Source organism: Bacteroidota bacterium, assembly GCA_008933805.1.
Taxonomy (GTDB): domain Bacteria; phylum Bacteroidota; class Bacteroidia; order UBA8524; family UBA8524; genus SB11.
In genome coordinates, this window is sequence record WBUH01000001.1 from 1 (window position 1) to 230686 (window position 230686).

Consider the following 230686-nt stretch of genomic DNA (forward strand, 5'->3'; position numbering starts at 1 on the left):
ACCCACGACCTTCCCGACCTAAGTCGGGATGCGCTATCGTTCAAAATGAAATAGTATAAAACAAAAAATCCCATCGTTTTGTGATGGGATTTTTGGGGTTAGTATGTTTAAGTCGGAGTGGCGGGATTTGAACCCACGACCTCTTGCACCCCAAGCAAGTGCGCTACCGGGCTGCGCTACACCCCGAGCCTCGTATTAAGCAAAAACATTGCTGTTTTTGAGGGCTGCAAATCAACAAAAAAAAAACTGCCCAATCAAGTACTAGGGAAATTTTTATCCAAATACAAAGTGCGCGTAGGATAGGCAAAACCGCTGCCATTGTTTTCTACAATTTCCATCACTTTATAGTTTAACCGTTCTCGTACATCCATCATCACATCCCACTCGTTGGTTTTTACAAAAAATACCACCAATATATCCAGTGAGCTTTCACCATAGTCGGTAAACCTTACAGTAATATCTTCATCCACCAATTCGTGGTTTTGCAGTTCGGCTTTTATCTCGTCGCAAATCTTCTTTAACTGCTCGGCACGGGTGCTGTACAGTAATTTTAGGCTAAACCTTACCCTGCGGAATGAGCTGAGGGTGATATTGTTTAGCGGGGCATCAATCATCTTTTTATTGGGAACGGTAAGTAGGCTTTTATCTAAGGTACGTATGCGGGTGCTGCGGAAACCTACTTTTTCAACGGTTCCGGTAATCTCTGATACGTTTACCAAATCTCCCGCCTTGAAGGGTTTATCTAAAAAGATAATAAACGATGCCAGCAAATTGCCCAGTGTTTCTTGTGCGGCAAGTGCTATGGCCAAACCTCCCAATCCTAAACCCGTTACTAAAGCGGCTATGTTTACGTGAAACACAAGCCCTAAGATGAAGAACAGCGATAGCACTACAACCAAGAACTTTGTGAGCTCTTTGAAGAATCCTACCAATTGGTCGTCAGACTTGTCTTCAGTAAGCATGGCACGAGACATAAGCACTAGTGAGATAAACTCAACCATGCGTAATAATATCCATGTAATGGATATTATCAGAGCCAGCTCGTAAAGGGTAGATATGACGTACATAAAGTTTTTGCCCTTGTAGATGACAATATTCCACGATTTGGGAAGCACCAACGGGTAAAACGCTATATGTAGCAATATCAGTTCGAATAGAAGTTTGAAAGGGCTTTTTAGCAAGCCGACAAACTCTTCTGAAAATTTACGGTTAGAAAACTTTTGGAAGAACTTGAACAGCAAGCGGCTAAAGCCCTTACTTATCAGGTTGCGGATGAAAAATCCCAACAATAGTATGGCCAAACACAGTAGGTAATTGCCTACCGGGTTGCCCAAAAATTGTTGGTATATCAGGTCTTTCATTCTCGCAGTTGAGTGATTATACTAAGTTAATCAACGAAATTTCAAGGCCTTTTTTCATAAGCCCTGTTGGTTTGGGATTAAACTGATGAACTTTTGCCATGGCATCAAAAATGATTTTAGATGCATCGTGGAAAATAGCCTCATCCGTTAATTGTGCCTCAGCACTCATTAAATAGGCAAATACGCGAGCCATACCGCAGTTTGCAATAAAATCAGGGATTACTGCTGTGTGATTGTCGGCATATTCAGCTATCGGGCCCATAAATATCTCTTCATCGGCAAAAGGTACGTTAGCACCGCAGCTCATTACTTCAAGACCACCTTCAATAAGGTCGTCCATATTCTTTTTGCTTACCAGCCTTGATGCAGCACCGGGGATAAATATTTCAGCTTTCAGCTTCCATATTTGCTCGTTGGCTTCCTCAAAGCTAAGCATATTAGGTGCGCTTAGTTTGTTTCCGTCGCGGGTTAAGAACAAATGACGGATTTCATCAAAAGTGAAACCTTCTTGTTTAATCAAACCGCCGTCGCGGTCGATAATACCCACGATAGTTACACCGTTTTTGGCAAGATAATAAGCAGCAGCAGCAGCCACATTACCCCAACCTTGTATAACAGCAGTTTTGTAGTTTAAAACACCGCCATACAGGTGGTAAAAATGGCGCACGCCTTCAGCAACACCCCAGCCGGTAATCATATCGCTTACGGTGTATGGTTTGCTCAAATCAGGGCTAAAGCGTTCATCGTCCAATACTTTAGTTACACCACTTACAAGGTTTTCTATACGACGGCCTTGTTCAGCAGGGTCAGTAATTTTTAAGTGGCTTTTTACCACACATTCTTGCGGGTGGCGTACCCCGTTGGCTTGTGTCATTGGGATAACCTCGTGTATTTCATCCACGTTCAAATCGCCGCCGGTACCGTAGTAGTACTTTAGCAATGGGGTTACCGCTTTGTACCAACGCTCAAGCACACCCTTTTTACGAGGGTCGGCAGGGTCGAAGTTGATACCTGATTTTGCACCACCGATAGGAGGGCCTGATACTGAAAATTTAACTTCCATAGTTTTGGCAAGCGACTCAACCTCGTATTTGTTAAGTCCTTTGCGCATACGCGTTCCGCCACCGGATGCTCCGCCACGCAGTGAGTTAATAACCACCCAGCCTTCGGCTTCGGTTTCACTGTCTTTCCATTCAAAAACTATTTCAGGCCTTTTGCTTTGAAACTTCTCAAGCAGGCTTTTCAGCGATTCATTGTACATCATCTCCGTAATATATTTAGTGTGTTCGGGTAATTGTTAATTAAATAAGCGACGAAAAATTGCCATACAAAGCGCCGCCGATATTATCGGCTTTGCTGCCTGTTGCTGCTGACAATACGTTTGTTTGGTTTTTAACGCGCAACAATCCTAACAGTGCAAAAATAAGAGCCTCTTTGTATTCAATTATGTTTTTATCCTCGGGTATCACAAACTCAGCATCGCTATGGGTGCGCATAAGGTCGATAAGAGCCTCGTTGTATGCACCGCCGCCGGTTACCAATATTTTATAGCCTTCGGGTTGGTTATCGGTAAGGGCGTCAATGGCTTTGGCAATTTGTCCGGCAACGTGGTCGGCAAGGGTTTTCATCAAATCCTCTTGCTTGTTGGCTTTTTCATAGTCACGTACAATTGGCCAAAACTCGCTGTTAATCCACTCACGTCCCAATGATTTAGCACCGGTTTTAGTGTAAAAAGGCAGTTCGTTCAGTTTTTTCAACAAGTCGTAGTTAATGCTTCCGCTCAGTGCTATTTCTCCGTTGTGGTCGTAATCTTTTCCAAGATTGCGGGCAATACGGTTTAATATGATGTTACCGGGGCAAATATCAAAAGCAGTAAGTGAGCCGTTGCGTTTTGCTGTTATGTTGCAAAAGCCGCCTAGGTTTAGGCAAGCATCGTAATTAGCAAACAAAAGGGTGTCTCCCATTGGAACTAAAGGAGCGCCTTGGCCGCCAAGGGCTACATCCACCGTTCTGAAATCAGAGACAACCGGTAGACCTGTTGAACCGTGTAATGATGAACCTGCACCTACTTGTGCAGTGAAACCACTTTCAGGTTGGTGAAATACGGTGTGGCCGTGTGAAGCAATTAAATCAACTTTTACGTTGTGTTTTTTTATGAACTGGTTTACCAGCGAACCAAGGTATAAGCCGTAAAATGTATCGGTTTTGGCATAAATGGCAGGTGTTTGCTTGCGCAGTTGCGAAAGGCGAATGCGCCATTTAGAATCGTACGGAACGGTTTCAGCCTCTACGATGCGGTAAGCCCATTGGCCGCCATCTTCTTGTAGCTCACAAAGAGCAAGGTCAACCCCATCCATCGAAGAGCCCGACATAATTCCTAAAACGTTGTATTTCATAATCATTCAGTTAAATATCAATCAAATCAAAAAGGGCAAAATCAAAGTATTAAAAAACTACCGAGGCAGATGTGTAAAAGTGTGCCCCCTTAAGCGCGCTGCGAATTTAAAAAAGTTTGCCTTAAAACATAGGTAATCAAGCCACTTTAGGCATTATTTCCTATCATCCAATAAGGTTTGCAGGCTGGTAAGGTTTAAAGGTTTGTGAAAGAAGCCTTTAAGAATAGGGTATTCTTTCATTTTTTCGATATCAGAAGGGTCTTTTGACGAAGATAAAATGTAGATAGTAATCTGTTTATTATCACCGATATATTCCAGATTTTCTTTGTGCAACACATTTAAAAAATCCCATCCGTTCATAATGGGCATATTAATGTCAAGCAAAATAACATCGGGTTTAAGAGAACCGGCCTTCAAATGTTCTATAGCCAGCTGAGCATTAAGGTATTTAGTGATGGTAGTATTGGGTATGAAACGTTGAATAACTTTCTCATTGATGAAATTTTGTATCTCATCATCATCTATCAGGCAGATATGTATAGAGCTTATTTCCACGTTTGCTCTAAAGAGACCCTTTAAAAGTCATCAATCCCTTTATTATCAGTTTATAAGTTTAAAAAAACTACCGTTCGTTTATTCTCAAATATAAGGCGGGTTTTTAAAAATACACACGTCGGTAGAATTTTTTTTGAAAAAATGTGTACTTAATGTAGGTTTGATAAACGGAAACCATGAACACTAACCGAAGAAAATTTATAACAAGAAGTGCTATTGCCACCGCAGGGGCGCTACTCTTGCCCCGGCTGGGAAGCGGGAATAACTATACTGATTTAAGCGGTGTGCCCGCAACCGATGATGAAAATTTTTGGAGATTAGTGCGTAATAATTTTCCGTTGGATGATAAAATCTCCTATTTGAATAACGGTACTATGGGCCCATCGCCGTATAGTGTTATTGAAAGCCAGTACACTACCATGCTTGAGGTTGACCGTACAGGAAAGTACGGGGGATGGGAAGATGCAGTGCCTGCATTGGCAAGATTTACAGGCTGCAAAGACGATGAAATATGCCTTACCCGAAATGTTACCGAAGGCATTAACATAGTTTGCTGGGGATTGGATTTGAAAAAAGGCGATGAGGTAATAATTACCAACCACGAACATGTGGGCAATGCCTTGCCGTGGCTAAACCGTGCTAAAATTGACGGTATTGTGCTAAAGGTACTTCAGCTTGCCGATACGGCTGCCGAAAACCTAAACCGTATTAATGCACTCATCACTAAAAAAACAAGGGTGATAGCTGTGCCTCATATACCTTGTACTCAAGGACAAATATTACCTGCTAAAGAAATTTGCACGTTGGCAAAAGAAAAGGGTATCTACTCTTTTATTGACGGGGCTCACGGGCCCGGTATGTTGGTGCTTGATTTGAACGATATGGGCTGCGATTTTTATGCTAGCTGCTGCCACAAATGGATGCTTGGCCCAAAGGGTACAGGCTTTTTGTATGTGAAGCATGAAAAGCTGAACGACATACAAGCCAAATGGGTAGGCGGATATTGTGATACCGGCTGGAGTTTGCTAAGCAACCCGCCTGAACTGAAAGGGTATGTAGATAACGCACACCGTTACTATTATGGCTCTATGAGTGCGCCTTTGTATAAAGGGGTGGTGGCAGCCGTTGAGTTTCATGAGTTAATAGGACGTGAGAAAATAAATCAGCGTATAACCGCTTTGGCATCTCATTTTTATAAACGGATGCAGGAATTAGAAGGGAAAGTGGTGCTTACCACCCCCGCAGAAGCAATGTCAAGAGGTTCGGTGGTGAGCTTTACCATGCCATCGTTACCGGGCGAAGAGTTTACGGGGATAGCCAACAAAGCAGGTATGCGTTTACGCTATGTTCCCGAAAACGGGCTTAATTTCCACAGGGTATCCTTCCATATTTATAATACCTTTGAAGAGGCCGATAAACTAGCCGATTTGGTGGCTCAATCGGTAAAATAGAAAGAAACGTGTGCCTTATTTAGTCTTAGGAAATAACAACATACCGTTTTCTCAGCTTGCTGATTCTGACTTTTTGTTTGAAGGTGATTTGAGCCCCAATCAAGGGGTTGCTTTGCACGTTGCGCAACAATGGTTGCAGGGCAGGCAGGAATTTACCATTCACACGTCAGGCAGTACGGGTACCCCCAAGCCGATAGTTTGGAAGCGCAAACTGATGGAGCAAAGTGCGCAGCAAACTCTTAGTGTATTAGGTGTTACATCGGCAGATAAGATTTTTCTGTGCCTTTCGGTTCACACGGCAGGCGGACTAATGATGCTGGTGCGTGCCCTTTTGGCCAACATTCCTGTTGAGGTGGTTGAGCCATCAGGCAACCCAATGGAGAAACTTTCACTACAACACGATTACACCTTTGCCTCGTTTGTGCCCCTGCAAATGCACCATATTTTGACCGGCTACGATATGGTATCGGTGCAGAAACTTAACAGGTTTAAAAAAATACTGGTGGGCGGGGCTACTATGAACAACGATTGGGCAAGGAGATTTACCGACCTTGACCCTGAGTTTTACCATACTTACGGAATGACGGAAACCTACACCCATATTGCTTTGCGTAAGCTAAACGGGGTAGGAACTACACCACGATACGTGCCGCTAAAATCGGTGCAGGTGAGTAAGGATAGGGAAGAGCGTTTGGTAATAAACGGGGTGATAACAGGATATGCTGATATTGTAACCAGCGACCGTGTGCGTATATTCCCCGACGGGAGTTTTGAGATTTTGGGCAGGATGGATAATGTGATAAACTCAGGCGGGGTAAAGATTCAATTGGAAAAGGTTGAATCGGCGTTGGCCAGTTTGAAGCAATTGGCAGGGCGAGATAGTTTTGCTTGGTATGTGCCCGATGAAGAGTTAGGACAAAAACTGATTGCCATAATAAAGGGTAACCCGTTGCCTGCAATGGATGAGTATGAGGCCAAAGTTGATTTGCGCAGCTACTTAGAGCGGTACGAGGTGCCCAAACAATTTTTTTACATAGCTGATTTTGTATTGACTGACAGCGGTAAAGTGCAACGACAAAAAACCGCACAGTTGCTATTTGGAAAATAAAATAAGCGGTATGACAGGAATAACCCGCAAGTATATTGAAGAAAGGCTGGCAGCGCTTGGAGTTGATGCTACGCTGATTAACCGTTATGATGAACCCCAAAGGTTTTATCACACGCTTGATCATGTGATTGAGATACTGGAGTATTTTAAACGCTACGGCGCACTAGATAACGATGTTCTTTTTTTGAGTGCCGTTTTTCATGATATAATTTACAACCCCAAGGCGTTGGATAATGAGCTGAAATCAAAGCGGTTGTTTAAAGAAGTATTTAACGGGCCTAAGGAAGTTAAAGAAGAAGTAGAGCTGATAATAGCTGATACACAAACCCATGAAACCACTTCGCCGTTATCGGCAGTGTTTCAAAAAGCGGATATCGCTGTTTTTGATAAACCGTTTGAGGGCTTACTTGATTACGAAAACAAGATTTTTAAAGAGTTTCAATACGCCGATTGGAAATTGTACCGCCCTGAAAGGATTAGGGTGCTGCAACAGTTTAATATTGACGGTAAACTAAACAATCTGATTTCTTATGTAGCCAACCGCAAACCCTCAATAGGGGTGTATGCGGGCAGTTTTAATCCTTTTCACAAAGGGCATTACAATATTTTGCAAAAGGCCGAGCAGATTTTTGATAAGGTGATTATTGCTTTTGGCAAAAACCTTGAAAAGAACAATGCTAAATGGCCAGTGCCGCAAACCATCTCTTTCAGGCAAATTGAAGAGTATGACGGACTGATTACTGATTTTGTAAAGTCGTTGGGGTATGATGTAACGTTGATTCGCGGCTTACGGAACACCGAGGATTTAAAGTACGAAATGAAGCAGTACCGCTATATGCAGGATTTTATGCCCGAAGTGAAAGTGGTAAGTCTTTTCAGCGACCCGCAATTCGAGCACATCAGCTCCTCAAGCATCCGTATTTTAGAAAAATACGGCAAGCACCAAAATTACCTGTTAGAGTAAGTGCCTGCCGTATGATGTATTAATGTCCGTGCCCGCCTTCTTCGCTGTTAAATTGTTTGGCAAGCAATGCGTAGGCACCTTTGGTTACCACTTTCAACTCTTTCATATCCGTTTTGGTCGGTAATTGTACTTCGGTAAAACCGTTTTCACTTAATCCTGAGGTGACCTCAATCATTGCATACTCGTTCATCTCTGCATCCCCCTCTTTTTTAGTCCCCTCAAAAGCAAAAATGTATTTCTTGTTTTCGTAGGCCACTACAGCTTCGTTGGGCAGCGAAGGCAACGTACCGCTTTGGGTTTCAACGGTGGCGGTAATAAACATACCGGGCAACAACTCAGGGTCTTCTTTATCCAAATGGCAATGAATGCGTACGGTGCGGTCTTGCTCAATTTCGCGGCCGATAAGATATACATGGGCTTTGCGGTCGGTAGTTTCGTGGGCAATGCTGAAATGCACCAAATTACCCAGCTTAATTTTTGACAGGTCACGCTCAAACACACGTATTTCGGCGTGTAGGTGTTTAGTGTCAATAATTCTAAACATCTCAACACCGGGACTTATAAATGCGCCTAAACTAACATTTACTTGGGTTACGTAACCGCTGATGGGCGATGTGATGTTTAACACCGCACTAATGTCTCCCTTTTCAATTTGTTGAAGCGGAGCTCCTGCCATTTGCAGTTTTGCTCTTAATCCTTGCGCTTTGGCCTTTGTGCCTTCGTAATCAGCTTTTGATTGTTGCAGGGTTTTCAAAGCGTTTACATTGTCTTTGGCCAATAGCTCCTGCCTTTTGTATTCAGCTTCTAAAAACTCAAGCCTGCTGCGGTTTTCTATATAATCTTGTTGCAGTTGTATATACTCGTTGCTTTTAAGGGTAGCGATTACTTGCCCTTTGCTCACTTGCATACCTTGCAACAACTCGGTATGTTGTAAAAATCCTCCCAATGTAACCGTAACCGATACTAGGTTTTGCGGGGGGACATCCAAAACGCCGGTGGCTTTTATCGTGCCGCTAAGTTGGCGCATCTCGATACTGCCCAACACAATGCCCGCATTTTTAACTTGCTCGGCAGTTAGTTCAATATGGCTGCCGTGTTCGTGTTCATCCGCGTGGGTATCTGCTTCTTTTGCACCTTCTGTTGACGAGTTTTTACAGGCACCCAATAGTGTGATGAACGTTGCTATATATACTATCTTGTTAATTTTCATGGTGGTAAACGTTATTTAATGCCCAGCAGGTATTCAATTTCAATTACTGCTTGGTTGTAATTATTCAAAGCCTGTAAATGGTTTTGTTTTATCTCAATAGCTGCCGATAGGCTTTGCAGGTATTCTACATAACCTATTTCACCGCTTTTCCATGCTTTTTGGGCTTGCTCCATAATAAGCTGCGCATTGGGCAAAGCAGTGTTTGTGTAGTAATCCAACGAGGTTTTGCTTTTAGTAAACTCCAAAACAGCTTGTTTATACCCTGTGTTTAGTTCAAGTTCAGCCTGTTTGTATTGTGTTTGACTGATAAGCTGTTGCGTTTCAGCAGCCCTTACTTTAGCTGTTTGCGGGGCAAACCACAAGGGAATGCTTATTCCCACCTGCATACCGGTGAACCGCTTTTCGCTACCATAGAATACCGAGTTTCCGCCAATGGTTTGCGTACCGATAAGCGTTTGGCTAAAGTAGCCGATGGTAATATCGGGTAGTAACAATGCCCCCTCTACTTGTTTTTGTTTATATGCAATTACTTGTTGCTGTTGCCACCATTGCAGCAAAGGGTTTTTGTGCAATTGGTTGCTATCGGCAAGGGTACTGCCTGTTTTTGCTTCAAACGAAACCGCAGGAAATTGCAGACTATCAGGGGTGTTTAGCAACAGTTGTAAATACGTGTATTTGCTGTTTAGCAGTGCACGGTGTTGTTGCAGTGCATCGGTGGCAAGTCCTTGTCGGGCAAGGGCGGTGGTTTTTTCAAGCAAGTTGGTTTCTCCGGCTGCATAACGTGCTGAAGCCGTTTGGACAAACCCTTTGTACAAGCTGTCTTGTTCAACCAAAAGCTTTTCATTAGCCAGCAGGTACACTATTTCATGCCACGTTTGTTTTACAGCTTTTACAAGGCTGTTTTCGTTGGCTGATAATTGCAATTGGCTGCTTTTTACCGTTTCGGTAGCTAATTGTGCCCGCTTGCCCAATACCGTAGGGAAGGGCAGTGTTTGGCTAATTGTAATGTTATTATCGGTTTGGATACTGTTATACTGCCCTAACATTACGTTGATGTTAGTTTTCCCAATATCAGAGCTTGTTTTTTTGAGCAGCTGCCGATGAGTAACTTCTTGCTTTGATGCCTGTATGCCATAATTGTTTTGCAGGGCAGTGTTAATGGCCGTTTCAAGCGTAAGCGGAGTTTGGGCTGCGCCTGTAAATGGAATCAAAGCCAATGCAAGACAAGTTATTGCGGGGGTAACTGGAAGTTTTTTAGTGAATGAGGATTTAGTAAAGAGGCTGTATAGCACAGGCAGGACTAACAAGGTTAATAAGGTAGCAGTAATAAGCCCGCCTATTACTACGGTGGCAAGTGGTTTTTGTACTTCTGCACCCGATGAGTTTGAAAGTGCCATGGGTAAAAAGCCTAAAGAAGCCACTAAAGCAGTCATAATAACGGGGCGCAAGCGTACGGCGGTACCCTTTAATATAATGCGGTTGAGTTGGGTATATCCTTCTTTTTTCAGTCGGTTAAACTCTCCAATCAACACGATACCGTTTAATACGGCTACCCCAAACAGTGCGATAAACCCTACACCTGCCGAGATACTAAAGGGCATATCGCGCAGCCACAATGCCAAAACACCGCCAATAGCCGAAAAGGGAATGGCTGTGAATATAAGCAGGCTTTGCCCGATGGAGTGAAAGGTGAAATACAGCAGTACGAAGATGAGTAGTAAAGCTACGGGAACAGCAATGGCAAGGCGGTTGCGTGCCTCTTCAAAGTTTTTAAAAGTACCGCCGTAGGTGGCATAATAACCCGGTGAGAATTTTACTTGGGTTTCCATTTTTGCTTTCACTTCTTCTACAATGCTTTGTACATCCCGTCCGCGCACGTTAAAGCCAATCACAATACGGCGTTTGGCATCGTCGCGTTGTATTTGGTTGGGGCCGCTCACAAAATCAATGTCTGCAATCTGTTCAAGGGGTACGTTTTGCCCGTTGGGGGCAGGAACATATAATCCTTTCAAATCTTCAATATTTTGCCGATTGTTTTTGTCCAGTCTCACCACCATATCAAAACGGCGTTCGCCTTCAAAAACCTGCCCGGCGGCTTCTCCCGCAAAACCTACCCGTAAGGCACGGTTTACGGTTTCAATATCAAGGCCGTAGCGTGCCAGTGCTTCGCGGTCTATATTCACCACCATTTGCTGCAAGCCGGTAGCTTTCTCCACATAAATGTCTTGCGCACCTTGCACTTGTGCTACCAGTTTTCCTGTTTTTTCAGCATACTCAGTAAGTTTATCAAGGTCTTCGCCGTAAATTTTAATTACTACGTCTTGCCTTGCTCCGGTCATTAGCTCGTTAAACCGCATTTGTATGGGTTGCAAAAACCCGAAACTCACCCCGGGGATGGCCTCCAGTTCCTTTGCCATTTTTTCAGCCAGTTCATCACGGGTTTCCGCACTCGTCCATTCGTCGCGGTCTTTCAGCACTACAATCATGTCGCAAGCTTCAATGGGCATGGGGTCGGTAGGTATTTCCGACGAACCAATTTTCCCTATCACTTCTTTTACTTCGGGAAACTTCGCTTTTAGTATGCCTGCGGCTTTTTGGCTTATTTCGATAGTGTGGCTTAACGATGAACCTGTAAGTACCCTTGTTTCTACTGAAAAATCGCCTTCGTCTAGCGAGGGGATAAACTCGCCGCCCATGTTTATAAACAGTATTAGTGCTCCTGCAAGGGCAACGACGGAGCTGGTGATAACCAGTGCTTTTCTTTTAAGGGCAAACTTGATGGCAGGACTGTATAAGCGTTGGAAAAAGTCCATCAGTTTATCAGAAAAGGTACGTTTGTTGGATACGTTTTTGCTGAGAAATAGTGCCGAAATCATCGGAACATAGGTAAGAGAGAGAATGAACGCTCCTAAAATGGCAAACGATACCGTTTGTGCCATAGGGCCGAACATTTTCCCCTCTATACCTACCAAGGCAAGTATGGGCAGGTACACAATCAAGATGATGATTTCTCCGAAGGCGGCGGCATTCCGTATTTTTTTGGCTGAATGATACACCTCATCGTCCATTTCGGCTTGGGTGAGTTTGCGTTGCAGGTTTCTTACCCCCAAATGGTGCATGGTGGCTTCTACAATAATTACAGCTCCGTCCACAATCAACCCAAAGTCGATAGCACCTAAGCTCATCAAATTACCCGATACGCCGAACAACTGCATCATCCCCACGGCAAACAACATAGCTAAGGGTATTACTGATGCTACAATTAATCCTGCACGCAGGTTGCCCAACAGCAATACCAGCACAAAAATTACTATCAAAGCACCTTCAGCAAGGTTTTTAGTTACGGTACCTATGGCGTTATCTACCAGTTTCGTACGGTCGAGGTAGGCAACAATTTTTAATCCGTCGGGTAGTGTTTTTTCAATTTGGGCGATGCGTTCTTTTACCCTGTCAATCACTTTTGATGAGTTGGCACCTTTCAGCATTAATACTACTGCTCCAACCGCTTCTCCTTCATCGTTTCGGGTAAGTGCGCCGTATCGTACTGCGTGCCCCATTTGCACATTGGCTACATTTCGTATCAATATAGGCTGGCCGCCGGGGGTGTTTTTAATAACCACTTTTTCAATATCGGCCATTGTGCCTACCAAACCTTCACTGCGTATAAACCAAGCGTTTGGGTTTTTATCAATATATGCCCCGCCAGTATTTTGGTTGTTACGCTCCAATGCTGCAAACACTTCGTCTATGGTAATATTGGCACTCCTCAACTTATCAGGGTCAATAGCAATTTCGTATTGCTTCAATAGCCCGCCGAAACTGCTTACATCGGCCACACCTTCAACTCCTAACAATTGGCGGCGTACCACCCAGTCTTGTATGGTGCGCAGTTCTGTTGCATCGTATTTATCCTCAAACCCTTTTTGGGGTTGTATCGTGTATTGGAATATCTCGCCTAAGCCTGTAGTTACCGGTGCCATTTCAGGTATTCCTGCGGCGGCAGGTATTTGTTGACGGGCTAATGTGAGGCGTTGGTTTATTTGTTCCCGCGCCCAGTAAATATCTATATCATCGTTAAAAACAACAGTAACTACCGAAAGGCCGAAACGAGAAAAGGAACGCATTTCTTCAATGCCGGGTATGGTGGCCATCGTTTGTTCGATAGGGAAGGTTACCAGCCTTTCAATATCTTGTGCTGCCAATGAGGGCGACGAGGTAATAATTTGTGCCTGATTGTTGGTGATGTCTGGCACGGCATCAATGGGCAGGTTCATCAGCGAAACTGTACCCCAAGCTATTAACCCCAACATCAGCAGGGCAATAACCAACTTGTTTTTTATGGAATATGCAATAATCCTGTCAATCATAAAATTTTAAAAATCAAATGAATAGTGTGTCCGCACGATAGTGCAGCACCATTAAATTATGAAAGAGAAAATCAGGCTATTGGCGGAGGCCGCAATGATAATGCTGCAATGTGCCCTTTAAGAAGGGTGGGCACAAACAATATGCAAGTATAATTTGTGGTTTGAAGTTGAGGACTGGGTGCGTAAAACATTTTAGGCAGCACAAACACTTGCAAGGCCGCCAGTATCTGCGGGGTAACGTTTTGTACTTTTACAACCTCAAAGGTTTCTAAGTGGTTGGTGCCAATATCAGTGCCGAAAATTTTACTTAGCCAGTCAAAATCTTCATGGGGAGTTTCACAGGCTTCACGTGTATCCGGCTCAGGGCAATGGCAATGGGGTACCAACTGGTGCGCCAGCAACAGCATTAGCCCGATAATGGCAAGCAGGTATGTGAAACGTTTGCCCATTTTTTCATTACAAAATTAACAAAATAACAATTGGTTTGCCCTATTAAACTGGTTTATTGTGCATAACCAATATTTTAAAGTTTTCGATAAACGATTGATGACTTAACAAATCAGCTAACACAAATAAATTATTATTGCAAAACTTTGAGGTAGTTGCACTATTGTAGTGATTCGCTACCTCTTTGAAAACGATCTATTAACCTATGAGGAGACTATTTACAATTTTGGCAACAGTGTCGGTACTGTTGTTCATTAGTTCTTGTTCTTACCAGACCTACATCCTTCCTGCAAGTTACTTCTTCCGGCCGATGGAGTACAATTTTGTGTCGAAAGACATGATTGAAGAAGGCGACCGTCTTAAGGCAAAATACCCTGACGAAGACTTTTTGTACCGCTCTTGGCAGGTTACTTACACATTTAATGTGGATGAAGGAAAGCTGAAAAAGGCTGATAACAACAAAACATCTAAGAAGAAGAAAAAGATTAAAAGAGATAACGATGATTACGGTGGCAGTAAGGGGTTTGCAGGGGCGAGGGTAACCTATATTAACGGTATACGTACCTCTAAACGTTTTGATGAAAAAACGGTAGAGCAAGTATTAAAAAATATAGATACCGATGAATCTGACTGGGAGAAAACAGGCGTTACCATTGATGAAAAACACTTGGTAGATGTAGTTGCGCTAAATGATAACCTAAGCTACGACCACGTGATATTTTATGACGGAACAACATCCGTTTCAGGTGTCGGAGGTCAGTATGCAAAAACTCCAAGTTCAAGGTTTATAGTTCCTGCGGTAACTAAAAACTATGAGGATGCCGGTATTTTCCATTCGGATGAAAAAATGGCGGTAATGTCAATCCCTACCTACGTTTTAGGAAATAGTGTTCAATTGGATTACAACCTGAACTATCGTGATTACCGCTACCTAACTTCGGTATATTTTTCAGAAGACTATTTTGTTAAAGAGAAGATAGTGTCTTTCGAAATTCCCGAAGGGTTGGATGTAGAATTGATAGAGATGAACTTTGACGGGTATGAGATTACCCGTACAGAAGGAGCTCCTCCTGCACCGGCTGATGATGTAGAAGAGGAAGATGAGGACGATGGTGACAGTAAATCGAAGAAAAAGAAGAAAAAAACCTCAAAAAAGAAAAAGAAGAAAAAGACTAAATCAAGCTCATCAGGCAACACCAAAACCATTAACTACATAGTTAAAAATATGCCTGCTATGAAGCGTGAGCCATATAACTATGGCCCTTCGCACAGCATACCGCATTTATTGGTGCTTTGCAAAAGCTACACAAACGGTTCTGATACCACCAGTTTGATGCGTAATACCGATGATTTGTACTCGTGGTATAACACACTTACCCAAAAGATGGACAACAAGCAGGAAGACATTAAGAAAACTGCTGAGAAACTGATTGCGGATAAAACTACCGATGAGGAAAAAATATCGGCCATATTTTACTGGGTACAGGATAACATTCGCTACATAGCTTTTGAAGACGGGCTTGCCGGGTTTGTGCCTGATGATTGCCAAAGCGTGTTTAACAAACGTTATGGTGATTGTAAAGGTATGGCCAACCTTACCAAAGAGATGCTGAAATCAGTTGGGTATGATGCCCGCCTAACTTGGATTGGGACTGACCGTATAGCCTACGACGGAACTACGCCAAGCCTTTCAGCGGCCAACCACATGATTTGCGTGGTATATCCTGATAGTACCGATAAAAACAAACGCTATTTCTTAGACGGTACAGAAAGTTTTGTTTCGTTTGGTGATTATGCCAAACGCATACAAGGACGCAGGGTGGTGATTGAAGACGGAGAAAAATACATTGTTGACTCAGTGCCTGAGTTTGACCATTTGCATAACAAGGTGATTAAAACTGAGAACTTTACTATTGATAATAAATTGGTGAAGGGTACTGTAAAGCGTGTATATCATGGCGAGAGCAAAACAAATGTGATACGCTCTTATGACAATATGCGCCTTGATGAACGCGAACGTGCATTGCGCGGCTTTTTAAATGACAATGATTTTAACCTGTCAGTGTCAGGTATGAATCATACCGATTTTGGGGAGCGCAGCCAGCCGTTTGAAATTTCGTACAACATAGAGGCTCGTAACCGAGTGATTGAAGAGGGTAAAAAGCTGTTTGTAAACACCGACTGGGACCGTGAGTGGGCTAACTACCGAATTGATACAGCACGGTTAACGCATTATTCGTTTTTGCATAAAAAACATACGGTTAAAACTTCAACCATTGCTATCCCTGCCGGATACAAAGTGGCTTCGTTACCTGCGGCGCTGAGCATTACCAATGATTATTTTGAGTTTAAATTATCCTATACACAACAAGGTAATAGTATTGTTTACACCAAAGAAATATCGTTGCCAAAAGGCTATTTGCACCGCGGCCAAATAAGGGCTTGGAATGAGGCCGTTGATGAGCTGACTGATTTTTATGACAGCTATATTGTTTTAACTAAATAACCCCACCAAACACTAAGTAAAATGCTGAAGAGAATACTATATACATTATTGCTGGTGCTTGCTGTTGCCGTAAGTGCAAATGCCCAGTTTAGCAGGAAACGACTTCCATACTCTGAACAAGAAAGAAAAGAACTGTTTAAGCAGTATATTAAAGAAGATGCCTTTGATGATGAGGTTTTCGAGTCGAACGATGTGCCCGAAAAGTGGAAAAACGAATCGATGGTGGTGTTGGGTAGAAAAATGCATTATCAGGGTGATGTGAACCCATGGAACAACATCGGGTACCTGCATTTCTTTTTTAGAACCAAAATTAAACTACAAGATAAGTATGCCGTTGAAACCTACTCTGAATATTATTTTGATGAGGGGGATATTGTTGAAATTTATATCCAAAAGCCTGACGGCACAAGGACAATGGTGGATTTGGATGAAGCAATAGAGGTAAAAGAGAACATTCCAAATTTGTTTTTAGGAGCTAATGTAAGTATTACCCAATATAAAAAACTTGCAATACCCGGTCTTGAGCCCGGAGATATTATTGATGTGTACTCGTTTGATGCCATGCGTTTTAACCGTAACTATTTTCATTGGACTGATCCCTTGACGGCGTTGGTGTGGCCTTTTACATGGGTTAAAGTGGGTCTTTCTATTGTGTACGATGCCGGTTATACAGGGTCGTTTGGTAATGCAAAATTATTGCACGACGATGTACCTGTTGCCGGACAAAAGGTGTCGTTTGATTTAGGTCGTAACTTTTACCTGAATTTTCGCTCGTTGAACGGTGCGCCTGAAATTGAAGAAGGTGACAGCAAAAAACGCAAAAGGAGGTTGTGGGTTTTTAAAGACGGAATGCGCGACCGACTAAAAGAAGAGGAGTTTAGCGAACCCTTTGCCAGCCTACCGGCCATTAAGTACGAAATTACGTTTGCCAATAACCGCGAGAAAAAGAAAACGGAAAAATTGATTGACCGTAAAAACAAACTAAAAACAGCGGTAAATGAAAAGGATATTAAAAAAATTGCTCATAAATTTTTAAAGGATAGTAAAGAAGCTACCGGCGATATTTATTATAAATTTTACAAAACCCAAGGTAAAAAAATAAAGGGTAACAGGGAATTTATTGAAGCTTTTTACAACCACTACCGCACCACTAAATTATTTCAAATAGCCCGTTTCAGTGATGAAGCACCATATGATGTAGCTTTAAATAATTCTGACTTTGTGATGTACATGGTGAAGATTTGCCGCAAACGCCTGATTGACTACACCCTTATTGCCGGGGTGCCATCGTCGGCGGGGGGCATGGATGCGTTGGTAAGTAAAGAAGATTTGATATGGGGTATTAAAATGAACATTGATGGTGAGGAAGTAATTTATACGGATTGTGACTTTTATGCCCAACCCGGTGAAGTAAACCCCGCTTTTGAGGGAATTAAACTGTATGAGATTAAACCGGCATCGTCTCGTCGAAGAATTAAATTGGATGAATACAGCATTGCTGTTACTAAGCCTGCCGATAACCAATTTAAGTTTGAGATTAAAGCCGAGTTTCAAGATGATTTAGATACACTGAAAGTTGCCCGTAATACTCATCTTAAAGGAATGCCCCGCTACCGTTTTAAGGCTCGCACTTTTTCATACGAAAACTACTTTGAAAAAGTGAAAGAACAGTTTAAGACGGAGAGGATGTTTGCCAACGGCTTTGTTTACGAAAAATCAGCACTTAGAGATGATAACTTTTTGGATGAAGAAGAAGCCAGGATACAAAAAGGGATTGTTGACAGGTATAGCAAAATAGCCCAAAAGAACGCCAAACGTGATTTACGAAGTGACTATGTTATGGCATCGCATGATAAGTTGACTATTAAGCAAAACGGACTTGAAGTTGGACAACCCGATATAATTTTTGATGAGGAATACCGCTTGGTGGATTTGCTAGATAGCAACGGGGGCAATGTTTATATCTTAAAGATTGGTGAGTTTATTGACGGTCAGATTGAGTTGAACGACAAAGATGACCGCGAGCGTCAAGGGGATATTGTGTTTCCTTATTCAAGGTCGTTTGTATACGATATAGAACTGGTAATACCCGGTGGTATGCAGGTATCAAGCATTGACGCATTGAACCGCAATGTTGAGAACGAAACCGGAAGTTTTGTGTCAACCGCCAAACTGGAAGGCTCTACCCTTAAAATACATTTAGAAAAAGTGTATAAGGGTAATTTTCATAGTAAAGATAAATGGGAAGACCTGCTGAAGTTTATTGACGAGGCAGTTGATTTCCGTAGTGTTAAACTTATTTTAAGCAAATAACCCAATGAAGAAGTATATCGTATTTTTTGGATTAGTTTTTCTGTGTTTCGTTTCAAAAGGCCAAACTTTTATACAAGGTGGCTTATTGGTTAAAGGAATTGAAGCTGCATTTGGAAGGGGCGACCAATCTGTAAAAGGTGGTTTGGGTGTTGATTTTCAAATCGGGAAGTTTATTAACGAAAAGAAAATGAGGTCTTTTACAATCAATTATAGATTTGGCAGGAAACATTCTCCTGAGAATGATAAAGTGTTTGTTTATGACCCAAATACCTCATTAAGTACTGAATACAATATAAAACGGACAGCAACAAGCTCGGTACTTTCTCTAGGTTATGAGCGAAAAAGTTGTTTTGCAAATACTGAATTTGATGATGTTTGGCAGTACTATAATATAATTAGTTACATGCTTTCTTTAACAACTGTAAAAGAAGAAATAGATAATTCTGTAAAACTACCAACGAGCTACGAATACGATTATCAAGGTACGCACTTTGGTTTGCTTGATGTTACCGCAGGATTTGGTATGGCCAGAAAATTTAATATGAATTCTTATGCCTTTGCTGAGGCAAGATTATTCTTTCCGCTAATAGACCAAGGTGATTTTTATCCGGGTGCAGGCATACGTTTTAATTTTGGAGTAAGGCACTTTATAAATTAATACTTTGGGGCTTTAGTATTTGTGGTTTCTTTGCATCTTTGCAAAAAGCATGAAAGATTTTATTACCTGGCTGATGCGCAATGTGCCACGGCCCGTATTGATTAGGTTTAGCTACGTTTTTAACAAATTCTCGCCCCTTTTTTTAAAGGGTGATAAAGTACAATGTCCCGTTTGCGAAGGTAATTTTAAGTACCTTTTACCCTACGGTGCCGTAAAACGCCGCGATAATGTGTTGTGCCCCAAATGTCTTTCGTTGGAGAGACATAGGCTTTTATGGTTGTTTTTAAACCAAAAGACAAACTTTTTTACCGATAAGATTAACCTGTTGCACATAGCACCCGAGCAATGCTTTTACTCACGCTTCCGCAAACAGGCGAACTTAAATTACCTTACCGCTGATTTAAATTCTCCGTTGGCGGATGTAAAAATGGACATCCACAAAATGCCGTTTGAGGATAATCGTTTTGATGCAGTGTTATGTAACCACGTGTTAGAACACGTTGACGACAGCCATAAATCAATGACTGAAATATACCGTGTGCTAAAACCCGGCGGATGGGCAGTGATGCAGGTGCCTTTGGACACTACAAGGGCAACCACTTACGAAGACCCAAGCATAACCAGCCCCGAAGACCGCGAAAAACATTACTGGCAAAAAGATCACGTTCGTTTGTTTGGGTTAGATTACCCTGATAAGCTTGCTGCTGCCGGATTTACTGTAATTCCTGTAGATTTAACTGCCGAGTTGCCCGCTGAGATGGTTGAGAAATACCGACTATCAAAAGGCGAAGTAATTTATTGGTGCAAGAAATAGTATTCATTGTTTAAATACATCAAAAAAGGGCCTTAAAGGCCCTTTTTTGATGATAGGGTATATAGTACCCGCTTTTTAAAGCTGCGGTGCTTTGTATAGTTCGTATGGGCGTCGTAGTCTAATACCATTTTTTCTAAATCTTGCCCGTCAGGACAAAGCAGTTGGTAAATTCTGCCCCAGCCTATAAAACCTCCCACGTTACGGTCGTCTATAAAGCAGTCAACATTAAGTTTACGCGGTGTGGCAGCGTCAAATACTTCACCTTCGTAATTTGCATTTACAGCTTCAAATTCTATACCGTGTTTGCGGCAAAACTCTACAGCTTCATCCAATTCGCTACCAATCCTAAATGTCCATAAAATCAATTGGTGGCCTTTCTTTTTAAGCGCATCCAATGTAGCAAAGGCAAACAACATCTCTTCGCCAATGGCAGGGTACTTGTTTTCTACTATCGTTCCGTCAAAATCTACGGCTATCTTCATTCTAGTCAGTTTTAAGTTATCTGTTTACAGTTTTGAGTTATGGTAAACCAAAAGGCTGTTAACTATTTTTCGAGCCACGTTTTAAAGTTGGCAACTGTTTCTACGGTTTCATCCCATTTACCTGCAAAGTTTATAGCACGGTCGTCAATAAACAAATCAGCCATGGGTTTGCCAAACGTCCATATTTTGTCATACGGAATATCATATTTGGCCATGTATTCTTTTATCTGTTGTTCTTGGTATTTCTCATCCTTACCGTCGCCACTTTTCTTAAATATCTTATTGGTACGGGTAGTAAAAATGTAAATATAATGGCCGTTTTCTTTCAGCTTCTTCAACGCTTCTGAAGCACCTGGCACCGGAGGGTCGTACAACTCGCCGTCTTGGTAGCCTTTGCTGTATCCGTGTATTACACCGTCAAAATCAATCGCTATTTTCATGTCAGTTTTTAAGTTTTCTGTTTACAGTTTCAAGTTGTATGCCTTATTTGGTGCCGGTCATTTCTATCAGTTTGTCAATAGCCATTTTAGCGTTGGCGCGCACTTGTTTTATGCTCACCTCCATCATATAGCACGGTGCCGAAATAAGTTTATTTTCCTCATCTACCAAAATTTCATTGATAGTTTTCATTTGTGGTTGAGCACCCATGGCCGCTAATCCTTCGCTGTCAGCTTTGATGTCGTAAGGAGACGGGTCTTTATCAGTACCCAATGTAAGTTTGGGATGAGTACCGCTACCCTCAAGAGCTTTTGCCAATACAACGGGCGATACGCATAAGGCTGCAATGGGCTTGCCTGCTTGCATCACACGTGCTAAAAAATCCTTAATTAATGGGTTAATAGGGCCTTCGGCGCCTTTAAATGCCCATTGGGTAAAGTTTTTTGCAGCACCAAAGCCGCCGGGCATCACCAAACCATCGATTTCATTGATGTCAAACCCTTCAATATCTTTTATATTTCCGCGAGCTATGCGTGCGGCTTCAATTAAAATATTGCGTGTTTCAGGCATTTCCTGCCCTGTAGTGTGGTTTATTACATGGTGCTGGTTGTAGTTGGGAGCAAGACATATCCATTCTGCTCCGGCTTCATCTATTGCTAAAAGACTTAATACTGCCTCGTGTATTTCTGAACCGTCGTAAACGCCGTTTCCTGAAAGAAGAACACCAATTTTCATGCGATGTTGTTTTGTTTTGAACTCAAGCCAAAGATAAGGGGCTTGTAGGTGAGTTGCAAACCCCATTTGTGATGCAGCAGTACAACTAACATACCGTATGGTTTTATTTATTATACTTGCTAAAAGTAAAAAAATTGAAATATATGTCAATTGCAATTAAACTAAACTTGATTAATCGGTCAAACGACCAAAACAACTCTGAAATCGTAATTTTCTCTAAAAACGTAGCTACTGATTTTGAAGAAACAGCCATTGCTTGGACAGTGATTCAATATTTAGGTCAGGGGGCTCACCACCCTTTTACCTATCCAATGGATAGCACTGCAAGTGCTGTTGACAGCTATGGTAATTATTTGCCGCAACTTATGGCCAATCCCGGTGAAGCTTTTCATGTTATAAGGGATACTTCGGGTGATGTTATTTCGGCAATGGGTTCGGGAACAAATCCGCAACAAATACAAATACGGAACGATTTGCCGCAAGGAGCAATTAATGCCTTAATTTACAAAGACGGTAAGTTATTTACTCAAAAAACGGGTATTGCTCCGGGACAAATGGCTGTTTTTGAATTTAAGCCAACAATTTGGATTGGTGTGGTTTCTGAAGTTGAGCAAGGTCAGGTGATGGATGCGGCAATAATTAGTACTGTTAATACTGAATTATCTTTGTTGGGTATAGCCTCTGCTGATATTGTAATGACTGGGGGTGGTCCGGGTATATCTGCTACTCCATTTTCATTTACTTTGGAGAATGTGGTGATGGCGTAATAATGGCTAGGTTTAAAAGGAATAATAGTCAATTTTCAATGAAAATATCTGACGAAGAATTAAATAAATTTTTTGAAAATTTTGATGTCAAACTCCAAAAATGTTTTGATGAAATTGAAGAATTGGCTTTAGTTGGAAACCGTATAAGAGATAAAATTATACCGTTTAAGGAGTCTAGCTTTGATATAGGAAGCCTTTACATTCCTTATTCAGCACTAAGAATCTTTTATTTAAGAAGGCAAGCAAATGAATATGACCGGGGTATTGAATTGTCAGTCCATTTTCAATATAACTCATTCAGTAATGAAGAAAATAAGGCCTATTTTACCAAATATACTAGTGATAAGCTATACTTATGGATTGATATATACCCCTGTCGGGATAATGATTTTACTAATTTTGAATGGGAACTTGGGGAGGGTGAGATAAAAACAATAGAATTCCCAAACCAACTAAATGGGGAGTTGGTAGAAGAAATCTGTCTTTATCTCTCTTTAAAGGCAAATATCATTGCTAAAACGCTTAATGATATTGTTCTTGAAGATGAAAGCAGGGTGAATTAAATCAACTAATCACCAAATCTTCAAATTCTAAAGCTCCTCCTTCAAAAATAAGCCTGTAAAGCTTTCTTTTACTTTTACTATTTGTTCGGGAGTTCCGGTGGCTACAATTTGTCCGCCACGGTGCCCGCCTTCGGGGCCAAGGTCAATAATGTGGTCGGCAACCTTTATTACATCCAAATTGTGTTCAATCACCAACACGGTATTGCCGCGCTCTACTAATTTGTTTAGCACATCAAGCAAGATGCGCACGTCTTCAAAATGGAGCCCTGTAGTCGGTTCATCTAAAATGTAGAAGGTATTGCCCGTGTCTTTTTTGCTAAGTTCGGTAGCCAGTTTCACGCGCTGCGCTTCACCGCCGCTAAGGGTGGTGCTGCTTTGTCCAAGGGTAACGTAGCCCAAGCCCACATCCTTCATGGTTTGTATTTTACGAAGAATGAAGGGAACACCTTCAAAAAACTCGCAGGCTTGCTCAATGCTCATGTCCAGCACATCGCTGATGGATTTACCACGGTAGCGCACTTCCAATGTCTCGCGGTTGTAGCGTCGGCCGTTGCATTCTTCGCACTGCACGTACACATCGGGAAGGAAGTTCATTTCAATCAAACGCATACCGCCGCCTTTGCAGGTTTCGCACCTGCCGCCTTTTACGTTAAAGCTGAACCGACCGGGTTTATAGCCGCGTATTTTGGCTTCGGGCAGTTGGGTAAACAGGTTGCGTATGTCTTGAAAAACGCCTACGTACGTTGCAGGGTTGCTACGCGGGGTACGCCCGATGGGGCTTTGGTCTATCTCAATCACCTTATCCAAATGCTCCAAGCCTTTAATGCTTTTGTAGGGCAATGGTTTTTGGTGCGAGCCGTAAAAATGTTGTTTTAATATGGGGTAAAGGGTTTCGGTAATCAGGCTGGATTTTCCGCCGCCCGAAACGCCCGTTACGCAAATAAATGTACCGAGGGGGAAATCAACGTCAATACCTTTCAGGTTGTTGCCTGTAGCACCTTTAAGCACCAGTTTATTACCGTTGCCTTTGCTGCGGGTTTTAGGGACTTCAATCGACCGCTCACCGCTGATGTATTGGGCGGTAACGCTGTTTTGCTTTTTAAACTCTTCGTAAGTGCCTTGTGCCACAATTTTGCCGCCGTGTATGCCCGCACCGGGACCTACGTCTAACACGTAATCAGCGTTGATAATCATGTCTTTATCATGCTCCACTACAATCACGCTGTTGCCAATATCGCGCAGGTTTTTCAGCGAGTTGATGAGCTTTACGTTGTCGCGTTGGTGCAAACCGATACTCGGTTCATCTAAAATGTATAATACGCCGGTTAATTGCGAGCCTATCTGCGTGGCCAAGCGGATGCGTTGGGCTTCGCCACCGCTGAGTATTTTGCTGGGACTGTTTAGGGTGAGGTAATCCAAACCCACGTCCAGCAAAAAGTCGATGCGGCTGCGTATTTCCTTTAAAATTTCGGTAGCAATAATGTTTTGGCGGTCGGTAAGGCGGGTTTCAATCCCGTTAAACCATTCTTTCAGTCCGCCGATGTTTAGCATGGCCAGCTCTGAAATGTTTTTCCCGTCGAGAATAAAGTGTAATGATTCTTTACGCAGCCTTGCTCCGTTGCAGGCAGGGCAGGTGCTTTCGGTCATAAACTCCTCAGCCCAGCGGTACAGCGCATCGTACGATTTTTCTTGATAATGACGGCTAAGCATGGGGATAATGCCTTCAAACGTGCTTTGGTACGTTTGTTTTGCTCCACTGCTAAACTCGTAAGGCACATCAAACTTTTCGTCGCTACCGTGCAGGATTATATTCAGGGCTTCTTGCGGTATTTTGTTGATGGAATCGGCAAGGCTGAATTTGTATTTTTTGGCTACTGCACGCAGTTGTTGAAACGTCCAGTTCTCCTTCAATTCGCCCAAGGGGGCTATGCCGCCGCGGTTGATGCTGACGGTAGGGTCGGGGATGATGAAGTTAATATCTACTTCGGTGATGGAGCCTAAGCCCTCGCAGGTGGGGCAGTATCCGTAGGGGCTGTTGAACGAGAAACTGTTGGGTTGCGGCTCGTCGTACGAGATGCCCGATGCAGGATCCATCAGGTATTTGCTAAAGTGGTAGTATTTTTCGTTCTCCACGTCAAACACCAGCACCAACCCTTTGCCGGCCTTCATGCCCGCTTGTAAACTTTGCGAGATGCGGAACGCCGATTTATCGTCGGGTTCAAGGCGGTCTATCACCACCTCAATGTCGTGTATTTTGTAGCGGTCAAGCTGCATTTTGGCGGCAATCTCCATAATCTCGCCGTCAACACGCACCTTGGTATAACCTTGCTTGCGCAGTTGCTCAAACAACTCGCGGTAATGCCCTTTTCTTCCCTTTACTATGGGAGCCAGCAACAGTATTTTTTGTCCGCGAAACTGCTCCAGTATGCGGTCTTTTATTTGGTCTTCGCTAAAGCGCACCATTTTCTCTCCCGTTTCGTAGCTATAGGCTTCGGCTACGCGGGCATACAACAGGCGCAAAAAGTCGTAAATTTCGGTAATAGTACCCACCGTACTGCGCGGGTTGCGGCTTACGGTTTTTTGCTCAATGGAGATAACGGGGCTAAGGCCGTTAATCTTGTCCACGTCGGGGCGTTCCATATCGCCGATGAACTGGCGGGCATACGCGCTAAAACTCTCCATGTAGCGGCGTTGTCCTTCGGCATAAATGGTATCAAAGGCCAGCGACGATTTGCCGCTGCCACTAAGGCCGGTAACCACCACCAACTGGTTGCGGGGTATGGTAACGTCTATATTCTTAAGGTTGTGCTCGCGGGCGCCTATCACCTCCAGCACACCTTCTTCTACAATGGGGTTTGCGGTGCTCATTTTAAATGAAACCGCAAAGGTAGGCAAAGTGTTTGAGGGTTGATTATATTGAGCAAAAAGCTTTCAAGAACTCTTTTTGCTTGATTGGCGTAAATATATATTTTGAATTATTGATGAATTTTTCTGGCATCACACAGTTTCTACTACAAAAAATAACTTCTTCTCCAATTTTGACTTTAGAAGCGAAGTAATTCATTGCTAAAAATTCCAGCCTTTGGTCATCGTATAAATTTTTGATAAATTGGCTATCATCATATGACAAAACCCATTTATAATTATTTTGATTTTTAATGAACTTCGCCAAGTTTTTATGATGCTCGTCGGAATATGCTAAACGATATAAGTCATTACCTTTTTTATAATAAGGAGGATCTAAGTAAATTAAAATTTTACTATTTTCTAAGGGTAGGTGAGCAAAATAATTTTCAAGAAATGAAATGGAATCTAAGTTGTATACTTCAATTTTATTTTTGTTAAGTCCAATCAGCTTTATTCGCTCAATAAGATCACTTTTATTGAATCGGGCATCCAATTTCCAATTTCCTGTTTGATTTTTTCCACCTATTGGGCCAGCTGTTAGAATCCCTGATCGATTGCACCTATTCAAAAAAAAGCAAGTGAACCCTTTTTCAATTGTTGAAAGTTCCTTTGGAATGCTGAGATTATATTTTAATCTATTATAAGTGTCAATTGTGATTTTAGTATCATGAATTAAAGAGATTAATTCATCAGTATTCTTACAAGCAGACAGCCAAAATGAACTGACAAATTCATCAAGATCGTTTAAAACAATTTTATCAACGATGTTACTAAAAAGTAATTTAAGTGCCGCGCCTGAACCCCCTGCATATGCCTCAACATAGGTCCCACCTTGTAATTCATTTGATCTTATGATTTCCGCTAGAAAGGTCGATAACTTTGCTTTTCCTCCCGGGTATCGTAATGGGCTATAAAAGGTGCTCATTGAATAATTTTTAATAAATACGGATGAAAGTTGTTGTATATATGTTTTAAATCATCAAAACTCGGCAAGCTTGCGTGGTTGTGAACAAACTCGTTTAAATCTTGGAAAAAACGCTGGTTACCACTTTTGGCCATAAAACTTTTGACATTATCAGAGATGTGTTGATCATTTATCAAATTTTTATCACATACACGCTTTAACATTGCACTCAAATTCGGCCAAGTTTTTTTATCAAGCGTTCTTACATTTAAATCTAAATCGGTTTCATTAATGGTCACCCCCATGGATATTAGGCTGTTATATAGAGCTTTTCTTTTGTTTTGTGCCTCTAATGTGAATGTTGATTTTAGTTCTGTACTCCATATTTTAATCTCATTGTTTTTTTGCAAAAAAACAAATGTAGGAATTTCAATCAAAGTACGTAATAGTAAAGCCGCCCCTATCACATGTTTTTTAGCATCTAAAGTTTTAAGCTCTTCGATAATTAGTTGTGTCTTTTTATGTAAGATACAATTTATTGGGTCATCGTCTTCGATTATATAGTTAGTAACAGGTTTCTTCTTTTTAGTATTAGCTTTTTTATCCTCTGTACTTGATGTAGTTAGGTTTTGGGTATCATTATTTACTAGTGGGGAATTTTGATTGTCATTATCGTTTGTGTTAAAGGTATCGCTTGAATTGTCTCGGCCACTTGTATTGTTGCTGCTTGAATCACCATTATCATTAGTGACATTATTGTCAACTTGGGAAGGATTATTTTTTGCTTCACTTTCTACGGGTAGCCAAAACTCCTCTTGTGGTATGTCAATCAATGCTCTTTTTTGAATTGGAGAATTAATAGATAGTTTAAATTTTGGAAATACCTTTTCGTACCATTCTTCAAGATTTCGAGAGTCAGCATCTTTATTAGTAATATCTTCGATAAGCTTGGCAAAAGTTAGCGCAAATTCGTTTGGAGCTATCTTTAAATATAAATCACCATTTACGTCTCTTTCAAGTCCATATAACAAGAGCCTTTCTTTGACTATTGTGTACCGATGAAGATTTGTAATTGAGAAGCCTTGCTTTCCTCCAGTTTTTTTAATTTTTTCTGCGAAATCAAGTGGCCAATTCTTTACTTTTAGTGCAGTAATATATAATTGGTCAATAGAGATGGCATCTTTAAATTTACTTTTACTTATGTTATACTTTTTCTGAATATCAGTCATTGAGAGTCCTGTTTTTTTCATGAATTTTATTGAAAAAACAGCTTGTTCTAAAGGAGTCCAACCTTTCTTTGTGTCCTGAATATGTTTATCTAATATTGCGGGCTCCGCTTCCTCTCTTGAAGGGGCTATAACAATTTCTAGTTGTTCGATTGGTTTTTTGTTTCCGATTTCTTTGGATGTTCGTCTTACGTTATCAATAATTTTTCCAGGAGCACAATTAGGGTCAAGTAATACACGTACGGCAGCAAGTCTTCTATTTCCTTCGATAATATAAACTTTTTTTTCTTTTTTATCAAAGTACCCAATCGGCTGTTCGTAAGGTATAAAACCTATTGCCTTTATTTGTTCAACTAAAGTCAAAACGTCATACTCTTCACATAATTGAGTAAGTATTTCATCTTGACTTTTATCCTGTTTATCTTCAGGAAATCTTGGGTTAAAAGGGTCGAAGTATAAATCAAAGGGGTTGTATAGTTTTTTCGGCCAACCTGAGTAATCAATCATAGCAAAATTAATATTTCGTGAATATAAATAATTAAAAAATGTTTTAGGAAAAAATATTAATAATAGATGTCAGAAGTCTTGTTTTCTTCTGTCTTTATAAATGGTCGTTGTTTCTCAAAGTCTGCAAAGAATTGATTTAGGGTGAGGAAAAAAATGGCTGCCGTTGTAAAACGCCCTTTTTCCTTTATGTGTAACCGTTTTTCGACCACTCCCAACCTCCCGATTGAAATCGGGACAGGCTCTCCTTTTCCACCCTCACAAGGCTATTCCAAGGAGGGGAGCGGCGCGCAGTCCATCACAAGCCGCACGATGATGCCAAAGCGGGAATATGTTGGGTTAGTGGGCTGATAAGTCCTGAGCTTGTCGAAGGGTGCGGTGGGTGTGGACACCTCTTTTACCCTCCCTTTTTTGTGTAAACATTATTTAGGACTTGACATTAAAGCAAGGCGACTGTTTGAACGTCGGGTTGGTGAGTAATCGGGTAGGGATCTTGTTCCTGCGACAGGTACATAGACCTGCCGCTATTGATAAAGTGCCCAACTTTCTATCAATAGCATCGGGATTTATTCCCGATGGTTAGGGAGTGGTATAAACAATAGATTCCCAATCAAGTTGGGAATGACGGGGCTGCAAAGTCGGCAAAGAGTACATTCAGAGTGAGGGATTTCCAATTAGTAGGTATCGCCGTTCTTTGAGCTTTTGCCTTGCTTTTGTGTGCAACCCTTGCGGCTGTCGTAACATAAATAACACGATAACTCGGTAACCGAATAACACCGTAACTGCAATAGTAAGACTGTCCCACTTTGTCCCACGTGTTTGGGACAGCTAACTTGTTGTATTTGTAGGGCTTGAGAGGGTGTTACACATGTCCCGGTTGTCCCACCTAAAATGATTAATGGGTTTCATTTTGGAAAGAACCGTTCAGGGAATGCGGCAATTTTCAGGGGGTGTTTTCACGTCACGGGGCACGTTGTAAACGGTTGCAAATTTGGGCCATTCAACGCTTACGTGCGGCTAACAGCCTGTTTACCTTTGTGTTGTTGTTTGGGTTATGCTAAAAACAAGTACTGTTTTTGGCTGATTCCGCAAGTAAAATAATAATACCGCCATCGATATAAATTAACTCAGGAAAGGGGTGGCGTATCAATAATATTGAACTTGTAATGGTAACAAACACAAAGTAACCCTATGAAAAACAGAGTAATACAATTGGTGTTGGCAGCGTTGGTTGTTTTTGCAGCTTCGTGCAGCAAAGCCGATGAAACTGTTGCGCCGGTTGAAACTTCTGCAAAAAATAGTTGGATTACCTATACCCACACGGTTGCCGCTGAGCACAGCCATATTCCTTACTCGGTTGAGTATATTGACCAAAAGGGAACTAAAAGGGTGGTGGATTTAACTGGTAATTTTACCCTTAGGGTACCTGTTATGAAGTTTGACTCAGCGGGAATAAGTTACATACGCACTTCCTTTACTTTTAAAACCAACGCCGCTGAGGGGCAGGATGCTCCGCTAATCAATTCGGCAGTAAAAATTAAAGGGGATAATGGTTTTGTAGTTGCTGAAACGTATCTGAGCAGCAACGGCTGCGGAAACAATCACCGCACGGTGAGCGAAACCCGTCCGTTATCAGTATTGCAGGTTAAGTTTTAATCTTTGCACAACGTTTCATCGGGCTATTTTCACATTTCACACAATCACTTAACAAACCGAGTCTTTTTTCAGATTAACTTTGTGTTGAATGATTAAAAGGCTGCTTTTTTTCTGCGTACTACTATCAGCAGGGTTTGCCTCGTTTGGCCAAAAAACCAAAGTGGGTTTGTGCCTAAGCGGGGGAGGTGCCAAGGGGCTTGCTCACATTGGCTTGCTAAAGGTAATTGATAGCGCAGGGATTAAGGTAGATTACATTACGGGCACCAGTATGGGGGCGGTTTTGGGTGGGATGTATGCCATTGGCTATAGCGGCAATGATATTGAGAAAATTGCCCGCGATGCTAATTGGCGGTTGCTGCTTAGCAACGATGTGCCCATGACGGATATTAATGTGGAGGAGAAGGAAGAGTTTGACCGTTATCTTGCTGAATTGCCTATGAAGGGGTTAAAGCCGGGCCTTCCCTTGGGGGCTATTGAGGGGCAGGAATTGAATAAAATGTTAGGCGATCTTACTTTCCCCGTTCACCACATTGCTGATTTTGATTCGTTGCCGGTTCCGTTCAGGTGTATTGGTGCTGATATTTTAACCGGTGAAGCCGTTGTGTTATCAAAAGGATATTTGCCCACTGCCATGCGTGCCAGTATGGCCATTCCCTCAGTGTTTACGCCTGTGAAATGGCAAAACCGTTTGTTGGTTGATGGTGGATTGGTGCGTAATTTTCCTGTTACTGATTTAAAAGAGATGGGTGCTGATATTGTTATTGGCGGGTACACAGGTGGTCGCTTGTTTACCGAAGAAGAACTCACCTCTCCTATAAAATTATTGTATCAGTCGGCCAGTTTTAACCGTGTGGCAGATAGCGAAATGCAAAAGGGCTTGTGTAATCTGCTTGCCGATTATGATAAACAATTGCAGGAGTATTCAGCCGCTTCGTTCTCAAAAATTGATTCGATAATTGATATTGGCTATCGTATTGCCCTGCAACTATTGCCTGAGTTGGAACGACTTGCTGATTCTTTAGAAATGACGGACAATGCTAATCACCAGCCTTTAAAACGCTACTACGGCCACGAGGTGTGTGTAAATCGTATTATACTTGACGGGGCTTGTGAAGAAAGCAGGGAATTAGTGCTGGGTAAAATGGGGCTGGCTGAAAATACAACTTACAGTGTTGCGCAAATAAATGATGCCATACAAATGGTATACGGTACCCGTTTTTTTGATAAGGTATATTATACGTTTGAAAACAATGTTTTTGGTAATGATTTAATAGTGCACATAAAAGAAAGCAGACGCGCGGCTATAAAGTTTGCTTTGCACTACGATAACGAGCAAGCCGCAGGCATAGTGCTTAATTTAACCGCTCGCAATGTATTGGGTAATGGCAGCCGTGCTTTGGCTACAATAGATATTTCTGAATACCCTAAACTAAGGGTTAATTACCAGAAATTTATTGATAGCCAGCAAAAACAATGGTTGCACGGTGGTTACCATTACGAGTTTATTCCCTACAGGTTGTATAATAAAGGCAGGCTGCAAGAAGAGCTTACCAATAGTTATAACAATATGTATGTTGGTGTTAATTATACCCTTACTAAAAGCAGCTATTTTGGAGCTGAAATAAACAACGAATGGAGTTTTACACGTACAAAAATATATCCCGAAGATAGGTCGACGCCCGATAGCGGTGATTTTAGGAGCTTAAACTCTAGAGAATGGGCGGTAGGTTTTAAATATTATTCAAATACATTAAACAAGTTTTTATTTCCTACTCGTGGAAATAGAGTAAAACTATTATTAAAAATAATACCCGGCCACACCAGCATTAATAATTATTATACACTTGATAGTGTCCATCCTACTCACAACTTTGATGTATCGTTACCCGTTTCACCTGCTGTTAGGTTTTCAGCATCAATTATAAATGTATCGAAAGTGAATAGACGGATGGCTTGGATAAACAACGTTTTTTTGGGGTTGGTGTATGATATTCGTATAAAAGGGCATAATAATGAGCCGTATTCGGCGGCGGCAGTGCCCGGTTTGTTTTTTGCGGGTGGTGTGCAATCCCGCCAGCGTGATAATTTGGTGCCTTTTTTGGGGTACAGGGAAACCGAACTTGTAGCTGCACAGTTACTGGTATGGCAGGGGGGATTGCAAACAGAGTTAATGGATAAGCTGTTTATTACTCCGGGGATATCGTTTTTAGCTGCGGGAGGCGATATAACCAGATATGTTGAGAACCTTGCCAACTTTAACCTCAACTATCAGGATTTTACTAAGGGGGCAACCCACGCCGTTGGGTATGGTATAACATTTGCCTATAATTGGTTCGGAGGGCCTATTAGCCTCACTGTTTACAGGGCAACAGGCGTTGATGTAATCAGGGGGTATTTTACCTATGGCTATAAATTTTAGCACATGAAACTTTTACAGTTTTTTACGGTTATTACTTTACTGGCAGGTTTTGCGGCCTATAATTCATCGGTTACAAATAATACTAAGGATATGAGGGATATGCAATCTAAATTAACGGATAAACAACCCGACAGCACAGTGAAAACTATTGTTAAAACTGAGCAGGAATGGAAAGAACAGCTTACGGCAGAGCAATACTATATTTTGAGGGAAAAGGGTACTGAAAGAGCTTTTACTGGTAAGTACTTGTTGAACAAAGAGACGGGTGTATATAATTGTGCAGCTTGTGGCAACCCTTTGTTTAAGAGCAATCAGAAATTTGACAGCCATTGCGGATGGCCGAGCTTTGACGACCAAATTGAAGGAGCCGTGAAGACTGAGCGCGATAGTTCACACGGTATGGTTCGGACCGAAATTATGTGTGCCCGTTGCGGTGGGCATTTGGGACACGTGTTTGATGACGGGCCAACTAATACAGGGCTTCGGTACTGCGTAAATTCAGTATCAATTGATTTTGAGAGAGATACTGCAGTTAAATAAGCAGGGCAATACCTATTGTGCTCATTCATAAAACAATAGTGTTTTGTCAATAATAATAGTTATCTTTGCGGCCTAATTTTCATAGCCTAGAGATAGGCTAAATATTTTCTTTATACAATAATTAATGAGTACATCTTTTGCGCAGCTTGGGTTGCGCACCGAAATTGTGGATGCCATTACTGCAATGGGTTTCGAAAACCCTACAGAAATCCAAAACATGGCAATTCCCATCCTGTTGTCCCGCCCTACCGATTTGGTAGGCCTTGCCCAAACAGGTACAGGCAAAACCGCAGCATTTGGGCTGCCTATGCTTCACCTGCTTGATTTTTCTAAAAAACAAATACAGGGGCTTATTTTGTGCCCCACCCGCGAACTTTGTTTGCAAATCCAAAAAGACCTTTACAATTTTTCAAAACAACTACCCGGTACCAGCGTTGTTGCTGTGTACGGTGGTGCCAGTATCGAAAACCAAATTCGTGACCTAAAACGCGGATGCCAGATTGTGGTTGCTACTCCGGGTCGTTTGATTGACATGATGCAGCGTAGAGCTATCAACCTTTCAAGTGTTGATTACCTAGTGTTGGATGAAGCGGATGAGATGCTGAACATGGGTTTCAAAGAAGACATTGATGCTATATTAGAAGCCACACCCGAAACCAAACACACTTGGTTGTTTAGTGCTACTATGCCTGCTGAAGTTCGCAGGATTGCATCAGGTTATATGAACCAACCGGAAGAAATTCAGGTAGGCTCAAAAAATACTGCCAATGTTAATATTGAGCACGTGTATTACCTAACCATGGCGCGTAACAAGTATGCTGCACTTAAGCGTATTGTTGATTTTTCACCTGATATATACGGTATTATTTTTACCCGTACTAAAATTGAAGCTCAAGACATTACCGAGCATTTGATGAAAGACGGTTACAATGCTGATGCTTTACACGGTGATTTATCACAAGCTCAACGCGAAAAAGTAATGGCACGTTACCGTTCACGCAGCTTGCAACTACTAGTTGCTACTGACGTTGCAGCACGTGGTATAGATGTAAACGACATTAGTCACGTTATCAACTACTCTTTGCCCGATGAATTAGAGGTTTATACCCACCGTAGCGGTCGTACAGCCCGTGCAGGTAAAAAAGGTATTTCAATTTCAATTATCAACAGCAAAGAAACCGGTAAAATCCGTCAGCTTGAAAAAGCAACAGGTGCTAAGTTTAAAAAGCAGGACATTCCTAACGGAAAAGAAATCTGTGAAAAGCAGCTGTTTAAAATTATACAAGAAGTACACGATGTAGAGGTAAATGCTGCTGAAATTGAGCCTTTCTTGCCGGTAATTTACAAACGCCTTGCCGATTTGGATAAGGAAGAACTGATAAAACGTTTTGCTTCTCTTGAGTTTAACCGCTTCTTAGAATATTACCGTAACTCTCCTGATTTGAACATTGATGCTGATTCAGGTTCATACAAAGCAGGAGGCAGCTTTGCTCGTTTCTTCATCAGTATTGGTGAAAAAGACGGGGTTGATAAAACAGGCCTACTTAAATTCTTGAACAAACAAGGATTGGGTAACTATAAAATTGGTCGTATCAACATTAAATTCACGTATTCATTCTTTGAGATTGATGAAAGTGGAGCAAGCGAAGTACAGGAACGTTTAACCGGAGTAATATTCGGTAACCGCGAAATTCGTGTTGAGCTAGAAACCGGTAATTCTGGTGGCGGAGGCGATAGAGGTGACCGTGGCGACCGTGGTGGTCGTGAGCGTTCATCATCGGGCCCGCGCAGTTATGGTTCACGCGAAGGCGGTGCACCCCGTGGCGGAGGTAACTCACGCAATTATGGTGGTGGAGGCGGTGGCGGCCGTGATCGCGGTAACGACCGTGACAGAAGCAATAGCCGTGATAGGGGAGGAGACCGTGGAGGAAGCAGACCTCCTAAAGGTAAGGGACCCCGTAGCTACGATTTTTAAAATCAAACATAACCGTTTAAATACAAGCCGCAGTATAATACACTGCGGCTTTTTTGTTGTTGCATTTAAGGGTTAAAGTTACTTTTGTTGTTTAATTTAATACAGAACAATAGTAATGGAACGTTATTATAAGATAATAGAAGAGGCTTTACAAGTGATAGGAGTAGACCCACAACATGCACGCAATGCCGAAGAAGGACAATGGTCGATTTTTAGAGATGAGATTGAAGTGTTTGTGGATTTATGGAGCAGTGGAAAAGAGTCTCAATGGAACTATTACTTTAAAGAAGAGGATGTGCCCGTTTTGCAGGTAATAGCTCCTATTACCACATTGCCGGTTTTTGATTTGGACGAGTTTTATGAAGAATTGCTTGAAATAAACCGCCACCTGTTTTATGCCACTTTTGTAGTGAATAAAGAACAAAATATGCTTGCTGTTAAATACCGTTCGGTAGGCCTTGAGTTGGATGTTGATGAAGCCACTCAAGCCATCGAGAGTGTAAGCTACTACGCTGAGTATTTTCAGCCGCGTTTGATACAAAAATTCAGGGTGCAACCTGTTTAATTTAAAAATCACCCAACCTTTTGCAACCTTTTTTCGTCGCCCTTCATCTTTCCAATCAAACGCCTTTTAAACACATCGAATGACAGTTAGAGAAGAGGAAATAGTAGCCGGTTGTTTGAAAGGAGACCCAAAGTACCAAAAAGCTCTTTATAGTCAGTATTCAAAAAAGATGTACGGTGTTTGTTTACGCTATGCATCAGACCCAGAAGCCGCCCGCGACTTGTTGCAAGACGGTTTTATTAAGGTGTTTCAGAACCTAGCCGGATTTAAAGGTCAAGGTTCGTTTGAAGGATGGATAAGGAGAATTATGGTGAACAATGCACTTGAAATGTTGAGAAAGCTGAGCAGCAAGGCCCAGCATGTTGATGTGGAAGATGTGCAGGAAGAACTGTATGAGAGCACCAACTTTAGCAGGTATGATATGAATTATCTGCTTAGTAAAATCCAGCAGTTAGCACCGGGATACAGGGCAGTTTTTAACCTGTATGTGATTGAGGGTTTCCAGCACAACGAAATAGCCGAAATGCTGGGGATAAGCGAGAATACTTCAAAATCTCAATTATCCAGAGCCCGTAAATTGTTACAGGAATCATTAGAAGACGTGAAAAAAGCATACAATGTCTAACGAGAATAACATACAAGACTTCGACAACTTCTTTAAGGAGTCGTTCGGCAACTTTCAGCCCGAACCTCCTGCCGGAGTTTTTGAAGCTATCCAAAGCCAGCTGGGCACTGCAACTGCGGGAGGCAGTGCAGGTACCGCAATAGCAGGTAAGGCAGCACAGTGGGGTATTGCAAAAATTATAGTAGGTTCAGTATCAGCATTAGCTGTTGCTACTACTATATATATAGCATCAACAAACTCAACAAACGAGTCTGCTGTTCCAACTAATAATACTGCCACAGAAAATACTGCTTCAACAGGGTCAACTACCGAAGGAACAAACCCAACTGATATCGAGACTCCATCGGATGTTGCCTCATCAAACACCGGTACCGGTGCTAATTTACCAGATAATAATGCTTCAAGTGGAACTAATGGTAGTACTGTTAACGGAACAGCACAAGCCAATGGCGGAAATTCTCAGCCTCCGTTGTCAGTTACACCCCCGGCTTCTAGCGAGGACAACAACAAAGGAGTTGTAACAACAGTTACAACCGGTACAGAAAAAATAGTGGTACCAATGTATGTGTCTTCAGCCAAAGCTTGCCCCAATGAGCAAGTTACCTTAACCATTGCCGACGATTTATCAAAAAATACCTACAAGGTTAATTTTGGAGATGGAGCCACTGCTACAACTGTTTTGGGCAAGTCAATCACCCACAAGTATGCCGCCGCAGGAACGTATAAAATTACTGCTGTTGATATTAAAGGGTTAAAAATGGCTGAACAAACATTGGTAATACATGGTGTAAAAGCTCGTTTTACTATTGAAAATACCGATAAAGCAACCTTTAAGTTTATAAATACTACTGAAGGTGCATATACCTACAATTGGTTTTTTGGTGATAACGAACAAAGTACTCAGCAATCTCCTTCGCATACCTACAAAAGCTTTGAGCCTAAAGAATACAGAGTGAAGCTTGTGGCAATGGATCATATTGGTTGTGTAGATTCGTTTATTACAACCGTAAAACAAACCTATACCTACGAAGATTTGAAACCGATAATACCCAACGTGTTCTCTCCAAACGGAGATGGTATCAACGACAGGTATGATATAGGTATAAGGAACGAAGAGTTGTATCATTTAGTAATTACCGACCGTAACGGAAGTATTGTATTTGAGAGCTTAGATAAAGAAAATACCTGGGACGGACGTAACCAGCTTACAGGGACTGAATGCCCCGCTACAGCATATAGAATGGTGTTTGTATATAAGATAAGAGGTTTTGGGGAGCAAAAAGTAAACGGCACATTAACTATTAAACGTTAATAGCTGATGCAACCCCTAAGCATAGATAAACATCTATTATATATAGTATAAATGATAAAATTATATAGTTTTGTAAATACCACAGTTTTGTAATAAAGAAAACGGCCTATAATATGAATAAAATTAAATTTCTGTTACGGTGTACACTCGCACTGCTGTTCTTTGGAGCAGTCTTTGCCAACAGGGTCAATGCCCAGTGTACCATTACTGCCAAAGCCGACGGGTGCGTTGGTGTTGGCGTTCAGTTTTCGGTTTCCGGAGCTGCAACAGTCGGTGCAATAGACTCAATCGTGTGGACGTTTAGCAACGGTTCTACACGTACCTCTGTTCCCACAGGTGTTACTAACGTTTGGAGTTCCCCCACAGGCGGACCATCTGTTGTAACAGTTACCATCTATAAAGGAGGTAGCACCACACCGGCTTGCGTTTCAACACACAATGTTACTATCCATGCAAATCCTGTGGCTGATTTTAATAATCTATCGCCATCACCACAGTGTTTTAATGGTAACTGTTTCAATTTTCAGGATGTGAGCCAAACGCCAAGCGGAAACCCCATTGTTTGGCGCGAATTTGTGTTTGGTGATGGAGGTAAGCAAATTGACAGTATCTCTATTCCGAGTATAATAGGCTGCTACAGATATGTTCCCCCAACTCCTGCGGGTGGTAAATTTACCCCTCAAATGACCATTAGGGACAGCAAAGGTTGTATCTCGTTTGTTGAGAAGCAAGCTTTAATAGAGATTAAGCCTGATATTGGAGCTAACTTCACTACTCCAAATCCGAAGCAATGTTTATTTACACCTACTAATTTTACTAACACTTCATTGGTAAATCAAGCCAATACCAAAAAATTCATTTGGGATTTTGGTGATGGTACGATTGACAGCAGCCAAACCCAATGGAGCGGATTCGTTCATACTTATACCAAAAATGGTTGTTTCAATGCTCAATTAATTATTGAAGCACTGGACGGTTGTAAGGATACCGTTAAAAAAGCTGCCGCTTGTAACGTTGCTCCTATTTTGGATGTTAGCGTAGCTAATGGTGATATTCAATGTGCAACAGGACAGCAGTTTGTATTTAGTCACCCTGCTATTCAAGGTGCCGCTTTCTTATGGAACTTTGATGATCCCCCAACTGGTCCCTTGAACTTTGATAACAAAAACTGGACAACAACTCACAACTTCTCAAGCACTGGCCCTTTCGATGTTAGGTTTACCTTATTTACACAAGGCCCTGCTTGTCAGTTTGATACTGTTTATCGTGTTCACGTTAAAGGTCCTTTGGCTGGTATCGAAACCAAACCAGCTCCGGTTATTCCTCCTTCACAACGCTACCAATGTAAAATTACTGATACTGTATATTTCCCTAACATTTCATCATACTACTTAAATGATGATTCAGCATTCAATGATTTTTACTACACTGTAGGCGGAGGTATATTCCAGTTTATTACTCTAACAACAGCTCATGTTGATTTTGATACACTTGTTTTAGGTACTCCTCGTAACTTCACTACTCGTACAGGCCGCAAGGTATATGTGAATGGCGATACTGTTGCCGTAAACGGTGATACTTTGATTTTACAAGGTACCTACTTGGTAAAAGGTACAGATATGAGCGACAGGGATGCATTCTTCTCTAAGAATAGTCATACCACACGTATTTGGGATTTTGCCGATGCAGTAGCTCCACAATGTACAACAGACTCAAGGCCTATTTATCCTAAGAGTGCCGCAAACGGTAACTTACACTGGCCTACTTCACCTGCTCCGGCATGGACGTATGATGCCAACGGAAAATGGTACAACTGTAATTTTAACCGTGATTCATTGCCTAAGCACTGGTACACTCCCGGACAAGAGCGTTGTTACCAAGTACGTTTGATATTGGAAGATACAAGTAAACCCGATCCAAATATTCAAACACTTACTTCTACTCATAACGACCCAAGCTGTCAATCAGAAGCTACTGTGAACCTTGCATTGCAAGGACCTGATGCCAGCGGTTTGCGTATGAAAAAAGACCCTTGCTACGGTAGCCCTAACGTATATGGCATAGAATTCTTCTTTGACAGGACAGGCCCTGCTTGTGACCGTCAAATGTTCTGGATTCACCTTGACTCTACTGCTGATAGGGTGGATAATACTCCTAATGTGTTCGACAAATGGATTCCTCAAACCGGTACTGTTGTTGACCGTATGTTTACTCCTTGGCCGATGGCTACCATGGGACTACCTCCTAACGTAGGTAGCATCTACTGGCAATATTCTGCTCAAGGTGGTTACCCTTCAAAAATTGCTGATAAATCAGGTTGGGTAACTGTTGGTTTGCGTATTCAAAACGGTATCGACCCAACAACCGGTCAACCATGTATTGATGAAAAATGGTATAACAAAGCTTACCGTTATATTCAAGCTGAACCTGATTATAAGTTCTATAACTTGAATAGGCCTGATAGCTTGTACACTTTTGAAAGGTTGTGTTCACCTAACGATATATATGTTAAACGTAACAAACTTGCTATATCGTTACAAGGTGGTTTGACTGACTCTACTTATGCTAGTGATAGTGTGGGTGTAGATTCATGGTCATGGACTAACACAGCTGCACCTATTACAGGCGGTTATTTAGAAACCGGTGCGTTAGTTGATAGCTTCCATAGGTATATGTGTGACTCATTGTCTAACTATTGCTACTCTTATGTTATGCGTTATGAATTTAAAGCTGACGGTAGTGTAGTATTATTAGACTCTGTTGTTACCCGTGTTTGGGATAGAACTACAAAACAAACTATATCGGTTACACCAATGGACTCTATTCCGGATGTAATCAAGAAAATCCGTATCAATTCACCCGGTCGTTATGATGTAAGGCACGCATTGATTACTTGTCAATCGGAAGAACGATTAGTAGATGGTGCTATGAAACGTGTTAAAACCTGTTGCGATAATCCATACTTTGAGGCAAGTCACATTGCAGTATTAGGTTTCTTTAGCAACTTGAACCTTGACGATTCAATAGTATGCCGCAATAAAGAGATTCAATTCTTCGATTCGGCCAGGTACTATTTAGAAGATGATATACCTGTTTATCCATACATTTTGGATGAATATGATTTCTGGGATAACCCGTTAGTGTACAAAGATGGTTCTAACCGTCCACGCCCACGTCCGTTCCCTGCTGATTATGAAAAATTGCGTTGGGATTTTGGTGACGGTACAGGCTGGAACTCTTCAGTACCTGATAACCCACTACGTGCTTTCCCAGAACCAGGTATCTATACTGTTAAACTTGAAATGAGCGATAGTATCGGTTGTAAACAAGTTGAAACTAGGAATGTAACCATTACAGGTATCTCATCTAACTTTACTTACAATAGGAAACTTACAAACTGTCGTCCTACCGTTGACTTCCTTGATACATCATTGATACTTGATCCTTGCCGTTTGGTGAAAAACACAAACTGTGATCAAATAGTGAGCTGGGAATGGAACTTTGGCGATAACAAACCAAACAACCAAAGTATATCTATCTTACAGAATCCTTCAAAAATCTATACCTCATTCGGTGATTTTGATGTGACACTAGTAGTTACTACTAAATTGGGATGTAAAGACTCTATCAAACGTACAATTTCGTTGGAAGGTCCTCGTCCAAGATTTGAGTTTGCTGCTGACTCAGTAGGTTGCCGTCCTTTCACTGTAGAATTGCGTAACACTAGTATCAACCCAAGCCCTAATGCAAACTGGATTTGGTACTTTGGTGATGGTAAATTCTTGAATGACAATACTGGTAAAGATGTTACCCATACATATGATACTGCCGGTACTTTCGAAATTATACTATATCAAGAAGACCAAACTCCTCTAGGCTCAAATAAGTGTAATGCTATATTCCCTGATACTAACCAAACTAACGGTAACTATCGTAAGTTCTTAGTAAGGGTATTGCCATCACGTAAAACTGCCTTTACTGTGTCTGATAGTATTGTGTGTGTTAACGATTCAGTTACCTTTACAAGCAGCTCAGATACTATTTACTCCGACTACGTTTGGGTAACCGGTGTTGTTGGTGATACAATTAAGAAAACCAAAGCAAACGGTGGTGATGTTGTTGGTAAGCGTTATACCTTCCCCGGTACTTTCTACGTGCAGTTGAGGCCACAATACACTCCCCCAGCAGGTGAGCCAGCTTGTCCTACATCATCTGTTCGCAGGGTTGTTGTACGTGACGTTGAAGCTAAATTTGCTTGTGATACTGCTAACATACCTGTAATGAAGTTTATCAACCAGTCTCGTAATGCGGCTAAAATTTGGTGGGATTTCGGAACCGGTGATGGATTTGAAGATGGTAATGCAAGACCTGATTATCCAGATGCTAACTACAACTATGGTGAGAACAAAGGTTTCTACACTGTTCTACTTGCTGTAGAAAGCCCTGAAGGTTGTTTAGATACTGCTTTTTGCCAGTTTGTTTATGACTACAAAGTAGGTATTAACCCTCCAAACATCTTTACTCCTGGAGACGGTAACAACCTAAACGATTTGTTCGATGTGAGAATAGAGAACGAAGAAGCTTATGCGTTGGGTATATACAACCGTTGGGGTGAGAAAGTGTTTGAAGCTGAGAAGAAAGATGCAATGTGGGACGGTAAACACATGGCTACCGGCTCAGATTGTCCTCCAGGTGTGTACTTTGTAGTAATTAACTACAGGTTGCGTGGTCAAAGTGATAAAACGTACCGCGGTACACTAACCTTGAAACGTCAATAAACCGCTCAAGGCTATAATATAAAAGCCCCGTCGATTAAAATCGACGGGGCTTTTTGTTTAAAAAGACTGTTAATTGTTAATACTAATTAGATGCTTGGGTAAAAAAGCTCCGTAGCCAATCATTTACTGAGCAGTCTATAACTAAGTGAACACGGTCTGTTTGTCCGCCATTTTTTAGACTGTGCAATAGATTAAAGTTCAAATACCAGCATTCCCCCTCGTTTAAGAATACGCGTTGTTTATCAAGGTAAAACTCCATCTGTGGATTAGTAGTAATTGGGATGTGTAAGCGAAGTTCTACGTCATCAAGTGATAAGTTATAGTCTGTATGTTCTTTAATAACAGCTCTGGGTCTCAATCGCATCAATCGTACAGTGTTCTTTTGACATTTAAGACTGTCTAAAACTTCTCTGAAATACGGGCACTTTGCCATGTATTCAGTATCAGCCATCTTGTCCGTAACCTCGTAAGGAGAGAATATCTTGTACTTATTGCCATCCTCGGCTCTTAAAGCAATTATACCCCAATCACCCTCGTAATGACTTTTGTTATAGTGTGATATCCAATCGTCTTCCCTAAATTTTTTTAAATCAGCTTGAAGTTTCTCTACATCAAACTGAAACGGTAGTTTTAGCTTAGCAATCATAAATTTTAATGGTTAGGCTTCAGCCCACATACGTATTAAATTACTATGGGTTTGTAGCAATTGGTTGGCCTCAGGTGAATTGGGATTGTCTTTACTAATAGACTTGTGAACATTGTATAGTTCAAATAGCGTTTGCCGCTGGCCTGCATCTCTAATGTAGCTTTGTATCCAGGTCACTGCAACTTGGCGCATACCCTTAGTTACTTCCTTTACGCAATGCACTTGTGTGCATGGGTATACAATAGCATCTCCTTTAGCAAGTTTATAGCTGAATTCACCTGTAGGTGATAAGACGACTAACTCCCCGCCTTCATAAGTATCGGGTTCGCTCAAGAAGATAGTCATTGCAATATCACCCCTCATGCCGGGATAGGCACCCATAAGCGGGCTATCAACGTGCCAGCCGTAACTCATTCCTGCCCTGTAACGACTTACTAATGGCGGGAAGATGTGGCGCGGGAATATTGCCGCTTGAAATATAGGGCTACGGTTCATTGCATCAACAATATGCTGTTGTATCAGCGGTAATGTTTGCTGATTTCTAATGTCAATCTGCGTATTGTTTTTAACCTCCTTTGCTGCAGCGGTAGCTGTTAGTTTTCCGTCAACAAAATCAGAGCGTGATATTAACTCATCAATTGCCGGTAATTTATCCGCAGAGATTAGTTGTGGGATATGGAGATATAAAGCAGGGAAACTTGTTTGTTCTTGCATATACAGTATTATTTAACAGTCCATTTTACCATTGCAGGGAAAGCAGGCGCATTGTTTTCTTTTGCCATTTTAGGTTCAAACGCAAGTCCCTTCCATTGTAATATAGGGACTCCAAGATAACGACCTTCAGAGAAGTTTTCAATCAAAGAATCGGATGAGCCTTTGTACCCCTCGGGGTGAAACAAAATCTCAGGTTCAAGGTCTAAATATTTCAAAGCAGCCCAACTCCATGCAATGGCTCCCATTTCCTCACCGCCTTGCATTTTGGTGTCGTACACAACTGTATCTGTTAGGTTTTTTCTAATTCCGGGTGCAATAATTGCCAAGTGGCCGGCTTCGTGCAGAATGTCTCCCGGTGCGAGCATCTTATCCTCGTCAACAAGAATACTTCCATTAACTATCCTTATGCCGGGTAAGAAAGTCTTTTCATCAATTTGAGCAGCATGTACTTCAATCCCTATGCTCCACAAAAAATCACTGATTTTAGTGGTGATAGGGTTTTTAAACTGGGGGTTGGTTATTGTATTCATTTGACCTTACCAATAATAATGTTTTCAAAAATTAAATAGTCCAAAGGTGATTCAATAAAGAAAGATATTGCCTGCTGTGGCGTTTCGATTATAGGCATACCCTTACGATTAAGAGATGTGTTTAATAGTATTGGTAAGCCTGTCTTGTTTTTAAAGTCGCGAAGTAAATTATAGAAATTTATATTGTTTTCTTCTGTAACAGTTTGCACCCGTGCAGTACCGTTAAGGTGTACAACATTGTTCAATGGTTTTTCCCATTCAGGCTTTACGGGATTTACCAGTATCATATAAGGAGAGTCCCAATCATATTTAAAATAGTCAGTACAGTGCTCCCTCATCACCGCCGGAGCAAATGGCCTGAAATCCTCTCGTAGCTTTATATATTTATTAATATAGTCTTTAACTCCAGCTTTTCTTGGGTCGGCAAGAATACTTCTGTAGCCTAATGCACGAGGTCCAAATTCACAGCCTTCGTTAAACCAGGCTATAACATTACCCTCAGATAATAATTTAGCAGTAATGGTTATCCAATCAGTTGTTTTTTGAATAGTAAGGTTTTCAGGTAGCGATGAAATATCAACCGTGTATTTTTTCCCAAAATTAGATGTGCCGGTATGTTTAATCCGCTCTTTCTTTAGTATTTCAAGCCAGCCGTAATAGGCGCAACCTATTGCAATGCCATTGTCGCCTGCTGCAGGTTGTATGTATAGGTTTTCAATACTTGTTTCAGCCAATATACGTTGGTTTGCAACCGCGTTTAGGCCAACACCACCTGCGTAGCACCAGTTTTTATTCGGAAGCGTGTTTTGGTGGTAATTAAAAAGGTATAGCAATGCCCTTTCGGTCTCGTCTTGTAGCCAACGGGCTATATTAGCATAATGCTGGAAATGTGTGTTGAAGTTATCATAGCTTCTTGAGGGCTGTTTAAGTTCGTTAAGCCAATCTAATGTATTAAACACCCTGCCGTCTCTAAGTTCAAAAACTGGAAGCTGATAACTGTCTTTTACTCCATAAGGTGATAACCCCATTAGTTTACCTGTATCGTCAACGTTGCCAAAGCAATATTGGCTGGCTGCTTGGTAGGCTCCTCCAATAGAGTGAATTATTGTAGGCATATGCAACTGTTCAGCGGCTTGCATATGGTTAAATTCAGAAAAGTCCTTAAATATGGGAGTGAGAATGTTGTTGTGGTATTTGTACACACTAAATTTCTCGCACCAAAAATGGTGAGGATTTTCATGTATTGATGAAAGATTTGGTATAGTAGCCCCTGCAATATCGTCGCATTGTGTAAAGGGACTGCCACTACCGTCAATTACCATAACATTACAGTCGTCAAATGGCGAAGTACCTATTGCGCTGTAAGCATGGGCTAGGTGATGGGATATGGTAACAATGGGGGCTTTAAAATTAGATGTAAACGCCCTAGCCCCACTGTAGTTTGTGGTTTCTATTGTTTCCTTTTCAAAATTGGCATTTTGTACAACAAGGTCAATATCGTCTATTGTTATGCCTTCAGCTTCTAAGCAGTATTCAATAGCCAGTTTATCGTTTCCCCCGTGGTGTTTTATTCGGGTGATGCGTTCTTTTTCTATTGCTACTGCAATCTTACCGTCTTTTAATAAACAGGCACTACCATCATGTGATAAATGCGTGCCTAAAACGTATGTATGTTTTTTGTACACAAAAAAGGTGTTTTAACGGGGGTTAAATAACCTTTATTACAACTGTTAGTTGTTATTTTTGAGTTTAACAACTTTTAGTTGTAAAAAGGAGGTGATATCTTTAGTTATTGCAAAAAACACTATAATCATAGCATTTGCAACGTTTTCTAATTGTTATTTTAAATTAATGTTAAAATAATCTTGCAGTTGAAAGATATTTTTTTAAATTGCTCTACCAAAAAAAATATATACTATTAATTATGGAAGGATACATTGGAGAAATCAGAATGTTTGGAGGCAACTTTGCTCCAAGAACATGGGCCTTTTGCGATGGGCGAACTATTAACATCGCATCAAATACGGCCTTGTTTTCAATTGTAGGTACTCTTTACGGTGGAAATGGAACAACAACCTTTTGCTTGCCTGATTTACGCAGCAGAACAGCTGTAGGCGCTGGAACGGGACCTGGTCTGTCTCCATACGTGTTAGGGCAAAAGGGAGGTGTTGAAACAACTGCAATGTCACTAGTTCAAATGCCAATACATACGCACATGATTGGAGGAACTATTGTAACAAACCCTGTAACATTTGCTGCTACCAATGGTGATGCGTCAACTACAGAGCCTAGTTCAACAAATTTTCCCTCAATAAGTGGCGGCGCGGCTATATATGAAAGTGTACCAACGCCAGGGGCTTATATGGGACCAATAAACACAACAATTACGGCTACAGGAGTTTCTGTAGGACAAGTGGGGTCCGGACTACCTTTCTCAATCCAACCCCCATTAACCGTGACAAACTACATTATTTGTATGTTCGGTATTTTCCCATCAAGGGATTAATTTTTAACTATTATTCATACTATAAAAACATATAGAAATGGAAGGAACAATGGCAGAAATCCGCTTATTTGCGGGTAATTTTTCACCCAAAAGCTGGGGATATTGCAATGGTCAATTGCTAAGTATTGCTCAGAATACGGCATTATTTTCGTTACTTGGTACAACATACGGTGGAGACGGTAGGGTAACCTTCGCATTGCCTGATTTTAGGGGACGACATCCTTTAAGTTCTGGTCAAGGTCCTGGTTTGCCAAACTATCCGCTAGGTCTAGCCACAGGAACACAAAGTACCTCTTTAACTCTGGGTAATTTGCCACCACACAGTCATAGTGTTACAGGCACGCCATCTGTTACAATAAAGATGCCATGTAATATAAGTGATGGTAGTGGTACTGAACCTGAAGGTCAATACCCAGCAACTCCTGCTGGAGGGGCTACAATGTATTCTCCGGCCGCAGACTCCACTTTAGCTACAATTAATTTAAATCCTGTGTCTAATTTAATTGCTTCTGTAGCTGGTGCATCAATGCCAATACCATTAGGATCTCCCTACTTAGGGATTAATTATATTATTTGCATGTACGGCATTTACCCAAGCCGTGATTAATACAGTATTATTTCATTAACATTAACTAAAAAACAACATTTATGGAAGGATATATTGGCGAAGTAAGATTATTTGCCGGCAATTTTGCTCCTAGGGCTTGGATGCTCTGTCAAGGTCAATCATTATCAATTGCTGAATACACTCCGCTTTATGCACTCATTGGCACTATGTATGGCGGTGATGGGCAGCAGTCATTTTTATTACCCGATCTTCGTGGTCGTAGGGCTGTTCACTCTGGGAACAGCACAGGTCCTGGTTTGCAGCCCATATATATAGGTGAGGTTGGTGGATATGAGCAAATAAACATAACATCATCTCAGATGCCGGCTCATAGTCATCCAATTGCAGCAACATTAACCGGTAGTGCTACGGTGCAATTCGCAAATGTAGATGCGGATAGTGGAGTAACGCCTCAGAATAACTATTTCGCAATTTCAAGCGAAAATTTTTATGCACCCGGAGGTGATACAACCTTGGCAAACCCCATTGTGACTACTAATGTGTCGACAATGAGTTTGTCAACTGCTGGAGGTTCTCAGCCGATTCCTTTAGTTACTCCTTATTTGGCATTAAATTATGTTATTTGTTTAGAGGGTATATTTCCTTCTCGCAACTAATGTATTGTTAATAACAATTTTCTTGGCCCAAACCACAATGGTTTGGGCTTTTTTTTATTTTCACGCACAAAAAATAGTATGAGTATTACAATAGGGATATTAATTCCGCGATCAGATATTTTTCCAACGCTTCCTCAGCACGTTGTTAAGGGTATTAAGCTGGCATTTGAAAATGAAGGTATTGATGCACAGGTGATAGTGTGTGATATAGGCAAGGGTGTTGTTCAGGATTTGGTTATGTCAAAAGCCAATGAATTAATTATGCAAGATGTGGATATCACAATTGCTTATGCTGGTAAAAAGGTATTAGATGCGCTAAAAGCATTGTTTAGAACTTCTAAGAAGCCGTTAATGCTGATGGGTATGGGGCCTAACATAACAAGAGAAGAAGAACTTGGAGAAGCGCCATACATAGCCAGCAATTCATTTGATTTATGGCATACTTGTTATTTATTGGGTGAGTACGCAGCAAAGAACATTGGAAAACAGGGGATTGCTTCTGTTGGACTATTTGAAGGGGGATACCAGCTTTTACCTGCTTTTAATGAAAGTATGGTACAGAATGGAGGGGGTGTTGTTGCCACTCATATATCAAAACAACTGGATGAAATTGATTTTACGGGCGATTTGAATAATATGATTAATTCAACACCTGCTGATTATTTAGTGGAGTTTTTTAGTGGTATTGATAGCCCAAGGTTTTATGATTTGTGTGTTAAAAGCGGTATTAGCAAAGAGCTTCCGATAATTACTCCAAGTATTGGGATTGAGCCTTTTGCCGAATACAACAAAAGACTTGTGCACGGGCTTAGCTGGCAACCTTTTGTTAAAAATGCCGCAAATGAGCAGATGATAACAAGTTTTACCCAAAAACATAATGAAGAGCCCAGCGCTTATGTAGCGTTGGCCTATGAAACAGCATTGTGGATAGCAGAAGGGATAAAAGCTTGCGACGGTAAATTTAACACTGCTACCTACTGTGAGGCTATTGCAAAGGCAAGTTTTCAAAGTCCGAGGGGAGGCTTTACGGTTAATAGCGAGAAAAATACCAATCAGCCGTTTCCTACAATTATTGTTGATGGTGAAACAGTAGCAAGTTATTCAATAGCTGCTGAACAGGAGAAAGAACTAGTTGAGTCATTTAGTAGCCGTGTTCAAGCAGGGTGGTTTAATCCTTTTCCTTGCGCATAATATATGAAGATTGGTATTTTATGTAACAGTGTATTACCCCTTCCGGCAATACAAATGTTAGCTTCAAATGGGTTAATTGTTTGTATAGGGTTGCCCGCAGATGAGAATCCTGAGACTGCTGAAGTTGTAGCTACCCTTGCCGCTATGCAGTTGTCGGTGACAAGGCTTCATAAAAATGGGCTTGAAGATTCGCTTCTCAGATGGGTAAATAGGAACAAGCCCGATGTGGTGTTTGTAATGACCTTTCCTTGGAAAATACCAAGCAAGACTCTTTTGCAACCAAAGTTAGGATTTTTCAATTTTCATTATGCATTGTTGCCAAAGTACAGGGGGGCAAGTCCTGTGTTTTGGCAATTACGGAACGGGGAGTCGTATGGCGGACTCACTGTTCATAAAATGGATCAGGGTTTTGATACAGGACCTATTGCGCATATACACAAAATTGCCATCAAAGCAGGGGAAACTTATGGTATGCACAACAAACGACTTGCATGGGAAACGGTGCAGGGAGTTGGAGCATTTACACAAACATTAATGCTGCTTGGAAATGCAGTACCGCTTACCCCACAAAGTAGTGACGAGGCACAGTACTTTAATAGACCCACGGCAAAAGATTTAGCCATTGATTGGTCCGCAATGAGCGCCAAACAAATACAATGCCTGGTAAATGCTTGCAACCCATGGAACAAAGGTGCCTTTACACGATGTGGAGATATTGTATTTAAAATTGTACAGGTTTCTGTAAAAGAACAAAAGATTGTTTATAACCAACAATTAATTCCAGGTACAGTAATTAATTGTTCTGAAAAAAAGACAATAGACATTATTACCGTTGATAATAACGTTTTAAGTATTGAGGTTATTTCGGTTGATGAAGGTATTTTTACCGCAGATTTCTTAGTCTCTATTGGTCTAAGAAATGATATGGTACTTGTGAACCTTTAAAATAAACCAGAAATAAATAAATGCTTATGAATTTTATTAATTGTTTAGATGGGAAACGTGTGTTTAGTTTTAAACCATTTTTTCTGTTATTATTAGTTGTTTTTTTTCTCGCTTTTTCAGCGCGAAAAACAAAAGCGCAAACTACGTTAAGCACGGGCGATGTTGTATTTACTGCGTATAACTGCGGTTCAAACGGCGCAGATACTTTTGCGGTAATGTTGTTGACGGGAATCACTAGCGGGACTGAAATTATTTTTACAGACGGTTGTTACACTGATGCTACCGGCTATTTTCTTTTTCCCGGGGCGGCAACATCAGACTGGGCCTTTAGATGGGTGTCTTCATCAACTATGAATGCAGGGGATCAGATTAAATTTTGGACTTCTACTACCAATTGTTCCGGTAATTGTGGTTATAATGCTTCAACTGGCAATATAACCTGGGGTAGGGGACTATCCTTTCCTTCGTCAGGTGATCAGGTATTTGCCTGTCAAGGAGGAACTATAGATACGTCATCTGCAACTCGAACTTATACCCCTGGTACCGTACTTACAGGTATTCATATGAATTTAACTACGGCTACTACTACAGCGAATTGGGATGTAGGGGCAACGGGTACCAGTGCTTCTGAACTTCCTAACTCACTCACTACTTACACTAATGCTATATGGCATAAATATATTGGTACTGGTGCTAATGGTGAAGTTGATAACGTACGTTATAATTGCGCTGTTACAAGTGGAACAGCTGCTGCTATTCGTTCAGCTACAATGGATACAGCCAATTGGAGTTACCTTGATGGGACAACGCCTCTTTTAGCCCTACCAGTTGTGCGGATGTGCCGGTGGTTTGGAGTGGTACATGGAGTAATGGCACAGGTCCAAGCCAGGTCTTAAAAGCTGTAATAAATAGTAGTGCAACTCCTGGTAGCTTCACCTGCGCCGATCTGTATATTAGTAGTACCTTTGCGCTAACGTTGAATAGTGGAGCTACAGCAACTATTTATGGTGACCTTTATAATAATGGCAACGGTACAAGCGGTGTTGGAACTTTACGTTTTGTTAAATCGGGTACACAATCACTTAACGGTACAGTTTTTACCCACAGCGGGGTTGTAGAAGTTGCCACCGGATCTACACTTACAACCAATAGTAAGCTTACCATTGCCAATGGCGGTAGCTTAATGCACGGTACTAGTACCCCAAATGGTGGGGGTTCAGTATCGGGTAGCATTACTTTTGAAAAGACAATCGGGACAACCACCAAAGGCTGGCGTATGTTTTCACTGCCTGTAGATGCGTTGATTGATAATTTTGAATCTGGTTTGAACACTTTGTGCAGCAATCATACTCCTTCAGGTGAGCGTAATGTTTATTATTATAATCCTGCTGCAGGAGCCACTGCCCCTGGCGGTAATTATGCAGTGGGTTGGACACAGGCTAATAATACTACTGACGATGAGCAGAAGGCGTATTCAATTTATTTGGACAATACGAGTCATGGTGCTTGGAACTTTGGCTCTACTGTAAGTATTTCAGGAACTCCTAATAATGGTACCGATACGTTTAGCCTCCAATATCATTATGATCCCGCAAGTTCAGGTAATCAAGCTCCTCAACGTGGCTGGAACCAAATACCTAATTATTTTCCCAGTAATTTAGGGGTGTATAACCTTATTAACGATGGTAACTTTGGTACTACATATAAAGCGATACACGTTTGGGATCAAAATACAAGCCAAATGATTGGTCTTAACCAAAGTTCAATGAATAGTTACAACAACTCAAGTACAAGCCGTTTTAGTACCATCAGGCAAATATCACCGTTCACAGGTTTTTGGGTAAAGGCTACTTCAGTTTCACAGTCTATTCAACTTAAAAACAGTATGCGCACCAGTCGTACCGACTCTTTACCCGCAAATACCTACTTTAAAAAAGAGTTTGATATTTTTAGGGTTGAAGTGAAAGATGCAGAAGGCAAAGCAGACCAGTTTTCAGTTTGTTTTGATGAGGCAGCTACCGATGGTATGGACTATTCAATGGATATCTATAAGTTTAAATCGTTTAGCGATGAAGTGCCTACATTATATACTGAACTTGCCGGTGAGGGTATGATGAGTTTGAATGCTTTACCTATAAAAGAATCCTACACGATGCCCCTGTTTATTGAATCGTTTAAGGATGGTAAAGAATATACTTTTAGTCCTATCACCGAAGAATATTTAGGGTACTTTGATGTAGAGCTTGTCGATAACAAAACAGGTGTTAAAACAATGTTGTTGGATAAAAACTACAGCTTTAAGTATGATGCGGCTTATAAAGGTGCCCGTTTTACGTTAAACTTTACAAAAAAATCAACCACTAGTGTTGATGAATTGTTTAGCCCTGAAAAAATGTATGCTTATACAAACGAGGGTGGAATTAACGTAGTGTATAGCAACAGAAACACTGCAACAACTGCTACAGTTGAAATTTATAATATTATGGGGCAAAAATTGTTTAGTACACAAACTGCTGCCGGTGTTGAGACAGTTACTTACCAACCTGCAGCCACTGCCCAAGCAAACGTTTATGTTATAAACGTTACTTCAAACGGAAAAACAAAAACTATTAAAGTGGTTTATTAATAGTTCATAAGCAGCACCAAGTGTGTGAACCCCGTCGATGAGACGGGGTTTTTGCTTTATAGAGATGCAGTAATCAGCAGAAATAATTTTACAGAATGGCTATTCGCGAGCTGAGTTTTTTGCATATTTTTACAAAAACTATTATCAATTTATTATGGCTAATCTTATTACCGGAATAGACGTTTCTAAATATCAGTTTGATATTGATTGGACAAAAATTCAACAACCGATAACTCCGTTTGATCCGCCTGCAATTGTATTTGCCTATATAAAAGCAACGGAAGGTGTAGGTTATATCGATCCGAATGCTCAAAGCAACGCTACAGGTGCCAAAGGGGCAGGGCTTAAAATCGGGTATTACCATTTTGCTACACTTAACAATGCTGCTAACCCTGTGGCTGATGCACAAAGCGAAGCACAGGCATTTTTGGCAGCAATGGCAAAGTTACCCGCACATGATTTACCACCTGTGCTGGATATTGAAAAGAATGTTTCTAACCTTACCAAGCAACAAGTATTGGACTGGATACACAGCTTTTACGCTGAGTTGGAAAAGAACGGGGTTAACAAATACATCATCTACAGTTATAAGTACTTTTTAGACCCGTACTTACCTGCAAATCACGGTTTGGGAAACATACCCCTTTGGTTGGCTAATTACAGTAAAGTAACTGCCCCGCCGTTACCCATTGGTTGGAACAGTTATGCAATATGGCAATACCGCAGCGACGGCCAATTTACAGGCAAAAGCGGCAAACCGGTTCCTTGTGATGTGAACAAAGGCAACGACGGATTTTGGCTGTGAGCATCCCTAATACGTCATGTTGAACTTGTTTCAACACCTCACCAATTTACTATGAATAGGTAAGTGATTCCGAAACAAGTTCGGAATGACTTATCGGATTATTCAAACCCGAAAATGCTTTGTGCATTTTGGGTGGTAATTCGTGCAATTTCTTCTACGGGTATATCCTTAATTTCTGACAGTTTTTGGGCTATGTGTTGCACATAGGCGCTTTCGTTGCGTTTACCGCGAAAAGGCATAGGGGCTAAATAGGGCGAGTCTGTCTCAAATACAAGGTTTTGCAGGTCAATGTCTTTTAAAATGGTTCCTAAATCGGAGTTCTTAAAAGTAAGCACTCCGCCTATACCCAAATGAAAACCTAATCCTGTAATTTTTTGTGCTTGTTCTTTTGTTCCTACAAAGCAATGAAAAACACCACGAGCACCTTTTAATTCAGGCAGGTTAAGAAGTTCAATGGCCTCATCAGTAGCTTCGCGGGTATGAATGGATAAGGGTAGGTTTAACTCTATTGACCATTTGACCTGTTGTATGAAGGCTGTTTTTTGTTCTTCAAAAAAAGTCTTATCCCAGTACAGGTCAAGGCCCATTTCACCAACGCCGTAGTATTTGTAGTTGCTAAATAGCTCCTGCTCCACTAAGGCTAACTCACTTTTGTAATCCTCTTTCACACTGCAAGGGTGCAAACCCATCATGGGGAAACAGTTTGCAAGGTAATTTTCAGCTAGGGTTTTCATTACCGCAAGGCTGCCGCTATCGATATTAGGCAATAGTATCTTTGTTACTCCGGCATCAAACGCCCGCTGTAACATGGCATCCCTGTCACTGTCAAACTCTTTTGCATACAAATGGGTATGCGTATCGCACAATATCATTACCAGCTAAGTTTTTCTTTGTTTAAAAACGATTGTATTCCCCGTTTGCAATCTTCTGTTGCACGGGCGTGGGCATTCATTTGGGCAGCATAATTTAATCCTTCATCAACGCTTAAATGTTGTACTTCGGCAATCATCTCCTTAACCAAAGCAATCGATTGACCTGAAGCTTCTGTGCACAGTTTAGAGGCAAAGTCAAGCACTTCTGCATCAATAGTCTCTTTAGACGTTACAAAGTTGATTAATCCAAAATCTTTTGCTTCTTGTGCTGATATAATTTTACCTGTCAGCAGCAATTCACGGGCTTTGCCTTCTCCAATCTTGCGTAGTAAAAACACTTTCACAATGGCAGGTACAAACCCAATTTTTACCTCGGTATAGCCAAACTTGGCTTCGGGTACACTAAAGCTAATGTCGCACACTGTAGCCAGACCGCAACCACCGGCCAGTGCATGGCCTTGTATTTTTCCTATTACAGCCTTTTTTCCTTTATAAATCATGCTGAACAGTTCCATTAAATGGGTACTGTCGGCAAGGTTTTCATCGTACGTATTGTTTTGCAGTTGTTGCAAATAGGCAAGGTCGGCACCCGCACAAAAGGCTTCACCGTTGGCTTGCAGCACTATCACTTTACAATGCTCGTCGTTTTCAGCTTGTGTAAAGGCAGCTTTAATGGCTGTTACCATTTCAGCATTCAGTGCATTGCGCTTTTCGGGACGGTTTAGGGTAATGTATCCTATCCTGTCCTTCGCTTCGTATACTACCAAAGATTCGGTCATAGTTAAAATTGTATTCTATACGCCCCGTCAAGGGCTACGTTGTGTGTTTCTGTTGTTGTGTTTTTAGAAAAAGGCGAAGTAACCACCAACTGTCTATACCTAATCAAAGAGGCTAACTTATCAGTTTTTACTTTCGGGCTCAATATCACCACATCCCATTCTACCTCTTCTGAGGCAGTAACAGGGTTTTCATCAGCAACCCAAAGCACCTTTAATCCCTGCAAAGCTATGTACCTGCCGCCGTATATGCCAAAATTGTTTGCGAATACACTATCGCCATACGTAAAATTTACCTTGCTGATATTGGCTGCAATTAAATGGGGCTCAATTTTTTGACGGTAAGTGAGTGAGTGTTGAGTAATGGAACTATCCGCCCAAATCCACGCTTCGTTTTTTTCGATATAACTGATTGCCTTTTGCTCGTATGGGAGCGCATACACTGTAAACTCTTTATTTTGGCGGGTGGTGTAGTTTCTATACAGATGTAGCGATGCCAACCCAATGCAAAAACTTAAACACACTACCAGTGCTGTGTATTTTTTTGAGGCAATAAAGATTCCCAAGGCGATAATGGCAAGATATACCAGTATCATACCGCCAAAACTTAGGTACAGGCCGCCTGAGTAGGAGAGAGGCCAATGTTCAATTCCGACGGCGGTTCTATTACAGGCCAGCAGCAAGTAGTGCAAGCCTTTTCCCATCCAAATGCTGATGAACGGGATGGGTGAGGCAATAAACAAAACTATCCCAACGTACACGGCAAGTATGCTGAGGGGTACAATAATCAAATTAGATAGCAAGAAGTAATTAGGAAACTGGTGGAAATAGAAAATACCCAATGCAAAGGTGGCTATCTGTGCGGCTATTGAAACCGATACCAATTGCCAACAGTAATCGACAATTTTGTTTTTTAGAGTGATGAGACGGTATAGTGGTAAGTACAACAAACCAATGCCTGCAACGGCCAAGTAGGAAAGCTGGAAACCGATATTGAACAATGCTTTGGCATCTACACACAAAATAAAAAGGGCAGAAGCGGCCAGTGAGTTAAACAAATTAGTTTTTCGCCCGATGGTATCTCCAATCACAATAAAACTGAACATTACCGTAGCCCGCAGGATTGACGGGGCTAACCCCGTAAGTACAGCATACCCCCATAGCACTGTTAAAATAATCAGGGTACGGAATATCCGCAGTGTTTTAGTGCGGTTAAAGAACAGTAACAGCCAACCCAGCAATAAGTAAATGGCTCCTACGTGCAAGCCCGAAACCGCCAAAACGTGGATAGTGCCTGTGCGGGCGTATGCGTTGGTAAGTTCATCGGGTACATCACCCCGCTGACCCAAAATAAGGGCAGCAGCAACGCCATAGGTTACGCTATCGGGTAAAAACTGTTGTAATACTCCGTTAAAATAGGTGCGTGCGGTATTGGCAATTTTATAAATCGGATTTGTGAAGTTTACTCCGGTTTTTGAATATTCGCCTTGTTTTAAAAATACTTGGAAATAAATATTTTGGTTGGCCAGCCACCGCGAATAATCAAACTCGTTTGGATTTAAAGGCGGTTGCGGGGTTTGCAAATTCCCGTTAATGATTACATAATCGCCGTAAGCAAGGGTAGAATCGTAGCCCTTTTTAGGGAAATACACCCAAAGTTTTCCTTTCGACGCGGTCAGACTGTCGTTTGTATTGACCCATTCTGCTTGGGCAAGCGCTCGGTAGGTTTTGTTTTTCTCTTCGGGGTTTTCTAATAATCGTACTAATAAAGTTTTTTGTGGAGGAATATTTACTAAATTATTTTTAAAATTATGGGGTGAGTTAAAATAAATAGCCAATAGCCCTGCAAATAATAAAGTGCTATTAATTACAATGCCCGGAAATACGGAGAAGGAAAGTTTAGCTTGCCAATTAGGCTTTGTAACTACGAAAAATAATAATGCTGCCGAACAAATTATTAGCCCGACGATAATTAATCCGATAGGGATGGGAAAATAATACCCCGCTAAAATGCCAGCAATAAAGGGAATAATTAACCGTACTATGGGTGCCCTATGCAATGGCATCGGTGGGTATTATCGTTGTTTATAGATATGGTCAAACGCTTTTTGTAGAGCAACAAAACAAGAACAATTTTTTTGTTTTAAGTCGTTCAGAAGAGTTTTAAATTCAGGTTTGGTATCTATTCCGTATGTTTTTAATCCTTTCATAAACTTTTTTCGGTCAGTACTAAATCTGTATTTTGAAAGGTCAACAGACACTTCAGCAGCATTTGTGTGAATAAAACCATCTACCTGTGGTGATAATGTTATGAGGAATAAATTTCCTAATTGTTTTAAAACTACCCCGTCTATATTAGAAACTTCGGTAAAGGTTTCAAAAAATTTTTGTTTTCTTTTATCATTATCTACAACGCCAATAAATATACCTTTTAGCTTTTTATCATAAGCTCTTTGTAAACTGGCAGATACTTGATATACATCAATAGCATTTTCAACACTGTAAGCATCTTTTGAAAATAAACGGCACAGGCCATAAGTAGCACCGTCTTCAGTAAAAAACTTGTGCATTTTATTTCTCTTGCAAGTGATTAATAAAACGGTCGATATTAAAGAAAATATCAGTTTTCCATTCTTGGACTTTCGCCAATTCCTCAGCACTTAAAATCTTAATTTTAGTTTGATAGTCTTCGTAATACGTCAACACCACATTTAATTCTTCATCATCCAAACTGTCAATTAAGGTATTCAGCATATACGGGCTGTGTGTAGAAATAAAGTATTGGTTTTCGTCGTTCAGTACAATCCTGTCGGCCAGCATTTTAATATACGGTGGGTAAGAGTGTACCTCCGGTTCTTCAAATAACAATACTGAATCTTTGTTAGTTTCAATGGCAGCTAAATAAAAAATAATATGGCGCAAGGTATCTGCAATGTTCGAGTACGGAACCTGATACACAATCCTATCTATTTTCTTTTGAATGATAAACTTGTTTTCTTTTTTATCTAAAACAAATTCAAGACCTTGTTCTTCAATAAAACCACCAAATTCATTTAAAAGTTCTTTATTGTAATTTAATATGGTAAATAAATTTTCACCATACGGAGGGTATAAAAAATCTCTAAAAGTATCATAATAGTTATCATAATGCTTGTAGGTGTATGTTCTTATGGGGTTGCTAACTTCAATGTTGTTGGGGAAATGTAAAGGTATCGCGTTATTTGAACGACCAGTTTTGTCAAATTCTACTAGCGAAGGGCGCAAATAATGTTTTTGAGGCGGTGAAAATGGTTCTAAATTTCCTCTAAGTTCATAGAATGCATTTCTTGGAAAATATGTTAGTTTACGATCATTATATACAGAGGCGATTTTTGATTCCCATTCTTTGTCAATAGAGGTGTATATGAATAAGTGGTTGTAATATTCAATTGTTACTCTTGATAGCTCTGTTGATATTTTGATTTCATTATCTGTATCTTCGTCGTAAAAGAGATTAAATAAGTCCCTAAAACGTATAATACCTTTTTGGGCGAGTTCAAAATTACCACTTTGCATATTTAGGGTAGAAGTCATCAACCCCATCCCCTCCAAAATATTCGATTTTCCCACGTTCGGTTTGCCAATAAACACGTTCACCCGTTTGGGATTAAACTTTATATGCTTTATAGACTTAAAGTTTTTAATTTCAAGTTCTTTAATGTTATTTTCCATAGTGGTATAAACAAAGATAACTATTTATGCCAAGCAATACTGCAAGGCTATTTCCTCACATTTTTTAAAAAACGCAGGGTAAAAAAATAATTTATGCCGCGTGAAATATTATTAAAAAGGGTGGTAAACAAGCCGTAGTAGTTAATCATTACCCTAAAGCGTTCGCGTACGCCTGCCCAGCGGTGTTGGGTGCTAACCCCATCCTGCATGAATTGGGTAATTACCGTATGCGCATTTTTAGCCGTCTCACTATTTTTTAATAAACGGATGGCCCAATCAATATCAGCGGCAATTTTATATTCCAAATTATACAAAGGCGTAATTTCCTTTTTACTGATAACCGATTGGTGGCACACCACCATCCCTTGCTGAAAACTTTTCCAAGTTAAATGCTCAGGCGGGGTAAAATGGCGCATCCCCACAAACTGATAATCGGTGTCAATAATTTTGGTGTCACCGTACAACACATCTTCACCTGCGCAGTGGCTAAATGTTGTTTCAAGCGTATCAGGGGCATCCAGTAAGTCGCCCGCGTTCAAAACCATCACATAATCACCCGTAGCCATTTGCAAACCCTTGTTCATAGCGTCGTACAAGCCGTTATCGCGTTCGCTTACCCATTGGGTTACCACGTTAGGGTACTTTTTTATAATATCTACGGTGCCGTCTTTGCTGCCGCCGTCAACAATTACATACTCAATGTTGGGGTATGTTTGGGCGGCAATACTTTGTATGGTAGGTTCTAAAAACCGTTCGGCGTTGTAGGTAACCGTAATGATGGAAAGCTTGGGCTGCATACTTGTGCAAAGATATCTTAATTTGGGGTGTTGTTTATGAGAATGGGTTTAAACCCATAAAGCGTTCATTGTTTAATCTCTAATCCTGTAATGCTGCTTACTCGCTTTGCAATTTCATTGTGTCGTTTAGTATCCATGTATAAAATCGGGATGGTAATTATACGGTGCTTACTTGCGTCTTTGTTGATAAGGTCGTAAAACATTCCGCCCCCGCGTCCGCCTCGGTGGCTATAGCGTATATAATCGGCTGAATTAACCGGTAGCTCGCTTATTGTGTTTCTTGCCAAGCGATTATAGGTTACGGTGATTTTATCCCGCTCTATACAAACCTCATACACCACCTTTTGTTTCAATAATAAAACTATCAATACTAACACCAACAGCAGCAATGCTCCAATGAGGGGGATGGGTAATTCTTGACCAGCAACAACGGCAACGATGCCAAGTAGAATTAATAAAACGAATGGGTAAATTCTGAAAAAAATATACAGAAATATCCTACGGTTCTTACTTTCTGTCAAGTGTAAGCGTTCAGCAGTATCTTCAACCACCGTATAAGGTTTAAAAATATTCACACAGCTAAAATAAGGGTTTGTTGCCGACATCTTATCACGGTAGGGTAAAACCTTCTGTGTCGACGGGCATAAAGCCCGCCTCTCAGGATGTGTTTGTTCCGAAGGGTTTTAAACCCTTCGGAACGAAACCTCGCAACAGAGACGGGCTTTATGCCCGTCGGAACATCCGTCGTGGCAGACGGTTATGAAAACCGTCATTATTGATAACGTCCCCATTGAATTTAACGCTCATGGATATGCGCAAAGATTGCCTGAATATAAAATTCAGGGCTTTTGGCGATAACGTCCCGAAGGGTTTTAAACCCTTCGGGACGAAACCTCACAACAGAGACGGGCTTTATGCCCGTCGGAACACCCGTCGGAACGCTATCAAAATCCCCGTCGTAAAGCTCACAAATTTTCAAAGTAGCATATCCGCACATTTCCTAACTTCGCCCCGTGCAATTTAAAGACATAGTAGGCCAGCAGGCAGTAAAAGCCAAACTGATTTCAGGTGTAAAAGAAGGGCGTATACCTCATGCCCAGCTATTTTTAGGCCCCGAAGGAAGCGGTAATTTGCCCTTGGCTCTTGCTTATGCACAATACATTGCCTGTGCAAATCGTGGCGAGGACGACAGTTGCGGTGCTTGCCCCAACTGCATAAAGTACAGCAAGATTATACACCCCGATTTACATTTTACATTCCCTACGGTGGGTTCGAAAGAGATTTCGGACAACTTTATGGAGGAATGGCGTTCAACCTTTTTGGCCAATCCTTACCTAAATGTATTTGATTGGTTAATGGCTTTAGAGGCTGAAAACAAACAAGGGAATATTACGGTAGATGAGTGCCGGAACATTATCAAAAAGCTATCGCTGAAAAGCTTTGAAGGAAATTTTAAGGTATTGATAATGTGGATGCCCGAATACTTGGGTAAAGAAGGAAATACCTTGCTTAAACTGATTGAAGAACCGCCCCAAAAAACCTTGTTTTTGCTGGTAGCCAATAGTGATGAACAGATACTTACTACCATTAAATCGCGTACGCAGTTGGTAAAAATACCTGCTTTGCAACAAGCCGATGTTCAAGATGCCCTTGTTGAGCGTTATGGAGCAGAGGTTGAAGCCGCCCGCGCTTCTGCATTTTTAAGTGAGGGGAACTTGAACCTTGCCGTGCAGATGTTGAGTCAAACCGAGAACAACTTTTTTGACAGTTTCCGCAACTGGATGCTGATGTGCTACAAAAACGATATGAACGGTGTAATGGGATGGATAGATGATGCAAGCACATTGGGTCGCGAAATGTTGAAGCACTTTTTAGCTTACGGTCTGCATATTTTCCGTGAATGCTTGATATACAAAAACACAGACGGACACTTAGTGAAACTAACCGAAAAGGAACGTGATTTTGTGAGCAAGTTTGCCAACTTTTTAACTCCCGCTACTATCGAAAAAATCTCAAACACCTTTAACGACGGCATTTATCACATTGAGCGGAATGCGAATGCCAAGATTACATTAATTAATATATCTTTGCTAATTAAAAATAACCTGGCGGCCAAGGCGGGGTGAGATGGATAAGAGGCAAAGAATGAACGGTGTAGCTGATTTAACAAGCCCGGTATAGTATTTAGCAAACGTTTGCAGGTGTAACTGCATGGTGCATTGCACCCTGATATTTATAAAACCTCTCCCCTGATGGGAATGGAATACGAATACCTGCCAAGCAATCCTAAATACTTTAATAAACCTCTGTCAATCAAACAACTGCCCTATATGCCATCGGCCGCTGCATATAAAATTTTTACTAAACGGAGAAGAAACGTATATGGGATGTGGTTCATGCGGAACGGGCGGCGGATGCTCGCCAAAAGGGTGCAAAAATAACGGCACCTGCAACACCGGAGGGTGTAATAAACTTAATGTGTATGATTGGTTGGGCGATATGGAACAGCCCAACGGATATAAACCTTTTGATGTTGTTGAAGTACGCTTTAAAGGAAGCAGAAAAGAATTTTACCGTAACGACAGCAATTTTGAACTTTTTATTGGCGACCCGATTGTTGTGCAGGCCGAAAACGGCTACGACTACGGGCACGTATCTCTTAGCGGCGAATTAGTGCGCCTGCAACTTAAAAAACATGGGGTAGATGCTGACAGTCCCAATATGTTCAAAATATACCGTCGTGCTAACGAAAAGGATACCGAAAAATACGACGAACTAAAGGCCAGAGAACCCTACACGCTTGAAAGGGCGAGAACAGTAGCTCTTGAACTGAACCTGCAAATGAAACTGAGTGATATTGAGTTTCATGGGGATGGACGTAAGGTTACTTTCTTTTACACTGCTGAAGAGCGTGTGGACTTTAGGGAGCTGATAAAACGCTACGCCGAAGAGTTTAAAGTGCGTATTGAGATGAAGCAGATTGGTTATCGTCAGGAAGCTGCAAGGCTGGGCGGTATCGGTTCATGCGGCAGGGAGTTGTGTTGCTCAACATGGCTTACCGATTTTAAGTTGGTAAACACATCGGCAGCCCGCTACCAAAACCTGTCCATCAATATGCTAAAACTTTCAGGTCAGTGCGGTAGGTTAAAGTGCTGTTTGAACTACGAGTTAGACACTTACCTCGAAGCCTTGAGCGATTTCCCCAAAGGAGATAATGTTACCATTGAAACCGAAGTAGGATATGCCCGTTCACAAAAAACCGATATTCTAAAACGTCAGATGTGGTTTGTGTACGAAAACAGCACTGATTGGTTTCCGTTGGATATTAAAAAAGTGAACGAGATAATAGCCTTGAACCGTGAGGGTAAGAAGGGTGAGATTTTGGTAGATACACCAAAAGGAACAACCGCCTTGCAACGCTCTATGGATGAAGATATTATCAGCGAAAACGACCTAACCCGTTTGGATAAAGGCGGTAACCGTCGTGATAACAACCGTCGCCGCGATAACAGGGGTGGGGGAGATAGGGGTAACCGACCTACCAACAACCGTAACCCAAACAACACACGTAACCCCAACCCTAATCCTAATCCCAACCCTAACCCTAACAATCAGAACAGAAGTAACGAACCGCGTGAAAACGGTGGTGATAATGCCAACAACGGCGGAAATAATAACAACCGCAGAAGGCGTAAGAAAAAGTAATTTAGCAGTAGTGAAAAAAACCGCAGTTATTTTAATAGCCCTTGTGGCAATGCTGATGCAAAGCTGCAACAGCAATACAGTATACGATCAGAATTTGTTTTTGCCCGAAGACGGCTGGCATTATAAAAACCGGGCGGCTTTTGATATTGAAATAACAGATACTACACACTACCACAACTTTTTCGTAAACCTGCGTATTACGCCTGATTACGAATACAGTAATTTATATGTGCTGGTGTATGCAAAAAGTCCGACTGGTGATAGCACTATGACCCGCGAAGAGCTGAAACTTGCAGAAACCGACGGACGCTGGACAGGGAAAGGCTCGGCAAGTATTATCACTTACCGCATACCCATTGCTGAAAAATTTGTTCCTAAAAAAACAGGTGTGTATCACTTTGAGATAGAACAGAATATGCGTACCAATACCCTTAAAGATGTTGTAAACATTGGTATGGCGGTTGAAAAGGGGGATGTAGTTTTTTAAACAATAGCACTCGTATTTTTGTTACTTTGTAATAGGTCTTAGTTAAAATACCATACGGATGAAAGCAAACATTGGCATATCAGAAGAACACTCAAACAGCATCGCTAAGAAGTTAAACACTTTATTGGCCGATGAGCATATTTTATACGTTAAAACCCGCAACTTTCATTGGAACGTAACAGGACCTAATTTCAGCAGCCTGCACCTGATGTTTGAGGGGCAATACACTGCCACAGCACTAAACATTGATTTGATTGCCGAGCGTATCCGTACGGTGGGCTATCCTGCGGCGGGCAGCATGAAAGAGTTTTTGGCTCTTAGCAATTTAAAAGAAGCAGAAGGCAAGCACAAAGCCGACGATATGGTTCGCGGATTGTTGGCAGACCACGAGAGCATTGCTACCATGCTGCGCAGTTTTATTGAAGAATGCGACGGCTTTGGCGACGAAGCTACTGTTGATTTACTTACAGGCTTATTGGAGCAACACGAGAAAACAGCGTGGATGTTGCGTTCGTACCTTGAATAGTTGTTAACAAAACAAAATAGTACACTTTAAAAAACAAGGTAGTAACTTTGTTGTAATACGATGGAAATATCACCCAACTTAAGCCTCTTATTATTCCAGCACGATTGTTTAATTGTGCCGGGCTTGGGTGGTTTTGTCGCCTCGTATAAAAGTACTGAGTTCAATACTCAGGGGCAATACATCAATCCTGCCCGCAAAACTATAGCTTTCAATCAAAACCTTAATACTAACGACGGGTTGCTTGCCCATCACATTGCTCAAAAAGCAAACGTGGGTTTCAATTCGGCATTGGATAAGATAAACGCTTGGGTAAGCGGGTTGCACAGTAAGTTGCAACAAGGTGAAACGATAACCATTGAAGGAATCGGCTCATTAAAGCTGAACGAAGAAAAACGGATTGTATTCACTCCGATTGCTGATGCAAACTTTTTACCCGAAACGTATGGCTTAGGTAAATTATCGCTGGGTAATACTGTTGTAAAACAAGCAGCAGTGGCACCTAAAGCAGCAAAAAGCGAAGAGCCTGCTTCGTCTAAAGCAATCGTTTCTGAAAAGAGCAAACAAACACAGCCTGCACCCACTATAAAACCACCAAGGCAAAAACGCAAAACATCATTGTTGCGTAAGGTATTTGTGGCTGTTATCATATTGATAGTTATTGCGGCATTGGCCATCCTTCCGGATTTTATGTACCATGCCAAAATAAGCACAGGCAGTATTATTCCTCCTAATGGGGTAAATACATCCCGATCTTCATCCGATATTGAAACAGGGCAGGTGCAAACTGCTGAAGTACAAAAGGCAAGCCCTTTGCACGCTGAAAGTTCAGAAAAAAATACAGATGCACAACCTCGTGTAGATACTATTACTCCCAAAACGTCTAAAACCGATTCGGTTTACTATATTATTGCGGGTGCCTTTAAAAGCGAAAGCAATGCCCGAGGCCTTGTAAATGCGTTGGAACAAAAAGGTTATGAGCCAAAAATCATAAACCTTCATGGTTCTTCGTTATACAGAGTAGGGTATAAGCAATACATTTCGCGCAATGAGGCTGAAACCCACCTTGATGCCGTGCGCAGCCAAGAGAACAACAGCGCCGCATGGGTGTTGGCAGTTAAACAATAATATATGCTTTTACAAATAGTACAGGACAGCGCGGCCGGTTTGACCGACGCATCAGCAGCACCCCAACAACAAGCTCAACTTGATTATTTTGAACTTGCGCTAAAGGGCGGTATCATTATGATACCCATTGTTATTCTTTTGGTAATGGCCCTTTACATCACCATCGAACGTTGGCTCACCATTGGCAAAGCGGGCAAAGTTGACCCTAACTTTATGGCTAATGTAAAAGACATGGTTGCCAATGGTAATATTGCAGGTGCTAAAAACCTGTGCCAGCGTGCATCAACCCCTATTGCTCGTATGCTTGAAAAAGGTATCTCACGCATAGGCAAGCCTATGAAAAACATTGAGGTATCTATAGAAAACACAGGAAAACTTGAAATTTATAAACTTGAAAAAGGCTTGGCTACCCTTGCTACTGTTTCGGGTGCCGCCCCCATGCTTGGGTTTTTGGGTACTGTAACAGGTATGGTTACCGCCTTTTTTGATATGGCAAAATCGGGTAACAACGTTGAAATTAACACCCTAGCAGGTGGTATTTACGAGGCGTTGGTTACCACCATTGCGGGACTTATTGTAGGAATTTTTGCTTACATCGCTTACAATATGCTTACTGCATCTATTGAGCGTGTAGTGCACCGCATGGAAGCAGCAGCCGTTGAATTTTTAGATTTATTACAAGAGCCTGCCTAATGGATTTTAAACGAAAAAGCAAAATATCAACAGAATTCAGCCTCGCTTCTATGAGCGACATGATATTCTTGTTGCTGATATTTTTCCTTATTACCTCCACGATGGTAAGCCCTAACGGGGTTAAAATTGTACTGCCTAAAGCAGGTGTACAGGCTCCGGTGAAGCAAAACGTAGTTGTAAGTGTAAAACCTGATTTAACCATTTACATTAATCAGGAACAAACCACAATCGACCGTTTACCTTCACAACTCCAAACGGAATTAAGTGGTCAGCAAGACCCTGTAGTAGCCATCGCGGCTGATAAAACCGTCCCTTATGAACACGTGATGGAAGTAATAAAAGTGGCTACTAAGCTAAAATACAAGATATTACTTAAAACCGATAAAGAATAATGAACGCGGTAGCAATAAGGCTTGAAGAAGAAAGTAAAGAGGAAAAAAGGCGCAAACTGATAAGTGCCTTGGGAACTCTTTTAATTATTGCAGGCATGTTGGCCTTATTGTGGTTTTTTGGTTTCAAATACATGAACCCGCCGCCGCCCGAAGAAGGTGCTATGGTAGCGATGGGAGAACCTGATGCAGGTAACTCTGACGATTACGCACAGCAATCACCGGAAGAAACTCCTTCTACGCCTGAAACTTCTGAGCAGAGCACCGAAACACAAGATTACGAAGAGGCTCCTACAGAGCAAGAAACGCCGCCTAAAAAGCAGACTGAACCTACCCCTGATAAAACAAAACCGAAGGAAGACCCTAAGCCTAAAGTTGACCCCAGTACACTGTTTAACCCAAGTAAAAAAGGTGATGGAACAGGCAAAGGTGATGGGGGTAAACCCGGTAACCAAGGCAAACCTGACGGTACTGGAGATGACCCTTTGGGTACAGGTATCGGCACCAGCGGTGATGGTACTTGGATGATGGGTAACGGCCGCAAACCCGAAACTAAAATTGCTGCATCGTGCAAGTTTCCACGGCGTGAAACCGTAGTGGTAAAAATCAAAGTTGATAACAACGGGTATGTATCAAGTGCCGAGTGTGTTTTGAAATACAAAACATTTACAGCAACAACTGTAGAATCAACCTATTGTAACTGTGCTAAAAATGCAGCTAAAGCAGTGAAGTTTACTGCCAAAAGCGATGCCCCTATTCAGGAAGGTGCAATTAAATTCGACTTTAAAGTACAGTAATCAACTGTCCGCTTTTCTTTCCCGTACTATTCCCCCAAATTTGCAGCACTAAACCAACGAGTACTGTTTTGTGATGGACTACAAGCAAACGCTTGATTATATGTATGCGCAGTTGCCAATGTTTACCCGCATCGGAGCTGCTGCACTTAAACCTGATTTAACCAATACCCTTGCTTTGTGCGAGGCATTGGGCAATCCCCACAAAAAATTTAAGACTATACACATCGCGGGCACCAACGGAAAAGGTTCTACCTCGCACATGCTGGCTTCGATATTACAGGCCGCAGGGTACAAAACAGGTCTGCATACCTCTCCCCACTTAAAAGACTTTAGGGAGCGAACCCGGGTGAACGGGCAAATGATGCCTGAAGATTTTGTAATCCGCTTTGTAGAAGAAAACAATACACTGTTCGAAACCATTAAACCTTCGTTTTTTGAAATGACGGTAGCCATGTGTTTTGATTACTTTGCTAAACAGCAGGTGGATATCGCCATTATTGAAACAGGCTTGGGTGGCAGGTTAGATTCTACCAACATTATTCTACCCCAACTTTCTGTGATTACCAATATCGGCTGGGACCATACCGATTTATTGGGCGATACACTTGCCAAAATTGCCTTTGAAAAGGCAGGGATTATAAAACCTAATACTCCCGTAGTGATAGGGGAGAGCGACGCAGAAACAGCCCCTGTTTTTATAAATAAGGCAACAGAAGAAAATGCACCCATCGTGTTTGCCGATGCACAACTGCAACTTCAAAACTTTGATAATAGGGGGGATGTCGCCGTGTTTGATGTGTGGCAAAACAATCAAGTATTGTTTAGTGGGGTTGAGTGTGATTTAACAGGCATCTACCAAAAGAAAAACATTACCACAGTGTTGGCTGCCGTATTACAGTTGCAGGAACAAGGGTGGGAAATCACAGAGGCACACATACGGCAAGGGCTTCAATCAGTAAAAAGTAGTACAGGATTAATGGGACGTTGGCAAAAACTGTCTGACAATCCACTAACCTATGCCGATACCGGCCATAACCTGAATGGAATTCAGGAAGTATTGAAACAAATATCCCTCACTCCCCATAATCAACTGCACATTGTTTGGGGCATGGTAAAGGATAAGGACATTACCAAAGTGCTGGGCTTACTTCCTCAAAAGGCCCATTACTATTTCTGTAATGCGCAATTACCCCGTGCACTTCCAGCCGCTGAAATGCAACAACAGGCAACAGCGTTTGGGTTACAGGGTAATCATTATTCCACTGTGGCAGAAGCTCTAAAGGCAGCGCAAACCACTGCCCAACAAGGTGATTTAGTGTTTGTTGGTGGCAGTACCTTTGTGGTGGCTGAGGTGGTATAAGTCAACATTGGCTTACAGGCTTCGATACTCGTAAAACTTCATATAATCTTTAAAACATGGGGTTGAAACCCCATGCTGTTAAAATTACCTTCCGGAATAGGACTTAAGTCCTATTCCGGAAGGTAATTACAAAGAGCGGCAGGTTTTAACCTGTCGTAAAAATGCGGCAACAGTTTTATGCATTAATTTTTTGTGTAATCTATCCCACGTGGATATTCCACTAAACAATCCCCGTGATGCTGTTAACAAATAAACACACTGAAAACCCATTAGCCGTCGTTTTACTAATAAATTCGGGCAGTTTATTTTGGGCTAATTATGTTTAAGAAGGGAATAATTTTAGCAGTAGGGTTAGGTTTGTGGCTGCCGGCAGTACTTTGGGGTCAGAAAACCGCTGCGGTGAGCGACCCCGTGAATTTGTACAACCACGGGATAGAGTTGTATGACAAAGAAAAATACGGCAGTGCCATACAAGAGTTTGAGGAGTTTTTAAAACTGACTCGCGACCGTGAGCTTGCCATTAGCGCAAAGTATTACGTGGCAGTTTCATCGTTGTTGCTTGAGAACGATGGGGCAGAAGAGCGGTTGGAGGCATTTATAGATGCACACCCCAATCATATCAAAACACAGCTGGCACATTTTCAATTGGGTCGCCATTACTACAACACCGGTAAATACAACAAAGTAGTGCCTGAGTTGAAGAAGACCAACGACGAGGCACTTACCATTGATGAAAGTTTGGAGTACCATTTTATGCTGGGCTACAGCAATTTTAAACGTGCCAAATGGGAAGAAGCCATTCCGGAGTTTAAGATAACTGCCAACGACCCCACCAAATACTATTATCCGAGTCATTATTATTTAGGTTATATAGCTCTTAAGGAAAACAGGTTTAACGAAGCCCTTACCCATTTTGAAAAGGTGAAAGACTCTAAAGTGTACGGGCCTGAAATTCCGCTTTACATTGCCATGATATACTTTGGCGGCGGTCAATACAAGCAAGTGCTTGAGATTACCGACACTATGAAGAGCAATGTGAACCAAAGGGAGATTGGCTGGATGCGCGGCCAATGCTATTACCAGCTTGACCAGTTTGACAAAGCCTTGCCATTGTTGGAAGAACACCAGCCCCAACTTTCAAAAATGACGCCTAACGACCGTTATATCTTGGGCTATGCGTATTACGCTAATAAGAAGTACGATAAGGCTTATCAAGAATTTACACTAATTAACCGTACAAAAGATACCATTACCCAATATGCGTATTACAATGCAGCCGAGTGTTTCTTACACCTCGACCGTAAAACCAATGCAAGGGATGCTTTTTTGCAAGCCTCGTTATTACCCTACAATGCAAAACTTAAAGAACGTTCGGCGTTTAATTATGCCAAACTTAGCTACGATTTGGGCTTTAACAGCGAAGCGTTAACGGCCATCGGTAAGTTTTTAAAAGACTTCCCTAAATCAGAATTGCTTACCGAAGCAAAAACCTTGCAAGGTGAAGTATTGCTGGTAAACAAAAACTACAAAGAAGCCATTGAGGTATTGGAAACCATTACCAAAATGAACGAGCAAACCCAACGTGTGTATCAGCAAATAACCTTTTACTATGCGTTGCAATTGCTTGAGGACGGATGGGAAAACTCAAACAACTCGGTTGGGTTCTTAGATAAATCAAAGAAATATCCGTTGGATAGCAAGCTAAATGCCCTTGCTGATTTTTGGAAAGGGGAGATAGCCTATAACAATGGAAAGTATTGGGATTGTATTAAATACACCCGCGAGTTTTTAAAATACAGTGCTGCCGATAACACCGATGTTTACGATGCCGCCCACTACAACATGGGGTATTCATACATTAAAATAGCCAACGAGGATAACAATGCCCCCGATTTGCTTACCCACTATGGTAAAGCAGCCGAAAGCTTTAAAACCTTCACACAATCGGTTAAATATGTAAACCAACAACAACCCCGCTATTTAGACGGAATGACCCGCTTAGCCGATTGTTATTTTATACAAAAGAAGTACGACGATGCGTTGGAGGCCTATAACTTTATCATCACCAAATCAGCACCCAATAGCGATTACGGATATTTTCAGAAAGGGATGATTTTTGGATTACAGGGTAAAGACGAACTTAAAATATCTACCCTGAAAAAGGTACCCGGCCAGTTCCCTAAATCAGAATTGGTGGATGCTGCCTTGTTTGAAATAGCAATGGTGCACCTGAACATGAACAATTTTGCCGAGGCCGAACGTGGCTTCGGGTATTTATTGGGCGAAAACCCTAACGGTGCGTATGCCGTTAAATGTCGTTTGCGTTTGGGTATACTGCACTATCAGCAAAACCGAAACGATAAGGCCATCGAAGATTTGAAGGTGATTATTGAAAATTACAGCAGCTATCCTGAGTATAACGAAGCATCGCAAGTGCTGGAAGAAATATACCGCAGCAAAGGCCAAGTAGAGGAGTTTTTTGATTACATGGCTACCAAAGGTAAGAAACGTTATAAAGACAGTTACCGCGACAGCGCGATGTATGAAACTGCTCTTAGCCGTTACCAAGATGATAACTGCCCTGATGCGATAAAAGAATTTGCCAAATACCTGAAAGCCTTTCCACAAGGGTTGTATTCAGTTGAGGCTAACTACTACAAAGCCAACTGTGAGAACAAACAAAAGAACTTTGATGCAGCGCTTGAAGGCTATTTATATGTGCTGGATAAAAAACGGTACGAGTTTGCCGAACCCTCTACCCGTTGGGCGGCTACTATATATTATCTGAAAAAGGATTATGCCAATGCGCTGCCTTTGTACGAAAAACTGGAAGACCTTGCCCGCGAGAAAGACAATATGCTGGTGAGTCTTTTAGGACAAATGCGTTGCAGTTATTACCTGAACCTTGATGATAAAACCCTAGCCTACAGCAAAAAACTGCTGGCCTATGAAAAAGTAACCCGCGAGGGAATAATAGAGGCCAACTTGTACTTGTTGCGTCTTAACCTGAAAAAATCACAATGGCAAGAAGCAGAGGATGCAGCCAAAGAAGTGCTGAAACTTACCGACAACCAATACGGTGCCGAAGCTAAATACAGTATTGCAGTAGTGCAGTATAATAAAAGCCGTGCTGCCGATGCAGAGAAAACCATTATGGAAGTGGTGAAAAACTTTGCATCGTACGATTATTGGAAGGCTAAAGCATTGCTGCTACAAGTTGAAATACATGTGGACAGGAAGGAACTTTTCCAAGCGAGGGCGATACTAAAAAGTATAATCGACGGTTACGAAGACCAAGAAGACGGTATTGTTGAAGAAGCAAAAACCATTTTGGAGGATATTGGCGAAGAATAGAATCTATTTTGCTATTAAATGTTTTAAAAAAAGCGGTTATCGGTGTTCATCGGTAGCCGCTTTTTTATTTTGGCTACGGGTCATGAAATTTAAAACCGTTCTAAACACCTTCAAAGGCCTTGTTAAATAGGCAGTTTGCAAAAACATTTCGATATGAAGTATTTAATTTTTGTCAAATGTTAGTTAAATATTGATTTTGATATAAATTTGCGCAAGCTCCAAAAATCGTGGTTATTGCTAAAAGATGTAGTAACTACAAGGGTTTTAGGCAACTTTGGTAATCGCTTATATAAAGTAATGAACCTCAGAACACTCATTAAAAAACTAACCTCGGCACTTACTGTACTACTAGCCGTTGTATTATTCGCCCCCACAGCATACGCTGATGGTAATGTAGAAACGGGCAAGAAATTGTTTGAAGAAAACTGTACTTCATGCCACTTTTTTGGTAGGGACGGTCAAGGCCCTGCTCTGAAAGACGTGACCACACGTAGGCCGGAAGCATGGTTAAAACAATGGATTAAGCAAGCCGATAAAATGATTGACGCTGGCGACCCCGTTGGTAAACAATTAAAAGAAAAGTTCGGGGTTGTGATGACCAACTTTGAGTGGATGACTGATGCTCAAATTGGCGATATCATCGCTTACTTGAAGACTAATCCTACGGATCTTCCTGGCGGTGGTGGTGATGAAAAAAAGGAGGATGGACCGAAACCCCCAATCAATCCAGATAATCCTGATGTTAAAGATAAAGAAGCCACCAGCAGTGTAAAAAGCCTTATCAACTTTTTGATAGTGCTGATACTTATTGCGGTACTTATTATAATGGGTGCTGTATTTAATGTATTAGGGCTTATCAGCCGTTATACAGGCATACCTTTCTCAAACCCTCACAGAATCAACGCTTGGTTGATGATTGTGTTTATGGTTGTGGGCTTGGGTGCTACCTTCTGGGAATTTAAAGTTCACGGTAAATTTGCCTTGATAGATAATGCTGCTTCTGAGCATGGTGCTTCGGTTGATAGTATGTTGATGACCACCTTATACATAACAGGTTTTGTGTTTGTAGTAACACAAATTGCCCTGTTTGTATTTGCGTTTATGTATCGTCACAAACCAGGCCGTAAAGCGTTGTTCTACCCTCACAACAATATGTTGGAGTATATCTGGACTATCATCCCTGCAATAGCACTTACCGTGTTGGTAATTAACGGTTTCACCAAATGGTCGTCAATTACCAAAAAAGCTCCTGAGAATGCTGAAACCGTTGAGGTATTTGCTTACCAATTCGGCTGGAACGTTCGTTATGCAGGTGCCGATAAAAAATTGGGCGAATTCAGCTTTAACCTTATTTCAGGTACCAACCCGCTAGGTTTGGGTGTTGAAGACCAATATACTAAACTAAAAGCCGAGGTTGATACTAACCTTGCTAAAAACGAAGATCTTTACAAGCGTATGCAAACCATACCTGATCCAACTTCTGAAGAAAAAGAAGAGATGGCCGGTTTGGTACAAAAAATACGTTTGCAAAAAGCTCACCTATCACGTTTGGCCGCTTTAGAAGGCGACAAAAAGATGTTTAACAAAACAGCTGACGATGACTTGGTGTTGAAAGAAATAGTATTGGTTAAAAACAAACCTATCCACTTTGTATTCCGTGCCCGCGATGTAATACACAGTGCTTACTCACCTCACTTCCGTATGCAGATGAACTGCGTACCCGGTATGCCAACTACTTTCTGGTTTACCCCTACTAAAACTACTGCCGAAATGCGCGGTATTTTGGAAGACCCTAAATTTGATTACTACTTGTATTGTGCCAAAATATGCGGTGCTGCCCACTATAACATGAAGATTAAAATACGTGTGGTTGAAACTGAGGCAGAATACCAAAAATGGATTGCAGAACAAAAACCTGCATTTGCTCCAGCTGCTGAGGCAGTACCTGCAAACGCACCTGCACCTGCTGATACAGATACTACCAAAACACAGGTAATGGCTTTGAACGCCAAGTAATTTTAGTAAAGTAATTTTTAAAACGATATTAACTGTAATTAGATAATGGCCCACTCGCAAACACATACAGCACATGCCGGGCATCATGATGCCGAGCACCATCACAAAGAGACCTTCATTTCGAAGTATGTCTTTAGTATGGACCATAAAATGATCTCAAAGCAATTCCTTGTAACAGGGATTATTATGGGTTTCATTGGTATGTTCATGTCCGTATTGTTCAGGCTTCAACTTGCTTGGCCTGATGAAACCTTCCCATTCCTAGAAACCATTTTGGGTAAATGGGGTAAAGGAGGTCGTATCGACGCAGGCTTTTATATGGGTTTGGTTACCATACACGGTACCATCATGGTATTTTATGTACTTACAGCCGGTCTAAGCGGTACTTTTAGTAACCTTCTTATTCCATTGCAGGTAGGTGCACGTGATATGGCATCGCCCTTTATGAATATGTTATCATACTGGTTCTTCTTCATGTCGAGCGTAGTGTTGGTAATTTCAGTATTCGTAGGTTCAGGTCCTGCATCAGGTGGTTGGACAATCTACCCTCCGTTGAGTGCCAATGAGATATTCATGTCGGGTTCAGGTTTGGGTATGACGTTGTGGCTGATAGCTATTGTGTTGTTTATCGTATCATCACTATTGGGTGGTATTAACTACATCGCTACAGTGCTAAACATGCGTACCAAAGGTATGAGCATGAACCGTCTGCCACTTACTATTTGGGCATTTTTCTTAACTGCGGTACTTGGTTTGCTTTCATTCCCTGTACTACTTAGCGCAGGTTTACTATTGATATTCGACCGTAGCTTCGGTACCAGCTTCTACTTGTCTGATATTTGGGCAAACGGTTTAGGAGCTTTGGATAACATTGGCGGTAGCCCTATTTTGTTCCAACACTTGTTCTGGTTCTTAGGTCACCCTGAAGTATATATCATTTTGATGCCTGCTTTGGGTATCACTTCTGAAGTAATTGCAACCAATGCCCGCAAGCCAATCTTTGGTTACACCGCGATGATTATATCATTGTTGGGTATTGCGTTCCTTTCATTCCTTGTATGGGGTCACCACATGTTTATCACAGGTATGAACCCATTCTTGGGCGAAGTATTTATGATATTGACGTTGATTATCGCTGTGCCTTCAGCTGTTAAAACCTTTAACTACTTAGCTACATTGTGGCGCGGTAATATCCACTTCACCCCCGGTATGTTGTTTGGTATCGGTTTGGTGTCGTTGTTTATCACCGGTGGTTTAACAGGTATTTGGTTGGGTAACGCAACCCTTGACATTAACTTGCACGATACTTATTTCGTAGTTGCCCACTTCCACTTGGTAATGGGTAGTGCTGCTATATTTGGTATGTTGGCCGGTATTTACCACTGGTTCCCACGTATGTATGGCCGTATGATGAACAATACCTTGGGTTATGTTCACTTTTGGTTAACATTTGCAGCAGCATACATGGTATTTTTCCCAATGCACTTTATGGGTATGGCCGGTGTACCTCGTCGTTATGCATTCTTTAACCTAATGCCTGAGTTTGCACAATGGCAAAACGTTAACGAGTTTATAACCATCGCTGCTATATTGGCTTCTATCGCTCAGGTGATTTTCTTGTACAACTTTGTACGTTCAATCTTCTGGGGTAAGAAAGCAGAGCAAAACCCATGGAAATCAAACACTCTTGAGTGGACTGCTCCTGTTAAACACGTTCACGGTAACTGGCCCGGTGAAATACCAACCGTTTACCGTTGGCCTTATGATTACAGCAGGCCTGATGCTGAGCAGGATTTTATCCCTCAAAACGTGCCTGATGAAGGACAGCTTGAGCCTATTGAACATACTGAAACTGCTCCGATACACAATGCTAACGCACCTGAAACTTCACACGAAAGCACCGAATCTAAAGTATTGTTTGCAGTACTAAGAAGGTGGTTTAGTTTCAGATAATATAAACAGGGGCAATAGTGAAGAGGATTTTATCAGAAACGTTTTTCAGAAAAATCGGACTTCTTTCTGTTGCCTCTATCCTCTTCCTGATTTTTGTAGGAGGGTTAGTACGAATCACAGGTTCAGGAATGGGTTGCCCAGACTGGCCTAAATGTTTTGGTTACTACATCCCGCCTTCAGACGAAAGCGAATTAATATGGAAGCCCAACCATGAATACAAAAAGGGGCAAATGATAATAAAAGACGAAAAGCTGTGGGTGGCACAAAGCAATTTCACCACTTCACAAAGTTTCGAGCCGACCCAATGGTCGGTGTATACCAAACACGATTACGCTCTTTATAATCCTACCCATACATACATTGAATGGGTAAACCGTATGGTGAGTGTGTTTGTGGGTATTTTTATGGTGCTTACACTGTTGTCGTCTTTCCAATATTGGAAAACAAAAAAGTCGATTACCTTATTAAGCATCGCATCGTTCTTATTTACGTTGTTTCAGGCATGGCTTGGCGCCAAAGTAGTAGAGAGTAATTTAAAGGGAGATACCATCAGCATACACATGCTGGCCTCTTTAGTTACCGTGGGATTGATGATGGCTGCCGTTTTTAGAAACCATGCCGCCGAAGGTCTTGACCGGATTAAACACTTAGGCTGGCTTAAAGTGCTGGTGTATGGTGTTATTCTTCTTACGTTAGTTCAGATTTATTACGGGACTAAAGTGAGGGAAGCGGTTGATGAGTGGATGCCGAAAGCACAAGGCAGTGGACACAGTTGGACACAACTTGTAGATTATGTTTTGGCATCGCACAAAAGCCTTTCGGTATTTGTAATGGCCGCCATGATGGTACTATACATGATGGTTGCCAACCGGTTAGAAAAAAGTAATATGCTGGTGCGCGCCCTTAGTTGGGGATTAGGCATAGCTGCATTACAGATTGTGCTGGGCACAGCAAATATCTTTTTCGACCTTCCCGCGGTTGCACGCTTACTGCACGTTACCCTTGCAGGTATGCTGATAGCCGCACAATTTTATGTTGCCATTCTTGTATTCAATTACAAGGGCAGTGTTATAGAAGAAAAAAGTACTTAATGATTAGCAAAACCATAGATAATGTAAGCCCTGTTTCGTTTTCGTTGAAAAGCAAACTGCGTGATTACAGCCAATTATTAAAACTCAGGCTGACACTTACCGTAGTGTTTTCAGCTGCTATGGGTTTTATATTGGCACCTGCTGCAACAATAGACTGGCCATTGTTTTGGCTGCTTGTATTGGGCGGTACTATGGTAGTTGGTGCAGCCAACGGTATTAATCAGGTAATCGAACGTGATTACGATAAAATGATGGTGCGCACAGCCAATCGTCCTGTGGCAACCCAGCGTATGGGAATAAACGAGGCTATCATATTTAGTCTTGTTACAGGATTAGGCGGTGTGTTTTTACTAGGATACTATTTTAATGATGTAACAGGCTATTTGGCCTTGTTTTCATTGATATCTTATGCATTTATCTATACTCCGCTTAAGCGTATATCGCCCATAGCAGTATTTGTAGGTGCATTTCCCGGTGCAGTTGCCCCCATGTTGGGTTGGACTGCTGTAACGGGTAGTATTGATGCAGGTGCAATTGCCCTGTTTGTAATTCAGTTCTTTTGGCAGTTCCCCCATTTTTGGGCAGTAGCGTGGATATTAGACGATGATTACCGTCGTGCAGGTTTTTACCTGTTACCTTCGTTTGAAGGACGCGGCAAGAAAAGTGCATTCCAAGTACTGATTTGGACTACCGTATTGATACCCGCAGTACTATTGCCTTTGCAAATAGGAATTGTAGGAATGGTATCAACCATTATTGCTTTGATAGCTTCAGCAGCTATGGTGTGGCTAGCCGCCCGCTTGTATAAAGATTGCAGTATAAAAAATGCCCGCACGCTTATGTTTGCAGCATTTATATACTTGCCCGTAGTGTTGCTGGCTTTTGTATTTGATAAAGTGTGAGGGAAATAAACAATGAATACAGTGGTAACTAAACAACCGACAGAAAACTACGCCGTACACCCCAAAAAGTTCTCTTTATGGGTAATGATTGTGGCTATGATAATGTTGTTTGCTGCTTTCACCAGTGCATACATTGTACGCAGGGCCGAAGGGAACTGGGATATTTTTCCGTTGCCGATGCAGTTTATGTATAGTGTGGTGATTGCCATACTAGGCAGTATTGCAATGCAATGGAGCTACTATGCCGCCAAGCGCGATGAACTTGGACAAGTAAAAATAGGGTTAGTGATAACATTGGCGTTAGGAATTGTGTTTTGTGTATCACAATACCTTGGCTGGGCCGAAATGACTCAAAACGGGTTTACGCTTACCGGCGATAATGCACCCAGTAAAGAGTATATAAACCAATACGGTGTTACCCATGTAGGTAGCCAAAACCCCGCCAGCAGTTTTGTTTATATCATATCAGCCACACACGTATTGCACGTATTGGGCGGTATTATATTTCTGCTGGTTATGACAGTGCAAAGTTTTAAATTAAACATTCATAAGAAGAACCTGCTTAGCATCAGTATGTGCAAAACATACTGGCATTTTGTAGGCCTACTATGGATATATCTTTATTTGTTTTTATTTTTGAACCGCTAAGAAAAAACAGAAATGTCAGGACACTCAGTAGCAACAGCCAACCCCACAAACGCATGGTCGGGCGGGCGTTCACCCTTCAATGTAAGCTATGGCAAATTGATGATGTGGTTTTTCCTGTTATCAGATGCCTTCACCTTTTCAGGTTTGCTGATAACCTATGGTGTACACCGCTTTAGTGCCGCAGGCGATACCAGCTTGCCTTGGCCTTTGCCTGATATGGTGTTTAATCACTTTCCGTTTTTGCACGGAATCCACTTGCCTTTGTTCTTTGTTAGTTTGATGACTTTCATCCTTATCTTCAGTTCGGTAACCATGGTGTTAGCGGTTGAGGCAGGACATCGTAACTCTAAGAAAGAAGTAGCCCGTTATATGTTGATGACCATTATTGGTGGTGCAGCATTTTTGGGTTGCCAAGCTTGGGAATGGACTCAGTTTATTGGTGACGGTGCTACCTTAAACGGTAACCACTTTGCTCTAAGTGCTGAAGGAATAAAGAAAACCGAACATTTAGGTTTATTTGGGCACATACATTGGGAACTTGCTGACCGTATAAGCGGAGCACCTACCTTCTCTGCTCTATTCTTTATTGTAACAGGCTTCCACGGTTTCCACGTATTAAGCGGCGTGGTGCTAAACATAATAACTTATATCAACGTGTTGAGGGGTACTTACGAAAAACGCGGCCATTACGAGATGGTTGAAAAAGTAGGACTTTACTGGCACTTTGTAGATTTGGTTTGGGTATTCGTGTTTACCTTCTTCTACCTGATATAATTTTTAAATAATAAGAGATTCACCGTAACATTTAAATTAATAGCAAATAATGTCACACGTAGAATATAAAGATAAAGATACTTACCTGTACGAGAACGCACAGGAGAAACTATACCACGTAGAAAGCCATGGTACTAGCGAAATCTGGAGGACTTTCTGGATTTTGACTGCCATTACTGTTGTGGATATTATATTGTACTTCGTATTACCGGCAAGCATGGGTCGTAACATTTTGTTTATCGGCTTAGGTTTGGTAAAAGCCGTACTTATTGTAGGGTTCTTTATGCACTTAAAACATGAACGCACAAGCCTTATTCTTAGTGTTGTGGTTCCTACCATGTTTATCGTGTTTTTTGTAGCGTGGATGTTGTACGAAGGCAATTTTTGGAGCACATTTAACAGCTGATGAGCAACCCCGCACGGAAAAAGATTTATCTAGTATTACTTTTTATACTACCCATAGGTTTTGTAGCACTATTAAAACAAGGCACTTTTAAAGCCGGAGCTATACTACCCATATACGGCGACCGTTATTTAGCCGCGGGAGCAAAAGATACTACATACCATACTGTTGGCCCTTTTAGTTTTACAGACCAAAAGGGCTTTTTGCTTACTAACGATAGCGTAAAGGGTAAAATACGCATCGTAAACTTCTTTTTTGCCCGTTGTCAGGGTGTTTGCCCTAAGATGAACAACAACCTTACTTTGGTGTATGATAAATACAAGCAAAGTCCTGATATAGTATTTATATCTCATACTGTAGACCCAGAGAATGACAGCACAGAAGTGCTTGCAGAATATGCCCGGGTGAGAGATATACGCTACGGTAATTGGTTTTTTGTTACCGGTAAATACGAGCAAATAGCCTTTATACAAAATCAATATTTGCTGCCTAAGGCTGATGGTGCCAGTGCCGACCAAATTGCACATTCGCAGCACCTTATTTTGGTAGATAAAGAAGAACGCATTCGCGGTGCATACGACGGTTTAAAGATGAACGAGGTATTGCAACTGAAAGAAGATATTAAACTGTTATTAGCTGAATACAAGAATCCTTTATGAACACCTTTGCAACTAACGATAAACTATACTTCCGCATAATACTGGGTATATCTATTGCCATACCCTTGGTAGTTGCGCTACTGCTGTTTATTCCCGGAAAAGAGGGGTTGCAAGGCAGTTTTGATGTAACCTTCCTTCCCAAGCTTAATGCGTTTATCAACTCAGCAGTTTCAATACTTTTGGTAGCCGGTTATTTCGCTATCCGCAATCAAAAAAAGGGTACGCATAAAGCATTGATGTTGTCGGCATTTTTCCTTTCGGGCTTGTTCTTAGTGTCGTATGTTACTTACCATTATTTGGCAGCTGAAACCAAATTTGGTGATATTAACCATGATAGCTTGATAAGTGCTGAAGAAGCTGCAGCAGCAGGTGGTTTGAGGTATATTTATTACTTCATACTATTAACACACATATTATTAGCTACTGCAATTGTGCCAATGGTATTATTTACCATTTACCGCTCGTTTGCCGGGCAATTTGATAAACACAGAAAACTTGCACGGTGGACATTTCCCCTATGGTTATACGTTTCGGTAACCGGTGTTGTTGTATATTTGCTCATTGTTCCATATTACCTTACATAATATGAAAAGCCTGACCAAAATCATAGTATTAGTAGTGCTTGTATGCTTATTTGCTACCGTAAACGAGGCAGCAGCGCAATGCCCCATGTGTAAAACCTCCGTTGAATCAGGTTTGAAAGAGGGAAATACTGTGGGTATGGGCTTAAACGACGGTATCTTATACTTACTGGCAATGCCCTATATATTGGTAGGTGCGGTAGGTTTCTTTTGGTACCGTAGTTACCGTAAGCGCAGAGCAACGGCTTAATTTTTCATATTCATGTGCAATAAACAGGAAAACAGTTCGCTAATGGCATTTATTAAATGTAAATGCCCGCAATGCCGTAGCGGAAAGTTCTTCACGCATTCTTTCTACAATCCCACCAAATTTCTACACTTTAATGAGCATTGTCCCGTTTGCGGATTAAAGTTTGAAAAAGAAACCGGTTTCTTTTGGAGTGCTATGTACATAAGCTACGGAATAAATGTAGCTATTGGTGTAATAGTTGGGGTATTGTTAAACCTCTTTTTAGATGATCCGAGCGTTAATACCTATTTATTTTGGATATTGGGTATAGTTATCTTAGGCTCTACACTAATATTCAGGTATTCACGTATGATTGCCCTGCATTTTGTAAGCGGCTACAAATACGATAAGAATGCAGTGAAGAAACAGTAGTGCATGGAGGAAGAGAAACCAATAATTGTTTCTAAGTTTAGCACAAGACTTTATTTATTTTGGTTGCTCCCATTAGCCATTTTATGGCTAATAATCGAACTATCAACTCTAATGCTAGGTAACGGGAATCTATCATTTTCTGCTGCAATATTCATCTTGATTTTGCTATTCTGCTTTTTAATCTTACTGAGCCTAACGATTCATTTATACAAAAAAATTGAAGTGTATAATGATTACATACTGTATAAAGGGCTTTTTGGATACAAAAGAAGAATACTGCGTACAGATATAACACATTATGAACAAACATCATTTATTAATAGAATAGGAGAAAATATGCTTAATGTGAAGATTTGCTATTCAGATAAATCTATTTCGATTGGGAACAAGCAATATTCTAATTATTCGGAATTAAGAGAAATACTAACAAAAAAACTCCCAAACAAATCCGGAAACGGATGTCAGGAAATCGAAGAACAAAGCCGAAAAGGTGTTTCAATCGTATTACTTCTTTTTATGATAGGCAGCTGGGGTTGTTGTGGGTATGAATTAATATCCAATATAAGCAGTCTAAATAGGGTTAGTATTATTGTGCCAATATTTGTTACAGTGTTATTTCTATTTCGTAAAAGAAAATTTATTTAACAGAAGTTAATCATATTGCATTTTGCTCCTATAAAAATCTGTTACTTTAAATAACTGAAATACCGTGAAAAAACGGTAACGCAGTTAGTTCACTTCCATTATATTTGCACCCATTTTTTTACAAACTATGAAAATTTCAAAATCACACCCGTGGCGGAGCTTGGGTTATTTTATCGTTCCGCAACTTGCTGCCATCCAGCAAATTACTCTTTACAAACAGAAAACAAACATTTATCTTAGCTGTACAAACCTACAAAGTCAATGAAAAAATTCCTGAAAATACTGGGCATATTGCTCGGTTCATTAATTATTATTGTCGCTTCTGTTGCGGCTTATGTTCATTTTAAAGGCATACCTACTTACGATGCCCCAAAAATACCCGAAGTAAAAGTTGAATCAACCCCTGAACGAATTGCTAAGGGCGAGAAAATTGCATCAATGTTATGTATTCATTGCCATAGTGATGCCAACAATAAATTGGTGGGTAAGCGTATCATTGATTTACCTCCCGCATTTGGAGAAATATATTCAATGAATATTACCCATGATGCAACTAAAGGTATTGGTAATTGGACCGATGGTGAACTTATTTATTTCTTGCGTACAGGTTTACGTAAAGACGGAAGCTATGCGCCTCCTTATATGCCTAAATTCCCTTTGTTGAGTGATGAAGATATGAATAGCATTATATCTTGGTTGCGCAGTGATGCATACGGGTTGAAGGCCAGCAGCGAAGAACCTCCTGCCAGCAAACCCGGATTTTTGATGAAAGCTCTTAGTAATTTTGTTGATGGTGCAAAACCATTGCCATTTCCGGCTTCTGCAACTCCGGTACCCGATACCACTAATAAAGAAGTTTGGGGTAAATATTTAGCAAATAACCTGTATGCCTGTTTTGCCTGTCACAGTGCTGATTTTGCTACCAATAGCGAGCTTGCCCCTGAACAGTCAAAAGGATTTTATGGCGGTGGAAATAAACTATTGGATTTACAGGGTAAATTAATCCTGTCTAAAAATATTACTCCTGACGGTACAGGTATCGGTACATGGACAGAGCAGGATTTTGTGAATGCCATGCGTTACGGTAAACGCAAAAACGGCAAACAATTGCGCTACCCCATGTTGCCCTACAATCAATTAACTGAGGGTGAAATAAGTGCTATCTACGCATACTTGCGTACAATACCTGCAATAAATAATACCATTGCTGATTAATTTAATAATAGCTATAAATAAAAAAGGTTGGGCATTTACCCAACCTTTTTTATTTACCGAATTAGATAAACGATTAATAATAATTATCCCTGCGCAGTTCTTGTAGTTTTTGGCGGGCAACACTATTATTTTTTGGATATTTAAGCGTGAACCCAAAACGTAGTTTAATAGTTTCGCCCGGTTGTAAAGTTTTATTCCAGGTTAATAAACCGGTTTCAGCATTTAGTTCAGCACCTCCTAAATCATCTTTTATTACTTCCAAATCATCGTTTTTAGATACAGGTATTTGGTCTTGTACCTCAACAGTAATTGCTTCTTTTTTGGTGTTACGTAATTCAATTTCCCAAACCACACTTTGCACTATTTTGTTGCCAAAGAAGTTTTTACCGTTTTTCTCAGCCGCTTTTGTACGTTTTACTACCAAACGACGGTCTTTACCCATGTATAATGATAGTGTATCTTCAATCTGATTAGGATTTATACCTGTTTTGCCTAAAAAAGTACCTTCAAGGTACAGATTAGCATCACCTTCTAATAAATTAAGGTCTTCCCATCCTGTTATCTGGGCTTTTAAGAACGAGGTACACTCAGCCTTAGGTACGGTAAAGTATTTATAAGAAACCGGAAGCTGATTTTTCTTCACTTCTGTTACCATTGGACGGTTATCGCTGGCAAGGCGCACCGCAAAAGGAACTTCAAAAGAAATATCGGTATTTACCTCGGCATTAGAATACTGACTTGTGAATGCGTTGGTCTTACCTTTATCAAAGTTATATTGATAATTATTGTCAGCTTCGTTAGGCATGGCTTGACGGTTTTGCATATACCACCCGTTCAAATCAACAAAATTGGTAAACAACTGCGGAAGGGCAGGGGTGTACATGGGGTTATTGGTAGAAAGTATCATTTTCACTCCGTCCCAGTTTTCGCCTGTATTTTGACGCATCTCAGCTTTGTAGGCAAGCGTAATGGGGTCGGTAATTTTTACACTGCGTATGTCATACTTCGGAGTCCAACTTGCATCAGCAACATAGTATTGCAGGCTTAGCGTTACTTTCACTTTTTTATCGGCATTAACCGTCAAATGCACTTCGCGTGTGGTTTTTTCATTATTACGCTTAAACTCATTAAAGCGATTGTTCAACGTATCTAACTGAGTTTGCAACTTACGCTGGCGAATGGACGACAACAGCATTTTGCGTTTAATTTCAGGCAATTCGCGACGGTATAAAGCAAGAGCGTCTTCAAGTTCGGGTACCACAACACCTTTTTCACCGGCTATTTTCATATTGGCCAGTAGCAGGTTTTGTTCTTGAGTTAGCACATCGGCATTATTACGTTCAGTTTCCAATTCAAACTTTACAGCATCAATAGAGTCGCGTAGAAAATTAAGAATAGGCATTTTTTTGGGGTCGATAGTTGTAGAAGAGTTATCACTCACCGATAGGATATTCACATCAGTACCCATTCCCACTTGTACACTTCTACTGTCCAGATAGGGGCTCAAGCCGGATAAAATCAAATGGTTAGTGCCTTGCTCTACATCCACTTGACCTGTTCTCGAAACTGTAACTCCTGATAGGTACAGGGTAACCTCGCTGATAGTTGTTGGTACTTCTTTTAGTTTGTCCTGTCCGAAACAACTTGCCGCAACCAACAGCAACAAGCAAAAGACCTGTATTTTTTTCATAGGCAGTAGTATAAGTGATTTGTTTTGTATTAAGCTCAAACGCTGTGCCACAGCGAGTAACGTTTGTCGAAACACTTTGCAGCCGCTATAAACAATAGATTATTAACGGACACAGAGCAATAATAAGGTTTTTGGGTGATACAGACGAAAAAGAAGCTACCCCGTAAAAATACCTGTTTTTGAAATAGCGTATTTTACCTGTATCCGTCAAACCCTTGGTAAATCTAACTTGCCCTCAGTAATTATCCCATAAAAGAAACACTGAAAAAAGCGGTTTCTATAACTGAAAAACCTGATTACTAAATTAAATGGCTAAACAAACTACAGCAAAAAAAGGTACACCCACGGCATCAAAAAAGGTGGATGTAGCCGTAATAGGTGGCGGTGTTGCGGGAGCATACAGCGCATGGCGACTACAAAAGGCTAACGGGAAAAAAAGCAAAGTGGCTTTGTATGAATATAGCGATCGCATTGGCGGACGTTTATTCTCGCGCACATTGCCCGGTATGCCCAATGTAGTGGCTGAATTGGGCGGAATGCGCTACATACCTGAAACGCAGCCATTGGTTACCGGGTTGATTAACTATCTGAAACTTCCTACTAAGGATTTTCCGATGGGTAACCCTGACCCTGAAATCGGCGCGTCGCAAAATTATTATTACCTGCGCGGTGAGCACCTTACGCTGGAAGAGTTAAGCATTAAAGGCGCAGTGCCTTATAACCTGAGTTGGAGCGAACAAGGGATGAACCCCGATCAGTTGCAGGCTTATGTAATGAATGTATTAGTTCCTAATGCTAAAAACCTTACGCTTGAAGACTGGTTTAAGGTAGAGGTATTTGGTACTCCTTTGTATAAAATGGGGTATTGGAACTTGCTAAATGTGTTTCTAACCAATGAAGCATTTAGCTATATGCGTGATGCCGGTGGTTATGATGCCAACGTGGCCAACGCCAGTGCAGTAGCACAATTACCAGTGAGTGATTTCGGTCCTACCACCAGCTTCCGTACCCTTACAAAAGGGTATCAGGATTTGCCGCTAACCCTTGCCGAACAATTTGAAGCAGATGGCGGTGAAATAAATATGAACCACAAGCTGCTGTCTATTAAGCGACTTAAAAACGGTGAGTATGAGTTGGTATTTACCCGCACTAAAACCCAAGATTTTAAAACCCATTACGATAACAACAGCGATGAGCGTATAGTGGTGCATGCAGATAAAATAATACTTGCAATGCCACGCCGATCACTTGAACTGATTGAATGGGATCAATGGCAAGAAAACGAGTTTTTAAAGAACAACGTGGGTAGCGTTTTGATACAACACGCCTTTAAACTGTTTATGGGGTATGATTACCCTTGGTGGCGTGCACTTAATCTTTGGGCAGGACGTTCGATTACTGATATGCCCATTAGGCAAGTATATTATTTTGGTTGTGAAGGCGACCAACCCGGTGCAGACCCTAACAATACAAAATCGCTACTGATGGCTTCGTACAACGATATAAGCACAGTGCCATTTTGGAAAGCATTGCAAAACGACGAGCCATACGGTGGTAACGACAAACCCGAAAACAAAAGCATTGACCCCGTACCCCCTGCGCAATTTGTAGCTACCCAAAGCATGGTAGAGATTGCACACAAACAGGTGGAAACCATGCACGGCCAGCAAAAACTGGATATGCCCTATGCAGCTATTTTCCACGATTGGAGCGAAGACCCATACGGTGGTGGCTGGCATGAGTGGAAAGCAGGCTACCGTTACGATGAAATTATTAAAAAGATGGTGAAACCCGTAGAAGACCAAGACGTGTTCATCATCGGGGAGGCTTACAGCAACAACCAAGGTTGGGTGGAAGGCTCTCTGGAAACCGCTGAAGACATGATGAAGCGGTACTTTAAACTCGACTATCTTCCGCGTAAATAAATCCATACACACAGGCTATCAACGCAGGTTCCCCTCAGCAAACGCTTTGGGGAACTTTTTTAAACAATACTCTGAAAATGACAACTAAACCTGTTACCTATACCATATCGGACTACATAGCTGAGCGACTTAAAGAAATGGGACTTACCCATTTGTTTGTAGTTCCCGGCGATTTTATGACTCCGTTTTTGGATATTCTTGAGGAAAAGCACCCCGATATTCAATTGATTAATGCTCCCAACGAATTGTGCGGAGGATATGCCGCCGATGCGTATGCCCGATTAAAAGGGTTTGGAGCCATTAGCGTAACCTACGGTGTAGGAGCTTTTAGTTTGATTAACGGTATTGCAAGTTCGTGGGTTGAGCGTAACCCCGTAGTGTTTTTAAACGGGCATCCATCGCACAGCGATATGTTTTACGAAAACGAGTTGGGGGTGCTAATACATCACTCAACGGGCAATTTTACTTCCAACAAAAAAGCCTACGAAAACATCACCGCGGCTGCCGTTACCATTGGAGATATTCCTAACGCGCCTGCCTTGATAGACGAAGCTATTGTGAAATGCTATATCCACAAGAAACCCGTATATATTGAGTGCTACAAGGATATGTGGCAAGCACCTTGCCCCCGACCTTTGAAAAAGCTGGATTTAGAGTTACCGCAAAGCGACCCTGAACAGTTAGAAGCGGTATTGAGTGTGATAACCGCAGCACTTCAAAATGCTGAACAGCCCATTATTTGGGGTGGTATAGAGCTACAACGGTATGGTTTGCAAAACACATTTGAGAATCTGCTAAAAACCACAGGGTTGGGCTATATAACAACATTGCTTGCCAAAACCTTACTGGCTGAAGATAATCCGTACTTTATCGGGACTTACACTGGAGCTGCGAGCAGTGCTGATTTAAGGGCAAAGGTAGATAACAGCGACTTTTTACTTTGCTTAGGCACCATCATTACGGATGATTACCTGGATATCATTAACAGCAGTTATAAGTATATGGCCGTTGCTTACGACGGAGGTGTAAGAGTTGGATATCAGAAATTCCCCAGAGTTTATACATACGATTTATTGCCCGCTTTAGTAAAACGACTACAATCTGCAAAATATAAAAGCCCCACAGGAAAGCCCGTTAGAGCGCAAGGCTTATTGGATGTGCCCGATAAAGGCAACGAGATAACCTTTAACGGATTTTTCAGAAGGATGCAGGATTTTATTACCGACGATATGATAGTGTTGGTAGATGAAAGCGACTCGATGTATGTGGTAAGCGATTTGGTGATTAAAAAGCAAAACGGCTTCGTGTCAGAGGCTGCTTGGGGTTCAATAGGTGCAGCCGCACCCATGGCAGCAGGCGTTGCACTGGCATCGGGCAAACGAGCCGTATCGTTTAGCGGGGATGGCGGTTTCCAAATGGTCGATCAAGCCCTATCCATGTTATCCAACCATTGCCCCGGAAGTATTGTGTTTGTAATGAACAACGGTATCTACGGCATTGAGCAAGCATTGGTTGATTTAGCTCCCTTTGAAGGTCAAGGTGAATTCAGACCTTACAACATTCTACCTGTTTGGCAATATTACAAGCTGGCCGAAGTGATGGGCGGCAAAGGATATTTGGTGAAAACCTATAAAGAACTTGATAAAGTGCTGGCCGAAGTGAAGAAGAATACCAAAACACTATCAGTAGTGCAGGTAGATATTCCTTCAACTGATTTACCGCCACAGATTAAGCGGTTAGCAACTATGTAAACATAGGCTATAATATTCTGTCCGTAGTTTTAGCAACTCTCTCTCCCGATTCATATTCCCCTTGGTACTTGCTACTAAGGGGATTTCTTTTGTACTGCTTACCTAAGCCTATAATACTATACACCCTTTAGCGTTGAGTTTATAATTATACACTGGCTTTTAGTACTTTTGCTCCGCCAAAATATACACTCACACAAACAAAATGACTTCCGAAGAGATAAAAGAGCAAACTACCGCTGTTTTCCGCAAGGTGTTTGCAGATACTAACTTAGAAATTCACGATGCAATGACCGCCAAAGATGTTGAGCGTTGGGACTCATTGAACCACCACACGCTTATTTCAACCGTTGAAGAGCAGTTTGGCATAAAATTTAAATTGAAAGAAGTAATAGGCATGAAAAACGTTGGTGATTTACTGCGTCTTATCGAAGCCAAAAAGAACTGATGAATAAAATATGGAAAGCCGTTGCCATTTTGTTTGTCCTTAATGGGGCACTGGTACTGTTTTCTTTTGTGTATGAGAATACGTTTGCTGCCTGGGATAGTAAAGTAACCGGTGATAAAAGCGGCAGACTGCAATTCATTACTCTTTCAGACATACTTACCCCCGATACGGCCACGGTGAACGAAAACGCCGAACAACTGGCCGATAAGCTGATGACACAAGATACCATTAGCGTACAAAAAATTAAAAAGAAGGGGAGGGTTGATTCAGCATTTTTAGTAAAACCGGGCGATACCTCTTCGCGCGATAATAAAATTTACAACGCAACCGCGTTGGATGCCTTTTTTGCTTCACTAATTGACGAGAAAGACAATACAGTGGTGCGCGTGGCCCACTACGGCGATTCACAATTAGAAGGCGACCGTGTTACCGAACACATTCGCAGCAACTTGCAGGCAAAATTCGGGGGCAAAGGACTTGGATTTGTGCCCTTGGACGATGTGGCAAGCTGTGCGTCTTATACTCGAACAAACACAGGTACATGGACGCGCTACAATGTATTTAACAACAAGATTAAAGGCAGTTACTACGGATTGAGTGGTTCGGTATTTCGTTTTGCAAAAGGCGAAGTGCTGCCCGAAGTTCCCAAACCTGCCATTGATTCATTGGGTAATACTGATAGCTCACAACCCAAAACCGATAGCCAGCCGGTACCTGCTGCAAAGCAGAAGTTGGTAAAATATACCCGAAATGCAGGGGTTACCTACCGCTTTTCAAGCGGGGTGAAGTACAACGATGTATCGTTAATGTACGGGCGCAGCAGCGAAGGTTTCGGTGTGCGTTGTTACACATTAGGTAATGAATTGTTAAGTGCCGATACCATAAAACCCCAATTAGGTTTTGCCAAAACAAAACTTAAAATACCAGCGGGATTAAGCGGTTTTAGGGTAGAGTTTTTGGGTAATAACAGCCCTGATATTTATGGATTGCTGGTGGATGACTCAACAGGTATCACCGTTGATAATTATGCCATTCGCGGACATAGCGGCGACGGCTTAATGCGTATCGACGATAATTATCTGGCTACACAAGCAAAACTTACCAATACCCGCCTTATTGTGTTTCAATACGGTGCCAATATGATACCGTATTTAGAAAGTGAAAAAGAATGCAAGTATTACGAAGATGCCTTTTACCGCCTGTTTATGAAGTTTAAAAAAGCAGCCCCCAATGCCAGTATTTTGGTAATTGGTAACGGCGATATGGGCTATAAGCAAGGGAGTGATGCACAATCGTACCAGCAAGTGCGCTGCCTGAGCGATGTGCAGAAAGCGGCTGCCTTGCGCGCCAACTGTGCTTTTTGGAGCTTGCTGGATGCAATGGGCGGTGATAACTCAATACTTACGTGGAATAGAAAGGGTTTGTGTGCGCTTGACGGGCATTTATCACCCAAAGGACAAAAGATAATGGCAAACCTTATATTTACGGCGTTGATGCGTGAGTACAACAACTACGTAATTAAACAACAAAACTTATAAGATAGCGTTAACTTACAAACGGTTGAAAGTAGTTAAATATATATTAGTCAGTATTTTCGGAGTGGTTAGCTTCCTGACTGTTAGTGCCCAGAATACGGGCATGAAGGGGCTGAAACTGAACGATACTTTCACCGATGAAAGATACCTTTCACAATTTGCCCGTTATCAGCGCTATTTACCTTTTATAAAGTACAGCAGCAACTTTGTTGAGTGGGACAATGCAACTGCAGTAGATAACTTCTTTAGTAAGCTGGCAAATGCCAACAGCAAAAAAGTGAACATACTGCACATTGGCGACTCGCACATACAAGCCGACTTTTTTACAGGGTATATCCGTGAGAATATCCAGCAGATATTCGGGTACGGCGGACGTGGTTTCATATTCCCGTACGCTTGTGCAGGCACACACTCTACCTACGATTACCGCACGTGGAAGTACGGCGATTGGGAAGGCGCGCGCAACGTTAAGAACCCCAACTTTATGGATATTGGTTTGGCGGGAGCGGTGGCCAAAACCAAGGATAACGAAGCAGGCTTTAAGTTTGGGTTTAAGGGTGGGATATTGATGCCCGATTTTACGGTGCTTAAAATCTACTGCAAGAAAGACAGCGCCAGCTTTGACCTTAAAATTAAGCTGAACAACCTTGATGATACTATTTACCTGAAAACCAATACCCAGCTTCACCTGCCATACGTTACCGTTGATTTGCCAATGGTGAGCGATACGTTTGCTGTTTTTATGAACCAAACCGATAGCCTTCAAAATCATTTTGAGTGTTACGGTTTGATGATTGAAACCCCGCACAACAAAGGAGTGGTGTATAATAGTGTAGGTATAAACGGTGCGGGATATAACAGCATTTTAGGCCAAACCCTTATGAACAGCCATTTGCAGGAAATGCAGCCTGATATGGTGGTGATAGATTTGGGAGCCAACGACTTTTACGGATTCACGTTTAAAGAGGATGAGTTGGGCAATAACCTTACACTGGTGATACAAGCCATTAAACAGGCTGCTCCCAATGCGTCTATTATCGTGTCTTGTTCGCAGGATATTTACCGCAAACGTAAAAATGTATTTGCCACGCTTCAGTTTTCGCAGCTTACCCAAAAAATAGCACAACAAAACGATGTCTCTTGGTACAATTACTTTTCGGTATCAGGCGGACGGTACTCTATGCTTAAATGGCGCAGGCACCAACTGGCTAAGAAGGACAAAGTGCATTTAACCACGGCAGGGTATCACCTAAAAGGCGATTTATACCTGAATGCCTTTTTAAACTCGTACATGCACTACCTAAAAGGCCGACCTGAGCGTTTAGTAGTGGCCGACGGAAACTTAGCAACGGTTAACGACGGCTTGTTTATTACTAAAGATAACTTGGTTGACCCTGAAAACGACAGTACCAAAACCAAGGTGGTACACACCGTGAAGAAGGGTGAAAAACTTACCGCCATTGCCAAAAAATACAAGGTGGATGTAGACGATATAATGGATTGGAACGGTTTAGAAACCGTAGTGGTGCGCAGGGGGCAAAAGCTGGATATATACATTGATAAGCCTGCACCCAAAACTGCTTCGGTGACTGAGAATACGGAAACAGTGGTGGAAGAAACCGTTACTCCGACCCCTAAAAAAGAAACTGCCAAGCCAAAGAAAACGCCTGCCAAGAAGAAAGAGACTGATGGAATAGTTCGCTATAAAGTGAGGAACGGAGACACATTGTGGTCGATAGCCAAGAAACACGGAGTAACCGTGGCTCAAATTAAAAAGTTGAACAACCTGCGTGGCGATGCAATACGCATAGGACAAACATTAATTATAAGCAGGTAAGCAGGGAAGATGGACAAGGCGTTGGCATTTTTTAAGCAGTTTGAGTACAGCAAATTCAATCCCCTGCAATTCAATTCGGTATTCTTTTTCGCACTGTTTTCGGTCTTTTACCTCGTTTATGCCGGGGTATTTAATAAAGTAAAAACGCGCAACACTGTGCTGTTGCTGTTTAGCTTGTTTATCTATTACAAACTTAGCGGCTTGTATGTGTTGCTGATGATGGCCGTTGCGGCAAGCGACTTTCTTATCGGCAAACAAATTCTTAAAACTCACAGCGAAGGAAAGAAGAAAGCGTGGCTGCTGCTTTCGTTGGTGGTAAGTTTGGGCTCGTTGCTGTATTTTAAATACTCTCCTTTTATTCTTGAAAACGTAGATGTGTTACTGGGCACCAAACTAACGCCGCCCCAAGGCAGCTTTTTAATGCCCATCGGGATATCGTTTTATATTTTTAAAACCATCAGCTATGTGATTGATTGCTACAACGAAATGATTGACGAGCCCGAAGAAAGCTACATCAATTACCTGTTGTATGTATCATTGTTTACCACCATCATAGCCGGCCCCATTGCACGTGCCCGCGACATATTGCCTCGTTTGCAGGCCAAACTAACCGTAACCGAAGAGTTTATCGGGAAAGGGTTCTTTTTAATATTGATTGGAGCTGTAAAGAAATACCTGATTGCCGATTTCTTATGGGTGAATTTTATCGAGCGGGTATTTATATCGCCTACACTGTTTTCGGGCTTTGACAACCTGATGGCGGTGTTAATGGGCACGATACAGTTTTACTATGATTTTGCCGGATATACCGATATGATGCTGGGTATATCATTACTATTGGGGTTGGAGTTGCAAGGCAATTTTAACCGCCCGTTTATGGCGCAAAACATCAGCGATTTTTGGCGACGCTGGCACATAACCCTGTCCAGCTGGCTAAACGAATACGTGTTTATGCCCATGTCGTTTGCATGGCGGGGTATGAAGAAGACAGGTATTGTAATGGCCAGTCTTTTCACGTTTGTAATATCGGGCGTGTGGCACGGCCCTAAGTTTACCTACATACTTTGGGGTACGTTGCACGGTGCTGCCATTGCTTGGGACGTAGCCAGCCAAAACTGGCGGGCATCGCTAAAAAAGAGTATCAACGGCAATGTATATTCAGTAGTAAGTATAGTGCTTACGTTTGCCTTTATAAGCCTTACCATGGTGATATTCAACGTGCGCGAAGTACCCGTGGCTTGGGATATGTACGAAATGATGTTCGTGAAAATGGATTGGAGCATTGCCTTGCAATGGTTTCCTATTTATTACCGCGAGTTTATAGTATTTGCATTGGCCGCATTGATACATTTCTTGCCCTTGCACCTTAAAGATACAATGGTGCAGTATTTTACACAGTTGTATTGGCCTTTAAAGGCAGTGGTTGGGCTTGTGGTGATATTGTTTATCTACCAATTCTATTCTTCAGAAACACAACCGTTTATTTACCTACAATTCTGAGCTTGTCGAAGAATGGGTCTGTCGAAGAGTGAGCTTGGCGGGATTGTTTCCAGAGCCTGCACAAGGTTGTTTCCTGAGCTTGTCGAAGGGAGTTTCCTGAGGCCTGTCGAAAGGCTTAAAACCTCATCAACACAGTTAAGTTAATACGGCGACTGGTTAGGTAGTTAGGAACACCAAAAGTAGTACCCTCTACATCGCGCACCCAAATGTATGAAATGGTATTGTTGGCTTGGGTTAGATTGAACACCTGTAAGCTAAGAGCCAATCCTTTGAACCATTTACCCACTTTTGAAGTAACACTATCACCCTCGGTAATAATATCGCGAGAGAAACCAATGTCGATACGGCGGTAAGCAGGGAGTTTAAAGCCTTCCTTATAACGGTTATCAGCACCTAAATAAAAGGGCAGGTTAGAGCCGTACACAAGATTTAGCTGCATTTTGTAACGTGGCCACCTGTCTAACTCGTCTTGGAATAAGATACCCAAATTAAAACGTTGGTCGGTGGGGCGGCGTATATAACCTGATTCACGTTGTACACCCTTTGTATCAGTGTAAGTAATGTTTTCTTTGATACTCATGATAGAGAGGCTGAACCACGATTCCAAATCCTCAATAAACTCGCCGTTGATACGGGCATCCCAACCAAAAGCACGGCCTTTTGAGTTGTTATTGGCATAATAACGGATACGGACGTTCTCAATTTGGTAGGGCACAAGGTTATCCAGTTGTTTGTAGTACACCTCTGAATAAAACTTGAACGGCCTACCCCAAGCAGTAAAGTTCATATCGCCGCCAAAAACATAATGGATACTGCGTTGGGCTTTTACGTTGGTATTTACCTTGCCGTCAAGTCCGCGCAATTCACGGTAAAACGGAGGTTGGTAGTAATGGCCGAACGCAAAGTGGAAGCTCCAGTCTAATTTTTTAAGGCTATCGTGTTTTACGCGGCGGTTATAAGCACGATAAGGCTCAAACGAAATTTGTACCCGCGGGCTGATAACGTTTTGTTGGTTTAGCGACCAATAGTTAGTTCTGATACCGTAAGTAACCTGCAAGCGGATAGAATCTATCAGCATGGTAGTGTTTTGTATATAGCCCGATATACGTTGCGATTGTAGGGCATTAGAGCCTTTTACAAAACTGTTAATGTTAAGTGTATCGCCGCTGTTAAACGGCACAGAGTAACCTGCTGAATCAACATAATACCATTCGCGTACCCTGTCTTTTACCGATTCGGTTTGGAAGGTAGCACCCCAAAACAGCTGTGTTTTTTTAGTAATGTGATTACCCTTGTGGCTGATAGAGGCTACTTGTGCGTCAAGTTTGTTGCGGGCATGGTTGATAAAGTATCCTACGCCGCGGTTAAATTTTGCCTGCCCGAAATCATCACTGCCCAGTTCGTTGTCCAACTGGTCTAAGCGGTAAGCACCTTCGGTGGTAAAGTACTCTGTTTCGCTGCTGGTATAGTATGAGCCTAATAGTTTAAGGTTGGTGTTTTTGCTTGCATCCCAATCAAACGTAAGGCCGTTCATAAAGGTATTGTAGCGCATCAATTCGCTACCGTCAAAAAACACAGTCAGTTGTAAAGCGTTAGTAACTGTACCAAACGATGTGCGTTGGGTTTCAGGTACCAACAAAAAGCGGTTTAAGGCATAGTTACCCAAATAACTCAGGCGCATTTTTTTGCTGATATCGTAGGTAAATAACCCTTGTATATCCACAAACAAAGGCTTGTAGCTGCCTTGTACGTCTAAACTGTTTAGTATGTATTGGTTGCTGCGTATGCGGCTACCCAGCATCCAGCTAAGACGGCGTTTGCTGCGCCCGCCTGCAAACAAGCTGGCACCCATAAAATTTAGGTTAGCGCCTGCTTCAAGCTTTTCGGGTTTGCGGTATTTCACATCCAGCACACTCGAAAGTTTATCGCCGTATTTTGCTTCAAAACCACCTGCCGAAAAGCGCACACTCTCCACCATATCAGGGTTGATAAAACTTAACCCCTCTTGCTGGCCGCTGCGCACAATCTGCGGGCGATAAATCTCAATATCGTTTACATACACAAGGTTCTCGTCAAAATTACCCCCGCGAACGTTGTAGGCTGAACTTAGCTCGTTGTTAGATGTAACACCGGGCAGGGTGCGCAAAATGCTTTCAAAATTACCCGATACGTTGGGGTTGAGACCTGATACTTTGGGGTTAAGCGTGATAATGGGTAAACCCCTGTCGCGCTCGTATTCAAACTCGGTTTCAGCAAGTTCAAAGTATTTAAACCCAAGCGATACGTTTAGCTTGTTTTTGCTATCGGGGGCAAACGGCCCAACGGTTTTAACCACTGACTTAGCACTAATGTGGCTAAATATCAGCGTAACTTCAGTGTTTGCGGGTATGTATAGCGTGTAACTGCCGTTTTTTGCTGTGAAAGTGCCTTTATCGCTACCCTTAATGTTTACGCCTGCGTCTTCAACACTACGCCCGAGTGAATCAGTAACAATGCCCGTGATAACGGCATTTTTTTGCCCAAACAAGGCAATACTTCCCAACAACGTAAATAGTAATATGGTATAGCGCAGCATTAGCAATGTTGTAAACGGCAATATGGGGTATTAAATTGTTATATTTTTAAATTGTTCTATTGTTTGCAATGGGTCGGGAGTAGCAAAAACTGCATTACCTGCAACCAATACATCGGCACCGGCTTTTACCAGTGCGGCAGTATTATCCAAATTTACTCCGCCATCTATCTCAATTACAGCCTGCGAGTTTTTACGCAGTATAATTTCTTTCAAGGTGTTTATTTTGGCGTACGTGTTTTCAATAAATTTTTGACCGCCGAAACCGGGGTTCACGCTCATCAGCAACACCAAATCAACGTCGGCAACAATATCTTCCAATACGTTTACGGGCGTATGCGGGTTGAGCACAATACCTGCCTTCATTCCCTCGCCTTTTATAGCGTAAACAGTGCGGTGCAAATGCACAGCTTCTTCATAATGCACGCTAAGTATGTCAGCACCGGCTTCCTTAAACTCTTTTACATAACGTTCGGCTTTTGTAATCATCAAGTGAACGTCCAAAGGTTTTTGGGCGTATTTTTTTATCACCTTAACGACGGGAAACCCGAACGAGATGTTGGGTACAAAAACACCGTCCATAATATCCACATGAAACCAATCCGCCTTGCTGCGGTTAATCATTTCAATATCGCGTTGTAAGTTGCCAAAATCGGCTGAAAGTACTGAGGGTGCCAATAAAAAACTCATGCGGGCAAAGGTAGTTTTTTTACGTTGGGTATGAAACCGTTATCAAGAGTGACCTTAAAACAGACCTGTTTGTTGCTTTATTATGACTAATCTTGATATTAGTTTCGGATATTGGAGAGGGTTAGCCCTATTCTACAGGTATTACGTTATGATGTCAATTTTGCAGCAACAAAAACAGTCGATTACACATCTGTTAAATATGGGGAGCCTTATCAAAAAGTATTGCATTGCGGTGTTGATTACGGTATTGGTTCAAACAAACGCATTTACACAAAACTTAGCACATACTGTTTACACGTTTGAGGATGGTATGCCATATACAAATACCTATTGTGTTGAGCAGGATACGCTGGGATATATATGGGCAATTACTGATTACGGGCTTAGCAGATATAACGGGGAAACATTTACAAATTTTAACCTTTCGAATGGTTTTCCCGACCGTGGAGGCTTTCATATTTATAAAGACCGGAAGAATGTTTTGTGGTTTCTACCGTTTAACGGTAAGGTGTGTTATTACAACGGGAAAACCTTTGTGGTACCAAAGTTTATTGATACGGAGAAGTTTGAGCCGGTATCATGGGTGACTGAAGATTCCCAAGGCAATATGTGCTTTCTTACCAGACAAGGAACCATTATTGTTCAATACCCCAACGGAAGCACAAAAAGTTACTCAGTACCCAGCGGCAATTCTTTTTGCTTTATTGAGCAAACTCCGGGTACTTTCTTGATTTTGTTAGATGATAGAATGATGTGGCTGGATACAAAAATAGGAAGCAGCGGATATATAAAAGAATTTACCAATAATGCTTGGCAGGCGTATTATCCCCGTATGACAATGCTGCGAAACGGCAGGTTATTGCTTACTACATCAAATGGTGTTTTTGAAGTGCTGAAAAACAGGAACATTAAACAATTGATAAGCGCAAATGAAAACTACGGGGGTAATAATGAGATATATAATATATATGAAGAGAGCAACGGTGATGTGTGGATGCCTACGAAAAAAGGGTTGGTGAAGTATGATAAGAACCTGAATGTGAAAACGAGCAAAATGTTTTTTGCTAATCAGCACGTTTATACGATAAAAAGGGACAAAGAAGATAATATATGGATGGCTACACCGTGGGGATTGGTAAAAGTGTTTTCAGAGGGAGCAAGATATATTAACAAGATCAATTATCCGGCTAGTGATAACATAGTGAGAGCGGTTGATGACGGAGAAGGTGGGATTTGGGCAATAAATCTTGAGGGTATTGTTTACAGATATACTAAGAGTGGTGGGGTGGAAGAATTTAAAGACCATGCTAACGGAGTTTCGGATGCATTTTTCTTTAAAAAATTAGATGTAAACGAAATTTTGATAAACAGTTCCAGAAAAACAGTGGTATTTAATACCAAAAACAAAACGGCAAAACAGGAACTCCCGGTTACAAACATTGTTTTTTTGCTTAAACATAATGATACGACATTTTATATTGATTTGGAGGGTGTAGGATATTTTGAAGGCAGTAAGAAAAAAAGGATAACGGATTCTGCCGACGGTTGGAGTATCACATATTTTCCAAGAGTTTTTGAGAGAGACCGGGACAGAAATGTTTGGATTGGCTTTGAAAAGCACGGGTTAATGAAGTTAACGCCCGACGGGGTAATGATAAAAATGAGGGATAAATATCCCGTATGCGGGATTGGCGTGTCTAGTCTTCATGTGTGCAAAAATGGAGCAGTGTTGGTAGCAACATCATCCAACATATTATATTGTTTATACAATGGACAGTTGCAACAGTATTTGCTGGGTGAGCCATCGGATAATCGTATCAGGGGGATTACGGTAAAGGGCGATTCAGTCTTATGGGCCGCAACCAGCAACGGAGCTTATAAATTCAGCATATCAGAGAAAGGAGTATTGCATAAAATATTTCATTACACCGTTAATAATTCGCTGATTTCAAACGATGTGAATGATGTTGTTGATAATGGTGAGCGGGTATATTTTGCCACAAGAAGGGGTATTTCGGTTATTTATCAATCATTGTATAAATTAAAAGAAATAAACCCTGTAGTACTGATAGATAAATTTGCAGTAGGGGATATAACCGGCTCCTTTGAGTCGGGAAAAATTATTGAAGTTGGATATAAAAATAATTTTTTCAGTATCAATACAGAAACAAGTACTTACAGTTGGGGAAAAGTAAGGTACAAATACAAACTTGAACCGCTGGATACAGCGTGGGAATACTCGTTGTCAAACAATATTAAATATTCATCATTACCGCCCGGTAAATATGTGTTTAGAATAAAAGCGGCAAGCATATTTGGTAACGAAAGTATACACGAGCGGCAAATAGTGTTTTATATTAAAAAACCATACTGGCAAACTGTTTGGTTTTGGGTATTGGTTGTAGCGGCGGTTTCAGCAATGGTGTATGCAGGGGTAAGATACCGGCTTAATGCAGTGCGGCGCGAGGCAAGTTTGCAAAAGGGATTGGTTGAGGCCCAGCTAAAAGCATTGCGTTTACAAATGAATCCTCATTTTATTTTTAATACCCTGCAATCTATTCAGGATTTTATTATTACTAAACAAAACAAACTAGCGGTTATATATCTTTCTAAGTTTTCGAAACTGATTCGCAGCGCATTAGACTACAGTAAACAAAATTTTATTACCCTGCAAGAAGATGCGGATATGCTTAATTTATATGTGGAGCTGGAGAAGGCAAGGTTTGACGGCAAACTTGAGTTTGAGAGGCAAATTGATAACGGCATTGATGCCGAGCGTGTGCTTATACCACCGATGATGATACAACCGTTTATAGAGAATGCGATAAAACATGGGATAGGCCCGAGAGGGGAGGGGAAAATAAAGTTTATTGTAACAAAATCATCAACGCACTTGCATATTGAAGTGACGGATAACGGAGTAGGTCGTATGGCAGCGTATAAAACAAGCCAATTGAAAGCTAAGCATAAATCAACAGGCATAAATCACACTATTGATCGTTTAGAAATGCTGTTTGCCAATTATGGGTTAAACGGGGCAAATGTGCAAATAAATGATTTATTTGATAACCAATCACCGGCGGGTACGCAAGTACTAATTAAAATTCCTTATGCAAACGGATAATATACGTGTAGTTATTGTTGAAGACCAATTGAGTACCCGTGAAAGCCTCAAATATATGTTGGAGGATATGGGTAAGCATATAGAGATTGTGGGCGAAGCCGGAAGCGTAGCCCGGGCTTATGAGCTGATTGTGAAAACCGAACCGCAATTGGTTTTTTTGGATGTGGAGCTTACTGATGACAACTCCTTCAGCTTGCTTGAAAAATTTGAAAAACCCGCTTTTAATACGGTGTTTATTACCGCACACGATGAGTATGCAATACGGGCAATTAAATTTTCAGCATTAGATTATTTGCTAAAACCTATTGATCCTACCGATTTGGAAGGGGCTGTAAACAGGTATTTGGAAAAAACGGACGGGTATACAAAAAAGCGTCTTGAAGTGCTGATACACAATACAAATACGGATAATAAAACCAATCAGAAAATAGCTTTACCGTCGGCAAGAGAGATATACTTTGCAACGCTTTCAGAGATTATCAAGCTGGAGGGGGAGAAAAACTATACCACATTTTACCTGAACAACGGCAAAAAGGTAACCGTGAGCAGAACCTTAAAAGAGTACGAAGAGTTGTTAGAAGATTTTGGTTTTTTCAGGGTGCATCAATCCCACATTGTAAACCTCTCACGCATCAGTAAGTACTTAAAAGGCAAAGGAGGCTATGCCGTAATGGACGATGGAAGCAAGGTTGAAATATCAGTGCGTCGCAGGGACGATTTTTTGAGAAATCTGCAAATAGGCTAAAAACGGTTGTTCAAAAACTGGGCACAACTGTCACCCAAAACCGTACGCTTGTTCCTTTCAGGTTTTTTAAATTAATGTAATGTGAAAACTTAGCCGTGTACTAAACCAAACACATTACCTAATTTTTTAATCTATGAATGCACTGTCAGTAATTAAGCAGCGTTTATTTTCCACGTTTTTACTCTTATTTCTATTATTTGCAAAAGGGTCTGTTTTTGGGCAACAAAACCCTGAAGCATTTCTATGGGCACAAACTCCCACCAGTGCACCCAATACCGATTGGGGAAGCAGTATTGCCCAAGAATGGGGTTCATCTAACTTTTATGCAGCGGGTTTTTTTACCGGTACGATAACTTTTGGCGCTACCACCCTTACCAGTGCGGGCGATGAAGATATTTACCTGGTTAAATATGCCTGCGATGGTTCGGTATTGTGGGCCAATTCAATCGGTGGGTCATTAAAAGACAACACCGACTTAAACAAGGTGGCTATATCCACGTCGGGCGGTGGTGTTTATATCACCGGTTCAGTAAACAGCAATGTGGGCGTAACCTTTGGCGGAAAATCAGGCACATCAATATCTATTCCTGCCAATATTGGGCAAGGCAACGATATTTTTCTTGCACATTACAATCCTAATGGTAACCTGTATTGGGCAAAAACATACGGCAGCGGTGGCGAATGCCAAGAAACCGGAACAGCAGTGTATGGAATTGCAACAGGAGGGGCTGTGGTTACAGGCCGTTTTTGCGGTACCACTGTTTTTGGTTTTAATGCATCCCAAGGTACGCCCGGGGCTCTCCCTATTTCAATAAGCAGTAACGGAGGTTACGATGCCTTTGTGATGTATACCCATAGTTCAGTATCAGGAGCGTATTTTAATACTGCTTGGGTATCAAAAATAGGCGGCACTCAAAACGACATGGGGCTTGATATAGCTTGTCGTGAAGGTAGCCAAAATGCTGATATTTATGTCTCAGGTCAATATGCACAAGGCGGGGGTAATGCTATTGCATATCAGCCTTATAGAGGCGTTGGTTCTCCTGTTCCCTACACTACAATGCTTACTAATTTTGGAGGTAGTGCCGCCTATGTAGGCCGAATTAATTCAAACATGCAAGCAGCTACGTTTTCATGGTCATGGGTAAATGAAATGATTGTTGTAAATTCAGTAGGTGTTAGCGGGATAAATGCTTATATCGATTTTGATTATTTTGACTACAAATTATACGTAGCCGGAAACTTTGATTATCAAGTGAGCATTACTGATAATGCATCTGCTACAGCATCGGTATCACCTTCTGCAATAGGTAATAATGATGTTTACACCACAGCATATACTCCAACGGGACTCTTCCAGTGGTCGCCTACCCGAGTTGTTAAGCTAACCAATACTACCGGATCACAAGAAAAAGTAACCTCAGTTCGCCATGATTTTAAAAGCGGAGGTACAACCTATAAAATCGGAGGCTCTTTTACAGGTACTACTACTTTTAACGGTACTACCCCATTATCGGCAACCAGTGCCGGTGGTACAGATATTTACATATCGCGGGTGAGCGAAAGCAACGGTAATCTGCAAGGGTTATGGCGTGCGGGAAAAACGGGTAATGAAACTGTTGGGGGCATGGATAACCATATAGGTTTAAACAGCACTTTTGTTACCGGTAAGTTTGAGAACAGTACACAAATAGGTTTAACCAGCTTGAGCGGTTCATCCGAAGAGAGCTATATTACCTACATGACGCCTGATTACTTACGTATTGTAAATACAGGCGGTCCTAACGTGCCAGCTGCCAGCTTAAGTGTTGACCCTTCAGTTGTATCATTATATAGCGGTTATAGCTGGTACTTAAACGGAGTGCCTTTGCTTGTTGGTGGTACAACGTATGTGCCTACCGTAAAAGGGTTGTATCATGTTGAGGGATATGATGTAAACTGCCCATCACGTCGCTACGTCTCAAATGCAATTTTTGTGGGCGAAGATTGTACCCAAGGGTATAAAATGAATTACCCCCGCAACAATAAATTCTACGGGTCAACTGTAATCAATGGTGTGAACGAAATTTTTGAAGGTGAGATACGGGTAATGTCTGGAGCGATGCTTACCATTAGAAACTCAAATATACTGATGCGCCCTTGTTCAAAAATTGTGGTTGAACCCGGTGCCCGTTTAAACATTGAGCATTCAACATTGTTTAGCTGCCAGCAATGGAAAGGTATAGAAGTGATGCGCGATGGTATGATAGTTACCTCACTTACTTCAGTAATTAAAGATGCTGTGGTAGCCATATATGCTAATGATGCTACAGTAAGGGTGGATGAAACATCTTTCACTAACAACAAGGTGAGCATAGCTCTTACAAACTTTACTTCCCCCGGGGCGTTGATCCAGAACAGCAGTTTTAGTAATATGTATGTGGCAAAGCCATACTGTGCACTTACCGAGGTCGATGCTGCGTTTAACTATCAAGCCTCTAATCATTATATCGACATACATAACAATTCAGCCGCTGATGGTATTTTTAGAAACACTTTCACAGGGGTTGCTAATTCTTTTGCCGGAATTGAAAACATGAGGAGTATTCATATCGATGAGGCCCTAAATACCTACATTGATGCTAACACTTTTAGCGGTTGGATGGGTACAGGTATTAATATAACCAATGGCGCAGGCTATATACAAGTAGTAAACGCTAATAATTTTACAGGTTACGAGATAGGTATTGCAATAGGGGTATATGAAAGTAACCATATCGAAATTACCGATTTCAACACCTTTACCAGTATGGGTAATAGAGCGATTGAAGTTAAAAACAGTTTCAAAGTAACCATAGCTAAGGGTAATGAGTTTAACTCAGTAAGGGGTATTTTATTAGAAAAAACGTTGCCATATTTTGTGTGGAATAACATATTCAACTCATGCTCATACGGTGTTGAATCGTACATTGATGATTTTGCTCCCGCTTACCAAACATACCCTCCTCCATGTGTAATTTCTGAAAACCTGTTTGCAAGCAATACCTATGGTGTAATTGTGAGCCCTAAAATGAATCCGTTCATTTGTCCATCTCCCGCACAAAACGATATGTTACCAGGCAACACCTATCAGTCTGTATTAGTGTCGTGCAATACATTTGATAACAACATATATGGTTTCACAACCACCGGGTTGGTAATAGACCACTACATGGGTCAAGACCCTGCGAACATATTTGCACCCGGAGGAGCAAGCGAGTGGGATATTTTGGTTGATGCTTACATGGTTTACTTTTACTCTTCTACAATGCCTAATACAAGCACGCTTAATAATCCTACAATCTTAAATGGTGCTGTTGTTAATAGCGGGACTGTATCAAGTAGCTTATCACTTATATACAGCCCCTCACAATACGGCGATTGTAGCTATGACCCAACCAGCAGCTACCCCGATTCTAAAGCTTCGTCAGTTAAAGAAAACAACCTAAAATATACTGCGTATCCTAACCCTGCCAACGATGTGTTGAACATTGAGGGAGTGCAAGGTGCAGTTACTTACACGGTTATTGATATTAACGGTCGTCAGGTTTCAGCAGGAACGTTACAAGCAGGTGCAGCCTTTATCAATGTTTCAAATATGGCCGAAGGAGTTTACATGGTTAAACTACTGGATGAAAGCGGTCATTTGTCGGTATTTAAATTTATGAAGACAAATCAATAATAGTTCTTCGCTATTTCTTTCAAAACCCGCCCGTTGAGGCGGGTTTTGTTTTTTACTTTGGATGGGATTGATAATGATTGTTTAATGCCTTGTAGTTAATAATTTGTCTAAATTACCCATAGCTATACTTTGCTTTCTATATATTCGTTGTTTTGATGAATTTAGGAGAACTATGAACAAAAAAACTATACTATATATTGTTGTTGCTTTGCTGGTTGCATTAGCTGTTTGGTGGCTGTTTTTCTCAGGTAACGAAGGCCCCGAGTCTAATGTTACTGCCAAAGTTACCAAGGGGCGTTTTGATGTGGTGATAACCGTTACGGGTGAATTGCGAGCAAAAACGCAAACCGATATTACCGCCCCCACAGGGCTGCGTAATGCCGGTATTTACCAGATAAAAATTAACGACATTATCGCTGAAGGTTCCGTGGTGCAACCCGGTGATTATGTGGCTTCGCTGGATAGAACTGAGGTAATGAGCAAGCTGAATGAAGAATTGCTGAACGTTCAGAAAAAGGAATCAGAGTATAATCAAACCCAGTTGGATACAGCCATATCGCTGCGTGAAGCCCGCGATGAACTGGTGAATTATGATTATGAGTTGAAGCAGAAAAAGCTGGAGTTGGAGCAATCTGAATACGAAGCCCCCGCTATTAAACAGCAAGTACAAATCTCTTACGAAAAGGCTGAACGGGCTTTAAATCAAAAGAAGGATACGTATAAAAATAAAGTGGCACAGGCAAAGGCTAAGATGAGCATTGTATCATCAGACCTTACCAAAGCCCAAAATAAACTGAAAGTATTTCAGGATTTGCTATCAGAGCTAACCGTTACAGCCCCCAAAGGCGGTATGATTATTTATGCCAAAGAGTGGAACGGGCGTAAAAGGGTAGTGGGTAGTACTATAAATGTATGGGACCCAGAAGTAGCCAACCTGCCCGATTTAAGGGAAATGGAAGTAGTATCGTATGTGAACGAGGTAGACATACAAAAAGTAAAAACAGGTCAAAAGGTAGAAATAGGTTTGGATGCCGACCCTTCAAAGAAATTGGAAGGGAAGGTAAAAGCAGTAGCCAGTATTGGTGAGCAACGTCCCAACCAAAACAGCAAAGTGTTTGAAGTGGTGATTGATGTACTATCAAAAGACAGCACGTTGCGCCCCTCAATGACTACCAGTTGCAACATACAATACAGTGGCTTTGATAATGTACTTACCGTTCCCGTTGAGGCGGTGAATGTATCGGGTAATAAATCGTTTGTGTTTAAAAAAGACGGTTCAAGTGTGGTGCGCCAGCAGGTAATTATTGAGGCTACCAACAGCAAAGATGCGTATGTGAAATACGGTCTGGAAGAAGGACAAACAGTGTTTTTGAAAGATATGGCCGATACTGCCAGTATGAAGTGGGCATTGTTGCACGATAGCCTTACCAGAGTAAAAGTAAACCCTGCTGATACGGCTAAAAAAGATACCTCACCCCCAAAACAAGGTGCCGGCGGGGGAGACTTTATAATTATTGAAGACTAAACACCGACAGGAGTTATATGAATTTAAAACGCCTGTTATTCAACTTTCAAATAGGAATAGATGCCATCGGGTACAACCGGTTTAGGGCATTGCTTACCTCTTTGGGTATTATTTTCGGGGTAGCGGCAGTAATTGCCATGCTTGCAATAGGCAAGGGTACCGAAAAAGAAATTGCCGAACAGCTAAAACAAGTAGGTTCAAACAATATTACCATCAATGCCCTTTGGAAGGAAGAAAAAGAGAAAACCAAAGAAGAAAAGGAGCAAGCCAATGCCAACGAGGGCGACGAGAAGGTGAAACGTTTTACCCCCGGACTTACGCTTGCTGATGGTGAAAACATTGTGCAAACGTTGAGTGAATACGTAGATTTTTACAGCCCTGAAATAGAGGTGGAAACCCCTGTGATGCGTGGCGGTAAAAGGTATCAGGGTAAGGTAATCGGGGTAAACAATAACTTTTTTGATGTAGCAGTGCTAAACGTTGGGGATGGTCAGTTGTTTTCTGATGTCAATTTCAGTTTGGCTCAACCCGTTTGTATTATTGGTAAATCGTTGCGGGCAAAACTCTTTACTGATGTTGAACCCGTGGGACAGCAAATAAAATGTGGGGACGTATGGCTAAAAGTAGTGGGTGTATTGGGTGAAAAGAATGTATCAGACCAAACCATTTCATCCTACTCAGTACGTAATGCCAACGAAGAAGTATATGTACCTGTTACCACTATGTTGGTACGGTTTAAAAACCGTGCAAAAATTACCCCCGGTGATATGCGCCGGAATATGTGGGACGATGACGACGGGGAGAAGAAGCCTGAAAACTACCACCAGATTGATAAGCTGGTGATAAAGGTAAAAAATACCGAGATGATGAAAGAAGTATCAGAAGTGGTAAAAAAACTACTGATGCGTCGTCACAATCTGGTGGAAGATTTTGAAGTGCAAATACCTGAACTTTTGCTGAAACAACAACAGAAAAACAAACGCCAATTCAATAATATGCTGGCCTTTATTGCAGGTATATCGCTTATTGTGGGTGGTATAGGTATTATGAATATTATGCTTGCCAGCGTAATGGAGCGGATAAAAGAAATTGGCTTGCGGCAATCGTTAGGCGCTACTCGTTTGGATATTTCGATGCAGTTTATCAGCGAGGCAGTAGTGATAAGCATTTCAGGCGGAGTTATCGGAGTATTACTGGGTGTTGCGTTTTGTTACATTATCGATTCGAGTATGGAGACCAAAACCATTATCACTCCTTTTTCAATCATATTATCATTCACCATTTCTATTGTAGTGGGCTTAATTTCGGGCATTGTTCCTGCACGTAGAGCCGCCCGTCAAGACCCTGTAGAATCATTAAGGCATGAATAAAAAATACAGTTTACTGCTACTTATTACAGTATTTGTTTTGCCGCTTTTGGGGCAAATGAGATTTAACCTAAAGCAAGCTATCACTTACGGACAAGAGCATAGTCCCAGTGCGCGCAGTATAAAGGCAGCCTATAGCAGTGCCGAGTGGAATTATGTCGCCTCGCGTTCGGCATTGTTACCCAGTCTTTCATTGCAGGGCAATGTGCCGGGTTTTGTCCGCAGTATATCGCAAATACAGCAGCCCAACGGCGATATAAGTTTCCGCGAGCAACGCCTTGCCAGTTCATCGCTTTCAATGATGCTTTCGCAAAACGTAACCCCTACGGGTGGTAGCATCTTTATGTCGTCAGACCTTTCCCGCATTGATTTGTTGGGTACAAACCCCACTACTACTTGGCAGGCATCGCCTTTGCAAGTTGGTTTCACACAGCCATTGTTCAGGGTGAATAATCTTCGCTGGGATTGGAAGCAGGCTAAGCTGCAATATGAGTTCGCTAAAAAGCAAGCTACTGAGTCGTTAGAGGATTTATCAATAGCCATCACCACTGCTTTTTTTGATTACTACATCGTACGCAAGCAAATGATAAATGCCGAGTACAACGTAGCCATGAACGATACTTTTTACCGCATAGCCGAAGGCCGTTACAGTGTTGGCAAAATTGCAGAAAACGAAAAGCTGCAAGCCGAGTTGAGTTTGATGAATGCCCAAAATATGCGCGACCAAATACAGATACAAATATTAACCACCGAAAAACGCCTTAAAAACTTGTTGGGAGTACCCGATAACCAGCGTGTGGATGTAGATTATGAAGAGAGTCTGCCTTTATATACCGTGAGTTTGGAAAAAGCGTTGGCCGAAGCAAGGGAAAACCGCAGTAATTATGTTGGGTTTAAAATACAAGAAACCGATGCTGAGTTGAACGTTCGCAGGGCTATGGCAAATAGACGCTTTAACGGTGATTTAACAATGAGTTTCGGCTTAACAAATACTTCGGCGCAGTTTAATGATGCGTACAACAATTTGCAGGATGCACAACGGTTAACGGTTGGATTTTCGATGCCGATACTCAATTTTGGTCGTAACAAGGCGGCTTATATGGTGGCTAAAAACGACAAGGAAAGCCGTATGGCGCAAATTGAGAACAACCGCAACAGCCTTGAGTTGGAGATAATGAACAACGTATTACAGTTTAACCAATTGAAACAAATACTGGCTATATCGGCAAAATCGGATACCATTGCCCGCCAACGATATGATATTAGCACCAAGCGGTTTGTGCTGGGTAAAATTGATCTTACCAACCTTACCATCGCCCAAAACGAGAAAGACCAGGCATTAATAAACTACATACGCAACCTGCAAAACTTTTGGGTATCGTATTACCAGCTTCGTCGCCTTACCCTGTTTGATTTTGAAACCGGTAATAAGATATTGGTCCAGTAGAGAATGAAATTATTGATTTTTAACAGGATGTAAAATCCTGTTTTGATAAATGATAAGTTCGGGAGGGTTTTAAACCCTCCCGAACTTATCATTTGATAGCGATAGGTTTCAAACCCATCACAAAGTTTATCATAAAACACTTCCTTTGCAGTTGTGAGCATACAACTGCACGATAAAACCTTTGTTCCTTTTATTTCGACCAACGATGTACAGCAGGCCGTTGTACGTGTTGCTGGGGAAATAAATACTCATTACGCAGCTAAATCACCCGTCTTGCTTCCTGTGCTTGATGGCGCATTTATGCTCGCCGCTGATTTGGCAAAACACCTCAGCGTAAAAGCCCATTTTTCATTTATCAAGTACAAGTCATACCATAACACCCAAAGCACTGGGAAAGTAGCTTCATTACTGGGGTTAGATATTGATATTGCGGGTAAAGACGTAATTATAGTAGAAGATATTATTGATACCGGTCTCACGGTAAGCTATTTGTTGCAAGAACTGGCTAAACACAACCCTGCCAGTGTAAAAGTTGCCGCACTGCTTACCAAGCCCGACGCCTTACAAGTGCCGCTTACCATCGACTTTAAAGGAATTGAAATAGAAAACCGTTTTGTAGTTGGCTACGGAATGGACTATAATGGCTTAGGCCGTAACTTGGATTGTGTTTATGTGTTGGCCGGCAATTAGTCAATCGCTTGCTAATAAAGGCATTTGAGCCTCCCTTGAATTCCTGTTTTTTAATCCGCAATCATTCAACCAATAAATCCCTATCTTCGCACCCCTAAACAAAAAAATTTTAGAACGCTGATGCTCAATATAGTTCTTTTCGGCCCTCCCGGCTCGGGCAAGGGTACCCAATCTGCCAAACTGGTTGAGAAATATGGGGTGATACAATTATCTACCGGCGATTTGTTGCGTGCTGAAATTTCAGCAGGTACACAACTTGGCTTAGAAGCTAAACAGCTGATGGATAAAGGTATTTTGGTTTCAGATGAGATTGTGATAGGTATGATAAGCAACAAGTTAGATGCTAACCCACAGGCCAAAGGCTTTATTTTTGATGGGTTTCCTCGTACAGTTGCGCAAGCCGAAGCATTGGATAATTTGTTAGAAGACAGGGGATTGGGAATCACTTGTATGCTTGCTTTAGAAGTTCCCAACGATGAATTGAAAACCCGTTTGTTGTTGAGGGGTAAAGACAGCGGCCGTGCAGACGACCAAAACCCCGAAGTGATACAAAACCGTATCAATGTTTATAACGAGCAAACTTTGCCCGTGGCTAACTATTACCAAGCACAAGGTAAATACGTTGAGTTGAATGGTGTGGGGGGAATTGATGATATTTTTGGTGTGATATGCACACATATTGATGCTGCAAAAGCAAATTAATGGCGGATAGTAACTTTATAGATTACGTTAAAATATGTTGCCGTAGTGGTAAGGGCGGGCAAGGTAGTACACACTTGCACCGTGATAAACTTACTGCTAAAGGCGGACCTGACGGCGGAGACGGCGGACGTGGCGGACATATTATTGTGCAGGGTAACGACCAGCTTTGGACGTTGCTGCATTTAAAATACCGCAAACACGTTATTGCTGAATCGGGGCAACCCGGCAGCAGCGGACTGAAAACAGGTGCCAGCGGTAAGGATGAGATTTTGGAGGTGCCTTTGGGTACCGTTGCCAAAGACGAAGAGACCGGTGAAATATTGTTTGAAATTACCGAACACGGCCAAACCGAAGTACTGCTGAAAGGCGGTCGCGGCGGACAAGGTAACCATCACTACAAAAGCCCTACCAACCAAACCCCTCGCTTTGCCCAACCCGGAGAACCCGGTGATGAGAAGTGGCGTATTTTGGAATTGAAGGTGTTGGCCGATGTAGGCTTGGTGGGTTTTCCCAATGCGGGTAAATCAACCTTGTTGTCGGTGGTAACGGCTGCAAAACCTGAAATTGCCGATTATCCGTTTACTACTTTAGTACCCAATTTGGGTATTGTGAAATACCGCGATTACAAATCGTTTGTAATGGCGGATATTCCTGGTATTATTGAGGGTGCGCACGAAGGTCGCGGATTAGGTCATCGCTTCTTGCGCCACATCGAGCGTAATGCTTTGCTGTTGTTTATGATTCCTGCTGATAGCAAGGATATTAAAGCAGAATTTGCCATATTGAACAATGAATTGGAGCAGTTTAACACTGAATTGTTGCACAAAAAACGTTTGTTGGCCATTACCAAAACCGATATGTTAGACGATGAACTGATGGAGGAAATGAAAAAAGAACTGCCAAAAGATGTTCAAACGATTTTCATCTCATCGGTAACAGGCAAAAACATCCAAGAACTTAAAGACATCATCTGGCGTGAATTAAATGATTAACAAAAATCATTTGTATTTATAACGGATGCTATAAAAAATAAAGCCCGACTTTTATAAAAAGTCGGGCTTTATTTTTAAGCTGTATTAATTAAGCAGGAGTTTCTGTTTTAAGGTATTTTCGAGTAAGCCAGTACACCAACGATACAACCACCGATTTGGCTATTGCGCCCGGCAGCAGGTTGAAGAAGCCATTGGTAAGTGCATAATCAATATCCATTTTGTGGTATAAAATACCCCAAGCTGTTCCAAAAATCATAATTACCGCGTGGGTCATTAATATCCAAGCAAATACACCAAACCAATCTTTAAAATATTGGCGTGCTGCGGTTAGCAAAATAACCGCAAACGGAAATCCGTATATGTAACCTGCTGTGCGGCCAAAGTAAAACTCTTTGCCAAAAAATTCTCCGCTAAAAACGGGCAAATACATCCCCGCCAACATATATAAGAACGTGCCCAATAAATTGGCCTGACGGCTAAAATACAGGCAAGTAAAACACAATATCAGCGATTGCAGCGTTATGGGCACTGCACCCACATCTATCTTCATTTTTGCACCGGCCACCAAGCCTATCAGCACCACAGGAGCTTGCCACAATAAGCCTTTCTCGGGTTTGTAATTCAATTTCATTCAGGGCGCAAAGCTACTGTTTTTTGTATTACGCTAATAAAGGATGACAGTAAAGGCACTAAGGTGCAAATTGCTGCTTTGGGCGGGTTGAAACCCACCCCTTGCTAAATTACAGTAGTGCGGGGGACTTAAGTCCCCCGCACTACTGTAATTTCAACAGCATAGGATTTTAATCCTATGCTTAATTAATTATATTTACAGTAAGGAATATTGTATTGTATGACAGAAGAAGAAAAGCGTTTACAGGAGCTTGAAACAGAGAATCAGAAACTTCGGGAAGAAATAGCAAAGCTGCGTCCTTCGTTAAAGAAGAGAGCAAAAAAAGTCTTCAAACGCGGAAGGATAATAACAGAAGCCTATTTAGGCAGGGGACTTAAAACCAGTATCCAAAAATTTCTTACTGAATTAACGGAACAAAAAACGGTTAGTAAAGATACAGTGTCCGACCTCTCCGCACGATTGGTAATGAGGTTTACCCGCTTGGGGAGAATTGGTTTTTTGTTAGCTCTAATCCCCATTTTATTTACTCTTTTTCAAACATGGTTGTTGTTTAATCAAAATGCAATGATTGAAAAGCAAAATCAAATTGCGGAGAAGCAAACTGAAATTGCAAAAAACCAAGCGGATTTAATGGGGGTGCAAAACAGCATGGTGCAAAATCAAACTGCATTAATGGATAGCCAAACCAATATTATGAAGTTCCAAAACCAAATGTTTGGTGAGCAAAACAAAATGGTAGAAAAACAGACAACTATGATTGACTGGCAGAATCGGTTGTTTGAAAACCAAAATTTGATGGTGCAGGCTCAAAATAACCGTCTCGATCAACAAACCTATTTGCAAGAAGCCGAACGTCGTAGTGCATTGGTATTTTTAATGGGCAATATTTTTGATGAAGTAAATAATGAGTTACGGGAAGATTATGGCAATGATGGTATACGTAACTTATCACCTCAGTTAATTGGACGTATCATTGCATTGAGTCATAGCTTAACCCCTTATAAGTTTCTAGTTAAGGATGAATTAACTGGTAGTGAATATAGTCCTGAAAGGGGGCAATTGCTTATAACACTTGCCCATAGTCGTATCGATTGTAGTAGCCTAGATGAGATATATAGCAAAGCAGATTTTTCAAACTCTTTCTTATCAAAAGCAAAATTAAGTGGAGCATATTTACGATACGTTGATTTATTCAATGCTAATTTAAGCGATGCCGATTTAAGCGATGCCGATTTACAAAGAGCCAAGTTAGGGAGTTCGATTTTAATCAGTGCCAATTTAGAGAATGCTAATTTGAGCAGCACCGATTTATGGGCAGCTGATTTACGTAGTACTAATTTAAATGATGTTAATTTATTTTCTGCAAACTTAAGCTATGCCTATATGAGCAATGCCAACTTAACAAGAGTCGATTTACGTTACGCCAATTTACGCAATGCCAATTTACACAATGCAGTGTTAACATCTTCCCTGTTAAATCAAGTCAAACTAGAGAATGCCGATTTAAATAATTCTCTTTTCAAGTATTCTAATTTATGGGAAGCTGATTTACATGGGGTTGATTTAGAAAATATTAGGATAAATAAAACTAACTATTTGGCTCTAATTGGCACTAAAAGTTACGTTTATAATTATCAAAAGCACTTTTTATACAATGATATAGTTACACAAGATTCTATTTTCAAGCTTATCAAAAAATAACAGTTAGTCCTCAAAATCCCCATTCCCACATTTGCACATTGAAACCTATCTTTGCGCAAAGATGAAAATTTCGTACAACTGGTTAAAAACCCTGATAGATATAGAGCAATCGCCCGAAGAATTGGGTGTATTGCTTACCAATTGCGGATTAGAAGTAGAAGGTATTGAGGCTGTGAGCAGTATACAAGGCGGCTTGCAGGGCTTGGTGATAGGCGAGGTGAAGGAGCGTTGGCAGCACCCCAATGCCGACCGTTTAAGCGTTACCAAAGTAGATGTGGGCGGGTCTGAGTTGCTGCAAATAGTGTGCGGTGCCCCTAACGTGGCTGCCGGACAAAAAGTGCTGGTAGCAACCGTTGGCGCAACGCTATACCCTACAGGCGGCGAACCTTTTAAAATCAGCAAATCAAAAATACGCGGCGAAGTTTCGGAAGGCATGATATGCGCCGAAGACGAAGTAGGTTTGGGAACCAGCCACGACGGTATTATGGTGCTGGATACCGCAGCCGTAGTAGGCTCTCAAGGGGCTGATTATTTTAAAGTAGAAAACGATTTTACGATAGAAATAGGTCTTACTGCCAACCGTGGTGATGCTGCTTCGCATTTGGGTGTAGCCCGCGATGTAGCCGCTCTTACGGGCAAAAAAGTAAACGTAAAGTATGCTCCATTACCCGCACCGCAAGGCAGCAATCTTGTAGAAGTGGTGATAGAAGATGCCGAAGGTTGCCCCCGATACAGCGGTATCAGCATTAGCGGGGTAGAGGTGAAACCCAGTCCCGCATGGTTGCAAAACCGCTTAAAAGCTATTGGCTTAAGCCCCATTAACAATATTGTAGATGTTACCAACTTTGTGCTGCACGAGTTGGGTCAACCCATACACGCCTTTGATGCCGATAAAATCACAGGCAGCAAAATTGTGGTAAAAAAGGCTACGCAAGGGCAAAAATTCACTACGTTGGATAAAACCGAGCGTACCCTTACCGGTAACGAGTTGTTGATTTGCAACGCTGCCGAACCGATGGCCATTGCAGGGGTGTTTGGCGGTTTACACAGCGGTGTAAGTGCTGAAACTAAAAACCTGTTTATTGAAAGTGCTTATTTCGACCCCGGCACCATTCGTAAATCGGCAAAAGGGCAGGGGCTAAACACCGATGCCTCGTTCCGTTACGAGCGCGGCACCGACCCTGAAATAACCGTTAATGCCATCAACAGGGTGGTAGAATTGATTTTGGCAACCGCAGGCGGCAGTGTTAGCAGCCCCGTGGTGGATGTGTATGCCCGCAAAATCAATCCTTCAAAAATTACCCTGCGTTATAAAAAGCTAAACGAAGTATTGGGTCAAACTGCTTCTGTGGATGAAGTGAAAGCCATCATCACAGGGTTGGATATTACTGTTGAAGGCGAAGACGAAAACGGCTTGCAATTAAGCGTGCCTGCTTACCGTCCCGATGTAACCCGCGAGATTGACGTGATAGAAGAGTTTATCCGTATTTACGGGCTGAACAGGATAGAGATACCGTCGTCAGTAAAACTGTCTTACAATACCTCAACAGGCATTAACAAAGAGAAACTGTACAACCGCGCTGCCGATATGTTGGCGGCTAACGGCTACTACGAGTTGGTAACTAACTCGCTTACCAAAGTATCGTATTATACCGAAGAAGAGTTGGAGCAGGCCGTGCGTATGCTCAATCCACTGAGTGCTGATTTGGAGGTGATGCGCCTTAATACATTGTACTCAGGGTTAGAGGCAGTAACCTATAACCGTAATCGTAAGGCCAATAACCTTAAGTTTTTTGAGTTGAGCAAAACCTACCGCAAGGTAGAGGGCAAATACGAAGAAAAATGGTGGTTAAGTCTTTGGTTGTGTGGCGATGAGCAAAACGAAAGCTGGAAATATCCCACCCGCGCAAGCGATTTTTATACCCTTAAGCAAACTTGCGATAATTTGTTTACTGCAATGGGTGTAGAAGTGCCTTTTACTGAACGTAACATCATTGGCAGTCCTGCTGAAATTGATGGAAATAAGCTGGTAAACTATGGCCCCGTATCACCCAAAATAACCAAAAGTTTTGACATACAGGGCACGGTATTTTATGCGGTGATTGATTGGGAACGCTTGTTGCAAAAAGCCACTGCACAAAAATTCACCCTGAAAGAAATTTCAAAATTCCCCGAAGTTCGCCGCGATTTATCGTTGGTGATAGATAAAAAAATTACCTTTGAGCAACTACACACCATTGCTCGTCAAGCAGAGCGTAAACTGCTGCGCGCTATTGATGTGTTTGATGTGTATGAAGGGGATAAGATTGAGGCAGGAAAGAAGGCGTATGCGTTGAGTTTTATTTTGCAAGACGAAACAAAAACCCTTACTGATGCTGAAATTGAAAAGATTATGAACCGTTTGATGCAAGGGTTTGAAAAGGAAGTAGGGGCTGTAATTAGGAAATAGTTATTAGTTTACGGTTTAAGGTTTTCAGTTACGACTTTAAACCTGTAAATTAGAAACGTAATTGTAGAATTTAAAACTGAAGACATAAAACTGTAAACGCGAAGCATGGACGCATTGGCAAAACAATTACTGGAAATAAAAGCGAAGGTTGAAAAACTGGCTGCTGCCAATGATGCTTTGCGGGATGAAAATATCCGTTTGGTAAATGAGAATAAACGGTTGACGGAAACACTGGATATTCAAAAAAACACCATTAAGGATTTAGAAGAGTATAATAAAATCATTAAAATTGCAGGAGGTTTACACCTTTCTAAAACCGATGTACGGGAAGTGAAGTTGAAAATAAATGAGTACATTAGAGAGATAGACCGTTGTATTGCAAGATTAAGCGAATAAAGAAAGATAAGCAGTGGAAGAGATTTCGATAAAAGTGAATATTTGCGACAGGTTTTACCCGTTGCGTATACATGCGGGGTTTGAGGAAAGCGTTAGAGCTGCCGCTAAACTGGCCAATGATAAAGCAAAAAACTATACCGAAAACTACTCGGTAAAGGATAAACAGGATGCCCTTGCAATGGCATCGCTTGATTTGGCAACCGATTTGATATCTTCTACAAAGCAAACTTCAGGTCCTACCGCCGAAGTAGATATGCTGTTAAAAGACATAAACCGCCTTTTAGACAGTAAGCTTGTATAACAACCCTTTCTTATTCAGCCTACCTTGCTTAAAAAATAATTAAGCCAAAGAAAACGTATGGACAGTATTATCCTAGTAATATCCATTTTGGGCTCGCTTGCCATAGGCGCGGGTGCAACGTGGGTGCTCATCAGCAAAAAGAACAAAAGTGCGGCTGCCGCTATTATTGATGAGGCAAAACACAAAGCAGAGATTTTTAAGAAAGACAAGCAATTAGAGGCTAAAGAACATTTTATGCGCCTGAAAGAGGAGCATGAAAAAGAAGCTAACTCACGCAACAATAACCTTCAACAAGCTGAAAACAGGATTAAGCAAAAAGAGCAAAGCCTGAATCAGAAAATGGAGAACATGAACAAGAAGGAAAAAGAGGTGGAAACCATTAAGGAGAGCCTTACCAACCAACTTGAACTTGTTGCCAAAAAGAAAGAAGAGTTAGACAAATTTCACCAAGCACAAGTAAAACAATTGGAAAAATTGGCAGGCCTATCGGCCGAAGAAGCCAAAGCCCAGTTGGTTGAAAACCTGAAAGCCGAGGCGCAAAGCGAGGCATCGGCATTTGTGAAAGACATTGTTGACGAAGCTAAACTAACTGCTACTAAAGAAGCCCGTCGTATGGTAATACAAACCATACAACGTACTGCCGCTGAACAAGCGATAGAAAACTCGGTATCGGTGTTTAACATCGAAAGCGACGAAGTAAAAGGCCGTATTATCGGTCGTGAAGGTCGTAACATCCGCGCCCTTGAAGCCGCTACCGGTATTGAGATTATTGTGGACGATACCCCTGAAGCAATTATCCTTTCAGGTTTCGACCCTATCCGCCGCGAAATTGCCCGTCTTTCATTGCACAGGCTGGTAACCGATGGTCGTATCCACCCTGCCCGTATTGAGGAAGTGGTGGCCAAAACCAAAAAACAACTGGAAGAAGAAGTTATTGAAATAGGCGAACGTACTTGTATCGACTTAGGTATACACGGCCTTCACCCTGAATTAGTGCGTATGGTAGGTAGGATGCGTTACCGCTCATCATACGGTCAAAACCTGTTGCAGCACAGCCGCGAGGTTGCCAATCTTTGTGCTACAATGGCCGCTGAACTTGGTTTGAACGTTAAACTAGCTAAACGTGCCGGATTGCTGCACGATATTGGTAAAGTGCCCGATGACGACGCTGAAACTCCACACGCATTGTTGGGTATGAAATTGGCCGAGAAGTACAAAGAACACCCCGAAGTGGTGAACGCCATCGGTGCCCACCACGACGAGATTGAAATGACTTCGATGCTTTCGCCAATCGTTCAGGCGTGTGATGCTATCTCAGGTTCACGTCCCGGTGCCCGTCGCGAAGATGTTGAAAACTACATGAAACGTTTGAAAGACTTGGAAAGCCTTGCACTTTCTTATGACGGTGTAGAAAAAGCATTTGCGATACAAGCTGGTCGCGAGTTGCGTGTAATGGTAGAAAGCGAGCGCGTGAGCGATGAAAAAGCAGAAATGCTTTCGTTTGATATCAGCCAACGTATTATGAAAGAAATGATTTACCCCGGCCAGATTAAAGTAACGGTTATCCGTGAACGCCGTGCGGTGAATTTTGCTAAATAATAATTTTTTAAACGATTTCGTTATATAGTCCGGAGGTACAACCTTCGGACTTTTTTATTTTTAACCTAATTATTAAACCAATGAAAAGCACTTTACTTATCATAGCTTGTTTGCTTGTAAACATGCTATCAGCCCAGCTTAAACTTTCGGTTCACAACATTGCACCGCGTGTGGGTGATGAAATTTGGGTAACCATTACATTTCCTGAATCAGAAATTTCCTCAAACGGCAGTGCAGCATCAAAAACCGATATTCAAATCAGTAAATTAATAACAAAAGTCGGCGATGTTTGGGTGGGACCGTTTACATTTAAGGTTGGAGACAACACCCTTACCAGCGACTCTGTTTTAATACAAGTAGCTGAAAAATTACCCAATGACAAAGAAGATTTTATAGTTAGGCAAGTAACCTGTAACGGTAAAGAATACTTGGTGGTAGAAGAGTTTAATAAGAAAAATAACTTCACAAAATTAAAAACCGGCTCAGTAGACGGGGATATTAGTTTGAAAGAAACAGGCAGCACTGCTATCTCAAGTAAAGGCAAAGGCGGCCTGCCGTTTAAAGCTACAGTTTATGAGATTAAAAAAGGGAGCGGGTATAACGGAAATGCCATGATAACCGCAAAAAACTTCTCAGATTTTCCTGAAAATATCCCTTTTGAAGGGTACACAATACACTAAACCGTTTGGTATAGCATACAGTAAAGCTGCCTGTGCATAAAACACTGGCAGCTTTTTTGTTTTTGTAGTAATACCTTTGAAAAAATGAAAAATTTCAAAATAGCTGCCGCAGTTGTTGCCACACTAATTTTTGGAAGTGTATCTGCCCAAACCGCTGATTATTACACAACGGCTATGCCCGGTGCAAAAGGAAGTAATTACTTGTTTTATAAGCCCGACAGTACTTTTGCCGATATTATTAAGTTTGACGATGGCATTGCTAAAAGCGAATTGAAACCGGTAATTGAGAATTACGGCGAACGCGCCGTATTATTTGCCTCCGATAGTTTTAGCATAGAAATGGATAGGACTACGGCCATTTATTTCAAAGCTAAAAACGGTAAACGTGAGTTATTTTTATCAAAATATGCCAACGAAATGCCTTGTTGGACTGCGGGCGCAGTGCTGTATGCAAAACCTGAGGGTAAAAATAATATCACGGTATATTTAGTAAACACGCAGGGTAAAGAAATTACCAAAAACGGCGAAAAAGTAACTTGCGAAACTCCGTTGTTGCAAACCAATATTGAAGAAAATTATGCCAACGCTACGGGTACGCGCGCCAAAACCGATTTGCAAAAAGCTGCAAGCGGTGTAAGTGTGGTGCAAGAGAATAAAGTGTTGATAATAAAGGTTTCACGCGATGCGTTAAAACAGTTTACATCGCTTAATTTTAAACTTTATAATAGTGCCAAGAAAGAGGTAAAAGACTTTTTGAATATTAAGGCTACTGAAAGTATTTTATACATAAATGATTTACCAAAGGGCAAGTACAAGTATATAGTTGAAGTATACGACGGAACATTAGTTACCGAAGGAACTATTACAATCTCTAAAAAATAATACCGCCTTGCATGGTTTTTTAAACCATATTAAAAAATTGATTTTACCGGCTGTGTGCCTGCTGCAAGTTCTTGTGGCAAATGCACAGCAAACCATCTCTTTTGATATAACCACCGCCAGCGATAATAAACGAATATTCTTATTTAATACGCTGTTGCCGGGTGATAGCGTGGTGTTTAAAAACAAGCAAGGGAAAAAACTACCTGCCGAAAGTGTAATCCCGTCAGAATTTAGCCATTTGCTTGCCCCTGAGATTATTTTGTTTGAATCGGACGGGAGTATGCTGTTTATTGACAGCGGTGGGAATTTTTTTATCAGGGATGCTGAAAATTTTGATGCAAAGCCCATCTCGTTAAAAATCAATCTTGATACGTTGAAATTGGGCAAGAAAAACCTTGTTATAGAGTGCAGCAGCCGCGACCTTGAAAACCTTGAAATATTTGTTGTTCCGTTTGAAAAGTATGCGGTATCAAACGCAGTACCGCAAGTAACCACAAAACTCTCGTTTAGGCTTGAGGACATTATTTACGGTGCAAAAGGGGTAACACCGCCTCGTTTGCTGGATTTGTGGAAGGAGCAAATAACCTTTGACCCTGCCGACCGTAAGGTGATGTATGATTACAAGCTGATTTTGCCCAAAGACATGGTGAAACGCGGAAAGGTAACGCTGATGATTTACGACCTTTCTTACCAAGTGGTAGCAATCTATCCCGATTTGGCCAAACCTGTAAATGTTATCAAGCGCGATAATATTATGAGTGCTACGTATGTGTACAAGATATTTATGAACGGGAAAGAAGAGGTGAAAAAAGGGCTGATACATTACTTGTCTCCCGAAGATGAGCAGAAAAAGCTGGAGGAGCAAAAGAAGCAAGAGGAAGAAGAACAGCAACAGCAAGACCCCGCTCAGGAAGACCCGTTTAAACAACCTGAATAATCAGAGTTGTTTTTTATGCATGGTATAGTGCAAGGTCATAAACGTGAGGCCGTGAAACTTAAACGTATGGGTGGCCTTTAGAATATTGCCTTCATCTACAAATACATCCAATGTTTCGTGCATTGCCTTTACGTACTTTACCCAATAATCACCCGTGCCGTTTTCAAGTAAAAAGTAAAAACCCGGTTCTCCGTCTCTTTTTCCTTTTGAGGTAAGTCGCAGGCTGCCGTTTTCAAGCACTTGTATGTTTAAGATTATAGTGGCATTGCCATTAGGCAGTGGGAATACAATTTTGAGGCAGGTGCGGTTTTCAGCAGGCACAAACGTATATCCGTAAATTCCTGAAAATACAACCGTGCCTTTTTTCTTTTGAGTGCGGTACCAAATGGTGTATTTAGCCCTCTTTTGGTCATCAGAGAACAGCTTAATCAAATTGCTTTCAAGTCCTTGTGCGGTATCTTCGGCAGTAAGAGGCAAGTTTAACTGTTGCAGCCTGCGGCTGAAAATAAGTGTCAGTAACCAACCGAAAGGGTAGAATATCCCTTTCCACGTTGATTTTACCTCAAAACCGTAATTATATGTGTGGGTATAAAAATCGATGATGGTAGGATGCAGGCGTTTTTCATCGGCAGCAGGTAGTTGCCACTCGCTTATTTCATCAATCAGCCCGAAATCGGGTTGGTTCTTTTCAAGGCGCAAGTTTTCAGTCTTGCACAGCCTATAAATGTACTCATCTTTTATCTCGCGGGTATCCCCCGAAGGACCTGTCAGCCAGCTCTCTTTTTCAGGATAAAAACGGCGGCCTGTGGTTTTTACCCATGCCTGCGTAATCCAGTCTTGCAAATAACCCCGTTTTCTGCCCAACCACATCGTTATCCCTCTATTGCCTTCCTCACGCTGCCTTTCTCAAGCAATAGTGTCTTAGCAGCCTCGTAATCAAGTCCGGTGCTTTCCATTATCATTCGGCTGCCCCGCTCAATTAATTTCTGATTGCTAAGTTGCATATCCACCATGCGGTTGCCCTTTACCCGCCCCATGCGTATCATCGTGGCGGTACTAATCATATTCAGCACCAGCTTTTGTGCCGTTCCTGCTTTCATACGGGTGCTTCCGGTAACAAACTCAGGGCCTGTGTCCACCTCAACGGCAAATTTGGCAAGTTTGCCCAACGGGCTATTGGGGTTGCAGCTAATTCCGCCGGTGGTGATGCCGTTCGCATTGCATTTTTCTATTGCACCCAACACATAGGGAGTTGTGCCGCTGGCTGTAATGCCAATTACCACATCACTCTTGTTTATTGCATACGCCTCAAGGTCTTTCCAACCTTGCTCGCGGTCGTCTTCAGCAAATTCAACGGCCTTGCGTATGGCACCGTCGCCGCCAGCAATAATGCCTACCACCAAACCATGCTCCACACCAAAAGTTGGGGGGCACTCGCTGGCATCAACAATACCCAAACGACCGCTGGTTCCGGCACCCATGTAGAACAATCTGCCGCCTAATTGCATATTGGCCACAATTTCTTCCACCAAAGCTTCAATTTGGGGCAATACCTTTTCAATGGCAAGAGGCACGCTTTTGTCCTCGTTGTTAATACCTTGCAGCAGTTCAGCTGTGGTCATTGTATCAAGGCTACTGTAATGCGAAGGTTTTTCAGTATTTCTCAGTTCCATTTTACAAAAGCAAAGATGGTGTTTTTTAAGGAACGATATTTGCGCCACTTTCGCCGTTTTTATAGCACGTTGATATAAACAAAAATGTAGTTTTGACGTTTAGGTGAATTAACACAGGTACTGAAGTGGAAGAACGAAAAATAAATAAATGGCAGCCCCTTATTTATGCGGGGTTATTGGCTGCGGGCGTTGCCGGTGGTTTTATGTTGCAAGGGAATAAGGGAGGCTTTACGCTCACCGGCAATAGTAAAATCGACCATGTGATGTCGTTGATAAACAAAGAGTATGTAGATACGGTGGATGATGAACGCTTGGCAGAGATTGCGATTGAGCAAATGCTGCACGACCTCGACCCGCACTCTAACTACATACCCGCTGCTGAGTTGACTGCCGTTAATGAGCAGTTGCAAGGTAATTTTGAGGGGATAGGCGTGGAGTTTAACTTGTTGAACGATACCATTTTTATTGCTACGGTATTACCCGAAGGACCATCGGAAAAGGCAGGCATTATGCCCGGCGACCGAATTATAAAGGTGAATGGTGAAACGGTGGCAGGGGTAAACATCAGTAACAACGATGTTATTAAAAAATTAAAAGGAACTAAGGGTACAAAGGTAGAAGTGGAGCTGAAACGCACAGGCATGAAAGGCTTGTTGAAATACACCATTGTGCGGGACCGCATACCCTTGAAGAGCGTGGATATTGCCTACATGATAAACCCAACAACGGGGTATTTGAAGGTGAACAGCTTTGCTAAAGATACCTACGACGAGTTGAAAGCAGGGCTTGATAAGCTGAAAAAGGAAGGGATGGAAAGCCTTGTACTGGATTTGAGGGGTAACCCCGGTGGTTATCTGCACGCAGCTACGATGATAACGTCAGAGTTTTTGGGTGAGGGTAAATTGATGGTGTACACTGAGGGACGTAATCAAAAGAAAAAGGAATATGTTACTGACCGTGCCGGAGAATTTACCGAGGGCAAACTGGTGATTTTGGTAGATGAAGGTTCTGCCTCAGCCAGTGAGATTGTTTCGGGTGCGGTGCAAGATTGGGATAGGGGAATTATTGTTGGTCGCCGTTCGTATGGCAAAGGATTGGTGCAAGAGTCGTTTAACCTTAGCGACGGTTCGGCAGTGAGGCTTACCATTGCAAGGTATTATACCCCAACAGGCCGAAGCATACAGAAACCTTACGACGAAGGCTACGATACTTACGAGGCTGAAGTAGGCGAACGATTGAAAGGCGGCGAGCTTGACCATCCCGATAGTGTGAAGAAAAACGAAAAGATGGTATTTAAAACTCCTGCCGGACGTAAAGTATATGGTGGCGGAGGAATATACCCCGATGTATTTGTGCCCGTGGACAGTGCCATCCACACAGAACTAATGACCCATATATACCGCAACGGACTTGCCACACGCTTGGCCTACCAATATGCGGATAATAACCGTGATGCATTGAAAAAGACGTATAAAGATGCCCAAGACTTTGGTAAACGCTTTGATTTTAGCAGCCAATTAGAAGGCAAACTGCGCCAAATGCTGGCCGATGCTCACATTACATACAGTGCTGCGGAATTTGATGCTTCGCGCAAGTTGATAGCCAATCAAGCGAAAGCGTTGATAGCAAGACAGATATATGGAAAAGAGGCGTATTACCAAGTATTAAACCAAGGCGATGTGGTGTTTAACACTGCTTTAAAAGCACTGGCTGAATACGATGCAGTACTTAAAGGAACCGCCAAAACAGCAATGAACCGAAAATAAACTGAAAATATTAAGCCCAAGTACTAAATGTATTTGGGCTTTTTTATTGGATTATTTGGCAGGTAATGAATCAGGAGCAGCGCCGGCTTTCTTCTTGTAATATTCTAGTACAGAGTCGGCCTTTTCTTTATCGCTTTTTACTATGGTTTCAGCTTTTTGCTGTTCAGGGGTTTTTGTTTCTGCTTCGGGTTTTGATTTACAGGCAACCGCCGATAAAGCGATAATGGAAATATATAAAGCGAGTATTTTTTTCATACTGCAATTTAAGTCAATCTTTTTCTATTGTAAAAAAGCTACAGTTAAGAGCAAAAAAAAAAGAGTGCCTTGGCACTCTTTAATTTCGTTCTTGGTTCTGTAATCTCACTGATTAGTGAGCAGCAGGAGCAGCAGCAGTAGTGTCTTTAGCACCAGTGTCAGCAGCTTGTGCAGCAGCAGCAGCTTCTTCAGCAGCTTTAACTGAATCAGCTATCTTTTGTAGTGAATCAGCAGCGCGTTTTGAGTCAGCAGCATGATCAACAGCAGGAGTGTTTTTGCAAGCTACGAATGACATTACAGATACGATGGTTAACAGAGCAAATACTTTTTTCATTTTTTTGTGATACTTTTAAAATTCCGTGCAAAGGTAGCCAAAGAAACAAATTATGCAAGAATACCCTTATTTTTTTCTAAAAAATATTCTCAAAGGTGTTCCGCTAAAGTCAAAATTTTCACGGAGTTTGTTCTCTAAGAAGCGTTTGTAGGGATCCTTAAAATATTGGGGCAGGTTGCAAAAAAATGCAAAGCTGGGAACCTTGGTACGTAATTGGGTGATATATTTAATTTTGATGTATTTTCCTTTGTATGCCGGAGGGGGAGTAGCCAATATTATCGGCAGCATTACCTCGTTCAATTGGTGGGTGTTTATCTTTTTCGATAAGTTAGTATAAACGGCTCCGATGGTTTCCATTGCCTTGTATATCCTTTGTTTTTCAAGGGCAGATACAAACAACACGGGGTAATCAGTAAAAGGAGCGGTTTTCCTTTTGATGGTTTCCTCGTAAGTTTTGGCACTGTTGGTTTCCTTCTCCATCAAATCCCATTTATTCACCAGCACCACAATTCCTTTTCCGTTTTTCTCGGCTTGGTGAAACAAGTTCAAGTCTTGGCTCTCAATACCTTGTGTGGCGTCAATCAGCAGCACGCACACATCGCATTCTTCAATTGCCTTTATCGCTCGGATTACTGAGTAAAACTCAATATCCTCAGTTACTTTTCCTTTTTTGCGGATACCTGCCGTATCTATCAGCAAGTACTCGTGTCCGTAGGCTTTGTAATGTGTGTGTATGGTATCGCGGGTGGTACCGGCAATGGGTGTAACAATGTTACGGTCTTCACCTAACAAAGCATTTACCAGCGACGATTTTCCAACATTGGGTTTACCCACAATTGCCACTTTTGGAACATCAGTAAGTGTTTCTTCGGCAGCTGTTGGGGGTAAAGCTCTTAAGCGTTCCACCACTTCATCCAACAACTCTCCGGTGCCGGCACCGGAAATAGAGCATAGGGGAAATACTTCGCCCAAACCAAACGAGTAAAATTCAGCAGTATCAACTATACGTTCGTTGTTATCTACTTTATTGGCAACTACCAACGCAGGTTTTTTAGATTTACGCAGCAAGGCAGCAAAATCACTGTCAAGGTCGGTAATACCTGTGGTAACATCTACCATAAACAGCATTACGTCGGCTTCTTCAATCGCAATCTTTACTTGGTCGCGTATGGCCGATTCAAAAACATCGTCGCTGTGTTGCACATATCCGCCGGTATCAATCACCGTAAACTCATATCCAATCCATTCGGCTTTACCGTAGTGGCGGTCACGGGTCACCCCGCTCATATCGTCCACTATTGCCTTTCGTTCTCCAACCAATCGGTTAAACAAAGTTGATTTTCCTACGTTTGGCCTGCCTACTATGGCTACAATTCGTCCCATTATAAAATTATTAAGCCCGCAAAGGTACGCATTTTTGGCACAACAGGGTGGCTTAAATTGCTGTTACTATTTCAAATGCAAAAAAGTAAGGGTGTGTTTTTGATAAACAAGGGCTGCGTAATTCGCCCAAAAGACTTAATTTTGGGGAGTATGCCTACGTTTTTGCAAGTATTTATTGGAGGTGCATTGGGTGCAGTATCACGTTACGGAGTTGGGCAGTTGTTTCCCGCCCACGGAGGTATGTCGTTCCCTTGGCCTACTTTTTTTGTAAATCTTGCAGGTTGTTTACTAATTGGATTAGCCATGGGCAGCTCGCCTGCAAATGCTGTAATACGTCAATACTGGCCGTTACTGGTGATAGGTTTTTTAGGCGGGTTCACTACGTTTTCAAGCTTCGGGCTTGATACAATCCAGTTATTGCAAAATAAGCAATGGGGGCTAACCGTTTATTACATATTAGGAACAAATATTGCGGGTTTACTTTTGGTGTACGTGGGGTATCAATTAACACAATTATGAAACACATTTTAGCGGCAGTTATATTTTTTGTTACGGTTTTAACAGCACAGGCCACGCATATTTTAGTGCCGATGGATAATACCCAGAAAGACCACTTGAAGGCCTACGGTATTTGCTATTGGGTGCTTACGTTTGATATTGAGGCGGATTGGCTGCTTAATTACCGCGATGGCAGTTTTGTGTTTCCGTACCAAGAGAAATTTGAAAAAGAATGCCGTGTGCGCGGGGTAACGTATGAGATTATCACCGATGCCAAGTACAATGGAATACTGGCCGAAATTGCCAACCCCGAAGTGAATATGGAGGCAGTAAAGCTTCTTAAATCACCTAAGATTGCGGTGTACTCGCCTAAAAGCAAGCAGCCATGGGACGACGCGGTAACAATGGTTTTAACCTATGCCGAGATTCCTTACGATATAATATTTGATGATGAAGTGTTGGAAGGCAAGCTGCCCACTTACGATTGGCTACACTTGCACCACGAGGATTTTACAGGCCAGTATGGTAAGTTTTACAGCAGTTTCCGTTATGCACCTTGGTATTTAGAGCAAGTGAAAGAGGCAGAGGCAATGGCTGCCAAACACGGCTATGCCAGCGTGAGCCAACTGAAGTTGGCCGTTGCCAAAAAAATTAGGGATTTTACATTTGGCGGAGGCTTTTTGTTTGCCATGTGCAGTGCTACTGATACGTACGATATAGCCTTAGCTGCCGATGGAGTTGATATATGCGAAAGTATGTTTGACGGCGACCCTGCCGACCGGAATGCAAACCAAAAGTTGAATTATGATAACTGCTTTGCTTTCACGGATTTTAAATTGGAAATGAGCCCATACGTGTATGAATTCTCAACGATTGATGTGAACCCACCCCAAAGAGGCGTTACCGAAGAAGAAGATTTGTTTTTACTGTTTGAGTTTTCGGCCAAAACCGATTTAGTACCCACCATGTTGTGCCAAAACCATACTAAAATTATTGATGCGTTTATGGGGCAAACAACTGCCTACAACAAGCGTTACATAAAAAGCAATGTGGTGATTATGGGCGAAAATAAGGGGCTGAATGAGGCCCGTTATATACACGGTACGGCAGGTAATGGTACTTGGACATTTTACGGTGGCCACGACCCCGAAGATTATCAACATATTGTGGGTGAGCCGCCTACAGATTTGGCTTTGCATCCTAACTCGCCCGGTTTTAGGTTGATATTGAACAATGTGTTATTCCCTTCAGCCAAAAAGAAAAAGCAAAAAACCTGATGCTTGTCTCACGTGATAAATAGTATCGCGAACACAAATTCACAGTATTTGCCTATTTACAATAGCCATTCATCTTCATTTTTATTTATTTTGCGCAGTAATACAAACTACTATGGGTAGAGCATTTGAATTTCGCAAAGGAAGAAAGATGAAACGCTGGGACCAGATGTCGAAAGCGTTCACAAAATACGGTAAAGAGATATCAATGGCGGTGAAAGCCGGCGGGCCCGACCCGACACTGAATGCACGCCTGCGTGTGGTGATACAAAACGCTAAGGGCGTGAATATGCCCAAAGACCGTATAGAGTCAGCTATTAAACGTGCCAGCGACAAGAGTGAAAAGGATTTTGAAGAGATTGTATACGAAGGTTACGGCCCAAAGGGTGTAGGTATTGTGATAGAAGCCGCCACTGATAACCCTAACCGTACGGTAGCAAACATCCGTTCATACTTTAGCAGGGGTGGGGGTGAATTGGGTAAAACAGGCTCGCTGGAGTTTATGTTTGAGCGTTTGGGCTTATTTACCGTTGCTGCCGAAGGGTTGGATACCGATGAACTTGAATTGGATTTGATTGATTTTGGCTTGCAGGATATTGAAAAAGACGAAGCCGAGATTATCATTACCACTTCGTTTGCTGATTTTGGTAAAATGCAAAAGGCGTTAGAAGAGCGCAACATAAACATCATAAACGCTGAGTTACAACGCATACCTACATCGTATGCGGATGTAACCGCCGAAGACCGCGCTGCCATTGATAAGATGTTGGAAAAGATTGAAGAGGACGAGGATATACAAAACGTGTTTCATAACATGAAGCCCGAAGAAGAATAGTTTCTATTTTAATCGTATAAAGTAAAACGGTCGGTTGGTGCATACCAACCGACCGTTTTATTTACTATCCGACAAGAGGCTTTTATTTTTTGGCCTTAATTGTACAGCCTATAGCTTTTGTGGTTTCAGGGTTTGGGGTTTTACCTGCAATAAGGGCATCAACCGCACCTTCAACATATTTGGTTTTTACGGCTGATTCGTCTTCGTGGTTGTCATCAATAGCACCAATGTATTTCACTACGCTGCTAGCCCCGTTTTTTTGCAATATGAATACGTGTGGGGTGCGTGTAGCCCCGAATATTGGGTATATCTTCTGTCCTTCGTCAAACAAATAGGGGAACGTAAACCCTTTTTCTTTCGCGCGTTCCTGCATTTTTTCGTAGCTGTCTTCAGCGTTTACGGCAGGGTCGTTAGGGTTAATAGCAATTACAGGATAACCCAGCGATTTATATTTTTTATCAAGAGCTACCAAACGGTCTTCGTAAGCTTTAGCGTACGGGCAGTGGTTGCAGGTAAACACTACGATAAATCCTTTGGCATCTTTAAAATCAGCCAATGAAACCATTTTACCGTCGATGTTTTTTAACGAAAAATCAGCAACTGTATCGCCAATGGCATATCCTTTTGTTGCATTTGTTTTGTAAGTAAAGGCTATTGTCATTGCTGCTACTGCAAACAACGCTATGGCCGATAGGATAACTTTTTTCATATCTGTTTGTGTTTAGTATATCAGGGGTTAAAAATAAGTTTCAACAGTTTTGTGCAGCTCTTGTTTAGTAAATTCCTTCTCGTAAAAGCCACTTTTGTCCTTATTAAAAATTAGGGTAGCCGGTATAGAGCCGCTCCATTCTGCGTTCACTTTTTCAATCCATCGGTTAGCATCCGGTTCGTATAGTAAGGCTACAGGACTGGTTATTTTGTGCTTTTGCAGGTAAGGCAGCAAAACATTCTTGTAGTTCTTTTTAAAGTCAAGGCTTATTAAAATAACTTTCAGCTTTTTGTTGGGATATTTGGCTTTTAGGGCTTCAAAATGGGGGAGTTCTCTGATACAGGGACCGCACCACGTGGCCCAAAAGTTTATTACATACGTGGTGTCGTTTTTTTGTTGCATCAGTTGTTCCACATATTCAAACCCAACAATGGGTACAGTGGTACTGTCGTGCAATTGTGCTTTGGCCGCAAAGGCAGCCAGCCACAATAAAAGTGTGTATGCAGTTTTTTTAATCATCCTGTAAAAGAAACAATACTCTTTCGGAAGCAATTTGCCTGCCAAAAGAGTATTGCCTGAATGTATTTGTGTATTACTCGAATCTTTTGAACGAGAATGTGCGGGTAAGGTTAAAGCCAAAAGCTATGCCTTTGCCTTGCGGAGCAGCAAAATCATACACGGTTTCGCTGATATAACCGCCATCATACATGGCGCGTGCATTGGTAAACTGCAACTGGAAAACGTGGCCGCCTGTTTCAATATCAAAACCTATGGCAACAGTGTTGCGAACGGCTTGGTCTCCTATTTTGGGAATATTTTGTCCCGGCATGAAACCAAAGTATTCAAGGTTTAATGATACACGGCGGGTAAGTTTCAACCTACTACCCACTCCCATACTAAAGAAGGTGTTTTGCTCATCAATAGTATGTACAAGGTTTTTGTGAACCAATGTTGGGCTAAGTTGCACTGAGAAACTGCTTGAAAACTTGCGGGCAATCAGCAATTGGTGCATATAGGCCATGCGCGAGGTGAAATAGTTTTTACGATCGGGGTTGGTAAATTTTTCACTCCTGACTGCAACATCCGAAACCCAAACAATAGTAACAGGAAAGTTTTTAGCCCCCGATTGTTGACGGAACAGTTTTGCTTTCACAAAACCATCGTACGTTTTGCCATAGGTGCTACGGCCGTAACCAATGGTTACAAAATCAGTTGGCAGTGTGTATTCAAGCCCCATACGCATGGTAGCCCTATCCATACCAAACATATCATAAAAACCGTTTTCGATGGTTCCAAAACGGTGGGCAAGCATGTATAATAATTCACCTTTGGCAGGCGCTTCTACCGATTGCCCGTTGATTACACGCACACCTTTGAATGTTGCAAAGGCATAATCGGGTTTTTTTTCAACGTTAGAGTCTAAGGCATCCAATTCATCCAGCAAACCACCACCGGGTTGTGCAACAACCGGAAGTATGAATGCAAACGATACTAATAGTAACAGTATTTTTTTTTTCATAGTAGTGGTTAGTTATTAGGATAGCCGCTCTTTATCCAAGCTTCGATTTTTAATAAATCGCAGGCATCAAGTTTTGTTGCGCTGCCTTTGGGCATTGGTGAGCGCCCGTTGCGATGGTTTATAGCATCTAAAAGACGCACGGTATTGCCGGCATCTAAATATGTTTTAATGTTAGCGTGGGTATCAAAAATACCGATGGCTTGCCCTGATGCACCTAAGTGGCATCCTGAAAGTGCACAACGCTGGTTTAAAATTTTTGAAACGGTACCGCTGTATGTTACAGATGTTGTATCGCAATTACCTGCTTGCGGGTATAGTTCTTCCTCGTTATCGTAATAGCAAGATTGAAGGCTAAGGAATGCTACAATTCCCAGCATCAGTAGTTTATTCATGGTTAGTTTGTTTTATAGAGAAAAAGGGGCTGTAAAGCCCCTTTTTATATACTTATTTTTTCTCGGTCATCTCAACGTTCACACGTATTTCAATCTCGTCAGCAATCTTTCCTACCTTATCGTTTTTAATGTTGTAGTCTTTCAACGCTACTTTAAAAGTACACTTGGTAGTTACTTTGTTGTTAGTTGCATCAACAATCACTTCGCCGGGCATTGATACATCTTTGGTTACACCGTGCATAGTAAGTTTACCTTTAACAGTTACTTTATAAGTGCCTGATTTAGTAAAATCTACTTTTTTCAAATCTTCAATCGCACCATCAAATGAAGCCTCCGCATACTTGTCAGACTCCATGTAGTTCTCGTTAAAGTGCTCTTGCATCAATGCTTTCTCAAATTCAAAGCCTTTAATGGGCACTTTGTAGGCCAATTTACCATCGGCAGTGTTAATCAAGGCGGTAACCTGATGGTTGTTGGCAGTGATGTCCTCTAATGTAGCATCAGAAAAGAAAGAAATATTACCGGTGCGGGTAAAATACTTTTTCTGACCAAATGCAAAGGTTGTCATCAACACTAATGCAGCTACAAATGCTAATTTTCTCATAGTACTATCGATTTAATTTTTAGTTTCAATGTTGGTATATACAAACAAATTATCGTGCCAAAGTTTAACGGTTAGTTGTTTTGGGCACCGGCTTGTATCCATTTACGGATAATTGTTATTTCACAATCGGCCATTTTGGGAGCGCCTTGGGGCATTGGTTTATAGCTTGGATTGTGGCTGATGGCTCCTAAAAGCTTTCCGTTATCGGCCTGTGTTTTCACTTCAGCATAGTTGGTAAGTGATATTCCTGCCGAGGGGAATGCTCCGCTGTGGCAGCCTTTACACTTACTGTCTAACAGCGGCAACACATTGGCTGCAAATTTAAAGTTGGTGGTATCGCAACCGCTGTTACACTTGTTGTTTTTGGCACCTTGCTGTATCCACTTGGTAAGTTTGTTTATTTGTTCTTGTGTAAGCGGAGTGCGTGGGGGAGGAGGCATTTTTTTATCGGGGTCGGTTTCTGTAATGGCTTCAATCAAATCGCTGCCGTTTACGTTGCCCGGTGTTACTGCCCCACTGCTGATAAGGCTTGCGTGCGATGCAACGTTGATACCCTCTGTTTGGGTAATAGCATCGTGGCAACCTGACATACCGCAGTTTGAGGTCAAAATGGGTAAAATGTCGTTTTCAAAATACACACTGTCGGGGTCACAGTTTCCTGTTCCTCCACCCGGATTGTTTGGGTTTCCATTGTTTGCCGTAGGTAAAACCTCGGGCTGGTGTTGGCAACTGTAGGCCAGTGCCAATAGCGCAGATAATACGATAATAGTTTTCTTCATTTTTCGAAATAAGCCTGTTTAATTATTAAGTGCCCCTGCCTGTATCCATTGACGGATAATACTTATCTGGCAATCGGGCAACTTTGAGCCTTGCGGCATTTGTTTATATCCGGGTGTGTGGGTAATAGTGCCTAGCAAGTTGCCATTGTCGGCATTTGTTTTGGCATCGGCATACCCTTCCAATCTTAAATTTCCTGAGGGGAATGTACCACTGTGGCAGCTTTTACACGAGGCATCTAAAATAGGCCACACATTAGCAGCAAATTTAAACTCGGTAGTATCGCAACCCGTGCATTTATTATTTCTTGCCCCTTGTCGTATCCATGCTTCTATTTTAGCTATGGCGTCTGCCGATACTTTAGCTCGTGGCGACGGAGGCATAACATTTTTTCCGTTTGAGGTAATTACCTCAATAAGTTTACTTTTATCGGGACGGCGGGGCACAATCAATCCGCTGTTTAAAATGTCAGCATAGCTTGATACATTAACATCCTCTTCGTGCGAACCATTTCCGTGACAGCCGGTCATACCGCAATTAGAGGATGTAATGGGCATAATATCATTTTCAAAATACACCGTATCAGCAGCGCAATTGCTGCTTGCATATGTAGATTGTTTGATAAACTCAGTATAGTCGGGTTTGTGTGTGCAGCCGGTTATCACCATCACAAACACTATCGTTACTATTGCCCCTGTCCTCATTATAAGAAGTTGTTAAAAGTCTAGTTGCCTTCTTTGCTAAAAGAGCTTTTTTTCAAGCGTACCAAGCCGGGAAGGTCAAAATCAGTATCGGGTTTTTCGGCACTGATAAATAAGCCTTTCAATACAACTTTTTGGGGCGAAGCAAGTTGTTTTGCCTGCGCATTGTATTCAGGATGAACTTCACAAAACACTTCGTATTTATCGCCAGATTTAAACACAACCGAACTGATAGAGTCATTAGGCTCTATTCTTGTTACCTCACCACTAATTTCAAGCACTTTGTCATTGTATTTTGCAATAGCACTATCGTGGTTAGTCTCAAACTCTTGCACAAGTTGGGCTACTGTTAATGTGTAATCAGCCTTTGATTCAAGGATGTTTTTCTTTGGTTTGTTGTAAATGAAGAACCAAACATAAGCAGCTGAAAGTACAGCCACAATCAGGCCAATTAAAAGTACGGTTTTTAATTTCATAGGTAGGTAGTGATTAATGTTTAAACCTTAATTGCAAACTGCAAAAATAATTAAAAAAATAGAGGTCATTATACAACAAATGTCACATTTGAAGTGCATTGACGCGTTTGTTATTTTCTTACGGTGCAGTAAACAATAAGTTTTAACACCCCAAGACAATGTTTTTAATACAAATGTTGTTTAAACTTTTATTTTTTATTGATAGAAAGACCTCGAAGCCTTTTTCTATGCAAAAACACAAAAAGAGGGTACGAAACAAAACCCAATACCAAGGCCATTGCAACAGCCAAAATGAGCCCACCGCTCAGGTATTGCACTAAGTTGTTTTTTAATAATTGCCACGAAAAACTTTGTCCGGCATCAATTTGGGCGGGGTGCTCCATAAATATCCCGCCGATTTTAAAACTCAGGTACATAATAATAGGAACTAACGGGTAGGGGGTGATTACGTTAATCAGCACAATCACTAATACTTTATTAAGCCTAAGGGCAAAAGCTACCAGAATGCCTAAAATGGTTTGTAAGCCGTATAATGGCACAAAAGCTAAGAAGCCGGCAATGGCAACACTAAAAGCCCGTGTTTTGGGCGATTCGTTTGAGTTGATTAAAGACCGACGGGTAAGCCGCCACAATGCTTTGCGGGTTACTTTTCTACGCTTTTTTTTGGGTGTTCTCACTATTGCCGATAACAAAAGTAGTTTAATAGTATTAACTGAGTACTATCACATTCATGCATTATTTGCTCTGCCAACAGTTTGCATTTATGCCTTTTGCACCCGACAATTTTCGTTAATTTCGCAGCCTTAAAACAGCGACAGAACAGCATGGCTTTAGACCAAGAGTTTGATGATGAACCCGTGAAGGAAATGACTTTTTTTGAACACGTTGACGAACTGAGAAAGTACATTATCAGAGCGTTGGCGGGTGTGGTGCTGTTTTCTATTTTCGGGTTGGCTTTTCCCCATATTCTGTTCGACGAAATAATTTTCGGGCCTACTCATCTTGATTTTTGGACGTACCGCAAGATGTGCGAACTGTCGTACCTTGTAAATAATGATGATACTTTGTGTCTTAAGGCCATAGAGTATGCCATCTTCAGTCCTTCTATCACATCACAGTTTACCCAATATTTCATGGTATCAATCATTGCAGGGGTGGTAATGGCCTTTCCTTGGATTTTGTACCAATTGTGGCTGTTTATCAGGCCCGCACTTAGTGATAAAGAGATAAAGTATGCCAAGCAAATGGTGGGTTACGGCAGCTTTTTGTTCTTTTTGGGTATTTCGTTCGGGTACTTTATCCTTACGCCAATATCGCTTAACTTTTTGGGTAATTTCAAACTGATGGACAACATCCAAAACCAATTTACGGTGGATTCTTACATCAGCTTTGTAACTATGCTAACCCTTGCCACAGGCATAATATTTGAGTTGCCGATAATTATTTACTTCCTGTCTAAAATAGGATTGGTAACGGCTGCTTACCTGCGCAAATACCGCCGCTATGCCATACTTATTGTGGTGATTGTAGCCGCAGTGCTAACCCCGCCCGATGTAACCAGCCAAGTATTGATGAGTATACCGCTGGTAATACTTTACGAAATTGGGATAATGATTGCTGCACGCGTTGAAAAACGCAAAGCAGCCCAAACAACCGCTGAAATTACAAAACGATAATTATAGAACTACCATGAAAATAGCAATGGCAGTTTTATTTGCACTGGGAATTCTAAGTTATGGTTGTTCTAAGAAAAAATCTGCCCTATCACCCTATGTGTTAAATATGGAGGTTTTTGGGGCAAAAGTTGTAGATAGCACTGCAATTCCACCTGAGATCAAATACGAAGGGAATATTGTGGTTGCTATTGAATGGCAAGATAAACTTGGGAAGAATCTCTTTATAGGAAGTCTCACAGGTGAAAAAACAGGTATTATTATCGATTCCTTATACAGAGATGGGTTTGAGTTAAGTGACAGGAAACTTTATTGTTATCATTTTGTCTCTAATAGTTTAAAACCTAATTGGGAGATAAAAAAAGATGAAAATTGTGTTTATGATTTAGGTGTGAATTTTATTGAAAAAACAATTTCAGTTACTGACCTTGATAAAGACTCGATAGGTGAGGTTTCCTTTGCTTATTATAGTGCGTGTAGAAGTGATGTCTCACCTTCGGATGTAGAAGTTATTTTGGAAGAGAACAAGGTTTTTTACAAATTGTCGGGTATAGGTTTATTGCCTCATGGGCGGAAGAATAAAGATGAAATATTAGATAAAGAAGATATTTGCTGCCTAGATAAAGTGGGGGAAAAAGATTTCGATAATCAACTAGGTAAGTATAAAGATGAAGTTAGCTTTGTGAATGCACCTCCAAGTTTTTTAGACTTTGCACAATCTGTATGGGTTAGTGCAATTCACAATGAATATAATTACTTAAAATAAGAATATACATATTATGAAAATAGCAATGGCAGGCGACCACGCCGGATATGAATTAAAAGCCCTATTGAGAACCCGTTTGGAAGCAGCAGGGCACGAGGTGCATGACTTTGGTCCTTTTGGTCCTGAGTCGGTAGATTACCCTGATTTTGTTCATCCATTGGCAAAATCGGTAGTGGCAAAAGAAGCCGAGCTGGGTATATTGATTTGCGGCAGCGGTAATGGTGTTTGTATGACTGCTAACAAATACGCAGATATTCGTGCAGCGCTGTGCTGGGAACCGGAGTTGGGTGCTTTAGCACGTCAACACAACAATGCTAACGTATTGTGCATACCCGCACGTTTTGTAAGTGTTGAGAAAGCATTTGCCATTGCAGATAGTTTCCTTTCGGCACAGTTTGAAGGTGGTCGTCACCAAAACAGGGTAGATAAAATTGCCATTAAATAATCTCTAATTTCAAATTCGAAATTTCTAATTATGGCAATTAAAAAGGTAGCAGTAATAGGCGCAGGCACTATGGGTGCCGGTATAGCACAAGTTTGCGCACAAAGCGGGTACGACACGGTTTTGTATGATATAAATACAGAAATGGTGGCTAAAGCTGAAAAGGGTGTTATTAAAAACCTTGACGGTGCCATTGAGCGTGGAAAACTGACAACTGCTGAGAAAGACGCTACCCTTGCAAGGATGCTTTTTACGGGAGACTTTGAGGCACTAAAAGCTGACTTGGTAATTGAAGCCATTGTGGAACGCTTGGACGTGAAGGTGGGATTGTTTGAAAAACTTGCCGCCCAAAACCCTGCCGAAACTATTTTGGCTACCAATACATCTACCATACCTATTACACAAATAGCAGCTAAAATTGCTAATCCTGAAAGGGTAGTGGGCATTCACTTTTTTAACCCTGCCCACATAATGAAACTGGTGGAGGTAATTGCAGGTGCGCAAACCTCTGATGAAGTGGCCGAGCAATCAAAAGCATTTGTGTTAAGTGTGGGTAAAACCCCTATTATGGCAAAAGATGCACCCGGTTTTATTGTAAACCGTGTTGCGCGCCATTTTTATGTAGAAGGCTTGAAAGTAGCCGAAGAAAACGTGGCACCGCTTGAAACTATTGATGCGTTGTGTGAAGCCAGTGGTTTTAAAATGGGCCCTTTCCGTTTGATGGATTTAATAGGAGTGGATACCAACTTCTCGGTTACTTCGTCGATGTACCAATTATTTCATTACGACCCGAAATTCCGCCCCAGCCGCATACAGCAGCAAAAGGTGGATGCAGGGCATCACGGGCGTAAAACCGGCAAAGGGTTTTATAGCTATTAACCACAAAGAAAAACCATACACAGTTTGCAAGGATAGTAAGGTAAATGATGGGCATCAAATGCTAACTTCATTGTAATCCCAAATCTTATATTTGCAGGCCAATAGAATTTACTATGTCAGAATTAGTTATCATACGCCACGGCCAATCGCAGTGGAACCTCGAAAACCGTTTTACAGGATGGGTAGATGTTGAACTTACTCCTAAAGGACAAGAAGAAGCCCGCAATGCAGGTGAAATGCTGAAAGGCCACAAATTTGATGCAGCTTTTACATCAGGGTTGAAACGTGCCCAAAACACCTTGGCGACCATTTTAGAAGTAACCGGACAAACCGAAATACCCGTTACTAAACACGAAGCGTTGAACGAGCGTATGTATGGCGATTTGCAAGGACTTGATAAAGCGGAAACCGCTAAAAAATACGGTGATGAGCAGGTACACATTTGGAGGCGTAGTTTTGATATTGCCCCTCCCAACGGTGAAAGTTTGAAGGATACCGCAGAGCGCGTATTGCCTTACTACCAAGCAACCATTGAGCCTTTGTTGAAACAAGGTAAAAAAATTATCATATCAGCGCACGGAAATAGCTTGCGTGCTTTGATTATGTACCTTGAAAACCTCACTCCTGAGCAAATTTTGCAAAAAGAGTTGGGCACTGCCCGCCCCATTATTTACCAGTTAGACGAGAACGCAAAAGTTGTGCAGGCGCAAGCCATGTAATTGCTGTTATAAAAACTAAAATCCCCTGTTACACGCTGTAGCAGGGGATTTTTTTATTATGTACTTTAAAGCACGTTATTTTATTTATTGGGGATTATATAATCGGAAAATCAAAAGGTCGGGAAATGACAAACAAAAGGTACAAGTTTTGGGCTTTTTTGCCCAAAACTTTAAATAGGATAATTGGCCACAAGCACCTCTGTTTTCATCTTTACTGTCAAATGCGTTACAGCAACCCTGCTTTCAAAACGCTTCATGTACCAGCCGTTATTTTTGGCATATTCCATGAGTATATCGCTGGGATAACTCGATAGCAGGAATTTACCTTTTAACCCGGCCAAAACATCTAAAAGGGCTTTGTAGTCATCAATTGTATAGCCCGAATAATGGGCGCAATCAGAATTAAAATAAGGAGGGTCGACATAAAAGAACGATTGCTCCGTGTCACGGCTTTTTATCACCTGTAGGGCATCATTGCACTCTATTTGAACGAGGTTTAAACGTTGTTGAAACTGTTTGATAAACCTGCTGCGCTTGTTATATATCTTTAAACTGCTTTTATTGGTTTTACGCTCGTAACCCCAGCCACCAAATAACTGACCGCCAAAACCCTGCTGCGTTTGTACATAAAAAGCCCAAGCACGCTTCAAATCGGAATATAAGTCGGGGTATTTCAATGCGCGCTCAGCTTCCCTGTGCATTTGACGGCTATGCGGTGTAGCAAGTATCAGCGTCCTAAGTGCCCCAAAATCGCTTTGACAAACCTTGTAAAAGTTGGTAATCCTACCATCAAGGTCATTTATTACCTCAACAGGGCTTGGTTTCTTTGCCCAAAACACTGCGCCGCCGCCTAAGAAAGGCTCACAGTATAATGAATGTTGCGGGATTAGCGGCAGTATATGCTTCAACATCTTTTGTTTGCCGCCGTAATAGGTAATAGGGGTTGTTAATTGTCCTTTCATCTCAAAATCCTTTTAATAAAAAAGGCGAAGCCTATGCGGCTTCGCCTTTGTGTCGGGTTTTTAAACAAATCCAACTTTCTAAAAATATTAATTAATGGTGTATCCTCCAACTAATACCTGATAAATTTATACTTGTAGCAGCACCCACCGTTTGATTTGCCCAGCATTTACCGTCAGTATCCACCCTTATCCAAGTATAATCGGGATTTGTGATATTAAATGTACCATCCCAAATATCACTTGTAAGAACAATAAACTGCTGGTTTTCTTCGGGCCGCAAACCTTCGTTAATTTGCATAAACGGTGAATTTGGGGAAGTTGGGGTAGCATCCAAATGTATATCTCCATACAGGTGTATCCGGCCAGCCTCCATACGGTAGTATGGGGTTGGCACAGTGTTGGTTCCTGCTTGCCAGCCGTTGCTCAAATAAATAAAGTCCTTTTTAGGATTGTAAAAAGTATTATCAACTCCAACAACACTCACATCCACAACGCGCGCCATTCTTTTTATGTGCACATTACGGTTATTAGAATCAGCATAAACCCGGGGCGAATATGTAGCATCGGTTTCCTCGTAAGGCTCCCATCTCAAATCTATAATAATCAAATCATCATAATCAGCAACTACTTGGTGTGCGGGCACATACATTATTTCACCCTTATACGCTATATAACCCTCTGTGCAGGTTACAGGCAGGCCGGATGTATTGCCCTGTAATTCGCAGCCACTAAAAATATAAGCGGGGCCATAATCAAGGCTAAACTTAAATCCATCCCTTGCAGCTGCCTGCAAAAAAGTAATATCATCAGTACTGAATGGGTGACCGCCTGTAAAAAAATCTAATCGGTTCATAGTATATGGTTAAAAATATTTAATGGTAAAAGTTGTGCCGGCCAGCTTGTAATAATTTACCCGCGCAATAATCAGCGATTCACTGACTGATAGTGCTGCGGGCACATAAACAGTAAACTGGCCGGATACTATTTGTTCAGGAATTGTATAAACATATCGGGGAGACGCGCTTTCAGAAGTTTTGTAAACATATAATGGAGGCTCACCCTCTACTATCTTATACAGATAGTACACCGGCGAACCGTCACTATTTGTAACAATATAAATGCGGCGCAGGGTATCGTCAAAAACATTGTTCAGCAACGCAGCCAGCACCTTTTGCTGGCTGTTGTATTTCAGTTTATAATCCAGCTCACCGGCTGTGCTTAAAAAAAACCCGTGCAGGGTTTCAACAGGATTTAGCAATACATACAGCCATGCAATGTTTTTTGCATCGCGAAGAAAGTATGGCAAAACCCTCTCTATCCAATCCCTTATATTCCACAGATATATCATTGCGCTACATACGTTATTTGTGCTGATAATGGGAACGCAGGGTCAATAGCAAAATATCCGCTCGAAGGATTGTAAACGCGGGTTACTGCTGCATAGCTGCCCCCATCAGGCTTACACTGTATTACTAAATCGCCAGTATCTTCTACGCCGCTCACCGCTTCAACAGCATCGCGGAATTTGTTTATATTCAGTGCGCCGTCAAAATAAATACCGTTTAAATAGATAGTAATCGCAGTTTCAACGGTGGTTTGGAAACTGGCAAAATTCAGTTTACCGTCATAATAAACAGTAAACGATACCAGCTTCACTAAATCAGGGTCGGTACTTACAATGGTTGTGCGGGTGCCCGCAAACTTTATATCGTTAATATATGACTGAAAGGCAACGCGCTCGGCACTGATTAGCTTTTCCAGCGTTCCGGCATTATCCTTTGCCACTTTTATAGTAACAATGCCTGAATTGCTTAATACTGCAACCTTATCTACTATTTTGGCCGTATCATCTACAACGCTATAAAACAGCTTACCGTTACTTTCAGTAAGGGCATAGCCGTATTGAAACTCCAATGAGCGGGCAGCATACCATTTTTCAGTGCCGGGCACGGCAGATTCGGCCAATGCTTGTAATTCAGCCTGCTTTGCATCCCATAGCTGCTCTAACACCAGTTGCCCCATTGCCACTATTTTGCGCCACAGGCGGTATATGGCCGTTTTGCTGGTGCTTGTCAACCCCGCCAAATCAGGTTCAGCCGCCTGGGCGGTTATCATCTCGTCTTCTATTTCTGCAAGTGTACGCGCCATTATTCATCCTGTTTTTTAGGTTCAGCCTGGGGTTCTTTTGGCAGCACAGCCGCAATGGTTTGCACACAACGCATCAGGTACAATGTTGTTGCCCTGTTTGTGCTTAATTCTGCCACCGCAGCATCCAACTCGGCCAGTGCCTTAGCCGGGGTTAATTCATTAGTCAAACCTTCCGTTTTCATCCGCTTGTAAAATATTTTGTTTAAACAACTCAAACATATACACCTGGTTATTCTTAATCAGGCGTATATAAAAATCGTATTCACCTTCGGTACCATTAGGGTCGATGATGCCATACTGGTTTACTTTATTACCGTTGTGGGCATCTAATACCCTTTGGTACCGTTGTATGCCCTCGCTTACCACTTCGTTACCTTCGGCATCGTAATAGCTTACCTCTACCACCAGCCGTATGTGCTGGTCTTTAGGGCCGCCCCAATATTGCCCTGCTACCTCTGCTTTGCGTTGCAAACCACTGGCCGGGCTGTTTGATATATTAACTATTATTAAATCTTCCATCGTTTTAAGTTAATTGACCGTAGGCACGGGCCATATTCCACAGGGTTTGCAGCATCGTTTGCTCATTTGCGGTATATGCCGCACCGGCTGTTGCAGCGCCCCCTGCTTGTTGTATCACCGGAGTAACACCAAACAGCCCCCATTTTGCCACACCGCCCGCCTCGGTAAACTCCATCATGCGGGCACCGCTACTGCGGCGGATGGAAAATACATTTTCGGTCGTAGAGCCGCTCTGCACGTCAAAACGGTAGGTAGGCGTTAGGTTTATCCCCACAAAGCCATCGTTGGTGCCGTCTCCTTTTATAGTTATGCGCGTAACGTTTTTTGTTACAAACCGTAAATTTTTTCCGCTGGTATATGAGCCAAAAGTCACATCATTGTTGGGGTCGGTTATCCAACGGCTTATGATATTATTAACCCCGTCACCCCGGCTGTGTGAATACATCATATACCCAGAAATATTGGGGTTGTTGATACTTATAGTGGGGTATAAACCAAAACTTACGGCATTATTATCCATATACAACTCTATGCCTGTTTGGTGCGAGGTTACCCTGCCTATTTGCAAATTTCTTGTGGTTTGCTCATACCGGCTCTGCGTTCCCAAAAAAATACTTCCTTTTGTTGCATGGCTTGTGGATTGAAGGGTTAGGTTTTCGCCCGAAGCTATACCGCCTGTTACCGTCTGTCCCCCGCTGATACCAGTAATCAGGTTGTTTGTTACCGTATTGGCCGTATTGGTAATGCCACTGGCAAAGGTTAAAGCGGCCTGCTTGCTGTTAAACGTGTTCCAATCGCCGCTGCTAAGTGCGCCGGGTTGGGATGCGCCCGCCGTTTGCAGGCTTATTATTTGGCCGTTTACTGATAAGCCATTGGCGGTGCCAATGGTTACAGCACTATGCGCAAGGCTATATGCGCTGTCCCAGTTGGTAATAAGGGTGTTGGTAATACTGTTTGCGGGGTGGGAGGTTGTCATCCAATCCGGCGTTGCAGGCACCCAATCGGTGCCGTCAAATTTCAGGTATTGGCTGGCAATAGCATCCAGCAGGGCGGCGCTGTCGGTATGGTCACCCAGGCGATGCGGGGTAAGTTCATACGGGGTATCAATACCCACATCATGCGCTGCTTTTGCATCAACTGTGACATTGGTTTTGTTTACCGATATTATAACATCAACTGCCATTATAGCCTGCTTGTTTCGCTGTCTTTTACAAAAAATACGGGTGCATTTTCCACCTCAACTTCTACACCGGCAGGAAAACTTAACTCAAAAGCAAGCTCGCCCAGCCAGTAGTAACTTGTATCTGCGGCATCCAATAGCACGGTGCATTTATTTTCATTGCCAGTGCCGGCCACCGCCTCCACATCGCCCCAGCCTGTGCCGCCTGTTTTGCGGTATTTACTTACCAATTGTTTGTTTACAAGGGCAAGCACGGTAACCTCTGCCAAATCGGCAAAGTTTAGCGGCAACCCGTTTGATTTGAGGGTAAACCTTACTTCTTTGGTTTCGCCCCTGTATAGTATTTCGGTTGGTAACATTTTTAAATACTCCTCCAAACTTCATAATATATAGTGCCCACATCGGCGGGGTCGGTGCTGTTAATACTGAAACCCACCCCCCCGTTCCTGTCATCGGGGAACAAATGGCCCATGTTGGCCCCCGCACTTTGCCTATACAGTTTTATTTCGTCTATGTCTGTAAAACCTGCCCATGATACGCTTGCTACACCTGCCACAAGGGTAACCTGCCCGTTATGCACTTGCTTTTTACCATTAAAGTACCCGGTGGTAGTGGTTAAATCTGCATCATCGGCCTTTGCGTCCAGCGCATCTTGCAGGGCCGTTACATCGGCAATGGCTATGGCCAGTATGGTTTTTGCCTCAGCGGCGGTAAGGTTGGTAATTTCGCCGGTAGCCTTGCGCCCCACCAACTGCGAGGCAGCAACGGTGATGGCGGCCATAGTGCCGCTGTTGTTTTTGTAAACAATGGTATTATTGGCACTGTATGCCGATAAGGCCAGCTTTGCATCCAAAGCGGCCTGCAAGCCGTCTACATCAGCAATAGCAACCGCCAGTATGGTTTTTACATCGGCAGCACTAAGCCCTGTAATATTGCCGCCTGTGTTGCGGCCCACCAGCATCAGCTCACCAATTACCACCGCTGCTAAATTGCCGTCTTTATCACGGATGACAATTGTGCTGTCATCGTCCCAAACGGTGTTTTCCAGTTTTGCCGCGTTCAGGTTGTTAAAGTTGGCATCTACCTCATTGTGGGTAAGTGCGCTGCCTTTGCCTGCTCTTGTTACTATTGTTGCCATTTTTTATTCTGCGTAATCGTCTATCCAATATCCAGCCTCTACATATTCGGGGCTGTAGCTTGTCATTTCAACATTGTTGGCGGGGCTGATGCCCTTTTGGGCAAAAAACCGCGCTATGCTTTGGTTGTTTCCGTTTATATCTTCCACAACATTGCGTATCAAAACGGGCTGGCCGGGGTACAGCAGGGTATCAGGCCCCATGCCGTTATCCTGCCACAGCAGCACCTGGCCTTCTATACAGCCATATTCCTGCAAAGCCAAATCTTCAAGGCCCTGCCCTGTTTTTGCTTTAACTGTTTTCATCTGCCCGCTCTGCCTGTATGCTTATATCAGTGCCGTTAACCAGTACCTGTTCTTTTATCCAGCCATCTGCCTTTAGCTGTAGTTTTACATCCCCTTCAATCCTGCCCAGGCCCACACGGGCGTTTTGCCATGCGGGTGCACCTATGCCCGTAAGGGGGTGCGCTTTGTAGCTGCCCGGAAACGCCTTTAGCAAATGCTCAAGGTGCTGGGCTTCGCTATCACCCACCACATAATCCCCGTTTTTTATCACCGGGGTGCCCGCGCTATCCACCATTATATCACTACTGGCCATGACGTATTTTATCGTTTATACTACTGTTAAAATCAACTGCCAATGTTGGTGTCAATGGTGAGTTACTAATTGGCTCCAAAGTGGTAGGTGTAGGAGTCGCTGCTGCATTAATGTAAGTATGCTGATGGCTTGTCATTCGCTCTTCAAGCCTATTCAATCGTTCCACTAATGTGTTTACCAACTCCTCTGCTTTCACGGTTCCGTATTTATCACCCATGCAATACAGCATTTCTACTTCGTTGGTGGCCGCTACAGTAAACCATTCGGTACTGTCGCAGCGCAGCACCAATACCATGCTGCCCACTTTGGGCACTGCCACAAAACCTGCTTTGCCGTCATATTCGGCCACATCAGTAGCTTGTAGGTAAATATCATCGCGCACATACACCCCGCCGTCATCAAACTCTACCGTACAAGTCCAGTTTTCCAAATCCACTGCTTTCACTTCACCCCAATTGCTCCACTCCACGCCCTCGCCCGCCAGTTTTTTTATCAATAGGCGTGTATTTGCCAAATGCGGCCAAAAGGCCATGCTATTGTTTACTACCTGTTGCCTGCTCATATAGTTACTTTTGGCCCCAGGGTTATATCCCGCCTAAAGCCGTTTATGCCCCATGTTGTATTTACTGCCTCCACGTAGTTGGTGGTTTCGGCTATCTCGTAGCCGTCCGTTACCACGTGTGCGCTCATGCCGTGCTGTATATACGGCAAGCCAAAGGTGGTGTAGCTGCCTGTAAACCTGTCGGTTTTAGCCCCTTTGTACAGCTCTTTGGCAATTTCTTCTACCCGTTCCTGCGTAAGCCCCGGTGCAGCAAACTCGCGCAGCTCACCCCCCTCATCGCCGGTAAACTTTGCTTTCAGCACTTTACCGCCCGTTTGTTTGCTTTTTACCGATACTTTAATTTTCACGTCTTCGGCCTGTTGCAGTTCCAAGCCCTGCTTTATTATGTTGCGGTATAGCTTGTACTGCACAGGTTTTGTGCCTGCAAAGGCTTCGGATAAGTACGCTTTACCTACGGTTAAAACCGGCTGGCCGTTTATCAGCCTGAAAAACGATTGCAGGCCGTACACCTCTTCTACCTCGTTCAGTACTTTGGCGGGGGTTACCCCGCTGCCTTTTATCACAAAGGGGCCGCCCAGGCTGGTATCCAGCACATCGGTGGTGTAGCCGGGGGCTATATAGGCTATTAAATCGGCCATAGTGCCTTTTATGGTGGCGGGGGCTACCTCGGTACGCTTAAACAAAAACATCTCATCTTCGCATACCAGTTGCATGGGCGGCCCCGGTACTATGCTGCGCACATAGCCTATAAATTCGGTGCGCAGGGTACCGTCATACCCCAACTCCACTATTACCTTATCGCCTGTTTTTACCACCTCGCCAATGGGGCGCAGGCTTAAATCACTGCCTTTTACCCGTATGTTTTTGGCAATGGATACCGTTGCGGTAGCGGTGCGCTCTTTCAAAGAACTTTCAATGCTTACCCCGGCAGCAAACGGAAAAACGAGCTTTTTTAGCCCGCCCTGTACAATTATGGTTATCTGGCAGCTTAGGCTAAACATCCTGTAACTCCAATTCTATCGGTTCATCACTCAATAGCTGTATTTCAAACGGCTGGCAGTTGGCATATCCTTCCATCACCGGCCATTTAATATCCTGTATTACCACGTTAAAAATGCCCAGCCCGTTCAGGTACCTGCTTTTTACAACCAATGCGGTATTGTCTTCAAACACGGCGTTTAATTCCTGCACGCGCTCTGCGGGGTACACATCGTTTTCATAGTCTACCAAAAAGCCGCGCAGGGTTATTTCATAATCTCCCTGGGTGATGTATTCCTTTACACTTCCCTTGCGCCCCGGCATAGTCGTTTTTTCTATAATCTTGGGGGCTTTGGCCTCCATCAGGCATTCTACCGGGAAATTGTATTGTTGTAATACACCGCCTGCGGTATAATCAACAATCACCCTGTCCCAAACCACAATGCCGGTTTGCGCCACAAGGTCGAACCTAAAAGGGTTTTCGCCCGCCTCCACCTGCACGTTAAAAGCAGGCAGGGGGCCAGTGCCCCCTGCCCGTTTGTTTGCCAGTGGAAACGCGGGTATCTGTGCGTAGATGTTAAAAACATCTTCAAACGCCTGGTTGATATTGAATTGTAAACTTGCCACTATAATTGTGCTTTATTGCCGCTAAACCTTTTACCTTCAAATTCCAGCACCCAAAGCAATTGCTGCCATTTATCCGCCCAAACGGTATCGGGCAGTTGTTCAGGGTGTGGTATGTGTAGGTGATAGCTTAACAGGCCGTTTATTTTTCGTATCGTGTCCTCGCCCGGTGTGCGGCTCACACTGGGGGCGAGGCGTATTAGTTTTTTAAATACCCCCCGTACACCAGCAAGATGCCCTTGGCAATCAATGCTGCACCGGCAGTTATTTTAATATCAGCCCCGCTATCGGGCTTGCACCGCTCATCACCGCCCAACCAAAGGTTGCGTATCAGCATTTCGCCTACCTGCAAATCCTTGCTTTGGTTAATCAGCGCAAGGCCGTCGGCATAGTGTTCGCGCTGCGGGGGTTTCAGGTAAAATACAAGGGTTTCGCCGGGGGTTTCCAAGTGTATTTCTTTTATTTCCCCGTGCTGGCTTTGCCATGCGGCAAATTGCTTATCGTCTACCTTTCCGGTATAATTGGTTGTATCTTTTGGGTTTTTCATTGTTATACTGGGTATTTAATATCGGCCACACGCAGGGGTATTGCACGTACAAGGCCGTCGCTGCTGTCGGCGGATATGTTTTTGCCTTGGCCTTTAAACATTACGCCTTCCAAAACCTCTTTGGTAATCAGCCCGCTGGATTTTTTCATCACTACGGTGATTGGAAAAGGGTTTATCTTAAACACATCGCCACCTGCGGCGCGTACAATGCCCAAAAACTCCTCTTCGCCCAATTGTATTTCACCATTGCTGCGGTCATTGCCCCGGCTGTAGCCTGCTGTTTTTCGGTTACCGATTGCGGCAAACTCGGTTACATCCTGCGTGCGGTCATAGTTCAGCATCCGGCACGAAGTGAGCACACGGCCCAGCATTTCTATACTTACATCGGCTGCTGAAAAGCGCTCTTCATTAATTACTACGTCTGCCATTAGTTAAAAGGGTTATTAAATCCTACACTTATTTGAATTTGTCGGCCAATGGCCACAGGGGTAAAGGTGAGTTCCATTGCCAGCGCATCACCTGCCAGCAGGTTTTGCTCAGGGTCAATAAAGCAGTCTATGCCGCCTGATATATCGCCGTCGGTTTTCATTGGCTCAATGGCCGCCTTGGCATTTTCTTCAATACCGGTGCGCGCCGCATCGGTAAGCTGCCCTGTTTCTTCGTCAATTAAAAGACGGCTGTTAAGGCGGGGCAGGGTTTTTACCCTTGCCAGTTGGATAGCCTTATCCACCGTGCGGTTGCCTTCTATATAGGCATAGTCGTTATCTATTGCCTCGCAGGTGTGCGTGTCGTTAAACCATATACCGGTTAGCCCGGCTTGTGGTATGGCAAAAATGTACCCCTTATCGTTAAGGGTATCCAATGTGCTTTTTGTTTGCGCGCTTATCAAAGCGTTGCTTGACAAGCCGGGGTTGAGCCAGTAGCTGTTTGCAGTATCCTGCAAATCAAAATCATCAATTACCTCGGCAGGGCTTTGGCTCACGGCTGCCTTGCTCAACATGCCCAAATAATCACCTACGGCGGCATAGCCGTTGTACAGCGCGTTAGAGCCTGAAACATCTTTATCCGCACCAATTACCACACTAACGCCGGGGGCTTCCAGTGTGCGCAAATCGGTGGCGGCGGCGGCTGTGCCGTTATAGCTGCGGCCTTCTACTATTACACTGCAATAGCGGTATTCGCCCGCTTCCTCTTCTACCAGTGCCTGCGCTTTGGGTATGGCTGCTATTACATCATCATCCAACCCACCCGACAATGTAGGCGTGTATCCGCTTGCCGGGTTGCGTATAACACCCAGCAGCTTAATGCGCCCATTTTTATCTTTGAGCAGCTTTTTGGCATTGCTCACATTGGCAACGTCCACCATTGCGGCCAGCGTAGTGGTTTGTGCCAACGCCATCAAATGCACCTCGGCATTGGGGTTATGGAAAAAGATACGGCTGATGTGGTGGTGGATTAGGGTAGCGTTAGTGGTATCGTATGCTGCATCCACACCCAACGCCTCTAAATCCTTAATGGATTTCAAGGGGTATATGGTGCCCAACACAAAGGTTGATGATACGGCAACTCCGCTGGTAATTACACCTATCACGCCGTCAAGGTTGGTAGCCCTGCGGCCTAAACCGCCTTGCAAACGTGTAACTGTTACTGAATTAAGTCCCATTTATTTAAAAGTACTTTAGCTGTTAAAATAAAAATGATAATGCCCGCTGCTCCCAACACAAGCCAAGCCCAAACAGGCGTTTTTAATACTGTTACGGTTTTGGTTGCGGCTTCTTTTCTTAGCCGCTCTATCTCTTTTTGCAGGGTATTTATAACTTGCGGCAAAGCCTCACATTCGGCTTGCAACCTGCCTGACGTATCGGTATAAAACTTTAACACAGCTTGGCTGTTGCGATATATTACCGTGTCCCTGCCGTGTTTTAATTGCCCCAGTATGGCAGCGAGCGCGCTACTGTCTATTCCCGTACTCACGGTTGCGCCCGGTACTGCCACCTGTACATCTTTTAAGGTTTCCTTATAGGTTTCCTCTACTGTATTAACTACAGGCGTTGGGGTTTTACACCCTCCTAAAAGCAGCAACAGCAACATCAATAAAGCGGCTGTGCCGCCTGTATTACGGTTATCCTTAGAAACCAACAGGCCAATACCCAAACCAATGCCCACGCCTGCTTCCGTCCAGCTTGTGCCGTTGGTAAACACGCTGGCTATACTGGCAATTATGATTATAATGCCAATGATGGAGGTTACCGGGTTATTGACTATCCTGTTTTTCATTTGATTAGTTGCGGGGGGCGGAATCGAACCGCCGACCTGTAGATTATGAGTCTACTGCTCTACCGCTGCGCTACCCCGCGATGTTTGCCCCGGCCTACCGGCATAACCGGAAGGGCGCGGGGCTTTTGTTAGTATTAGTTTGCCGTTACGGTTGCCACATGGTCGAATGTGCTGCCATTGAACACGTATAAAAAGTGTTTAATCTTACTTATTGTACCTGCCTGGCTGGTGGTGTATGAAAAGCCTGTGCCTTGCACCAACGCGCGTGCTGTGCCATCACTACCGGCTTTAATCAACAACATTGCGCCTGCTTCTACACCGCTGTCAACACTCAGGTCTACGGTGGTATCCTGCGCCATTGTGTCCACGGGCACAATAGTCATTTGGTTAGTTACCGTTACTTCAACAGTTGCGGCATCTGCCACACTTGCCTGCACATCGGCGGCGGCAAAAGGCCATTTTAAGTTACTCATGGTTTATTCGTCTTTAATGGTTATGTAAACTTTTTCGCCCCTGCTGATTGCGTTAGCTACGGTAGGGTAATGCGTGGTATAAGCATCGGTGCTGTTTAAAAGGCTGTACCTTCCATTTTGCTTATTGATTTTATTGCCTACCAGTATGCACCCTGCGGTATCTTTATCGGTATTGCCGATATGGATAAGTATATCCTTAAAATTGGGCACATCCTGCAACCACAGCATCCCTATATGGAATGCAAAACGGTTTTTATACCGCTGGTGATGGGCGCCGAAAGTGCGGAGTTTTATTTCATACTTACCGGCAGGGATACGGGTTTCGCCCCATACTTTTACCGCCCGCTTTTCATCCTCAAGGGTATGGCAAAGCAGCTTACCGTTCAGGTATAAATCACCAACCGTTTCGTGTTGGTTAGATTCTTTGCGGCATAGTACAAGCTCTATCATTTTCCGTTTTTACCGCCTTTTGTTGGTTTTGTGGCTTCCTTGGCTACTTGCTCTTCGGCTGCTTTTGCCTCGGCTTCCTTGGCTGCCTGCTCTTCGGCTGCTTTTGCCTCGGCCTCCTTGGCTGCTTGCTCTTCGGCTGCTTTTGCTTCGGCTTCCTTGGCTGCTTGCTCTTCGGCTGCTTTTGCCTCGGCTTCCTTGGCTGCCTGCTCTTCGTTTGTTTCAGGTTTAAGGGCTTTTTCTACCGTTTCGGCTGAAACAGGGGTTACCTTGTTATCGTCAAGGGTTTTGGCGTGGTTGTGTGCATCGTTGGTCTTAAAAAACGACTGTCCGTCGGCAGTAACATACAATGTGCGGGTGCCGGGATGCGTATCAAACGTTATCTTTAGTTCTTTGTAGTTCATGATCTTTATTTAAAATTGAACTTCTTTCACGCCCCTAAGCCCGCCCCTTTTCAGGTGGCGGGCTATGGTGGGCAACACCAAAAAACTACAAGTATTTCTTATTGGCCTTGTACCAAGGCTATAATGCCTTTTTTGTCTTTACGAGTTTTACCGCCTGCGCGTACCATGGCCGAGAATATCGAGCCGTAGTACTCAGGTTTATCAAGGTCGCTGTACACTTTTATTTCGCCTTTGGCGCGGTTTACGAAACGGGGGTGCCAAAACAAGGCGGCCTCGTTATCGGTAGTTGCAGCGGTTGCCCCTAATGCTTTTTTCACAGGCGTGCCGGTGTTATCGTAAATGCCCACCCCGTTACGCACAAGGATGGTGAAACCCAACAGGCGGCCAATGGTTCCGTCAAGCAGGTTGGCTGTTCCAATTTTTTCAAGGCTCACAAAATTTTCAATACCCATAACATCAGCTACCATTGCCGGGGTAATCAGGGCAAAACGCTGGTCGCGGGGCACATTCATGCGGTCAAGTTTTTCAGCCACATTAATAAGGTCAGTTTGGGTAACTTTTAAGCGGTTACCTGTTGCGCCGGGGGCGGTAGCCACACGGGTGGCACCGGTGGTGCGCACAATATTGTCCGTTCCGTCAGGCAGCCACAGGTTGGCAAAAAAGTCGGCCAGCTTGGTATTAATAGTGTCAGAATGTTGCATAAGCACGCTCTGACGTTTGTTGTAATTGATTTCCAACTCCTCGGTATCGGTAATAAGGGTTGGGTCGCTGGTAAACTCGTTTAGGTCATAGTCGTTAGTATCGTCAGTACGCTGGCTTATTTGTGCAGGCAACGTGCTGCGGTTTATTTCAACATTAGGGTTAATGCCCTGAACCGGATATTGAACGGTTTTACCATTAACAACAAAAGGGGTATCATCCACGCTACGGCTATAAAAACTATTGTCGGGGAAGAGAACGCGCTCAAGGTCGTTACGGAAAACGGTAACAAACGGGTTGGCAAACGCCACTGCGTTAGGCCGGTTAACCAATACTGCTGCTGCAACGGACAAAACCCCGCTAATATGCAAGCTGGCCCCTTCATATACCACTTGGTCTACACCTGCAATACTCAACACAAACGCGCTGAATAAAAAGCCTGCAAAAGCGGCCAAAAGGGTGTACATAATTGCTACTGAACTACGGATTTTCATTGTATTTTCCTCTTATCTTGTTTTGTACTGTAATTAGTTTTTGTCGGGCTTAGTGCCGTATTGCGCTTCGAACAATGCGGCGTATTTGTCCCATTCCTCACGCTTCATTTTTAAAAGCCCGGTAGAATCCTGTTTTTGCCATGTTTCCAAATCCCAGGTGGCTTTGTTTTTCACATCCACTACCTGTGAAGGCGCAGTGGGGGTTTGTGGGGCAGTTTTCAAGTGCGCGTTTATATCCACAACGGGGGTTGCTTGTTTTGTATCGGCCTGTTTAGTGGCAGGCATGGCAGCAAGAGCGTTTTGTACGGTATCAAAATCGCTTTCTGCCAATTTTGTCCAGTTGGCTACTTGCTCTTCGGTAATCTTACCCTCTGCTTTGGCGGTATTAATAAGGTTAGTTACCTTAGCCGTATTAGCGGTCTTTAGCTCATTTTCCAGCTTGGTGATTTTAGCATCACGGGTGGTGAGCTCCTCTTTTACCTTAGCTAAAAACCTGTCATCATCATCGCTTTCGGTAAGGCTGTTGCTAATGTTGAACGCGCCAAACATGGCTATCAACTGCATTTTCAGTTTATTCATTTCCGGTTTGTTTTGGTTAAGTTGGTTGTATATGGCCCATACTTCCGAGGGCTTTTTATTGGTCACTAAAGGGGCTGTTTTAACACCGTCACTTTCAATTATTTTGGTGGCAATGCCATATTGCAGGCATTGCTGGGCGTTTAACCACGTCATTTTGCCCGGCTGCATCCAGCTTTTCACTACGTTTTCAGGCTGTCCGGTTTGTTTCATTATGAAGGCAATAACCTTTGCCTCCATATCCTTCATCAGGGTAACCTGCCCTTCCATGCCTTCCACTTCACCTTGATACCCTCCGATTGGCCGGTGAATCATCACCATAGCATTTTGCATCATCCACCGCTCTTTGCACGATAAAAAAAGCATCCCGCCCATACTGGCGGCCATGCCTTCGTTGATGCCTATGGTGTTTACCGGGCTTGTGCTGATAATGTCGGTAATGGGCCAGCCTTCCAGCATACTTCCACCGTTGCAATGGATAGGGATTTTAATAGTGGGGTATGCCGATGCCAGTTGTAAGAAAGGCCCCCTGAAACTTGAATAATCAATCTCATTATCATCAGTGCCTATGTCACCGATAATTCTTATTTCAGGAACATCGCCCGAATTGATTATTTGAAACCACTGATTTGGCATAATTGTTACGCAAAGATTGCCACAATGGCAGTACGTAACAAGTTGCTATTTCTCATAATGTCATAAAAAAGGACATTATGACACTAAAAAAGCACATAAGAAATTTGCCATAATGGCAGTACAAAAGGGGTTTACCATCTTTGTGAGTGAAATGGCACTAACAGATAAAAAAAATCAAGCCAAACAGCTATACCTCGAAACCGACCTTACCCAAAAGGATATTGCCGCAATGCTTTGTGTTAGCGAGGTAACCCTATCAAAGTGGGCACAAAAAGGGAACTGGGAGGGCGAAAAGGCGGCAGACCTTCTTAGCAAAACCAGCTTGGTAAAGATGATTTATGATGAAATAGCCGCCAAGAAAAAGGCCGGGGAGCGGTTAAGCGCTGATGATGCCATAAAGTATGCAAAGGCTATTGACCTTGTTAGCAGCAAAAGTGTTAATGCGTCAAGCGCAATCAATGTGTTTAAACAGTTTACCGCTTGGTTGCAGGGCCGTGATTTAAAAACGGCCAAACAAATCATTTCATTCCAAAAAGAATTCGTAGCTGAACTATTAACCAATGGCACTTCAAATTAAAAAACGGGAATATGATGAGTGGCTGGAATTCTGTCAAAGGGTTGCGTCAGCCACAGATATTCCTGTCAACGAAAAAATTGCGGATAAAGAAGAGCGCAAAAACAGGCTTTTAAAGAATGAAAACTATAATGAGTTTGTTAAATATTACTTTCCTCATTACTGCGATGACGGAAAAACAGACTGCGCCTATTTTCACAAAGAGGCCAACGAAGAAATAAGTAATGACCCTAACATATTAGCGGTATTGGAATGGCCCCGTGAACACGCAAAATCCGTTCATGCTGATATTATTATTCCGCTTCGTTTAAAAGCAAAAGGGGAATTGACCGGCATGGTGCTGGTGGGGAAAAACAATGATGATGCCTGCAACCTTTTGTCCGATGTACAGGTAGAACTGCAACACAACAAGAGATACATAAACGATTTTGGAGAACAGTTTAGCTTTGGTAACTGGCAGGATGGGGACTTTACTACAAAAGACGGGATTAACTTTAGCGGCCTTGGAAGGCAACAAAGTCCACGCGGTATGCGAGAACGCGAAAAACGACCCAACTATTGCGTAATTGATGATATAGATGACGATGAGTTGGTAGAGAACACCAAGCGGGTTAAAAAGGTCGTAAAATGGATATTCGGAGCATTGTACTTTGCATTAGGCATCAAGGGTGCGCGGGTAGTTGTGGCAGGAAACCGAATACACCCCAAAAGTGTACTTGCCCATGTTGTAGGCGATATTAAGCCGGGCGCTCCCACGCGTGAAGGCATCTATCATAGCAAGGTATATGCAACCGAAAACCCAAAAGGGGTTAAATGTTATTTGGAGGCTGGTGGTAAGCCTGCGTGGAAGGAAAGGTACACTCCTGAAGAACTTAGCCGGAAAATAAAAAAAGCAGGCATCTATCACAAACCCGAATTTTACCACGAAAGCGGCGTTGACGGTACAATATTTAAAGATTCTTTGATTAAATGGAAGCCGATGCCCGCAAAAACATGGGGCAAATACAAAGTAGTGATAGGCTACTTTGACCCTTCATTCGAAGACAATCCAACAAGCGACTATAAAGCGGTAAGCGTATGGGGCCTATATATATCCGGCTCAAGTGACTATGAATTCCATTGTCTAAAAAAGTTTGTTCGACAATGTGACCTTGATGAGCCTTTTGAATTTATGAGCCAAATGGATGATGCAATACAAACCGGGGTTGGTATTATTTGGTACGTAGAGCGGCAGTTTATGAACAAACCAATCAGGGAAGCATTAAAACGTCACAATAACCGCCGCAAAGTGCGCGGAAAAAAACCATTAATGCTTATCCCTGACGCGAGGGATAAAGAGAACAAGTTTACCCGGATTATAAAAATGTCCCCTGAGTATTTAGACGGCCATGTATATAATAACCTTGAGGAAATTAACGATGCCGACATGATAGAAGGGACTGAGCAACTTAAAGGTATTGAACCGGGCTATCGTTCCGCAGATGATTCCCCCGACGCTGATGAAGGGGCGTGGAATTACCTATACCCGCACATACCCGATAATGATTTTAAACCTATAATCCGTAAAAGACAACATGCAATTGGATGGTAAACAGTTTGAAACAGTGAAAACACTGTTAATGGATATTGGCCTTGGGGCAATAAACATAGTGGCTTGGACAGCCAGCATATCACAAGGGTTAAACCTGTTACAGCAAATAGCAACATTGGTTGTAACAGGGTTAAGCATCTACCTGCTCATCATGCGGATAAAGAAGTTTAAAAAGCAAAAAAACAACAACGACGATGGAGACAACCTTTTTATTGGATAAAGACTACCGGATGGTAGTACGCGATGAGGTAAAGCAAATACTCATGCAGGCGGATAATTCGGTATTGAAGATGGCCGAAGAAACCGCCATTGAAGAAATAAAAAGTTACCTGTCGGGGCGTTACGATGTCGCTAAAATTTTTGTGCAGCTATACAGGTTTATCCCAAACCAGCAATGGGGCGCAGAGGATTACGTGTATAATACTGACGATACGGTTTACAAAGCATTGGTGGACAGTCCGGGTGATGATTTTACAGATGCTGGTGACTGGCAGGCAAGCGACCCACGCAATAAGCTGGTGGTAAGTTTTGCCGTTAAAGTAGCTGTTTACCACCTGCACAGCCATATCAGCCCGCGCAATATCCCCGAACTGCGTGTAAAGCAATACGATGATACTATTGCTTTTTTAAAGCTGGCCGCAAACGGCAAAACAAATATTGACTTACCCCTGCTCGAAGATGTAGGGGCACAAGGTACTTTCAGGCTCGGCTCCAATCTCAAAACAAGCCAGCGGTGGTAATAATTAAACGGTGTTTAAACCCTGTATAAATGAATATTTTACAACGGATATTTTCAAAAAAAGAAACCCCTCAAAATGTTGTTTCCAACGACTTGAAGCGGATGGCAAAAAAAGACCCGGGCGCCTTTATGATTTCTATCATAAAACAACAGCGCAGCCTTTTTAATAAAGAAATAAATACTTGGAAGGCAGCAAGGGCAGAGGCATTGGACATATACAACCCAAAACGGATTTTATTAACCGAACTGTACAGGGATATTGAACTGGACGGGTTTATCAGGGGCATTAGTAAAAACAGGGTACTCAGGGTGAGCAACAAGCCTTTTAAAATTGTAAACGGCTCTACAGGCAAAGAGGACAAGGAAAAAACACGCCTATTGCACAAACGCTGGTTTAAACTGCTAATAAAGCAAGCTGTCCGCGCATCCTATCACGGCCATAGCCTTGTGTATTTTAAAGAGCCCGACCCTGTTACAGGGCTGTTTAAACAAATTGAATTGGTGCCCCGCGAGCACGTTGTACCCGAATGGAATGCAGTATTTCCCGACCCGCGAGGGTTTGAATATTTTGATTACAGCCAGCCACCGTTCTCAGATTTTATAATCCCTATCGACGGGGAGGAAGATTTGGGGCTTTTTGATGCCGCTGCACCGTTGTATATCATTAAAAAGCATAGTTGGCAAAACTGGGATGAGTTTGAAGAAATGTTTGGCCTGCCTATCCGCATAGCCCAAACCGCCAGCCAGGACAAAAAGGTGCTTGCCGAGATTGAAAAATGGATGCAGGAAATGGGCAGCGCTGCCTACGGCATATTCCCCTCAGATACGGTACTGGATATAAAAGAAAACAAGCAAACCGATGCGTTTGATGTGTTTTACCAAAAAATCAAAGGCTGTAACGAGGAGTTGGAAATACTGCTGACAGGCAACAAAAATGCCAGTCAGGAAGGGGGTACCTACGGCAAGCAGGAAGCCCTTTTGGTAGAGCAGGATGAGGTTACAAAAGACGATATGGGGTTTGTTGAGGATTTGGTGAATGATGAAATTTTGCCCCGCCTGCGTTTATACGGCTACCCTTTGGGCGAAGATGATGTGTTTGCATTTGATAACACTGAACGCTTAGGCATTAAAGAAATGGCTGACGTATATAAAGTGGTGGTAAAAGACATGGGGTTTGAGGTGGACGAGGAGGAGATGAACGAGCGACTGAGCATAAAAACCAATGGCCGCCGTAAACCAACAAAAGCCGCCGAACCTTTGGCCGACAAAAACAAACAGGAGGTTTTGAAAAACTTTATTGCCCAACAGAAAGCAATAGCCAAGCTGTATTTTAACAAAGATGTGTAACAGGGCCGCGCATATAGTTATGGAGCTTCCCTATGCCATTCGCAAAAAGCTGGATGAATTGGGAAACAGTATGGCAAACAAGCTGTGGAACGGTGAAATTACCGCAAAAGGCATCCATACCGCTACATCGGTTTATACATTTAAAGAGTTGCGCAAGGGGCTGTTTAAGACTTTGGGAGGGGGGTTTGATACCCTGAAACCCGGCACGCCTTTATACAACCGCGCCGCACAAATAGAACTGGATGCCCTTTTGTTTTCTGCCCTGAAAAACAACCGGCTGTGCGCGGCCATGTCTTCATTAAAAAGTTTTGGGGTGGATAAAGAAACCTTTATGCGTGAGTTTAAGCTGGCATTTGATACCAGCTATATTACCCAACTGGATGCAGAACTGGATCATGTACGGGCGGTAACCGAAAGCGCAAAACAGTGGAGCGAAGCAGTAGAACGCGCAGCAGACGGGTTTGACTGGCTTAAATACCATACCATGCAGGATGAGAGGGTGCGCGATGAGCACCGACCATGGGACAATATAAAACTACCCCTTACGCACAGCTTTTGGCGCACGCATTACCCTCCCAATGGTTACCGCTGCCGCTGTTATGCTACCAGCGATTTTGAAGGTCCCGAAGTACACCCTTTGGAAAGCGAATTAAAAGCCAACCCATTGGCAGCGGAATTCCGCCGGAACTTTGGCGCGGACGGCAAAGCCTTTACCGGCTCACCCACCCACCCCTATATTAAAGACTTTGATTTTGCTGCCATGCGCCCACTCAATCTTCAAATCAATGCCCTGAAAACAGAACTACAGGCATATACACAAGTGAAGGGCACAGCAGTATATGAACACCCGCTAATTAACCCTGCTGAGGTAGAAATGAACCGAAAACAGGCTGTGCGCCTGTCAAAAACTACCGGGGCAAAAATCACACTTACCCCTGATGCAAAACTTACGGGTTTTAAAAACCCCGACAGTATTGCCGCAAAAAAACCAGTTGAATTTAAGCACATCACGGGCAGCAACGTAACTAACACCATAAAGCGGGATGTAAGCCATGCAGGCAAGCAAGGGGCGCACACTGTGTGCCTTTTTATCGAAACTGAGGCATATAATAAGGCCGCCGTAATACGTGCATTAAAAGCGGTGGCCGGACAGCCCGAAAATTACACCGGGGTAAAACTTATCGTGCTGCAATTGGATTTTTTGGAAACGGATATACTGATTGAACGGGACAGAATAGGGGACTTTGATTTTGATATGCTGCCCTAAAACGCCAAAAGCCACCTTGCGGCAGCTTTTGGTTGGAGCCGTCGCCGCTTGTGGTTAGCAAACTGGCGGCGGCAAAACAGTACAAATATAATAAAGAACGGTGAAATGAAAAAATCGCTTGAGTATGTGATTAATATGCGCCCCGGCGATATGCGCGGGGTAGATATGGGCAAGGCTAAAGTAATGGGGCTGGATAGGGCCGTTAAAACCTTGGGCAATGATTTTGCCAAAAGTACCCAAACACTGGCTACGCAGATTGACCGCAGCATGGGCCAGCTTACCACCCGGTTAGACAGGCACATGCGCATTATGGGCCACAAATATAACAAGGCACTTGGGGTGATGGGTAACAATGGTGGGGGGGGTGGTAAGTCAGGTGGAGGTGGGTTGTTTGAAATGGGTGCATTATCACGGTTTCTTGCCCCGGCAGCTATTATAGGGGCCGGAAAAATGGCTATTGATTTTTCTGATCAGGCTACAGAGGTTAAAATGCAGGTGCAAAGCCTTGATAATGCTATCAAGTTTGCCAACGCAAAAGAAGGTGAAAAAAACCTGTTGTATTTAGACCAAACAGCCAATAAGCTGGGTAATGATTTGATGGCTGCCAAAGAGGGGTTTGCCCTGTTAAGCGCGGGGGCATTGGGCACTAAAATAACCAATGTTCAGGTAAAGGATATGTACGAAAGTGTGGCCGGGGCACTTACGGTGATGGGCAGGAGTGCCGAAGACCAAAAGGGCACTTTTTTAGCCCTTAGCCAAATCATGGGCAAGGGCAAGGTACAGGCCGAGGAATTGAGGGGTCAGATAGGTGAGCGCATACCGGGGGCGTTTAACATCGCAGCGCGGGCAATGGGGGTAACCAATGCCCAATTGGATAAAATGATGGCAGACGGTAAACTGATGGCCGAAGACTTTTTACCCAAATTTGCTGCGGAATTAAAGCGAACTTTTGCCAGCGGTTTGCCAACAGCAATGCAAAGCACCCGTGCTGAAATGACCCGCATTGAAAACCAAACCGTAAAAACAATGGCGGTACTGGGTGATCAGTTGGAAGGGGTAAGTTTGGGGTGGAAACAAGTGAAACTGGCGGCTATGCAAGCACTCAGTGAGTATTTACCTAAACAGGACGTTGCAAAGCCATTGTACGCTGTTAATGCGGAACTGAATAAAAATTTTGAAACACTGCAAAGTTTAATTCCCGGAACTGAAGAATATAATGCGTTGCGGGAAAAGATTAACTCCACCTATCCCCAATACCTGCAAAACCTGATAACTGAAAAAGATACGCTTTGGGATTTAAAGTATGCGCAGGAACAGGCAAACGAAGTTATGAAAGCCCGAAGGGTGGGGATGATTGGGAAAGAGCGTATAAAAGAACTTGAGGAGGAAAAGCGGGCCACCTTACACTTAATGGCCTACAGCGAGCGCAAAATACTTGATGTGGAAGCCCGGCGCAGAATGGGGGACAAAGCAGGGTTGTTTGAAGCCAATTTTAACGATCAAATATCGCAACACCTAAAACTTATAGACGGAGCCAAAAATGCCCTTACTGAAATAGACAATAAAATTACCCGTGAGCGGGATATAACCTTTAAAGTTAGTTTTGAAGGTAACCGCAGGGGTTTGTTGAACGACGCAAAAAGCATACAGGAGTTAGCTATGGCGATGTACGGGCAAAACGCAGGTGATTATAGCAAGGCCAGCCCGCAGGCAATTGCCGGGTTAGTAACTGCTGCTAACCGTAAATTTGGGAGCCAGGTGCAGTTTAGTTCTTTTGGATTAAAACAGGACAAAAAAGGGAACTGGGTATTTGGTTCTGATGATGCTACCGGTGTGGCCGGTGGCGGTTCGGGTTCACCGTACAGCCCCACAGTATCGGCGGGGCGCAGCGTGCGCAACGTAAGCGTGCAAATTGAAAACCTTATACGGGAATTTACAGTTAACACCAGCAGCACCAACGAGGCCATCCCGGACATGAAACGCGGGGTAACCGATTCGCTTACCCGTGCTGTAACTGATTTTGAAAGCGCATTGTAATGCAACAAAACCGTAACTACATAACCTTTGAGCGGATAAAGCAAAATTTTCGCAACCGCAACCATGTGGCTATGCGCAATATTGCTTTTTTGGCTGCCCAGTTTTTCCGCGAAAACTTTAAGCGGGGCGGGGTACAAAACGGCACTTTTACCCCTTGGAAACAACGCAAGTTTGAGTTTCCCGGCAAGCGCAGGCAATTGTTGTACAAAGGGGGCGAGTTATTCAGGGGCATACAGCACATGACGGCACGCAACAAGGCCATTGTATTTAATAACGTAAACTATGCGCTTATACACCAGCAGGGCGGCGAAATACCCGTTACCCCTGCTATGCGCCGTTTTTTTTGGGCAATGGCCTATAAAGCCGGTGCAGGCAAATCATTAAAAAAAGACGGAACGCCTGGCAACAGCCAAAAAAACAAAAGCCTTGACGCTGCGGGTGAAATATGGCGCAACCTTGCTTTAACCAAAAAACAAACCCTTACCGTCCCCTCACGCCCTATATTTTACCATAGTGTTGATTTGGAACGTAAAATAGAACGGTATATAAACACACACATTCAATCATTACAGCGATGAGTATAAAGAAAAACCTATTTTTAGCCCTTCAGGAACAATTACGCACTGTTGACCGTATGCAGTGGGTGGATAAGAACATGGGACAGGTACGCCTGTTGGATGATACCGGTGCGCTGGTACCCATGCCCGCAGTACTGATTGAATTTAGCGAGGCCGCTTATGCACGCACAGGGGCAGGGGTGCAACGCGGGCAATGTGTAGTACGCTTTACCGTGTTGTATGAAAACTATGCCGACAGCCATGCGGACAGCACCAACAAAGATGTTGCGCTGCGCTATTTTGATTTTACCGAAGCGGTTTATAAAGCACTTGAGGGGTTTGAATATCCCGGATGTACACCTTTAACACGAATGGGCGAAGAGGAGGACAACGACCATAGTAATTTTATTGTAACCAACCTGATTTTTGCCACTGAGATTACCGATGATTCAGCAGCGCAAAAAACTATACCGCTGGGCAAATCCCTTGAAGTGAACGCTACATTTAAAACGCCAAGCTCAAGGCCTGAAGACACCACAAAAACCGATTTTGTAATCCCATAATAAAAAAGCCCGGCGATTACCGGGCTTTTATGCTGTTGTAAACATCTTAATCATACGGTCGGCAAAGCTGGATACTTACCTTGCCTAAGCCCGGAAAAGCCTCCATGTATTCAGACCATACCCCGCCCTCTGTTAAGTTGTACTTTTGCCGCAAATAGGATATACTGTCCAAATCTTTCAGGTCTATTTTATGGGGCACTTCTATTTCAATCCCAAATTCTACATCCATAGGGTTGACTGCAATAGCCTGCTTTTCGTCTTCGTTCCTGATAAACAAACGCCTTGCGTCTTCTATCAATTGTTGTTTTTCATTTTCCATACAGCAAACCTACTTACAGCCCATAAGGGGATAAATTTTATTTTCCCGATGCCTTTATTTTCTTTCCCTATCCTCCGATTCAGCAGCCATTAAACGCACAATGCGGGCAATGGTGGTTTCGCTTAAAAAGTATTTTTTGCCCAGGTCGGTCAGTATCTCCCCGTGCCGCATCCTTTTTTTAATAAACTTGTGCCTGTATTCTTCGTATATGGCCTTATCTTTAAGTTGTTTTTGTGTTAGTTTTGGCATGGCGGTTTTAGCTTAGTTGGGGGTGTACTTCGGTGAAAAGGGATGTTATTGCAGCATCATCAACATTATAATACAGGTACCCGTATCGGTATAGCTCCCAAAGTGCGCAGGTTTCTGCCACAGGAAGGCTTATAGCACTAATGGTTAAGTCTTCGGCCAGTTTCTTTTTAAACTTCACCATAGCATTGTAGCATAGCTCTATTACCATTACTTCCAATGGATCTTTGCTCAGGGTATCGTTTTCTTTTAGTTGTGGTACCCCATCCAGTTTTATTTTGCGGTAAGCGCGCTCTATGGCTGTGCATACAAGTTTTAACTCGTAATGGCTTAGCTTCATGGTTATGGCCTTATCAGAAGCCGTGATGCGGCGTTGTATTGCTTTTGTCATTTGCCGGTTAGATAATGGTTTAACATCTGCTCCACTTGCGTTACCAGCTTAGGCAGTTCGTTGTACTTATACTTGTGCAGGCGCTTGTGCAGGTAGCCGTATTTTACCAGTCGCTGGTTCATATAGGTAATATCCACCTTGTCAGGCTGGCCGGGTATCGTCCAACGCATTTGGTGGGCCATGCTGTATATTTTATCCCTCATTTTTTGGCATGGGTCTTCTTTGGGTTGTGCGCCCAGCTTATCCAATAGCTGGCGTGCCTCTTCCAACGTGGTTTCCCGCAGGCTGGTGGTGCGCCCGTTCGTTGCTGCCTCCACTATCTGCTCTTTATCCAATCCCAAACGGCGGATAAGGGTCATTATGGCGGTTTTCTGTGGTGTAGTAGCTAACATACTTTATGCTTTATTCCAGTCGGTTTCAAAGTATTTTCTCGATATAAAACGCTCAGGCCATACCTGCGCTACGCCGGTGCGTGTGAGGTAGCGTTTGTAGGGACGTATTGACATGATTACCCTGTGCTTATCCGCATCGCTTAGTTTTTTGTATTGCGTTTCAGCCTGTTGTTTTCCCACTTTATAGCCATATTGGTTATAAAACACATCAAAGCTCAGGTCTTGGGGCATTAGTTCCAGCTTCATCGTTGCGCCGGGGTTTTTTGTCATCGCAACTGCCGCCCCAAGCGTCCGAGGCAGGTTATTAAAGAAGTAGTTGGTTTGTTTCTCGTCCAGTTCGGCCTGTATTTCAAACCCGATTAAACTGTCGTTTAAATCAAATTTAAACTGTATTTCACCTGCAAACCGTTGTGATGTGAGTATATAGGTTTTCATAGTGCATTTACTATTTACCGGTTGCTATTAAACCACGTTCGTAAATATTGCGCGTTACCCTTACCTTTGGGTCACAGTATTGGGTGTACTTATACTTTCGTAGTGAATACAAATCAAAGCAGGCATCACATATTTCACCGCACAAACATTCATCTGGTTGGTAATACCGTTTTTTATTAATTGAATTAATATCAATAGCCCTTACCAGTTCAACGCTGTCTTCATACACAACGGTTGAAAACATATCGTCCCTATAATACGGCCAACTTGTTGTGCGGTATATCCCTGCTTTTAAACCATACTTCCTTTCATATTCCTCGCTTATATGAAGTTTGAAGTCTTCCTTTTTTTCAGCCCCAATAAATAAATCATGGCATATAGCACACCGGGTATAAACTTTGTCTTCCATGCAGTCCCAGCAGTACAGGTTTCCTTCATGTTCATGCAGATAGTCATCAGTATCATAAACTGACTGCCCACAATGGCAACAACTCAAATCGCCTTCTGCAAGCGTTACAGTTTTTATAACATCTCGTCGAGTATTAATATCATTTGCATCCCCTGTTGATAAAAGGTGAGCAAGGTATTTTATTCGTTCTTGTTTTATTTCATCCTTTGTCATGGTGTTTATTTATTAAAATAGGCGTGAATTACGGCGCACAGCACCCACGAACCCTGTACGGGGTGTATGTTTTTATTCTCCTGTAAAAATTCGTTATACCAAGCCTCAACGCCCAATAGTTTTACTTTTCTAATAAACTCTACCTCGCTGTCAACGGATGCAATAACCCTATCATAACACTCCCCGGTAACTTCTATTACCGAGGGGTTAATAAACAGGCTTTGCAGTTCCATTATTTGCGAGAAATTCATTTTATTTCAATTCACTTTTACCAAGTTGGTACATAAGCTGTCCATACTCATTCATAGCATCAAGACAGCCTTTAATCATGTCCGCTGCATCGTCATCTGCTTTAACTATTTCCCAAAATTGTTCCTGCTCTTGCGGGTTAAGTTTGTCGCCTGTCATAACGTCGGCCAGTTTTTCCTTTAAAATTTGTTCAGGTGTTTTCATATTATTCGTTTTTAGTTCATAACAATCGCACTCTTCACAGCGGGGGCAGTAATTAACCCCACACTTATCGCATTTGTAATGTTTCATACAATGGTTAGCCATATCAATATTTAAAATCAGTCCAGTGGATGAGTTTAAACTCTTTTTCCCCTCCTGCCACTTTTACCAATGGTAAAAACCACTCTTCAAAGTCGCTCCACTCATCAAATCCGTCATTTTTGGCAAATGCCATGCCGGCAATATCCCAAAGCCTATTACCGTCAACATACAAAACCAAATAATCAATATTTGATGTGGTGGTGTCGGTTTTCATAACTACCCGTTGGGTGCTTTTGCAGTTATGTTTATCGTTAAATGTATGCTGGTTTGGGGTACGCATACCCGTAACCATGTGTATTTTGTTACCCTGCTTCCAACGGTCGGCGGGGTCATCACGCAGGGTATGTATTTTGCTGCCTGCTTCAATTTTGGGCACAAACTGTTTTTTAAATCCGAGTATCATAATTGGTGGTTATTAGGTAAATTCGTATCTGTCTTCGTTTTCAATAATTTTTGTGGTAAAAGGAAATGCGTCGGCGGGCACTTTCTCAATTTGCTGCATCAGGGTTGATGAGCCTGTAAACACCACCCGCTTATCGCCATTGAGGGTTATTTGAAGGTGAAGGCATTTACCCGTGCCTTTGTCTGTGTATTTTGAGCCTCCTATTTTATAGGCCACTACCGATATTTCTTTGTTAAGTATTTTCTTTATAGCGATTTTCTCGCCTGTGAAACTCTTATTTTCAATAATTATGTTCAGGTCACTAAACTTTCTCATAAGTTCATTGTATAGGTTAATGCAATCTGCATGGGTAAGCCACCCGTTATAGGATGCTATTGTTTGTGGGTTGGCTCCTTTGGCCAGCTTGCGGGCAAAATTTTGCTTAATGCTTTTGCGTACCAGCGTATGGGTATGGTAAAACTTATACCCGATAAAATCAAGGCTACGGCTTGCAACAGGGAACACCTGATAGTTACTTTTAACTTCCAATTTCAGGTTTTCGGTAAGGTATTGGCGTATATCAGCCAGTAGGGTATGCAGGTAGGGTTTATTGTCGGCAAGTATTACTATATCATCCGCGTATCGAAAGTAATATTTCACGCCCTTTTTTTCCTTTAACCAATGGTCAAAATAGCAAAGGTAGAAGTTGGCAAGGTACTGTGATAAGTAATTTCCGATGGGCAAACCGGGCGCGCTATCTATTATTTCATCCAACAGGTATAACAAATCGTTATCCTTAAACTTGTGCCTCAACAAAGCCTTTAATACATCGTGGTTGATGCTGGGATAGAATTTTTTAATATCCAGCTTTAGGCAATACCGGGTGCCGGGTTCATCTGTAAGGGCACGGCGAATGGTATAAAAAGCATTGTGTATGCCCTTGCCCCTGATGCAGCTATATGTATCGGCTGTAAATACCGATTTGAAAATAGGCTCCAACACATTCATAATAGCGTGGTGGCAAATCCGGTCGGGGAAATAAGGCAACCTAAATACCTCGCGCTCTTTGCCCTCGTTTACAATAAAAGTAGTGTACGGTGATGTTTTGTAGGTTTTAGACAATAAAAGATGTTGCAGGCTCAGCAAATTGGCCTCGGCATTCTTTTTATGAATGCCAACCCCATATTGTTTGCTTTTGCCTCGTTGCGCCTTTTTATCAGCTAAACGAAGGTTATCGAGCGTGCAAATATTACCGTATATGTTGCCTATCTTTTTCATGCCTTTGCTTTCAAAAAGTCTTTTTCGCCTCGGCTACCAAAGCCTTTTCTCATTTGTTTATTTTTTGCCGTGTTGGCAGGGTTTGTGCCGCTTATATCTTTATCTCGCATAGGTGCGAGCTGCAATTCGTATTCGTATTCCAGTTATCGTAGTTCGAATCATCGAAACCAACGCCGCCGGGAAACCGAGCACCGCGCCGCAACTCATGCAGCACACAACCCAAAGTTTTAACCTGCTATCAAAAAGAACTCCTTATACAAATCCTCAAATTGCTTTCCTGCATACAGTGCCAGTTCTTTCGACCTGTAGCAAAGGCGCGAGCCGCAACCCGTAACCGTAAACCAGCTACCGTAGCCCGAATCATCGAAACCAACGCCGCCGGGACGGAAGTCTTTTAGCCACACGGTGTATTTTATTTGGTTGCTATCCGTCCAGTCAGGTGTCCATCCCTGATTAAGGGCTTTGGCTATTATTTTCAACTTACGATAGGCTATTTCGTCACTTGTCATGCCTTGCGGCGGGCACCAGTCCTCACCGGTTATTGCCAGCGCATCTTCAAAGGTTTTTACCAAGTCGGTAATTTTTTGGTTAAACGGCTCCCTGCCGTATATTGCCTCAAGGGCGGCACGGGTTTTATCATCGCCGTTGCTGTAAGCCGCAAGCACATCAGCCTGCTTTGCTTCTAAAACTTTTATTGTTTTTGTACACATAATTATTTGTTATTGTTTTAATTCGTTTTCAGTTATTTCTATACGGTTATTAATTTCATACCGTAAGCCCTTTAAAAGTTCTAAATACTCTGTGGTTTCAAGGTCGGCCACGCTATCGTCCAAAGTGCCTAAAATGTGTTGTTCTATTATCTGTGCGTCCATTATTCACAAACTCCTTTCTGCGGTATGGCCAATTGCGCAAAGCGCAACTCCACGTTTTTGTATTCGCCGCTTGCATCGCGCTCATAGGCTTCTATAAAAGGCTTGCTTTCTACAGGCGCATAAGCGGCCATAATGATGTCCACACCATCCGCAAACAGGGGGTTGTTTATCTTTTCTTTTAGTTTTACAAGCTGCATTACGCGGTTGGGGTTAAGGTTGCCCGCTTTATCGGGGTTCAGCAGGTTCATTACCAGTTCAGTTAAATTGGCACTATTCTCATCCTTTGCCAAGCTGGTGATGTATTGTTTCACTTTCTCTACCCCGGCACTTTCAGTACCATCCCAGCGTGTTAGCATCTTCACCCCAATGATTATGCGGTACCTGCCATCCTGGGTGGTGAAGGTGTGTGTTTTCTGTCCGTTCTTAACATCATACACCTCCTGCTTAGTTTCCAACAGGGCTTTTAGTTCATTGTACGCAAGTGTTTTGGCATCTGATAGCTGGTTAGCGGCCTGCGTCAGCTTATCAAACACATCTCCCACAGTGCTATCTACAATAGCTTTGTATTGCTGCTTCTTGTCTTTTTCGGCCTGCTGCTCTGCCTCCATTTCTTTTAAAAGTGCGGCCTTATCTTCAGCTGATAAATTGGCCAGTGTTACGTTGCTCATATTATTGTTGTTTAAATCGGTTTTAATTGTTGTTTAACTGTTATTAGCTGGGCTATTTTCGGCGGTTATTAACCTTTCGGCATCCGTCTCTTTTTCCCGCAGCCAAATTTGCATTTGTGCAAGCTGCTCATGGCTTAAACTTGAGTTTTTCATGCGTTCTTTCAGTTCAGCTATTTCAGCAAGTAGTTGTGCTATTTTGTCAGGCATATTCAACCTCCTTTGTTTTAAGTACCTCGTTAGGTGGGAAAGCCTTTATCTTTTCGGGCAGGTGTGCCTTTTTCCATTCGGTTCGCAAAAACCGAAGCAGCCCCTCATTTTTACCGGCATATTGGTAGCTGTGCAAAAACACGTCATCCGCTATTGCAAACTGGTTTTCCCACCATGCCCAATAAAGTGCGCTGTGTGTTTTTAGCTGGGCGATAAGGTGGCAAAAGCTGTTGGCCTCGGCGTAGGCTACACCGCTGGCAAAAACAAGCTCAAAATACTCCTCTGCGGTGATGCCCAGCATAGCCAGCACTTGCCCGCGTATGTCTTCACCGTATTGTTTAGCTTTACTATTACCCATGTTGCACCTCCATTCTGTGTGGGCATAGTATTAGGTTCCGCACAGGGTAGCGTATGCTGTAGTCATTGCCCTCGGCATCCTTACCGGCTACCCATCCGTTTGCAAGTCTTTCCATATCAATAGTATGCCCGCTCCACAAGCTGGCGTGCAGGGGTTTACTGTCAACTACCACATTGTTTTCGTTCACAAACCATTTGGTAAAATCCTGCCCTTCATCTTTAAACTCTATTATCCACTTCACAAGGCCCATTACGCGCGCAATACTGTGCTGCTCTCCGCCTGCCATAAAAAAGTTACCACTTTGGCTGTATGTGGCCCCGCGCTCCACTTGCAGGGCGTAGGTTTCCCCTTTCTTTTCGCAGTACAGCCAACAGCCCTCGGTAAACCGGTCGTTAAAGTCATCTACTACGTGTGCAGCATCCAACCAGGCGAGGCTTACCATTGCGCTGTGCACAAGGTCATAGTTGGCTTTAAACGCCACCTCATGCTCGCTGATGTGTTCGGCAGGGCTTAGTATTTTACATTGGCGCAAACCGGGGTGGACGTGCGCCCAAACAGAACTGCCTACGGGATATAGCAGGTTAAATAGTTCTGCGGTGATAATGTTGTTTTGGGTTTTCATTAGTGTTATACTTGGTTATTGTTCAATTTCTTGTTGGCCCCAATACTCAGCCGCCCCCTCTTCCCAAATGGTGTATTCTTTTGTTGCGCCCCACGTGCGCCCGTTGCTGAACGCCTTAAAGCCTTCTACCCATATTTTCAAATCAGCATCGTATTTTATATCGTCTGCCAGTGTGCCCTTTGGCCGTTTTCCGTCGGCTTGGCTAAAAAATACCAGTAGCTTTTTACGGGCGTATTTTTCTGCAAACTGCCTGTACCACTTGGTGTTTACGTGCATATACTGCACGGTGTTTATTATCACTATTTCAGGGCTGCGGGGCTTGCTTAATCGTGCATCCAATGTGGCCATATCTTCCTTGCGCACCAGCACTTTGCCCTGCGCACTGCTTAGCCCGTACCGCAGCGCATTTACCTTAAAGGTGTGCCTGCCCCCCTCTTCCAAATCATCAATAAATACATCGCCATATTCGCTCAGCATTTTGGCAAGCTGTATCATAAAACTACCCTTGCCGCTGCCGCTGTTTCCCCACGCCAGCCATACACCTGTACGCTCCGGCTCACCAAAGGCATCGTGCCAAGCCCCCTTGAGCGGTAAAAGTTCAAACTCCTGCTCTATTACGTTTTTGGCGGTAAGGGCGCGGGGTATGCGTTCTTTGGTGCTCATGCCTGCCCTCCCGTGTTTGCAAGCAGCAAAGTTTCAGCCCTGCGAAGGCCGCCAATCTCACCATTTGCATCGCTGGCAAGGCAGGTTTTTACCAGCTCGTTCAGCTTGGTTTTGTCGGCCATGTTTACGCTCAGTACATCGGTTATCAGCTGTTGGTAAAACTTCAAACGGTCGTTGCGGTCAATGGGCACAATGCTCATAAACTTGTCGCCCAGCCTGCTGAAAATCTCCCTGAAACCCACCTTTTCGTTATTAATACCCCTGCGTATTTTAGCGCGGAAGCCTTCGGCACCCATCAGGTAGTACCCGCAGCGGCCTTCGGTAGCGTTGTACAGTTCTTTAAACTCTAAAAAGGCAGTATATTCTACATCGCCAAACTCATCCAGCAACACAACAGGGTTGGGCAGGTAATTCAGCCAGTCTTTTATGCTTTGTTTTACATCGTATATCTTGCCTTTGCTATCTAAGCCTATTGTTTTGGCAAGGGCGCGTATAAACTGTACTTTGCCTTTTGATTGCGAGCAGTCCATGTAAAAGCAATTGGTGAGGGTTTTGGCGAGGTATTTTGCAGTGTATGTTTTCCCTATCGCGCAATCATCCACAAACACAAGGCTTTTGCTATGCTGCTGGCAAAACACCACATCGTTGTGTATCGCCTCAAACACCTTTGTTTTTGCCATTTTCCAACGGGTTTGCCCGGCGGTTATACCCAACTCGCGGGCAAGCCTAAGCCACTCGGCATCGGTAAGTATGCGCTCAGTTTCGCCGTTTTTCATGCGACTATAAATACTTTTGCTAAGTGCCCACTGTGTGGCAAAAGCAGCATCGCTGCCCGTAAACTTATCGCGCTGCCCCAAAAGGGCTTTTACTACGGTTTGTTTAAATTCTATATTCATGGATGGTGTATTTTAAAATCTGCTTATGAAATCGGTTTTAAGTGTGTTGTTGGCTGGCACAAAGGCCATTTGCTCCTCTTCATCAAAGAGGGGCAACTCCTCTGCCTCTGTGTCCTCAAAATGGTAGGTTTGTAGTTCGGGTATATCAAAACTGCCTGTAAGCGGTTCGTTGTCTATTATGGTTACACTGTCTATCCGCTTGGCGGCGGTTTTATAAAACGCAGTTACGGTGTTTTGGTAGGCGCTGTTTATTATCAATACCTCGTCATCCGCTGCCGTGCGCTCTAATGCCCCGTGGTTGTATGCAGTTTCGTTTATCAGTTCGCATACCAGCTTATTATCAGGGGTATATACAAGGGCTTTCAGCACATTGCCTTTGGCATCGTCCAGCCAGCGCACCAGCACTTTTTTGCCTTCTATCTGCCGCATGATGTTTATCAGGTCGGTGCCTATGGCCACCTTACCGTCAAAACCTACCTTGCGCTGTTTGTGCTGTAGCCTTATATACCCGGCCTCCATGCTGGTTTCAACCACTTTGCCCAAGTGGGGCAATAGGCCCGCCCAATTGGTGGGGTATTTTTCAAGCTCAGGGTGCTGTTTTTTATTGAAAACATCCCACCTTGTCATTGCGGGGTGAAGCTCTTGGTTGGGGTGGGGCATATTGTTCCAGTCCTTTATCGCACGCAGCACTATCTGCACTATCTCTTGCTGGGTGTAGTATATCTGCTTTTCGCGCCCGGGGCGGTGGGCATCGGTGCGGGCAAAAGGTCGGGCTTTAAAGCCGGGCACCTGCCGCTCCATCATCAGGGCAAAATCCCTGAAATACCGCTCTATCACTTTACCCCTTGCGTTGTTGGCTTCAATACGTACCCGCTGAAACATGGCCCCGTTTTGCAAAAATGTGGTTTCAAAGCTGCTGTTTAGGCTTCGTTCACCTTCCATCTCGTAGGGCAGGTGTTTGCCATACCGTTCGTAGGCGCGGCACATTTCTTTATAAAACTCTGTAATAATGCCCTTTTTGCTTGCGCCAAACACCCAAGTGGTAAATGCTGTACTGCCCACATCTATACCCATGTAGGCCCATATACGTTTACCGGGCGCATACTCAAACTTGGGTTGCCTGTCATCCACACTTATCAGCGTTCCGGCAAACATGGGGCGATAGCGCTGGTGGTGGGGCACCATTTTCTTAAACACCTGGTCGTTACCCTCGCGTTTGCTGGTGGCTCCTATATTTACCTCCCACATGGTTTGGTAGCGGTACACCGTTTTGTCGCTCACCACCTTAAAATCGGGGTGGTTATAATCGTAGGGGGTTTTGGTAGCATTGTTTATAATGTCCAGTTGTCCCTGCAAAAAGCGGTTGTATGTGGCCCATACCTCTGTATAGTTTGGTTTTTTGCCCTTTTGCCCGGCATATATGTTTGTCCACAGTTCAATCATTAAGGGGGTTGCAAGCTGGGCGTTGCTGTTTTTGTGGTAGCCGGGTATAAGGGTATCGTAACCGTTTTTCAGGTAGTCGTTCAGTTTGTGGCGCAGTTTATCGCTGTTGGGCAGGCTGTGCACATAGCCGTATTTTTCGCGTAACACCTCGTTAAAGGTGTGCACATCTTTTATCAGGGTGTCCCATATACGGGTGCTGCCGTGTTTCTTTTTGCGCTCGGTAAGCCGTTTGGCCTTCACTTTTGCAAGGGCATTCAGCACGCTGGCATTTACCGTATAGCGCAGCTTTTGCTCTTCTTTTATAAACTGGCCGTCATCAAACACATAGCGGTCATAATGGGCACGCGCGGCCCCGTCAAGCTCATAATGTGCCTGTAGCGGGTGGGCGGTTTGTTTTGGGCTGCCCCACTTTTGTACCAGCACCTGCTGCTCTTCGTTGGTTAGTGCATTAAACCGTACCAACGCCTCATTGCCATAGCCGCGCCCCTGCTTTAAACGAAAGTCTTTTTTGCGATAGGCTCTTTTTAAGTAAACATCGTAACTAAACAGCCCTACGCTGTGGGTATGGCGGCGGTCATCGTCGGTTAGCAGGTAACTTATCCGCACTCCGTATTCGTTATCGTATATTTCGTAGGGGCCGTTCATTTTTTCACTATCTTGGGGGCTTTATTTTTGCTGTGTATGAAAGCTGATGTTATTATTGGTAGGGTGGTAATTTCTCACTACAATGAAGAGGGGACTACTGCATCAAAATCAACTCCTACCCCAGTGGTTCAAGGTTTTATTGCTTCTGTTTGTACTTTGTTTAAATTGCCTTTCCCCGCAATACGCTTCGTAAAATCTTCCGATGTTGTTTCATCTGACGAGTTAGATGTAATTTGGGAAGTGTATGAATTTCATTTACCAAATGAGGATAAGGACAGCAAATGGGCTTACAAGAGGGTTCTTGGTGGCGTTGCTGATTATCTGTTAAGCCAGTCTTTATTTCTTGATTGTATTTATCAAACGTATCCATATAAAGTTCCTTTTTAGTTTATTAAAATTGCTACCCTGTGGCTGAATCGAACAGCCCGCCTTAGCGCACCGTGCAGGGAGTGGGGCTGTTATAACAACATCCCGCTGTATATGTCCTCAAACTGGATGCTGGCGTAGATACACAGCTCTGCCGAGGCAAAGCAAAGGCGCGAGCCGCAATGCGTATGCGTATCCCAGCCAACGCAGCCCGAACCAACGAAACCAACGCCGCCGGGGGCAGCCTCATCTTTTACCATCCAAAAACGGGGCTCGTACTTCCACTGGTCACTATCGGTATAGTCGGGTGTCCACCCGTCGTTCAGCGCTTTGGTTATTACCATTGCCTTGTAGTGGTTAATAACGGGGGTTTGAAATTCCTGCGGCAGGTAGGCCACTTCGGGCAAGGCGGTGGGGTCAACTCCCAATTTTGCGCAGGCATCCTCAAAGGTTTTAATGGCTTTTGCACCTTCGGGCAGGTTGTTCAGGTCAAGCTCGTGGTGGGCAAATGCGCCCTCAAGGGTTTTAAAATTTTCGTTTTTCATGGTGTTTTTTGGGGTTTAGTTGAAAAATTGGTTATACAGGTCACGGAATTGCTTTCCGGCATACATGGCAATTTCAGCAGAGGGGTAGCAAAGGCGCGAGCCGCAATACGTAACCGAATTCCAGTAATCGCAGCCCGAATCAACGAAACCAACGCCGCCGGGCTGGTAGTTGTACAGCACTACGGTGTATTTACGCTCTTTGCTATTAGTCCAGTCGGGTGTCCACCCTTCGTTCAGGGCTTTTGCTACTATTTTTAGCTTTTCATAAGCAATGGTATCGGCACTAAGGCCGTCGGGCAGGTTAAAGGTTTCGCCGGTAGCTGCCAGCGCATCTTCAAACGTTTTGATGTTTTGGTAATTCATATATGTGTTGTTTTTGGGGTTTATGACACTTTAAGGCTGTTGCGGTAACTCATCTCGGCATGTTTTTTTGAGCAGGGGCATCCCGCCCTGTCGCAATGCTGCTGCCCTGTAGATTTTTTCCATTCAGGAAGCCAGCCCTCTCTGAGCGCTTTTGGTGCGGTAGCCGCTTTTTTAACTTTCTTTTCAGAAATTTGGGGTAGGTTATCTTGCTGGTAATACTCTCTTTCCCATTCAGGCATTTCAAAGTCCCCTAATCCGGTATAAATTTCATTTACAGCCTCATCTTTAAACAGGGACGATAGCCTGTTGAATACATTGTATTTTTCGCACTCCTCTCTCACATCACAAGGGAAAATGTCCTCGCCCTTTTTTACAAGTATGGAGTGCATGTTTCGCAGGAATTTTTGAAACAGCAGGTCGTTTTTTCTAAATATGTAGTAGTTGTGGTTCATGGTGTTATGCTATTAGGTGTTATAGTTCGGTATCGGCAATAATGGCCCAGCGGCGGTTGTTTTCGTGTGCTGGCTGGCCGGGCACAAACTCATACTCGCGGTGTATGTATATGTGGCTGCCGCCGCAGCCTGTTACCATATTGCACAGGTGCTTTTCGGCCAGCATGCGCACGGTGGGTGCAAGGTTTCTGCAATCTTTAGTACCGCTTACCCTGCACAAATCCTGCAAGGCATCGGCAAGGGCCAGTTCGGCAGGGCCGGTAGGGGTTTCTTCAAATTTTATAAACGGCATGGTAGTTGGGGTTTGCGGGTTAGCTACTGGTTAATCTTTTTTATTATCTCTTCTTTGCCCACCTCGTAGCCCTGCTCAAATCCTTCGGCTACTTTTGTTATAAGGTCATTTTCTCGGTATCCGTTTAGCACCTGTTTCACGGTGCCGGGGGTAAACCCCGTTATTTCACCCACTGCCGGGTATAAAGTCAGGTGTTTAAACCCTCTCTTTTTCTTATTTGTTATCATATCTTTGCTGTTGTGAGAACAAATATAAATATAGAATTTCTATATAAGCAAGCTTTTTTATAGAATTTATGTAATGGGCATTAAAGAAAATCTAATAGAAGTTCGTAAAGCACTTAATCTAAGCGCCACTGATTTCGCTAAGGCTATTGATACTACACCAGCGAATTACGGTCATATTGAAGCGGGAAGGCAAAAACCAACTATAGAATATCTACAAAGAATTTCTGAACGATTTAAGGTTTCCTATAGATTTTTAATTGATGGGCAAGGGTTGATGTTTTTAGAAACATCTGAAAATAAACAGATGGGTTATAACACCCCCAGTAGTGAAATAACGGTAGCAGCAGATCCGCCTGCTGTATATCACAACCTAAAAGGCATACCTTTAGTGCCTATTGAGGCTTTTGCGGGTAAGGGTGCCGGTGATTTTGTTGTGATGGATAAAGATGTTTTAGATAATTACTACATCCCTGAGTTTAAAAAGGCAGATTTTATAATACCTGTTCGTGGCGAAAGTATGATGCCCACCTATAATTCGGGCGATTTGGTGGCCTGTAAAAAACAAAGCAAAGATGCTTTTATTGTATGGGGTAGTATTTATGTGCTTGATACGGTGAATGGTGTGCTGATAAAACGCATACACAAGGGTGTAAGTTTATCCACTTGGATACTGCGCAGTGATAATGCTGTTTTTGAAGATATTCTTATACAGCCTGATACGGATGTTTACAATATAGCCCGCGTTTTAGGAGGCATACGCTCAGAAGGTTAATTGCAACTATATTTATACTCAGACCTTGCTTGAGTGCCTTTGTTTTTATCTGCTACTACTTTTATCACCAAACCGTATTCGTTTAGATATTCTGTTGCAGAAAAATCAGTTAATAATATACCGTTACCATAAGCCCTTACAGTTCGTTCAGTATTATTTTTGTAACTGTAAATTGTTTTTGATACATAAATTGGGCTTGAGTACTGAGTACTTACAACACTATCTATTCTACCATTAGAAATATAACTAACAGAGTGTTGCGAGGTGTTTCCATCTTTATCATACAGTTTATACTCGCTCTGCAAACACAATTTATTCATGCTATTGTTAGAAGGGCTATTATCTTCCTTACTACATCCTGCCAAAACAAGGAATAAAACAAAGGCAATGTATAGTGCTTTTTTCATGCAAAAAACTATTAAAGTAGTAGCAAAAGTAGGCGGCAAAAATGTTTTTACAACCCGTAAACACACAAATCACTAAAAATCAACGTATTAAATTAAAATACGGTTGTTTTGGCTTTGATTTATAGGGGGTGTAAAGCCCGTTTTTATGCCATATACAGCAAAATAAAACACATACCCCACTACTTTCAAGCACTATAATATACAAAATGTGTCCACCTAAATGTCCACCTAAATGTCCACCTAACACTAAAAATGTGTGTTTGGGGGCAAAAAAAAGCCCGCAAACGGGCGGGCAGTAAAAAACAGGTGCAAACGGGGGTGGTTTATGGGCTTGCGGGGCGTTTGTGGTACACACAGGCACAGCGTGCAAAATAGTGGCGTTTAAACGCCTGTATAGGCGCAATTAAAGGCTTTTGTTGCTTGTTGGGGTATTGGGTGGGTGGTAATTAAACACCGGTGCAACGTAAATTAAACAAAAGTACGTTTTGTGTGTCCTGTGTTTTCGGGCTTTTTTTGGTTGCAACCCTTGTATTTTCGGGCTTTTTTGGGCTTTTTTCTATTCCTTTACTCTATATACCTTTTGTCTGTCCCCCCTTAATTAGCTCCTTTTCTTTCAGAAAATTTACAATATAAATTGCTTCCGGCTCGTCAATGCCCATTCCAAAGTTTTTAGATTTCATGCCGTAATCAAAAACAATTGCTCCAGCTTTTCGGTATGGTGCAGTTTTATTTTGACTCCAAAAGCTATTATCAGTCTCTATCGTTCTAAAATTTCCTGTATCAGCAATAGTGTATGATTTAGTTCTGGCAAAAGGTGCTCCTACTTTTTTTAACGTTAATACCCCTCTTTCAATAGTAACCACTTCTTTACCCATAATATACCAGAGTAACGATAAAAGGGAGGTTATTATGGAATACCCGAGAGCACCTAAAAATAGTACCCAAAATGTATCTGGGACTTCTTTTGCAAATCTTAACATTAGTGTACTGAAAATAAACCCTACAATGATTTGTGTTGCAAGCCCTAAGAACGCAAAGAATACTATGAAAAAATTACGTTTGGCAGGAATGGTAATCATTATACCACTCATGGTTTCTTCAATGATTGCTCTGCTTTTGTAAGGTTTTTCAATATTCATCTTACAGGGCTTTGTAATATTCAGTTTTTAATAGCGGGCAAATTTTATAGCGTTCGTCGCGGGTGTCTTCATACACTGCATTCAGCAATTCGTACACGTCTTTAGTGCCTACTAATCCTGCCCATTCAAAAGGCCCGTAAGGGTAGTTGGTGCCTAATTTCATACCCGTATCAATATCCGCTTTGCCGGCAGTACCTTCCTGCACGGTGTAGTAAGCCTCGTTAATAATCATAAAAATAATGCGGGGGGTTACCATTCCCACGCGGTCGTCCACCCAAGTGCATTGCCAGCCCAGTTGGGCAGCAAGTTCTTCAAGCACAGGTTTTTGGTCTGCATTGTAGCAGGTAGCCTCCAGCAGTGCACGGTTAATAAAGGTGGGCAACGCATTAAACCCAAAAATGGGTGTGGTACAGGTTTGTCCTGCCAGTTGGCGGGCAAGTTGGGTTTTGGCCGCACTTATCAAAACAGGGAATTCAAGGTGTAAGTAGTGGTGCAGGTGTTCGGGGGTATCGTCAAACCCTGCATCAATAAAAGCAGTTAAACCCAAATTGGGCAATTGCCATAAATCGGTATCTTTGATTTCAACCAACGTTGCCGCCGATGAAATTTTCAGTTTTAACTCGTCTATCCTATTTTGCGGTCCTGTTACACCTATTTTCATGTACTAATAATTCAAACGGACACAAAACTAATACCCACACGATGGAAAAGAAAATAATAATTACCCCCGATGCACCTCAACCCATTGGCCCTTATAACCAAGCTGTTTTGGTAGACAATACCCTGTACTGCAGCGGCCAGATTGCCATTGATGTTACCACAGGCGATATGGAGCAAGACAGTATTGAGACCGAAACCCACCAAGTAATGAAAAACGTAGGGGCTGTGCTAAAGGCTGCCGGAATGGATTATAGTAACATTGTTAAAACCAGCATATTTATTACCGATATGGGGCAATTTGCCCGCATAAACCAAGTGTACGCTACCTATTTTGAGAAAGATTTTCCTGCACGCGAAACCGTACAAGTGAGCCGCCTGCCCAAAGATGCAAACGTTGAAATAAGCGTGGTAGCGGTGAAGTAATTGTTTGCGGTGAGATTGAAATCTCACCCTGTTTAAATTACAAGGCGGAGAGGACTTAAGTCCTCTCCGCCTTGTAATTTCGATAGCAACAGGTTTCAATCTGTTCTAATTTTGTAGCAGCAAGGTGCTTTTTATTTACAACAACTTCATTCCAAGGTGTGAAATGTTTCATCTAAGGACTATCAATATTATATTAAATAATTTATATTATATTTGATTAGCTATTGCAAAATAAATATGAAGGATTTTAACAAAGTGTTGCATACTCTTAACTTAGCTGCATCAGATACAAGAGAGGAAACAATAAAGTCTATCATAATCACTTCTCTATATGAGTTTGAAAAGCCAGTTCCCTACAGCGAGTTAATTGATAATATAAACTTAGTTTTTGAATTAAATTTATACGATGCTGAGCTTAAAAGAATTGTTCAATATCTTGAGGATGAAGGGGTTGTTGTTTCGGTTAAGGAGGGATTATATCTATCTAAAGATGTTATACTGAAAATTAGAGACGAGCATAGGCAGTTTAACACTATTGATGACAAAAGATTTGAAAATTTTTCGACATTCTTAAATGAGAAATGTTCAAATATTATGTTAACTGTTGATGATAGAAGCCAACTTTGGAAAGTATATCTTGAATATTTGTACGAATGTTTCTACCAATTTAGCGTAGAGTCCCAAAAATACTTTAGTGATAACCAAAATAGAGATATAATCTATTCTGCTCAAGTTTTTGATAGTGCAATAGTAAAATTAAATAAAAATGAACAAAAGACTGCTTTTAAAATAATTGTCGATCATTTTTCTGACTATGCTTCGAGGGAAATAATTGATTTTATCGACGAAATTGGGCAAAAAACGATATCCTTTGCTTCATTAGGATTAAGTCCAGAAGCTGTTGATAATAACTTTGATAAAGAGATTATTGATTGGATTCTTTATCTAGACACAAATTTCTTGTACTCAATTCTTGATTTGCACATAAATGTTGAAAATGATGCTTGTAAAGAGCTTCTTAAGTTATTCCTTGCTAACAATAAACATATCAAAATCTCTTTTAGATATACTGATTTAACATTGAAAGAACTTAAGCATAAAAAAGATGATTTTTCTAATTTAGATGGGAATTTAACGGATTCAGCTATTCGTGCGTTGCTCAAGTCTGAGGATTTAGATGAGTTTTCAAGAAAATATTATACAAGTTTACTTGAGAAAAGAGAGGACACTATTCATCCATCTAAAGTGATTGATTTAGTCGACTATACCTTGCCAAGGAAAGGGATTACGATTAGTCAAACAAAATCTATTGTTGAAAGCATTGGTGAAGAATATTTAGATACAAGGATACAAGAATATGTTCGCTATATAGGGGCTAAGAATGAATATAGACGAGAGTATGCGGCAAAAAATAAAACAAACTATAGGGAAATTTATAGAAATGATAGTCAGCTTCGACACGATATAACTTTAAGAGAGACAATTATTAGGTATAGAGAGAAGATAATAAAAAAGGAAATTCAGACTTTTAACGATGCCAAATATTTTGGATTGACTTTAGACGGCATTTTGCTGGGGTATGATAGCCTTTTGGCGAAGAATTACGTTGGTAAGAAATATCCAATTTTCTTTCGGCCATCATACCTTTTGAATAAACTAATTAGAGTTTTACCTGTTAAAACTGATAATTACAAAAAAGCATTTATAAAAGCAGTTTCAACAAGAGGTTTCAATAAAGATACAAGAAAGTCTAATGATTTAATCAAAATTGCAAGTTATTTAAGGAGTGAGGGGATTGACGATGAGCAAATAATCTTTAACCTTATAAGTGAGAAACTATTTTTAGAAAAGTACCAAGTAGAATCGCAAAAAGAAAGTTTTAATCCTTCTGAGTTTTTTGAAAACGAACTCAATATAATGCTAAAGCAGAAGCAAGAAGAATTAGAGACTGTAAAAAATAATGTCGAAATTATTTCAGCTGAAAATTTTAAAACAGTCGAAGAAAAGAATAAAATTAGCAGAGAAAGGGATTCTGCTTTAGTTGAGTTGGAACTAATTCGGAAAGCGGTAACAAAAATTCAAAAGGACTCGAAGAAGGCAAAAATTCAAACTGTTGTTCAAAATCAAATTGGTTTTGACCAAGAGAAAGATGATTTACAGGCTAAGGTCAAAACACAAGAAGACCAAATAAAGTCATTACGCGATCATATTGCTAATGAAAAAGTCGAGAAGGTCGTTGAGATTGAATTCAGGGGGAAAAAGCGCGGATTTTGGGTGCAGTTTATAGTCTATTCTGTTTTATATTTTATAATTAATTATTTGATTATTTGTCTTCTCAATGAGCATTTGTTTAATTCGATAGATATAATGTATAAAACTTATCAAGATTCTATTTTTTTTAGAATAGTATTTTTTATTACCACTGGATTGTTTTCAGTGTATTTTGTGGCTAAGTTTCAACATCTTTATATAAATTCTTCCTCAATTAAAGCTGAGAAAGAAATTATTCGAAAGAAGATCGAGAACGAACAAAAAAAATTGTAATACTCAATATTCATTAATGCCCGATATCCTAAGCAGCAAAGTCCTTTCATTTTATCGGCAACTTCGTCCCGCTGATTTGCCCGAAGGGATAGTAGTAATGCTGCCTTTTACGGATGCTGAAACGTGGCGGGTTACTGAGACTTTCTACACCAAATACTACAACGATAACCTTCCCCGCGTATTTATTTTGGGTATCAATCCGGGTAGGTTTGGGGCCGGTGTTACGGGCATTCCTTTTACTGACCCCATCCGTTTAGAGACCGATTGCGGCATACTCAACAGTTTTACCAAAAAACAAGAAATAAGCAGCGTGTTTGTGTACCAAATGATTAAAGCGTTTGGCGGGGCAGAGGCTTTTTACAGCAAGTTTTATATCAACTCGTTGTACCCGATGGCTCTTACTTTTAAGGGTAAAAATATTAATTACTACGACACCCCTGCATTGTTAGCCGCAACCCGCCAACCCATCATCGAAAATGTACAAACACAAATAGGGTTTGGCCTGCGCACCGACATAGCCATTTGCTGGGGCGAAGGCAAGAACTACAACTATTTGCAGAAACTGAATGCTGAGTTTGGCTTTTTCAAAGAAGTGATACCCTTGCCGCACCCGCGTTTTATTGTGCAATACAAACGCAAACAAATGAACGAATATATAGAGCGGTATTTGGAGGTATTTGATAAGATATAGTATTATTGAGTTTATGGATTACAAAAATCTAAGCAAAACCGTATCGATGGCGTTGCGCCATAGTCCTGAGAAGCTGGGATTAACCCTTTCTGCTGAGGGATGGGTAACGGTTGAAGAGTTAATTGCCGGATTAGCGCGGTTGGATGCAAAGTGGGACAAAGTTGCCTTGCAAGATTTAGAACAAATGGATGTCAATTCCGGCAAGCAGCGGTTTGAGATTGCCGACGGACGCATAAGAGCCTTGTACGGCCACTCTACCCAAGATACCCAAATAACTTATGAGCCGGTTCAACCCCCGGCTTTGCTGTATCATGGTACTTCTCCTGAGGTGGCGCAACTGATACTGCAAGAGGGCATAAAGCCAATGTCTCGCCAATACGTTCACCTTTCAGATACCGTGCAGCTTGCCAAAATTGTCGGTTCGCGCAAGCACAAAGCCCCGGTGGTCTTACAGTTGGATGCAACCACTGCCTCCGCCGATGGTATCAAGTTTTATCACGGAAACGATAATACATGGCTGGCAGATGCCATCTCTGCGAAGTATATCCGTGTAAACGATTAGTAAACTGTTACCAAGCATCGGTAATGCTTGCCGATACACTTTTCGGGTGTTCGTCCCGCGGATTGCTGAAATGCTCCCTAAACTCTACCCTTTCACCCGAAGGGACATTCACGTTCACCGTTATTCGCTGTGTGCTGGTGGTATTGTCCTGAAACGTTATTTTAATTGTCAGTTCAGCCGACGATACATCGGCCGTTCCTTTGTTTACAATGCTTCCGTACACCACAGGCACTCCCCAAATGGTGCAATACCAATTATAATCAAGGTCTAAACTGTTCATTTTGTCATAATCAGGCAGGCAGGATTGCATCAATAGCAACGTTCCCGTTAAAAAAGCAGCAAATTGTTTCATAGTACATATTTCAACGCGAGAACGCACAACGATATTTTTAGGCTTCGACAGTAATAGGTAGTTAAACGATAAATGTAAATTCTATTTTATATAGTTAGGATAACTAACTATATTTGCAGCATACATCAAATACAGAATATGCAAAACAACAACATTCACGGCTACACCTATGGTATGGTGCCCGATTCACCCGTTGACTTACACGACTTAGCGCTATTAAAAAAGACAGTTTTGTTTACCGATGAGGACGTTGTCCAACTAAAAAAAGCAGGAGAGATACTGCAAGACCAAACCGATGCAATTTTGGATGTTTGGTACGGATTTGTTGGAGCTAACCCGCATTTACTGGCTTACTTTTCACAGAACGGTAACCCCAATGCCGATTATTTGGCAAAAGTGCGTACCCGTTTCGGTAAATGGATTGACGATGTGTGCAATCGTCCTTACGACCAACAATGGCTTAATTATCAGCACGAAATTGCATTGCGCCATCACAGTTCAAAGAAAAACAAAACAGATGGGGCAAGTGCTGCACCAATCATCCATTTCAGGTACATGGTAGCCTTTATTTTCCCCATTTCGGTTACCATCCGTCCGTTTTTGGCTGCAAAGGGGCACAGCGAGGTTGAGGTTCAGCAAATGGCTGCGGCATGGTTTAAGGCAATTACCCTCACAGTGATTTTGTGGTGCTATCCTTACGTTAGGGACGGCGAGTTTTAATTTTTTTTTGTACCTAAATGTTAGGATTGCTAACTTTGTGTGCGGGGCTAATACCCCGCACTTTTTGTATGGAACCTTCAATATTTAATCCCGGCGAGCCTCATAAATCCGTTGAAAGCAAAATTGCAGTTTCGTTGGAGCGTGTTGCTGAGGCCATCAGGGTGTTGCTTTGGAATGAAGCAAAGGGACACGGATTAACCCCCATACAGATGCAGTTGCTTATTTTTTTGGCTTTCCACCCTGAAAAACAACGAAAGGTGAGTTATTTGGCGCAAGAATTTAATCTTACCAAAGCCACTATCAGCGATGCAGTTAAAATACTGCTTCAAAAGGGCTTGGTTATGAAGGCCGATGATTTAGCCGATTCACGGAGTTACTCACTTTACCTTACACCAAAAGGGGAGGAATTGGCGCGCACTACCTCGCATTTTGCCGACAGCTTGCAAGCACCTTTAGAGAAATTAACTGTTAGGCAAAAAGAAGTTTTTTATGAAGCCCTACTTACGTTAATCCATACGTTAACTAAAAGCGGCATTATTACACACCAGCGAATGTGTTATACCTGCAGGTTTTACACCAAAAGTAAGGATGGTGCGTATTGCAATCTTTTGCATAAGCCCTTGCCCGTGGAGGCTTTGCGGGTAGATTGTCCCGAACATGAACTTATAGCAAGATAAATTTTTGCAACATTATTGCATTTAAGGTATTTTTGCCGTCTTATAGTTCAGATTGGCAACAACAAAAAATATTCTGGCTTTTCTTTTTGCCCTGATCGGCTGGGCTGCAACGGCTCAAACGTATTCAGTAAATGGTAAAGTTGTAGATGAAACAGGGGCTCCTGCTTTCGGGGTTTCGGTATATCTGCACGAAACCTTGCAAGGGGTAAGTACTGATACCAACGGAAACTTCGCTATAAAAAATGTTAAACGCGGACGCTACCATTTGCACGTGCGCTTAGTGGGCTACAAAACCATTGAAGAGGATATTGAGGTGGGAGACAGCCTTTTGCCGTCTTATCGTTTTCAATTAGTGCCCAGCAGTTTAGAGGTGAACGAGGTGGTGGTGGAGAGCAATGCTCTTAAACTCTCAAAAAAGGAAAGCAGTGTTGATTTGATTACGGTTGATGAAGGCTACCTGCAAAAAAACATGGGTACAACGCTGATGAACTCGTTGGATAATTTGCCCGGTATCAACAGTATAAACATGGGAGTTGGGGTGGCAAAACCTGTAATAAGAGGGATGGCATTTAACCGCGTGGCTGTGGCCGATAACGGGGTGAAGCAAGAAGGCCAGCAATGGGGTGCCGACCACGGTTTAGAGATTGACCAGTTTAGTATCGACCAAATTGAGATTTTAAAAGGGCCCGCCTCATTAATTTACGGGTCGGATGCCATCGGCGGGGTGATCCATTTAAAACATCCGGTTAGCCCGCTGGAAGGAAAACATAGCGCAGGACTTCTTACCAACTACAAAAGTGTTAACCAAACCTACGGAATATCAGGGTATGCGCAAGGAAACCACAAAGGGTTGGTATATAGAGCAAGGGTGACGGCGTTGGGTTACGGAGATTACAAAGTACCCGCCGACAGCTTTACTTACAATCGTTACCGTTTGCCCATTTATAACAATACCTTAAAAAACACGGCAGGCACCGAGCGGCACGTCGCCATGATGTTGGGCATCAACCGTAATTGGGGGTATAGCCACCTTACGGTGAGTAACTATCACCAGCAAATTGGGGTGTTTAGCGGTGCATTGGGTATTCCCCGATCGTATCAGCTAACCTCGGATGGTAACAGCCGTAATATTGCGTTGCCCAATCAGCAAATCAACCATTTTAAGGTAATATCAAACAGTAATATCCGCTTAGGTCGTTCGTGGCTTGAAGCAGACTTGGGCTACCAATACAACCAACGCGATGAAAACTCTAATCCGCACAACCACGGGGTAGGGCCTGCGGTGAAGGGGAGTCTTGCCCATAGGTTGAAATTACAAACCTATACCGCCAACCTTCGTTACCATGCAACTACCTTAAAAAGGTTTGACGGCGTGTACGGTATTAACACCAGTTACCAGCAAAACCGTTTTGAAGGGTATGAGTTTCTGTTACCTAATTTTACTAATTTCAGCATTGGCGGTTTTGCTATTGAAAAGTGGCGGGTGAATAAAGCGTTGGTTCTTAATGGAGGGTTAAGGTTTGATTATGGTCGGGTGGATATTAAGAGGCATTTGCAGCCCGTTTGGCAAAACGCCGATACCATTATCGGTTATGCACAACGTACACCAAACGTGAACCGGAATTTTTACAGTTGGAGCGGAAGTGTAGGTGCTGCGTACAACCCAAATAAACATTGGAGTTTTAAATTCAATTTTGGTAAATCATTCCGGATGCCTACTCCGCAAGAGTTGAGCGTGAATGGGGTGCACCATGGGAGTTTCCGTCATGAAATGGGTGATTCAAGCCTGATGCCCGAAGCCGGCTACCAAACCGATTTGGGGATTTCTGTTGAGAAGGAAAAGTTCTTAATTAGTGTTACTCCGTTTTTTAACTATTTCAGCAATTACATTTACTTGCGACCCACGGCTGAGTTTTCGACGTTGCCTGAAGGTGGACAGGTGTACCGCTTTACTCAAACCGAGGCAATTTATACAGGCGGCGAGGTGACGATAGAGTTTCATCCTGTAAAAACCCTGCATCTTTCTGTAACTGCCGACATGGTATATACTTATAATGTAAAAGAAGAATTGCCTCTGCCCTTTACCCCGCCACCGTCAATTAAACCTGAAATTGAATGGGAGTTTGACAACGTATTAAAGCGTTTTGAAAATGTGTTTGTGCGGGTAGGCTATAATTACACTTTTGCCCAAAACCGCACCGATAGGAATGAGTTGAATACGCCTTCTTATAGCTTGGTAAACATGGGGGCGGGTTTTGATGTAGTGTATAAAAAGAAAAAACGGCTAAGTGTGTCAGCATTGGTGCAAAACCTTGGTGATGCACGATACCTTAACCACCTGAGCCGCTGGCGATACCTTAATTTACCAGAACCCGGCCGTAACTTTGTAATTACCGTTACTGTGCCCGTTTTGGATAAGTAAGGTTAAAAGCTTTCTTCTATCATTTCCTTGTTGAGTGCTGCCCCCGCAAAGTTTCCGCTTGCAACGGCTGCTGCAACTGCTCTTAACGGACTTGTGCAATCACCGGCAGCATATATCCCTTTTACTGTGGTTTTCTGCATAAAATCAACTTTAATATGTCCCATTTCAGTAAGTTCACACCCCAGTTGCTCAGGCAGGTTACAATGTTGTTTCATTGCAGGGCGTGCATAGATTGCCTTGATAGGTTGTGAACTCCCATCGGTAAACAGTAGTTGGGTTGCCTTCCCATTCTCGTGCTTAATTTCTGCAATTTCTTTTGTTACTATCTCAATTTCCTTTGCAATCAATTTGGCGGTGTGTTCGGCTTTTAGTGTTGAGGGGCCATTGGTAAATACCGTTAATTTGTCTGTCCAATTGCTGATTAGCTTTGCAAACTCATAAGCCATATCTCCATTGGCAAGTATTCCGGTTTCAAGTCCTTTTACTTCATAACCGTGACAATACGGGCAATGTAGCACAGATATTCCCCAACATTCAGCAAAGCCTTTAATAGCAGGCATTTCATCGGACATTCCTGTTGCAAATACTAGTTTTTTTGCTATTACAGTTTCTGTGTTATCGATACTAACTGCAAATCCTCCCGAATCAAGTTGTGTGGCATTGGTCGCCAGTCCTTTTTTTAGTTTAACGGTTGAATAGGCAAGCACTTGTTCTAAAGCCAGATTTGCAATTTCGGCAGGTGTATCCCCGTCGTGGGTAATGAAGTTATGAGAATGCGGGGTTTGGCGGTTGCAGGGGTTACCGCTGTCTATTATTAAAACACTTCTTAGTGAACGGCCAAGTGCCATTGCCGCTGGAAGGCCGGCGTAGCTGCCTCCTATAATAATTACATCGTAAGTTGGGTGAGGGTTCATGTGAATAGGGTACTTTGTTTGGTTGAATATTTTCGTGCTAATGAAACTGCCCGCTAACAGCCATAATGCACGTTTAAAAAAGGTGCGGCGTGAGCGTACAAACAGTTTCATAATGCAAAAATAGTCTTTAAATGCAACAGTGTTGCATTTAAAGACTATTTTTTGCAAAGTACCAAAGTTAAGGCTACTTCTTAATGCCCATCTTCTTTGCTATAGCATCGGGGATAGCATTTTTATGAACCAAGATGTTGGTGGTTTTATACAACACATATTGTTGTGAGGCATACAAAAATCCGCCACAATCATTGGTTTTAGTGCCCCAAGAGTTTTTTACCTTATAATACACGTTACCGTTTTGGTCTTTCAAAATACCAGTAAGGTGCATCCCGTGGTCGTCTTCGGTTTCGTAGCTATCAAAAGCAACACGGCGCAGACTGTCAGTAATGGTAAGTTGTGCAACAGGCTCAGTAAATGCCTTTTCCATTTCTGCGGCCGGCTTCTGTGTCCATTCAGCATCAGCAGGAACGATGGCGATACCGTTTTTCCAGCTAAATCCCTTTTCGCTAACATCAGCAGCCCAAGCAACCCCGTATCCGTTGGTAAGTGCGTTGTCCAATACTTGTTTCATGTCTTCCACAGGTATGTTGTGAAAATTGCCCCACATCCAGTTATCGGGAACTTCAAGAGCAAACTGGCTATAAAAAGGGTGGTGGTTGAACGAAGTAATCGCCACGTAATCATCCATGTTTATACCCAATGATTCAGCAAATGTTTTAGGGGTGTATTTTTTGCCGTTGTAAGTAAATTCAGTTGGCTCTGCTCCAAAGTAAGCGTCCAGTACGCCGTTAATGGCTTCTTGCCATACATTACTGGGCTTTTTGTTGTTTTTAGCCTGTATAACTACATCGGCCATTGCTTTCATCATGGCATCTAATTCGCCGTGTACAGGTGTAGAATCTCCTGTGGCAGCAGCACTTTTATCTGCACTAAGGGGCACAATGCCGTAGTTTTTCCAAACATACATCGCATCGTGAAACGCACCGCCCGGTGCAAGGGCAATAGAGCCGTGCATACGAACATATTTAACTACTTTATCTGCGTAAGCTTTACGTGCAACATACATAGGAGCCAGTTTTACTGTGCCTTTGCCCATACGCATCAATTCGCTTTCAAAAAACGATAGCGAAGAGTAGCTCCAGCAAGTGCTTGAGCGGTTTTGGTTGCCTACCCAAGTAGCTTCAATGTCTTTAACTACGGTAAACTTATAGTTGCTGCCTTCTTTGTTGGTAACGGTTTGCGCTGTTGCAAACGTGGCCAAGGCAAGCATTAATGTAGAAAATACTGATTTTTTCATGTCCGAAATTTATGCGGGCATAAAGTTAAATCCAAAAGAATGCTGAAAAGTTTAAATACGACTGAAGGAAAAAATTACCGATAGAATTAGCGGTTTACCAGCAAACGGGTTTGATAATAGGCTGTTCCGTTGCTTACAGAAATGTTGTAAATGCCTTGGGGAAGCTCAGTAACGTTGATGTACTGATTACTTTGTGCAATTGTTTGTTGTGCTACCAATACCCCTGAAACATTAAATATTGATACCTGAAGGGCATCGCCGCTATTTGACAAAGACTCGAAGGGAAGTGTGATAGATGTATTAGCTGGGTTCGGATATACTGTAAAATCACCTGTGGGACTCACCACTGAAACAGAGGTTAAGTGACCCGTGTAGTTAATACTCTTATCAACATTGATCCTGCCTGCACCCAAACGGCCTTCAAAATTGGGGTTTTGAGCGGAAATATTATCACAGGTTTCCTTCAATATGCGTTCAATGAAAGGTTTCCAGTCTGGGTTTTGAGAAATTAACAAACCGATTAAGCTGGAAACAATCGGAGCAGCCATTGAAGTACCCGTCATATTATCGTAGGCGTAATCGCTGTTTGCAACGGTGCTGTATATGTTATGGCCGGGAGCCATCACATCTACATAACTTCCGAAACTTGATGTTCTGTATTTCTTATCGTTTTGGTCTGTGGCACCTACTGCAATTACACCATTTAGCGCAGCAGGGTAAAAATCATCTACCGTGTAATTGGGATTATCAGTGCCATAATTACCGGCGGCAGCAACAACAATTATATTGTTTTTGCGGGCTTCGTTAATAGCTTTTGAAAGTTCTTCACTCCAAATATTTGTGCCCCATGAGCAGTTGATAATATCAACCCCCTTGGCTATAGCATAATAAATGCCTTCGATATAATGAGTCAGATTGAAAGGATTTTGTATTGCATCAGCATCTCTTACTGCTTTTACGCAAAGTATACGGTTGTTGATGCCCAGCGAAGTGATGCCAATATTGTTGTCGGCAGCACCTAAAATACCTGCAATGTGGGTTCCATGATTACCAAATGATTTTGGCAACCTTTCTCCATCAGGTCCTGACGGACGGGTAGGAGGCATGGGGTTATTGTCGTTATCCGCAACATCCCACCCATAGATATCATCAATGTAGCCGTTATTATCATCGTCTCTTCCTGATGAAGCTACGGCATTAAAACGCTTGTCCTCGTCAGAAAGCATTATTTTTGTCCACAAGTCTTCATGGGTGTACCTAACCCCGTCATCAATTACAGCGATGTCTATTTCGAAGCCTGAACGCTGAAAACCCGTCCACGACATTTTTATGGTTTTAAAATACCACTGTTTGCTTTCGTCGTAATCGGCAGGGACGTATTGTTGATATGCAACAGGAATACGTTCGGCGTGCTCCACTTCATCGTGGGTATTAAGGGCTTTTATCAATCCTTCTATATCCGAACCTTCTTTTAGTGTTACCCTGTAAAGTTCTTTGGTACTTTCTACCGAACTGGGGAAAGGGTTTATCATCTTTTCACCCCCGTATGATTTTATCAGTTCCCAAACTGATTTACCCGTATGCGGATGATTTGGGTTGGGGATGTATGCTGTAGCCTCTTGTACCACCCCTTTGGCTAAACGAACAAACAACTCATTGCTCACATATACTTGTTGCTGCGTAACCTGAGCATTTGCCCAAGTGCATAGCGCAACTAGCAGTGTGAGGACGGTGAGTGATTTTTTCATTTGTTCGTTAACTAGACGATATATCAAAGTTAAACATTGGTTACCGAATAAAAAAATTTATTCATCGAATTTTTGTAGGAGAATGCGAAAAGAAAAAATCCCCGCAAGCATCACTGCAGCGGGGATTTACACCTAACCAATGAAAAAAATTATTTGTTGACTTGTATCTTTTTTAAAAACTAAAAGCAAGAGCTACGTTACCACCTATCGACCATGGGCGAACATCTACATGAGTTTCTTTTGTCGCAGATGAAGTAACTGCCCTGCGGTAGTTAAATCCGGCTAAAGCGCGCCAGTTTTTGCTGATATTGTAATGCAAACCTGCATTAGCCGAAACCATCACGTAGTTTTGGAAGTAGTTTGTGTTTGAACTGCTTGATGGAATGAATGCATTGCCAAATTGGGGTTCGTATAAATAATAATTGTAGTTATTAAGTATGTTGTAGGCTGCACCCGCAGATACGTTGAAACCCCAGTATTTGTTTATGTCTTGCATAAAACCAACTTCAAGCGGAATTTGTATGTAATTGTAGCTGTTTTGATGCGCAGTTGTAGTACCTACTGCAACGCTATCAACTTTATTTCCATATATGGGATCGTTTTGGTTACCTTGCTGGTTCTTGCGACGGTGTATATCGTATTTTACTATTTCAGTGGTGTTGTAAATATTTACCCCTGATTTGATAAATACGTTTTTCGATACCATGTAGCCCATTTGTATGCCATAAGTAGTGGCGATACCGCTATGCTCATACTTGTTGCGCTCAGCGGCTGAGGCCCAACCAAATGTTGGTTTTACATCGGTTGCTGTACGGTTGTTTTGTGCATAACCATATACAGCGCCAATAAACCATTTGTTATATTTTGCTTTGGTATCTTTATCAGTGGTGTTGCCTTTACCCTTTTCAGTGTCCTTTTCTTCAAGATTCTCCTCTGTTTCAGCAGCAGGTGTAGTTGGTTCTTCAATAGTGCTGTTATTGTCATCAACTATTGGTGCTTGAGTGTTTTCAGGAGCTAAAGGTTCTTGTTGGGTTTCAACAGGTGCTGCCTCAACAGTGGTGGGTCGGTCTTCAGTTGTCGCAGGTACAACGGCAGGAGAATTTTCTGCTGCGGGTGTTGTATTGCGGGGAATTGAGTTTCCGTTATTCCTACCATTGTTTCTTCCGTTGCCGGTTCCGTTCGATGTAGTAGCATCGTAAGTAATAGGCGCAGGTGTTGCAACATCCGTTGTTGCAGGTGCAGCGGTTTCTTGGGGCACTTGTGTATTGCCTGCTTCGCTTTGTGCAGGGGCAGGTGAGCTAATCACTGCAGGTTGTTGTGCCATTTGAGGCTGCTCGTTGTTATTTACCAATGTAAATGTAACAATGCCGCTGGCCAGCACTACTACCGCCACCGACGAGAACCACCATAGGAAACGCTTTTTGCGTTGTGTTTCCTTTTGGTCCATTTCGTGGTGAATACGGTCCCAAAGGCTATCCGATAGTTCCGGTTCGAAGTTATCAATCCGCTGGCGCAGTTTGTTCTTCAAACCTTCTCCTTCGCTGTATTCGTTTAAATTAACAATTTTCATCGTTCTGTTTGTTTATGGTCGCCAATTCAGTGCCTTAAACTATATTATGTTTTAAAAAAAAATTTCGTTCGCTGTTTTTCAACATCGTTTGCAGCAAGGTGCGTGCCCTTGCGTACTGTGATTTTGAAGTACCTACTGATATGCCCAATTGCTCTGCAATTTCTGCATGGCTAAAGCCTTCAATTGCAAATAGGGTAAATACCATTCTTCCGCCTTCAGGCAACCTTTGTATGGCACCCACAATATCTTCAGTAGCAAATTTGTCAATATCAAGGGTCGATACTTTGTGTTCGGCCTCATCAACATCCACTTCTATGTATTTTATCCGCTTCATTTTGCGGTAGTAATCGGTGGCTGTGTTTACAATTATGCGGCGTATCCATCCTTCAAAGCTGCCCACAGGTTTATAGTTTTTAAGGTTCTCAAAAATCTTTATAAACCCTTCCTGCAAAATATTCTCAGCCTCATATCTGTCTCTTGCATAACACAAACACACCGATAGCATTTTGCGTGCATACCTGTCGTACAAATGTTTTTGGTACAACCTGTCGTTATTCACGCATCCTTTTATCAGTTCGGTTTCGCTTATCATAGCTAAGGGCAGTGTGTTTAATGTATCAAACGCCATTTTGCAAAGGCGGGTTGTAATTAGCGATAAAAAATTTAAAGATAAGTGCTAAAACTATCTTTAGCACAATGCTGTCAATGATTTACAAAAGGAAATATTTATTTGCAACAATGTTGCATTTGATTATATTTGCAACGATGTTTCATAAAACCAAAATCATGAAAAGACTACCAATACTTGTTATGGCCTTAGGGCTGGTATTACTAAACGCTTGTAGTAAGGGTGATGACGATAAAGATACTACAAAACCTGTGATTAAACTTTCAGAGCCTACAAGCGGTGACGTGTTTGTTTCAGGGGAGAAGATGAACGTATCAGTTGCGTTTGAAGACAACAAAGAGCTGAGCCAATACAAGATTGAAATACACGATGATTTTGACAGACATGCACACCTTAAAACAGGGTCGCCGGCATTTACGTTTACCAAAATTGTTGCAATATCAAGTAATGGCAGTTATCACTTTACGATAGATATACCGGCTGATGTGGCTGCGGGGCCTTATCATTTCATCGTTAATGCCTTGGATAAGGCCGGAAACGAGGCTGATTTTGCCGAGGCTGAGTTTACCATCAAAAATTCATTGGACTCTATTGCGCCAACGTTAAACATTACCGCTTCGCCAAGCCCTGCCGGGGGGGTGATAAACTTGCAGGGTGCTGCAAAAACCATCACACTAAACGGAACAGCGGGTGATAATGAATCAGTAAAAAGCTACGAAGTGAAGCTGATACACAAGGCAAGTAAAGTTAATTATATAGATAAAGACGGTACTATCAGCGGGACATCGGCCAATATAAGCGAGACAATTACTTTTGACGATGCTTGGCCTGATGGTGATTACTTGCTGGTAGTGGAAGTTTATGACTTAAAAAATAACCGCACCGAGGTGGAGTTTGATGTGATGCGAATGAAATAAGGCTGAGGTTTATACTTTGTAGAGCTGTTCCAAATTGGGGCAGCTTTTTTTGTTTACGCCGAGGCGCACTGAGCGCAAACACCTGTCACTACCAAATCGGCTGTTTTGATTGAATAACCGACCGGAACTTCAAATTTCGGTACGGTGTAATGGTCTAAACATTCAATTTTTTGGCAATTAGTGCATTTAAAATGGATGTGCTCGTCGTGGTGGGCGTGAACATCACAGTTATCGCACAATGCGTATTGGGTGGCACCGCTGTCGTCGGGTATTTTGTGCAAAATACCGCTCTCAAGAAACGAGTGCAGCGTGCGGTAAATAGTTACCCTGTCAAACTCTTTACCCAAGTTAGCCTCAAGGTCGGTTTGGGTAAGGGCGCGCTTATAAGCAATAAACTCAGCCAATACCTTAATACGGGTATCAGTTACCCGCAACTTGTGGTTGCGTAGTGTGTGGAGTACATGTTCTGTTTGTGTTTCGGCCACAGGTTACAAAGATATTAAATAGAAACCTACTTATGTTTATAACCCAATTAAGTTTTGAGCAATGCTATCAAGTCGTTTCGAATCCAATTTTAGATTATCAATAAGACTAGTTAAGTTAGAATAAAATTTTAACACTTCACTTTTTAATTCTAATTCCTCCAAGACAAACTCTAATTCATCATAATCTAGATGATAATGAAAACTAATCATATTAGTTTCAGCCTTGGAAAACTTGCTTATTAAATAATTTGTAACATTAGGGCGAGAATATGCAATATAAAAATCACCATACCGAATCGACATATTAAATACTTCTAATATTTCTTCTTGCAATCTAAGTCCATTCATTGAAGAAGTTAATTCGATAAACTCCGAACCATTAGCTTCAAGGGTGGATGATAAGTTTAAATATTCATAAAAATTTTTAACAACATCGGGTTTCTCTTTGGAAGATTTAATTGCAAATTGAGTTTCACTTAAAACAGGGATAAACAAATTATCAATAATGTTCTTTTCATCAAGCTCATAACACTAGGAAAGAAAATTGCTGATTTCTGCCCCATCTATTTTAGCTATTTTTTCTGAATATATTCGTTGTTTAATTTCATCTGATTGCTTACTAATTAGTGCCGCAGCAAAATACTCCTGTAGTGAACGATGAGGGAATTTAAGTTCCAATCCATCTTGCACTAAGATAGACATATTCACTTTTAAATCATACAAAAAATCATCATCATTGAATTTAAAACCAAGTTGAGTTTTGATTTTCTTGATTAAATCATTAAAATAGGGTTCATCAAAAGAAAAAAATTCATCAAAAAAGCTTGCATAAGAAAACCAACATAATGTTATTTCAATTTCCTCTCTGCTTAATTTACTTTTTAAGTCATGAAGATAGCTATCGCCTTTTGTTATACTATCATGTTTAGTAAATAGTGTGTCGATAACATTTTGATAAAATTTTGATTTTGTTTTTGGCAATTCAGGATTATATCTGTAGACAAATATAAACATTGATAGGAGAAGGGGATTTTTAAGAAAATGTAAAAACTGGTTGTTTTCTACCTTGAAAACGTCCTCAAGTATTTTATTCTTTGAAACCGTTCCGTTCATTAATTTGACCTGTTGAGTTATAAATAAAGCTATTTGTTGATTGTCAAGTGAATCAACGATCCAGTTATTGAATCTCTTTATTCTTTCAGCATTTGTACCAGGTCGTGTTGTAAGAACGAACTGATTTTTTGGGAACATGTCAACGAAGAATTCTATTTCATAAGCCACTTTGTCCACCTCTTCCGATGAGATTTCATCATAGCCATCTAACAGAAAAACAAATTGTCCATTTTCCAAGGACCGATTTAAAAAAGTATCATTTGATTTAATTTTGTTATTTAAAATAACCTCTTTGATATAAGTGCTCAAACTTAGTTTATGGTATTTGAGGTTTCGTAATTCTATTAGTAATGGGATTTTAAAGTTTTCTTTTATACAGCAATGGAAGATATTGACCATTAACATACTTTTACCTGAACCTGCAGCTCCAATAATTGTGATATAATTCTCTTTTTTCATTAGCCTGTAGCCATCAGTATGACTTTTGCTGCCAAACCAGTCACTACTCAATTTTAATGGGAAATAAATTTTTTCAAACTCAACAGTCTCATTTCTGAATAAAAATGTTTTCATTTGGGAATATTTAATTCTTTGATTTTCAAGGTAATTATGAATGCCGTCGTCAAGGAAATTGGCTAGCTCATCTTTCCCAGCCTTTAAAAGTGTCATCAGAAAAGATGATTTGGTATTCACGAAGTTTGCAATTTCTAATTCGGTCATATAAGTTAGCTTTCATCAAAACTACAAAAAGAGATACTATTTCATTCACTCGTGCTTCTCAATATTTAAACTATTTTTGCAGCCCATTGTTTTAGTGAAATATGATTAGCATTAACGATATTAAAACCCCTACAGGAAACACACTTACCTGCAAAGGCTGGGTGCAGGAAGCTGCCTTGCGTATGTTGATGAACAACCTTGACAGCGATGTGGCTGAACGTCCCGAAGACCTGATTGTGTACGGAGGATTGGGTAAGGCTGCCCGTAACTGGGAAAGCCTTGATTTGATAGTGAAGGCGTTGAAAGACCTGAACGAAGATGAAACTCTGCTGATACAAAGCGGTAAACCTGTTGGAATATTGCCTACCCATAAAGACGCTCCCCGTGTACTTATTTCAAACAGTATGCTGGTGCCCAAATGGGCTACTTGGGAGCATTTTAGGGAGTTGGATGCTAAAGGATTGATTATGTACGGCCAAATGACGGCCGGTAGCTGGATATACATCGGCTCGCAAGGGATTGTGCAAGGAACGTATGAAACCTTTGGAGAACTTGCCCGCCAACATTACGGAGGTACCTTAAAAGGTACTTTGAACGTTACTGCCGGACTTGGTGGTATGGGCGGTGCACAACCGCTTGCCATCACTATGAACGAAGGTGTTTGTTTAGCCGCTGAGGTAGAAGAATGGCGTATTCGCAAGCGTTTGCAAACCCGCTATTTGGATGTAATGACCCGCAACATTGACGAGGGTATAGATATGGCTCTTCGCGCTAAAGAAGAAGGTAAAGCCGTGTCTATTGGTGTGGTTGCCAATGCGGTAAACTTGTTGCAACGTATGCTTGAAAGGGGTGTAATTCCTGAAAGCCTTACCGACCAAACCAGTGCGCACGACCCGTTGATTGGTTACTATCCGCACACGATTGATGTAGAAGCGGCTGACCGTTTGCGCCGTGAAGACCCTGATAAATACATTAAACTTAGTTACGAGAGCATGGCTCGCCACGTGGAGTTGATGCTTGAGTTTCAGAAAAAGGGCAGCGTAACGTTCGATTACGGTAACAACCTGCGCGCCCGTGCGCTTGAACAAGGGGTGAAAAACGCGTTTGATTTTCCCGGTTTTGTGCCTGCGTTTATCCGTCCTCAGTTTTGTGAGGGCAGGGGGCCGTTCCGTTGGGCAGCTTTGTCAGGCGACCCTAATGATATTTACATAACCGATAAAGTAATTCTTGAGCTATTCCCCGAAAACGAAGGCTTGCACCGTTGGATAAAAATGGCGCAGGAAAAAATTGAGTTTCAGGGATTGCCTGCCCGTATTTGCTGGTTAGGTCAAGGGGAACGTGAAAAAGCAGGTATTGCCTTTAATAACTTGGTAAAAGAGGGTAAGGTAAAAGCACCGATTGTAATTGGTCGCGACCATTTGGATACCGGCTCGGTAGCATCGCCTAACCGCGAAACCGAAGCCATGATGGACGGTAGCGATGCGATTGCCGATTGGCCGATACTTAACTCATTAATTAATACCGCAGGCGGAGCCAGTTGGGTGAGCATTCACCACGGCGGCGGTGTGGGTATGGGTTATTCTATCCACGCAGGGATGGTAATTGTAGCCGATGGTACCGAAGACGCTGAACGCCGCTTGCACCGCGTGTTGCACAACGACCCTGCAATGGGTGTTATCCGTCATGCCGATGCAGGGTATGATATTGCTAAAGATACTGCCCGCAAACACCGTTTGGATATTAAAGAGCGGTTGTTAGGTAATGCAGCCGCAGAATAAAAAACACGATTTTATATTGTTGGTTAAGAATATGGCCAACAATATAAAATTACGCTTCTTACAACTGATACACTTTTCTAGCTTGAGCTACACTCCTGCCTATCCATATTCAGATGATGTAGACTTGAAAAGGGAACAAATTTGGACTAACCTTCAAAAAGGTATTTTCTTTGAGGACACAGGGGTGTTTGTTCCTTGGTATATTTCATTAGCTTTTCTTGATTGTCATGCCGAACGGAAAAATCACAGCGGAAACCAAAATAGGTGGTTTTTTGGTGGGCGTTCAATATTAGATGGTTATAAAAGCCGTCTCGAAGCCAAAATAGACGATTTTGGACGTTACAAAACTCAGTTTGTCGAGATTTCAGAGTTTCTTGGATTTGATTTTGAAGGTATGGAGCGATTCAATTTCCTGAAAAGCCATATCACTGAACTTTTAGGGGAACCCTCAAAACATGAGTCGGAAAGATTTGGCCAGTTTGATGTTGGGTATTATGAATGGGAAAATGGGAGGGTAACAATTAGCATAATAGGATTTGAACAGTTTGCTTGTAAATACTTTTTGACCATAGGTATTAAGAAGTAAATTTGTCTAACGTCGTTTATCACCCATATCCTCCATTACTTTTTTATAACGCCGCCAGCTAAGTTCAAGGTCGTAAACAGGTTTGGCAATCAGGTTGGCGTTTCTAAAATTAGCCTCGGCTTCTGCTTTTAATCGGTAGAACTCGGTTTTAAATTCATCGCGGGTTAGTTCCTGCTTCTTTACCCGTTCTTCAAGGTGTGCATATTGCTCGCGGTGCAATTTCAACATCGATGAATAGCTGAAAAACAAATCAATATAGTTTTGGTACACCACCTTAAACCCGTTAAACTCCACCTGCATTTTTTGGGCAACATCAAAGGCTGTGTCTTGCAGGCTCACGTACCAGGTATTCACCGTAGCTACACGCAGTTGCAATTCCTTTTCATCCACGTTCAAGGCCAAAGCAGTGGCCGTTAATATTTCATTCAAGCTATCCAGCCTTACTTTTTCACGGTCGTAATCCGTAATTGTTCCCTTACATCCTGTGCCTACCTGCACAAAAAACATCAATACAACGCCTATAATGGCCGTTTGGTAAAATTTAATCTTCACAAGCAGTATTAATTTATACTTTTGTCACACAATAGTTGGCTACCACCGTTGCAACCACCCGGCACCAAAGTACAGCATTTAAAAAAAATTATCTACTACAAAGATATTCTTATTCTGGCGCTCACTAGTGTTGGTGGTCCCGGTTCGCACATCGCATTTTTCATCAAACGGCTGGTAGAGGATAAACAGTACATCACCCAAAAAGAGTTTTTAGAGATTTATTCTTTTTGCCAAATACTACCCGGCCCTACGTCAACCCAAACTATTACGGCCATTGGTTACCGCTTGGGAGGTCCGTTGCGGGCGTTTATTACCCTGTTGATATGGGTATTGCCTGCTGCCATTTTAATGACTTTGCTTTCGGTGTTTTATGTGCAGTATAAAAACGCACAAATGCCCCGCGATTTTCTTAAATACCTGCAGCCTATGGCGGTGGGCTTTATAGTAGTTGCAGCCATTAAAATATTTAATCTTATCAAAGGTAAACGCCTAAATATATACCTGTATTTCGGGGCGGCTGTATTAGCGTCGGCGCAGTTGTTGGGGCCTTATGCGTTCCCGCTCATTATTGTTTTGGGAGGGGTGATAGCTTCGCGTTACAACAAACAGCCCGAAAAATACGTTAAACCCAAAATAAAAATCCGTTGGCGAAACCTCACCTACTTTTTAGCAGTCTTTATAGTCGCTGTGGTAGCAGGTGCCATTGTAAAGTTTACAGACGGCTACGAGGAAGCCAAGCCGATTTTGATTTTTGAAAACAGCTACCGTTTTGGTAGTTTGGTATTTGGTGGCGGAAATGTACTAATACCGATGATGTATGAACAATTTGTGGTGTTCAAGCATTATTTAACTGCGGATGAGTTTATAACCGGTGTGGGGTTTGTGCAGGCATTACCCGGTCCAGTGTTTAGTCTTTCAGCGTATACGGGCGGGATGATTTTGAAAGATTGGGGTGTGCAATGGCAACTGGTAGGCGGACTTATAGGCACTGTGGCTATATTTTTACCCGGTGCGCTGTTTATCATGTTTTTGTACCCTATTTGGAATAAGGTGAAAAAACATCCGCTGGTTACCAAAGCATTTGAGGGAATTTCGGCGGCATCGGCAGGACTGATTTTGGCGGCTGCCTATTTACTTTTTAAAGATATGCCGTATCAAGATTGGCATCACTTGGCAGTAATGGCGGCTACGGTATCATTATTGCTGTTTACAAAAGTGCCTTCGCCCTTGGTGGTGTTGGGTACTTTGGTACTCGGTTTTGTGTTTTAAAACGTTGGTTAAAGTATTAACTTTGTTGTATAACTATAATGCGTAATATCCTAATTAAAAGCATATTTCTAGTGTTGATGACAGCGACTTCTTTGTCGTATGTAAAGGCGCAAAAAAATAATGCTGACGACTCATTGGTTCAATTTTCAGGCTTGGTGATGAGTTCTGATAGTTTAATGGCGTTGAATGATGTGAACATACGTATCAAAGGTCATTTTTACGGAACTATCAGTAATGCATTAGGTATATTTACGTTAGTGGCTAAAAAAAGCGATACGGTTGTTTTTACCAGTATAGGCTATAAGCCCAAACAGTACATAGTTCCCCATAATCTTAGCAGTCGTCGTTACTCAATGGTGATTACCCTTGCTTCGGATACCTTTGTGGTAGATACGGTGTTTATCAAGCCTTTTATCAGCAATGCATTGCTGCCGCATTACTTTGCTACGGTAGATATACCCGAAGATGAAATGGAAGTTTTGGCAAGGCATAACCTTGAAGCTGAGTTTTTGAAACAACAAGCTATGGCATTGCCATCAGATGCTGCTGAAAATCAAGATTTCACTATACGTCAGGAAGCTGCAAAATATTACTATCAGGGACAAGCACCGCCTATAAATATTCTTAACCCCTTTGCTTGGGCGCAATTTATAAAGGCGTGGAAAAACGGGGATTTTAAAAACAAGAATAAAAAGAAGTAGCAGCCTTACATGGGGTGGCAGATTTTTACCTCAGTGGCAATTCTATTATTGAATTGTACAATAGCCATAAAACTTTACGGGGAGTTAATTGATTACAGGCGCAGTAACATAGCGGTTCTTGCGTTGAGTTTGCTGGTGTTTTTACTTTCTATTTTTGATGTTAGTACAGCTAATTTTTACGTAGAAAGGGCTGTAGCAATAGTACTACTATCTCTTTCCATTTTTGTTTTTTACTTGATGTCTAAGCTATGGCTATTACTAATAAAACCGATAGTCTTTGATTGGAATAAAGCGTTACTTAAAAAGTACTCTACAAAAGAAAAACCTACCCGTTATTTTAATGTTTTAGAATGGGTAGTAGTATTGTGGGTTAAGCGATTACCTGTTTTATGGTTTTTCTAATAACCTGCGTACAATTGATATTGGTAAGAGATTTCAACGCATTTTCTGAAACCGGTAAACCACTTTTTTAATGCGTGGTGTTATCAATCACACCACTTCAAATATGTCAAGCTCGCCTTCGTTGGTTTTAGCGTGAACAATAATCCCCAATACTTAACTTTGCCGCAATGGATATAAAACCTTGGTTGCAGGCTTTCAGGCTGCGTACCCTTCCGCTGGCAATCGGAGCTATTACAATGGGGGCATTTGCTGCAAACGTTGCAGGAGTATTTCGTGCCGATGTTTACGCCTTGTCCCTTTTAACGGCCATATTGTTGCAAATACTCTCAAACCTTGCCAACGATTACGGCGATTTTAAAAAAGGAACCGACAACGATAAGCGGGTAGGGCCAAAACGTGCTTTACAATCGGGTATTATCAGTGAAAAGGCCATGCTTAATGCGGTTATTCTGTTTTCAGTGGCTTGTCTTGTTAGCGGGCTGTTACTGCTGTGGGTTAGTTTCGGTACATTTGGTAATTGGCAAACCTGGGCCATGTTTGGAGTAGGATTGGCCGCTATTGCCGCTGCTATTAAATATACTGTTGGAAAAAGTGCCTATGGCTACAGCGGTTTGGGTGATGTGTTTGTATTTGTGTTTTTTGGTTTGGTATCGGTTGGGGGTACTTATTTTTTAATGGCAAAAACCGTTGATACACAGTTATTACTTCCCGCCACCTGTTTCGGGTGTTTAGCCGTTGGGGTGTTAAATATTAACAACCTGCGGGATATAACCAATGATAAGGCCAGTAACAAAATTACCCTTGCCGTGCGATTGGGCAGGGTGCGCACCCAATACTACCATTTGTTGCTGCTGTTAGTGTCTATTAATGCCATGTTTGCATTTTTCCGTCATAACGAGTCGGTAGTTATGTATGTAGCTAACCTTATATTGTTTATTCCCATTATTTTAAGTGGTTTCAGGGTGATGAAAAACAAACCCGGTGAAGAACCGTTGTTGAACAAAGAACTAAAGGCACTTTCATTAGGCTCGGCGTTATTGGCTGTGGGGCTGTTTACCGCCAGCTTTTTTATTTAACAAGATGAGATTAAACGCTACCGTTACCAAACATACGTTACAGTTTAAAACCCCTGCAAGAACTTCGCGAAACACGTTGCAGGATAAAACTTTATGGTTAATTCATCTTTCATATTTAGGGGCAATAGCTAAAGGGGTAGGAGAGTGTAGTCCGTTAAAAGGGTTGAGCGTGGACGACGTGGAAGGCTTTGAAGCCAAGTTGCACGAGGTAGCAGAGTTAATAAACGAAGGCCAACATCCGTTTGACTTGGGGCTTGAGCAATGGCCAAGCATCCGTTTCGGGATTGAAACAGCCATGCTTGACTTGAAGCACGGCGGTGTACGAAAGATTTTTGATACTCCTTTCTTCACTTCCCAACAAAAAATACCCATTAACGGGCTGGTATGGATGGCCGACCGACAAGATATGTTGCGCCAAGCCGAGGAAAAGATTGCAGCCGGTTTTGGGTGCGTGAAGTTTAAAGTAGGTGCTCTTGATTTTGACGAAGAGTGCCGTATGCTTGAAGACCTGCGTAGAAAGTACAGCGCATTTAAAGTAGAAATACGGTTGGATGCCAACGGAGCGTTTGACCCCGATACAGCACTTGAACAGTTAAAAGAGTTAAGCCGTTTTGAAATACACTCGATTGAACAACCCATTAAAACTAAACAGTGGGATAATATGGAGTCATTATGCGCCCAAAGTAAAATACCGATTGCTTTGGATGAGGAGTTGATTGGTATTGCGGCAGCTAATGAAGGGCTAAGTCTCTTAAAACACATCAAGCCTCAATACATTATCTTGAAACCGGGGCTTTTGGGAGGTTTTGATTACAGTAAGTTGTGGATTGAATTGGCTGAGAAAAGTAATATTGGCTGGTGGGTAACATCCGCCTTAGAAAGCAATGTAGGGTTGAATGCCATAGCGCAATTCACCTCGCAGTATCCTGTACAAATACCACAGGGATTGGGCACGGGTAGTTTGTATATAAACAACTTTGACAGCCCGCTCACTGTGCAGGCAGGCTATATCAATTATAACCCGCTAAAAAACTGGACAACAATTTAATTTTTGTTAGATTTGACACTGATTTAGATATGAGTACAAACTTTATAGCACGATTGAATAAGTGCGAAGCGGCTTTTCATTTATTGGTGTTACTTTCTTTGGCTGATGGGTCATCGGCTCCGAAGGAGAAAAAAATCATCCTCGATTTTTTGGAAAAGAATTTTGACGATGGTTTGGATTTAATTAAAGAGCAGGCGTTTTTAACTGCACTGCCTACTACCGAACATTTTAGTCATTTTGAAGAAGTAATAAATCGCTTTTATACCATCAGCAGCAAAGATGAACGCAACAAGATAGTTGAGTTTGCTATGAAGGTGGTAATGGCTGATAAAACAATGACTGCCGATGAGAATCGTTTAATAGATAAACTGTTTACCGCCTGGGATTTAAACAGGTGGTCGTAATCCCCATTACGTAAGGAAAATTCACTGTACCACACAAAGTGGTGTTGTATAATTTTACAGTTTTAATTGCTGTAAATGCCTATCTTAGTGTTTAATTTGGGCTTGAGTAATTCTTTTAAACCTTACGATGAAAAAAATCTTTACTACACTTTTTATCAGCGCAGTTGCTTGTTTTTCTGCTGTGGCACAAGATACGGCCAAACATATTTCGCAAGGCGATGCAGAAAAGTGGATTACCGGTAAATGGGTGGTTGAAAATAAAAAGCTGTTACCTGTGGTGGAAACAGGTATGACAGAATATTTGCGTGATACTATGGTGTTTGGTGCTGATAAGTCGTTTAAGAACACTTTAGGAGCAAGCCCTACTAAAGTTGTATGGGAGTTAAATGCCGCAGAAATGCTGTTGGTAATATTAAACGTACAAGAATTGGACGGGATAGAATACGAAGTGGCTTCAATAACTGAAAATCGCTTGGCAATTGTAACCATCAGTCCTCAAAGAACCGATTATATCGAGTTGGTTTATAAGAAAATTACCCCTGTAAATTAATTATTGCGCTCGTCTTTCAACGGGGCACCAATCGTTTTAGGTTTATCGCCATCTTTATTTGAAGGAGGTGCGTTATTACCCGGAGGGGTTGTTTGTTTCTTTTTCTCCTCTTCTTTTTTCAGTTTCTCTATCTTCTTTAATGAATCGGTGGCAGCCTTAGCAGAGTCGCGGTAGCGTTTCACAGAGTCTTTAAGGTATTGGATAGAGTCTTCCCTGAATTTTTTAAGCTTAGCCAGTTTAGCACTTTCAAGTTCTTGCCCGCTTTCCCACAAATACACCAAAAACTTTTTTGAGTCGGCTTCAAAGCTGTTTACCATACCTGCAGAAGCTACTTGGGTTACATCAGGTGACATGGCAACCGCGCTAACAGAGGTTACTCCTGCGCGGTACAAACGTATCAGTTTGCCTGTTTCAACGTCCCACAGTCGTACGGTTCCGTCCGTAGAGCCTGTAACTGCGTACTTTGAGTCTAGCGAAAAAGCCACAGAAGTTACTTTCCAATTGTGGCCTTCCAGTTTACGGATTGCCTTTCCTGTAAGTACGTCCCAAATGATGGCGGTTTTATCAGATGAACCTGAAAGAAGGTATTTATTGTTAAGCGCATAAGACAAAGAGTTTACCTCGTCGGTATGGCCGGTAAAGGTGGTTTTTACTTCACCCTTAAAATCAAGTTTTACAACTTCGGGAAGCTGGGTAGCTACAAAAATATCTGTACCCGTAATGTTTAGGGCAATGGCAAGCACAGGTTTGTCAAACTTTTTAAGGTTTTTTGATTCACCCTTTTTCTTCAAATCCCACAGCTTTACTATACCGTCAGCAGAGCCTGAATAGGCAAAACGAACTTTAGGGTCTAAAACAACTGTGTTTATAATGTTTTGGTGACCATAAAGGTTATACTTAAGTCCCCAAGCTGAATCCCAAATTTTAACGGAGTTATCGCGCGACCCGCTGATAATATACTTACTGTCGCGGCTGTATGCAAGGCAACTTACAGAAGCATCGTGTGCACGGAAATTTTTTACCTCTTCACCTGTTTTAGCATCCCAAATACGGATTGAACGATCCCATCCGCCTGATGCAATAAATTTACCGTCAGGTGAGTATACAATCGCTTCAATATCTTCTGCGTGGCCTTTAAGTGTCATCGTTGGGCGAGACAGGGTGTCTTGGGCGGCCAGCAAAAAAGTTGTACAGGAAAGAACGAACAAGCAGATAATCCGTATATTTTGCGTCATAAAAACTATAGTGTTTTTAAAATATTATGCAAGTTAAGCAATTTGTGTAACTACACTAATAAATAGCCGCAAGGTTTTAAAAAATGTGCATTAACTGATAATTTATCTTTTTAAAAATCAATAAAATGACATTTTAACGGGTATTTGGTGAATAATCATTCACCCTTATACTATCCCTTGTAACGCAACCATTTCCAAAGCTCTTTATAGGTTGGTTTTTTACCGTACATTAATATACCTGTGCGGTAAATACGTCCGGCAAACCATGTTGAACCTAAAAAGCCTCCTATCAGCAACAGCATAGATAATGCCAAATCCCACTCGTGGCCTTCAATAAACGGTAATCGAGCCATCATAGTAACAGGTGAGGTGAGGGGAATTATCGACATCCACCAAGCTAATGAACTGTGAGGGTCGTTGGTGATGCTGGATACAGAAACGATAAATGAAAACACGATGGGTATGGTGATAGGGAACATAAACTGCTGTGTATCAGTTTCGTTATCAACTGCTGAGCCTACGGCAGCAAACAGTGAGCTGTACATTAAATACCCGAATATGAAATAGAATAAGAAAATAAGCAGGTATTTAATAACCATAGCAGTTGAGATACCACTACCTATCATCATTTCGGCCATTTGTTCAGCCATTTCTACTTTATCAGGCTGCATACTGCCGGGCATGGTTTGCATTTGCTGGGTTGCTTCGGCAGCCCCTGAGACACCAAAAACAAGCGAAATGACAAATATTAACCCCGACCCTAATATAGCCCACATAATAAACTGGGTAAGGCCTACCATAGCAATACCTAATATTTTACCCATCATTAGTTGGAAGGGGCGAACGGTAGAGATTACCACCTCAACAATGCGGTTGGTTTTTTCTTCCATTACACCGCGCATTACCTGCACGCCGTATATAAACACAAACATGTACATTAGGAAGGTGAGGGCAAACCCAATACCCGTAAGTATTGCCGTTTCTGATTTTTTGGTTTCACCGCCCGAGTTTACCAACACATTCAAATTCACGTTCACATTAAGGCTGTCAATCTTTTCAGCACTTAGCCCGGCGTTTTGCATTCGCTTGCTTTTCAGTTCGTTTTCAATACTTCGACTGATGGATTGCTGAGTGCTTAGGCTGCTTTGCTCACGAGTAAATAATTGTACACCCACCGGCCGGTCGAGTGTAAACGACGGGGGGAAATATAAAATGCCGTAAAACGAGGTGGAGTCGAGGTTTTTACGGGCATCTTCAATTTTATCATCGGTATAGCCAAACAACACTTGTTTGTTGTTTTTTAGTTGGTTTTTCACCAGCCCGCTTTCATCAATTACTTGAATGAAATGCTCATTATCCTTTTCAGCTTCATTTACCATTACCCAAATAATAGCGCCGTAAAACAGTGCTATTAGTAATGGACCAAGAAGGGTCATAATGATAAAAGACTTCTTTTTTACCCTGCTCAGGTATTCACGTTGGGTTACAAGCCATATCTGTTTCATGCTGTTGCGGGGATTTCGTTGTTACTAACCAGTGAAATAAATATATCGTTAATAGTGGGCAGCAACTCACTGAACGAGTGTACCGAAGTAACGGGCAGCAATTGTTGCAAAAGGCGGTTGGGGTTGTTGTCTCCCTCAACACTAAAAATGGTTTTTTGCCTTCCGTCGGGCAGGGTTTCGTTACCTGTTACCGTATAGCCTGCTATTGTTTGGGGGTCAAATACATCGGTGATGGTTTCAAACAGGTTCTTTTTATACTGTTGTTTGATTTCCTGTAACTTGCCGTCTAACACTTTTTGAGAATTATTTATCAGCGCAATGTGGTCGCACATTTGCTCTACCGATTCCATACGGTGTGTAGACAGGATGATGGTTGCACCTTTTGAGCGTAGTTCAATAATCTCTTTGCGCACCAATTCAGCATTCACGGGGTCAAAACCTGTAAACGGTTCATCCAGTATTATCAGCTTAGGGTTGTGCAGTATGGTGATAATGAACTGTACTTTTTGCTGCATACCTTTTGAAAGGTCTTCAACCTTTTTGGTACGCCAAGAGTTAATGTCAAACTTATCAAACCAATGGTCGATTGCTTGTTTGGCTTCCGTGCGACTTAATCCCTTAAGACGGGCAAAGTACATAGCCTGCTCTTGTATCGGCATCTTTTTGTATAATCCGCGCTCCTCGGGCAGGTAGCCAATGGTGCCTATGTGAGAAGGCCCCAAGGGTTCTCCGTTAAAATATATGTGGCCCGAATCGGCACCGGTGATGCCGGTAATAATACGTATTAGCGAGGTTTTACCGGCTCCGTTGGGTCCCAGCAAACCGAATATACTACCTGAAGGCACTTCAAAACTTACCCCGTTAAGGGCGAGCTTTTCGGCATATTGCTTCACTACATTATCAATTTTTAGCATCGGCAAAAAGTGTTTGGGCAAAAGTATGTAAGGTAGCAAGTCGAGGGTATTGGTTTTTCGACCAATGGCTTGCTTTAGAAGATTATCGGGAAGAGTGCCTGAAGGATGTTGCTTTTAGCCCCAAGTGCTATTGCTCTTATCCAGCAGGTAAGTATATATCTCTTCTTGCGAGCGGATAACGGGTAATGAAAACGTGCGGAAACTGTTGTCGCTTTCACCATCAATGATGCGGGCCTTTACATTATCGCGCCATTGTATCTCCAAAATATCCTTTATTGATTTTAGTATTTTGGTGTCGAATATGGGAAAAGCCACCTCAATCCGTTTTTCAAGGTTACGTCCCATCCAATCGGCAGAAGCAAGGTAGCATTTTTCGGCTCCGTCGTTGCAGAACATATAGCAGCGGGTGTGCTCCAAAAACTTATCTACGATACTGATGATTTCAATGTTCTCGCTTAATTTGGGAATACCCGGTTTTAAACAGCAAATGCTGCGGATAATCATGCGGATTTTTACCCCCGCTTTTGATGCAGCATACAGTTTGTTTATCACATCCTCATCCACCAAGCTGTTCATTTTGGCAAATATCCATGCCTCCTTGCCTTTTTTGGCGTTGCGTATTTCGTTTTCAATCAAATGTAAGAACTCGTTTTTCATGTAAAACGGAGCTACCAACAAATGCTTAAATGTATAGTTGATACGCGGGAAATTATTGATGAAGCTAAATAGTTTTATGGCTTCGGAAGTGAGGCGTTTATCGGCAGTAAGCAAGCCCATATCGCAGTATAGGCGGGCTGTTACCCCGTTATAATTACCGGTTGAAAAGTGGGCGTAGTGTACAGTACGGCCATTTTCTTTACGGTAGATAACGCACACTTTTCCGTGTATTTTGTGGCTGGGTTTGCCAAACACTACTTTAGCGCCTTCTTCTTGCAAGCGTTGAGTCCAGTACAGGTTTGATTCTTCATCAAAACGGGCTTGTAATTCAATTACGGCCGTTACGTCTTTACCGTTTTTTACGGCATTAATCAACGCGTTGGCAATGTTTGAGTTACGGGCTACACGATACAAGGTGATTTTAATGGCCTGCACACCGGGGTCGATAGCCGCTTCGCGCAACATCCTTATCAGGTAATCAAAAGAGTGATAAGGGTGGTGCAGCATTATATCCCCTTCTTTTACAGCGTCGAAAATCATTTTTGATTTTTCGATACGCGGGATGGGTATCGGCTGTAGGGTAGGGTACTTATACTTTTCAAGTCCCGTGGTTGGAAAGTTCCCAAAATCTTTAAAGTTGTGGTAACGGCCGCCGGGTATTAGTCCGTGCGAGGGTAAGCGCAATTTGTTGATGATAAATTGCAGCATGTCTTCAGGAATTTCCCTGTCAAAAATAAACCTAACGGGAGCACCTCTTTGGCGTTGTTTAAGGCTTTTGGTGATTTTTTCAATCAACGGTTCGGCAATTACTGAATCCGCATCAATATCCAACTCAGCATCGCGGGTTAGTTTTACCGTATAAGCCTCAAATGTATCGTAATCAAAACTCGAGAATATTTCATCCAATGAGTTGCGTATTACATCGTCCAATAGAATGATGTAGGTATTCTCATCGGTTTTTTGCATCACGTAAAAGCGGCCAACTATATCGCTGGGTACTTCAATGATGGCATATTTTTGCCTTAAACTTCCATCTTTGCGGCTCATTTTTACTGCCAGATAAATAGATTTATCCCTTAAGAAGGGGAAATCGCGCAGATGGTCTAATATTATCGGGAATAGACTGGGCAATACCTGTGTTTTAAAGTATGCCCTTAGTTCATCACGTTGACGGTGGTTTAGCTGGGTTTCATCCAGTATAAAAACCTTTTGTTTCAGCAGCTCTTCCTTAATGTGGTCAAAGGTGCTGTTAAATATATCTTGTTGCTCTAAAACCGTTTGTTGTATAGTGTTAAGAAGCTCTTGGCTATCCGTCATGCCTTTAAGCTTATTGCGGCGTTGGTATTCTATCAGCCTTCGTAAGCTGGCCACACGCACCCTAAAAAACTCATCTAAATTTGATGAGAATATGGATAAAAATTTCAGTTTCTCAAGCAGCGGCACATTAGGGTCAACAGCTTCTTGCAACACACGCTCATTAAACGTAAGCCAGCTTAGTTCGCGGTTTTTTATCGTTTCAACAGGTTTTGCTGTTTCTTTTACTCTTTTTATAAGTGTTTTTATAACCTTCTTTTTCGCCGTCATAGCTCCCGTTCTGAATACTTTGCTAAATTACAAACTCTACTTTTTTACTGATAAATAAATATACACAGGGAAATGGTCGCTGTATCCGCCCAGATATTTTTTACCACCAAAAGTACGCATAGGAGAGCCTAAATATTTAGGTTCGGTTTGTTTCATCCAATCTTCGGCAAAAATAGTGGCGCTTTCTTTTACGTATTGCAAGCCATTGTTGCCTACATACAAATCTGAGTTTACTATTATTTGGTCAAGCATATTCCACTCTTCACGGTATTTGTATGAACCCAGCCCTTTGTTTTTTAATGGATACATTAGGTTAAACAGTGATTTTGGCTTCTCTTTCACTTCAGGATCTCGTGCGCCTATCACCTCTTTTATGCTGCTATCAGCGGGCTCATCGTTAAAATCACCCATAATTATAATGTTCTCTTTTTTATCAGCGGCATATAATGAGTCAGCGGCATGGCGCACCACTTTGGCTGCTGCTATGCGTTTATACTCTGATTTTTCACGCCCTTCAGACCTTGAGGGGAAATGGCATACCAAAAACGTCATGCTTTTTTCTTCCAACTCGGTTTGTACCATTAAAACATCGCGGGTAACGGGTACACTATCGGGTAAGTCAACACGCAATGTGGTAAAGCTAATCCAAGGCAATACGTCTTCTTTGTATATCAACGCCACATCAATACCCCTTGCATCGCGCATATCCTGCATCACAATACCGTAGTGCATTTTTTTAAGTGCGGGGGTGTTTATCAAATCTTTCACTACCCTGCTGTTTTCAATCTCACACAAACCCAGTATGTCAGGGCCTTTGCCATTGTTCATCGTGCTGATAACCTTGGCAAGGTTGGCTAGTTTGTTTTGGTAGCGTTCGTTTGTCCATTCGTTTTCGCCCGTTGGGGTAAACTCTTCGTCTTTAATGGTTTTATCATCCAATGTATCAAACAGGTTTTCAACATTGTAAAAAGCAACCATGTAGTTACCGTCAGCGTTTTGGCCCCATGTGGCAATACTAACCAGCACAAAAAATACGGTGGCGAATAGCGGATAAAACTTCATAAAAATTATTGGCGTTTAATGTTCTACAAAACGCGAAAATACAAGCCCTGCACTTATGGTGTATGTTAAATTTTAAAACACAAAAAACACGGGCAGGTTACGCAGGCTTTTAGTACCTTTGCAAACTTTTAATTTATGACCTTAATAAAATCTATTTCAGGAATAAGGGGGACGATAGGAGGCAAAGCAGGCGATGGCTTAACTCCGGGTGATGTTGTGAAGTTTACTGCTGCGTATGCAACTTGGCTAAAAACAAAAACCGATAACAGGAAGGTTGTAATTGGTCGTGATGCGCGTATATCGGGCGAGATGGTGAACCACCTTGTGGTGGGAACCTTGCTTGGGCTGGGTTTTGATGTTTTGGATTTGGGATTAAGCACCACACCTACGGTTGAGATTGCTGTACCCGATGAAAATGCTGCAGGTGGTATTATACTTACTGCCAGCCACAACCCTAAGCAGTGGAACGCATTGAAATTGCTGAATGAGAAGGGTGAATTTATATCTGCCGAAGATGGTGCCGAATTACTTGCTATTGCTGAAGAAGCAGCGATTGAGTATGCCACGGTGGATGATATTGGTTCATATAGTAAAGACGACACGTACATTGATAAGCATATAGAAAAAATACTTGCCCTGCCGCTGGTAGATGTAAAAGCCATTAAAGCTAAAAACTTTAAAATAGTGGTGGATGCTGTAAACAGCACCGGCGGTATTGCAGTGCCTAAGTTGCTACACGCTTTGGGTGTGAAGGAGGTAATAGAAATATTCTGTACCCCTGACGGTAAGTTTCCGCACAACCCTGAGCCTTTGCCCGAGCATTTGAGTGCTATTTGCGGTGAGGTGAAGTTTCATAAAGCTGACTTGGGTATTGTTGTTGACCCTGATGTTGACCGCCTTGCATTGGTAAGCGAAGACGGCAGCACTTTTGGCGAAGAATATACCTTGGTGGCTGTGGCTGATTACGTGCTTAAAAGCGTTAAAGGCAATACGGTATCAAACCTTTCATCATCGCGTGCGTTGCGTGATGTGACCGAGAAGCACGGCGGTAAATACTTTGCGAGTGCTGTAGGTGAGGTGAACGTGGTGAAGATAATGAAGGAAGAAAACGCTGTAATTGGCGGTGAGGGTAACGGAGGTATTATATATCCTGAGTTGCACTACGGCCGTGATGCGTTGGTGGGTATAGCCCTATTCCTTTCACACCTTGCCAAGTTTGATAAAATGGCTTCGATACTACGCAATACCTATCCTGATTATCACATCTCTAAAAATAAAATCCAGTTGACGGATGATATTGATTTGGATGCTGTGATGAAAAAGGTGCGCGAGAAATACAAAGCACAACCTGTGAACTTGATTGACGGGTTGAAAATTGAATTTGATAACGAGTGGGTTCACCTTCGTAAATCAAATACAGAGCCTATCATCCGTATATATTCTGAAAGCCAAAGCGAAAACACTGCAAACGCGCTGGCACAGAAGATTATGAACGATATTAAAGAGATTTTGAAGGCGTAATAATTTCAAACTCACAAGTAACAGATACTATAAAATAACAGATAACTGAACGATGGCATTACAATGCGGTATAGTTGGGCTACCCAACGTAGGTAAATCAACCCTTTTTAATTGCTTGAGCAATGCAAAGGCGCAGGCAGCAAACTTTCCTTTTTGTACTATAGAGCCTAACGTGGGTGTGATTACAGTACCCGATGAAAGGTTAAATGAACTTGCAAAGTTGGTAGACCCGCAGCGCATTGTTCCTACAACGGTAGAGATTGTTGACATTGCAGGTCTTGTAAAAGGTGCCAGCAAAGGCGAGGGACTGGGAAACCAGTTTTTGGGCAACATCCGTACTACCGATGCTATTATACACGTGGTGCGCTGCTTTGATGATGACAACGTGATACACGTTGACGGCAGTGTTGACCCCGTGCGCGATAAAGAAATTATTGATACTGAGCTGCAACTGAAAGACCTTGATACCGTTGACAAACGATTGGCTAAAGTTGCTAAACAAGCCAAAACAGGCGGCGACCCATTGGCGAAGAAAGAAGCTGATTTATTGGAACGTATCAAAGAGGTGTTGGAGCAAGGAAAATCAGCAAGGGTGGTTGAGCCTCAAAACGAAGACGAGAAGCGTTTGTTGAAAGAGTTTCAACTACTAACCAGCAAGCCGATATTGTATGTGTGCAATGTGGATGAAGGCAGTGTTGTAAACGGAAACCATCATACTGAACGCTTTAAAGCATCCGTAGCTGAAGAAAGAGCTGAGGTTTTGATTATCAGTGCTGCCATAGAGGCTGATATTGCCCAGCTTGAAAGCTTTGATGACCGTATGGCGTTTTTGAACGATTTAGGCTTGCAAGAATCAGGTGTGGCTAAGTTGATTAAAGCCGCCTATCGCTTGTTGGATTTGATTACCTACTTTACTGCCGGTGTGCAAGAAGTGCGTGCTTGGACAATTACCGAGCACACCAAAGCACCCCAAGCAGCAGCTGTAATACATACCGATTTTGAAAAAGGGTTTATCCGCGCGGAGGTGATACACTACCAAGATTACATTACACTGGGCAGTGAAGCTGCTTGCCGTGATGCCGGTAAACTAAACGTTGAGGGTAAAGAATATGTAGTGCAAGACGGAGACGTGATGCACTTTAGGTTTAACGTGTAATCGTTATCCAATATCGTATAAAAGAAAAGGACGGCCATTGGCCGTCCTTTTGTATTTCTATGTAAAGTAAAGTATTATTCAAAAAAGGTTACCCTGCCGTCTTCAATATCATGCAGGCCGCCTATAATTTTTATTTTCCCCTCTTTTTCCATGTTAGCCAGTATCGGGCTCTCTTTACGGATGCGTTCAATCGTGTGGTGAACATTTAGTTCGGTTACGTTGGTCACAAACTCTTTGTTGCTGCCGGTACGGTTTTCAGTGCTTTTAGTTTCCATATCAATAGCGGGTTGCACCTTTTTTAGCAAGGTGGTAAGGTTGCCCATTTCAACATGGTTGCATGCACCGATAATAGCACCGCACTTAGAGTGGCCTAGTACAACAATTAACTTTGAACCGGCTACGTTGGTAGCAAACTCCATGCTGCCCAAAATATCATCGTTCAAAATGTTTCCGGCAATCCTGATGCTAAACACATCCCCTAAGCCTTGGTCAAATATCAGTTCCACCGACGTGCGAGAGTCGATGCAGCTTAATATTGTGGCAAAAGGGTACTGTCCGTCAGAAGTTTCGTTTACTTGTTGAAGCAGGTTACGGTTGGCTTTTAAGTTTTTTACAAACCTGTCGTTACCTTCCTTCAAAAACTCAATGGCCATGTCCGGCGTCAGTTTAGCTTGTGTTTCTTTAGAGTGTGTTCTCATTGTATTACTAAATATTAAGGGGTTACATACTGTAAAAACTTTCAGGCTTTAGGGGTTGGGGTACATTTTCCTCGCCAATAAGCTGAAGTATATTTATCTCTATCGTTCTTGATATAGTACTCATTGCTGTATCCGTCGGTTTGTTTTCAAACGGGTCTTGCATGTATGTGGCACTACGTTCTAACAAAAAGAAACCAACCGATATTACCAACAGAATCAGTATTTCAAAATGTAAGGGAACATCTTTTAAAGATATTGAAAGAAACACAACAAATATGTAAATAATGAAGTGCAGGAAAATGCGGTACGTTACCGGAAATACAGTGTTCTTTATCCTTTCTGCACCTCCCATAGCGTCGCAAAGGCGCACCAGTGTACTATCCAGTTGCAATTGGGCAAATAGTTCAAGTTTGTTATGTTGTTTCAATCGGCTCAAATCCTCCCTGTGTTGCTGCATTAATGCCAAGGGTTTGTTGTTGTGCTTGTTGAGGTAAGCAAAATCGTCTTCGTTCAAAAATTTCTGAAGTCCCACTTGGGGCATATTATAACCGCGCAGTGATTGTGAGAGCGCGTAGCACCAAGCTATTTGCCTAAGTGCCATTTTTTTGATTGTTTCCTTTTCGTCAGTATTCACCAGCGATTGCAATTGCATTACAAAACTGCGCGAATCGTTTACGATACTACCCCATAATTTGCGGGCTTCCCACCATCGGTCATACGATTGATTAAGCTTAAACGACAGCAGTATAGAGATGGCCGTACCCATTATGGCAGTGATTGCCAAAGGAATGTCAGGTAAGGCTTCTATATAGTGTTTTTTGAGCAGCGAAACCGTTGTTGCTAATGCTATAACAAACAACGCCTCGTACTTAACCTTGTGTACTACATAAAGTACCGGTATGTTTTTGTTTAAAAGCATAAGTATTTCGTTTTTGAACAAATACTATACCAAATAATAGTATTACTATCATTTTTGATTGCTTTATTTTGATATTAGAAGTTACCTTTGTAATGTAAAAGTTAGTTTGTAATGGAGTTTCATGTTAGCTTTAAGTTGAATGAGCATATCTATTTGAAAGACCCTGAAAGCAGTGAGTTGGGTAGGCAGATAGTGAAACATGGCATTGATTTAATTTATGAACTGGGCTTTGAAAACTTTACGTTTAAGAAGCTGGCGGCTGCTATAAAAACTACCGAAGCAACCGTTTACCGGTACTTTGAAAACAAGCACAGGTTGCTGCTTTATATTCTTAACTGGTATTGGAGTTACTTGGATTATATAGTGAATTACCAGATAACAAATGTGGCGGGAACGTCTGAAAAGCTATCGCTGATAATAAAACTACTTACCCACGAATTGCCTGCCAGCGTGGGACCACTTGACTATAACAAAAAGTACCTGAATGAGATTGTGATTGCTGAAAGCAGTAAGGTGTATTTAGTAAAAGAGGTGAACGAGATAAACAAAGGGCAGGTGTTTAAACCTTATAAAGAACTTTGTGCTACCATTGCAGCCGCTATAACGGCATATAACCCCGATTATAAATTTCCGCGTTCGCTAAGCAGCACGTTGATAGAGGCATCGCATCAGCAGCAATTTTTTATGGAACATTTGCCAAAACTCACCGATGCAGGCGAAGGGGAACGTGAGACATTTGCAGCCTCGTTTTTAACCGATTTGATTTTTAAGACATTAAACGCTTCTAAGTAAGGATAACTTAGGCCGACTGTTTTTATACAGTTTGGGTAAATCGTTTGGCATCTACCTCAATATCTAACTCACCGTTTTCGAAAAGGTAATCGGCAAATTGATTTGCAAAAAACGGTGCCAACATTACCCCGCGCGAACCTAACCCGTTAAAAACTCCAATTTGCGGATGTTGATGGTGTAGACCCACCACCGGACGGCGGCCTACCACAGCGGGTCTAACGGCGGCTTTGTGTTCAATAATGGTGTAAGGTACGTTTATCAGTTCGTTTAACTTTTCAATCAACTCAGTCTTTGCAGGTTCTGTGATTGTATTCTCCAAATCACCCCAACGATAGGTTGAGCCTACTTTATACAAGTTATTCCCAAGGGGAACAATAAACACCCCTTTGTTTACTATGGCTTCGTTTTCGGGGAGTTGTGCTTCAATCACAAATACTTCGCCTTTGGCCGGTGAAAACGGAATGTGATTCCACCAAGGGTTAAAACGCGCATACAGCCCTTCGCAAAAAATAATCTTATCGGCACTGTTGCCCTTGTATTCAACACTACCAGCCTTCAATTCTAATGCGTTGTAGTCAAAGGTATCGGGCAAGTACCCGCCTAAGCTTTCAAAATACTGTGCTGATGAGGCTAAGTAAGTATTTACGTTTACGTTGCCGCAATCAAGTATCGGGGCTGAACCGTGGGGAGCATTGTATGCTTGTGTATCTATGCCTGTAAATATTTCAGGGGAAAGAAATTGCTCCACATCGGGGTTGTGTAGTTTGCCGCGCCAATGGTTCACATCCCCCTCGTTTGAGAATACCTTGTAATATGGGCGGGGATGAAAAAAACTGGCCTCTAAACGTTGCTCAATAACGGGATAAAAAGTTTTGTTAAACGCCAGTAGGGTAGGGGCGATGTAGCTTTGGGTATATTTCTTAAACACCACAGGATTCCAAACTCCTGCCGCAACTTTTGATGAAGTGATTTCACGGGGTTCATCAATTACCAGTACGGTTTTGCCCCGTTGCAAAAAAATATGGGCAAGGGTGGTACCAGCCAACCCTTGCCCAACAATTATAAAATCGAAATTTCTTATCAAGAGAAGCTAAGTGTGGGAGCCGATGATAAATCAAGCGAAAAAGGTTTGTTTTCAGTTTTGGTTTCAACCTCTTCTGTTGTGTCCTCTTCCTCTTCTTCAAGCTCGGTTTTATCCAGCATATCCAACTTCATTGGTTCAGGCTCAGGTTGTTTGGCTACCGGTGCCGGTGCAGCAGGAGCAGTGCGTTTGGCTGCTTTCGCTTGGTTTTGTACTTGGTCGGTTACACCCACTATTTCCAGTTTGGCTTCACGGGCAAAAATACCAAAGCCTATCGCTTTCTTAATCTCTGTAATCTGAAGTGTTACTTCAAACTCTTCAACGGTAAAAGGCTTATCCTTCACACTAAACTCAATTTTATTATCTAAGCAATAATCAAATATGGTTTGAATGTTTTTACGCTTAATCAATACAACGGGCAATTCGTGGTTCATGTTTACAATAATTAAAGGGTAACAAAAATAACCCCCTTGGTCCTAAAAAAGGTGGTGTAAAGCCAGCACTTTTTCACAAGATAATAACAGGGCTATGGATAAGTTTTTTGATGACCGATATCATTTTTTGCAGGAATGCCGTTGCCGAAATTTGGTTAAATTTTTAACCCGATGGAAACCATAAACATATCAGCAGAATACCCTACTTTGTTTATCAATCACCAAAATCTGCAAAGCCAGAAAGCCGAGGCTTATGTGAAAACCAAATACCATTTTGTGAACGTGGTAGATGTGGTGCAGCATAAAGTAACGCCTTTGCAATGGATTGAGATTTCTCAAAAATGCGGGGTTGCTTTGGGTGATTTGTTTGACCGTACCAATGCACTGTATCAGGAAAAGGTGCACCACACTTCTAATTTTGATGAGAATGATTTGGCCCGTATGCTGTCTGAAAATCCTTCGATGATACGAACGCCATTTGTAGTAAAGGATGGTGAATTGAAGTTTTACGAAAGCGCTACCGATTTATAAGGACTTAAATTGCGGACGTTTTAAACACGGGCAGGGTGATGGTAAACTCAGTCCCCTTACCTTTTTTGCTTTGTACGCTGATAGAGCCGTTGTTTTTCTCTACAAAGTCTTTGCATATCACCAGTCCTAATCCTGTGCCGGTTTCTCCATCGGTGCCCATCACTGATTTGTTTTTACCGGCCTCAAAAATCGATGGAAGTTTTTCGGGGTCAATACCCAGTCCGCTATCGCTAACCCATACACTCACGGTATTGGTCTCGATGTTCTTCTTTCCCCCGATTGTGATTTTTCCGCCCACCAGTGTAAACTTCAAAGCGTTTGAGATAAGGTTGCGTATCACCGTGCTAATCATTGTGCCGTCAGCATCGGCAAGCAATCCTTCGGGTACTTGGTTTAAAACAATAATGTCTTTTGCTTTCGCCTTTAGGTAATACAATTTGATATTAGACTCGGTAATTGCGTGTAAATCAATCTTGTCTTTTAAAAACGCGGTATCGCCGTATTGAGCTTTTGCCCACAACAGTAAATTATCCAGCAGGTTAAACGATTGTTTTGAGGCATCTTTAAGCATTGCAATGGTTTCATCGTTTCTCAGTCCCTCTTCATGTCCCATCATTTCGGCAAGTTGGCTCACATTGGCAAGTGGGCCCCGCAAGTCGTGGGCAATCACACTAAAAATCTTGTCTTTAGTTTTATTCATTTCCTCCAGTTGCCCTTTTTGCGACTCAAGGGTTTTGCGTTGCTCGTCTATTTCCTTAGTACGCTCTTCAACCCTCAGGCTCAATAAGGCATTTTGCTGGGTTGCCAGTTCGCGGTTCTCGCGCATGCTGTCATAGCTTTGTTTCAGTGCGTTTTCTTTCTCAGTCCTTAAAATGTTAATCCTGTCGGCTAATGCTAAGGATAACAACACCATATCCATGGCAGAGCCTATTTGCCATGCGTGTGAAAGGTAGTAGGTATATGGTACTGCGCCTACACGTTGTAAAATGGTGATTATACCGCCAATAAGGAAGAACGTCCACGCAAGCATGAAAAACCTTGCAGATTTGAACCCACTGCTGTACGAAATGTAACCGGCTATGAGCATAATACAGCTACCTGCAAATACAAGTGCTTGCACTAGGTAGTTGGCTATTGTGTGAAAGCCCAACCAGTCGAGAGGAAAAACCAACAGGTTGATAACTACCATAACTTTTAATACCCGGTCAACCTTAGGCAATCGGGTTTCAAGTTGCAAAAACACCATTGCAAACAGGGTTGAAAAAATGCCCAATGCAAAAAACGACGGCTCATAAATATTAATCCAAGGAGTATGGGGCCATGCTAATAAAAACAGGTAACCGCCAATGTGTAAGGTGATAATGGCAGTGGCTATGATGTGAAGGATGTAATACAGGTACACCTTGTCTCGCAACGAAAACCAAAGGAAAAAGGTGTATAGAATAATAAGGATGGCAAAACCAATGTACGTACCCTGTATAAGATTTTCAGTCAACCGGTCGGCGTGTAGCGTGTTGTATGATTTAAGGATAACAGGCAATACAATGCTGTATGAGCCTTTTACTCTTAAGTAGTAATCGTAGGTTCCTTTTAATAGTTTAAATTTAGGAAGATTTCCTTCTAAGTCACGTGTATTGATGCTACTTAGTGAGCCGGCATGCTTTTTTGCTACCGGTTTTCCGGATTCATCAAAAATGTACAGCTCAATGGTATCCATCATGGGATAGCCCAATTGAAGGAATACGGCATCGTCGGTACTTACAAATATTTTTGCTTTAAGCCATATTGCCGATTTTGTTCCTGAAAAGGAAGGCACCTCATGTAAGTTGCGTTTAAACAATAAGGGGGTAGCGGCAATATGCTCAATAGGCATATTACCCGAAACGTCTTCGAACAATTGCATCCGAGGACCAAGAAGATCCCCTTCTGTTTTATCGTCAAAAACAATTACCGATTGTGCTTGCACAGCTATGCTTGCAAACCAAACTAAGAGTAGTGTGTATAAAAACCTTGCCGACAAGGAGTAAACTTATCTTAAACACAAAAATATAATTTTTGAATGCAAGAACACACTAAATGGATTATTGTAACCGCTTTATTATTTTAACAATCACACTTGCACTACAAATGGTTTTATGAGTTATATTATCGGCGTATGATTAAACGTGTTGTTTTAACTGCTGTTATGGCTATGTGCAGCCTTGCTGTATTTGCTCAGGATTTCTCGCTGCAAATGCTGCATTCATCAATACCTACCAACTTACGTGGGTTATGCCCCGTGGATGATAGTGTAGTTTGGGTGAGCGGCAGCAACGGCCATGTAGGCAAAAGCACCAACGGTGGGGCATCGTGGAAATGGATGCGGCCCGACGGATTACCCAAAGCTGATTTTAGAGATGTAGAAGCTTTTGATGAAGACAGAGCTGTGATAATGGCAGCCGGATTTCCCGCAGCGATTTTGTACACCAATAACGGAGGCGAAAGCTGGACGGAGGTTTTTAGAAGTAACGATAGCGCCGTGTTTTTAGATGCAATGGATTTTTGGAATGAAGACGAGGGGGTGTGTATCGGCGATTGGATTGATGGAAAACCTTATACCCTGTATACCAACAATGGTGGCAAAACATGGCAATTGATGGGGGATACTAAATTTAAACCTTTGACAGAGAAAACAGCAAGCTTTGCGGCCAGCGGCACTTGTGTTCGTGCATACGAAGTTGATAAAAATAAAGGGTTCGTACAGGCTATATCCTCGGGTACAAAGCACGGTTTATTGGTAGCTGATTTTGATAGTAAAAGCAAGCTGTTTGAATATGAGTTTAAAGTAGCCCCTTACGAAGCGTCGTCTCCCTCTCAGGGGATTTTTTCATTGTGTATAAACCCAGATACAACCATTTGGGTTGTAGGAGGCGACTATGCACAACCAACGCTGGGTTATTTTGCAGTAATGAAAAAAAATGAAACTTTTTTCAAGCCCGAAAGTAATGTTTCAGGCTACCGCAGTTGCGTTGAAGCATTTAACTATGATAATGAACCCATGATAATTGCTTGTGGCAGTAACGGTGCTGATATTACAACGCTTAAACAGGCAACATGGAAAACCATTAGCCAAGTACCTTTAAACACAGCAATAAAAACAAAAAAGGGGAACACTGTTTTTTTAACAGGTCAGCAGGGTACTATTTACAAGTTGGTGGCTAAATAAGAAGGGTTACTTAACCCTAATGGCAATAAACTTAAGATAGTTTTCTATAACCTTCAAATCAGCAGGTGCCCAATCAAGCGTGTGTAAATCTTCGGGGGCAAGCCATGCAAAATCATGGTGTTCAACAAGTGTAAACTCGCCGCCTGTCATTTCACACACAAAAGGTATTAATCTGATAATCCGTTCAGGATAGGGTTGGTCGCAGGGTTCAAGTTCGTCGTATATGGCTACGGTTATGTTCAACTCTTCCTCAAGTTCACGTAGCAAACAATCGTGGTAGCTTTCGCCCGGTTCTACTTTTCCTCCCGGAAATTCCCATTTATAGGTAAGCGACATGTGCGCGCCACGTTGCACGGCAAGCACTTTGCCTTCGTGTTCAATAATTGCGCATGTAACGTCTACTACTACCATAAAACCGGCGCAATGATAGTGTTTTAATTGCTAAGCAGGTACACGGCAAGGTCTATTATTTGTAATAATTCTGCATGATGTTGTTTTACAGAATAATAGGTTGAAAAAGGAAGTGTTAAGGTAAGAGGGTAAGAATACAGCAACCGCGGACTTTAACTCAGTTTACAATCAGGTTGGTATGATAGTTAGATTTTATACTTATCCATGTTTTTGATAAAGATATCATAATAGGCCAATCGGCTTTGCAGCAAACGGTTCACCTCTGTCATATCTTTAAACAGTGAGTTAAACAACTCTTTGGCAGGGATAGTAATGGTTTCATCATCAGCAGGCACATTGCCGTAAGCGGGTTCAGGTTCATGCACCATGGCAGTACCCCAATCGATAGATGTAAGTGCGTCGGGCTCTTTAAACATGTTTCCCTCACCAAAGTGCCACCAATTGCGGTCAATCTCCGGAAATGCAGTGGGTACCATGGTTATCAAATCGCCCGTCATTTGGGTTTTGTTCTCGATGTAGTTTCTAAGCGAACGGTCGGTAACGCAATTGTCTAGTCGCTCAAGTAAATCTTTATAGCCCAGTCCCAATACCTGTTTTATAATCCCCAAGCGTGTTCCGTATGTATTCATAAAGCAAATGTTGAAATTTTTTACCGAAAAATTTTTAAAATAAGAAAATAAATTCCATTTTTGAAAAAACCTTCATACAAATATAAACCTATCGGGCAAACACAGAAAGGGATATAATACCCAATTGGCTAAAGAGGAGCGAAAGCAACAATAGCAAAGGGGTGGGATGAATAAAATACTATTGACTATGGAATTGCAGTACTTTAAGAAGACTGAAACAACAGCAAGCAACGATGAGATAATTACTTATTACGTAACAGGCGGCAAACAAAGTACGGTGCTGATGATGAACCGTGATGAACCTGTGCGGTATATTATTTCCTATTTGCCGGGTACTATTGATGTAACCGCCGAAATGAAAAAGATTACACAAGGAGAATTTTTGGCAGCAGCTACACGCAGTAATAATGCCGTATGCTGGTATGTTGACGGTGTGAACGGAATATAGAAATTAACAAAACTCCATTTACCAAGTGATAGATTAATAGTATATATAGTAGATGCATTTGGTTTGATAATTGCAAGGGCGCACAACCCTTAACCCCGTAGCCAGAAGGGATTTTGGCTACGGGGATTTTTATTAATAAGGGTTAAGGTAATGCGTTTGTTTAGGGTGAAGCCGTGTATTATTTAGCTTCAAAATTAAACTCAGTGCGAAGTTGAGCGCGGGTTTTTGTTACCACATTCACATCCATTCTAATATCAGTAAGCGGGCGGTCGCTGGCGTTTCTTGGTTTGCCTACGATGGTAGTTGCTACAGGCATACCGCTTATTATTTGCCCGAAAACAGTATAGTTATTATCCAAAAACGAAGTTCCGGCGGTATTCACAACAATATAAAACTGTGAGCCGCTAGATTCTTTTAGCGGGTTAACACCGTCAGGTTGGCGGGCAGCACCCACAGCACCGTAAACATGTTTTAATGAGCTTTTTATTTCGGCAGGTATGTTATAGCCCGGGCCACCGGTACCGTCGTTATTAGGGTCACTGTCTTTACTGTTTGGGTCGCCGCCTTGTATCACAAAGTTGGGTACAATACGGTGAAAAGTAATGCTGTCAAAAAAGCCTGAATCGGCAAGGGCTAAATAGTTTGCCTTGTGCAGTGGTGTTTCGTTATACAGCCACATGTACATAGTGCCATAGGCTGTTTTAATTTCGAGGATTTTTTCGGTGGTATCGTTGTTTGATGGATTAGGAGTAGGGTTTGTGTTTTTGTCGTCCTCCTTACAGCTGTTATAAAACAAGGCTGTGATTGCCAGTAAGCCTATGAGTAATGTTTTTTTCATAGGTGAAAGATATAAAAATTATTAGCTAAAACAGATTGAAAATAAACCGCAATTAAGAATCGTGAGTCAACTCTATGGTGAAGCAAGAGCCTATTCCCAGCTCGCTTTTAATGTCTAAAGTACCGTTTAGCATCTCAACCAATGTTTGTATCATAAACAGCCCCATATTATTTCCGTCGCGGTTAGAAACAAATTTTTTACTAAGCTTATAAACGTGGTCCTTATATTTTTCAAGGTCAATACCGCCGCTATTATCCGTGTAGGTAATTACTGTTTTTCCGTCTTTGTGTTCTGATGTGATGGCTATCAGGGGTTGTGAATTTGTGTTGTTGTATTTGATACTGTTAAGAATAAGCTGCTGAAAAATGTTGAATACATGAGATTTAACTGCAGTTATAGTGGGCACATTATCAAACCGGCAAGTAATTATGGCATCGCTTTTATCGATGTATTGTGCAATGTGCTTTTTCACATCCGTTACCAGCGATTCTAACTCGATTAATGCTTTAGGTTCATTATTCTGATCTTTTAGGTTGAGAACATTTATCAGTTCTGTTATTACCACATCAAGGTTTTTTGAAGATGTACGCAGACCGTTAACAGCAAACTTTACATCTTCTAATGATGAGTCATCAGTTAGAATATCAATTAATCCAAGTATAGATGACAAAGGCCCTCTGATACTATGCGACATAATTTGGGTAAATTCTTCCAAATCTCTGTTGCGCTGTATAAGGTCTTTTATCAGGTTTTGCTTTTCGTCTTCCAGTTTTTTCAGCTTGGTAATATCATACGCTGATAAACACACTCCAATAATGGTGTTGCTGTTAATTACCGGTGTGATGTTGATGTTATAAAAAGCCGCGTCGCTTTTGTAATTATATTGGGCTTCGTACTCAATACTTTTTTTATCGTTAATTACTTGTAGCAGGGTTTTTCTCGCTTCAGAACGTCGTTCAGGCGGCAACATTGCAATAAAATTACCATGAACAGAGAGTTTAATATTTGTCTCTTCAGCAAACCCCGTAAGCATTCTGTTGTTATAGGCCAATAAATTAAACTCCTTATCCATCAATAAGTACCCTACTTCAGTACTTTGAAACAGTGATTTTAAGTTGGCTTCGGATGTTGAAAGCTGCTGCTGATTGTAGGTTTTTGTAAAATGAATGGTAATAAGGTTTGCAACAGCTTCAATCAATATCTGTTCTTCATTTAAAAAAACAGGTTCGGCTCCATCACGGTCTTCGGTATATACTACGTCAATAAATCCTTCGGTGCCGTTATCCAAATTTATCGCCGCAGTTTGTTTTATGGGAGAGTCGCTATAATTAGCACTTAAATATTCTTTACCGTTAAAAACTATTTTGGCTCCGCAAATTTCAGGGTATTGCCAGCCGTAGGGCAGCAATGTTGCTATTTTCTGCAGTACACCGTCAGTGGTTATGCCCTCATCTTGTAATACGTTCCTTACCTGATAAATGGTTGAAAGTTCTTTAATGCGTTCTTTTAGCTGATGGATTGCAGTTTCACGCTCAGTAATATTGGCGTAATTAAGCACAATGGCGTTCACGTTTTTATCGTGTAGCAGGTTTCTGTATGTGCCTTCAATCCATACGTAAGAGCCGTCCTTTCTTCTCAGTTTGTGTTTTTTTGAAACTATGTTGCCCGGTATGCTGATGTTTTTGATGAAATCATCGTTATCAACCTGCCTGTATTGAGGATGTATCACATCAATACCATTAATGCTTTGTATTTCTTGTAATGTATATCCGCTTATTTTTTCGGCTGACGGAGTTTGGTAGAGCACTTTCCCCTCCATGTCCATCAGTACTATTGCATCTAAGCTGGTTTCTATCAGGGTTCTGAAATAGTTTTCACTGGCTTCAAGCGCAAGGTTTTTTCTTTCAATTTCATGCCTTGTTTCTTCTAATGCAATAGCCTTACGTTTGGCATCGTCAATATTAGTTGCGGTGAGTGCAATGCCCAGCAATTGTTTGTTTTCATCATACACCGGGTTTACTTTGTATTGAAACCAAATTGATACATCGCCGGCAGCCGTTTCCCGCTCAGTTAAAATAGTTTCGCCATTTACGGCTTTTTCAAAAGACTCAAGGTAAAGAGGCTTTAGCGGCTCGATAACAAAATACCTGTAATCGTCACCTTCGTTCAGTTCTTTTCCGAAGTATAGTTTTAGATTGTCTTTAATGATGTTGTTAAAACACACAACTTTATGGTGAGTATTGATAAGCACAATACTGTCCGTCATATTATCAAGAATAGCTTTGAATAATACCCTAAGGTGTTGCTCTTGATCCATATAAGTTGATTAGTTACCCAAATATACTTAAAAAACTTTGTGTGAATATTTTACGAGCTAATTCTGTTTTAGTTTTTTTGGGGATTGCAGAAGGCAGTAAAATAAAAAACCCTTCAGAAATTCTGAAGGGTTTACTTTCCTTTTTTTTGTGATCCCGCTGGGACTCGAACCCAGGACCTATACATTAAAAGTGTACCGCTCTACCAGCTGAGCTACGGAATCGTATCCGTTTTTCTTAAAAGGACTGCAAAGATAGGTTTTTGATGTTAGAATGCAACTTATTGTGTGAAAAAATTTCTTATTTCCTCAAAATCAAAACATTATTCTGTAGGTGTAATGTACTTTAGTTCGTGTTGCCCCCAAACTATGGAGCATACTATGCATTTTTGGATTGAAATCACCAATCCATGCCATCTCAACATTAGTTACCTCGGGGTGGTTTTGTATTGCATCGTAAAACTTCATAATCATACCTGTGTCCAGTCCCAAGTTATGGTACTTGGGTATAATACCGTATGCTATACCTCTTACGCGGTTTATCTTTTGCGTTTTTAGGTAGTACATAAACTTTAGCTTGGCCCAAAGATTAAACTTGCCGTTAAGGTGTTTAAAAATCTGGTTTACATCAATCAGGTTCACATAAAAAGCTGCAGGCTCTCCGTCAGCATAGGCAAACCAAATAATATCTTCAACCACAATGGGCATAAATTCCTCAATCAGTTGGCGGGTACGTTCTAAGGTAAGCGGTGAAAAACCTTCGTGGTGCTGCCATGCAAGGTTATATATGTGCATAAAATCGGCAGCAAAACGCTCTTTGTCTTTTTTCTTAAAATGCTCAAAAGTGTATTTGGGGTTACCAAGAATGCGGCTTCCCAATTTGTTAAAGCGCTCAAAATTAAAGGCTCCCCGTTCAAGGTCGCTGGTACTTTGTTCTATAATTTTTTTAAAGCCGTAGTTTTCAAACAGTGCTTGGTAGTAATGCGGGTTGTAGTTTTCCTGATAGCTGGGGTTTTTAAATCCTTCAACCATCAGGCCCCAAAACTTATCACGTTCTCCAAAGTTAATCGGGCCATCCATTCCCTCAACACCCTCTTGTTGCAGCCATTTTTTGCAAGCATCAAAAAGAGCCTGCGCGGCGTGCACATCATAAATGCACTCAAAAAATCCCATTCCGCCTATTCGTTTGCCATCGGTAAGGGAGTTTCTTGTGTAAAAGGCGGCCACTCGGCCAATAAGTTGCCCGTTATTATTTTCTAACACCCACCTGCGGGCATCACCGTCGGCAAAATAAGCATTTACTTTAGGGTCAAAAACCCTCTCAATATCAACGTCTAACGGGCATATCCAATTAGGGTCGTTTTTGTAAGGCACCTTGCCTGCCTCAATAAACATCCGCTCGGTAAACTTGTTGTCAACTACAGTCAGCTTCATCTTTTTTTGCTTGTTTCTCTATATTTATCCTATAAAACAAGATATTTGCAAAGGTCAACTAAATTCAATACACATGCTGCAAATTGGTGATAAAATGCCCGACTTTAATCTATTGGGCGTTTGGGGCAAAATGAGAAACAATTACGAGTATGCCGATAAATATGCATTGGCAATTATTTTTACTTGTAATAGCAACAAGTACTCACAGGCATACAGCGAGCGTTTGATTAAGCTGTTTGACCAATACGAGGAAGACAACTTTGCTATTATTGGTATTAACAGCAACGATGATAGCCAATCGCCCGAAGACACCATGGAAATGATGGTGAAAGCGGCCTACCACTACAAATTGCATGAGCGTAATTTTTTATATGTAAAAGATGACACGCAAGAGGTGGCCAAAACCTTCGGTGCCAGTTACAATCCTGAAGTATTTCTGTTCAACTCTAAACGCGAACTAGTGTATAAGGGGGCTATTGATGATGCTTGGGAAAACGAAACCGTAGTAACCCAAGCATATCTTGAAGATGCTGTTGAGTATTGCCTTGACGGTATTGATGTTGATTTTCCTGAAGTGCCCGTTACATTTGGCGAGCCCATTATTTGGAAGCCCGGCAACGAGCCTGAATACGCAAAAATGAAATCTTAACTTGCTGTTAGCCTTTGGCAATTAGTGTTTTGCTAAAGGCCAAAAGCAAATAGCTAATAACAATTCAACTGAACTCCAACGGTTTCACAAACAAAGTAGTAATTATTACCGGTGCTTCGTCGGGTATTGGTGCTGCTTGTGCGCTTGAGTTTGATGCTCAGGGAGCAAAGGTAGTGCTGGCTGCACGCAATGCCGATAAATTACAAGAAGTAGCAAGCCGACTAAAAAACCAATATCTGGTTGTACAAGCCGATGTTTCGGTTGAGGCCGATTGTAAACGGTTGATAGATGAAACGGTGGCCGCTTTTGGTAAGGTGGATGTGCTTGTAAACAATGCGGGGATAACCATGCGCGCCTTGTTTAACGATGCTGAGTTGGATGTAATACGCCGCCTGATGGACATTAATTTTTGGGGCACAGTGTATTGTACAAAATTTGCCTTGCCGCACTTACTTAAAACCAAAGGCAGTGTGATTGGAGTATCATCGATAGCAGGGTTTAAGGGATTACCCGGACGCACGGGATATTCAGCCTCAAAATTTGCCATGCAGGGCTTTTTAGAGTCGCTGCGTATAGAAAACCACAAAACCGGCTTGCACGTCCTGATAGCCTGCCCGGGTTACACGGCCAGCAACATACGCAATGTGGGCTTAAATAAAGACGGCAAAGCGCAAGGCGAAAGCCCCTTTGACGAAAGCAAGCTAATGAGTGCCGAAGAGGTAGCCGCGCACATTGCCCGTGCCACCCGAAAGCGCAAAAAGTATCTCGTACTTACACCATTGGGCAAACTTACCGTTTGGCTCAACCGCTTCTTTCCGTCGTACATAGATGGAATGGTGTATAATAGTGTGGCTAAGGAGAAAGACTCGCCGTTTAAGTAGTTCAGTCATTTTAAAAATTCAGCGATTCAACTTTTATTCTTCTAGATTGACCTTCGTCGATAATATCTTTTTA

The 230686-nt window shown here is 42.1% G+C and carries 231 protein-coding genes, 3 tRNA genes and 1 pseudogene; 116 read left to right on the forward strand and 119 right to left on the reverse strand.

What is annotated here, in order from left to right; genetic code table 11:
• Positions 1-112 precede the first annotated feature (112 nt).
• The 5 genes from F9K23_00005 to F9K23_00025 form a co-directional block, all read right to left on the reverse strand.
• Positions 113-186: transfer RNA gene (locus tag F9K23_00005), tRNA-Pro, on the reverse strand.
• Between the two features lie 68 nt (positions 187-254).
• A complete protein-coding gene (locus F9K23_00010) occupies positions 255-1361 on the reverse strand; it encodes a mechanosensitive ion channel family protein (GenBank protein ID KAB2918555.1) in 1107 nt (368 codons plus the stop codon).
• A 16-nt stretch (positions 1362-1377) separates the two neighbouring features.
• Positions 1378-2607, reverse strand: a complete 1230-nt coding sequence (locus F9K23_00015) for an amino acid dehydrogenase (GenBank protein KAB2918968.1) — start codon at positions 2605-2607, stop codon at positions 1378-1380.
• A gap of 55 nt (positions 2608-2662) precedes the next feature.
• A complete protein-coding gene (locus F9K23_00020) occupies positions 2663-3763 on the reverse strand; it encodes an anhydro-N-acetylmuramic acid kinase (protein KAB2918556.1) in 1101 nt (366 codons plus the stop codon).
• 147 nt (positions 3764-3910) lie between these two features.
• Entirely contained in the window at positions 3911-4312 is a 402-nt protein-coding gene (locus tag F9K23_00025) for a response regulator (GenBank protein KAB2918557.1), read from the reverse strand.
• A gap of 176 nt (positions 4313-4488) precedes the next feature.
• Here F9K23_00025 and F9K23_00030 point away from each other — a divergent pair, with 176 nt between their 5' ends.
• Genes F9K23_00030 through F9K23_00040 form a run of 3 tightly spaced genes read left to right on the forward strand, consistent with a single transcriptional unit; the run spans position 4489 to position 7835 of the window.
• On the forward strand, positions 4489-5763 hold the full coding sequence (locus tag F9K23_00030) for an aminotransferase class V-fold PLP-dependent enzyme (GenBank protein KAB2918558.1): 1275 nt from the start codon (positions 4489-4491) through the stop codon (positions 5761-5763).
• A gap of 10 nt (positions 5764-5773) precedes the next feature.
• Positions 5774-6871, forward strand: coding sequence for an AMP-binding protein (locus F9K23_00035; GenBank protein KAB2918559.1), 1098 nt, complete (start codon positions 5774-5776; stop codon positions 6869-6871).
• Positions 6861-7835, forward strand: coding sequence for an adenylyltransferase/cytidyltransferase family protein (locus F9K23_00040; GenBank protein ID KAB2918560.1), 975 nt, complete (start codon positions 6861-6863; stop codon positions 7833-7835). Before F9K23_00035 ends, F9K23_00040 begins: the two co-directional genes overlap by 11 nt.
• A gap of 19 nt (positions 7836-7854) precedes the next feature.
• On the opposite strand, the gene F9K23_00045 is transcribed toward F9K23_00040, so the two are convergent.
• The 3 genes from F9K23_00045 to F9K23_00055 form a co-directional block, all read right to left on the reverse strand.
• Positions 7855-9045, reverse strand: a complete 1191-nt coding sequence (locus F9K23_00045) for an efflux RND transporter periplasmic adaptor subunit (protein KAB2918561.1) — start codon at positions 9043-9045, stop codon at positions 7855-7857.
• 11 nt (positions 9046-9056) lie between these two features.
• The gene (locus tag F9K23_00050) at positions 9057-13412 is read right to left on the reverse strand and encodes a CusA/CzcA family heavy metal efflux RND transporter (GenBank protein KAB2918562.1); all 4356 of its coding nucleotides are present in this window, start codon (positions 13410-13412) and stop codon (positions 9057-9059) included.
• A 71-nt stretch (positions 13413-13483) separates the two neighbouring features.
• Positions 13484-13861, reverse strand: a complete 378-nt coding sequence (locus F9K23_00055; GenBank protein ID KAB2918563.1) for a hypothetical protein — start codon at positions 13859-13861, stop codon at positions 13484-13486.
• Positions 13862-14064: 203 nt separating this feature from the next.
• On the opposite strand from F9K23_00055, the gene F9K23_00060 reads away from it, so the two are divergent.
• Genes F9K23_00060 through F9K23_00075 form a run of 4 tightly spaced genes read left to right on the forward strand, consistent with a single transcriptional unit; the run spans position 14065 to position 20150 of the window.
• On the forward strand, positions 14065-16365 hold the full coding sequence (locus F9K23_00060) for a transglutaminase domain-containing protein (protein ID KAB2918564.1): 2301 nt from the start codon (positions 14065-14067) through the stop codon (positions 16363-16365).
• 21 nt (positions 16366-16386) lie between these two features.
• Positions 16387-18678 carry a DUF3857 domain-containing protein gene (locus tag F9K23_00065; GenBank protein ID KAB2918565.1) on the forward strand — a complete coding sequence of 764 codons (2292 nt, stop codon included), beginning with the start codon at positions 16387-16389 and terminating at the stop codon, positions 18676-18678.
• Positions 18679-18682: 4 nt separating this feature from the next.
• On the forward strand, positions 18683-19336 hold the full coding sequence (locus tag F9K23_00070) for a hypothetical protein (GenBank protein ID KAB2918566.1): 654 nt from the start codon (positions 18683-18685) through the stop codon (positions 19334-19336).
• Between the two features lie 49 nt (positions 19337-19385).
• A complete protein-coding gene (locus F9K23_00075; GenBank protein ID KAB2918567.1) occupies positions 19386-20150 on the forward strand; it encodes a methyltransferase domain-containing protein in 765 nt (254 codons plus the stop codon).
• A gap of 32 nt (positions 20151-20182) precedes the next feature.
• On the opposite strand, the gene F9K23_00080 is transcribed toward F9K23_00075, so the two are convergent.
• The 3 genes from F9K23_00080 to elbB form a co-directional block, all read right to left on the reverse strand.
• On the reverse strand, positions 20183-20632 hold the full coding sequence (locus F9K23_00080) for a hydrolase (GenBank protein ID KAB2918568.1): 450 nt from the start codon (positions 20630-20632) through the stop codon (positions 20183-20185).
• A gap of 62 nt (positions 20633-20694) precedes the next feature.
• Positions 20695-21072: a hypothetical protein gene (locus F9K23_00085; GenBank protein ID KAB2918569.1), complete on the reverse strand. Its 378-nt coding sequence runs from the start codon at positions 21070-21072 to the stop codon at positions 20695-20697.
• Positions 21073-21115: 43 nt separating this feature from the next.
• Positions 21116-21805 (reverse strand): isoprenoid biosynthesis glyoxalase ElbB, encoded by a 690-nt coding sequence (elbB, locus tag F9K23_00090; protein ID KAB2918570.1) that lies wholly within the window; start codon positions 21803-21805, stop codon positions 21116-21118.
• A 149-nt stretch (positions 21806-21954) separates the two neighbouring features.
• Here elbB and F9K23_00095 point away from each other — a divergent pair, with 149 nt between their 5' ends.
• Positions 21955-22572, forward strand: a complete 618-nt coding sequence (locus tag F9K23_00095) for a hypothetical protein (GenBank protein KAB2918969.1) — start codon at positions 21955-21957, stop codon at positions 22570-22572.
• 38 nt (positions 22573-22610) lie between these two features.
• Complete coding sequence (locus tag F9K23_00100) at positions 22611-23135, forward strand: hypothetical protein (protein KAB2918571.1); 525 nt, start codon at positions 22611-22613, stop codon at positions 23133-23135.
• 27 nt (positions 23136-23162) lie between these two features.
• Here F9K23_00100 and uvrA read toward each other — a convergent pair whose 3' ends face one another.
• From uvrA to F9K23_00115, 3 genes are read right to left on the reverse strand one after another with little or no spacing between them, the layout of a single operon-like run.
• Entirely contained in the window at positions 23163-26003 is a 2841-nt protein-coding gene (gene uvrA / locus F9K23_00105) for an excinuclease ABC subunit UvrA (protein KAB2918572.1), read from the reverse strand.
• A 43-nt stretch (positions 26004-26046) separates the two neighbouring features.
• The gene (locus F9K23_00110) at positions 26047-26967 is read right to left on the reverse strand and encodes a DNA adenine methylase (protein ID KAB2918573.1); all 921 of its coding nucleotides are present in this window, start codon (positions 26965-26967) and stop codon (positions 26047-26049) included.
• Positions 26964-28679 (reverse strand): hypothetical protein, encoded by a 1716-nt coding sequence (locus F9K23_00115; GenBank protein KAB2918574.1) that lies wholly within the window; start codon positions 28677-28679, stop codon positions 26964-26966. Before F9K23_00115 ends, F9K23_00110 begins: the two co-directional genes overlap by 4 nt.
• 1188 nt (positions 28680-29867) lie before the next feature.
• Here F9K23_00115 and F9K23_00120 point away from each other — a divergent pair.
• From F9K23_00120 to F9K23_00155, 8 genes are all read left to right on the forward strand, one after another.
• Positions 29868-30332: a hypothetical protein gene (locus F9K23_00120; protein ID KAB2918575.1), complete on the forward strand. Its 465-nt coding sequence runs from the start codon at positions 29868-29870 to the stop codon at positions 30330-30332.
• An 88-nt stretch (positions 30333-30420) separates the two neighbouring features.
• Positions 30421-32751 carry a hypothetical protein gene (locus F9K23_00125; GenBank protein ID KAB2918576.1) on the forward strand — a complete coding sequence of 777 codons (2331 nt, stop codon included), beginning with the start codon at positions 30421-30423 and terminating at the stop codon, positions 32749-32751.
• 3 nt (positions 32752-32754) lie between these two features.
• Positions 32755-33291: a peptide-methionine (R)-S-oxide reductase MsrB gene (msrB, locus tag F9K23_00130; protein KAB2918577.1), complete on the forward strand. Its 537-nt coding sequence runs from the start codon at positions 32755-32757 to the stop codon at positions 33289-33291.
• A gap of 124 nt (positions 33292-33415) precedes the next feature.
• Entirely contained in the window at positions 33416-35266 is a 1851-nt protein-coding gene (locus tag F9K23_00135) for a DEAD/DEAH box helicase (GenBank protein ID KAB2918578.1), read from the forward strand.
• 115 nt (positions 35267-35381) lie between these two features.
• Positions 35382-35831: a YbjN domain-containing protein gene (locus F9K23_00140; protein KAB2918579.1), complete on the forward strand. Its 450-nt coding sequence runs from the start codon at positions 35382-35384 to the stop codon at positions 35829-35831.
• 79 nt (positions 35832-35910) lie between these two features.
• On the forward strand, positions 35911-36456 hold the full coding sequence (locus tag F9K23_00145; GenBank protein ID KAB2918580.1) for a sigma-70 family RNA polymerase sigma factor: 546 nt from the start codon (positions 35911-35913) through the stop codon (positions 36454-36456).
• A complete protein-coding gene (locus F9K23_00150) occupies positions 36449-37768 on the forward strand; it encodes a PKD domain-containing protein (GenBank protein ID KAB2918581.1) in 1320 nt (439 codons plus the stop codon). Before F9K23_00145 ends, F9K23_00150 begins: the two co-directional genes overlap by 8 nt.
• A gap of 113 nt (positions 37769-37881) precedes the next feature.
• On the forward strand, positions 37882-42546 hold the full coding sequence (locus tag F9K23_00155; GenBank protein ID KAB2918582.1) for a PKD domain-containing protein: 4665 nt from the start codon (positions 37882-37884) through the stop codon (positions 42544-42546).
• 82 nt (positions 42547-42628) lie between these two features.
• Here the strand turns inward: F9K23_00155 and F9K23_00160 are convergent, their stop codons facing one another.
• Genes F9K23_00160 through F9K23_00175 form a run of 4 tightly spaced genes read right to left on the reverse strand, consistent with a single transcriptional unit; the run spans position 42629 to position 46121 of the window.
• Positions 42629-43192, reverse strand: coding sequence for an aspartyl/asparaginyl beta-hydroxylase domain-containing protein (locus F9K23_00160; GenBank protein KAB2918583.1), 564 nt, complete (start codon positions 43190-43192; stop codon positions 42629-42631).
• Positions 43193-43204: 12 nt separating this feature from the next.
• Complete coding sequence (locus tag F9K23_00165) at positions 43205-43906, reverse strand: Fe2+-dependent dioxygenase (GenBank protein ID KAB2918584.1); 702 nt, start codon at positions 43904-43906, stop codon at positions 43205-43207.
• Positions 43907-43914: 8 nt separating this feature from the next.
• Positions 43915-44400 carry a hypothetical protein gene (locus F9K23_00170; protein KAB2918970.1) on the reverse strand — a complete coding sequence of 162 codons (486 nt, stop codon included), beginning with the start codon at positions 44398-44400 and terminating at the stop codon, positions 43915-43917.
• A 32-nt stretch (positions 44401-44432) separates the two neighbouring features.
• Positions 44433-46121, reverse strand: coding sequence for a transferase (locus F9K23_00175; protein ID KAB2918585.1), 1689 nt, complete (start codon positions 46119-46121; stop codon positions 44433-44435).
• 239 nt (positions 46122-46360) lie between these two features.
• On the opposite strand from F9K23_00175, the gene F9K23_00180 reads away from it, so the two are divergent.
• The 8 genes from F9K23_00180 (at position 46361) to F9K23_00215 (ending at position 53733) form a co-directional block, all read left to right on the forward strand.
• The gene (locus tag F9K23_00180; GenBank protein KAB2918586.1) at positions 46361-46942 is read left to right on the forward strand and encodes a phage tail protein; all 582 of its coding nucleotides are present in this window, start codon (positions 46361-46363) and stop codon (positions 46940-46942) included.
• A gap of 37 nt (positions 46943-46979) precedes the next feature.
• Entirely contained in the window at positions 46980-47549 is a 570-nt protein-coding gene (locus F9K23_00185; protein ID KAB2918587.1) for a phage tail protein, read from the forward strand.
• A gap of 41 nt (positions 47550-47590) precedes the next feature.
• Positions 47591-48166: a phage tail protein gene (locus F9K23_00190; protein ID KAB2918588.1), complete on the forward strand. Its 576-nt coding sequence runs from the start codon at positions 47591-47593 to the stop codon at positions 48164-48166.
• A 42-nt stretch (positions 48167-48208) separates the two neighbouring features.
• Positions 48209-49357: an ABC transporter substrate-binding protein gene (locus F9K23_00195; GenBank protein ID KAB2918589.1), complete on the forward strand. Its 1149-nt coding sequence runs from the start codon at positions 48209-48211 to the stop codon at positions 49355-49357.
• A 3-nt stretch (positions 49358-49360) separates the two neighbouring features.
• Positions 49361-50302 carry a hypothetical protein gene (locus F9K23_00200; protein KAB2918590.1) on the forward strand — a complete coding sequence of 314 codons (942 nt, stop codon included), beginning with the start codon at positions 49361-49363 and terminating at the stop codon, positions 50300-50302.
• A gap of 26 nt (positions 50303-50328) precedes the next feature.
• Entirely contained in the window at positions 50329-51198 is an 870-nt protein-coding gene (locus F9K23_00205; protein ID KAB2918591.1) for a hypothetical protein, read from the forward strand.
• An 80-nt stretch (positions 51199-51278) separates the two neighbouring features.
• The gene (locus F9K23_00210; protein KAB2918592.1) at positions 51279-52928 is read left to right on the forward strand and encodes a T9SS type A sorting domain-containing protein; all 1650 of its coding nucleotides are present in this window, start codon (positions 51279-51281) and stop codon (positions 52926-52928) included.
• Positions 52929-53082: 154 nt separating this feature from the next.
• A complete protein-coding gene (locus F9K23_00215; GenBank protein ID KAB2918593.1) occupies positions 53083-53733 on the forward strand; it encodes a hypothetical protein in 651 nt (216 codons plus the stop codon).
• 98 nt (positions 53734-53831) lie between these two features.
• Here F9K23_00215 and F9K23_00220 read toward each other — a convergent pair whose 3' ends face one another.
• From F9K23_00220 to F9K23_00250, 7 genes are all read right to left on the reverse strand, one after another.
• Positions 53832-54605: a TatD family deoxyribonuclease gene (locus F9K23_00220; protein KAB2918594.1), complete on the reverse strand. Its 774-nt coding sequence runs from the start codon at positions 54603-54605 to the stop codon at positions 53832-53834.
• Positions 54605-55384, reverse strand: coding sequence for an enoyl-CoA hydratase/isomerase family protein (locus F9K23_00225; protein ID KAB2918595.1), 780 nt, complete (start codon positions 55382-55384; stop codon positions 54605-54607). Before F9K23_00225 ends, F9K23_00220 begins: the two co-directional genes overlap by 1 nt.
• Positions 55385-55386: 2 nt before the next feature.
• The gene (locus tag F9K23_00230; GenBank protein ID KAB2918596.1) at positions 55387-57447 is read right to left on the reverse strand and encodes a ComEC family competence protein; all 2061 of its coding nucleotides are present in this window, start codon (positions 57445-57447) and stop codon (positions 55387-55389) included.
• 9 nt (positions 57448-57456) lie between these two features.
• Positions 57457-57951: a hypothetical protein gene (locus F9K23_00235; GenBank protein KAB2918597.1), complete on the reverse strand. Its 495-nt coding sequence runs from the start codon at positions 57949-57951 to the stop codon at positions 57457-57459.
• 1 nt (position 57952) lies between these two features.
• Positions 57953-59092, reverse strand: coding sequence for an AAA family ATPase (locus F9K23_00240; GenBank protein ID KAB2918598.1), 1140 nt, complete (start codon positions 59090-59092; stop codon positions 57953-57955).
• Positions 59093-59139: 47 nt separating this feature from the next.
• Positions 59140-59889 (reverse strand): glycosyltransferase, encoded by a 750-nt coding sequence (locus F9K23_00245; GenBank protein KAB2918599.1) that lies wholly within the window; start codon positions 59887-59889, stop codon positions 59140-59142.
• Between the two features lie 65 nt (positions 59890-59954).
• Positions 59955-60494, reverse strand: coding sequence for a hypothetical protein (locus F9K23_00250; protein ID KAB2918600.1), 540 nt, complete (start codon positions 60492-60494; stop codon positions 59955-59957).
• A 408-nt stretch (positions 60495-60902) separates the two neighbouring features.
• Between F9K23_00250 and F9K23_00255 the strand changes: the two genes are divergently transcribed.
• The 23 genes from F9K23_00255 (at position 60903) to F9K23_00365 (ending at position 83873) form a co-directional block, all read left to right on the forward strand.
• Positions 60903-62015, forward strand: a complete 1113-nt coding sequence (locus F9K23_00255; protein KAB2918601.1) for a hypothetical protein — start codon at positions 60903-60905, stop codon at positions 62013-62015.
• Positions 62016-62271: 256 nt separating this feature from the next.
• Entirely contained in the window at positions 62272-63594 is a 1323-nt protein-coding gene (locus tag F9K23_00260; GenBank protein KAB2918602.1) for a hypothetical protein, read from the forward strand.
• Positions 63542-64081 (forward strand): gliding motility lipoprotein GldH, encoded by a 540-nt coding sequence (gene gldH, locus F9K23_00265; GenBank protein ID KAB2918603.1) that lies wholly within the window; start codon positions 63542-63544, stop codon positions 64079-64081. Before F9K23_00260 ends, gldH begins: the two co-directional genes overlap by 53 nt.
• Before the next feature lie 58 nt (positions 64082-64139).
• Positions 64140-64607: a DNA starvation/stationary phase protection protein gene (locus F9K23_00270; GenBank protein ID KAB2918604.1), complete on the forward strand. Its 468-nt coding sequence runs from the start codon at positions 64140-64142 to the stop codon at positions 64605-64607.
• A gap of 60 nt (positions 64608-64667) precedes the next feature.
• Positions 64668-65732 (forward strand): SPOR domain-containing protein, encoded by a 1065-nt coding sequence (locus F9K23_00275; GenBank protein ID KAB2918605.1) that lies wholly within the window; start codon positions 64668-64670, stop codon positions 65730-65732.
• Positions 65733-65735: 3 nt separating this feature from the next.
• Positions 65736-66425, forward strand: a complete 690-nt coding sequence (locus tag F9K23_00280; protein KAB2918606.1) for a MotA/TolQ/ExbB proton channel family protein — start codon at positions 65736-65738, stop codon at positions 66423-66425.
• On the forward strand, positions 66425-66817 hold the full coding sequence (locus F9K23_00285; protein ID KAB2918607.1) for a biopolymer transporter ExbD: 393 nt from the start codon (positions 66425-66427) through the stop codon (positions 66815-66817). The genes F9K23_00280 and F9K23_00285 overlap by 1 nt, the downstream gene beginning before the upstream one ends.
• Complete coding sequence (locus F9K23_00290; protein KAB2918608.1) at positions 66817-67611, forward strand: hypothetical protein; 795 nt, start codon at positions 66817-66819, stop codon at positions 67609-67611. The genes F9K23_00285 and F9K23_00290 overlap by 1 nt, the downstream gene beginning before the upstream one ends.
• Positions 67612-67684: 73 nt before the next feature.
• Positions 67685-68971, forward strand: coding sequence for a bifunctional folylpolyglutamate synthase/dihydrofolate synthase (locus F9K23_00295; GenBank protein KAB2918609.1), 1287 nt, complete (start codon positions 67685-67687; stop codon positions 68969-68971).
• A 318-nt stretch (positions 68972-69289) separates the two neighbouring features.
• Positions 69290-72325, forward strand: a complete 3036-nt coding sequence (locus F9K23_00300) for a tetratricopeptide repeat protein (GenBank protein ID KAB2918610.1) — start codon at positions 69290-69292, stop codon at positions 72323-72325.
• 207 nt (positions 72326-72532) lie between these two features.
• The gene (locus F9K23_00305; GenBank protein KAB2918611.1) at positions 72533-74341 is read left to right on the forward strand and encodes a c-type cytochrome; all 1809 of its coding nucleotides are present in this window, start codon (positions 72533-72535) and stop codon (positions 74339-74341) included.
• Positions 74342-74479: 138 nt separating this feature from the next.
• The gene (locus F9K23_00310; protein ID KAB2918612.1) at positions 74480-76294 is read left to right on the forward strand and encodes a cytochrome c oxidase subunit I; all 1815 of its coding nucleotides are present in this window, start codon (positions 74480-74482) and stop codon (positions 76292-76294) included.
• Between the two features lie 17 nt (positions 76295-76311).
• A complete protein-coding gene (locus F9K23_00315; GenBank protein KAB2918613.1) occupies positions 76312-77385 on the forward strand; it encodes a heme A synthase in 1074 nt (357 codons plus the stop codon).
• Entirely contained in the window at positions 77385-78287 is a 903-nt protein-coding gene (cyoE, locus tag F9K23_00320; GenBank protein KAB2918614.1) for a protoheme IX farnesyltransferase, read from the forward strand. The genes F9K23_00315 and cyoE overlap by 1 nt, the downstream gene beginning before the upstream one ends.
• Positions 78288-78299: 12 nt before the next feature.
• Positions 78300-78935 (forward strand): cytochrome oxidase subunit III, encoded by a 636-nt coding sequence (locus F9K23_00325; protein ID KAB2918615.1) that lies wholly within the window; start codon positions 78300-78302, stop codon positions 78933-78935.
• Positions 78936-78947: 12 nt separating this feature from the next.
• Positions 78948-79709 carry a cytochrome oxidase subunit III gene (locus F9K23_00330; protein KAB2918616.1) on the forward strand — a complete coding sequence of 254 codons (762 nt, stop codon included), beginning with the start codon at positions 78948-78950 and terminating at the stop codon, positions 79707-79709.
• 49 nt (positions 79710-79758) lie between these two features.
• The gene (locus F9K23_00335) at positions 79759-80115 is read left to right on the forward strand and encodes a cytochrome C oxidase subunit IV family protein (protein ID KAB2918617.1); all 357 of its coding nucleotides are present in this window, start codon (positions 79759-79761) and stop codon (positions 80113-80115) included.
• Positions 80115-80771: an SCO family protein gene (locus tag F9K23_00340; GenBank protein KAB2918618.1), complete on the forward strand. Its 657-nt coding sequence runs from the start codon at positions 80115-80117 to the stop codon at positions 80769-80771. Before F9K23_00335 ends, F9K23_00340 begins: the two co-directional genes overlap by 1 nt.
• Entirely contained in the window at positions 80768-81355 is a 588-nt protein-coding gene (locus F9K23_00345) for a DUF420 domain-containing protein (protein ID KAB2918619.1), read from the forward strand. Before F9K23_00340 ends, F9K23_00345 begins: the two co-directional genes overlap by 4 nt.
• Position 81356: 1 nt before the next feature.
• Positions 81357-81602 carry a hypothetical protein gene (locus tag F9K23_00350; GenBank protein ID KAB2918620.1) on the forward strand — a complete coding sequence of 82 codons (246 nt, stop codon included), beginning with the start codon at positions 81357-81359 and terminating at the stop codon, positions 81600-81602.
• A gap of 42 nt (positions 81603-81644) precedes the next feature.
• A complete protein-coding gene (locus F9K23_00355; GenBank protein ID KAB2918621.1) occupies positions 81645-82013 on the forward strand; it encodes a DUF983 domain-containing protein in 369 nt (122 codons plus the stop codon).
• Positions 82014-82016: 3 nt separating this feature from the next.
• Complete coding sequence (locus F9K23_00360) at positions 82017-82658, forward strand: hypothetical protein (GenBank protein ID KAB2918622.1); 642 nt, start codon at positions 82017-82019, stop codon at positions 82656-82658.
• A gap of 261 nt (positions 82659-82919) precedes the next feature.
• Positions 82920-83873 (forward strand): cytochrome c, encoded by a 954-nt coding sequence (locus tag F9K23_00365; GenBank protein KAB2918623.1) that lies wholly within the window; start codon positions 82920-82922, stop codon positions 83871-83873.
• Positions 83874-83946: 73 nt separating this feature from the next.
• On the opposite strand, the gene F9K23_00370 is transcribed toward F9K23_00365, so the two are convergent.
• Positions 83947-85563 (reverse strand): DUF4139 domain-containing protein, encoded by a 1617-nt coding sequence (locus tag F9K23_00370; GenBank protein ID KAB2918624.1) that lies wholly within the window; start codon positions 85561-85563, stop codon positions 83947-83949.
• 308 nt (positions 85564-85871) lie between these two features.
• Here F9K23_00370 and F9K23_00375 point away from each other — a divergent pair, with 308 nt between their 5' ends.
• From F9K23_00375 to F9K23_00400, 6 genes are all read left to right on the forward strand, one after another.
• A complete protein-coding gene (locus F9K23_00375; GenBank protein ID KAB2918625.1) occupies positions 85872-87488 on the forward strand; it encodes an NAD(P)-binding protein in 1617 nt (538 codons plus the stop codon).
• Between the two features lie 77 nt (positions 87489-87565).
• Positions 87566-89239: an alpha-keto acid decarboxylase family protein gene (locus tag F9K23_00380; GenBank protein KAB2918626.1), complete on the forward strand. Its 1674-nt coding sequence runs from the start codon at positions 87566-87568 to the stop codon at positions 89237-89239.
• Positions 89240-89441: 202 nt separating this feature from the next.
• A complete protein-coding gene (locus tag F9K23_00385; protein KAB2918627.1) occupies positions 89442-89684 on the forward strand; it encodes an acyl carrier protein in 243 nt (80 codons plus the stop codon).
• Complete coding sequence (locus tag F9K23_00390; protein KAB2918628.1) at positions 89684-91222, forward strand: hypothetical protein; 1539 nt, start codon at positions 89684-89686, stop codon at positions 91220-91222. Before F9K23_00385 ends, F9K23_00390 begins: the two co-directional genes overlap by 1 nt.
• Positions 91223-91244: 22 nt before the next feature.
• Positions 91245-93056, forward strand: coding sequence for a LysM peptidoglycan-binding domain-containing protein (locus tag F9K23_00395; protein ID KAB2918629.1), 1812 nt, complete (start codon positions 91245-91247; stop codon positions 93054-93056).
• 9 nt (positions 93057-93065) lie between these two features.
• Positions 93066-94556: an MBOAT family protein gene (locus F9K23_00400; GenBank protein ID KAB2918630.1), complete on the forward strand. Its 1491-nt coding sequence runs from the start codon at positions 93066-93068 to the stop codon at positions 94554-94556.
• 115 nt (positions 94557-94671) lie between these two features.
• On the opposite strand, the gene F9K23_00405 is transcribed toward F9K23_00400, so the two are convergent.
• Both F9K23_00405 and F9K23_00410 read right to left on the reverse strand, forming a co-directional pair.
• A complete protein-coding gene (locus F9K23_00405) occupies positions 94672-97131 on the reverse strand; it encodes a TonB-dependent receptor (protein ID KAB2918631.1) in 2460 nt (819 codons plus the stop codon).
• Between the two features lie 30 nt (positions 97132-97161).
• A complete protein-coding gene (locus F9K23_00410) occupies positions 97162-97818 on the reverse strand; it encodes a ribulose-phosphate 3-epimerase (protein ID KAB2918632.1) in 657 nt (218 codons plus the stop codon).
• 82 nt (positions 97819-97900) lie between these two features.
• Between F9K23_00410 and F9K23_00415 the strand changes: the two genes are divergently transcribed.
• The 9 genes from F9K23_00415 to obgE all read left to right on the forward strand — a co-directional run bounded on the left by F9K23_00415 (position 97901) and on the right by obgE (position 112110).
• Complete coding sequence (locus F9K23_00415; protein ID KAB2918633.1) at positions 97901-100942, forward strand: hypothetical protein; 3042 nt, start codon at positions 97901-97903, stop codon at positions 100940-100942.
• Complete coding sequence (locus tag F9K23_00420) at positions 100929-101687, forward strand: response regulator transcription factor (GenBank protein KAB2918634.1); 759 nt, start codon at positions 100929-100931, stop codon at positions 101685-101687. The genes F9K23_00415 and F9K23_00420 overlap by 14 nt, the downstream gene beginning before the upstream one ends.
• Positions 101688-101820: 133 nt before the next feature.
• Complete coding sequence (locus tag F9K23_00425; GenBank protein KAB2918635.1) at positions 101821-105387, forward strand: T9SS type A sorting domain-containing protein; 3567 nt, start codon at positions 101821-101823, stop codon at positions 105385-105387.
• Positions 105388-105559: 172 nt separating this feature from the next.
• Positions 105560-106912: an HlyD family efflux transporter periplasmic adaptor subunit gene (locus F9K23_00430; protein ID KAB2918636.1), complete on the forward strand. Its 1353-nt coding sequence runs from the start codon at positions 105560-105562 to the stop codon at positions 106910-106912.
• Between the two features lie 17 nt (positions 106913-106929).
• Positions 106930-108282, forward strand: a complete 1353-nt coding sequence (locus F9K23_00435) for an FtsX-like permease family protein (protein KAB2918637.1) — start codon at positions 106930-106932, stop codon at positions 108280-108282.
• On the forward strand, positions 108275-109726 hold the full coding sequence (locus tag F9K23_00440; protein ID KAB2918638.1) for a TolC family protein: 1452 nt from the start codon (positions 108275-108277) through the stop codon (positions 109724-109726). The genes F9K23_00435 and F9K23_00440 overlap by 8 nt, the downstream gene beginning before the upstream one ends.
• Positions 109727-109879: 153 nt before the next feature.
• Positions 109880-110416, forward strand: a complete 537-nt coding sequence (gene hpt, locus F9K23_00445; GenBank protein ID KAB2918639.1) for a hypoxanthine phosphoribosyltransferase — start codon at positions 109880-109882, stop codon at positions 110414-110416.
• 120 nt (positions 110417-110536) lie between these two features.
• Complete coding sequence (locus F9K23_00450) at positions 110537-111118, forward strand: adenylate kinase (GenBank protein ID KAB2918640.1); 582 nt, start codon at positions 110537-110539, stop codon at positions 111116-111118.
• A complete protein-coding gene (gene obgE, locus F9K23_00455) occupies positions 111118-112110 on the forward strand; it encodes a GTPase ObgE (protein ID KAB2918641.1) in 993 nt (330 codons plus the stop codon). Before F9K23_00450 ends, obgE begins: the two co-directional genes overlap by 1 nt.
• Before the next feature lie 88 nt (positions 112111-112198).
• On the opposite strand, the gene F9K23_00460 is transcribed toward obgE, so the two are convergent.
• Positions 112199-112741 (reverse strand): biotin transporter BioY, encoded by a 543-nt coding sequence (locus tag F9K23_00460; GenBank protein KAB2918642.1) that lies wholly within the window; start codon positions 112739-112741, stop codon positions 112199-112201.
• A 219-nt stretch (positions 112742-112960) separates the two neighbouring features.
• Between F9K23_00460 and F9K23_00465 the strand changes: the two genes are divergently transcribed.
• The 8 genes from F9K23_00465 (at position 112961) to F9K23_00500 (ending at position 121686) form a co-directional block, all read left to right on the forward strand.
• Positions 112961-114442, forward strand: a complete 1482-nt coding sequence (locus F9K23_00465) for a hypothetical protein (protein ID KAB2918643.1) — start codon at positions 112961-112963, stop codon at positions 114440-114442.
• Positions 114443-114503: 61 nt separating this feature from the next.
• The gene (locus F9K23_00470; protein ID KAB2918644.1) at positions 114504-116891 is read left to right on the forward strand and encodes a phenylalanine--tRNA ligase subunit beta; all 2388 of its coding nucleotides are present in this window, start codon (positions 114504-114506) and stop codon (positions 116889-116891) included.
• A gap of 105 nt (positions 116892-116996) precedes the next feature.
• Positions 116997-117287, forward strand: coding sequence for a hypothetical protein (locus F9K23_00475; GenBank protein ID KAB2918645.1), 291 nt, complete (start codon positions 116997-116999; stop codon positions 117285-117287).
• Between the two features lie 13 nt (positions 117288-117300).
• A complete protein-coding gene (locus F9K23_00480; protein KAB2918646.1) occupies positions 117301-117588 on the forward strand; it encodes a cell division protein ZapA in 288 nt (95 codons plus the stop codon).
• Positions 117589-117645: 57 nt separating this feature from the next.
• On the forward strand, positions 117646-119187 hold the full coding sequence (rny, locus tag F9K23_00485) for a ribonuclease Y (GenBank protein ID KAB2918647.1): 1542 nt from the start codon (positions 117646-117648) through the stop codon (positions 119185-119187).
• Positions 119188-119267: 80 nt separating this feature from the next.
• Positions 119268-119867: a hypothetical protein gene (locus F9K23_00490; protein KAB2918648.1), complete on the forward strand. Its 600-nt coding sequence runs from the start codon at positions 119268-119270 to the stop codon at positions 119865-119867.
• 84 nt (positions 119868-119951) lie between these two features.
• Positions 119952-120749, forward strand: a complete 798-nt coding sequence (locus F9K23_00495; GenBank protein ID KAB2918649.1) for a hypothetical protein — start codon at positions 119952-119954, stop codon at positions 120747-120749.
• Positions 120750-120786: 37 nt separating this feature from the next.
• The gene (locus F9K23_00500) at positions 120787-121686 is read left to right on the forward strand and encodes a hypothetical protein (GenBank protein ID KAB2918650.1); all 900 of its coding nucleotides are present in this window, start codon (positions 120787-120789) and stop codon (positions 121684-121686) included.
• Here F9K23_00500 and F9K23_00505 read toward each other — a convergent pair whose 3' ends face one another.
• Both F9K23_00505 and murQ read right to left on the reverse strand, forming a co-directional pair.
• Positions 121687-122550 (reverse strand): hypothetical protein, encoded by an 864-nt coding sequence (locus F9K23_00505; protein ID KAB2918651.1) that lies wholly within the window; start codon positions 122548-122550, stop codon positions 121687-121689.
• Between the two features lie 8 nt (positions 122551-122558).
• The gene (murQ, locus tag F9K23_00510) at positions 122559-123359 is read right to left on the reverse strand and encodes an N-acetylmuramic acid 6-phosphate etherase (GenBank protein KAB2918652.1); all 801 of its coding nucleotides are present in this window, start codon (positions 123357-123359) and stop codon (positions 122559-122561) included.
• Between the two features lie 125 nt (positions 123360-123484).
• Here murQ and F9K23_00515 point away from each other — a divergent pair, with 125 nt between their 5' ends.
• A complete protein-coding gene (locus F9K23_00515) occupies positions 123485-125125 on the forward strand; it encodes a S41 family peptidase (GenBank protein KAB2918653.1) in 1641 nt (546 codons plus the stop codon).
• A 51-nt stretch (positions 125126-125176) separates the two neighbouring features.
• On the opposite strand, the gene F9K23_00520 is transcribed toward F9K23_00515, so the two are convergent.
• The 3 genes from F9K23_00520 to F9K23_00530 form a co-directional block, all read right to left on the reverse strand.
• A complete protein-coding gene (locus F9K23_00520; protein ID KAB2918654.1) occupies positions 125177-125380 on the reverse strand; it encodes a hypothetical protein in 204 nt (67 codons plus the stop codon).
• 112 nt (positions 125381-125492) lie between these two features.
• Positions 125493-125714, reverse strand: a complete 222-nt coding sequence (locus F9K23_00525; protein KAB2918655.1) for a hypothetical protein — start codon at positions 125712-125714, stop codon at positions 125493-125495.
• Positions 125715-125780: 66 nt separating this feature from the next.
• On the reverse strand, positions 125781-127097 hold the full coding sequence (locus tag F9K23_00530; protein KAB2918656.1) for a ribosome biogenesis GTPase Der: 1317 nt from the start codon (positions 127095-127097) through the stop codon (positions 125781-125783).
• 150 nt (positions 127098-127247) lie between these two features.
• Here F9K23_00530 and crcB point away from each other — a divergent pair, with 150 nt between their 5' ends.
• The 3 genes from crcB to F9K23_00545 all read left to right on the forward strand — a co-directional run bounded on the left by crcB (position 127248) and on the right by F9K23_00545 (position 129704).
• Entirely contained in the window at positions 127248-127616 is a 369-nt protein-coding gene (gene crcB, locus F9K23_00535; protein KAB2918971.1) for a fluoride efflux transporter CrcB, read from the forward strand.
• Positions 127613-128872 (forward strand): asparagine synthetase B, encoded by a 1260-nt coding sequence (locus tag F9K23_00540; protein ID KAB2918657.1) that lies wholly within the window; start codon positions 127613-127615, stop codon positions 128870-128872. Before crcB ends, F9K23_00540 begins: the two co-directional genes overlap by 4 nt.
• 112 nt (positions 128873-128984) lie before the next feature.
• Entirely contained in the window at positions 128985-129704 is a 720-nt protein-coding gene (locus F9K23_00545) for a YebC/PmpR family DNA-binding transcriptional regulator (protein KAB2918658.1), read from the forward strand.
• 82 nt (positions 129705-129786) lie between these two features.
• Here F9K23_00545 and F9K23_00550 read toward each other — a convergent pair whose 3' ends face one another.
• The 9 genes from F9K23_00550 to F9K23_00590 form a co-directional block, all read right to left on the reverse strand.
• On the reverse strand, positions 129787-130413 hold the full coding sequence (locus tag F9K23_00550) for a thioredoxin family protein (GenBank protein KAB2918659.1): 627 nt from the start codon (positions 130411-130413) through the stop codon (positions 129787-129789).
• A 27-nt stretch (positions 130414-130440) separates the two neighbouring features.
• The gene (locus tag F9K23_00555) at positions 130441-130932 is read right to left on the reverse strand and encodes a TlpA family protein disulfide reductase (GenBank protein ID KAB2918660.1); all 492 of its coding nucleotides are present in this window, start codon (positions 130930-130932) and stop codon (positions 130441-130443) included.
• A 73-nt stretch (positions 130933-131005) separates the two neighbouring features.
• Positions 131006-131932 carry a hypothetical protein gene (locus F9K23_00560; GenBank protein ID KAB2918661.1) on the reverse strand — a complete coding sequence of 309 codons (927 nt, stop codon included), beginning with the start codon at positions 131930-131932 and terminating at the stop codon, positions 131006-131008.
• Between the two features lie 8 nt (positions 131933-131940).
• Complete coding sequence (locus F9K23_00565; GenBank protein KAB2918662.1) at positions 131941-132324, reverse strand: hypothetical protein; 384 nt, start codon at positions 132322-132324, stop codon at positions 131941-131943.
• Between the two features lie 52 nt (positions 132325-132376).
• Positions 132377-132928, reverse strand: a complete 552-nt coding sequence (locus tag F9K23_00570; GenBank protein KAB2918663.1) for a YceI family protein — start codon at positions 132926-132928, stop codon at positions 132377-132379.
• 71 nt (positions 132929-132999) lie between these two features.
• Positions 133000-133707, reverse strand: a complete 708-nt coding sequence (locus F9K23_00575; protein KAB2918664.1) for a hypothetical protein — start codon at positions 133705-133707, stop codon at positions 133000-133002.
• A gap of 18 nt (positions 133708-133725) precedes the next feature.
• The gene (locus tag F9K23_00580; protein KAB2918665.1) at positions 133726-134409 is read right to left on the reverse strand and encodes a hypothetical protein; all 684 of its coding nucleotides are present in this window, start codon (positions 134407-134409) and stop codon (positions 133726-133728) included.
• Positions 134410-134429: 20 nt separating this feature from the next.
• A complete protein-coding gene (locus F9K23_00585; protein KAB2918666.1) occupies positions 134430-134882 on the reverse strand; it encodes a hypothetical protein in 453 nt (150 codons plus the stop codon).
• A 188-nt stretch (positions 134883-135070) separates the two neighbouring features.
• Positions 135071-135586, reverse strand: coding sequence for a DUF2062 domain-containing protein (locus F9K23_00590; GenBank protein ID KAB2918667.1), 516 nt, complete (start codon positions 135584-135586; stop codon positions 135071-135073).
• Positions 135587-135706: 120 nt separating this feature from the next.
• On the opposite strand from F9K23_00590, the gene tatC reads away from it, so the two are divergent.
• The 5 genes from tatC to F9K23_00615 all read left to right on the forward strand — a co-directional run bounded on the left by tatC (position 135707) and on the right by F9K23_00615 (position 139361).
• On the forward strand, positions 135707-136558 hold the full coding sequence (tatC, locus tag F9K23_00595; GenBank protein ID KAB2918668.1) for a twin-arginine translocase subunit TatC: 852 nt from the start codon (positions 135707-135709) through the stop codon (positions 136556-136558).
• Positions 136559-136571: 13 nt separating this feature from the next.
• Positions 136572-137321: a hypothetical protein gene (locus F9K23_00600; protein KAB2918669.1), complete on the forward strand. Its 750-nt coding sequence runs from the start codon at positions 136572-136574 to the stop codon at positions 137319-137321.
• 13 nt (positions 137322-137334) lie between these two features.
• Complete coding sequence (gene rpiB, locus F9K23_00605) at positions 137335-137766, forward strand: ribose 5-phosphate isomerase B (GenBank protein KAB2918670.1); 432 nt, start codon at positions 137335-137337, stop codon at positions 137764-137766.
• A gap of 30 nt (positions 137767-137796) precedes the next feature.
• The gene (locus F9K23_00610; GenBank protein ID KAB2918671.1) at positions 137797-138642 is read left to right on the forward strand and encodes a 3-hydroxybutyryl-CoA dehydrogenase; all 846 of its coding nucleotides are present in this window, start codon (positions 137797-137799) and stop codon (positions 138640-138642) included.
• A 113-nt stretch (positions 138643-138755) separates the two neighbouring features.
• Complete coding sequence (locus F9K23_00615) at positions 138756-139361, forward strand: 2,3-bisphosphoglycerate-dependent phosphoglycerate mutase (GenBank protein KAB2918672.1); 606 nt, start codon at positions 138756-138758, stop codon at positions 139359-139361.
• A 170-nt stretch (positions 139362-139531) separates the two neighbouring features.
• On the opposite strand, the gene F9K23_00620 is transcribed toward F9K23_00615, so the two are convergent.
• The 25 genes and pseudogenes from F9K23_00620 to F9K23_00740 all read right to left on the reverse strand — a co-directional run bounded on the left by F9K23_00620 (position 139532) and on the right by F9K23_00740 (position 154620).
• On the reverse strand, positions 139532-140323 hold the full coding sequence (locus F9K23_00620; GenBank protein ID KAB2918673.1) for a DNA adenine methylase: 792 nt from the start codon (positions 140321-140323) through the stop codon (positions 139532-139534).
• A 91-nt stretch (positions 140324-140414) separates the two neighbouring features.
• Positions 140415-141176, reverse strand: coding sequence for a hypothetical protein (locus F9K23_00625; protein ID KAB2918674.1), 762 nt, complete (start codon positions 141174-141176; stop codon positions 140415-140417).
• Between the two features lie 9 nt (positions 141177-141185).
• Positions 141186-141671 carry a hypothetical protein gene (locus tag F9K23_00630; GenBank protein KAB2918675.1) on the reverse strand — a complete coding sequence of 162 codons (486 nt, stop codon included), beginning with the start codon at positions 141669-141671 and terminating at the stop codon, positions 141186-141188.
• Positions 141668-142471, reverse strand: a complete 804-nt coding sequence (locus F9K23_00635) for a hypothetical protein (protein ID KAB2918676.1) — start codon at positions 142469-142471, stop codon at positions 141668-141670. Before F9K23_00635 ends, F9K23_00630 begins: the two co-directional genes overlap by 4 nt.
• Positions 142471-142653, reverse strand: coding sequence for a hypothetical protein (locus tag F9K23_00640; protein KAB2918677.1), 183 nt, complete (start codon positions 142651-142653; stop codon positions 142471-142473). Before F9K23_00640 ends, F9K23_00635 begins: the two co-directional genes overlap by 1 nt.
• On the reverse strand, positions 142631-142990 hold the full coding sequence (locus F9K23_00645; protein KAB2918678.1) for a hypothetical protein: 360 nt from the start codon (positions 142988-142990) through the stop codon (positions 142631-142633). Before F9K23_00645 ends, F9K23_00640 begins: the two co-directional genes overlap by 23 nt.
• A gap of 4 nt (positions 142991-142994) precedes the next feature.
• Positions 142995-144173 (reverse strand): hypothetical protein, encoded by a 1179-nt coding sequence (locus tag F9K23_00650; GenBank protein ID KAB2918679.1) that lies wholly within the window; start codon positions 144171-144173, stop codon positions 142995-142997.
• Entirely contained in the window at positions 144173-144529 is a 357-nt protein-coding gene (locus F9K23_00655) for a hypothetical protein (protein ID KAB2918680.1), read from the reverse strand. The genes F9K23_00650 and F9K23_00655 overlap by 1 nt, the downstream gene beginning before the upstream one ends.
• Positions 144530-144531: 2 nt before the next feature.
• Positions 144532-145308: a hypothetical protein gene (locus tag F9K23_00660; protein KAB2918681.1), complete on the reverse strand. Its 777-nt coding sequence runs from the start codon at positions 145306-145308 to the stop codon at positions 144532-144534.
• A 3-nt stretch (positions 145309-145311) separates the two neighbouring features.
• Positions 145312-145611, reverse strand: coding sequence for a hypothetical protein (locus tag F9K23_00665; GenBank protein KAB2918682.1), 300 nt, complete (start codon positions 145609-145611; stop codon positions 145312-145314).
• The gene (locus tag F9K23_00670) at positions 145598-145903 is read right to left on the reverse strand and encodes a hypothetical protein (GenBank protein ID KAB2918683.1); all 306 of its coding nucleotides are present in this window, start codon (positions 145901-145903) and stop codon (positions 145598-145600) included. Before F9K23_00670 ends, F9K23_00665 begins: the two co-directional genes overlap by 14 nt.
• Complete coding sequence (locus F9K23_00675; protein ID KAB2918684.1) at positions 145893-146465, reverse strand: hypothetical protein; 573 nt, start codon at positions 146463-146465, stop codon at positions 145893-145895. The genes F9K23_00670 and F9K23_00675 overlap by 11 nt, the downstream gene beginning before the upstream one ends.
• Positions 146462-147466 carry a hypothetical protein gene (locus F9K23_00680; GenBank protein KAB2918685.1) on the reverse strand — a complete coding sequence of 335 codons (1005 nt, stop codon included), beginning with the start codon at positions 147464-147466 and terminating at the stop codon, positions 146462-146464. Before F9K23_00680 ends, F9K23_00675 begins: the two co-directional genes overlap by 4 nt.
• The gene (locus tag F9K23_00685; protein KAB2918686.1) at positions 147459-148070 is read right to left on the reverse strand and encodes a hypothetical protein; all 612 of its coding nucleotides are present in this window, start codon (positions 148068-148070) and stop codon (positions 147459-147461) included. Before F9K23_00685 ends, F9K23_00680 begins: the two co-directional genes overlap by 8 nt.
• Positions 148070-148249, reverse strand: a complete 180-nt coding sequence (locus F9K23_00690; GenBank protein KAB2918687.1) for a hypothetical protein — start codon at positions 148247-148249, stop codon at positions 148070-148072. The genes F9K23_00685 and F9K23_00690 overlap by 1 nt, the downstream gene beginning before the upstream one ends.
• Positions 148250-148266: 17 nt before the next feature.
• Positions 148267-148614 carry a hypothetical protein gene (locus F9K23_00695; protein ID KAB2918688.1) on the reverse strand — a complete coding sequence of 116 codons (348 nt, stop codon included), beginning with the start codon at positions 148612-148614 and terminating at the stop codon, positions 148267-148269.
• Positions 148615-148616: 2 nt separating this feature from the next.
• A complete protein-coding gene (locus F9K23_00700) occupies positions 148617-149042 on the reverse strand; it encodes a hypothetical protein (protein KAB2918689.1) in 426 nt (141 codons plus the stop codon).
• The gene (locus F9K23_00705) at positions 149042-150277 is read right to left on the reverse strand and encodes a hypothetical protein (GenBank protein ID KAB2918690.1); all 1236 of its coding nucleotides are present in this window, start codon (positions 150275-150277) and stop codon (positions 149042-149044) included. Before F9K23_00705 ends, F9K23_00700 begins: the two co-directional genes overlap by 1 nt.
• Complete coding sequence (locus tag F9K23_00710) at positions 150259-150891, reverse strand: hypothetical protein (GenBank protein ID KAB2918691.1); 633 nt, start codon at positions 150889-150891, stop codon at positions 150259-150261. Before F9K23_00710 ends, F9K23_00705 begins: the two co-directional genes overlap by 19 nt.
• 8 nt (positions 150892-150899) lie before the next feature.
• Positions 150900-150971, reverse strand: a tRNA-Met gene (locus F9K23_00715).
• Positions 150972-151025: 54 nt separating this feature from the next.
• On the reverse strand, positions 151026-151364 hold the full coding sequence (locus F9K23_00720) for a hypothetical protein (GenBank protein KAB2918692.1): 339 nt from the start codon (positions 151362-151364) through the stop codon (positions 151026-151028).
• Positions 151365-151367: 3 nt separating this feature from the next.
• Positions 151368-151814, reverse strand: a complete 447-nt coding sequence (locus F9K23_00725; GenBank protein ID KAB2918693.1) for a hypothetical protein — start codon at positions 151812-151814, stop codon at positions 151368-151370.
• Between the two features lie 32 nt (positions 151815-151846).
• Positions 151847-152026 (reverse strand): annotated as a pseudogene (locus tag F9K23_00730) (calcium-binding protein).
• A 287-nt stretch (positions 152027-152313) separates the two neighbouring features.
• Positions 152314-153408, reverse strand: a complete 1095-nt coding sequence (locus F9K23_00735; protein ID KAB2918694.1) for a hypothetical protein — start codon at positions 153406-153408, stop codon at positions 152314-152316.
• A gap of 33 nt (positions 153409-153441) precedes the next feature.
• Positions 153442-154620, reverse strand: a complete 1179-nt coding sequence (locus tag F9K23_00740) for a hypothetical protein (GenBank protein ID KAB2918695.1) — start codon at positions 154618-154620, stop codon at positions 153442-153444.
• 112 nt (positions 154621-154732) lie between these two features.
• On the opposite strand from F9K23_00740, the gene F9K23_00745 reads away from it, so the two are divergent.
• From F9K23_00745 to F9K23_00785, 9 genes are all read left to right on the forward strand, one after another.
• On the forward strand, positions 154733-155197 hold the full coding sequence (locus tag F9K23_00745) for a hypothetical protein (protein KAB2918696.1): 465 nt from the start codon (positions 154733-154735) through the stop codon (positions 155195-155197).
• Entirely contained in the window at positions 155181-156785 is a 1605-nt protein-coding gene (locus F9K23_00750) for a hypothetical protein (GenBank protein KAB2918697.1), read from the forward strand. Before F9K23_00745 ends, F9K23_00750 begins: the two co-directional genes overlap by 17 nt.
• A gap of 13 nt (positions 156786-156798) precedes the next feature.
• Positions 156799-157005 (forward strand): hypothetical protein, encoded by a 207-nt coding sequence (locus F9K23_00755; protein ID KAB2918698.1) that lies wholly within the window; start codon positions 156799-156801, stop codon positions 157003-157005.
• Complete coding sequence (locus F9K23_00760; GenBank protein ID KAB2918699.1) at positions 156980-157525, forward strand: DUF1320 domain-containing protein; 546 nt, start codon at positions 156980-156982, stop codon at positions 157523-157525. Before F9K23_00755 ends, F9K23_00760 begins: the two co-directional genes overlap by 26 nt.
• A gap of 29 nt (positions 157526-157554) precedes the next feature.
• Positions 157555-158871, forward strand: a complete 1317-nt coding sequence (locus tag F9K23_00765) for a DUF935 family protein (protein KAB2918700.1) — start codon at positions 157555-157557, stop codon at positions 158869-158871.
• 70 nt (positions 158872-158941) lie between these two features.
• Positions 158942-160138, forward strand: coding sequence for a hypothetical protein (locus tag F9K23_00770; GenBank protein ID KAB2918972.1), 1197 nt, complete (start codon positions 158942-158944; stop codon positions 160136-160138).
• Between the two features lie 105 nt (positions 160139-160243).
• On the forward strand, positions 160244-162175 hold the full coding sequence (locus tag F9K23_00775) for a tape measure protein (protein ID KAB2918701.1): 1932 nt from the start codon (positions 160244-160246) through the stop codon (positions 162173-162175).
• On the forward strand, positions 162175-162753 hold the full coding sequence (locus F9K23_00780) for a hypothetical protein (protein KAB2918702.1): 579 nt from the start codon (positions 162175-162177) through the stop codon (positions 162751-162753). The genes F9K23_00775 and F9K23_00780 overlap by 1 nt, the downstream gene beginning before the upstream one ends.
• Positions 162750-163295 (forward strand): hypothetical protein, encoded by a 546-nt coding sequence (locus F9K23_00785; GenBank protein ID KAB2918703.1) that lies wholly within the window; start codon positions 162750-162752, stop codon positions 163293-163295. Before F9K23_00780 ends, F9K23_00785 begins: the two co-directional genes overlap by 4 nt.
• Before the next feature lie 46 nt (positions 163296-163341).
• Here the strand turns inward: F9K23_00785 and F9K23_00790 are convergent, their stop codons facing one another.
• The 17 genes from F9K23_00790 to F9K23_00870 all read right to left on the reverse strand — a co-directional run bounded on the left by F9K23_00790 (position 163342) and on the right by F9K23_00870 (position 174286).
• A complete protein-coding gene (locus F9K23_00790) occupies positions 163342-163614 on the reverse strand; it encodes a hypothetical protein (GenBank protein KAB2918704.1) in 273 nt (90 codons plus the stop codon).
• A 54-nt stretch (positions 163615-163668) separates the two neighbouring features.
• Positions 163669-163863, reverse strand: coding sequence for a hypothetical protein (locus tag F9K23_00795; protein KAB2918705.1), 195 nt, complete (start codon positions 163861-163863; stop codon positions 163669-163671).
• A 7-nt stretch (positions 163864-163870) separates the two neighbouring features.
• Positions 163871-164251: a hypothetical protein gene (locus tag F9K23_00800; GenBank protein ID KAB2918706.1), complete on the reverse strand. Its 381-nt coding sequence runs from the start codon at positions 164249-164251 to the stop codon at positions 163871-163873.
• Positions 164248-164643, reverse strand: coding sequence for a hypothetical protein (locus F9K23_00805; GenBank protein KAB2918707.1), 396 nt, complete (start codon positions 164641-164643; stop codon positions 164248-164250). Before F9K23_00805 ends, F9K23_00800 begins: the two co-directional genes overlap by 4 nt.
• 3 nt (positions 164644-164646) lie before the next feature.
• On the reverse strand, positions 164647-165078 hold the full coding sequence (locus F9K23_00810) for a hypothetical protein (GenBank protein ID KAB2918708.1): 432 nt from the start codon (positions 165076-165078) through the stop codon (positions 164647-164649).
• A 10-nt stretch (positions 165079-165088) separates the two neighbouring features.
• Positions 165089-165700: a hypothetical protein gene (locus F9K23_00815; GenBank protein ID KAB2918709.1), complete on the reverse strand. Its 612-nt coding sequence runs from the start codon at positions 165698-165700 to the stop codon at positions 165089-165091.
• Between the two features lie 5 nt (positions 165701-165705).
• Positions 165706-165951 carry a hypothetical protein gene (locus tag F9K23_00820; protein KAB2918710.1) on the reverse strand — a complete coding sequence of 82 codons (246 nt, stop codon included), beginning with the start codon at positions 165949-165951 and terminating at the stop codon, positions 165706-165708.
• A gap of 1 nt (position 165952) precedes the next feature.
• The gene (locus tag F9K23_00825; GenBank protein KAB2918711.1) at positions 165953-166153 is read right to left on the reverse strand and encodes a hypothetical protein; all 201 of its coding nucleotides are present in this window, start codon (positions 166151-166153) and stop codon (positions 165953-165955) included.
• Between the two features lie 103 nt (positions 166154-166256).
• On the reverse strand, positions 166257-166655 hold the full coding sequence (locus F9K23_00830; GenBank protein ID KAB2918712.1) for a hypothetical protein: 399 nt from the start codon (positions 166653-166655) through the stop codon (positions 166257-166259).
• A gap of 12 nt (positions 166656-166667) precedes the next feature.
• Positions 166668-167912, reverse strand: coding sequence for an RNA-directed DNA polymerase (locus F9K23_00835; GenBank protein ID KAB2918713.1), 1245 nt, complete (start codon positions 167910-167912; stop codon positions 166668-166670).
• 227 nt (positions 167913-168139) lie between these two features.
• Positions 168140-168622 (reverse strand): hypothetical protein, encoded by a 483-nt coding sequence (locus tag F9K23_00840; GenBank protein KAB2918714.1) that lies wholly within the window; start codon positions 168620-168622, stop codon positions 168140-168142.
• Positions 168623-168783: 161 nt separating this feature from the next.
• Positions 168784-169452, reverse strand: coding sequence for a DUF3164 family protein (locus tag F9K23_00845; GenBank protein ID KAB2918715.1), 669 nt, complete (start codon positions 169450-169452; stop codon positions 168784-168786).
• A gap of 199 nt (positions 169453-169651) precedes the next feature.
• On the reverse strand, positions 169652-170017 hold the full coding sequence (locus F9K23_00850) for a hypothetical protein (protein ID KAB2918716.1): 366 nt from the start codon (positions 170015-170017) through the stop codon (positions 169652-169654).
• On the reverse strand, positions 170010-170639 hold the full coding sequence (locus F9K23_00855; protein KAB2918717.1) for a hypothetical protein: 630 nt from the start codon (positions 170637-170639) through the stop codon (positions 170010-170012). The genes F9K23_00850 and F9K23_00855 overlap by 8 nt, the downstream gene beginning before the upstream one ends.
• 15 nt (positions 170640-170654) lie before the next feature.
• A complete protein-coding gene (locus F9K23_00860) occupies positions 170655-171302 on the reverse strand; it encodes an ATP-dependent serine protease (protein ID KAB2918718.1) in 648 nt (215 codons plus the stop codon).
• Positions 171299-172198 (reverse strand): ATP-binding protein, encoded by a 900-nt coding sequence (locus tag F9K23_00865; protein ID KAB2918719.1) that lies wholly within the window; start codon positions 172196-172198, stop codon positions 171299-171301. The genes F9K23_00860 and F9K23_00865 overlap by 4 nt, the downstream gene beginning before the upstream one ends.
• A 12-nt stretch (positions 172199-172210) precedes the next feature.
• Positions 172211-174286 (reverse strand): hypothetical protein, encoded by a 2076-nt coding sequence (locus F9K23_00870; GenBank protein ID KAB2918720.1) that lies wholly within the window; start codon positions 174284-174286, stop codon positions 172211-172213.
• A gap of 36 nt (positions 174287-174322) precedes the next feature.
• Between F9K23_00870 and F9K23_00875 the strand changes: the two genes are divergently transcribed.
• The gene (locus F9K23_00875; GenBank protein KAB2918721.1) at positions 174323-174673 is read left to right on the forward strand and encodes a hypothetical protein; all 351 of its coding nucleotides are present in this window, start codon (positions 174323-174325) and stop codon (positions 174671-174673) included.
• Positions 174674-174744: 71 nt separating this feature from the next.
• Here F9K23_00875 and F9K23_00880 read toward each other — a convergent pair whose 3' ends face one another.
• From F9K23_00880 to F9K23_00900, 5 genes are read right to left on the reverse strand one after another with little or no spacing between them, the layout of a single operon-like run.
• On the reverse strand, positions 174745-175197 hold the full coding sequence (locus F9K23_00880) for a hypothetical protein (protein KAB2918722.1): 453 nt from the start codon (positions 175195-175197) through the stop codon (positions 174745-174747).
• A gap of 15 nt (positions 175198-175212) precedes the next feature.
• Positions 175213-175560, reverse strand: a complete 348-nt coding sequence (locus tag F9K23_00885; GenBank protein KAB2918723.1) for a hypothetical protein — start codon at positions 175558-175560, stop codon at positions 175213-175215.
• A 20-nt stretch (positions 175561-175580) separates the two neighbouring features.
• Entirely contained in the window at positions 175581-176012 is a 432-nt protein-coding gene (locus tag F9K23_00890; GenBank protein KAB2918724.1) for a hypothetical protein, read from the reverse strand.
• A gap of 19 nt (positions 176013-176031) precedes the next feature.
• Positions 176032-176304, reverse strand: coding sequence for a hypothetical protein (locus tag F9K23_00895; protein ID KAB2918725.1), 273 nt, complete (start codon positions 176302-176304; stop codon positions 176032-176034).
• A gap of 23 nt (positions 176305-176327) precedes the next feature.
• A complete protein-coding gene (locus F9K23_00900) occupies positions 176328-176531 on the reverse strand; it encodes a hypothetical protein (protein KAB2918726.1) in 204 nt (67 codons plus the stop codon).
• A gap of 73 nt (positions 176532-176604) precedes the next feature.
• Here F9K23_00900 and F9K23_00905 point away from each other — a divergent pair, with 73 nt between their 5' ends.
• A complete protein-coding gene (locus F9K23_00905) occupies positions 176605-177303 on the forward strand; it encodes a helix-turn-helix transcriptional regulator (GenBank protein ID KAB2918727.1) in 699 nt (232 codons plus the stop codon).
• On the opposite strand, the gene F9K23_00910 is transcribed toward F9K23_00905, so the two are convergent.
• From F9K23_00910 to F9K23_00920, 3 genes are all read right to left on the reverse strand, one after another.
• Positions 177300-177710: a hypothetical protein gene (locus tag F9K23_00910; GenBank protein ID KAB2918728.1), complete on the reverse strand. Its 411-nt coding sequence runs from the start codon at positions 177708-177710 to the stop codon at positions 177300-177302. The genes F9K23_00905 and F9K23_00910 overlap by 4 nt on opposite strands.
• Positions 177711-178279: 569 nt before the next feature.
• Entirely contained in the window at positions 178280-178849 is a 570-nt protein-coding gene (locus tag F9K23_00915; GenBank protein KAB2918729.1) for a hypothetical protein, read from the reverse strand.
• 1 nt (position 178850) lies between these two features.
• Positions 178851-179510, reverse strand: coding sequence for a 3-hydroxyacyl-CoA dehydrogenase (locus F9K23_00920; GenBank protein KAB2918730.1), 660 nt, complete (start codon positions 179508-179510; stop codon positions 178851-178853).
• 41 nt (positions 179511-179551) lie between these two features.
• Between F9K23_00920 and F9K23_00925 the strand changes: the two genes are divergently transcribed.
• The 4 genes from F9K23_00925 to F9K23_00940 all read left to right on the forward strand — a co-directional run bounded on the left by F9K23_00925 (position 179552) and on the right by F9K23_00940 (position 183729).
• Complete coding sequence (locus F9K23_00925) at positions 179552-179932, forward strand: RidA family protein (protein ID KAB2918731.1); 381 nt, start codon at positions 179552-179554, stop codon at positions 179930-179932.
• 237 nt (positions 179933-180169) lie between these two features.
• Positions 180170-182476: a hypothetical protein gene (locus tag F9K23_00930; protein KAB2918732.1), complete on the forward strand. Its 2307-nt coding sequence runs from the start codon at positions 180170-180172 to the stop codon at positions 182474-182476.
• A 16-nt stretch (positions 182477-182492) separates the two neighbouring features.
• On the forward strand, positions 182493-183167 hold the full coding sequence (locus F9K23_00935; protein KAB2918733.1) for a DUF4918 family protein: 675 nt from the start codon (positions 182493-182495) through the stop codon (positions 183165-183167).
• Between the two features lie 13 nt (positions 183168-183180).
• On the forward strand, positions 183181-183729 hold the full coding sequence (locus tag F9K23_00940) for an RNA 2'-phosphotransferase (protein KAB2918734.1): 549 nt from the start codon (positions 183181-183183) through the stop codon (positions 183727-183729).
• Between the two features lie 7 nt (positions 183730-183736).
• Here F9K23_00940 and F9K23_00945 read toward each other — a convergent pair whose 3' ends face one another.
• Positions 183737-184081, reverse strand: coding sequence for a hypothetical protein (locus F9K23_00945; GenBank protein KAB2918735.1), 345 nt, complete (start codon positions 184079-184081; stop codon positions 183737-183739).
• Between the two features lie 138 nt (positions 184082-184219).
• Between F9K23_00945 and F9K23_00950 the strand changes: the two genes are divergently transcribed.
• The 3 genes from F9K23_00950 to F9K23_00960 all read left to right on the forward strand — a co-directional run bounded on the left by F9K23_00950 (position 184220) and on the right by F9K23_00960 (position 187900).
• Positions 184220-184801: a protogloblin ApPgb gene (locus F9K23_00950; GenBank protein KAB2918736.1), complete on the forward strand. Its 582-nt coding sequence runs from the start codon at positions 184220-184222 to the stop codon at positions 184799-184801.
• Positions 184802-184869: 68 nt separating this feature from the next.
• A complete protein-coding gene (locus F9K23_00955) occupies positions 184870-185478 on the forward strand; it encodes a winged helix-turn-helix transcriptional regulator (GenBank protein KAB2918737.1) in 609 nt (202 codons plus the stop codon).
• Between the two features lie 52 nt (positions 185479-185530).
• Positions 185531-187900: a TonB-dependent receptor gene (locus F9K23_00960; GenBank protein ID KAB2918738.1), complete on the forward strand. Its 2370-nt coding sequence runs from the start codon at positions 185531-185533 to the stop codon at positions 187898-187900.
• Positions 187901-187902: 2 nt separating this feature from the next.
• Here F9K23_00960 and F9K23_00965 read toward each other — a convergent pair whose 3' ends face one another.
• The 5 genes from F9K23_00965 to F9K23_00985 all read right to left on the reverse strand — a co-directional run bounded on the left by F9K23_00965 (position 187903) and on the right by F9K23_00985 (position 194078).
• Positions 187903-188925 (reverse strand): NAD(P)/FAD-dependent oxidoreductase, encoded by a 1023-nt coding sequence (locus F9K23_00965; protein ID KAB2918739.1) that lies wholly within the window; start codon positions 188923-188925, stop codon positions 187903-187905.
• A gap of 73 nt (positions 188926-188998) precedes the next feature.
• A complete protein-coding gene (locus tag F9K23_00970) occupies positions 188999-190168 on the reverse strand; it encodes an aminopeptidase (protein ID KAB2918740.1) in 1170 nt (389 codons plus the stop codon).
• A gap of 86 nt (positions 190169-190254) precedes the next feature.
• Positions 190255-191916 carry a S8 family serine peptidase gene (locus F9K23_00975; GenBank protein KAB2918741.1) on the reverse strand — a complete coding sequence of 554 codons (1662 nt, stop codon included), beginning with the start codon at positions 191914-191916 and terminating at the stop codon, positions 190255-190257.
• 172 nt (positions 191917-192088) lie between these two features.
• The gene (cwsA, locus tag F9K23_00980; GenBank protein ID KAB2918742.1) at positions 192089-193486 is read right to left on the reverse strand and encodes a cell wall synthesis protein CwsA; all 1398 of its coding nucleotides are present in this window, start codon (positions 193484-193486) and stop codon (positions 192089-192091) included.
• 34 nt (positions 193487-193520) lie between these two features.
• Positions 193521-194078 (reverse strand): sigma-70 family RNA polymerase sigma factor, encoded by a 558-nt coding sequence (locus F9K23_00985; GenBank protein KAB2918973.1) that lies wholly within the window; start codon positions 194076-194078, stop codon positions 193521-193523.
• Between the two features lie 104 nt (positions 194079-194182).
• Between F9K23_00985 and F9K23_00990 the strand changes: the two genes are divergently transcribed.
• Complete coding sequence (locus F9K23_00990) at positions 194183-195031, forward strand: DUF4625 domain-containing protein (protein KAB2918743.1); 849 nt, start codon at positions 194183-194185, stop codon at positions 195029-195031.
• Between the two features lie 53 nt (positions 195032-195084).
• Here F9K23_00990 and F9K23_00995 read toward each other — a convergent pair whose 3' ends face one another.
• Genes F9K23_00995 through F9K23_01005 form a run of 3 tightly spaced genes read right to left on the reverse strand, consistent with a single transcriptional unit; the run spans position 195085 to position 197349 of the window.
• Entirely contained in the window at positions 195085-195516 is a 432-nt protein-coding gene (locus F9K23_00995) for a transcriptional repressor (GenBank protein KAB2918744.1), read from the reverse strand.
• Between the two features lie 36 nt (positions 195517-195552).
• Positions 195553-196011 (reverse strand): hypothetical protein, encoded by a 459-nt coding sequence (locus F9K23_01000; GenBank protein KAB2918745.1) that lies wholly within the window; start codon positions 196009-196011, stop codon positions 195553-195555.
• A 36-nt stretch (positions 196012-196047) separates the two neighbouring features.
• Complete coding sequence (locus F9K23_01005) at positions 196048-197349, reverse strand: NACHT domain-containing protein (GenBank protein KAB2918746.1); 1302 nt, start codon at positions 197347-197349, stop codon at positions 196048-196050.
• Positions 197350-197450: 101 nt separating this feature from the next.
• Here F9K23_01005 and hutU point away from each other — a divergent pair, with 101 nt between their 5' ends.
• Positions 197451-199127, forward strand: coding sequence for a urocanate hydratase (gene hutU / locus F9K23_01010; GenBank protein ID KAB2918747.1), 1677 nt, complete (start codon positions 197451-197453; stop codon positions 199125-199127).
• A gap of 31 nt (positions 199128-199158) precedes the next feature.
• The gene (locus F9K23_01015; GenBank protein ID KAB2918748.1) at positions 199159-199713 is read left to right on the forward strand and encodes a hypothetical protein; all 555 of its coding nucleotides are present in this window, start codon (positions 199159-199161) and stop codon (positions 199711-199713) included.
• 6 nt (positions 199714-199719) lie between these two features.
• Here F9K23_01015 and F9K23_01020 read toward each other — a convergent pair whose 3' ends face one another.
• Positions 199720-200265: a hypothetical protein gene (locus tag F9K23_01020; GenBank protein ID KAB2918749.1), complete on the reverse strand. Its 546-nt coding sequence runs from the start codon at positions 200263-200265 to the stop codon at positions 199720-199722.
• Between the two features lie 15 nt (positions 200266-200280).
• On the opposite strand from F9K23_01020, the gene chrA reads away from it, so the two are divergent.
• The 7 genes from chrA (at position 200281) to F9K23_01055 (ending at position 205715) form a co-directional block, all read left to right on the forward strand.
• Entirely contained in the window at positions 200281-201534 is a 1254-nt protein-coding gene (chrA, locus tag F9K23_01025; protein ID KAB2918750.1) for a chromate efflux transporter, read from the forward strand.
• Between the two features lie 38 nt (positions 201535-201572).
• Positions 201573-202235, forward strand: a complete 663-nt coding sequence (locus tag F9K23_01030; GenBank protein KAB2918751.1) for a carboxypeptidase-like regulatory domain-containing protein — start codon at positions 201573-201575, stop codon at positions 202233-202235.
• A 33-nt stretch (positions 202236-202268) separates the two neighbouring features.
• On the forward strand, positions 202269-202637 hold the full coding sequence (locus tag F9K23_01035; protein ID KAB2918752.1) for a hypothetical protein: 369 nt from the start codon (positions 202269-202271) through the stop codon (positions 202635-202637).
• 167 nt (positions 202638-202804) lie between these two features.
• Complete coding sequence (gene menA, locus F9K23_01040; protein KAB2918753.1) at positions 202805-203713, forward strand: 1,4-dihydroxy-2-naphthoate octaprenyltransferase; 909 nt, start codon at positions 202805-202807, stop codon at positions 203711-203713.
• Positions 203714-203717: 4 nt separating this feature from the next.
• Positions 203718-204761: an o-succinylbenzoate synthase gene (locus F9K23_01045; protein ID KAB2918754.1), complete on the forward strand. Its 1044-nt coding sequence runs from the start codon at positions 203718-203720 to the stop codon at positions 204759-204761.
• 29 nt (positions 204762-204790) lie between these two features.
• Positions 204791-205165 (forward strand): TerB family tellurite resistance protein, encoded by a 375-nt coding sequence (locus tag F9K23_01050; protein KAB2918755.1) that lies wholly within the window; start codon positions 204791-204793, stop codon positions 205163-205165.
• Positions 205166-205292: 127 nt separating this feature from the next.
• The gene (locus F9K23_01055) at positions 205293-205715 is read left to right on the forward strand and encodes a hypothetical protein (protein KAB2918756.1); all 423 of its coding nucleotides are present in this window, start codon (positions 205293-205295) and stop codon (positions 205713-205715) included.
• Here F9K23_01055 and F9K23_01060 read toward each other — a convergent pair.
• From F9K23_01060 to F9K23_01080, 5 genes are all read right to left on the reverse strand, one after another.
• On the reverse strand, positions 205712-206950 hold the full coding sequence (locus F9K23_01060; protein ID KAB2918757.1) for a WD40 repeat domain-containing protein: 1239 nt from the start codon (positions 206948-206950) through the stop codon (positions 205712-205714). The genes F9K23_01055 and F9K23_01060 overlap by 4 nt on opposite strands.
• A gap of 170 nt (positions 206951-207120) precedes the next feature.
• Positions 207121-208455, reverse strand: a complete 1335-nt coding sequence (locus tag F9K23_01065) for an ABC transporter permease (GenBank protein ID KAB2918758.1) — start codon at positions 208453-208455, stop codon at positions 207121-207123.
• Complete coding sequence (locus tag F9K23_01070; protein KAB2918759.1) at positions 208452-209369, reverse strand: ABC transporter ATP-binding protein; 918 nt, start codon at positions 209367-209369, stop codon at positions 208452-208454. Before F9K23_01070 ends, F9K23_01065 begins: the two co-directional genes overlap by 4 nt.
• Before the next feature lie 114 nt (positions 209370-209483).
• On the reverse strand, positions 209484-211610 hold the full coding sequence (gene ppk1, locus F9K23_01075) for a polyphosphate kinase 1 (GenBank protein KAB2918760.1): 2127 nt from the start codon (positions 211608-211610) through the stop codon (positions 209484-209486).
• Positions 211611-211646: 36 nt separating this feature from the next.
• A complete protein-coding gene (locus F9K23_01080; protein ID KAB2918761.1) occupies positions 211647-212672 on the reverse strand; it encodes an endonuclease/exonuclease/phosphatase family protein in 1026 nt (341 codons plus the stop codon).
• Between the two features lie 135 nt (positions 212673-212807).
• Here F9K23_01080 and glmM point away from each other — a divergent pair, with 135 nt between their 5' ends.
• Both glmM and ychF read left to right on the forward strand, forming a co-directional pair.
• Positions 212808-214193 (forward strand): phosphoglucosamine mutase, encoded by a 1386-nt coding sequence (gene glmM / locus F9K23_01085; protein KAB2918762.1) that lies wholly within the window; start codon positions 212808-212810, stop codon positions 214191-214193.
• 52 nt (positions 214194-214245) lie between these two features.
• The gene (gene ychF, locus F9K23_01090; protein KAB2918763.1) at positions 214246-215349 is read left to right on the forward strand and encodes a redox-regulated ATPase YchF; all 1104 of its coding nucleotides are present in this window, start codon (positions 214246-214248) and stop codon (positions 215347-215349) included.
• Between the two features lie 74 nt (positions 215350-215423).
• Here ychF and F9K23_01095 read toward each other — a convergent pair whose 3' ends face one another.
• Together F9K23_01095 and F9K23_01100 are read right to left on the reverse strand one after the other, a co-directional pair.
• Positions 215424-216047 (reverse strand): carbonic anhydrase, encoded by a 624-nt coding sequence (locus F9K23_01095; GenBank protein ID KAB2918764.1) that lies wholly within the window; start codon positions 216045-216047, stop codon positions 215424-215426.
• A gap of 22 nt (positions 216048-216069) precedes the next feature.
• The gene (locus tag F9K23_01100) at positions 216070-216966 is read right to left on the reverse strand and encodes a hypothetical protein (protein ID KAB2918765.1); all 897 of its coding nucleotides are present in this window, start codon (positions 216964-216966) and stop codon (positions 216070-216072) included.
• A gap of 111 nt (positions 216967-217077) precedes the next feature.
• On the opposite strand from F9K23_01100, the gene F9K23_01105 reads away from it, so the two are divergent.
• Positions 217078-217758, forward strand: coding sequence for a TetR/AcrR family transcriptional regulator (locus tag F9K23_01105; protein KAB2918766.1), 681 nt, complete (start codon positions 217078-217080; stop codon positions 217756-217758).
• A 22-nt stretch (positions 217759-217780) separates the two neighbouring features.
• Here the strand turns inward: F9K23_01105 and F9K23_01110 are convergent, their stop codons facing one another.
• The gene (locus F9K23_01110) at positions 217781-218842 is read right to left on the reverse strand and encodes an FAD-binding oxidoreductase (protein KAB2918767.1); all 1062 of its coding nucleotides are present in this window, start codon (positions 218840-218842) and stop codon (positions 217781-217783) included.
• On the reverse strand, positions 218839-219273 hold the full coding sequence (locus F9K23_01115; GenBank protein ID KAB2918768.1) for a hypothetical protein: 435 nt from the start codon (positions 219271-219273) through the stop codon (positions 218839-218841). Before F9K23_01115 ends, F9K23_01110 begins: the two co-directional genes overlap by 4 nt.
• 171 nt (positions 219274-219444) lie before the next feature.
• Between F9K23_01115 and F9K23_01120 the strand changes: the two genes are divergently transcribed.
• Positions 219445-219804, forward strand: coding sequence for a hypothetical protein (locus F9K23_01120; protein ID KAB2918769.1), 360 nt, complete (start codon positions 219445-219447; stop codon positions 219802-219804).
• A 4-nt stretch (positions 219805-219808) separates the two neighbouring features.
• On the opposite strand, the gene F9K23_01125 is transcribed toward F9K23_01120, so the two are convergent.
• Entirely contained in the window at positions 219809-221770 is a 1962-nt protein-coding gene (locus F9K23_01125) for a sensor histidine kinase (GenBank protein KAB2918770.1), read from the reverse strand.
• A 189-nt stretch (positions 221771-221959) separates the two neighbouring features.
• Here F9K23_01125 and F9K23_01130 point away from each other — a divergent pair, with 189 nt between their 5' ends.
• Entirely contained in the window at positions 221960-223009 is a 1050-nt protein-coding gene (locus F9K23_01130) for a hypothetical protein (GenBank protein ID KAB2918771.1), read from the forward strand.
• 6 nt (positions 223010-223015) lie between these two features.
• On the opposite strand, the gene F9K23_01135 is transcribed toward F9K23_01130, so the two are convergent.
• Both F9K23_01135 and F9K23_01140 read right to left on the reverse strand, forming a co-directional pair.
• Positions 223016-223420, reverse strand: a complete 405-nt coding sequence (locus F9K23_01135; protein ID KAB2918772.1) for a (deoxy)nucleoside triphosphate pyrophosphohydrolase — start codon at positions 223418-223420, stop codon at positions 223016-223018.
• A 185-nt stretch (positions 223421-223605) separates the two neighbouring features.
• Positions 223606-224049 (reverse strand): hypothetical protein, encoded by a 444-nt coding sequence (locus F9K23_01140; protein ID KAB2918773.1) that lies wholly within the window; start codon positions 224047-224049, stop codon positions 223606-223608.
• 166 nt (positions 224050-224215) lie between these two features.
• Between F9K23_01140 and F9K23_01145 the strand changes: the two genes are divergently transcribed.
• Positions 224216-224497 carry a hypothetical protein gene (locus tag F9K23_01145; GenBank protein KAB2918774.1) on the forward strand — a complete coding sequence of 94 codons (282 nt, stop codon included), beginning with the start codon at positions 224216-224218 and terminating at the stop codon, positions 224495-224497.
• A gap of 178 nt (positions 224498-224675) precedes the next feature.
• Here F9K23_01145 and F9K23_01150 read toward each other — a convergent pair whose 3' ends face one another.
• The 4 genes from F9K23_01150 to F9K23_01165 all read right to left on the reverse strand — a co-directional run bounded on the left by F9K23_01150 (position 224676) and on the right by F9K23_01165 (position 229083).
• Entirely contained in the window at positions 224676-225335 is a 660-nt protein-coding gene (locus tag F9K23_01150; GenBank protein ID KAB2918775.1) for a peptidylprolyl isomerase, read from the reverse strand.
• Positions 225336-225387: 52 nt separating this feature from the next.
• Positions 225388-227652, reverse strand: coding sequence for a PAS domain S-box protein (locus F9K23_01155; GenBank protein KAB2918776.1), 2265 nt, complete (start codon positions 227650-227652; stop codon positions 225388-225390).
• Positions 227653-227801: 149 nt separating this feature from the next.
• Positions 227802-227874: transfer RNA gene (locus tag F9K23_01160), tRNA-Lys, on the reverse strand.
• Positions 227875-227964: 90 nt separating this feature from the next.
• On the reverse strand, positions 227965-229083 hold the full coding sequence (locus F9K23_01165; GenBank protein KAB2918777.1) for a GNAT family N-acetyltransferase: 1119 nt from the start codon (positions 229081-229083) through the stop codon (positions 227965-227967).
• A 73-nt stretch (positions 229084-229156) separates the two neighbouring features.
• On the opposite strand from F9K23_01165, the gene F9K23_01170 reads away from it, so the two are divergent.
• Together F9K23_01170 and F9K23_01175 are read left to right on the forward strand one after the other, a co-directional pair.
• The gene (locus F9K23_01170; GenBank protein KAB2918778.1) at positions 229157-229732 is read left to right on the forward strand and encodes a redoxin domain-containing protein; all 576 of its coding nucleotides are present in this window, start codon (positions 229157-229159) and stop codon (positions 229730-229732) included.
• 68 nt (positions 229733-229800) lie between these two features.
• On the forward strand, positions 229801-230613 hold the full coding sequence (locus F9K23_01175) for an SDR family oxidoreductase (GenBank protein KAB2918779.1): 813 nt from the start codon (positions 229801-229803) through the stop codon (positions 230611-230613).
• Positions 230614-230686: the final 73 nt, after the last annotated feature.

What these genes read in the sequence shown, in the direction of transcription:
- F9K23_00860 (KAB2918718.1), bottom strand. Translation starts at nt 171,302, where the DNA reads ATGAGCACCAAAGAACGCATACCCCGCGCCCTTACCGCCAAAAACGTA.
- F9K23_00165 (KAB2918584.1), bottom strand. Translation starts at nt 43,906, where the DNA reads ATGCAAGAACAAACAAGTTTCCCTGCTTTATATCTCCATATCCCACAA.
- F9K23_01100 (KAB2918765.1), bottom strand. Translation starts at nt 216,966, where the DNA reads ATGCTTTTAAACAAAAACATACCGGTACTTTATGTAGTACACAAGGTT.
- F9K23_00280 (KAB2918606.1), top strand. Translation starts at nt 65,736, where the DNA reads ATGCTTTTACAAATAGTACAGGACAGCGCGGCCGGTTTGACCGACGCA.
- elbB (KAB2918570.1), bottom strand. Translation starts at nt 21,805, where the DNA reads ATGAAAATTGGTGTTCTTCTTTCAGGAAACGGCGTTTACGACGGTTCA.
- F9K23_01015 (KAB2918748.1), top strand. Translation starts at nt 199,159, where the DNA reads ATGGCCAACAATATAAAATTACGCTTCTTACAACTGATACACTTTTCT.
- F9K23_00380 (KAB2918626.1), top strand. Translation starts at nt 87,566, where the DNA reads ATGACAACTAAACCTGTTACCTATACCATATCGGACTACATAGCTGAG.
- F9K23_00230 (KAB2918596.1), bottom strand. Translation starts at nt 57,447, where the DNA reads ATGCCATTGCATAGGGCACCCATAGTACGGTTAATTATTCCCTTTATT.
- F9K23_00405 (KAB2918631.1), bottom strand. Translation starts at nt 97,131, where the DNA reads ATGCTGCGCTATACCATATTACTATTTACGTTGTTGGGAAGTATTGCC.
- F9K23_00890 (KAB2918724.1), bottom strand. Translation starts at nt 176,012, where the DNA reads ATGAACCACAACTACTACATATTTAGAAAAAACGACCTGCTGTTTCAA.
- F9K23_00075 (KAB2918567.1), top strand. Translation starts at nt 19,386, where the DNA reads ATGAAAGATTTTATTACCTGGCTGATGCGCAATGTGCCACGGCCCGTA.
- F9K23_00970 (KAB2918740.1), bottom strand. Translation starts at nt 190,168, where the DNA reads ATGAAAAAATCAGTATTTTCTACATTAATGCTTGCCTTGGCCACGTTT.
- msrB (KAB2918577.1), top strand. Translation starts at nt 32,755, where the DNA reads ATGAAACTTTTACAGTTTTTTACGGTTATTACTTTACTGGCAGGTTTT.
- F9K23_01165 (KAB2918777.1), bottom strand. Translation starts at nt 229,083, where the DNA reads ATGAAGCTGACTGTAGTTGACAACAAGTTTACCGAGCGGATGTTTATT.
- F9K23_00330 (KAB2918616.1), top strand. Translation starts at nt 78,948, where the DNA reads ATGTCAGGACACTCAGTAGCAACAGCCAACCCCACAAACGCATGGTCG.
- F9K23_00490 (KAB2918648.1), top strand. Translation starts at nt 119,268, where the DNA reads ATGAAAAGCACTTTACTTATCATAGCTTGTTTGCTTGTAAACATGCTA.
- F9K23_00780 (KAB2918702.1), top strand. Translation starts at nt 162,175, where the DNA reads ATGCAACAAAACCGTAACTACATAACCTTTGAGCGGATAAAGCAAAAT.
- F9K23_00920 (KAB2918730.1), bottom strand. Translation starts at nt 179,510, where the DNA reads ATGAAAATAGGTGTAACAGGACCGCAAAATAGGATAGACGAGTTAAAA.
- F9K23_00865 (KAB2918719.1), bottom strand. Translation starts at nt 172,198, where the DNA reads ATGAATATAGAATTTAAACAAACCGTAGTAAAAGCCCTTTTGGGGCAG.
- F9K23_00700 (KAB2918689.1), bottom strand. Translation starts at nt 149,042, where the DNA reads ATGGCAGACGTAGTAATTAATGAAGAGCGCTTTTCAGCAGCCGATGTA.
- F9K23_00225 (KAB2918595.1), bottom strand. Translation starts at nt 55,384, where the DNA reads ATGACCGAATCTTTGGTAGTATACGAAGCGAAGGACAGGATAGGATAC.
- F9K23_00895 (KAB2918725.1), bottom strand. Translation starts at nt 176,304, where the DNA reads ATGCCGTTTATAAAATTTGAAGAAACCCCTACCGGCCCTGCCGAACTG.
- F9K23_00720 (KAB2918692.1), bottom strand. Translation starts at nt 151,364, where the DNA reads ATGAGTAACTTAAAATGGCCTTTTGCCGCCGCCGATGTGCAGGCAAGT.
- F9K23_00120 (KAB2918575.1), top strand. Translation starts at nt 29,868, where the DNA reads ATGAAAAACAGAGTAATACAATTGGTGTTGGCAGCGTTGGTTGTTTTT.
- F9K23_00260 (KAB2918602.1), top strand. Translation starts at nt 62,272, where the DNA reads ATGGGATGTGGTTCATGCGGAACGGGCGGCGGATGCTCGCCAAAAGGG.
- F9K23_00155 (KAB2918582.1), top strand. Translation starts at nt 37,882, where the DNA reads ATGAATAAAATTAAATTTCTGTTACGGTGTACACTCGCACTGCTGTTC.
- F9K23_00615 (KAB2918672.1), top strand. Translation starts at nt 138,756, where the DNA reads ATGTCAGAATTAGTTATCATACGCCACGGCCAATCGCAGTGGAACCTC.
- F9K23_00290 (KAB2918608.1), top strand. Translation starts at nt 66,817, where the DNA reads ATGAACGCGGTAGCAATAAGGCTTGAAGAAGAAAGTAAAGAGGAAAAA.
- cyoE (KAB2918614.1), top strand. Translation starts at nt 77,385, where the DNA reads ATGATTAGCAAAACCATAGATAATGTAAGCCCTGTTTCGTTTTCGTTG.
- F9K23_01135 (KAB2918772.1), bottom strand. Translation starts at nt 223,420, where the DNA reads ATGGTAGTAGTAGACGTTACATGCGCAATTATTGAACACGAAGGCAAA.
- F9K23_00475 (KAB2918645.1), top strand. Translation starts at nt 116,997, where the DNA reads ATGGACGCATTGGCAAAACAATTACTGGAAATAAAAGCGAAGGTTGAA.
- F9K23_00925 (KAB2918731.1), top strand. Translation starts at nt 179,552, where the DNA reads ATGGAAAAGAAAATAATAATTACCCCCGATGCACCTCAACCCATTGGC.
- glmM (KAB2918762.1), top strand. Translation starts at nt 212,808, where the DNA reads ATGACCTTAATAAAATCTATTTCAGGAATAAGGGGGACGATAGGAGGC.
- tatC (KAB2918668.1), top strand. Translation starts at nt 135,707, where the DNA reads ATGGCTTTAGACCAAGAGTTTGATGATGAACCCGTGAAGGAAATGACT.
- F9K23_00555 (KAB2918660.1), bottom strand. Translation starts at nt 130,932, where the DNA reads ATGATTAAAAAAACTGCATACACACTTTTATTGTGGCTGGCTGCCTTT.
- F9K23_00845 (KAB2918715.1), bottom strand. Translation starts at nt 169,452, where the DNA reads ATGAGCAACGTAACACTGGCCAATTTATCAGCTGAAGATAAGGCCGCA.
- F9K23_00150 (KAB2918581.1), top strand. Translation starts at nt 36,449, where the DNA reads ATGTCTAACGAGAATAACATACAAGACTTCGACAACTTCTTTAAGGAG.
- F9K23_00775 (KAB2918701.1), top strand. Translation starts at nt 160,244, where the DNA reads ATGAAAAAATCGCTTGAGTATGTGATTAATATGCGCCCCGGCGATATG.
- ychF (KAB2918763.1), top strand. Translation starts at nt 214,246, where the DNA reads ATGGCATTACAATGCGGTATAGTTGGGCTACCCAACGTAGGTAAATCA.
- F9K23_00145 (KAB2918580.1), top strand. Translation starts at nt 35,911, where the DNA reads ATGACAGTTAGAGAAGAGGAAATAGTAGCCGGTTGTTTGAAAGGAGAC.
- F9K23_00530 (KAB2918656.1), bottom strand. Translation starts at nt 127,097, where the DNA reads ATGGGACGAATTGTAGCCATAGTAGGCAGGCCAAACGTAGGAAAATCA.
- ppk1 (KAB2918760.1), bottom strand. Translation starts at nt 211,610, where the DNA reads ATGACGGCGAAAAAGAAGGTTATAAAAACACTTATAAAAAGAGTAAAA.
- F9K23_00065 (KAB2918565.1), top strand. Translation starts at nt 16,387, where the DNA reads ATGCTGAAGAGAATACTATATACATTATTGCTGGTGCTTGCTGTTGCC.
- F9K23_00585 (KAB2918666.1), bottom strand. Translation starts at nt 134,882, where the DNA reads ATGAAATTAAAAACCGTACTTTTAATTGGCCTGATTGTGGCTGTACTT.
- F9K23_00085 (KAB2918569.1), bottom strand. Translation starts at nt 21,072, where the DNA reads ATGAAAATAGCGATTGATTTTGACGGTGTAATACACGGATACAGCAAA.
- F9K23_00345 (KAB2918619.1), top strand. Translation starts at nt 80,768, where the DNA reads ATGAACACCTTTGCAACTAACGATAAACTATACTTCCGCATAATACTG.
- F9K23_00955 (KAB2918737.1), top strand. Translation starts at nt 184,870, where the DNA reads ATGGAACCTTCAATATTTAATCCCGGCGAGCCTCATAAATCCGTTGAA.
- F9K23_00735 (KAB2918694.1), bottom strand. Translation starts at nt 153,408, where the DNA reads ATGAAAATCCGTAGTTCAGTAGCAATTATGTACACCCTTTTGGCCGCT.
- F9K23_00805 (KAB2918707.1), bottom strand. Translation starts at nt 164,643, where the DNA reads ATGTTAGCTACTACACCACAGAAAACCGCCATAATGACCCTTATCCGC.
- F9K23_00430 (KAB2918636.1), top strand. Translation starts at nt 105,560, where the DNA reads ATGAACAAAAAAACTATACTATATATTGTTGTTGCTTTGCTGGTTGCA.
- F9K23_00840 (KAB2918714.1), bottom strand. Translation starts at nt 168,622, where the DNA reads ATGTGTACAAAAACAATAAAAGTTTTAGAAGCAAAGCAGGCTGATGTG.
- F9K23_01055 (KAB2918756.1), top strand. Translation starts at nt 205,293, where the DNA reads ATGAAAAAAATCTTTACTACACTTTTTATCAGCGCAGTTGCTTGTTTT.
- F9K23_00665 (KAB2918682.1), bottom strand. Translation starts at nt 145,611, where the DNA reads ATGAAAACAGTTAAAGCAAAAACAGGGCAGGGCCTTGAAGATTTGGCT.
- F9K23_00570 (KAB2918663.1), bottom strand. Translation starts at nt 132,928, where the DNA reads ATGAGAAAATTAGCATTTGTAGCTGCATTAGTGTTGATGACAACCTTT.
- F9K23_00660 (KAB2918681.1), bottom strand. Translation starts at nt 145,308, where the DNA reads ATGGCAACAATAGTAACAAGAGCAGGCAAAGGCAGCGCACTTACCCAC.
- F9K23_00010 (KAB2918555.1), bottom strand. Translation starts at nt 1,361, where the DNA reads ATGAAAGACCTGATATACCAACAATTTTTGGGCAACCCGGTAGGCAAT.
- F9K23_00975 (KAB2918741.1), bottom strand. Translation starts at nt 191,916, where the DNA reads ATGAAAAAATCACTCACCGTCCTCACACTGCTAGTTGCGCTATGCACT.
- F9K23_00545 (KAB2918658.1), top strand. Translation starts at nt 128,985, where the DNA reads ATGGGTAGAGCATTTGAATTTCGCAAAGGAAGAAAGATGAAACGCTGG.
- F9K23_00060 (KAB2918564.1), top strand. Translation starts at nt 14,065, where the DNA reads ATGAGGAGACTATTTACAATTTTGGCAACAGTGTCGGTACTGTTGTTC.
- F9K23_00670 (KAB2918683.1), bottom strand. Translation starts at nt 145,903, where the DNA reads ATGGCCAGTAGTGATATAATGGTGGATAGCGCGGGCACCCCGGTGATA.
- F9K23_00020 (KAB2918556.1), bottom strand. Translation starts at nt 3,763, where the DNA reads ATGATTATGAAATACAACGTTTTAGGAATTATGTCGGGCTCTTCGATG.
- F9K23_00885 (KAB2918723.1), bottom strand. Translation starts at nt 175,560, where the DNA reads ATGAATTACCAAAACATCAAAACGTTTGAAGATGCGCTGGCAGCTACC.
- F9K23_00310 (KAB2918612.1), top strand. Translation starts at nt 74,480, where the DNA reads ATGGACCATAAAATGATCTCAAAGCAATTCCTTGTAACAGGGATTATT.
- F9K23_00450 (KAB2918640.1), top strand. Translation starts at nt 110,537, where the DNA reads ATGCTCAATATAGTTCTTTTCGGCCCTCCCGGCTCGGGCAAGGGTACC.
- F9K23_00910 (KAB2918728.1), bottom strand. Translation starts at nt 177,710, where the DNA reads ATGAAAAAAGCACTATACATTGCCTTTGTTTTATTCCTTGTTTTGGCA.
- F9K23_00465 (KAB2918643.1), top strand. Translation starts at nt 112,961, where the DNA reads ATGACAGAAGAAGAAAAGCGTTTACAGGAGCTTGAAACAGAGAATCAG.
- F9K23_00680 (KAB2918685.1), bottom strand. Translation starts at nt 147,466, where the DNA reads ATGTTTAGCCTAAGCTGCCAGATAACCATAATTGTACAGGGCGGGCTA.
- F9K23_00580 (KAB2918665.1), bottom strand. Translation starts at nt 134,409, where the DNA reads ATGAGGACAGGGGCAATAGTAACGATAGTGTTTGTGATGGTGATAACC.
- F9K23_00935 (KAB2918733.1), top strand. Translation starts at nt 182,493, where the DNA reads ATGCCCGATATCCTAAGCAGCAAAGTCCTTTCATTTTATCGGCAACTT.
- F9K23_00050 (KAB2918562.1), bottom strand. Translation starts at nt 13,412, where the DNA reads ATGATTGACAGGATTATTGCATATTCCATAAAAAACAAGTTGGTTATT.
- F9K23_00340 (KAB2918618.1), top strand. Translation starts at nt 80,115, where the DNA reads ATGAGCAACCCCGCACGGAAAAAGATTTATCTAGTATTACTTTTTATA.
- F9K23_00945 (KAB2918735.1), bottom strand. Translation starts at nt 184,081, where the DNA reads ATGAAACAATTTGCTGCTTTTTTAACGGGAACGTTGCTATTGATGCAA.
- F9K23_00855 (KAB2918717.1), bottom strand. Translation starts at nt 170,639, where the DNA reads ATGAAAACCCAAAACAACATTATCACCGCAGAACTATTTAACCTGCTA.
- F9K23_00185 (KAB2918587.1), top strand. Translation starts at nt 46,980, where the DNA reads ATGGAAGGAACAATGGCAGAAATCCGCTTATTTGCGGGTAATTTTTCA.
- F9K23_00950 (KAB2918736.1), top strand. Translation starts at nt 184,220, where the DNA reads ATGCAAAACAACAACATTCACGGCTACACCTATGGTATGGTGCCCGAT.
- F9K23_00245 (KAB2918599.1), bottom strand. Translation starts at nt 59,889, where the DNA reads ATGCAGCCCAAGCTTTCCATCATTACGGTTACCTACAACGCCGAACGG.
- F9K23_00830 (KAB2918712.1), bottom strand. Translation starts at nt 166,655, where the DNA reads ATGATACTCGGATTTAAAAAACAGTTTGTGCCCAAAATTGAAGCAGGC.
- F9K23_00400 (KAB2918630.1), top strand. Translation starts at nt 93,066, where the DNA reads ATGGACAAGGCGTTGGCATTTTTTAAGCAGTTTGAGTACAGCAAATTC.
- F9K23_00835 (KAB2918713.1), bottom strand. Translation starts at nt 167,912, where the DNA reads ATGAAAAAGATAGGCAACATATACGGTAATATTTGCACGCTCGATAAC.
- F9K23_00655 (KAB2918680.1), bottom strand. Translation starts at nt 144,529, where the DNA reads ATGTTACCAACCGAAATACTATACAGGGGCGAAACCAAAGAAGTAAGG.
- gldH (KAB2918603.1), top strand. Translation starts at nt 63,542, where the DNA reads ATGCCAACAACGGCGGAAATAATAACAACCGCAGAAGGCGTAAGAAAA.
- F9K23_00550 (KAB2918659.1), bottom strand. Translation starts at nt 130,413, where the DNA reads ATGAAAAAAGTTATCCTATCGGCCATAGCGTTGTTTGCAGTAGCAGCA.
- F9K23_00765 (KAB2918700.1), top strand. Translation starts at nt 157,555, where the DNA reads ATGAATATTTTACAACGGATATTTTCAAAAAAAGAAACCCCTCAAAAT.
- F9K23_00650 (KAB2918679.1), bottom strand. Translation starts at nt 144,173, where the DNA reads ATGGCAGTTGATGTTATAATATCGGTAAACAAAACCAATGTCACAGTT.
- F9K23_00725 (KAB2918693.1), bottom strand. Translation starts at nt 151,814, where the DNA reads ATGATAGAGCTTGTACTATGCCGCAAAGAATCTAACCAACACGAAACG.
- F9K23_00810 (KAB2918708.1), bottom strand. Translation starts at nt 165,078, where the DNA reads ATGAAAACCTATATACTCACATCACAACGGTTTGCAGGTGAAATACAG.
- F9K23_01105 (KAB2918766.1), top strand. Translation starts at nt 217,078, where the DNA reads ATGGAGTTTCATGTTAGCTTTAAGTTGAATGAGCATATCTATTTGAAA.
- F9K23_00760 (KAB2918699.1), top strand. Translation starts at nt 156,980, where the DNA reads ATGGAGACAACCTTTTTATTGGATAAAGACTACCGGATGGTAGTACGC.
- F9K23_01060 (KAB2918757.1), bottom strand. Translation starts at nt 206,950, where the DNA reads ATGACGCAAAATATACGGATTATCTGCTTGTTCGTTCTTTCCTGTACA.
- F9K23_01050 (KAB2918755.1), top strand. Translation starts at nt 204,791, where the DNA reads ATGAGTACAAACTTTATAGCACGATTGAATAAGTGCGAAGCGGCTTTT.
- F9K23_00190 (KAB2918588.1), top strand. Translation starts at nt 47,591, where the DNA reads ATGGAAGGATATATTGGCGAAGTAAGATTATTTGCCGGCAATTTTGCT.
- rpiB (KAB2918670.1), top strand. Translation starts at nt 137,335, where the DNA reads ATGAAAATAGCAATGGCAGGCGACCACGCCGGATATGAATTAAAAGCC.
- F9K23_00825 (KAB2918711.1), bottom strand. Translation starts at nt 166,153, where the DNA reads ATGAAAACACCTGAACAAATTTTAAAGGAAAAACTGGCCGACGTTATG.
- F9K23_01070 (KAB2918759.1), bottom strand. Translation starts at nt 209,369, where the DNA reads ATGCTAAAAATTGATAATGTAGTGAAGCAATATGCCGAAAAGCTCGCC.
- F9K23_00435 (KAB2918637.1), top strand. Translation starts at nt 106,930, where the DNA reads ATGAATTTAAAACGCCTGTTATTCAACTTTCAAATAGGAATAGATGCC.
- F9K23_01115 (KAB2918768.1), bottom strand. Translation starts at nt 219,273, where the DNA reads ATGAACCACGAATTGCCCGTTGTATTGATTAAGCGTAAAAACATTCAA.
- F9K23_00360 (KAB2918622.1), top strand. Translation starts at nt 82,017, where the DNA reads ATGGAGGAAGAGAAACCAATAATTGTTTCTAAGTTTAGCACAAGACTT.
- F9K23_00750 (KAB2918697.1), top strand. Translation starts at nt 155,181, where the DNA reads ATGGCACTTCAAATTAAAAAACGGGAATATGATGAGTGGCTGGAATTC.
- F9K23_00365 (KAB2918623.1), top strand. Translation starts at nt 82,920, where the DNA reads ATGAAAAAATTCCTGAAAATACTGGGCATATTGCTCGGTTCATTAATT.
- murQ (KAB2918652.1), bottom strand. Translation starts at nt 123,359, where the DNA reads ATGGAACTGAGAAATACTGAAAAACCTTCGCATTACAGTAGCCTTGAT.
- F9K23_00850 (KAB2918716.1), bottom strand. Translation starts at nt 170,017, where the DNA reads ATGGGTAATAGTAAAGCTAAACAATACGGTGAAGACATACGCGGGCAA.
- F9K23_00460 (KAB2918642.1), bottom strand. Translation starts at nt 112,741, where the DNA reads ATGAAATTGAATTACAAACCCGAGAAAGGCTTATTGTGGCAAGCTCCT.
- F9K23_00985 (KAB2918973.1), bottom strand. Translation starts at nt 194,078, where the DNA reads ATGATAAGCGAAACCGAACTGATAAAAGGATGCGTGAATAACGACAGG.
- F9K23_00965 (KAB2918739.1), bottom strand. Translation starts at nt 188,925, where the DNA reads ATGAAACTGTTTGTACGCTCACGCCGCACCTTTTTTAAACGTGCATTA.
- F9K23_00100 (KAB2918571.1), top strand. Translation starts at nt 22,611, where the DNA reads ATGAAAATATCTGACGAAGAATTAAATAAATTTTTTGAAAATTTTGAT.
- menA (KAB2918753.1), top strand. Translation starts at nt 202,805, where the DNA reads ATGGATATAAAACCTTGGTTGCAGGCTTTCAGGCTGCGTACCCTTCCG.
- uvrA (KAB2918572.1), bottom strand. Translation starts at nt 26,003, where the DNA reads ATGAGCACCGCAAACCCCATTGTAGAAGAAGGTGTGCTGGAGGTGATA.
- F9K23_00815 (KAB2918709.1), bottom strand. Translation starts at nt 165,700, where the DNA reads ATGACAAAGGATGAAATAAAACAAGAACGAATAAAATACCTTGCTCAC.
- F9K23_00375 (KAB2918625.1), top strand. Translation starts at nt 85,872, where the DNA reads ATGGCTAAACAAACTACAGCAAAAAAAGGTACACCCACGGCATCAAAA.
- hutU (KAB2918747.1), top strand. Translation starts at nt 197,451, where the DNA reads ATGATTAGCATTAACGATATTAAAACCCCTACAGGAAACACACTTACC.
- F9K23_00415 (KAB2918633.1), top strand. Translation starts at nt 97,901, where the DNA reads ATGACTAATCTTGATATTAGTTTCGGATATTGGAGAGGGTTAGCCCTA.
- F9K23_00160 (KAB2918583.1), bottom strand. Translation starts at nt 43,192, where the DNA reads ATGATTGCTAAGCTAAAACTACCGTTTCAGTTTGATGTAGAGAAACTT.
- F9K23_00695 (KAB2918688.1), bottom strand. Translation starts at nt 148,614, where the DNA reads ATGAAAAACCCAAAAGATACAACCAATTATACCGGAAAGGTAGACGAT.
- rny (KAB2918647.1), top strand. Translation starts at nt 117,646, where the DNA reads ATGGACAGTATTATCCTAGTAATATCCATTTTGGGCTCGCTTGCCATA.
- F9K23_00645 (KAB2918678.1), bottom strand. Translation starts at nt 142,990, where the DNA reads ATGGAAGATTTAATAATAGTTAATATATCAAACAGCCCGGCCAGTGGT.
- F9K23_00940 (KAB2918734.1), top strand. Translation starts at nt 183,181, where the DNA reads ATGGATTACAAAAATCTAAGCAAAACCGTATCGATGGCGTTGCGCCAT.
- F9K23_00915 (KAB2918729.1), bottom strand. Translation starts at nt 178,849, where the DNA reads ATGAATATTGAAAAACCTTACAAAAGCAGAGCAATCATTGAAGAAACC.
- F9K23_01030 (KAB2918751.1), top strand. Translation starts at nt 201,573, where the DNA reads ATGCGTAATATCCTAATTAAAAGCATATTTCTAGTGTTGATGACAGCG.
- F9K23_00525 (KAB2918655.1), bottom strand. Translation starts at nt 125,714, where the DNA reads ATGAAAAAAGTATTTGCTCTGTTAACCATCGTATCTGTAATGTCATTC.
- F9K23_00630 (KAB2918675.1), bottom strand. Translation starts at nt 141,671, where the DNA reads ATGATATATCTGTGGAATATAAGGGATTGGATAGAGAGGGTTTTGCCA.
- F9K23_00300 (KAB2918610.1), top strand. Translation starts at nt 69,290, where the DNA reads ATGTTTAAGAAGGGAATAATTTTAGCAGTAGGGTTAGGTTTGTGGCTG.
- F9K23_00240 (KAB2918598.1), bottom strand. Translation starts at nt 59,092, where the DNA reads ATGGAAAATAACATTAAAGAACTTGAAATTAAAAACTTTAAGTCTATA.
- F9K23_00135 (KAB2918578.1), top strand. Translation starts at nt 33,416, where the DNA reads ATGAGTACATCTTTTGCGCAGCTTGGGTTGCGCACCGAAATTGTGGAT.
- F9K23_01005 (KAB2918746.1), bottom strand. Translation starts at nt 197,349, where the DNA reads ATGACCGAATTAGAAATTGCAAACTTCGTGAATACCAAATCATCTTTT.
- F9K23_00350 (KAB2918620.1), top strand. Translation starts at nt 81,357, where the DNA reads ATGAAAAGCCTGACCAAAATCATAGTATTAGTAGTGCTTGTATGCTTA.
- F9K23_00370 (KAB2918624.1), bottom strand. Translation starts at nt 85,563, where the DNA reads ATGAAAAAAATACAGGTCTTTTGCTTGTTGCTGTTGGTTGCGGCAAGT.
- F9K23_01170 (KAB2918778.1), top strand. Translation starts at nt 229,157, where the DNA reads ATGCTGCAAATTGGTGATAAAATGCCCGACTTTAATCTATTGGGCGTT.
- F9K23_01155 (KAB2918776.1), bottom strand. Translation starts at nt 227,652, where the DNA reads ATGGATCAAGAGCAACACCTTAGGGTATTATTCAAAGCTATTCTTGAT.
- F9K23_00275 (KAB2918605.1), top strand. Translation starts at nt 64,668, where the DNA reads ATGGAAATATCACCCAACTTAAGCCTCTTATTATTCCAGCACGATTGT.
- F9K23_00900 (KAB2918726.1), bottom strand. Translation starts at nt 176,531, where the DNA reads ATGATAACAAATAAGAAAAAGAGAGGGTTTAAACACCTGACTTTATAC.
- F9K23_01095 (KAB2918764.1), bottom strand. Translation starts at nt 216,047, where the DNA reads ATGAGAACACACTCTAAAGAAACACAAGCTAAACTGACGCCGGACATG.
- F9K23_00055 (KAB2918563.1), bottom strand. Translation starts at nt 13,861, where the DNA reads ATGGGCAAACGTTTCACATACCTGCTTGCCATTATCGGGCTAATGCTG.
- F9K23_00205 (KAB2918591.1), top strand. Translation starts at nt 50,329, where the DNA reads ATGAATTTTATTAATTGTTTAGATGGGAAACGTGTGTTTAGTTTTAAA.
- F9K23_00740 (KAB2918695.1), bottom strand. Translation starts at nt 154,620, where the DNA reads ATGCCAAATCAGTGGTTTCAAATAATCAATTCGGGCGATGTTCCTGAA.
- F9K23_00325 (KAB2918615.1), top strand. Translation starts at nt 78,300, where the DNA reads ATGAATACAGTGGTAACTAAACAACCGACAGAAAACTACGCCGTACAC.
- F9K23_01080 (KAB2918761.1), bottom strand. Translation starts at nt 212,672, where the DNA reads ATGAAGTTTTATCCGCTATTCGCCACCGTATTTTTTGTGCTGGTTAGT.
- F9K23_01130 (KAB2918771.1), top strand. Translation starts at nt 221,960, where the DNA reads ATGATTAAACGTGTTGTTTTAACTGCTGTTATGGCTATGTGCAGCCTT.
- F9K23_00355 (KAB2918621.1), top strand. Translation starts at nt 81,645, where the DNA reads ATGGCATTTATTAAATGTAAATGCCCGCAATGCCGTAGCGGAAAGTTC.
- cwsA (KAB2918742.1), bottom strand. Translation starts at nt 193,486, where the DNA reads ATGAAAATTGTTAATTTAAACGAATACAGCGAAGGAGAAGGTTTGAAG.
- F9K23_00030 (KAB2918558.1), top strand. Translation starts at nt 4,489, where the DNA reads ATGAACACTAACCGAAGAAAATTTATAACAAGAAGTGCTATTGCCACC.
- F9K23_00250 (KAB2918600.1), bottom strand. Translation starts at nt 60,494, where the DNA reads ATGTCGGCAACAAACCCTTATTTTAGCTGTGTGAATATTTTTAAACCT.
- F9K23_00520 (KAB2918654.1), bottom strand. Translation starts at nt 125,380, where the DNA reads ATGAAAAAAATACTCGCTTTATATATTTCCATTATCGCTTTATCGGCG.
- F9K23_00335 (KAB2918617.1), top strand. Translation starts at nt 79,759, where the DNA reads ATGTCACACGTAGAATATAAAGATAAAGATACTTACCTGTACGAGAAC.
- F9K23_00125 (KAB2918576.1), top strand. Translation starts at nt 30,421, where the DNA reads ATGATTAAAAGGCTGCTTTTTTTCTGCGTACTACTATCAGCAGGGTTT.
- F9K23_00410 (KAB2918632.1), bottom strand. Translation starts at nt 97,818, where the DNA reads ATGAGTTTTTTATTGGCACCCTCAGTACTTTCAGCCGATTTTGGCAAC.
- F9K23_00745 (KAB2918696.1), top strand. Translation starts at nt 154,733, where the DNA reads ATGGCAGTACAAAAGGGGTTTACCATCTTTGTGAGTGAAATGGCACTA.
- F9K23_00620 (KAB2918673.1), bottom strand. Translation starts at nt 140,323, where the DNA reads ATGAAAGGACAATTAACAACCCCTATTACCTATTACGGCGGCAAACAA.
- F9K23_00140 (KAB2918579.1), top strand. Translation starts at nt 35,382, where the DNA reads ATGGAACGTTATTATAAGATAATAGAAGAGGCTTTACAAGTGATAGGA.
- F9K23_00425 (KAB2918635.1), top strand. Translation starts at nt 101,821, where the DNA reads ATGAATGCACTGTCAGTAATTAAGCAGCGTTTATTTTCCACGTTTTTA.
- F9K23_00880 (KAB2918722.1), bottom strand. Translation starts at nt 175,197, where the DNA reads ATGAAAAACGAAAATTTTAAAACCCTTGAGGGCGCATTTGCCCACCAC.
- F9K23_00285 (KAB2918607.1), top strand. Translation starts at nt 66,425, where the DNA reads ATGGATTTTAAACGAAAAAGCAAAATATCAACAGAATTCAGCCTCGCT.
- F9K23_00080 (KAB2918568.1), bottom strand. Translation starts at nt 20,632, where the DNA reads ATGAAGATAGCCGTAGATTTTGACGGAACGATAGTAGAAAACAAGTAC.
- F9K23_00420 (KAB2918634.1), top strand. Translation starts at nt 100,929, where the DNA reads ATGCAAACGGATAATATACGTGTAGTTATTGTTGAAGACCAATTGAGT.
- F9K23_00875 (KAB2918721.1), top strand. Translation starts at nt 174,323, where the DNA reads ATGAAAGCTGATGTTATTATTGGTAGGGTGGTAATTTCTCACTACAAT.
- F9K23_00235 (KAB2918597.1), bottom strand. Translation starts at nt 57,951, where the DNA reads ATGCACAAGTTTTTTACTGAAGACGGTGCTACTTATGGCCTGTGCCGT.
- F9K23_01150 (KAB2918775.1), bottom strand. Translation starts at nt 225,335, where the DNA reads ATGAAAAAAACATTACTCATAGGCTTACTGGCAATCACAGCCTTGTTT.
- F9K23_00625 (KAB2918674.1), bottom strand. Translation starts at nt 141,176, where the DNA reads ATGAACCGATTAGATTTTTTTACAGGCGGTCACCCATTCAGTACTGAT.
- F9K23_00610 (KAB2918671.1), top strand. Translation starts at nt 137,797, where the DNA reads ATGGCAATTAAAAAGGTAGCAGTAATAGGCGCAGGCACTATGGGTGCC.
- F9K23_00770 (KAB2918972.1), top strand. Translation starts at nt 158,942, where the DNA reads ATGGCAAACAAGCTGTGGAACGGTGAAATTACCGCAAAAGGCATCCAT.
- F9K23_00215 (KAB2918593.1), top strand. Translation starts at nt 53,083, where the DNA reads ATGGCTAATCTTATTACCGGAATAGACGTTTCTAAATATCAGTTTGAT.
- F9K23_00270 (KAB2918604.1), top strand. Translation starts at nt 64,140, where the DNA reads ATGAAAGCAAACATTGGCATATCAGAAGAACACTCAAACAGCATCGCT.
- crcB (KAB2918971.1), top strand. Translation starts at nt 127,248, where the DNA reads ATGCCTACGTTTTTGCAAGTATTTATTGGAGGTGCATTGGGTGCAGTA.
- F9K23_01065 (KAB2918758.1), bottom strand. Translation starts at nt 208,455, where the DNA reads ATGAAACAGATATGGCTTGTAACCCAACGTGAATACCTGAGCAGGGTA.
- F9K23_00295 (KAB2918609.1), top strand. Translation starts at nt 67,685, where the DNA reads ATGGACTACAAGCAAACGCTTGATTATATGTATGCGCAGTTGCCAATG.
- F9K23_00675 (KAB2918684.1), bottom strand. Translation starts at nt 146,465, where the DNA reads ATGAGCAGGCAACAGGTAGTAAACAATAGCATGGCCTTTTGGCCGCAT.
- F9K23_00390 (KAB2918628.1), top strand. Translation starts at nt 89,684, where the DNA reads ATGAATAAAATATGGAAAGCCGTTGCCATTTTGTTTGTCCTTAATGGG.
- F9K23_00110 (KAB2918573.1), bottom strand. Translation starts at nt 26,967, where the DNA reads ATGAGCACCTTTTATAGCCCATTACGATACCCGGGAGGAAAAGCAAAG.
- F9K23_01120 (KAB2918769.1), top strand. Translation starts at nt 219,445, where the DNA reads ATGGAAACCATAAACATATCAGCAGAATACCCTACTTTGTTTATCAAT.
- F9K23_00575 (KAB2918664.1), bottom strand. Translation starts at nt 133,707, where the DNA reads ATGAAGAAAACTATTATCGTATTATCTGCGCTATTGGCACTGGCCTAC.
- F9K23_00635 (KAB2918676.1), bottom strand. Translation starts at nt 142,471, where the DNA reads ATGGCGCGTACACTTGCAGAAATAGAAGACGAGATGATAACCGCCCAG.
- F9K23_00705 (KAB2918690.1), bottom strand. Translation starts at nt 150,277, where the DNA reads ATGGGACTTAATTCAGTAACAGTTACACGTTTGCAAGGCGGTTTAGGC.
- F9K23_01140 (KAB2918773.1), bottom strand. Translation starts at nt 224,049, where the DNA reads ATGAATACATACGGAACACGCTTGGGGATTATAAAACAGGTATTGGGA.
- F9K23_01145 (KAB2918774.1), top strand. Translation starts at nt 224,216, where the DNA reads ATGAATAAAATACTATTGACTATGGAATTGCAGTACTTTAAGAAGACT.
- F9K23_00565 (KAB2918662.1), bottom strand. Translation starts at nt 132,324, where the DNA reads ATGAATAAACTACTGATGCTGGGAATTGTAGCATTCCTTAGCCTTCAA.
- F9K23_00045 (KAB2918561.1), bottom strand. Translation starts at nt 9,045, where the DNA reads ATGAAAATTAACAAGATAGTATATATAGCAACGTTCATCACACTATTG.
- F9K23_00600 (KAB2918669.1), top strand. Translation starts at nt 136,572, where the DNA reads ATGAAAATAGCAATGGCAGTTTTATTTGCACTGGGAATTCTAAGTTAT.
- F9K23_00385 (KAB2918627.1), top strand. Translation starts at nt 89,442, where the DNA reads ATGACTTCCGAAGAGATAAAAGAGCAAACTACCGCTGTTTTCCGCAAG.
- F9K23_00440 (KAB2918638.1), top strand. Translation starts at nt 108,275, where the DNA reads ATGAATAAAAAATACAGTTTACTGCTACTTATTACAGTATTTGTTTTG.
- F9K23_00115 (KAB2918574.1), bottom strand. Translation starts at nt 28,679, where the DNA reads ATGATTGATTACTCAGGTTGGCCGAAAAAACTATACAACCCCTTTGAT.
- F9K23_00495 (KAB2918649.1), top strand. Translation starts at nt 119,952, where the DNA reads ATGAAAAATTTCAAAATAGCTGCCGCAGTTGTTGCCACACTAATTTTT.
- F9K23_00200 (KAB2918590.1), top strand. Translation starts at nt 49,361, where the DNA reads ATGAAGATTGGTATTTTATGTAACAGTGTATTACCCCTTCCGGCAATA.
- F9K23_00800 (KAB2918706.1), bottom strand. Translation starts at nt 164,251, where the DNA reads ATGACAAAAGCAATACAACGCCGCATCACGGCTTCTGATAAGGCCATA.
- F9K23_00820 (KAB2918710.1), bottom strand. Translation starts at nt 165,951, where the DNA reads ATGAATTTCTCGCAAATAATGGAACTGCAAAGCCTGTTTATTAACCCC.
- F9K23_00785 (KAB2918703.1), top strand. Translation starts at nt 162,750, where the DNA reads ATGAGTATAAAGAAAAACCTATTTTTAGCCCTTCAGGAACAATTACGC.
- F9K23_00990 (KAB2918743.1), top strand. Translation starts at nt 194,183, where the DNA reads ATGCTGTCAATGATTTACAAAAGGAAATATTTATTTGCAACAATGTTG.
- obgE (KAB2918641.1), top strand. Translation starts at nt 111,118, where the DNA reads ATGGCGGATAGTAACTTTATAGATTACGTTAAAATATGTTGCCGTAGT.
- F9K23_00790 (KAB2918704.1), bottom strand. Translation starts at nt 163,614, where the DNA reads ATGGAAAATGAAAAACAACAATTGATAGAAGACGCAAGGCGTTTGTTT.
- F9K23_00870 (KAB2918720.1), bottom strand. Translation starts at nt 174,286, where the DNA reads ATGAACGGCCCCTACGAAATATACGATAACGAATACGGAGTGCGGATA.
- F9K23_00795 (KAB2918705.1), bottom strand. Translation starts at nt 163,863, where the DNA reads ATGCCAAAACTAACACAAAAACAACTTAAAGATAAGGCCATATACGAA.
- F9K23_00930 (KAB2918732.1), top strand. Translation starts at nt 180,170, where the DNA reads ATGAAGGATTTTAACAAAGTGTTGCATACTCTTAACTTAGCTGCATCA.
- F9K23_00070 (KAB2918566.1), top strand. Translation starts at nt 18,683, where the DNA reads ATGAAGAAGTATATCGTATTTTTTGGATTAGTTTTTCTGTGTTTCGTT.
- F9K23_00180 (KAB2918586.1), top strand. Translation starts at nt 46,361, where the DNA reads ATGGAAGGATACATTGGAGAAATCAGAATGTTTGGAGGCAACTTTGCT.
- F9K23_00640 (KAB2918677.1), bottom strand. Translation starts at nt 142,653, where the DNA reads ATGAAAACGGAAGGTTTGACTAATGAATTAACCCCGGCTAAGGCACTG.
- F9K23_00710 (KAB2918691.1), bottom strand. Translation starts at nt 150,891, where the DNA reads ATGAAAAACAGGATAGTCAATAACCCGGTAACCTCCATCATTGGCATT.
- F9K23_00470 (KAB2918644.1), top strand. Translation starts at nt 114,504, where the DNA reads ATGAAAATTTCGTACAACTGGTTAAAAACCCTGATAGATATAGAGCAA.
- F9K23_00540 (KAB2918657.1), top strand. Translation starts at nt 127,613, where the DNA reads ATGAAACACATTTTAGCGGCAGTTATATTTTTTGTTACGGTTTTAACA.
- F9K23_00220 (KAB2918594.1), bottom strand. Translation starts at nt 54,605, where the DNA reads ATGATATTGTGCGATACGCATACCCATTTGTATGCAAAAGAGTTTGAC.
- F9K23_00905 (KAB2918727.1), top strand. Translation starts at nt 176,605, where the DNA reads ATGGGCATTAAAGAAAATCTAATAGAAGTTCGTAAAGCACTTAATCTA.
- F9K23_00560 (KAB2918661.1), bottom strand. Translation starts at nt 131,932, where the DNA reads ATGAAAAAAAAAATACTGTTACTATTAGTATCGTTTGCATTCATACTT.
- F9K23_01045 (KAB2918754.1), top strand. Translation starts at nt 203,718, where the DNA reads ATGAGATTAAACGCTACCGTTACCAAACATACGTTACAGTTTAAAACC.